General features: G+C 49.9%; 201 protein-coding genes, 1 pseudogene and 1 riboswitch (2 of these 203 cut by a window edge). Of the genes and pseudogenes, 124 read left to right on the top strand and 78 right to left on the bottom strand.

Annotated elements, in window-relative coordinates; genetic code table 11:
• Window positions 1–382, bottom strand: partial view of a thiamine phosphate synthase gene (gene thiE / locus B5M13_RS26405; RefSeq protein WP_080058521.1) — the 5' portion only. 248 nt of this gene lie to the left of the window's left edge; only the first 382 of its 630 coding nucleotides appear in the window; its start codon is at window positions 380–382; the stop codon falls past the left edge of the window.
• Window positions 379–1,185 carry a hydroxyethylthiazole kinase gene (thiM, locus tag B5M13_RS26400; protein WP_080058520.1) on the bottom strand — a complete coding sequence of 269 codons (807 nt, stop codon included), beginning with the start codon at window positions 1,183–1,185 and terminating at the stop codon, window positions 379–381. Before thiM ends, thiE begins: the two co-directional genes overlap by 4 nt.
• 48 nt (window positions 1,186–1,233) lie before the next feature.
• Window positions 1,234–1,335: riboswitch (TPP riboswitch) on the bottom strand.
• Between the two features lie 110 nt (window positions 1,336–1,445).
• Between thiM and B5M13_RS26395 the strand changes: the two genes are divergently transcribed.
• A complete protein-coding gene (locus B5M13_RS26395) occupies window positions 1,446–2,747 on the top strand; it encodes an alpha/beta hydrolase family protein (protein WP_080058519.1) in 1,302 nt (433 codons plus the stop codon).
• Between the two features lie 51 nt (window positions 2,748–2,798).
• Complete coding sequence (locus tag B5M13_RS26390; RefSeq protein ID WP_080058518.1) at window positions 2,799–3,341, top strand: GNAT family N-acetyltransferase; 543 nt, start codon at window positions 2,799–2,801, stop codon at window positions 3,339–3,341.
• 15 nt (window positions 3,342–3,356) lie between these two features.
• Here B5M13_RS26390 and B5M13_RS26385 read toward each other — a convergent pair whose 3' ends face one another.
• The gene (locus B5M13_RS26385; RefSeq protein ID WP_080058517.1) at window positions 3,357–3,914 is read right to left on the bottom strand and encodes a hypothetical protein; all 558 of its coding nucleotides are present in this window, start codon (window positions 3,912–3,914) and stop codon (window positions 3,357–3,359) included.
• Between the two features lie 235 nt (window positions 3,915–4,149).
• Between B5M13_RS26385 and B5M13_RS26380 the strand changes: the two genes are divergently transcribed.
• From B5M13_RS26380 to B5M13_RS26365, 4 genes are all read left to right on the top strand, one after another.
• Window positions 4,150–6,180 (top strand): beta-L-arabinofuranosidase domain-containing protein, encoded by a 2,031-nt coding sequence (locus B5M13_RS26380; RefSeq protein ID WP_080058516.1) that lies wholly within the window; start codon window positions 4,150–4,152, stop codon window positions 6,178–6,180.
• A gap of 54 nt (window positions 6,181–6,234) precedes the next feature.
• Window positions 6,235–7,080 (top strand): sugar phosphate isomerase/epimerase family protein, encoded by an 846-nt coding sequence (locus B5M13_RS26375; protein WP_080060090.1) that lies wholly within the window; start codon window positions 6,235–6,237, stop codon window positions 7,078–7,080.
• A gap of 197 nt (window positions 7,081–7,277) precedes the next feature.
• Window positions 7,278–8,099 (top strand): MbnP family protein, encoded by an 822-nt coding sequence (locus B5M13_RS26370; RefSeq protein ID WP_080058515.1) that lies wholly within the window; start codon window positions 7,278–7,280, stop codon window positions 8,097–8,099.
• Entirely contained in the window at window positions 8,096–9,211 is a 1,116-nt protein-coding gene (locus B5M13_RS26365; protein ID WP_080058514.1) for a cytochrome-c peroxidase, read from the top strand. Before B5M13_RS26370 ends, B5M13_RS26365 begins: the two co-directional genes overlap by 4 nt.
• Window positions 9,212–9,315: 104 nt before the next feature.
• On the opposite strand, the gene B5M13_RS26360 is transcribed toward B5M13_RS26365, so the two are convergent.
• From B5M13_RS26360 to B5M13_RS26350, 3 genes are all read right to left on the bottom strand, one after another.
• Complete coding sequence (locus tag B5M13_RS26360; RefSeq protein WP_080058513.1) at window positions 9,316–9,696, bottom strand: MerC domain-containing protein; 381 nt, start codon at window positions 9,694–9,696, stop codon at window positions 9,316–9,318.
• A 128-nt stretch (window positions 9,697–9,824) separates the two neighbouring features.
• Window positions 9,825–10,523, bottom strand: a complete 699-nt coding sequence (locus tag B5M13_RS26355; protein ID WP_080058512.1) for a TapB family protein — start codon at window positions 10,521–10,523, stop codon at window positions 9,825–9,827.
• A gap of 149 nt (window positions 10,524–10,672) precedes the next feature.
• Window positions 10,673–11,548, bottom strand: coding sequence for a geranylgeranylglycerol-phosphate geranylgeranyltransferase (locus tag B5M13_RS26350; RefSeq protein ID WP_080058511.1), 876 nt, complete (start codon window positions 11,546–11,548; stop codon window positions 10,673–10,675).
• 263 nt (window positions 11,549–11,811) lie between these two features.
• Here B5M13_RS26350 and bshA point away from each other — a divergent pair, with 263 nt between their 5' ends.
• From bshA to B5M13_RS26335, 3 genes are all read left to right on the top strand, one after another.
• Window positions 11,812–12,951 (top strand): N-acetyl-alpha-D-glucosaminyl L-malate synthase BshA, encoded by a 1,140-nt coding sequence (bshA, locus tag B5M13_RS26345; protein WP_080058510.1) that lies wholly within the window; start codon window positions 11,812–11,814, stop codon window positions 12,949–12,951.
• A 94-nt stretch (window positions 12,952–13,045) separates the two neighbouring features.
• Window positions 13,046–14,380: an NAD(P)/FAD-dependent oxidoreductase gene (locus B5M13_RS26340; protein WP_080058509.1), complete on the top strand. Its 1,335-nt coding sequence runs from the start codon at window positions 13,046–13,048 to the stop codon at window positions 14,378–14,380.
• Between the two features lie 88 nt (window positions 14,381–14,468).
• Complete coding sequence (locus B5M13_RS26335; protein ID WP_080058508.1) at window positions 14,469–15,116, top strand: sterol desaturase family protein; 648 nt, start codon at window positions 14,469–14,471, stop codon at window positions 15,114–15,116.
• Window positions 15,117–15,641: 525 nt separating this feature from the next.
• Here the strand turns inward: B5M13_RS26335 and B5M13_RS26330 are convergent.
• From B5M13_RS26330 to B5M13_RS26310, 5 genes are all read right to left on the bottom strand, one after another.
• A complete protein-coding gene (locus B5M13_RS26330; protein ID WP_080058507.1) occupies window positions 15,642–17,360 on the bottom strand; it encodes a GMC oxidoreductase in 1,719 nt (572 codons plus the stop codon).
• A gap of 108 nt (window positions 17,361–17,468) precedes the next feature.
• A complete protein-coding gene (locus tag B5M13_RS26325) occupies window positions 17,469–18,182 on the bottom strand; it encodes a gluconate 2-dehydrogenase subunit 3 family protein (protein ID WP_080058506.1) in 714 nt (237 codons plus the stop codon).
• A 166-nt stretch (window positions 18,183–18,348) separates the two neighbouring features.
• Complete coding sequence (locus B5M13_RS26320) at window positions 18,349–19,278, bottom strand: cation diffusion facilitator family transporter (protein WP_080060089.1); 930 nt, start codon at window positions 19,276–19,278, stop codon at window positions 18,349–18,351.
• 75 nt (window positions 19,279–19,353) lie between these two features.
• Window positions 19,354–21,561 carry a TonB-dependent receptor gene (locus B5M13_RS26315; RefSeq protein WP_170061196.1) on the bottom strand — a complete coding sequence of 736 codons (2,208 nt, stop codon included), beginning with the start codon at window positions 21,559–21,561 and terminating at the stop codon, window positions 19,354–19,356.
• Between the two features lie 70 nt (window positions 21,562–21,631).
• The gene (locus B5M13_RS26310; RefSeq protein WP_080058504.1) at window positions 21,632–21,955 is read right to left on the bottom strand and encodes a DUF6660 family protein; all 324 of its coding nucleotides are present in this window, start codon (window positions 21,953–21,955) and stop codon (window positions 21,632–21,634) included.
• Between the two features lie 252 nt (window positions 21,956–22,207).
• Here B5M13_RS26310 and B5M13_RS26305 point away from each other — a divergent pair, with 252 nt between their 5' ends.
• Both B5M13_RS26305 and B5M13_RS26300 read left to right on the top strand, forming a co-directional pair.
• Window positions 22,208–22,735, top strand: a complete 528-nt coding sequence (locus tag B5M13_RS26305) for a PAS domain-containing protein (RefSeq protein WP_080058503.1) — start codon at window positions 22,208–22,210, stop codon at window positions 22,733–22,735.
• A complete protein-coding gene (locus tag B5M13_RS26300) occupies window positions 22,713–22,931 on the top strand; it encodes a cysteine-rich CWC family protein (protein ID WP_080058502.1) in 219 nt (72 codons plus the stop codon). The genes B5M13_RS26305 and B5M13_RS26300 overlap by 23 nt, the downstream gene beginning before the upstream one ends.
• A gap of 30 nt (window positions 22,932–22,961) precedes the next feature.
• On the opposite strand, the gene B5M13_RS33885 is transcribed toward B5M13_RS26300, so the two are convergent.
• A complete protein-coding gene (locus B5M13_RS33885; protein ID WP_080058501.1) occupies window positions 22,962–23,150 on the bottom strand; it encodes an ATP-binding protein in 189 nt (62 codons plus the stop codon).
• A 135-nt stretch (window positions 23,151–23,285) separates the two neighbouring features.
• On the opposite strand from B5M13_RS33885, the gene B5M13_RS26290 reads away from it, so the two are divergent.
• The 3 genes from B5M13_RS26290 to B5M13_RS26280 all read left to right on the top strand — a co-directional run bounded on the left by B5M13_RS26290 (window position 23,286) and on the right by B5M13_RS26280 (window position 27,435).
• A complete protein-coding gene (locus tag B5M13_RS26290; protein ID WP_080058500.1) occupies window positions 23,286–23,663 on the top strand; it encodes a hypothetical protein in 378 nt (125 codons plus the stop codon).
• 123 nt (window positions 23,664–23,786) lie between these two features.
• Window positions 23,787–26,129 (top strand): TonB-dependent receptor, encoded by a 2,343-nt coding sequence (locus tag B5M13_RS26285; protein WP_080058499.1) that lies wholly within the window; start codon window positions 23,787–23,789, stop codon window positions 26,127–26,129.
• A 94-nt stretch (window positions 26,130–26,223) separates the two neighbouring features.
• Window positions 26,224–27,435 carry a sialidase family protein gene (locus B5M13_RS26280; protein WP_080058498.1) on the top strand — a complete coding sequence of 404 codons (1,212 nt, stop codon included), beginning with the start codon at window positions 26,224–26,226 and terminating at the stop codon, window positions 27,433–27,435.
• 238 nt (window positions 27,436–27,673) lie between these two features.
• On the opposite strand, the gene B5M13_RS26275 is transcribed toward B5M13_RS26280, so the two are convergent.
• Window positions 27,674–28,072: a hypothetical protein gene (locus tag B5M13_RS26275; protein WP_080058497.1), complete on the bottom strand. Its 399-nt coding sequence runs from the start codon at window positions 28,070–28,072 to the stop codon at window positions 27,674–27,676.
• A 226-nt stretch (window positions 28,073–28,298) separates the two neighbouring features.
• Here B5M13_RS26275 and B5M13_RS26270 point away from each other — a divergent pair, with 226 nt between their 5' ends.
• The 5 genes from B5M13_RS26270 (at window position 28,299) to B5M13_RS26250 (ending at window position 32,875) form a co-directional block, all read left to right on the top strand.
• Window positions 28,299–28,547 carry a hypothetical protein gene (locus B5M13_RS26270; RefSeq protein WP_080058496.1) on the top strand — a complete coding sequence of 83 codons (249 nt, stop codon included), beginning with the start codon at window positions 28,299–28,301 and terminating at the stop codon, window positions 28,545–28,547.
• A gap of 67 nt (window positions 28,548–28,614) precedes the next feature.
• The gene (locus B5M13_RS26265; RefSeq protein WP_080058495.1) at window positions 28,615–29,298 is read left to right on the top strand and encodes a response regulator transcription factor; all 684 of its coding nucleotides are present in this window, start codon (window positions 28,615–28,617) and stop codon (window positions 29,296–29,298) included.
• Window positions 29,299–29,301: 3 nt separating this feature from the next.
• Window positions 29,302–30,669 carry a HAMP domain-containing sensor histidine kinase gene (locus tag B5M13_RS26260; RefSeq protein ID WP_080058494.1) on the top strand — a complete coding sequence of 456 codons (1,368 nt, stop codon included), beginning with the start codon at window positions 29,302–29,304 and terminating at the stop codon, window positions 30,667–30,669.
• 110 nt (window positions 30,670–30,779) lie between these two features.
• Window positions 30,780–31,097 carry a hypothetical protein gene (locus B5M13_RS26255; protein WP_080058493.1) on the top strand — a complete coding sequence of 106 codons (318 nt, stop codon included), beginning with the start codon at window positions 30,780–30,782 and terminating at the stop codon, window positions 31,095–31,097.
• A gap of 119 nt (window positions 31,098–31,216) precedes the next feature.
• Complete coding sequence (locus tag B5M13_RS26250; RefSeq protein WP_080058492.1) at window positions 31,217–32,875, top strand: SulP family inorganic anion transporter; 1,659 nt, start codon at window positions 31,217–31,219, stop codon at window positions 32,873–32,875.
• On the opposite strand, the gene B5M13_RS26245 is transcribed toward B5M13_RS26250, so the two are convergent.
• From B5M13_RS26245 to B5M13_RS26230, 4 genes are all read right to left on the bottom strand, one after another.
• Complete coding sequence (locus B5M13_RS26245; protein ID WP_080058491.1) at window positions 32,825–35,248, bottom strand: TonB-dependent receptor domain-containing protein; 2,424 nt, start codon at window positions 35,246–35,248, stop codon at window positions 32,825–32,827. The genes B5M13_RS26250 and B5M13_RS26245 overlap by 51 nt on opposite strands.
• Window positions 35,226–36,575: an HTTM domain-containing protein gene (locus tag B5M13_RS26240; RefSeq protein ID WP_080058490.1), complete on the bottom strand. Its 1,350-nt coding sequence runs from the start codon at window positions 36,573–36,575 to the stop codon at window positions 35,226–35,228. The genes B5M13_RS26245 and B5M13_RS26240 overlap by 23 nt, the downstream gene beginning before the upstream one ends.
• A 66-nt stretch (window positions 36,576–36,641) precedes the next feature.
• Window positions 36,642–37,796, bottom strand: coding sequence for an imelysin family protein (locus B5M13_RS26235; RefSeq protein ID WP_080058489.1), 1,155 nt, complete (start codon window positions 37,794–37,796; stop codon window positions 36,642–36,644).
• 74 nt (window positions 37,797–37,870) lie between these two features.
• Window positions 37,871–39,046: a DUF4856 domain-containing protein gene (locus B5M13_RS26230; RefSeq protein WP_080058488.1), complete on the bottom strand. Its 1,176-nt coding sequence runs from the start codon at window positions 39,044–39,046 to the stop codon at window positions 37,871–37,873.
• A 459-nt stretch (window positions 39,047–39,505) separates the two neighbouring features.
• Between B5M13_RS26230 and B5M13_RS26225 the strand changes: the two genes are divergently transcribed.
• The 4 genes from B5M13_RS26225 to B5M13_RS26210 all read left to right on the top strand — a co-directional run bounded on the left by B5M13_RS26225 (window position 39,506) and on the right by B5M13_RS26210 (window position 43,984).
• A complete protein-coding gene (locus B5M13_RS26225) occupies window positions 39,506–39,934 on the top strand; it encodes a response regulator (RefSeq protein WP_080058487.1) in 429 nt (142 codons plus the stop codon).
• Window positions 39,935–40,020: 86 nt separating this feature from the next.
• The gene (locus B5M13_RS26220) at window positions 40,021–41,091 is read left to right on the top strand and encodes an alpha/beta hydrolase (RefSeq protein ID WP_080058486.1); all 1,071 of its coding nucleotides are present in this window, start codon (window positions 40,021–40,023) and stop codon (window positions 41,089–41,091) included.
• Window positions 41,092–41,138: 47 nt separating this feature from the next.
• Window positions 41,139–42,611: a leucyl aminopeptidase family protein gene (locus B5M13_RS26215; RefSeq protein WP_080058485.1), complete on the top strand. Its 1,473-nt coding sequence runs from the start codon at window positions 41,139–41,141 to the stop codon at window positions 42,609–42,611.
• Between the two features lie 161 nt (window positions 42,612–42,772).
• Window positions 42,773–43,984: an ATP-grasp domain-containing protein gene (locus B5M13_RS26210; protein WP_080058484.1), complete on the top strand. Its 1,212-nt coding sequence runs from the start codon at window positions 42,773–42,775 to the stop codon at window positions 43,982–43,984.
• 73 nt (window positions 43,985–44,057) lie between these two features.
• Here B5M13_RS26210 and B5M13_RS26205 read toward each other — a convergent pair whose 3' ends face one another.
• The 7 genes from B5M13_RS26205 to B5M13_RS26180 all read right to left on the bottom strand — a co-directional run bounded on the left by B5M13_RS26205 (window position 44,058) and on the right by B5M13_RS26180 (window position 51,630).
• The gene (locus B5M13_RS26205; protein WP_080058483.1) at window positions 44,058–44,348 is read right to left on the bottom strand and encodes a hypothetical protein; all 291 of its coding nucleotides are present in this window, start codon (window positions 44,346–44,348) and stop codon (window positions 44,058–44,060) included.
• Between the two features lie 88 nt (window positions 44,349–44,436).
• On the bottom strand, window positions 44,437–47,004 hold the full coding sequence (locus B5M13_RS26200; protein WP_080058482.1) for a glycoside hydrolase family 9 protein: 2,568 nt from the start codon (window positions 47,002–47,004) through the stop codon (window positions 44,437–44,439).
• Between the two features lie 38 nt (window positions 47,005–47,042).
• Entirely contained in the window at window positions 47,043–48,398 is a 1,356-nt protein-coding gene (locus B5M13_RS26195) for a neutral/alkaline non-lysosomal ceramidase N-terminal domain-containing protein (protein ID WP_080058481.1), read from the bottom strand.
• A gap of 70 nt (window positions 48,399–48,468) precedes the next feature.
• Entirely contained in the window at window positions 48,469–49,479 is a 1,011-nt protein-coding gene (gene lgt, locus B5M13_RS26190) for a prolipoprotein diacylglyceryl transferase (RefSeq protein ID WP_080058480.1), read from the bottom strand.
• 88 nt (window positions 49,480–49,567) lie between these two features.
• Window positions 49,568–49,948 carry a hypothetical protein gene (locus B5M13_RS33600; RefSeq protein ID WP_155297332.1) on the bottom strand — a complete coding sequence of 127 codons (381 nt, stop codon included), beginning with the start codon at window positions 49,946–49,948 and terminating at the stop codon, window positions 49,568–49,570.
• A gap of 209 nt (window positions 49,949–50,157) precedes the next feature.
• Complete coding sequence (locus B5M13_RS26185; RefSeq protein WP_080058479.1) at window positions 50,158–50,901, bottom strand: ferritin-like domain-containing protein; 744 nt, start codon at window positions 50,899–50,901, stop codon at window positions 50,158–50,160.
• 15 nt (window positions 50,902–50,916) lie between these two features.
• On the bottom strand, window positions 50,917–51,630 hold the full coding sequence (locus tag B5M13_RS26180) for a ferritin-like domain-containing protein (protein ID WP_179950461.1): 714 nt from the start codon (window positions 51,628–51,630) through the stop codon (window positions 50,917–50,919).
• Window positions 51,631–51,873: 243 nt separating this feature from the next.
• Between B5M13_RS26180 and B5M13_RS26175 the strand changes: the two genes are divergently transcribed.
• Together B5M13_RS26175 and B5M13_RS26170 are read left to right on the top strand one after the other, a co-directional pair.
• On the top strand, window positions 51,874–52,056 hold the full coding sequence (locus B5M13_RS26175; RefSeq protein ID WP_080058478.1) for a hypothetical protein: 183 nt from the start codon (window positions 51,874–51,876) through the stop codon (window positions 52,054–52,056).
• A 54-nt stretch (window positions 52,057–52,110) separates the two neighbouring features.
• Window positions 52,111–52,569 carry a hypothetical protein gene (locus B5M13_RS26170; RefSeq protein ID WP_155297331.1) on the top strand — a complete coding sequence of 153 codons (459 nt, stop codon included), beginning with the start codon at window positions 52,111–52,113 and terminating at the stop codon, window positions 52,567–52,569.
• 31 nt (window positions 52,570–52,600) lie between these two features.
• Here B5M13_RS26170 and B5M13_RS26165 read toward each other — a convergent pair whose 3' ends face one another.
• Window positions 52,601–53,269, bottom strand: a complete 669-nt coding sequence (locus B5M13_RS26165) for a DUF1345 domain-containing protein (RefSeq protein WP_080058476.1) — start codon at window positions 53,267–53,269, stop codon at window positions 52,601–52,603.
• A gap of 363 nt (window positions 53,270–53,632) precedes the next feature.
• On the opposite strand from B5M13_RS26165, the gene B5M13_RS26160 reads away from it, so the two are divergent.
• From B5M13_RS26160 to B5M13_RS26130, 7 genes are all read left to right on the top strand, one after another.
• Window positions 53,633–54,430, top strand: a complete 798-nt coding sequence (locus B5M13_RS26160; RefSeq protein ID WP_080058475.1) for a coiled-coil domain-containing protein — start codon at window positions 53,633–53,635, stop codon at window positions 54,428–54,430.
• A 134-nt stretch (window positions 54,431–54,564) separates the two neighbouring features.
• Window positions 54,565–56,997 carry a TonB-dependent receptor gene (locus tag B5M13_RS26155; RefSeq protein ID WP_170061195.1) on the top strand — a complete coding sequence of 811 codons (2,433 nt, stop codon included), beginning with the start codon at window positions 54,565–54,567 and terminating at the stop codon, window positions 56,995–56,997.
• Window positions 56,998–57,242: 245 nt separating this feature from the next.
• Window positions 57,243–60,692, top strand: a complete 3,450-nt coding sequence (locus B5M13_RS26150; RefSeq protein ID WP_080058473.1) for a pyruvate carboxylase — start codon at window positions 57,243–57,245, stop codon at window positions 60,690–60,692.
• A 333-nt stretch (window positions 60,693–61,025) separates the two neighbouring features.
• The gene (locus B5M13_RS26145; protein WP_080058472.1) at window positions 61,026–61,355 is read left to right on the top strand and encodes a DUF3467 domain-containing protein; all 330 of its coding nucleotides are present in this window, start codon (window positions 61,026–61,028) and stop codon (window positions 61,353–61,355) included.
• 164 nt (window positions 61,356–61,519) lie between these two features.
• On the top strand, window positions 61,520–61,951 hold the full coding sequence (gene rpsL / locus B5M13_RS26140) for a 30S ribosomal protein S12 (RefSeq protein WP_020594858.1): 432 nt from the start codon (window positions 61,520–61,522) through the stop codon (window positions 61,949–61,951).
• 122 nt (window positions 61,952–62,073) lie between these two features.
• Window positions 62,074–62,541 carry a 30S ribosomal protein S7 gene (rpsG, locus tag B5M13_RS26135; protein ID WP_080058471.1) on the top strand — a complete coding sequence of 156 codons (468 nt, stop codon included), beginning with the start codon at window positions 62,074–62,076 and terminating at the stop codon, window positions 62,539–62,541.
• Between the two features lie 86 nt (window positions 62,542–62,627).
• Window positions 62,628–63,497: an aldose 1-epimerase family protein gene (locus B5M13_RS26130; protein ID WP_080060087.1), complete on the top strand. Its 870-nt coding sequence runs from the start codon at window positions 62,628–62,630 to the stop codon at window positions 63,495–63,497.
• Between the two features lie 69 nt (window positions 63,498–63,566).
• Here B5M13_RS26130 and B5M13_RS26125 read toward each other — a convergent pair whose 3' ends face one another.
• From B5M13_RS26125 to B5M13_RS26105, 5 genes are all read right to left on the bottom strand, one after another.
• The gene (locus B5M13_RS26125) at window positions 63,567–65,138 is read right to left on the bottom strand and encodes a hypothetical protein (protein ID WP_080058470.1); all 1,572 of its coding nucleotides are present in this window, start codon (window positions 65,136–65,138) and stop codon (window positions 63,567–63,569) included.
• 276 nt (window positions 65,139–65,414) lie between these two features.
• On the bottom strand, window positions 65,415–66,086 hold the full coding sequence (locus tag B5M13_RS26120; protein ID WP_080058469.1) for an OmpH family outer membrane protein: 672 nt from the start codon (window positions 66,084–66,086) through the stop codon (window positions 65,415–65,417).
• Window positions 66,087–66,109: 23 nt separating this feature from the next.
• Window positions 66,110–66,685 carry an OmpH family outer membrane protein gene (locus B5M13_RS26115; protein WP_080058468.1) on the bottom strand — a complete coding sequence of 192 codons (576 nt, stop codon included), beginning with the start codon at window positions 66,683–66,685 and terminating at the stop codon, window positions 66,110–66,112.
• A 139-nt stretch (window positions 66,686–66,824) separates the two neighbouring features.
• Complete coding sequence (gene bamA / locus B5M13_RS26110) at window positions 66,825–69,374, bottom strand: outer membrane protein assembly factor BamA (protein WP_245860102.1); 2,550 nt, start codon at window positions 69,372–69,374, stop codon at window positions 66,825–66,827.
• A 183-nt stretch (window positions 69,375–69,557) separates the two neighbouring features.
• A complete protein-coding gene (locus B5M13_RS26105) occupies window positions 69,558–70,295 on the bottom strand; it encodes an isoprenyl transferase (RefSeq protein WP_080058467.1) in 738 nt (245 codons plus the stop codon).
• Window positions 70,296–70,613: 318 nt separating this feature from the next.
• Between B5M13_RS26105 and B5M13_RS26100 the strand changes: the two genes are divergently transcribed.
• From B5M13_RS26100 to B5M13_RS33745, 3 genes are all read left to right on the top strand, one after another.
• Entirely contained in the window at window positions 70,614–70,931 is a 318-nt protein-coding gene (locus B5M13_RS26100) for a hypothetical protein (protein ID WP_080058466.1), read from the top strand.
• Window positions 70,932–71,140: 209 nt separating this feature from the next.
• Window positions 71,141–71,584: a cold-shock protein gene (locus tag B5M13_RS26095; RefSeq protein ID WP_080058465.1), complete on the top strand. Its 444-nt coding sequence runs from the start codon at window positions 71,141–71,143 to the stop codon at window positions 71,582–71,584.
• A 74-nt stretch (window positions 71,585–71,658) separates the two neighbouring features.
• Window positions 71,659–71,829, top strand: a complete 171-nt coding sequence (locus B5M13_RS33745) for a hypothetical protein (protein ID WP_170061194.1) — start codon at window positions 71,659–71,661, stop codon at window positions 71,827–71,829.
• A gap of 182 nt (window positions 71,830–72,011) precedes the next feature.
• On the opposite strand, the gene B5M13_RS26090 is transcribed toward B5M13_RS33745, so the two are convergent.
• The gene (locus tag B5M13_RS26090; protein ID WP_020594869.1) at window positions 72,012–72,203 is read right to left on the bottom strand and encodes a cold-shock protein; all 192 of its coding nucleotides are present in this window, start codon (window positions 72,201–72,203) and stop codon (window positions 72,012–72,014) included.
• A gap of 324 nt (window positions 72,204–72,527) precedes the next feature.
• On the opposite strand from B5M13_RS26090, the gene B5M13_RS26085 reads away from it, so the two are divergent.
• The 4 genes from B5M13_RS26085 to B5M13_RS26070 all read left to right on the top strand — a co-directional run bounded on the left by B5M13_RS26085 (window position 72,528) and on the right by B5M13_RS26070 (window position 76,888).
• Window positions 72,528–73,481: a fasciclin domain-containing protein gene (locus B5M13_RS26085; protein WP_080058464.1), complete on the top strand. Its 954-nt coding sequence runs from the start codon at window positions 72,528–72,530 to the stop codon at window positions 73,479–73,481.
• A 126-nt stretch (window positions 73,482–73,607) separates the two neighbouring features.
• Entirely contained in the window at window positions 73,608–74,492 is an 885-nt protein-coding gene (locus B5M13_RS26080; protein WP_245859504.1) for an FKBP-type peptidyl-prolyl cis-trans isomerase, read from the top strand.
• Window positions 74,493–74,527: 35 nt separating this feature from the next.
• On the top strand, window positions 74,528–75,472 hold the full coding sequence (locus tag B5M13_RS26075) for an FKBP-type peptidyl-prolyl cis-trans isomerase (RefSeq protein ID WP_080058462.1): 945 nt from the start codon (window positions 74,528–74,530) through the stop codon (window positions 75,470–75,472).
• Between the two features lie 147 nt (window positions 75,473–75,619).
• Entirely contained in the window at window positions 75,620–76,888 is a 1,269-nt protein-coding gene (locus tag B5M13_RS26070; RefSeq protein WP_080058461.1) for an SGNH/GDSL hydrolase family protein, read from the top strand.
• 12 nt (window positions 76,889–76,900) lie between these two features.
• On the opposite strand, the gene B5M13_RS26065 is transcribed toward B5M13_RS26070, so the two are convergent.
• The 3 genes from B5M13_RS26065 to B5M13_RS26055 form a co-directional block, all read right to left on the bottom strand.
• Entirely contained in the window at window positions 76,901–77,680 is a 780-nt protein-coding gene (locus B5M13_RS26065; protein ID WP_080058460.1) for a 3-hydroxyacyl-CoA dehydrogenase, read from the bottom strand.
• 35 nt (window positions 77,681–77,715) lie between these two features.
• Window positions 77,716–78,405 (bottom strand): YjjG family noncanonical pyrimidine nucleotidase, encoded by a 690-nt coding sequence (locus tag B5M13_RS26060; protein ID WP_080060085.1) that lies wholly within the window; start codon window positions 78,403–78,405, stop codon window positions 77,716–77,718.
• Between the two features lie 108 nt (window positions 78,406–78,513).
• Complete coding sequence (locus B5M13_RS26055) at window positions 78,514–78,819, bottom strand: (2Fe-2S) ferredoxin domain-containing protein (RefSeq protein WP_080058459.1); 306 nt, start codon at window positions 78,817–78,819, stop codon at window positions 78,514–78,516.
• A gap of 241 nt (window positions 78,820–79,060) precedes the next feature.
• Between B5M13_RS26055 and B5M13_RS26050 the strand changes: the two genes are divergently transcribed.
• Complete coding sequence (locus B5M13_RS26050) at window positions 79,061–79,609, top strand: RNA polymerase sigma factor (protein WP_080058458.1); 549 nt, start codon at window positions 79,061–79,063, stop codon at window positions 79,607–79,609.
• Between the two features lie 93 nt (window positions 79,610–79,702).
• On the opposite strand, the gene B5M13_RS26045 is transcribed toward B5M13_RS26050, so the two are convergent.
• A complete protein-coding gene (locus B5M13_RS26045) occupies window positions 79,703–81,163 on the bottom strand; it encodes a Gfo/Idh/MocA family protein (RefSeq protein ID WP_080058457.1) in 1,461 nt (486 codons plus the stop codon).
• Between the two features lie 271 nt (window positions 81,164–81,434).
• Here B5M13_RS26045 and B5M13_RS26040 point away from each other — a divergent pair, with 271 nt between their 5' ends.
• The gene (locus B5M13_RS26040) at window positions 81,435–82,010 is read left to right on the top strand and encodes a hypothetical protein (protein ID WP_080058456.1); all 576 of its coding nucleotides are present in this window, start codon (window positions 81,435–81,437) and stop codon (window positions 82,008–82,010) included.
• A 166-nt stretch (window positions 82,011–82,176) separates the two neighbouring features.
• On the opposite strand, the gene B5M13_RS26035 is transcribed toward B5M13_RS26040, so the two are convergent.
• Window positions 82,177–82,515, bottom strand: coding sequence for a hypothetical protein (locus B5M13_RS26035; protein WP_080058455.1), 339 nt, complete (start codon window positions 82,513–82,515; stop codon window positions 82,177–82,179).
• 249 nt (window positions 82,516–82,764) lie between these two features.
• Between B5M13_RS26035 and B5M13_RS26030 the strand changes: the two genes are divergently transcribed.
• Genes B5M13_RS26030 through B5M13_RS26015 form a run of 4 tightly spaced genes read left to right on the top strand, consistent with a single transcriptional unit; the run spans window position 82,765 to window position 86,553 of the window.
• Window positions 82,765–83,925, top strand: a complete 1,161-nt coding sequence (locus tag B5M13_RS26030; RefSeq protein ID WP_080058454.1) for a sensor histidine kinase — start codon at window positions 82,765–82,767, stop codon at window positions 83,923–83,925.
• A gap of 42 nt (window positions 83,926–83,967) precedes the next feature.
• The gene (locus B5M13_RS26025) at window positions 83,968–84,717 is read left to right on the top strand and encodes a LytR/AlgR family response regulator transcription factor (RefSeq protein WP_080058453.1); all 750 of its coding nucleotides are present in this window, start codon (window positions 83,968–83,970) and stop codon (window positions 84,715–84,717) included.
• 49 nt (window positions 84,718–84,766) lie between these two features.
• Window positions 84,767–85,606: a ThuA domain-containing protein gene (locus B5M13_RS26020; protein ID WP_080058452.1), complete on the top strand. Its 840-nt coding sequence runs from the start codon at window positions 84,767–84,769 to the stop codon at window positions 85,604–85,606.
• Between the two features lie 11 nt (window positions 85,607–85,617).
• Window positions 85,618–86,553, top strand: a complete 936-nt coding sequence (locus B5M13_RS26015) for a sugar phosphate isomerase/epimerase family protein (protein ID WP_080060084.1) — start codon at window positions 85,618–85,620, stop codon at window positions 86,551–86,553.
• A gap of 237 nt (window positions 86,554–86,790) precedes the next feature.
• On the opposite strand, the gene B5M13_RS34275 is transcribed toward B5M13_RS26015, so the two are convergent.
• Window positions 86,791–86,901 carry a LytTR family transcriptional regulator DNA-binding domain-containing protein gene (locus B5M13_RS34275; RefSeq protein WP_245859503.1) on the bottom strand — a complete coding sequence of 37 codons (111 nt, stop codon included), beginning with the start codon at window positions 86,899–86,901 and terminating at the stop codon, window positions 86,791–86,793.
• A gap of 73 nt (window positions 86,902–86,974) precedes the next feature.
• On the bottom strand, window positions 86,975–87,349 hold the full coding sequence (locus B5M13_RS26005) for a LytR/AlgR family response regulator transcription factor (protein WP_080058451.1): 375 nt from the start codon (window positions 87,347–87,349) through the stop codon (window positions 86,975–86,977).
• A 420-nt stretch (window positions 87,350–87,769) separates the two neighbouring features.
• On the opposite strand from B5M13_RS26005, the gene B5M13_RS26000 reads away from it, so the two are divergent.
• Window positions 87,770–91,315, top strand: a complete 3,546-nt coding sequence (locus B5M13_RS26000; RefSeq protein ID WP_080060083.1) for a ThuA domain-containing protein — start codon at window positions 87,770–87,772, stop codon at window positions 91,313–91,315.
• A 52-nt stretch (window positions 91,316–91,367) separates the two neighbouring features.
• On the opposite strand, the gene B5M13_RS25995 is transcribed toward B5M13_RS26000, so the two are convergent.
• The gene (locus tag B5M13_RS25995) at window positions 91,368–92,270 is read right to left on the bottom strand and encodes a Nif3-like dinuclear metal center hexameric protein (RefSeq protein ID WP_080058450.1); all 903 of its coding nucleotides are present in this window, start codon (window positions 92,268–92,270) and stop codon (window positions 91,368–91,370) included.
• Between the two features lie 217 nt (window positions 92,271–92,487).
• On the opposite strand from B5M13_RS25995, the gene B5M13_RS25990 reads away from it, so the two are divergent.
• The 3 genes from B5M13_RS25990 (at window position 92,488) to B5M13_RS25980 (ending at window position 95,615) form a co-directional block, all read left to right on the top strand.
• Window positions 92,488–94,383, top strand: coding sequence for a YgiQ family radical SAM protein (locus B5M13_RS25990; RefSeq protein ID WP_080058449.1), 1,896 nt, complete (start codon window positions 92,488–92,490; stop codon window positions 94,381–94,383).
• 160 nt (window positions 94,384–94,543) lie between these two features.
• Window positions 94,544–95,056, top strand: a complete 513-nt coding sequence (locus B5M13_RS25985; protein WP_080058448.1) for an RNA polymerase sigma factor — start codon at window positions 94,544–94,546, stop codon at window positions 95,054–95,056.
• Window positions 95,046–95,615: a hypothetical protein gene (locus B5M13_RS25980; protein WP_080058447.1), complete on the top strand. Its 570-nt coding sequence runs from the start codon at window positions 95,046–95,048 to the stop codon at window positions 95,613–95,615. Before B5M13_RS25985 ends, B5M13_RS25980 begins: the two co-directional genes overlap by 11 nt.
• 160 nt (window positions 95,616–95,775) lie before the next feature.
• On the opposite strand, the gene B5M13_RS25975 is transcribed toward B5M13_RS25980, so the two are convergent.
• Complete coding sequence (locus B5M13_RS25975; RefSeq protein ID WP_080058446.1) at window positions 95,776–96,885, bottom strand: AAA family ATPase; 1,110 nt, start codon at window positions 96,883–96,885, stop codon at window positions 95,776–95,778.
• Complete coding sequence (locus tag B5M13_RS25970) at window positions 96,882–97,580, bottom strand: RNA ligase family protein (RefSeq protein ID WP_080058445.1); 699 nt, start codon at window positions 97,578–97,580, stop codon at window positions 96,882–96,884. The genes B5M13_RS25975 and B5M13_RS25970 overlap by 4 nt, the downstream gene beginning before the upstream one ends.
• A gap of 1,006 nt (window positions 97,581–98,586) precedes the next feature.
• Here B5M13_RS25970 and B5M13_RS25960 point away from each other — a divergent pair.
• From B5M13_RS25960 to B5M13_RS25925, 8 genes are all read left to right on the top strand, one after another.
• Complete coding sequence (locus B5M13_RS25960) at window positions 98,587–99,255, top strand: RNA polymerase sigma-70 factor (protein ID WP_245859502.1); 669 nt, start codon at window positions 98,587–98,589, stop codon at window positions 99,253–99,255.
• A 68-nt stretch (window positions 99,256–99,323) separates the two neighbouring features.
• Complete coding sequence (locus B5M13_RS25955) at window positions 99,324–100,343, top strand: FecR family protein (RefSeq protein WP_080058442.1); 1,020 nt, start codon at window positions 99,324–99,326, stop codon at window positions 100,341–100,343.
• 24 nt (window positions 100,344–100,367) lie between these two features.
• Window positions 100,368–103,922 (top strand): SusC/RagA family TonB-linked outer membrane protein, encoded by a 3,555-nt coding sequence (locus B5M13_RS25950; RefSeq protein ID WP_080058441.1) that lies wholly within the window; start codon window positions 100,368–100,370, stop codon window positions 103,920–103,922.
• A gap of 35 nt (window positions 103,923–103,957) precedes the next feature.
• Complete coding sequence (locus B5M13_RS25945) at window positions 103,958–105,406, top strand: RagB/SusD family nutrient uptake outer membrane protein (protein ID WP_080058440.1); 1,449 nt, start codon at window positions 103,958–103,960, stop codon at window positions 105,404–105,406.
• Window positions 105,407–105,456: 50 nt separating this feature from the next.
• Window positions 105,457–108,018 carry an alpha-mannosidase gene (locus B5M13_RS25940; RefSeq protein WP_080058439.1) on the top strand — a complete coding sequence of 854 codons (2,562 nt, stop codon included), beginning with the start codon at window positions 105,457–105,459 and terminating at the stop codon, window positions 108,016–108,018.
• A gap of 177 nt (window positions 108,019–108,195) precedes the next feature.
• Window positions 108,196–109,155, top strand: coding sequence for an ROK family protein (locus B5M13_RS25935; RefSeq protein WP_080058438.1), 960 nt, complete (start codon window positions 108,196–108,198; stop codon window positions 109,153–109,155).
• 28 nt (window positions 109,156–109,183) lie between these two features.
• Entirely contained in the window at window positions 109,184–110,104 is a 921-nt protein-coding gene (locus B5M13_RS25930; RefSeq protein WP_080058437.1) for a DMT family transporter, read from the top strand.
• 6 nt (window positions 110,105–110,110) lie between these two features.
• A complete protein-coding gene (locus B5M13_RS25925; RefSeq protein ID WP_080058436.1) occupies window positions 110,111–111,046 on the top strand; it encodes an SIS domain-containing protein in 936 nt (311 codons plus the stop codon).
• Window positions 111,047–111,061: 15 nt separating this feature from the next.
• Here the strand turns inward: B5M13_RS25925 and B5M13_RS25920 are convergent, their stop codons facing one another.
• On the bottom strand, window positions 111,062–111,811 hold the full coding sequence (locus tag B5M13_RS25920) for a GntR family transcriptional regulator (RefSeq protein WP_080058435.1): 750 nt from the start codon (window positions 111,809–111,811) through the stop codon (window positions 111,062–111,064).
• Between the two features lie 208 nt (window positions 111,812–112,019).
• Here B5M13_RS25920 and B5M13_RS25915 point away from each other — a divergent pair, with 208 nt between their 5' ends.
• The 19 genes from B5M13_RS25915 to B5M13_RS25825 all read left to right on the top strand — a co-directional run bounded on the left by B5M13_RS25915 (window position 112,020) and on the right by B5M13_RS25825 (window position 133,735).
• A complete protein-coding gene (locus B5M13_RS25915) occupies window positions 112,020–112,808 on the top strand; it encodes an SDR family NAD(P)-dependent oxidoreductase (RefSeq protein ID WP_080058434.1) in 789 nt (262 codons plus the stop codon).
• Between the two features lie 52 nt (window positions 112,809–112,860).
• Window positions 112,861–113,760 (top strand): ROK family protein, encoded by a 900-nt coding sequence (locus B5M13_RS25910; protein ID WP_080058433.1) that lies wholly within the window; start codon window positions 112,861–112,863, stop codon window positions 113,758–113,760.
• A gap of 11 nt (window positions 113,761–113,771) precedes the next feature.
• Window positions 113,772–114,599, top strand: coding sequence for a sugar isomerase domain-containing protein (locus B5M13_RS25905; RefSeq protein ID WP_080058432.1), 828 nt, complete (start codon window positions 113,772–113,774; stop codon window positions 114,597–114,599).
• A complete protein-coding gene (locus tag B5M13_RS25900) occupies window positions 114,596–115,486 on the top strand; it encodes a sugar phosphate isomerase/epimerase family protein (RefSeq protein WP_080058431.1) in 891 nt (296 codons plus the stop codon). Before B5M13_RS25905 ends, B5M13_RS25900 begins: the two co-directional genes overlap by 4 nt.
• Window positions 115,487–115,488: 2 nt before the next feature.
• Window positions 115,489–116,907: an FAD-dependent oxidoreductase gene (locus B5M13_RS25895; RefSeq protein WP_080058430.1), complete on the top strand. Its 1,419-nt coding sequence runs from the start codon at window positions 115,489–115,491 to the stop codon at window positions 116,905–116,907.
• A gap of 173 nt (window positions 116,908–117,080) precedes the next feature.
• Window positions 117,081–118,037, top strand: coding sequence for a phosphotriesterase family protein (locus B5M13_RS25890; protein ID WP_080058429.1), 957 nt, complete (start codon window positions 117,081–117,083; stop codon window positions 118,035–118,037).
• 27 nt (window positions 118,038–118,064) lie between these two features.
• Window positions 118,065–119,483: a Gfo/Idh/MocA family protein gene (locus B5M13_RS25885; RefSeq protein ID WP_080058428.1), complete on the top strand. Its 1,419-nt coding sequence runs from the start codon at window positions 118,065–118,067 to the stop codon at window positions 119,481–119,483.
• A gap of 2 nt (window positions 119,484–119,485) precedes the next feature.
• Window positions 119,486–120,700 (top strand): Gfo/Idh/MocA family protein, encoded by a 1,215-nt coding sequence (locus B5M13_RS25880; RefSeq protein WP_080058427.1) that lies wholly within the window; start codon window positions 119,486–119,488, stop codon window positions 120,698–120,700.
• Complete coding sequence (locus tag B5M13_RS25875; protein ID WP_080058426.1) at window positions 120,697–122,421, top strand: GMC oxidoreductase; 1,725 nt, start codon at window positions 120,697–120,699, stop codon at window positions 122,419–122,421. The genes B5M13_RS25880 and B5M13_RS25875 overlap by 4 nt, the downstream gene beginning before the upstream one ends.
• Before the next feature lie 146 nt (window positions 122,422–122,567).
• Complete coding sequence (locus tag B5M13_RS25870; protein ID WP_080058425.1) at window positions 122,568–123,656, top strand: endo-1,4-beta-xylanase; 1,089 nt, start codon at window positions 122,568–122,570, stop codon at window positions 123,654–123,656.
• Between the two features lie 147 nt (window positions 123,657–123,803).
• A complete protein-coding gene (locus B5M13_RS25865) occupies window positions 123,804–124,550 on the top strand; it encodes an SUMF1/EgtB/PvdO family nonheme iron enzyme (RefSeq protein ID WP_080058424.1) in 747 nt (248 codons plus the stop codon).
• A gap of 11 nt (window positions 124,551–124,561) precedes the next feature.
• On the top strand, window positions 124,562–125,545 hold the full coding sequence (locus tag B5M13_RS25860) for a hypothetical protein (protein WP_080058423.1): 984 nt from the start codon (window positions 124,562–124,564) through the stop codon (window positions 125,543–125,545).
• Between the two features lie 80 nt (window positions 125,546–125,625).
• Window positions 125,626–127,092, top strand: coding sequence for a glycoside hydrolase family protein (locus B5M13_RS25855; RefSeq protein WP_080058422.1), 1,467 nt, complete (start codon window positions 125,626–125,628; stop codon window positions 127,090–127,092).
• A 23-nt stretch (window positions 127,093–127,115) separates the two neighbouring features.
• Window positions 127,116–128,219 (top strand): polysaccharide lyase domain-containing protein, encoded by a 1,104-nt coding sequence (locus B5M13_RS25850; RefSeq protein ID WP_080058421.1) that lies wholly within the window; start codon window positions 127,116–127,118, stop codon window positions 128,217–128,219.
• Window positions 128,220–128,228: 9 nt separating this feature from the next.
• Window positions 128,229–129,710, top strand: a complete 1,482-nt coding sequence (locus B5M13_RS25845; RefSeq protein WP_080058420.1) for a glycoside hydrolase family protein — start codon at window positions 128,229–128,231, stop codon at window positions 129,708–129,710.
• Window positions 129,711–129,755: 45 nt separating this feature from the next.
• On the top strand, window positions 129,756–131,126 hold the full coding sequence (locus B5M13_RS25840; RefSeq protein ID WP_080058419.1) for a right-handed parallel beta-helix repeat-containing protein: 1,371 nt from the start codon (window positions 129,756–129,758) through the stop codon (window positions 131,124–131,126).
• 127 nt (window positions 131,127–131,253) lie between these two features.
• Entirely contained in the window at window positions 131,254–132,096 is an 843-nt protein-coding gene (locus tag B5M13_RS25835; RefSeq protein WP_080058418.1) for a sugar phosphate isomerase/epimerase family protein, read from the top strand.
• A 19-nt stretch (window positions 132,097–132,115) separates the two neighbouring features.
• Window positions 132,116–132,871 (top strand): ThuA domain-containing protein, encoded by a 756-nt coding sequence (locus tag B5M13_RS25830; protein WP_080058417.1) that lies wholly within the window; start codon window positions 132,116–132,118, stop codon window positions 132,869–132,871.
• 18 nt (window positions 132,872–132,889) lie between these two features.
• Window positions 132,890–133,735 (top strand): sugar phosphate isomerase/epimerase family protein, encoded by an 846-nt coding sequence (locus B5M13_RS25825; RefSeq protein WP_080058416.1) that lies wholly within the window; start codon window positions 132,890–132,892, stop codon window positions 133,733–133,735.
• A gap of 52 nt (window positions 133,736–133,787) precedes the next feature.
• On the opposite strand, the gene B5M13_RS25820 is transcribed toward B5M13_RS25825, so the two are convergent.
• Window positions 133,788–134,696 (bottom strand): helix-turn-helix transcriptional regulator, encoded by a 909-nt coding sequence (locus tag B5M13_RS25820; RefSeq protein ID WP_080058415.1) that lies wholly within the window; start codon window positions 134,694–134,696, stop codon window positions 133,788–133,790.
• A gap of 163 nt (window positions 134,697–134,859) precedes the next feature.
• Between B5M13_RS25820 and B5M13_RS25815 the strand changes: the two genes are divergently transcribed.
• From B5M13_RS25815 to B5M13_RS25795, 5 genes are all read left to right on the top strand, one after another.
• Entirely contained in the window at window positions 134,860–137,007 is a 2,148-nt protein-coding gene (locus tag B5M13_RS25815; protein ID WP_080058414.1) for an alpha-galactosidase, read from the top strand.
• 69 nt (window positions 137,008–137,076) lie between these two features.
• The gene (locus B5M13_RS25810; protein WP_080058413.1) at window positions 137,077–137,916 is read left to right on the top strand and encodes a phytanoyl-CoA dioxygenase family protein; all 840 of its coding nucleotides are present in this window, start codon (window positions 137,077–137,079) and stop codon (window positions 137,914–137,916) included.
• A gap of 120 nt (window positions 137,917–138,036) precedes the next feature.
• A complete protein-coding gene (locus tag B5M13_RS25805; protein ID WP_080058412.1) occupies window positions 138,037–139,413 on the top strand; it encodes a sugar porter family MFS transporter in 1,377 nt (458 codons plus the stop codon).
• Between the two features lie 9 nt (window positions 139,414–139,422).
• Window positions 139,423–140,061 carry an RNA polymerase sigma factor gene (locus B5M13_RS25800; RefSeq protein ID WP_080058411.1) on the top strand — a complete coding sequence of 213 codons (639 nt, stop codon included), beginning with the start codon at window positions 139,423–139,425 and terminating at the stop codon, window positions 140,059–140,061.
• A gap of 57 nt (window positions 140,062–140,118) precedes the next feature.
• On the top strand, window positions 140,119–141,117 hold the full coding sequence (locus tag B5M13_RS25795; RefSeq protein ID WP_080058410.1) for a FecR family protein: 999 nt from the start codon (window positions 140,119–140,121) through the stop codon (window positions 141,115–141,117).
• Window positions 141,118–141,144: 27 nt separating this feature from the next.
• Here the strand turns inward: B5M13_RS25795 and B5M13_RS25790 are convergent, their stop codons facing one another.
• A complete protein-coding gene (locus B5M13_RS25790; RefSeq protein WP_245859500.1) occupies window positions 141,145–141,696 on the bottom strand; it encodes a transposase in 552 nt (183 codons plus the stop codon).
• 170 nt (window positions 141,697–141,866) lie between these two features.
• On the opposite strand from B5M13_RS25790, the gene B5M13_RS25785 reads away from it, so the two are divergent.
• The 14 genes from B5M13_RS25785 to B5M13_RS25720 all read left to right on the top strand — a co-directional run bounded on the left by B5M13_RS25785 (window position 141,867) and on the right by B5M13_RS25720 (window position 164,116).
• A complete protein-coding gene (locus B5M13_RS25785) occupies window positions 141,867–145,391 on the top strand; it encodes a SusC/RagA family TonB-linked outer membrane protein (protein WP_080058409.1) in 3,525 nt (1,174 codons plus the stop codon).
• Between the two features lie 6 nt (window positions 145,392–145,397).
• Window positions 145,398–147,125, top strand: a complete 1,728-nt coding sequence (locus B5M13_RS25780) for a RagB/SusD family nutrient uptake outer membrane protein (protein ID WP_080058408.1) — start codon at window positions 145,398–145,400, stop codon at window positions 147,123–147,125.
• A gap of 10 nt (window positions 147,126–147,135) precedes the next feature.
• A complete protein-coding gene (locus B5M13_RS25775; RefSeq protein ID WP_245859498.1) occupies window positions 147,136–149,991 on the top strand; it encodes a SusC/RagA family TonB-linked outer membrane protein in 2,856 nt (951 codons plus the stop codon).
• 26 nt (window positions 149,992–150,017) lie between these two features.
• Window positions 150,018–151,718: a RagB/SusD family nutrient uptake outer membrane protein gene (locus tag B5M13_RS25770; RefSeq protein WP_155297330.1), complete on the top strand. Its 1,701-nt coding sequence runs from the start codon at window positions 150,018–150,020 to the stop codon at window positions 151,716–151,718.
• A gap of 87 nt (window positions 151,719–151,805) precedes the next feature.
• The gene (locus B5M13_RS25765; protein ID WP_080058405.1) at window positions 151,806–152,594 is read left to right on the top strand and encodes a PKD domain-containing protein; all 789 of its coding nucleotides are present in this window, start codon (window positions 151,806–151,808) and stop codon (window positions 152,592–152,594) included.
• Window positions 152,595–152,708: 114 nt separating this feature from the next.
• Window positions 152,709–153,125, top strand: coding sequence for a sugar 3,4-ketoisomerase (locus B5M13_RS25760; protein WP_080058404.1), 417 nt, complete (start codon window positions 152,709–152,711; stop codon window positions 153,123–153,125).
• 255 nt (window positions 153,126–153,380) lie between these two features.
• Window positions 153,381–157,007, top strand: a complete 3,627-nt coding sequence (locus B5M13_RS25755; protein WP_170061193.1) for a cellulose binding domain-containing protein — start codon at window positions 153,381–153,383, stop codon at window positions 157,005–157,007.
• A gap of 204 nt (window positions 157,008–157,211) precedes the next feature.
• A complete protein-coding gene (locus tag B5M13_RS25750) occupies window positions 157,212–158,492 on the top strand; it encodes a polysaccharide pyruvyl transferase family protein (protein ID WP_080058402.1) in 1,281 nt (426 codons plus the stop codon).
• Between the two features lie 55 nt (window positions 158,493–158,547).
• A complete protein-coding gene (locus B5M13_RS25745; RefSeq protein ID WP_080058401.1) occupies window positions 158,548–159,495 on the top strand; it encodes a nucleoside hydrolase in 948 nt (315 codons plus the stop codon).
• Between the two features lie 18 nt (window positions 159,496–159,513).
• A complete protein-coding gene (locus B5M13_RS25740) occupies window positions 159,514–160,260 on the top strand; it encodes a 3-keto-disaccharide hydrolase (protein ID WP_080058400.1) in 747 nt (248 codons plus the stop codon).
• A gap of 24 nt (window positions 160,261–160,284) precedes the next feature.
• A complete protein-coding gene (locus B5M13_RS25735; protein ID WP_080058399.1) occupies window positions 160,285–161,598 on the top strand; it encodes a Gfo/Idh/MocA family protein in 1,314 nt (437 codons plus the stop codon).
• Between the two features lie 132 nt (window positions 161,599–161,730).
• Entirely contained in the window at window positions 161,731–162,459 is a 729-nt protein-coding gene (locus B5M13_RS25730; protein ID WP_080058398.1) for an SGNH/GDSL hydrolase family protein, read from the top strand.
• A 144-nt stretch (window positions 162,460–162,603) separates the two neighbouring features.
• A complete protein-coding gene (locus tag B5M13_RS25725) occupies window positions 162,604–163,182 on the top strand; it encodes a TetR/AcrR family transcriptional regulator (protein WP_080058397.1) in 579 nt (192 codons plus the stop codon).
• An 88-nt stretch (window positions 163,183–163,270) separates the two neighbouring features.
• Window positions 163,271–164,116, top strand: a complete 846-nt coding sequence (locus tag B5M13_RS25720; protein ID WP_080058396.1) for an SDR family oxidoreductase — start codon at window positions 163,271–163,273, stop codon at window positions 164,114–164,116.
• Window positions 164,117–164,359: 243 nt separating this feature from the next.
• Here the strand turns inward: B5M13_RS25720 and B5M13_RS25715 are convergent, their stop codons facing one another.
• Window positions 164,360–164,713: a SnoaL-like domain-containing protein gene (locus B5M13_RS25715; RefSeq protein ID WP_080058395.1), complete on the bottom strand. Its 354-nt coding sequence runs from the start codon at window positions 164,711–164,713 to the stop codon at window positions 164,360–164,362.
• A 39-nt stretch (window positions 164,714–164,752) separates the two neighbouring features.
• Window positions 164,753–165,466, bottom strand: coding sequence for an SDR family oxidoreductase (locus B5M13_RS25710; RefSeq protein ID WP_080058394.1), 714 nt, complete (start codon window positions 165,464–165,466; stop codon window positions 164,753–164,755).
• Window positions 165,467–165,559: 93 nt separating this feature from the next.
• Between B5M13_RS25710 and B5M13_RS25705 the strand changes: the two genes are divergently transcribed.
• Window positions 165,560–165,958: a winged helix-turn-helix transcriptional regulator gene (locus B5M13_RS25705; RefSeq protein ID WP_080058393.1), complete on the top strand. Its 399-nt coding sequence runs from the start codon at window positions 165,560–165,562 to the stop codon at window positions 165,956–165,958.
• Between the two features lie 80 nt (window positions 165,959–166,038).
• On the opposite strand, the gene B5M13_RS25700 is transcribed toward B5M13_RS25705, so the two are convergent.
• The 13 genes and pseudogenes from B5M13_RS25700 to B5M13_RS25640 form a co-directional block, all read right to left on the bottom strand.
• Window positions 166,039–166,608 (bottom strand): SRPBCC family protein, encoded by a 570-nt coding sequence (locus B5M13_RS25700; RefSeq protein WP_080058392.1) that lies wholly within the window; start codon window positions 166,606–166,608, stop codon window positions 166,039–166,041.
• Between the two features lie 86 nt (window positions 166,609–166,694).
• Complete coding sequence (locus B5M13_RS25695) at window positions 166,695–167,294, bottom strand: Crp/Fnr family transcriptional regulator (protein ID WP_080058391.1); 600 nt, start codon at window positions 167,292–167,294, stop codon at window positions 166,695–166,697.
• Window positions 167,295–167,401: 107 nt separating this feature from the next.
• Entirely contained in the window at window positions 167,402–167,941 is a 540-nt protein-coding gene (locus B5M13_RS25690) for a TspO/MBR family protein (RefSeq protein ID WP_080058390.1), read from the bottom strand.
• 96 nt (window positions 167,942–168,037) lie between these two features.
• A complete protein-coding gene (locus tag B5M13_RS25685; protein WP_170061192.1) occupies window positions 168,038–168,973 on the bottom strand; it encodes a helix-turn-helix domain-containing protein in 936 nt (311 codons plus the stop codon).
• A gap of 49 nt (window positions 168,974–169,022) precedes the next feature.
• A complete protein-coding gene (locus tag B5M13_RS25680) occupies window positions 169,023–169,655 on the bottom strand; it encodes a hypothetical protein (RefSeq protein WP_080058388.1) in 633 nt (210 codons plus the stop codon).
• 3 nt (window positions 169,656–169,658) lie between these two features.
• Window positions 169,659–170,144, bottom strand: coding sequence for an RNA polymerase sigma factor (locus B5M13_RS25675; protein ID WP_080060082.1), 486 nt, complete (start codon window positions 170,142–170,144; stop codon window positions 169,659–169,661).
• Window positions 170,145–170,354: 210 nt separating this feature from the next.
• Complete coding sequence (locus B5M13_RS25670) at window positions 170,355–170,624, bottom strand: hypothetical protein (protein ID WP_080058387.1); 270 nt, start codon at window positions 170,622–170,624, stop codon at window positions 170,355–170,357.
• A gap of 337 nt (window positions 170,625–170,961) precedes the next feature.
• The gene (locus B5M13_RS25665) at window positions 170,962–171,333 is read right to left on the bottom strand and encodes a DoxX family protein (RefSeq protein ID WP_080060081.1); all 372 of its coding nucleotides are present in this window, start codon (window positions 171,331–171,333) and stop codon (window positions 170,962–170,964) included.
• 10 nt (window positions 171,334–171,343) lie between these two features.
• Window positions 171,344–171,691 (bottom strand): YciI family protein, encoded by a 348-nt coding sequence (locus B5M13_RS25660; protein ID WP_080058386.1) that lies wholly within the window; start codon window positions 171,689–171,691, stop codon window positions 171,344–171,346.
• Between the two features lie 80 nt (window positions 171,692–171,771).
• Window positions 171,772–172,344: a Crp/Fnr family transcriptional regulator gene (locus B5M13_RS25655; protein ID WP_245859497.1), complete on the bottom strand. Its 573-nt coding sequence runs from the start codon at window positions 172,342–172,344 to the stop codon at window positions 171,772–171,774.
• Window positions 172,345–172,406: 62 nt separating this feature from the next.
• Window positions 172,407–173,144, bottom strand: coding sequence for an IclR family transcriptional regulator (locus B5M13_RS25650; RefSeq protein WP_080058385.1), 738 nt, complete (start codon window positions 173,142–173,144; stop codon window positions 172,407–172,409).
• Window positions 173,145–173,228: 84 nt separating this feature from the next.
• A complete protein-coding gene (locus B5M13_RS25645) occupies window positions 173,229–174,236 on the bottom strand; it encodes an IS110 family RNA-guided transposase (RefSeq protein ID WP_080058384.1) in 1,008 nt (335 codons plus the stop codon).
• A gap of 259 nt (window positions 174,237–174,495) precedes the next feature.
• A pseudogene (locus tag B5M13_RS25640) lies at window positions 174,496–175,265 on the bottom strand (SDR family oxidoreductase).
• Between the two features lie 278 nt (window positions 175,266–175,543).
• On the opposite strand from B5M13_RS25640, the gene B5M13_RS25635 reads away from it, so the two are divergent.
• The 20 genes from B5M13_RS25635 (at window position 175,544) to B5M13_RS33830 (ending at window position 201,530) form a co-directional block, all read left to right on the top strand.
• On the top strand, window positions 175,544–178,642 hold the full coding sequence (locus B5M13_RS25635) for a SusC/RagA family TonB-linked outer membrane protein (RefSeq protein WP_080060079.1): 3,099 nt from the start codon (window positions 175,544–175,546) through the stop codon (window positions 178,640–178,642).
• A 27-nt stretch (window positions 178,643–178,669) separates the two neighbouring features.
• Window positions 178,670–180,115, top strand: a complete 1,446-nt coding sequence (locus B5M13_RS25630; protein WP_080058383.1) for a RagB/SusD family nutrient uptake outer membrane protein — start codon at window positions 178,670–178,672, stop codon at window positions 180,113–180,115.
• Window positions 180,116–180,179: 64 nt separating this feature from the next.
• Complete coding sequence (locus B5M13_RS25625; protein ID WP_080058382.1) at window positions 180,180–182,831, top strand: glycosyl hydrolase-related protein; 2,652 nt, start codon at window positions 180,180–180,182, stop codon at window positions 182,829–182,831.
• 189 nt (window positions 182,832–183,020) lie between these two features.
• On the top strand, window positions 183,021–184,454 hold the full coding sequence (locus B5M13_RS25620; RefSeq protein ID WP_080058381.1) for a GH39 family glycosyl hydrolase: 1,434 nt from the start codon (window positions 183,021–183,023) through the stop codon (window positions 184,452–184,454).
• 4 nt (window positions 184,455–184,458) lie between these two features.
• Entirely contained in the window at window positions 184,459–185,895 is a 1,437-nt protein-coding gene (locus B5M13_RS25615) for a GH39 family glycosyl hydrolase (protein WP_080058380.1), read from the top strand.
• 13 nt (window positions 185,896–185,908) lie between these two features.
• The gene (locus B5M13_RS25610; protein ID WP_245859495.1) at window positions 185,909–187,639 is read left to right on the top strand and encodes a sodium:solute symporter family protein; all 1,731 of its coding nucleotides are present in this window, start codon (window positions 185,909–185,911) and stop codon (window positions 187,637–187,639) included.
• 145 nt (window positions 187,640–187,784) lie between these two features.
• The gene (locus B5M13_RS25605) at window positions 187,785–188,486 is read left to right on the top strand and encodes an SDR family oxidoreductase (RefSeq protein ID WP_080058379.1); all 702 of its coding nucleotides are present in this window, start codon (window positions 187,785–187,787) and stop codon (window positions 188,484–188,486) included.
• The gene (locus tag B5M13_RS25600; protein ID WP_080058378.1) at window positions 188,483–189,202 is read left to right on the top strand and encodes an RraA family protein; all 720 of its coding nucleotides are present in this window, start codon (window positions 188,483–188,485) and stop codon (window positions 189,200–189,202) included. The genes B5M13_RS25605 and B5M13_RS25600 overlap by 4 nt, the downstream gene beginning before the upstream one ends.
• A gap of 7 nt (window positions 189,203–189,209) precedes the next feature.
• Window positions 189,210–191,315: a heparinase II/III domain-containing protein gene (locus tag B5M13_RS25595; protein WP_080060078.1), complete on the top strand. Its 2,106-nt coding sequence runs from the start codon at window positions 189,210–189,212 to the stop codon at window positions 191,313–191,315.
• Between the two features lie 4 nt (window positions 191,316–191,319).
• Window positions 191,320–191,709 (top strand): VOC family protein, encoded by a 390-nt coding sequence (locus tag B5M13_RS25590; protein ID WP_080058377.1) that lies wholly within the window; start codon window positions 191,320–191,322, stop codon window positions 191,707–191,709.
• 112 nt (window positions 191,710–191,821) lie between these two features.
• A complete protein-coding gene (locus tag B5M13_RS25585; protein WP_080058376.1) occupies window positions 191,822–192,838 on the top strand; it encodes a zinc-dependent alcohol dehydrogenase in 1,017 nt (338 codons plus the stop codon).
• Complete coding sequence (locus B5M13_RS25580; RefSeq protein ID WP_080058375.1) at window positions 192,826–194,688, top strand: heparinase II/III domain-containing protein; 1,863 nt, start codon at window positions 192,826–192,828, stop codon at window positions 194,686–194,688. Before B5M13_RS25585 ends, B5M13_RS25580 begins: the two co-directional genes overlap by 13 nt.
• Window positions 194,689–194,776: 88 nt before the next feature.
• A complete protein-coding gene (locus B5M13_RS25575) occupies window positions 194,777–196,234 on the top strand; it encodes a GH39 family glycosyl hydrolase (RefSeq protein WP_245860100.1) in 1,458 nt (485 codons plus the stop codon).
• Window positions 196,235–196,251: 17 nt separating this feature from the next.
• Complete coding sequence (locus B5M13_RS25570) at window positions 196,252–196,836, top strand: RNA polymerase sigma factor (RefSeq protein WP_080058373.1); 585 nt, start codon at window positions 196,252–196,254, stop codon at window positions 196,834–196,836.
• Window positions 196,837–197,159: 323 nt separating this feature from the next.
• Window positions 197,160–197,393 carry a hypothetical protein gene (locus B5M13_RS25565; protein ID WP_080058372.1) on the top strand — a complete coding sequence of 78 codons (234 nt, stop codon included), beginning with the start codon at window positions 197,160–197,162 and terminating at the stop codon, window positions 197,391–197,393.
• 48 nt (window positions 197,394–197,441) lie between these two features.
• Entirely contained in the window at window positions 197,442–199,112 is a 1,671-nt protein-coding gene (locus tag B5M13_RS25560; protein WP_080058371.1) for a sulfatase family protein, read from the top strand.
• A gap of 23 nt (window positions 199,113–199,135) precedes the next feature.
• Entirely contained in the window at window positions 199,136–200,506 is a 1,371-nt protein-coding gene (locus B5M13_RS25555; RefSeq protein WP_080058370.1) for a sulfatase, read from the top strand.
• Window positions 200,507–200,512: 6 nt separating this feature from the next.
• On the top strand, window positions 200,513–200,755 hold the full coding sequence (locus B5M13_RS25550) for a PA14 domain-containing protein (protein ID WP_080058369.1): 243 nt from the start codon (window positions 200,513–200,515) through the stop codon (window positions 200,753–200,755).
• The gene (locus B5M13_RS25545) at window positions 200,755–200,994 is read left to right on the top strand and encodes a hypothetical protein (protein WP_080058368.1); all 240 of its coding nucleotides are present in this window, start codon (window positions 200,755–200,757) and stop codon (window positions 200,992–200,994) included. Before B5M13_RS25550 ends, B5M13_RS25545 begins: the two co-directional genes overlap by 1 nt.
• A gap of 353 nt (window positions 200,995–201,347) precedes the next feature.
• Window positions 201,348–201,530: a hypothetical protein gene (locus tag B5M13_RS33830; protein ID WP_080058367.1), complete on the top strand. Its 183-nt coding sequence runs from the start codon at window positions 201,348–201,350 to the stop codon at window positions 201,528–201,530.
• 10 nt (window positions 201,531–201,540) lie between these two features.
• Here B5M13_RS33830 and B5M13_RS25535 read toward each other — a convergent pair whose 3' ends face one another.
• The 6 genes from B5M13_RS25535 to B5M13_RS25510 are packed head-to-tail and all read right to left on the bottom strand — an operon-like array spanning window position 201,541 to window position 207,708.
• On the bottom strand, window positions 201,541–202,551 hold the full coding sequence (locus B5M13_RS25535; RefSeq protein WP_080058366.1) for a substrate-binding domain-containing protein: 1,011 nt from the start codon (window positions 202,549–202,551) through the stop codon (window positions 201,541–201,543).
• Window positions 202,548–203,492 (bottom strand): ABC transporter permease, encoded by a 945-nt coding sequence (locus B5M13_RS25530; RefSeq protein ID WP_080058365.1) that lies wholly within the window; start codon window positions 203,490–203,492, stop codon window positions 202,548–202,550. The genes B5M13_RS25535 and B5M13_RS25530 overlap by 4 nt, the downstream gene beginning before the upstream one ends.
• 41 nt (window positions 203,493–203,533) lie before the next feature.
• Window positions 203,534–204,922, bottom strand: a complete 1,389-nt coding sequence (locus B5M13_RS25525) for a glycoside hydrolase family 140 protein (protein ID WP_080058364.1) — start codon at window positions 204,920–204,922, stop codon at window positions 203,534–203,536.
• 54 nt (window positions 204,923–204,976) lie between these two features.
• On the bottom strand, window positions 204,977–205,810 hold the full coding sequence (locus B5M13_RS25520) for a phosphogluconate dehydrogenase C-terminal domain-containing protein (protein WP_080058363.1): 834 nt from the start codon (window positions 205,808–205,810) through the stop codon (window positions 204,977–204,979).
• A gap of 35 nt (window positions 205,811–205,845) precedes the next feature.
• Window positions 205,846–206,664: a sugar phosphate isomerase/epimerase family protein gene (locus tag B5M13_RS25515; protein WP_080058362.1), complete on the bottom strand. Its 819-nt coding sequence runs from the start codon at window positions 206,662–206,664 to the stop codon at window positions 205,846–205,848.
• 3 nt (window positions 206,665–206,667) lie between these two features.
• Window positions 206,668–207,708 carry a GntR family transcriptional regulator gene (locus B5M13_RS25510; protein WP_080058361.1) on the bottom strand — a complete coding sequence of 347 codons (1,041 nt, stop codon included), beginning with the start codon at window positions 207,706–207,708 and terminating at the stop codon, window positions 206,668–206,670.
• A 236-nt stretch (window positions 207,709–207,944) separates the two neighbouring features.
• Here B5M13_RS25510 and B5M13_RS25505 point away from each other — a divergent pair, with 236 nt between their 5' ends.
• Both B5M13_RS25505 and B5M13_RS25500 read left to right on the top strand, forming a co-directional pair.
• Complete coding sequence (locus tag B5M13_RS25505) at window positions 207,945–208,991, top strand: Gfo/Idh/MocA family protein (protein WP_080058360.1); 1,047 nt, start codon at window positions 207,945–207,947, stop codon at window positions 208,989–208,991.
• 11 nt (window positions 208,992–209,002) lie between these two features.
• Window positions 209,003–210,466, top strand: coding sequence for a sugar ABC transporter ATP-binding protein (locus B5M13_RS25500; RefSeq protein WP_080058359.1), 1,464 nt, complete (start codon window positions 209,003–209,005; stop codon window positions 210,464–210,466).
• Window positions 210,467–210,682: 216 nt separating this feature from the next.
• Here B5M13_RS25500 and B5M13_RS25495 read toward each other — a convergent pair whose 3' ends face one another.
• From B5M13_RS25495 to B5M13_RS25480, 4 genes are read right to left on the bottom strand one after another with little or no spacing between them, the layout of a single operon-like run.
• Complete coding sequence (locus B5M13_RS25495) at window positions 210,683–211,156, bottom strand: hypothetical protein (protein ID WP_080058358.1); 474 nt, start codon at window positions 211,154–211,156, stop codon at window positions 210,683–210,685.
• Complete coding sequence (locus tag B5M13_RS25490; protein WP_080058357.1) at window positions 211,153–211,764, bottom strand: hypothetical protein; 612 nt, start codon at window positions 211,762–211,764, stop codon at window positions 211,153–211,155. The genes B5M13_RS25495 and B5M13_RS25490 overlap by 4 nt, the downstream gene beginning before the upstream one ends.
• A 14-nt stretch (window positions 211,765–211,778) precedes the next feature.
• Complete coding sequence (locus B5M13_RS25485) at window positions 211,779–212,387, bottom strand: cupin domain-containing protein (RefSeq protein ID WP_080058356.1); 609 nt, start codon at window positions 212,385–212,387, stop codon at window positions 211,779–211,781.
• 25 nt (window positions 212,388–212,412) lie between these two features.
• Window positions 212,413–213,294 carry a hypothetical protein gene (locus B5M13_RS25480; protein ID WP_080058355.1) on the bottom strand — a complete coding sequence of 294 codons (882 nt, stop codon included), beginning with the start codon at window positions 213,292–213,294 and terminating at the stop codon, window positions 212,413–212,415.
• Between the two features lie 166 nt (window positions 213,295–213,460).
• Here B5M13_RS25480 and B5M13_RS25475 point away from each other — a divergent pair, with 166 nt between their 5' ends.
• The 5 genes from B5M13_RS25475 (at window position 213,461) to xylA (ending at window position 221,994) form a co-directional block, all read left to right on the top strand.
• The gene (locus tag B5M13_RS25475) at window positions 213,461–214,174 is read left to right on the top strand and encodes a LytR/AlgR family response regulator transcription factor (protein WP_080058354.1); all 714 of its coding nucleotides are present in this window, start codon (window positions 213,461–213,463) and stop codon (window positions 214,172–214,174) included.
• Window positions 214,175–214,245: 71 nt separating this feature from the next.
• Complete coding sequence (locus tag B5M13_RS25470; protein WP_080058353.1) at window positions 214,246–216,273, top strand: sensor histidine kinase; 2,028 nt, start codon at window positions 214,246–214,248, stop codon at window positions 216,271–216,273.
• 477 nt (window positions 216,274–216,750) lie between these two features.
• The gene (locus B5M13_RS25465; RefSeq protein ID WP_080058352.1) at window positions 216,751–219,669 is read left to right on the top strand and encodes a glycosyl hydrolase 115 family protein; all 2,919 of its coding nucleotides are present in this window, start codon (window positions 216,751–216,753) and stop codon (window positions 219,667–219,669) included.
• An 89-nt stretch (window positions 219,670–219,758) separates the two neighbouring features.
• The gene (locus B5M13_RS25460; RefSeq protein WP_080058351.1) at window positions 219,759–220,460 is read left to right on the top strand and encodes an NUDIX hydrolase; all 702 of its coding nucleotides are present in this window, start codon (window positions 219,759–219,761) and stop codon (window positions 220,458–220,460) included.
• Between the two features lie 202 nt (window positions 220,461–220,662).
• Window positions 220,663–221,994, top strand: a complete 1,332-nt coding sequence (gene xylA, locus B5M13_RS25455) for a xylose isomerase (protein ID WP_080058350.1) — start codon at window positions 220,663–220,665, stop codon at window positions 221,992–221,994.
• Window positions 221,995–222,131: 137 nt separating this feature from the next.
• On the opposite strand, the gene B5M13_RS25450 is transcribed toward xylA, so the two are convergent.
• The 4 genes from B5M13_RS25450 to apaG form a co-directional block, all read right to left on the bottom strand.
• Window positions 222,132–222,773 (bottom strand): LysE family translocator, encoded by a 642-nt coding sequence (locus B5M13_RS25450; protein WP_080058349.1) that lies wholly within the window; start codon window positions 222,771–222,773, stop codon window positions 222,132–222,134.
• A gap of 74 nt (window positions 222,774–222,847) precedes the next feature.
• Entirely contained in the window at window positions 222,848–224,215 is a 1,368-nt protein-coding gene (locus tag B5M13_RS25445) for a monooxygenase (protein WP_080058348.1), read from the bottom strand.
• A 69-nt stretch (window positions 224,216–224,284) separates the two neighbouring features.
• Entirely contained in the window at window positions 224,285–225,064 is a 780-nt protein-coding gene (locus B5M13_RS25440; protein ID WP_080058347.1) for an O-methyltransferase, read from the bottom strand.
• Between the two features lie 92 nt (window positions 225,065–225,156).
• Window positions 225,157–225,543, bottom strand: a complete 387-nt coding sequence (gene apaG / locus B5M13_RS25435) for a Co2+/Mg2+ efflux protein ApaG (protein ID WP_080058346.1) — start codon at window positions 225,541–225,543, stop codon at window positions 225,157–225,159.
• Between the two features lie 144 nt (window positions 225,544–225,687).
• Here apaG and ung point away from each other — a divergent pair, with 144 nt between their 5' ends.
• Window positions 225,688–226,353: a uracil-DNA glycosylase gene (ung, locus tag B5M13_RS25430; RefSeq protein WP_080058345.1), complete on the top strand. Its 666-nt coding sequence runs from the start codon at window positions 225,688–225,690 to the stop codon at window positions 226,351–226,353.
• 1 nt (window position 226,354) lies between these two features.
• Here the strand turns inward: ung and B5M13_RS25425 are convergent, their stop codons facing one another.
• From B5M13_RS25425 to B5M13_RS25405, 5 genes are all read right to left on the bottom strand, one after another.
• Window positions 226,355–227,344: an N-acetylmuramoyl-L-alanine amidase family protein gene (locus B5M13_RS25425; RefSeq protein ID WP_080058344.1), complete on the bottom strand. Its 990-nt coding sequence runs from the start codon at window positions 227,342–227,344 to the stop codon at window positions 226,355–226,357.
• 137 nt (window positions 227,345–227,481) lie between these two features.
• Window positions 227,482–228,651, bottom strand: coding sequence for a signal peptidase I (gene lepB, locus B5M13_RS25420; RefSeq protein ID WP_080060077.1), 1,170 nt, complete (start codon window positions 228,649–228,651; stop codon window positions 227,482–227,484).
• Window positions 228,652–228,775: 124 nt separating this feature from the next.
• Window positions 228,776–229,531, bottom strand: coding sequence for a 4-hydroxy-tetrahydrodipicolinate reductase (gene dapB / locus B5M13_RS25415; RefSeq protein ID WP_080058343.1), 756 nt, complete (start codon window positions 229,529–229,531; stop codon window positions 228,776–228,778).
• A gap of 1 nt (window position 229,532) precedes the next feature.
• Window positions 229,533–230,363 carry a DUF5683 domain-containing protein gene (locus tag B5M13_RS25410; protein ID WP_080058342.1) on the bottom strand — a complete coding sequence of 277 codons (831 nt, stop codon included), beginning with the start codon at window positions 230,361–230,363 and terminating at the stop codon, window positions 229,533–229,535.
• 81 nt (window positions 230,364–230,444) lie between these two features.
• Window positions 230,445–230,686: the end of a ParB/RepB/Spo0J family partition protein gene (locus tag B5M13_RS25405; RefSeq protein ID WP_080058341.1), read on the bottom strand. 673 nt of this gene lie beyond the right edge of the window; only the last 242 of its 915 coding nucleotides appear in the window; its start codon lies beyond the right edge, outside the window; its stop codon occupies window positions 230,445–230,447.

Raw genomic sequence — 230,686 nt, 5'->3', positions numbered from 1 at the left:
CGATGCCCAGATAGTCCAGTTCGTCACTGTCAATGCCTTGTAATTCGGCCAAATTGTTAATCGACAACCCAATGATTTTTTCCGGCCCAATCAGCGACCGAACCATCGGATAGGGCATATCGTCCTGGCCTACATGAACGCCATCGGCATCGAGAGCCAGGGCTATATCGACCCGGTCGTTGATGATCAGGTGAGCACCGTAGGCCTGCGTGATTGCCTTAATTTCGGTACCAAGCGCTAGAAAAGCCCGTGTAGACAATTCCTTTTCTCGAAGCTGTACCCATCGAACGCCCGCCCGGCAAGCTGCTTCAACTACGAACGGAAGAGTATGACCTGCCCTTCGGGCTACGGTACTGTCCGTCACCAGATATAAGCGGTTCATGACAGAGTCAGGTTGAGGGTATCGGTAATGTTGGCTTCGGTCAGTTGATACAGTGTATCCAGGAAGTTGACCTGCAAGCTACCGGGGGCAGAATTCCGGGCTACGGCCAGCTCTCCGGCAATACCCATTACCGCCATGGCATGCGTAGCTGCCTGAACATAGTTGGTGTTCACAGCGGCAAACGCGCCAATTAAGGCTGTAGCTGTGCACCCCATGCCGGTCACTTTGGTCATCAACGGATGCCCGTTGGCCACTTTAGCGATTTGGTCGCCGTGAATGATGTAGTCGGTTTCGCCACTGATTACTACTACCGATCCCCACACCGAACTCAATCGTTTAGCCGCATCGACAGCTGCTTCCGAACCATACAAACTATCGACGCCTTTGGTTTGAGCGTTTAAACCAGCCAGTGCCATAATTTCGGAGGCATTGCCGCGAATGATATCTGGAGCCGCCAGCGTCAGTAACTCTTCACTAACCTGATTGCGAAACGAAGTAGCCCCAACGCCGACTGGATCAAAAACAATGGGCTTCCCCAGGGCTTTGGCCTGTTTCATGGCCCGTTTCATCCCAGCCACAAACGTGGCATCGAGTGTGCCAATATTAATGACCAGGGCACTTGAAATGGAAACGAATTCTTCGACTTCTTCGGGTGCATGAACCATCGCGGGCGAAGCCCCAAGCGCCAGCAGCGCGTTGGCCGTGTTGTTCATAACCACAAAGTTAGTAATGCTGTGAACCAGGGGAGCCTGTGCGCGAATGCGTTCGACATCGGTCCAGATTAGCGTTGCGAGTTGAGTCATGTTGCTGTTTATGAAATACGGATACAGCAACTTTAGAGGAGAGCAAACGAAGCTTCGTTAACTTTTCCCTACGGCAGTACGAACTGCATCAGGTAGTGAGGGTATTCTCTCAGTCCGAACCGATCCGGTCAGACACCCCTAAAGTTGTAGGACAAAGATAGTAGATAGTAACGTACCCGCTAATAAAAAACGAGCGACTTTCTCGGGTTTGGAAAGTTTGCAATAGATTTACTAAATCCTATTCCTATTTTCTGAAACCGATGAAATTAACCACTATTCGTTACCTGTTTTTCCTGTTCCTATCATTGACAACGGTGTCGCAGGTTATCGCCCAAACATCCAGCGATACGTTTGTCAATGGCGATCTGTTGCCCAATGCGCCAGAACTGGCGGCTCGTGGAAGCTATCCGGTTGGCGTACGAACGATAAAATTAATGCACAAGGATCAGGTCGATGTGTTGCATACAAAGGATGGAAAGCATCCGCTGTATGATCGGCCACTTACGCTCGAAATCTGGTATCCGGCCCGAACTCCTGACAACAAATCGGCTATTGTACAGTACGAATCGGTGCTGGGCCGATCGAATGACCCCAAACGACCCATCGTTCCGTTTACGTTTCCGGGTCGTGCCAGCCGTGATGCCGAACCCGACCGAAATGGAGGAGCGTACCCACTGGTTATTGTTTCACATGGCTATCCGGGGTCACGGTTGTTGCTGACCTATCTGACCGAAAATCTGGCCTCGAAAGGGTATGTTGTCGTTGCCATCGATCATACCGAATCTACCTACAGCGATTTGGCCGCTTTCCCGAGTACGCTGGTGAATCGCCCGCTCGACGATTTGTTTGTCCTGAACGAAATGGCGCGACTGAGCGCAAAAACCAGTAACAACTTTCTGGCGGGGTTGCTAAATGCTGACAATACGGCGCTGATTGGGTATTCGATGGGCGGTTATGGCGTGCTTAACACGACAGGGGCTGGTTTTAGTGCCGAAGCATTGAAGCTGTTTGGGCAAATGACCAATGGAAGCACCGCACTAGAGTCTCGCACCATGAACTCACCCGCTTATAAGCCTACGCTCGACTCGCGGATCAAGGCCGTAGTTGCGTTTGCTCCCTGGGGTATGGAGCGGGGTGTATGGGATGCAGCCGGATTAGCCGGGTTGACGTTACCAACACTGTTTATAGCGGGAAGCAAGGATGATATTTCCGGCTACGAAAAGGGCATCAAAGCTATTTACGATGGGGCCGTCAATGCTGACCGCTACTTGCTCACGTACGTGAATGCCCGACATAATGTAGCACCGAACCCGCCCCCAGCGGCAACGCTTCAGCCCGGTGTATCGCCTGAAGAATATGGTCATTATGCCGAGCCTGTCTGGAATGAGCATCGCATCAACAACATCAATCAGCATTTTGTAACCGCCTTTCTCGGTATTCACCTGAAGAAACAAGACTACGCCAATTACCTGAATCTTCCAGAAACAGATGCTATTGGGCCCTGGGCTGGCTTCAAACCACGTACTTCCATCGGCCTGGAAATGCGTCATACCAAACCGTAAATAGTGCCTCACCGCTTTGTCGGTGAGGCACTGTTCATCAACCACAATCGAATGGTTCAACTACATACCCAACGCCTTCTGCTTCGTCCCTGGCAATCTGCGGATGCGGAGCTGTTTGCGGCTATGAATGCCGACTCGGCCGTAATGGAACACTTTCCGGCTTGTCTGACCCGCGCTGAAAGTGATGCAATGATCGAACGCATAAGCAATCACATGACCACGAAAGGCTGGGGACTGTGGGCCCTTGAAGCGCCAACTCTTGCGCCGTTCATTGGTTTCTGTGGCTTATGGACCGTTTCGTTCGACGCTCCGTTTACACCTGCGGTTGAGATCGGTTGGCGACTGGCTCGTCCCTTTTGGGATAATGGATATGCGTTTGAGGCTGCACAGGCAGCTCTAGCGTTTGGCCTCGATACGCTTGGTTTACCCGAAATTGTATCATTCACCATTCCGGCCAATGTTCGTTCCTGGCGATTGATGGAACGTCTCGGCATGACACATAACCCCATCGACGATTTTGACCACCCACGACTGCCCGAGGGCCATCCTATGCGTCGGCATGTGTTGTATCGTAAACAACGTGCTAATCTGTGATCTCTCCAACCTGATTTACAGTAGGAACACCTGCGCCGATTGCAGATAACCCATAACGCCCCCTTGGCAGGAAATGGTGAAAAAGACCTGAGCGCCTTTGGTACCATTCCAGATTGCGGTTGCCACTCCAGTCGAAGAAGTGGTGGCAGAATAGGCCGTATTGATACCCCAGGGGCCGGAAAGTTGCATCGTTGTTTGATAGCCGGTAAAGTTGATCACAATAAGATATGAGCCAGCTTTAGGGGCTTTAAACCGCAAATAGCCGACCGTACCTTCCCACTGCCCCGGCGACGGGCCCGTTTGCCGGATTCCTTCCATAAATACCAGATTACTTTCGCAATCCCAGCGACCAGGTCGGTAAAAGTCCATAAAGCCTGCATCCTGATACGGATGTCGGGCCGTCAATTCCATGAGGGGTGGGTTGGTCTCCAGGCTAACTCGGCCTTTGGCTGTCAGATCGATAATCTGTCTGGCTAATTGCGCCCGGTTCAGACGCTTGAGCTTAGGGGTTTCAATGCTTTGATGCGCCTGTAATTGGTCAGACGTCACTGAAAACTGAGAGGGCTCTTCCATGTTTTGAAACGATTAAAGCGTTTTTTATTAACCTGTTCCTTAATGATTCTCATAGAAGCTTCTCAAATTCGTACCATCAAGATACAATCGACTGATCAGTTAGTATGCGAACTTGTTCGCGTACGGTAAGCGATACATCCGGGCTGGCCGGATTTGGGTTCTTCGTATGTGGCTGCGAATAGGGTAAAATAGCTGGCTTGCGGCTTTTTGGAAAGAGATTGCCATTCCTTTATCTATGAAAAAAATTAGTATTGCGCTGGCTGTTGGCCTACTTGGCTTGCCGACCACGTTCGTACAGGCGCAACAGAAAACGTCAGCTGGTAGTCGTTCTGCCCTGGCTTCGGCCCATTATCAGGATCTGCCAGTGGGCGCTATCCGCCCTGAAGGCTGGTTGCAGCAGCAACTGGTAATCATGAAAAATGGAGCCACTGGGCATCTGGACGAATATTATCCGAAAGTAAAAAACGACAACGGCTGGCTGGGGGGCAAAGGCGATGGCTGGGAAGAAACACCCTACTGGCTGGATGGTGCGTTGCCACTGGCCTATTTGCTCGACGATAAAGACTTGAAAGATAAAGTAGTAAAATACGTTAACTGGACACTCGATCATCAGCGCTCAAGCGGTTTTTTCGGGCCATTGACGAAGAAAGAACTGGAAGGTAAACCGATGGAGTCCTGCGCTGATGGGGCCGACTGGTGGCCACGGATGATTATGCTCAAGGTGCTGCAGCAGTATTACACCGCTACGAATGATGCGCGGGTGATTCCGTTCATGACCAGGTACTTTCGCTACCAGTTTGAAAACTTGAAAACCTGCCCGTTGAACAAATGGACAGAGTGGTCGGAGTCGCGGGGTGGCGATAACATCATGAGCGTCTACTGGCTATACGAGCGAACAGGCGACCGTTTTTTGCTTGACCTGGCCGACATTCTTTATAAACAAACCACTGACTGGACCAGTCTGCTGGGCGGACGAAACTGGGCCATCGGGGCAGCCGTAAACCAGACAGGCGAAAAATGGATGGATCGTCATGCCGTTAATGTCGGCATGGGACTGAAAATGCCCGCTGAATATTATCGCGGTAAAAAAGATGTTAACTACCTCAACGCCGTACGGACCGGGTTTCATGACTTGATGACCCTGCATGGGCTTCCACATGGTATGTTTTCGGGCGATGAAGACCTGCATGGCAACGAGCCTACCCAGGGCGTTGAACTCTGTGCGATTGTTGAAGCCATGTTCTCTCTCGAAGAAATCATCGGCATCACAGGAGAGCCTGCCTATATGGATGCGCTGGAGCGAATGACCTTCAACGCGCTGCCCACCCAAACGACCGACGATTATCGCTCACGGCAGTATTTTCAGATTGCCAATCAGGTACAGGTGTCGCGGGGGGTATTCGATTTTTCGTTGCCCTTCGGTCGGGGTATGAACAATGTATTTGGGCCCTACGCAGGCTATACGTGCTGTACCGCCAACATGCACCAGGGGTGGACAAAATTTGCGTCTCATCTCTGGTATGCCACACCCACCAAAGGCGTTGCTGCGCTGGAATATGCGCCCAATACATTGAAAACGAAAGTAGCAGGCGGCACTGACGTCACCATTCAGGAAGCAACCAATTACCCGTTCGATGACCAGATAACGTTTACGATCAGCTTACCCAAAACGACTACATTTCCTCTCGACTTACGCATTCCTGGCTGGTGTACCGAAGCGACGATTTCGTTGAATGGCCAACTGTTGCGTACGGATAAAGGCGGTCAGGTCGTTAGTCTGAATCGTGCCTGGAACAATGGAGATAAGTTGACGCTGAAACTGCCCATGTTGGTTCGGACCAGCAACTGGGCCAAAAACTCCCGTGCTATCGAACGTGGTCCTCTAGTCTATGCGCTGAAAGTAGAATCGACGGTAGCAGAAAAGACAGAGAAAACGGAGGGGACGTATTATGAGTACCAGCCGAAAAGTACCTGGAACTACGGGCTTCCGAAGGCGATACTTGACGATCCCGAAAAAAACACAACGGTGACCATCAAGCCAATGCCTGCTACTTTTGTCTGGAATGAAGCCAGTGCGCCTATCGAAATCAAAACCACGGGGCGTCAAATTCCGAACTGGAAACTGGTGGACGGAGTGGCCCGACAACCCGTTACCACCCGTGAGGGCATTTATCAGGGCGAGGTTGCCAATGAAGTAGAAACCCTGACGTTGATTCCTTATGGTTGTACCAAACTACGGGTAGTTGCGTTCCCAGTGGTGAAATAATGTTTGCTTACTTACCTGTATTAACCGAAACAATAACCAATGCTAATTCCCAAGATGACACGTACAACTTTGTTTTTGATTGCCCTGCTGGCTGGTTCATTCATCAGTCAGGCGCAACCTTTCGGTAAACTGGTTCCGAAAACACCCGGTATCGTTTCCTATACGTTACGAGAAAAACTTGGCAAGGATGTTCCCGGCACGCTGGACCTGATCAAGTCATGGGGAATTACCGACATTGAGTTTTCGGGCCTGTTTGGCAAAACCGCTCCTGAACTTCGTAAGTTGCTGGACGAGCGTGGGTTGCATTGCAGCAGCTACGGCGTGAGCTATGACGCTATCGATCATAAGCCAGACTCTATTCTGGCCAATGCCAAGGCGCTTGGTGTGAAATACATTCGTATCGGCTCCATCCCGCACAAAGGTCCGGCAACGCTCGAAATTATGGATAAAGCCATTGAAGTCTTCAACCGCTTTGGCAAACAGGCGCACGATAAAGGCTTTATGTTTTGCTACCATAACCATGGCTTTGAATTTCAGCCGTATGAGAACGGTACGCTGTTCGATTATTTGGTAACCAAAACCAATCCTGATCATGTAGGGTACGAAATGGATGTTACCTGGACATTTTTACCCGGTCAAGACCCGGCTAAGTTACTGGAAAAATACCCCAAACGGTTTCGGCTCATGCACCTGAAAGATGTGAAAAAAGGGGTCCCGCATAGCGATAAAGGTGGCATGACGGCCGAAGAGTGTGTAGTTATGGGAACTGGGCAAATTGACTGGCCAGCCGTATTGAAAGCCGCTCGCAAATCATCCGTCGATCACTTCTACATCGAAGATGAAAGCCGAATTCCTGAGCAGCAGGTGCCACAAAGTATGGCTTATCTGAAAAGCTTGTAAGCTTAACTACAATAAACGAGGAGCGGAATATGATCTGTTTTAACAATGGGCAGAACAGATCATATTCCGCTCCTCGTTTATTGTTGGCCGCTAAAGGGATTTTATAACGCCCATTTAATATATACTGTGCATGATTTTACGGGTCTTTTCGTTAGCTAAGAGCAAAGGGACTTCAGCCTATAAAGAATGTATAGTCTATGAAAGCAACTGTTACAACCGGACTATTACTCGTATTCGTTATCGGTATCGCCGTTCTGGCTTGTGATACAAAAGATACGGATACCTCATTTGATCCAGAAAATACCGGAAAACTTCGGATTACGTTTGACAATGTAGTAAGTTCGTCCGACTTAAAACTGGGGTCAACTACGTATCAAAACGCTTCGGGTGAATCGTTCACCATTACGAAATTCAACTACTTTGTCAGTAACATCAAGCTCCGTAAAGCCGACGGTAGCGAATACACTGTGCCCCAGGATAGTAGCTACTTTCTGATTCAGGAAGAGAAACCGGCCTCTCAAACCATTACGCTTTCTAAAATCCCCACGGGCAATTATACTGGTATGTCGTTTATGATTGGGGTGGATAGCGCCCGAAGCCTGGCCAATATCAGTCTCCGAACTGGCGCGCTCGATCCTGCCCTCAACGACGGTATGTACTGGGACTGGAATTCGGGCTATATATTTATGAAGATCGAAGGCACCTCACCCGTTGCACCCGCAGCGCAGAATAATGCCTTCTTTTATCATATCGGCGGATTTGGTGGTGGGTATAATGGTAAAAAGACGCTCAATAATCTACGCACCGTTAGCCTTGCTTTTACGGATAGTGGCGCCAATGTTCAAACCAGTTCTGTACCATCGGTTCGAATTGTAACCGACGCCATGAAGATTTTTAATGGGTCAACCAAGCTCAGTATTGCCCAGCATCCGTCGGTTATGTTCGACGATTACTCGCCCAACATTGCCAATAATTACGCGCAAATGTTTAGTTACGACCGGATTCTGGCTACCCCATGATTCGGCCCATTTCTATATCGCCTATACGGATCGGACTCCTGAGTAGTCTGCTGGTATTTCTATTGGCTATCAGTTGCCAGAAAGCCGACAGCCCTGATCCAGACCCCGGTCCTGGCCCAACCGATCCAGGTGGTGGTGGGGTAGTCTATAAACCAACTCCGGTTACGCTTCGCCAGCCCGCTAATTTCCCGGCACTAGTATATGATCTGAGCCAGAATCCGCTCACTGTAGAAGGAGTTGCATTAGGCAAAACGTTATTTTATGACGCACAACTCTCGCGGGATACCACCGTTAGCTGTGGATTTTGTCATCAGCAATTTGCCGGATTTGGGCATTCCGATCACGCGTTAAGCCATGGCATTGGAAGTCAGTTTGGTACACGCAATGTGCCCGGTTTGCAAAATCTGGGCTGGGATCGTGAGTTTTTTTGGGATGGGGGTGTTACGAGCCTTGATGAACTCCCCATTGCGCCCATTCAAAACCCCGTGGAGATGGATTTGAAATTCTCGGAAGCCCTTAGCCGCGTTCAGAAAAATCCCAAATACCCGCCCCTATTTCAGGCTGCTTTCGGCTCCGATACCGTCACAACGGCTCGATTCCTGAAAGCCATTTCACAGTTTTTACTAACGCTGGTTTCGGCTGATTCGCGCTATGATAAGTATGTCCGAAAGGAGGCCGGTGGCGATTTGACCAGCGATGAATTGGCTGGCCTGACACTGTTTCAACAGAAATGTGCTACCTGCCATGCAACAGATTTATTTACCGATAAAAGCTATCGAAACAACGGTTTGCAGGTTAGTTCAATCAACGATCAGGGGCGCTATCGAATTACACTCAATGAAGCCGATCGTTTGAAATTCAAAGTCCCTAGCCTTCGTAATGTGGAAAAAACCTTTCCATACATGCACGATGGGCGATTTGCAACGCTGGATCAGGTCATTGAGCATTACCGAACGGGTGTTCAGGATAGCCCCACCCTCGACCCAGCGTTGAAGGCTAATGGCCAATTAGGTGTTTCCCTGACCGACGCACAGAAAAATCAGCTCGTCGCCTTCCTGAAAACTCTGACCGACAATACATTTATCAGTAACAGAGCATTCAGTCCAAATTAGAACCGGGATTTGTAGAATTGAACTGATGGATTCTGATTTTATAAAAGCCTTCAAAGAAAGCCAATCAAGGTCGGTCAGTTTAAGCCTATAAATCCCGGTTTAGATTAATGCACGTGGCTTAGCCTGTGCTGGCGAATATTCAGGAAGTGGGTGATGACCAGTCCGGCAGAGGCCAGATAGGCAATGTATTCGAAAACAGGAGCGGTTTCTTCCAGCAGGAGGGCAATGCTGAAGAGGCTCAGGAATCCCCAAAGGCTCCGTTTTATGACGGGTGGAGCATAATGCCGGGTAGCAAAGTAAACGGCTACGATATTCACTCCGATAAACACATAATCCAGACTGAGATAACTGACTCGAAGCGTTGAATTCTGCATTAGCGACGTAGTTAAGAGCATAACTGGCGTAATCATGCAGTGAATAATGCATAATATAGAGCCGGTAATACCTATATAGTCAGCTTTGCGGGAAAGAATACCTGTTTTCATAAGCGGATACAAAAGTACGATACGATTGGGAATCGTACTTCTCCTTAACCCACTTTTTTGCAACTAAGTTGCGTAAAGTTCGACAAATTGTGAGGGAAATAATCCAGCAGCCAATGGGTAAGCGCCTATCAATTGGCTTTGGTAAGCACAGATGAACCGAGCAATTTGCCGTTTTTGTTGTACGTTTCTGATTTTATGTCAAAAATCTTGTTGTCGGTCCGATAGCTCACTACGCGCATTGAACTGCGAATGGGAATGCCCATAGCTCGGTTCTCAAAACTAACATCCGATGAGATTTTGTACGTGTCGAAAGTTCCGGCTGGCGTCGTAATGGATTCTTTCCCATCGACTTGCCGGTTTGTCATGGTCATGTTCATGGTCATCATGGTGGTTCCATTGTTTAGCATGTCGGCTTCCATTTGTCCATCATCCAGTTTCTGCCCCACGCTAAGCTTGGCTGGATACACCAATTTATTGGACTTCAACCGCATTTCCATGTCTTTCATAGTTGACTGCATCGACTGGAGCATGCCCGACATGTCGGCTACCAGTTCATTGCCTGAGCAGGTATACCGAATCGTATAGGGAGGGCGTTGTTTGCCTTTGTCATCTTCAAACAGCGCCGTTATATCTACCACGGTCGATCCGCCTTCCTTGCGAACATCTTTTACCTGATAATTCACCTTACCCGTCAGTTTTTCTTTTGCATTGAAGTGGCTAAGTTCGAAACTCATACCACTTTTAAACGGGATCCCCAGACATTCCTGAGCCTGAGCGTTTATCAGTATTGAAAAAATCAGAAGCAACGATAACGTGAGCGTTTTCATGCAGATAGAGTCTGTTAAGTGTTAAGTCTCAAAGCTACTAGAAGACCGCACCGAATAGTCAAATGCTTTAGGGAACGGCGTAGGAGTTTATGTAGGATGTATAATGTATGATCAGCAGCGTCCATACATTATACATCCTACATAAACTCCTACGCCCATCCCATGCTAATGATACCCAGCAGCATAATAATCTTGCAGAGGTTACTGAGGTAACCGAAATCGCGTCGCGTATCGGCCAGTATGAGCCGATAAACCAACCAGCCCATTGGCAGGAGCAAAAGCAGGAAAAGCAAAGTAAGTCGCGGGTTATGGAGAGAGCCAGCGATGATGAAAAGGGAACAGGTAAATAAACCAATCAGCATATACAACACATATTTGGTTTGGCGTAATCCCAGCACAATGGGCAGAGTACGGCAACCAAATCGGGCGTCGCCCCGAATATCCTGCATGTCTTTGATGATCTCACGAATAATCGAGATACCAAACGAAAAGAGGGCATACATCAGTATCAGCTCGGTATTATGCCGATAATAGATGGCCATAACCAGCAGCGAAAGAGCTGACAGGAAGGAAATGACGATATTGCCGATCAGCATCTGGCGTTTGAACAGAGCCGAATAAAACCACAGTAGTGTAACGGCAACTACATCGATTAGAAATACCCATTTACTCAGGTAAAGGCCTATCAGGCAGCCAATCACATTCAAAACCTGGTGTACACCCATAGCCACCCGGCGTTTCAGATACCGCCCGATAATGACTCGATCAGGCTTGTTGACCAGGTCTATTTTAACATCGAAATAATCATTGATGATATAACCTGCCGCAGCAATACAAACGGTCGACAGGCAGAGCAGCCAAATACCGGGATCGATCAGAAGCTGTAGCCCTTCCTGACGGGGGCCTACTAAAAACAGACGCGCCATTACCTGCATCAGCACAACAATCAGCAGATTCTGCAGCCGAATGAGCCGCAAAAAACCGAACGTAAAAGCGGAAAAGGTAGCCTGTTGACGCGCAAGCATGACGAGTTATTTGAATCAAAATTAAGGCTTTTAGATGAAAGAGTGATACACTTTTCCAATGAACACGAGCTAACGAGCCTGTTTCGTTATAAAGACCCGGTTGTTGCCAAACCGCTGCACTTTGGATTGATAAAAACACATACCTGGAGTTATTCGTTAATCCTATTGTATCGTTTGTTGATTTTCTTTTATATATCCTTCATCACTAATGGGATTCTTTTTGCATCCATTTGTTGTTGAGAGACAAACTCGTTCTCTTGCGCATGAAAATTGGCATTGTGTGCTACCCGACTTTTGGGGGCAGTGGCGTGGTGGCTACCGAACTTGGTAAAGCGTTAGCCAAAAATGGTCACCAGATTCACTTCATTACCTATCAGCAACCACCTCGACTTGACTTTTTCAACGAAAATGTTTTTTATCATGAAGTAAATATACCCTCGTACCCGCTCTTCCAGTATGCTCCGTATGAATCGGCGCTGGCGAGTGAAATGGTCAATGTGGTTCAGAACGAGAACGTTGATTTACTGCATGTTCACTACGCCATTCCTCATGCATCAGCGGCTTATATGGCCAAAATGATTCTTCGTTCGCAGGGGCGAATTGTACCTGTTGTAACGACGCTTCATGGAACCGACATCACGCTGGTCGGTAAAGATGCTTCCTACGAACCCGTCGTTACATTCAGTATCAACGAGTCGGATGGTGTTACGTCAGTGTCGGAAGATTTGCGGCAGGATACCTACAAACATTTCAAAGTTCACCGGGAAATTGAAGTTATTCCAAACTTTATTGATCTGGATCGGTTCAAACGGCAGCAGAAAGAGCATTTCAAAAAAGCAATTTGCCCCAACGGCGAAAAGTTGATTGTGCATACTTCCAACTTCCGTCGTGTGAAACGTATCGACGATGCCGTGATGGCGTTTTATCATATTCAACAGGGCATTCCTGCCAAGCTGTTGCTGGTGGGCGATGGACCGGAGCGAGCCCGTATTGAGCGGCTAGTGCGTGATCTGGGTATTTACGATCAGGTACGCTTTCTGGGTAAGCTCGATCAGGTTGAAGAGGTTCTGTCGGTTGCCGATCTGTTTATTATGCCTTCCGAAAACGAAAGTTTTGGATTGGCTGCTCTGGAAGCCATGGCTTGCGAGGTGCCCTTGATTACGTCGAATGCGGGTGGGTTGCCTGAGTTGAACATACATGGTGTAACGGGGTTTCTAAGCCCGGTTGGCGATGTAGACGACATGGTCAGAAATGCCTTGTATATACTTGACGATAATCATCTACCAACGTTCAAACAAAATGCCCTGGCAAGAGCTAAAGAGTTTGAGTTATCGCGTATCTTGCCCCGGTATGAAGCGTATTATGAGCGCGTTTTGCAGGAAGCGAAACCGCTTGTTAGTTAATGGGTTTACCGGTTTCGGTTTTGTGGGCTGATGTGAGAATGAGTAACGCATCAACTGCCGAAAGCCGGAAACGCTAAACCGTAAACAGATACCCATGAATCCAAACATACCCCAAACGGATCGCAAACGTGTCGTTATTGTCGGTGCGGGCTTTGGTGGGCTTAAATTAGCCCGGAAATTATCGCATCGGAAAGAGTTTCAGGTAGTTCTTATCAATAAACAGAACTACCACGAATTTCAGCCCCTTTATTATCAGGTAGCAACGGCTGGTCTGGAAGCCAACTCCATATTATTTCCGTTACGGGCCGTATTTGGCGGTTGTAAAAACGTTCATATCCGGGTAACGACGGTAACGGGAATTCGTACGGCCGATAAAACTGTTGATACAGAGCTTGGTCCCGTTACGTACGATTATCTGGTAATAGCCACCGGGGCCGACACTAACTTTTTCAATCAGCAGAATATCATTGAAAAAGCGTTACCTATGAAGTCGGTATCGGAAGCGATTGCGCTGCGGAACCGAATGCTTCAGAATTTTGAGGATGCCCTCAGCGTTGAAACGCAGGATGAGCGAGAGGGGTTGATGGATGTGGTCGTAGTAGGCGGAGGACCAACTGGGGTGGAACTCTGTGGCACATTGGCCGAAATGCGGAAAACAGTGTTACCTGTCGACTATCCAGAACTGGATTTCAAGATGATGGATATTTTCCTCATCGAATCGGGTGCAGAGTTGCTGGGTCCTATGTCGGTACAATCGCAGGAGCATTCACTGAATTACTTACGGGAGTTAGGCGTGATTGTGAAGCTCAATACGCGGGTAAAAGACTTTGATGGACGTATTGTGACAATGAATGACGGCTCAACGCTCCGTACTAATAACCTAATCTGGGCTGCCGGGGTAAAAGCCAACCCATTAGCAGGCCTACCACCTGATGTACTGGGGCGGGGAGGGCGTGTGTTAGTGAATCGATACAGTCAGGTACAGGGCTTTACCGACATTTTTGCCATCGGTGATGTGGCTCTAATGACGGAAGAAAAATGGCCGAACGGGCACCCTCAGGTAGCTCAGCCTGCTATTCAGCAAGGGCGGCATTTGGCAAAAAATCTGCTCCACTGGGTACGTAACGAACAACCTGAAGCGTTTACGTATAACGATCTGGGAACAATGGCTACTATTGGACGCGGATTAGCTGTGGTTGACCTGCCGTATTTAAAATTTCAAGGATTTTTTGCCTGGTTAACCTGGCTCTTTGTTCACTTAATGTCGATTGTTGGCGTTAAAAATCGTTTATTTATTTTCCTGAACTGGATGGTCAACTATCTGACTTACAGTAATTCATTGCGTCTGATCATAAAGCCTAAACTACCCAAAGGCGATGTAAAGGCTATGCAGGAAAAACTTTCTGATCAGGTGGAAGTTAGGACATAACCAAGATGGTAAACTTATTTTACTATTGAATCGGGGCTAATGAACGGGTTTTCCTATTATTTTTGTGGTGTTAACTGAGTACGACTCTATGGAATCTGAAAAAGAGAAGTTACAGACAATAGCAGGGCATGGAAAAACCCGGCCCAAGAATAGTGGCACGAAACAGCTATTCGACAATCCAATTTTAGAAGCTTTGTCGAGAACGCATATTATGGTGCCTATTTCAATGTGGCTGATTTTATCAGCCTTTCTGGTTTGGTATGCGTTTACGTATACGGATATGGGCAACTGGACAATCGGTGGCCTTTTTGTAGTTGGATTGTTCTCATTTACCCTATTCGAGTACATTTTGCATCGGTATCTGTATCATCTGGCTCCCACAACACCTAGTCGCGCCAAAATACAGTATACATTTCATGGTGTTCACCACGAATATCCGAAAGATAAGACCCGACTGGCTATGCCACCTGCACTAGCCGTTTTTGTTGCAGCCTTCTTTTTTGGTATGTTTTTCCTGTTGATGGGCGAGGCCGCTTATGCATTCTTTCCTGGTTTTTTGGTGGGATATTCGGGGTATCTGGCTACGCACTTCATCGTACATGCCTATGCGCCACCGAAGAATTTCTTTAAGCAGTTATGGGTTAACCATAGTGTTCATCACTACAAGAATCCAGAAAGTAACTACGGCGTATCGTCACCAATTTGGGATTATGTATTTGGATCTTTCCAGAAGTAATTAACTGGCTACGGCTTATTCGTAATGAGGCCCGTTCGATATATCGAACGGGCCTCGCTGTTTTTAATAAGTGTGAAAAACGCCCTGGAATTGCTTAAGCCTTACCTATAATTCATCAGTTTACATAAAAAAGTGATCTGGCGTCAACGTCAATAGGTACGTAATTGTACCTGCCGGAAGAAAATGGTTAATTAGTTTAGAAAGCAGAAAAAGCTGAATTTTGGGGTGCTTAAGCCAACCACTCGGGCGCCCCCAAAACCAGCTTTCTCTTATGAATTCGAAGGTTCTTTCAAAGGTGAAAAAGTTGACCTCGTTACCAATCTGGCTTGTAAAAAATGCTTTGTGGTTGCTGTAACGAGCTCATCCAGCTAAAAACGTCCAACGGGCACAAATCGCAAAGGCTTTAATCCAGGCCAATCTAATCAGGCCAATGAACAAAAACTACGGGCTTTCTAACCGAGTACTCGGTTGACTTTGAAAGTTAAAAAGTTTAAACAGGTTCATCATAACAGTCTGCGGACTATTTTAAAGGTTCATCCGCTTCAACTCCCGAACGGCATAATCGGCTGCGCGGGCCGTTAGAGCCATGTAGGTGAGTGATGGATTTACACAGGATGAGGATACCATAGCGGCTCCATCGGTAACGAACACATTCTTAGCGCCCCAAACCTGGTTCCAGGCATTGAGTACCGATGTTTTGGGGTCGCGGCCCATGCGTGCCGAACCCATCTCGTGAATGCCAATACCCTGATTTTTGTCCTGATCGTTACGGGTTTTAATGTTCTTTAGTCCGGCAGCTTCGAGCATTTCGGCGGCATCATTCATCATCGCTTTGCGCATCCCGACGGTGTTTTCGCCCCAGCCTGCATCGAACTCGACAATGGGTAGTCCCCATTTGTCTTTCTTACCGGACAGGCGCATACGGTTATTGGGGTCGGGCAGGGTTTCGCCGAACCCGCCAATATTGAACTCCCAGCGACCGGGTTTGGTCAGATTATCTTTGAATTCGGGTCCAAAGCCTTCTTTGCTTGCCCCCGCTACCCAGTCCTGCCGAGCCCCTCGGCCCTGATAGCCAAAACCACGTACAAAATCTTTCCGTTTATCGTCGCCCCAGTTGGCAAAACGGGGAATGTAAATACCATTGCCCCGGCGACCATAATAGTACCACTCCTGCAATCCTTCGAACTCGCCCGATGCGCCCGCGCCCAGGTGATGGTCCATCAGGTTGCGGCCCAACTGGTCGGAGTCGTTGCCCAACCCGTTCGGAAACCGTTTCGACGTGGACTGCATCATGATCCAGGCGGTATTGATCGTGGATGCGTTTAGGAAGATGATTTTGGCGTAGTATTCCTGCTGTTGTTTGGTGTTCTGGTCAATGACGCGCACTCCCGTCGCCTTACCTTTCTGATCGTCGTAAATAACCTGATAGGCAATTTTATCCGTAATAATTGTCAGGTTACCCGTTTTCATCGCTGCCGGTAAGGTTGACGACTGGGTGCTGAAATAAGCCCCGAACGGGCAGCCCCGCACGCACAGATTTCGGAATTGGCACGAAGCCCTGCCCAGATCGGTATGGACTTTTTGGGCAACCGAGATGATTGCCGGACGACCAATTACCAGATGGCGACCCTTGAAATTCTTTTCGATTCCTTCTTTGGCTTTCAGCTCGATGCTGTTCATCTGCATGGGTGGCACAAAGTCGCCATCGGGTAAAACCGCCAGCCCATCTTTATTCCCCGAAATACCGGCAAATCGCTCTACATACGAATACCAGGGAGCCAGATCCTTATACCGAATGGGCCAGTCGACACCGTGTCCGTCTTCCAGATTGGCTGTGAAGTCCCGTTCGTTGAGCCGATAGCTTTGGCGTCCCCACATTAATGAACGCCCGCCAAGGTGATAACCCCGAATCCAGTCGTAGGGACGCTTTTCAATGTAAGGGAAGTCGACATCTTTAGTAAACATATGCCGCTGGTCTTCGCCAGGTTTGCCACCCGAGCGCGCATTGGCCCAGTATTCTTCGGCTGCCCACAATTCGATTTTCCCCCGGTGCGGAAACTCCCAGGGGTCTTTCATGGCCGTTGGGTAATCCGTAACGTGTTTCAGATCGGGGCCGCGCTCCAGCATCAGCACTTTGAGTCCTTTCTGGGTCAGTTCCTTGGCCGCCCAGCCACCCGATATGCCCGAACCGACGACGATGGCATCGTAGGTCATTCCTTTTTTAGCGTCAAGATTAAGGTTCATAGTTTTAAGGAGTGCGGGGTTAGGAGCGGGGAATGAGCATGCTAGTGCTTCAAGAAAAATTCGCGTCAGCATGCTCACTCCCCGCTCCTAACTCCTGAATACTATAGTTTACGTTGCCCACGCTTTCTGGCCTTCTTTGAGTTTGACAACGCCTTCGTAACGGCCGGGGATTTTTACATACGAGAGCGCCTGTGTACAGCCGATTTCTGAGCTGAAATAGCCCAGAATGGTCAATTCTTTGACGAGTGTGAAAAACGGAGTGAGCGGAGCATTTTTCGCGGCATCTTTCACCACCACCCCTGTTTCGGCATCTACCAGTTTGGCCTGCGTCTGTTCGCTGCCTGAGGCTGCAACAGCGCTTAGGGTAGTTTCGGGGTCTTTCGCCAGTTTCTCCTGCTTCTTCGGATTTTGCTTCGCTTCGATTTTAGCCCGTTGTTCAAATTCTTTCAGAATGGCTGTTTTATGCTCTATGCTCAGATCGACGAACGATTTGCTGTAGGTTTTCTGGCTTTCGGCTTCAACGGCGTTCAGGCCGTTCAGAAAATGTTCCTGCTGAGTAGGCTTATAACAGTCTTTCAGGATGAGCTGGATGGTTTCACCGACCTTCGCGGCTTTGGCCCCTGGGGTCGAGGTCGTTGGCATAATGACCTCCGTAATTTCATCGAGCAAGGCCGCCTGATTCCCCTGCAACGCAAAGGTTGAGGGTGCCCGTTTTATGGATCGATGAGGTTGGTAACCTTCGAGGATCGACGCCATCGTTGGGGCCGATAGGGCACTGCCCATCGTAAGGGCTACCTGAAGGATTGCTTCTCTGCGTTTCATGATTGTTCATTAAAAACGTCCTGACCGTACTTGATCTTCGTAAAGTTAACCGCTTCGTAGTAAAGCAGAAACCAGTATGGGAAGATACTTTATAGGAGAGAAGCGAGCGTCGAAATCCTACTTATCGCCAAGGCGTTTAACCCACAAAATTGAATCAGTTGTCAGCTTAGCAAATCTCGGTTTCACAATCGTCGGATGCTATCGTTTCGGTTTCGAGCGTAGCGTGACTAATCTTCTGGTGTTCGAGACGATGGCGGGCTTCGTGTTTGAGGGTAGCTATTTGTTCGTCGGTGAGGCCCGGTTTCAGCACCAGGTGCGCGGTGAGCGCATTTTCAGTGGTACTCATAGCCCACACATGCACATGATGGACATCCTGCACACCCGTCACAGCCCGTAATTCGGCCAGTACATCGGTCAGGTCAACATCCACCGGAACACCATCCATCGATAGGCGAAGGCTGTCGGTCAGTAAACGCCAGGTGGACCCCATGATCACGATGGCCACCAGAATGCCAATGACAGGGTCGAGCCATGACCAGCCGGTATAGGTGATGAGAATCCCTGCAATAACCACGCCCAGCGATACCAGGGCGTCGGTGGCCAGGTGTAAGTAAGCGCCCTGGGCATTCAGATCGTGCTCTTTATTCCGAAAGAAAAGCAAGGCCGAACCTGCATTGACCAGGATGCCAAATCCAGCTACCCAGGCCACAGCGCCCCCTGCTACCGGCTCCGGTTGACGAAATCGGTGAATACTTTCCCATAAAATAGCCCCAATCGTGATCAGCAATACAACGGCGTTGGTGAGCGAAGCCAATACGGTACTTTTCCGATAGCCATATGTGAACCCAGGCGTTTGCCGGACGCGAGCCAGTCGAAAGGCTAGCAGCGATAATAATAAACTAGCTACATCGCTTAGGTTATGTCCTGCATCGGCGGTAAGCGCCAGGGAATTATAATAGAAACCAAGACCAAACTCCACCACCACATATACTGTATTCAGGACAGCCCCGATAATGAGCGCCCGGTTGATAGAGGTTAGTACCGTAGGACCGTGATGGTGCCCGGAATGATCGTGGTGATCGTGTTCGTTTGCCATAGATAGCGCGGACCCCTGGCCCACGTAGCTGTTCATTTAATTTTTTGTCTATAACCTGTCAACTAGATGCCTAGGTTACAGATTTAGTTTAAATCCCGCATTAATTACCCGACCGTCAGTAGGGGCATAAATGTCGGTGACAAAAACAGGCTGGGTAATGGAGCCAGTAACCAGTGCTTCAAAACGGGACTGCCGGACATCAAGGAGGTTTTCGAAGTTAATAAAAATGCTGCCTTTTGTGTTTTGGCCGAACGTCCATTTTTTCTCGATCATATACCCTAAAGTCCAGTAATCGGGCGATTTTGATCCATCTGATCGCTGTTGTGGCCCTGAGTAGAAAGCTTCAAAACCCGTTTTAAGGTTTTCGGTTTCGTACAGTGTCGTAAAGTAAAGCCGATGTTTGGCCGTAAGCGGGAGCGGACCTGTCAGTTGATCGTACCGACGCCGGGTATCAATGAATGAATAGCCCAGGAACGTATGTAGGTCATGATAAACCAACCGCACATTCGTCTCAAATCCTCGCGTCGACAGGTGGCCATCGGCGGTACGAAAAGCGTAACGGGTTCCCGTAGGCGTTAACACCGTTAGTCGGTTCAGCTGCGTGTAGAAAAACAACTGATTGACGGATAAGGTTGTTTCCTCAGAAAGTTCGGTTCGGTAATTGACATCCCAATTCAAGCCCATTGACGATTCAGTCTGGTCTTGCCGGATCGATTGCAGATCGACTCCCCGAAAGGATAATCGCTCGGCATCTTCGGTAAATAGAGTGGGTGCTTTGTAGCCCAAACCGCCCCCCACTCGACTTGTCCAGTGTTCCGAAGCCCGATACAGAAGCGAAAACCGGGGTAGTAAAAACAGGTGTGGCTTCGTTGCTTCATTAGTTGCCCGAACCGTAGTCATAACCAGATCGGTACGCAAACCGGTTTCCAGGCTCAGCTTTTCGGTAATTGTCAATGTATTCTGCACAAAGGCTCCGGCAATGGCTTGTTCATAAATAGGAGTAGGGCCGAGGGCATAGGCCGGGCTTTCGTCGCGAAATTGATCGGTCCATAGATTCGTGCCTGCGATCCAGTCTGATTTTGGATGGTGTTTGTAATAGCTGATTTCCGAAAAGGATGATTGCTGGAAACCGCCGAGCTGATAGTCGGGCAGGTTGATGGCGCGCCTGAAACGGCTATAGCTATTTTTGACTGTCAGCACCGCTTCGTTGGAAAACCGCTTTTCCAGCCGAAACTGAGTGGCCAGTCGTCGCGAGTCATTGGCTTCGGTATACCCTGCTGATTCGTTTCGGATGGTAGGTAAATAGCCACCTGTTCGCTGTTCGTCGAACCAGATAAGACCGGCCGAGACCGTTACCGTTGCAGTTGGATACCAGAACAATTTGGGTTGCAGGGTTGTCCGGGCAATTTGAGGCAGATCCGAAAACTGATCGTGATTAGGGTCGTAAGCTCGTTGCAGGTTACGGGTCGCGTAGAATGCGAAGCCTATTTTGTCGTTTCGCTGGGCGAAATACCCATTCAGGTCAAGCCCAAGCGCCGACGTGCCATTGAGTAGAAACGCCAGGTCGCGTTTGCGGGTGGGCTCCTTAGTGACCAGATTGACCAGCCCTGCAATGGCTCCACTCCCATACAGTGTCGATTGGCAGCCTTTAATTGCTTCGACCTGCTTCAGATTCAACGGAGGGACCTGCATCAGACTCAGCCCACTCGAAAAACCACTGTAAAGCGGTAAGCCATCCTGTAAAAGCTGCGTGTAGCGGCCATCCAGGCCCTGAATGCGAAAGGTGGCATTGGCCGACATCACCGACGTTTGCTGCACCTGAATCCCCGGACTTTCGCGCAGAATAACCGCAATGTTGGCCGGTTGCATATTGGCTTTTTCGTCCAGTTCTTCGGCGTCCACCACCTCCACGCGGGTGGGTTCGTCGGCTACGCTCCGCCCGGTTCGGGTGGATGAAACGGTGATTTCCGCCAACTCTTCTTCTGATGGTTCAAGTGCGATTCGGAGCGTGTCGGTGTGAGGTAAATTGATCGATTGCGTTATCGACAGAAAACCAACGGCCGAAATTCGAATTGGTTGAGGGCCTGTTGCCGACGTGCGGAGTAAAGCTATACCGTTGGGGTCGGTATTAGTACCATTGGAGGTACCGATGAGTACTACAGTTGCACCCGGTATGGGTCGATTGGTCCGTGAATGACGGACGGAGACGCGTAGGGTATCCTGACCAGCAGCTGTATGAATAAAAACAAGGAATGAGACTAGAAAGCAAATGAGGTTTTTCATCCAATTTGTAAGAATACAAGGAAACATTCCGGCTGGTGATGGCCAGCCGATAAAAAATCCATGAAAACGCTTACAGCTTGGGTGGTTGCCAGATGCCTATCAGAACATCGGTCTGGCTGGGCGATTGATAGGTGAATAGCTGTTGAGTTCGGGCGGGCTCGTTAACATGTTCGGGAAGAAGATACCCGAATGGTTGAGGAGCCGAAAAACCCAGACAGGTAGCACAGTGGCAGAATGGACTACAGGGGGCTTTATGGTCATTCGCATGCCCATTTGCCCGGTCTGAGTGGGAAGTGGCGGCTGTTGTTTCATGAGCATGGCAGTCTGTATCGGGGCAGGGAAGCCCTGCCAGTAAGAGTAACCAGGCCGACAAAAGAAAAAGTACCGCTTTCACGATTCAAAAATAGCCTATAGGTTCATGCAACAGGTAGTCAAAAAAGAAGAAAATAGGCTACGCGTAGCTGTCTGCCTAATTTGATGAATTACTTGCCGAATAATAACAAATTAGAATCCATTCATCCTCTAAATTAGTTTATGAGTTGTTACGCAAAATCAGGAAGTGTAGTGAACACGCTAAACGTGGCATGACTCTTTACCCTGTACGATTTTAATTGAGCTTCGACAAGGACGTTGTACTTTTGTAGCAATGGATTTTTGTGGACCATACGATAAGCAACTTGCCGACCAGCATCGGCCTACGCTAAAAACACCTTTGCTGGCGGGATGGGAGTTCTGGGATAGGTCTTCGCCCTTGCAGGGAAAAGCAGGGTGGCAGACACTAGCCAAAGTGAACGACTGGGTGCTGACAAAGTTTCTTCGCGAGGAGTTACTGTCTGGTAACCAGGCTGTCGTGATTACCGACGTGAATCAGTTAATCCAGTACGTAAATGAGTCTTTTGAGAAAATGACCGGATATGTATCTGAAGAGGCTGTTGGCCGTCGGCCCAGTTTTTTGCAGGGGCAAGCCACCTCGCTAGCGGCTCGTCAGCGTATGCGCGAAGCAATTGGCAAACGGAAGCCGATCAATGGTCGATTGATCAACTACCGAAAAGACCAGACACCTTATGTTTGTCACGTAAAAATTCGCCCCATTCTGAACAGCCAGAGGGAGGTAGTCAATTTTATTGCTTTTGAGCAGGAATTACCAGCCCGTGAACGAAAACGCAAAGTATGAGCATACGGCCTGTCCCCGTTGTGGTCGTCTATTTGAATGTCGGGTAGGGAGTATAAATCTCTGCCAGTGCCAGGCTGTTCCGCTGACCGATGCCCAGCGGCAGTATGTTAATTCTCTATATCAGGCGTGTTTATGTGCCGATTGCCTCCTGCTGCTTCGTTCAGAGTATGAGACGATGAAGTGGGTAGTTGAATGATAAATTTGTTCCTGTTGTCCTGCTCACTTTTCACCTCCAGCGAGATCCTTCATACCCTTTAGTGATAATGGCATGGCTTAGGCCGATTCTTGTTCCCTCGCCAGTAGGTTTAGTGGTGAAAAAGGGCCGGAATATTTTCTCACGAATAGTTTGCGGTATACCTGTGCCGTTATCGTTGACAATCAATTCGGTGTAGCCATTTCGATAGGTTATGCTCATTCTTTACGAATGGATTATCGCTATTTGGTTAGTCGGGTTTGTAGATACAAGGCACCCTTGTATCTACAGAGAGGATCGATGATTTTTGTCCGTTGAGCGGCATATACGGCAAAAGGATTCTATCTTTGCTGCGACATGAAAACTACGCTTCTGTACATCCTCGTTCTTGCAACGCTACTGCCAACGGTCAGTCAGTGGGGGACTATCGCGTATTATCAGGTCAATAAAGACTACATTGCCCGCGTTCTGTGCGAAAATCGTGATAAGCCCGAACTCCATTGTGATGGGCAATGCTACCTGGCGAAAAGACTGAAAACCCAGCAGGAAAAACAGGATAAAGAAACGACCGAACGGGTACAGAATACGCCCATTATGCAGTTGTTCTGCGATTGTAATCCAGCTTTCCTGTTTCAGCCATTCTGGACGGCGCTGCTTTCTTCTGCCCATCTGGTATACGAAGTACCTGTTTACGCGGCTCCTGCTACCTCATTTTTTCACCCACCCTGCGTCTAACGAAGCTTACCTAGGCTTATCACCCGATAAGCTGTCTGACAGATCCTGTTCAACAAGGTGTGTAGTATTTGCCATTCCTTAGCGTCAGGTAACTCGTTTATTTCAGTATTAAACTAAGCTTTCGTGAATACATATAAACTCCTCGTAGCTTGTGGGCTATGGGCTATTACCGCGTTTTGTGCTTACGCACAGAACACCAGTCAAGGGCTTGTTTTCGATGCCCAAACCAAAGAACCCATACCGGGCGTAACGCTGTCTTGGCAGGACGGTAAGTCCGGTGTGGTTACCGATGCCAACGGTCATTTTACACTGGCTCAACTCCCGTCAAAAGTACGTGTATCGGCCGTAGGGTATCGTCACCAGGAAGTGTCAATCAGTCCGGGTCAGCCTGTTCGGATTGCGTTGGAACCGGCTGTGGAAGATTTACAAACCGTGGTGGTTACGGGCAATCGGGAAGCGGCTCTGCGCACCGAAACCCCCATTGCGATCTCCAAACTGTCGCCCAAACTTATTGACGATACCAGGCCAACGAGCATTTATGAGGTTATCAACAAAACGCCTGGTGTGCTGATGGTCAACCTCAACAATGAGCAGCATATGATGGCCATCCGGCAGCCGATGACCACCAATGCGTATTTCCTGTACATGGAAGATGGCGTGCCGATTCGACCGATGGGCGTGTTTAATCACAATGCGCTGCTGGAGTTGAATCAGTTTACGGTTAGCTCGATTGAGGTCGTAAAAGGGCCTGTTTCGTCGATTTACGGGCCGGAAGCGGTAGGCGGAGCCGTCAATTTTATCACCCAGCGCCCTACGGCTGTGCCAACGGCCCGAGTCGGTATTCAATTCGATCAGTGGGGGTATAAACGGATTCAGTTTGGCGCGGGGGCCCGGCAGGGTAAATTTGGCATCTATGTAGGTGGCCTGGTAGCCCGTCAGCGGAATTCGTGGTTAGCCAGTTCCAACTATGACAAGGCATCGTACTTCGCCCGGCTCGAATATGCCTTTACTCCGCAAACCCGCCTGACCGGCACCGTATCGTACAACGATTACAATTCACAGACCAGCGGTAGTGTAGACAGCACGGCCTTTTTTGCCCGGCAATATGTCAGCACAACGGATTTTACGTATCGAAAAACGGTTTCCTTTCGTAGCCGCCTTACCCTCGAACACGACTGGAAGAACGGATCTCAGTCATTCATAACGGCGTTTGTGCGAAACAATAGCGTAGGGCAGAATCCGGCCTATTCGATTCGCTGGACAACAGGTTCGGCAACGGCTACCGGGCAGATCAACAGTAACGATTTCAGTAGTTCGGGATTCATTGCCCAGCATACGCAGCGATTGAATTTCCTGAATAGCAAACTGATTGCCGGGGCTACGCTTGATCTGTCGCCGAATACATACTATGCCTATCAGACGGACTTGACGACCGAACTAAGGGCCGATAAAAAATCGGTGCTGAAGTATACGCAGGTAGCCGAACGGCCTGATCTTCAGTTGGCAAACTATAAGGCTGATATTCATAATCTGGCGGCTTATGTGCAATATGATCTGGAGCCTTTGCCCAAACTCCGCCTGTCGGCTGGCTTGCGCTACGACCGTATGGCGTTCGATTACACCAACGCGCTGGATAAAACTACGGGTAGCAAAGAGTACAGCCAGATAACCCCGAAAATTGGAGCTACCTATGATCTGGGTAGTGGAAAGGGATTGTACGCCAACTATGCCAAAGGTTTTTCGCCCCCGGCGCTCACGTCGATTTTCCTGAAACGAACAACACCGACACCCAGTGGAGATTTGTTCTACTACAACCTCCAGCCTGCCAAATTCGACAATATGGAAATCGGAGGTTGGGCATCGTTGCTGAACAACAAAGTGTATGTCGATGTGGCGTTGTATCAGATGAATGGCACCAACGAACTACTCAGCATTCGCCAGCCCGACAACTCGACGGATTACCAGAGCGCGGGCCGAACACTACACCGAGGGGTCGAACTTGGGCTTACGTATCGCCCCTCGAAACAGCTATTCGTCCGGTTTGGCGGAACACATGCCCTGCATCGGTTCGACGAGTTTACCCTTAGTCAGCGCGTATCGGATGTGATTCAGAATGTAAACGGGAAAGAGATGCCTTCGGCCCCACGTACGCTTTGGAACACCGAAGTGACTTACTACCCGGCCTGGGCTAAAAACCTGCGGGCATCGCTGGAATGGCAGCACGTATCAGGCTGGTATCAGAACCAGATCAACACCGTTCGCTACGACGGCTACGACTTTGCCAATGCCCGACTCGGCTATCAATGGAAAGGTATCGAGGTATATACCAATGTAATGAACGTGACGAATGTGCTTTACGCTACCAACGCCACGCGTGGCAACAACTCGACCGACCGAACAACCTTTACGCCATCGGCCCCACGCACTTTTGTAATTGGGGTTCAGTATAGTTTTTCGGGTAAGTAAGACTTTCTACGGAGATACGCCGTGGGGAAATCGACAAAGCCGCTGCGTATCTCCGTGCTAACTCCGTGAATCTCTGTGTAACAAAGAAAAATGTATGAAAAGCCTGTTGAGCCTACTTCTTGTGATCGGTCTTATTGCCGAAAAACCGGGGAAAGAAACCGCTATCTCGAACCCACAGTTTGCCGGAGCCGTACCACGCCTGACGACCGACGTAGCTGGTAATCCGGTACTGAGCTGGGTTGAAAAATTGACCGAAAAGGAGTCTGCTTTCTACTTCGCTCTCTCAACCGATGGTGGACAAACGTTTGGCGAAAAAATCCGGGTAAAAGCACCCGCCGAACTGTCGGTCCATGCCGAAGGTATGCCCAAAATAGCCGTAAAGGCTGACGGTACCATGCTTGCAGTTTTTGAAGTCCCCCGACCCACCGCAGCCTCTCGTTTTGCGGGCGACCTATTGTACACGCTTTCGACCGACGGCGGCAAAACCTGGACGGATGCCCGACCTGTGCATCAGGATGCCACCCCCGGCAAGAGCCACTCCTTTGCCGATATTACCCGCTTGCCAAACGGTGAAATCGGGGCGGTCTGGCTCGATGAAAAATTGACTGGACAGGAAGGCCGTCCGGTCGTATTTGCGCAGACGACTAAGGGCAAAGGGTTTGGCACGGCAATACTGGTCGATGAAAATGCCTGCCAATGCTGCCGGACCAACGTGTTTGTCGATAACCAAAAACGGATTCACCTAACCTATCGGGACATGATACCGACTCAGAAAGGTACTCCCGCTGCCCGTGATATGAGTACGGCAGTGTCGGCCGATGGTGGTAAAACATTCAGTAAACCACAGGTTGTTTTTGCTGATAACTGGCAGGTAGCAGCCTGCCCACACGCGGGGCCGGTGGTGGCACAAGTGGGCAATGATCTGTTGGTAACCTGGTTTTCGGGCAAAGAAGAATCGGCTGGCTTGCGATTGGCTAGATTAGGTTCCGAAAAACTGGTGTCGAGTGTGTTGACAAACCGGGCCAAACATCCGCAGGTTTCGGCTGCCAACGGACGGTTAGTATGGGTTTGGGATGAGTCGGTTTCCAAAGATGGCTCCGGCGAAATGGGGTCGTTTGTGCAGCGTATTGGAATGCGCACCATGACTGGCCAACAGGTCAGTGCCACAACCTACCTGACACCCGAAACCGTCGATGGGACGTATCCCGCCGTTTTATCGACGGACAAAGGAACGCTGGTCGCTTATGAACAGAGCAAAGACAAGCAACATGCGGTCATTGTGGTTCGATTGCTGGATACCTTGTAATGGTTTTGGCTACTATGTCGCCTACAGTACGACCCCGTTGTGGTCGAATGTTTATTGCGTTGCTATTTTTGAGCCTGTTTAAACGTCTACTTTTTAGGGAAATGTAAGGACTCTTTTTCTGTCATTCCGACGCAGAAGGAATCTTCGGGTGAGGGAGAAGAAACTGTACTTACCCGAAGATTCCTCCTGCGTCGGAATGACAAAAAATACCAAAAAACTTAGTTTACAGTGTACTAAGTTATCGACGATGCTGGCTACTATCCGTTTTGCTGCCCGTTCGGGGAAGGATTCGGTTGCCTCTCTTTTTATCAAACTGGGTTTCGTTGTCCCGCCGGGGATTGTGACTACCAACCGACATTTTACCGGCGTTCTGTAGGTTTCTATCGGATTCCGTACTGACGGATGATTCGGGAATGGGACGATTCGATTTTTTGGTAGCGGATTTGCCCGTCTGCTGCGCTTCCTTGTTGTAAGGAACCCCTTTTCCTGTCAATTGTCCATTGTTGGCATTTTTAGCATTGCTGGTTGTGGCTGAGCCTTGCTTCCCAGCATTGGTCTCGGTGTTGGACGATTGCGCTCGGGCACTCACCAGGCCAACACACAAAAATAAGGTCGTAATAATCAGTAGGTTTTTCATACGTTGAATACATCTGGATAATCAAAGACATACAAATCCGAAACTGTTTGTATCAGGAATTGTCTTCCGATGATGCGGTAAATAAGGAAATGGACCCGCCTGCATGGTCTGGATAGTCACGTAAAGAGTTGATTATTGGGCTGTTGCTAATTTTAGAGCTGATTGGGCGTATTTTGTCAAACTGTTGCTGCCAGAAGTCGTTCTACCCCAAAAGAATCTGTTTGCTATGAAACTGGGAGAACGGCTGCGTAAGCGTCTTGATAAAAAATACGAACCATCGAAGCTGGTAGCGTTTCGGTTTGGCCGGTACGATGTAGCCATAAAGACTGACCTTGAAGGAAATCCAATTTTGGCCTTTGTCGGTAAAGCTAATGAACACGGTATGATCAAAGGAGACCAATTCAACCGACACCTTGTGAAAAATGCGCAGGGTGTTGTTATCAAAGATCACTGGGATTACAAGGGGAACGTGTAGATGGGCGAGGTCTAAGCAAAAACGCGTAATTTCGCTGCGACCGGGTGAGTCGCTATCGGAGGGTATTATGCGAATTTTGATCGTAGAAGATGAATGGGAGGTTGCGTCGCTAATCAAGAATGGGCTGGAAGAGTACGACTTCACTGCTGATATTGCGGGCAATGCGATGGAGGCCAACCAGCAACTTGCCGAACATGAATACGATACCGTCATCCTGGATGTGAACCTGCCCGTCATCAGCGGATATGACCTCTGCCGCATGATTCGGAACAAGTTCGACACCCTGCCCATCCTGATGCTGACCGCCTTTGGCAGTACCGAAAACAAACTGACCGGTTTTGATGCTGGGGCCGACGATTATCTGGTGAAACCCTTTGAATTTCGTGAGCTTGTGGCCCGCTTACGGGCGTTGAATCGGCGAAACGGCGTGGCTGTTCATGAGCCTACGGTGCTCAAAATAGCTGACCTTGAATTCAATTTACAGAGCAAAGCGGTAAAGCGGAGTACGCAGAAAATTCTTCTGACCGCCCGTGAACTGGCTCTGCTTGAGTTCTTTATGAAAAATCAGAATCGGGCGCTTACCCGGCAGGACATTATGGAGCACGTATGGGACCTTTCGTTCGATACAGGTACCAATGTGGTCGATGTGTACGTCAATTACCTGCGTAAAAAGATCGATAAGGATTTTCCGCTCAAGCTGATTCATACCATTAGCGGTATCGGCTATATTATGCAGGCTTCTGACGAGTAAACCATGAAAATACGCACGCGCCTTTCGTTCACGTTTGTGGGGGTCGTTGCGGCCATACTGCTCCTGTTTTCGTTTGTAGTCTATGCCACCGCCGAATATTTCCGGCAGCGGGATTTTTACCTCCGGTTGAGCGATAAAGCCAAAACAACCGCCCGGTTGTTGCTGGACGAAGAAGAAATCAATACGCGCTTACTTCGGATTATTGAGCGGAATAATCTGACAGCCTTGCCTCAGGAGCAGATCAATGTGTACGATCAGCAGGGGCGACTGGTGTATGCAACCCAGTCACGCGCTATTGTCGGAACTGGTATAGTAGCGCGTATCCGGCAAAAAAAAGAGATTTTCTTACGGCAAAATAAAGTCGAGATTGTCGGGTTTACGTACCTGCACAATCGACAGGAGTATGTGCTGGTTGCATCGGCCTACGATCAGTATGGCATCGAAGAAATGGGGCATCTGAGCACCATTATGGCGGTTGGGCTGGTCTGTAGTCTGGCGTTGGTTGGTATGGTGGGCTGGGCGTATGCCGGGCGATCCTTGCGGCCCATTTCCAGGGTTATTCAGGAAGTAGACCAGATTACGGCATCGAACCTAAACCGTCGGCTAACGGCGGGTAACGATCAGGACGAACTTGCCCAATTGGCGCGTACCTTCAATCTGATGCTCGACCGGGTGCAGGAAGCGTTTGAAGTACAGCGCAACTTTGTCGCCAATGCATCGCACGAGTTGCGTACACCACTGACCATCATTACCGGCCAGATCGAAGTGACGCTTATGAAAAGGCGTACCGTTGAGGAACACGAAGCCAAATGGCGGGCGGCTCTGGATGTGATTCAGCGGATGAACAAACTCACCAATAACCTGCTCAACTTAACGCTGGTTAGTCTGGGTGCTACGCCCTTGAAATTCAGTGAAGTAGCTGTCGATGAGGTTATTTACCAGGCCGCTCAGATGCTCATGAACCATCAGGAAGAATATTCGGTCGTGTTCTCGTTTGATGGCGAAGTGGAAGCGATTCAACCTTCGTTGACTATTGCCGGTAATAAGTCGCTGCTGTATTCGGCCTTTTTCAACCTGATGGAGAATGGCTGTAAGTTTTCGGAGAAAAAGCAGGTAAAGGTTACGTTAGGGGCCAACAATCGCTGGGTAACGATCCGGTTTGAGGACGAGGGCATTGGTATTTCGGAGGTCGATCTGAAACAGATTTACGAACCCTTCTTCCGGGCGCAGAACGTCAAACGGATTCACGGCCACGGGGTAGGGCTGCCCCTGACGTACCGGATCATTCAACTCCACTACGGCCAGATCGATGTGGTTTCTCAACCCGAGCAGGGAACCACCTTTACCGTTCGGCTACCCAAGTCGCTCTAATCGATTTCTAATCAACTTCTAACAGCCCTCTCATGAACTTCTAACTGACCCTTAATGAACGGTTAGGTTAGTTAAGAGACCTTTGTTATCAGAAACGTTTCGTACGATTTATGAACGGTTTTCAAACTATGGACAACAAAAACGTCAAAGGGAGAACTTCCGGTAAATACATCAACTGGATAACCGTCTGGGGATTCATCATAGCCTGCATCGCCTACAATATGTATGTCGATAATCGGCAGAAGCAATTGATTACCAACGAGTATCGTTCGCAGTATGAAATCGAAAGCCAGCGAGCCGACTCTCTTTATAAAGAAACCATCCGGCTGGAGCAACGCCTTCAGCAGATAGAATCCTCAACAGAACAAAAACTGTCGACCCGGCAGTCTGTCGGTTCTCCAACTGTATCGACTGCCCGCGAGTTGTAAGCGGTCGGTACGCCGAAGTCCTGCCTTAAACGGTTGCTCTGAAATGCCTCGTACGGAGCCAACTGTTTAGGGCAGGCACTATTTTTTCGCATACAACCAACTATACACATCGTATTTATATGCTCAACGTTAATCAATTAATAGAACCTAAAAGCCGACTGGGCGATATTCGGGGCGGGGCCATTTCGTTTCTGGTAGCCGTGCCGTTATGCCTGGGGATCGCGCTGGCCTCCGGCGCTCCTCTTTTTGCCGGAATCATTGCCGGCATCGTGGGCGGATTAATTGTGGGGATTTTCAGCCGGTCGGCGCTGAGTATTTCGGGGCCCGAAGCTGGCCTGATCGTTGTGACATTAAGTACCATAGAGGCATTAGGTTCATTTCCGGCGTTTCTGCTGGCGTTGTGCATTGCCGGACTGTTTCAGATCGGATTTGGATTTGCCAAGGCTGGTAACGTCAGTAACTTTTTTCCTTCGTCGGTTATCAAAGGCATGCTGGCCGGTATCGGTATCATGCTGATCATCAAGCAACTGCCACACCTGGTCGGGTATGATGCCGACGCGGCTGAAGGGCTGGTGCTCTTTCAGCCCAACGGATTTGACCTGAACGAGCAGCTTCGTATGGCCATGAGCCAGTTTAGCCTGACCGCTATTCTGATTACGGTTGTTTCGCTCACGGTATTTTACTTGTGGGAACGCCCAGCGTTTAAAAAGCAGGCGTTTGCTAAAAATGTGCCCGCAGCGTTGATTGTCGTCGTATTGGGGATTCTGACAAACGAACTCATGAAACTTATGGCTCCGCATTGGGCATTGTCGGGCAATCATCTGGTGCAGTTACCCGTCCCCGACAGTGTGGACGCCTTTTTTAAGCTCTTCACCTTTCCCGATTTTTCGCAGTGGAGTAACCCACTGGTGTATTCATCAGCCATCGCTATTGCATTGGTAGCCAGTCTGGAAGCGTTGCTGTCGGTTGAGGCCAGCGATGAACTTGACCCACTGAAACGGAAAACTCCCGCCAATCACGAACTGAAAGCACAGGGCATCGGGAATGTAATTAGTGGCCTGATTGGCGGTATTCCACTGACATCGGTTATTGTTCGGAGTTCGGTGAGTATCAACGCAGGTGCCCGAACCAAACTGGCGGCTTTACTACATGGATCGTTGCTGTTGATCTGTGTCGTTACGCTGCCATCGGTGCTCAACAAAATCCCCTGGGCTAGCCTGGCGTCAATTCTACTGGTAACGGGTTATAAGCTGGCGCGGGTCGATATTTTCAAAGCTACCTTCGCCGAGGGGCCTGCCAAGTTTATCCCCTTCTGCGTTACGGTATTGGCCGTTGTTCTGACCGACCTGCTGACAGGGATTGGCATTGGTATGGTGACGGGGATATTCTTTATTCTACGCGACCATTACCGGAATACACACCGGGTTCGGACGGAGTGGGATAGCGACATCAAACGGATTCACGTAAGTCTGGGCGATTATGTGTCGTTTCTGAGTAAAGCCAGGTTAATGAAATTGCTGAAAAGTGTACCTGACAACGCGATTATCGAGATAGACGGGAGCCTGTCATCCTATATTGACAGCGATGTGGTTACCGCTATTCAGAATTTCGGTATCGGGGCTAAACAACGGAATATCCGGCTCATTTTTCGGCCTAATCCGGCGGTTGATATACCCTCGATTTATAGCCCGTCGGAGCATCCTCCGCGCAAAAATTCGCTTCAGGAATCACAGTTTCACCTGCACGGTCAGATAAACACTGCGACCGTCGGAAGGTAGAATACCTGGGCCTGGATAACCGGTAGCCCGTCGGGTAAAGTAGACGGTATTGGCGAGGTTATTCAGGCTACCTTCCACCCGAAATTTGCTGAACTGATACGACAGACTGGCATCCATAATGGTATAGGCCGGAATCAGACCGATTACGGCTGATACGCCCCCTTCGCGGGCGTTGGTGGCATCCGAGAATTGGTCGGAGAGGTGGGTGTACTGGAGGGAGGCTTTCAGGTTTTTGTAACCTAGTCGAACCCCACTTTTGAGGTTCACATTGGGCACAAATTCAACCTGATTGCCTACCACTCCGGCCACTTCACTGGCTTTGTATTCCGAATGAATTAAGGCCACATTGGCAAACAGAACCCCACTCAGATCGGCATTGGCCGGGTTCGCCAGACGCAGAAAGTCTGCTTCGGCATAGGACTCTAATCCCATGATGACGGCCTGCCCGATGTTGCCCCGCCGACGTAGCACCCGCTGATTTTCGTCGTAGAACTGCACTTCGCCGATGCGGTTGTTGTAATTCAGGTAAAACGTGCTGATGTCGAAATTGTACAGCGTCGTTTGGGTACTACGGATACCCAGGTCGAGCGAATAGCCTTTCTCATCCTGCAAGTTCGGGTCGATCACCTGCGATGGGTTCGCAATCCGCATATCACTGAATGTGATGGAGCGGTAGTTCTGCGACAGGTTGCCATAAATGTCTAACTGACTCGTTGGCTTATAACTAATGCCGAGTCCTCCCAATATAAACTGTCGGCCATTGGTTCGGTACTCGCTGGTTCGGGCCGAGCTGATAATGTTGCCCGCCAGATCGCGAATCGTAGTACCGTAAAAGCCATCGGCCGTAGTATAGATGTATTCGTAGCGGAGGCCGGGCGTAATCGAGAGCTTTTCCCCCAGATAGATAATGTTTTCGGCAAATGCCGATACGTTTCGGTTCGGGAATCGGTAGTCGTACGTAATGGCCTGGGCATCGCTGATAAAGGTAAAGTCGGCATCTTTGCCCGTACTGCCAAGCCCTTGTACGCTATGATTGAACCCATGATAATAGCGGCTTCCGACTAGTAGAACGGCCTGTTGTTTCCCCAGATAATAGCGTTTTAAATACCGGGCTTCGGCACCCCAGTTCTGGAAATCGCCTTTGATCAGGTCGCGCTCGCTGTTGTCATCGACACTGGCGACCCGGTTGGGACGGAACCCCAGCGAGTACCGATACGCATTCAGACCAAACACCCGCAAATTGACCTCATTGTTGGTGTTGAACTTATGGTCGATATGCAGCGCGGGCATCGTCCAGTTGACTTTGAACCAGTTGCGTTCGCGGTTGCTCTGGCGGGCATCGTCGGCAAACATGGCATCGGTCAGGCCACCCGGTTGCTGGGCCAGGTAACTCATCTGCGTAAGGTCGAAGCCAAGCGTTGTGTTCTCCGAAATAGGATAATCGAGGTCAGCGTAGGCCGTGTAGTTGGTGAAGTGTGAATTGGGTCGCCAGCCGTCACCTTTTTTGTATTGGAAAAAGGTATAGTAACTCAACTTGCCTACGGTTCCGCTGGCACTGGTAAACGCATTGTAAAACCCAAATGAGCCTACAGTTTGGCGGGCAGTCAGTTCCAGTTTGCGGTTGGTTACGGGTTTTTTCATAACAAAGTTGAGCAACCCGCCAAACTGCGTCCCATACTGAAGCGAAGCTGCTCCGCGAACGATCTGAATGCGGCCAACGGCTTCAATGGGTGGGGTATAATAACTTTCGGGATAGCCCAGGGCATCGGCGCTGATGTCGTAGCCATTCTGGCGAACGTTGAAGTTAGAACTGCGGTTGGGGTCGAGACCGCGCCCGCCGATGCTGAGCTGTAAGCCAGCACCTTCGTTTTCCCAGATGTTCAGTCCGGCCACACGGGCGTAAATCTGACGGGCATTGTTCGTCGCCAGATTAGCTACCAGTTGTTCGGGCAAAATCACTTCCGATTTCTTTCCTTCGTAAATACCCATGCTTTCGACTCCGCGCATCCGCGTGAAGCCAAAATCCGACTGCTTATCGGTAACCGTCACCTCCGTCAGATTCTCCTGCCGACTGATAAGTACGATTGTTACGTGCTGATCCTGATTCTGAATGGCTACCGTTTGCCGGGAAGTTTTGAAGTCAGGACTGGTCGTTTGCAACAGGTGGTCGCCAGTCGGTAGATTGGTAAAAACAAACCGCCCCAGACTATCGGTGATCGCACTACGTTTGCCGTCGTTCAGGTAGATCGTACAGCCTTTTACCGCAGTGCTATCCTGCCGTGCGCGTACCGTACCCAGGAGACGGTATTGGGCAAAAACGGTGGAGGTAAGAACGAAGCTTGCTAAAAAACTAAAAACCGTAAATCGTATCATGAAATGGTGTAATCCATGGTTTAGGCTTGAATGAGTCCTGCTCATTGGCCAGATTAGTGTTGGGGGCGATGAGTGGTTGGCCAAGCCGACCGTTCAGAGCTACGTATGAATCTACATACACTTCCGGATGCTGGAAACCATGCTGGGCGTAATAGTCCCGCAGGATGTGCGCGTATTGCAGGAGCATATCGGGCTGAGTCGACATCATTTTTTCCTGCAAGGGGGTAAGGAAATGGCTGTTGTTGACGATGGTTTGGTGGCCTAGCCGATCTTTAATCGTGAACTGGGCATACCCCGCTTTCTCCATTAGCATTACCCGCCACGAAAATCGGTAACCCTGCTCCGTCCAGAACAATTCGCCTGGATACAGCAGGTAACGGAGTGGGAACAGCAGTTGGAAGATGAAAAAGATGGTGAGAGTACCCAATGTTGCCGTCTTTACAGCAGGCGAGTACGCAAAGGTTCGGCGGGGCCGAAGAAACTGGGAGGATGCCGAAAACCAGTTGCCGATCTGATAAATGATCCGTTGATGAAAGACGGGCGAGAAAAAAATCAATCCCGTCACAATCATGATATAAGGGAACATCCCGATAGGAAAGAGCAGGGCCGTAAGTCCGTGAAAAACAACGACAGCGACATAGGCAAACGGCCGGGTTGCATGGTTCCACAGCAGAAACGGGATACTCAGATCATAAATGCAGCCGAACACGCTAAAAATATAGGGTATCCAGGGGTAGTTGAACAGAAAGCCGATGAGGGGCAGGTCGTTGTGAGCTGGTAACCAGATTCGTAACGGTTGCGCATGCAAAATCCAGTCACTGTTCAGCTTTGCTAAACCGGCAAACACATATAATAAGGCAACAAAGAGTTTTACCGAATCGATACACCAGGCCGGAATCTGATCGGCCAGTAAAGTCCGGTACCGATAGGCATCGACCGAAAAGTAAGCGTGTGCAGGTAGGAATATGAGCAGCAGACAAACCATACTCACGAAGTAGTAATGATTCAGATACGTGCTCTTGTCGATCAGTTCGATGTAGGTGAAACTCAGAAACAGCGAGATTATCGCAACCCGATAAAATAACCCAATGGCCACCAGCAGTGCCGATAATCCACAGATTGCAAACAAAACGCAGGTATACTCGCCTAGTGGCCTTACAAATTCAAACCCGTAGAATGGAAAGAAGTAGTGCGGTTTTTCATACAGTTCCGCAATCCAGCCATTTGCCCAGAAACGAACGATGCTCCCGAAGAGCATCAACCCGAACAGGAGCCTGAATAGGGCCAGCGGAGCCGCTGGTGTTGTTTTATAAAAGTAAGCAGGCATGCCAATAGGGGGCGGTTATGGGACTCGGTCTACACGTACTACGAGTCCCATAACCGTACACATTAATTAATCTCCATCATTATCCGTGTAGGTGATCGTAATGCTCATGGCCGAAGTCATATCTACTTTGAGCATCCGAACGGCTTTCTGCATCTCCGTGTATACCTGCGTAACCGCCGTATTGTTGGTCTTTACTTCGTCGGACAGATTGGCTTTAAGGGCGCTGAGTTTTTGATTGACCAGATCGAATTGAGCATTCAGGATGTCGACCAGTGATTTGCCGGTTTGGCTATCTTTAGCCCCCAGACTATTCAGGTAGCTTTTCAAACCTGGGCCTTCCTGGCCGGTTTTTACGCTCTTGCCATTGAAGAAATCGACCGATGCCTGATGCGCAGTTTTAGCTAGAGTCAGAGCGAGGTCTTTCTTGTAATAAGCCTCTACTTTATCGGGCGATACGGTTCCGTTGGTCATGGCACCCGATGGAATGCCAATCTTGCCCGATCGGATGTAGCGTTCGTAGTTCAGTACATAGCCGTTGACCAGTTTTCCGGTGGAGCAACCGGCGTTCAGGGCTGTGCAGTTGATGAAGGTATCCCGATAGCCACCCGTTGTCCACTGCGTGTATACAGTCGAGAACACCGAGTTCATCTGCGTGGTCAGGCGTTTCAGGTAGGCGATTCGCTTGGCGGCATCGGTGGCTGTGGTGTATCGTACCACAATCGCATCGTCGGTACTGCCGAGGCCGTTGATGAGGTAATCTAAAGCCGGAAAACCCTGTTTAGGATAGGAAAGAGGCACATCGAAAGAGCCCGAACCAGCGGCAATGTAGTCTTCGATACCCGTTGTATTGGCAGGATAAATATTGAAAAAATTGCGAAGGGTATACTGCTCGGCTGGTCCCACATCGAAGAGCTCGACTTTCTGCCATTCGGTGTAGGCATCCACCCAGGCCTGCCGAAAATCGGCCAGAGATGCCTTGTCGGGTTTAGCGGCAAACGCGTCCGATTTGGTGGTCATGGCGTCCAGCTTCGTTTTGAAATTTGCGTAAGCCGGTACAATAATGTTGTCAGCGATATTGGTAAGCATGGCCTTCCGGTCGCTGTCGGCTTGATTGGTAGGGTTTGTGGGCGTCGGTGTATCGGTGCCGCCACCTGAGCAGGCCCAGAGCATACCGAACAGGAGACATGCAGAGCCGATCTGTTTCCACCTAACTTGTTTCATAGGTTTTAAAAAGTGACAGAGCGGTATTAAAAACACCGCTCTGTAGCGTCTGGAATTAGAGTGGGTGTTTGCAATTAGGGAATGTTAAACTTGGTTTTGATAGCGGTTGAAGCCGCATCAATTTTGGCATTCGTTAAACCCCAGAAGCCATTGGGGGCTGAGTAAACCAGATTCGTCAGAAGGCCGTCGGAGAAAGCAGCGTCGGCATTGTTCAGCTTCGCATAGCGAAGGCTATAGATGAAACCTAATCCTTCGCCCATCGCGTGCGCTGCTGCCGATGTGTTGGTACCAGCCGTTTTCCATTTGCCCAGATAGCCTAGAGCGGCAGCCGCAATCGCTTTTTCCATAGCCGACCGGATGAAAGTCGCCTGTGTTTTGAGGGTAGTCAGGTCGTTGTTGACAATAGCGGCCCGGCCAGTCAGGAGGGCTTTGTGAATTTTTGGGAAATCGTCCTTATTGTATTCCCACATGTAGGAGCCAATGAAGCTTTCGCCCGACGAGGTCGAAGTTGCTTTCGAGCCATAAACGGGGTTGGCTGTAATGATGCCGAAAATCTGATCCCAGTTCTGCTCCAGTTGCGTATAGTTTTTACCGGCTACCAGCGTCGTATTATCGGCTGCCAGATTTTTATCGCTAAGCAGAACATTGGCAATGTAATCGACCTGAAACGCACCAATGAGCGATTTCTGAATAATCTGCGCCCATTCGATGCCTTTTTCATCGACCAGATAGGTTCCCAGCTTGCCTGCCGTTCCTTCAGAGGCTGTTGCAGTAGCCGATTTGCTGGCCGTAGCCATAGCGGTGAAAGCGGCTTCGATGGTCTGGCGCTCTTTTTCAGCGTCTGCCGACGACAGCGAAGAAGCCGTTAAAGCCCGAAGCTGAACACCAGACGTGTTTAATGCGGCATTAGCCGTTCCCGAAAACGGGTTGCCAGTATTCGAAAACATATTTTTCAGCGTTGTCGCATCAAGTGTAGCACCCGTACTGGCGGCTGTACCGTTGTAGGTATTGATTGCCCGAAACATCGACAATAACGTGCTACCCGTTGTCAGATCGACCGTTTTGGCTCCCTTATCATCGACAAAGAAGTTGGCGTAGGTAGTGGTATCAGTCAGCTTAGCGTAATCAACTGTTTTTCGGAGCTGAGGACGGACGGTAATTGGATTTTCGTCATTGTCTTTACAGGAGGCCAGAATGGTCGTTAACGCGAGTACAGGAAGAAGTTGTGAAAGGCGAAAAAGCTTTAGCATGAATCAATCGGTTGTCTGATTTCGGAGCAAAGTTATTCACTATTTAGACTAAGTATAAATTTATTTAGATTTTTTTTAAATAAGGACTGCCTTTCGGTTAGACTTGACTAGTTAGTCAAGTAGACGTAGTGTACTGAAATGAAGTTCAAACAGGTACGTTTCTGGCCTGAGCAGGAAAGTTTAAACGGCTTCAATGTATTGAGTTAAATAACTGTTAAATAGTTAGGTAATTCGTAGTTTATTAATCGGTAGTTCGGTATATTTGATTCCGCTCATATCCAGTACACCAATAACCTGAATGCAACTCCTGAGATAGTCGTACGGCACGATTAGTAAGAAATCGGCACTCTATCCATGATTCGCTTCGTCTTTCAAGGCCTTCGTCGCACCGTAATCAGTCGGTGAATTGTTAAGTACTCACAACTAATCAGCGTCTTCTGTTTTAACGCGAATCAAGTCATGGCTTTTCACTTGTCAGCGAGTTATATTCCGGTTAATTCGCCCTCCGTTTGGGTGGTTGACGACGATGAGGACGACCGTCTGTTTATCCGCTCTGCTTTTGAGGATCTGAAAACGCCCGTTAGTGTACTCATGCTTACGGATGGGGATCAGGTACTACCTAGCTTAACAGTTGCGGAGACCATACCTCAGTTGATTTTGATGGATATAAACATGACGCGCCAGAACGGGTTTGAGACCTTGACCCAACTGCGGAGTACGCCGACCTACGCCGAATTGCCCGTTGTAATGCTGACCACATCGTCCGATAAATCCGATCGGCAGCGGAGTCTGGCTCTCGGCGCCAATCAATGCCTGACCAAGCCCGCCAGCTATAACGAACTGGTAACGATGGTCACTTCCCTCAGCGAACGCTGGGCATTAGCCTAATCGATCTCTTTCCCGAAAAGTAGGCCGTTGCCAGCTCTTTTCAAGCCGTTTTTGAACCAACTTTTCAGGTATCCGATTCTGTACGTATGTCGTTACGTTTAGAGTTGCATACGCCTGTTCACGATGATCGCCCGGTATTTGTGTCGGGTAGTTTTTGTGATTGGTACCCTGATGTTGACCGCTTTCAAATGCAGTGTGTGGGGCCGGGGCATTACCTGTATGAATTCCCGAACACGCTACCGCTTCCCCAGCAAGTCGACTACAAATACACCCGTGGCGGCTGGGAACATGTAGAACTGGATGCGTCGGGTGAGCCGGTTGCTAACCGGGTAGTTTCGGCAGATGCCGGGCTGAAACAGGATTTTGTGCCCCATTGGCGCTGGTATGGCATGCCTTTCAACCCAGTGTGGCTACCTAAGATAGAACTGCTTGGCAGTACTTTTGACGCTCCTAAAATCCATCAGATGCGTCGGGTGCATATACTGCTTCCACACGATTACGCGCAGAGCGACAAACGCTATCCGGTTCTTTATCTGCATGATGGGCAGAATCTATTTGGGGGAGGTGCGGGGTATGGAAGCTGGGAGATTGATCAGAAAATGGCCTTGCTCGCGGCCCGGCATCACCACGAAGTAATTCTGGTTTCGATCGACCATGCCGAAGAAGGCCGGATTCGCGAGTTTACTTTTCAGACGACCCGAGCCGGAAAGGGCAGGGGCCAGTATTACCTCGATTTTATTCGGCATGCTATCAAACCGATCGTCGACAGCCGATACCGCACCTTGCCTGATGCGGAACATACGGGCATTGGAGGAAGCTCACTGGGTGGGCTAATCAGTATTTATGCCGGACTGATGCATCCGAACGTGTTTGGCCGCCTAATGGTATTTTCGCCTTCGCTCTGGATTTCGCCCAAGATCTATTTCGATGCGATTCGCTTTAAAGCACCCGTGCCTATGAAAATTTATGTCTATGGAGGGGAGCAGGAGTCACGTTATATGATCCCTAATATTGAACGGTTTCGGGATGCGCTGGCACGTCAGCAGTATGGCGGCAACCCAATCGATATTCATCTATCGGTCGATCCAATGGGTATGCACCAGGAAGCCCACTGGAGCCGGGAATTTCCGAAAGCCGTGGAATGGCTGTTTTATTAATAATTTTGACGTCGAACGGTAGACAACGAACTGCCAAACTATTACCCATGAACATTACCCTACAAACGCAAACCCCGCCAACAGGCGATTTGATCATTCCGGTTGTACAAACCGATTTGACCAGTCAGTTAACCGATCTTTCTCAGAAGCTAACCCTCCCGTTGCCCACTCTCCAACGTGATTTTAAAGCGGATGCGAAAGAGGTCGTTACGGTCTATAAGGCTGATGGTTTTAAAACATATCTGCTTGGAGTAGGACCCAATCCGAAAGCGATGGATTGGTTACGCACTTTCCGGAAGTTTTTCTTCGACCAAAAGGGAAAACTGTCGGCACAGGTCACAATTGACCTAAGTCAGGTTGAGGGCGATGTGGTCGAAAGTGTGGTGCTAGGCGTTCGCTGGGGCGGATATGATTTGAAGTTATACCAGACCGATAAGCCTGATACCCCGGTTTTCTTCTCCGATGCAGGGCAACTTAGCCTGCTGGTTTCGCCCAGAACTGAAGCCGTTGCGCAGGAAGCGTTCATTCGTGCCGAAGCCATTGCCCAAACGCAACGGCAAATGCTGGACCTGATGAACGCACCAGCCAACTATAAACAACCACAAACACTGGCCGACTGGGCCATGAATTCGGGCAAACAGCATGGCTATAGTGTAACGGTGCTCGACAAAACCGAACTGGAGCGGCAAAAGCTGGGTGCCTTGTTGAGTGTGAGCCAGGGTAGTGATGTGCCGCCAGTGCTGATCATAACGGACTATAAACCAGCCGACGCCACTAATGTACTGACCGTTGGCCTGGTTGGGAAAGGGGTTACGTTCGATACGGGTGGGGTATCCATCAAGACCTCGTCGAACATGCACCTGATGAAAAGCGACATGGGTGGCGCTGCGGCTGTGCTGGGAACGGTAGAAATAGCCGCTAAGTTGAAACTGCCCATTCACGTAGTCGGGATTGTGCCCGCAACGGAAAACGCCATCGACGGACGCTCGACCAAACCGGGGGATGTAATTACTTCGTACCTTGGCAAAACCATCGAAATCATCGATACAGATGCGGAAGGACGCGTGATTCTGGCCGATGGGTTAGGCTATATGGTGCGTCATTACAGCCCGGATATTCTGATTGATCTGGCTACGCTGACAGGCAGTGTCATTGCGGCTTTAGGCTATCATGCCGCCGGGTTATTTACGGCCAATGATGCACTGGCCAATAAACTGACCGAAGCAGCTAACCAGACGGGCGAGCACCTGTGGCGGCTGCCCATCTGGGATGCGTATACAGAAGATATCAAATCGGATGTGGCTGATGTGAAAAATTTCAGTGGTAAGCCAGTGGCCGGGGCCATCAGTGCCGCAAAGTTCCTGGAAGTATTTACGGAAAACCATCCCGCCTGGGCGCACCTCGATATTGCCGGAATGGCCTTTACCGATACCGAATTTGGTTCGCAAAAGAATGCCACGGGCTTTGGAATCCGACTATTAACGTCCTACTTGCAGGCGCTGATTGCAGAAAGTCGCTAAGAAAAATTCGTGATTTAATCTTTTGGCCGTATCTTTTTCGGAGAAAATACGAACAGCTTTTACGGTGTTCGGTTTTCAGGTTACGGTAAGGTAACGCGAGAATGATGCGTCAGCTTATCATAAACCGTAAACTGAAACCGTGAGATAAACGATAGTCCTCTATGAGCCAGTTGTCATTTCTGTGCATTGCCACTTTTTTCAAAGGACACGAATTTATGCGGGCCTGTAAGGAGTTGGGCAACACCGTGTATCTGTTAACCGATCAGAAACTAGCTAATGAAGCCTGGCCGCGCGAAGCAATCGACGAATTTTTCTACCTGCCATCGCCCAGCAATGAACCGAATGATCTGGAGCAAATGATCGTTGGCCTGGCCCATGCCATGCGCTTGCGTCGGATCGACCGGGTTGTGGCGCTGGATGATTTTGATGTGGAAAAGGGAGCGCTCATCCGCGAAACATTTCGGATCGATGGGATGGGGCAAACCACCGCCCGTTATTTCCGTGATAAGCTGGCTATGCGAATGCGGGCTGCATCGGCAGGGATTCGGGTTCCGGCGTTCAGCCCCCTTTTTAATGACGAAGCCATTACTGCTTTTTTGCAAACAACCGAATCGCCCTGGCTCCTGAAACCCCGGTCCGAAGCATCGACAACGGGCATTCGAAAAGTCCATTCGCTGGAAGAGGCCTGGTCGGCTATACACCTGCTGGAAGATAAACGACATCATTACCTGATCGAAGAATTTAAACCAGGGAAAGTCTACCACGTCGATTCGCTGTCGGTGGATGGGAAAGCGGTTTTTACACGCGTGAGCCAGTACCTGGCAACCCCAATGGAAGTAGCCCATGGCGGGGGCGTTTTTCGAACAGCTACCTTACCCCTCGGAACCCCTGAAAACACGGCATTGAGTCAGATGAACGACCAGGTGCTGGCGGCTTTTGGCATGCGGTACAGTGCCTCGCACTCGGAATACATTCGGGGCGATCACGATGGCGAACTCTATTTTCTGGAAACGTCCTCACGCGTGGGGGGCGCCAATATTGCCGAGATGGTGGAAGCGGCATCGGGCGTGAATCTTTGGCGCGAATGGGCGAAACTGGAAATTGCTATGGCCCGCAAAGAGCACTATATTCCACCTGCTGATAGCGCCCGCTATGCCGGGCTAATCATCTCCCTAGCCCGCCAGCAATGGCCTGACCTGTCGGTATTTACTGAGCCGGAAATCTGGTGGCGCATGAAAAAAGAATACCACGTTGGCGTCATTGTTCGCTCCGATGATCGGTCGGAGATTTTAAGCTTGCTGGACAACTACATGCATCGGATTTATCAGGAATTCCACGCATCAGCCCCCCTGCCCGATAAGCCGACCAATTAATGGCAACCTAGTAGTAACGCGGGTGGAAACCCGCGCCATTGGGATACAATGGCGGGTTTTCACCGCGTTACTACTAATTCCTGAGGGTATCTTTCCGGCTCTTGTCCTTTTCAATAGGTATGCCTACCCCAAACGCCCTTGGGTCGCTAGGGGGCTGGGTTCTCCGTTTTTTACGTCCATTTTGAGGGGGAGGTGTATTCAGAGGCACCTGTGCTGTAAGGCCCGGACCCGATACAGGTGTATCGACACCCGGAATCGCCACCTGCCGATCTGCAGGCTGCTGAATAACTTTCGAGGAATCGGCCTGGGCAAAGCAAAGGGAGCCCGCCAGACATAACGTGGAACAAATCAGGACCGTACGCATAAGAAAAGTCAGTTGTTGAGTAAAGCATCGTCAGGCAGTTGACGGCTGCTATATCAACTCACTTTCATGCGTAAAGTTTCGGTCTGAGTCACAATGCATCGATACGAACAAACTGGTAGCCTTTCTGTTGAAATTCGGTCAGCAGCGTATCCAGGTGCGTATATAGTTTATCGGTTCGGCTAGGAGCAGTGCCGATGTGCATCAACAGGATAAAGCCATTCAGGCCGCTTATGTGGCTGGTTTCGTAAGTACGGATGGACTGTAAAATCGTATCGCTACTGCGGTAGTTTCGATCGTCGGGCGTTGTGTAGTCAGCGTGGCTGAGCGTACCGGGCGTATAGTTAATGAAGTGGATACCTTCGGCCGTTGTCCAGGCAGCAATGCTATCGTTATACCATTCGTAAGGCGGTAGGAAAATTCGTTTTGTAACGGGTGTCTGTCGAAAACGAGCTAGTGCAGCGTAATTGGCCCGAAGGTCAGCAATAAACTGTTCATGGCTGACCAATAAACTATCCCGTTTGCGCCAGTCGCAGTAGAGCAGATGCTGATCGGAATGCGGGCCTAGGTAATGTCCTTCGCGAGCCAGCTGGTCGATGGCTGGCCTAAAAGCCGGATTGCGCAGAAAGCGCCCGGTCAAAAAAAACGAAGCCCGAACGTCATGGGCTTGCAACGTTCGGGCAATTAGGGAACTCCCATCGGCAAATTCATCGCCAGTAAAAACCAGCGCCAGCCGTCGGGCGGTTGTATCGCCCCGAATTCGGGCCCCTTTAAAATAAGTCGATTTTGGGTCAGATTTCGTTGGCTGAAGGCGTTTGAGAGCAGGTCGAGTCTCTTGTTTCGGCTTCGTCCCTTTGACAGGCGGGGTTAGTCGCTCGGCCTGTTTGGCGGCCAGTAGGTAAATAAGCGAGGCTGTACCGTCCATGGTTGGTTCGTTGGTACTGTAGTCGCCATAATCGTCATGATAAACCGCTACATCGCTTTGAAAAGCCGCGTACTCATCGGGCTGATAGAGCGTAATGCCGATCAGATTTTTGTAGATACTTCCCTTCACCGGACCGTCGACCAATCCGCCATCAATCGGATACTGTTTGAGGTGGGTAAATGCCGAATGAGGATCACTTGGCGTATCGGCGTTAGCAGGCAGGCCATACACAAAGCTGGTGCCCCAGGGGTTGCAGCCGAATAACCAGTCGAAATTGGCCTGTTCAAGGGCCGCAAACTGGTTATCGCCGGTGAGTTGTCGATACCAGAAACATTGGGTAGCAAACGAGGCCGTGTAATTGTTGCTGCACCAGGTAAACTGTACACCCCGGTAAAATGCATTCTGCCGGGCTCGATTCCAGACGGTTTCGATTCCTTTTTTATAAAAGTCAGTGACCGTTTTGCGCTGATTGGCAGGAAGCTTTTTCGCCAGTTCGGCATGCCCTACATTCACAAACGGATACCATTGATAATGCCGGGCTGTGTCGTTCAGAATCCAGGGTGTAACAGGTTCGTGCCGGGCAAAATCCAAAGCTGTTTTCTGAAGTTGTTTTGCTTGCTGGTCTGCCGCTTTGAGAAGGTTAAGCTGCTCAACGGCTGCCAGTTCCATATCATCTACGTAATTATCTTCTTCGTAAAAATAAGGAGCGCGGCCAGGGGCTGTCTGGCAGTTACCGGGCTTTTGTAAGCCGAGCTGATAAGCCGACTGCGACCGTTGCCGGAGCTTTTGGGCATAGTCGGGCTGGCGGTTGCGAAGAAGTTGATAGCCAAGAGATAATGCACTGCTCACTTTACCCGCTGTAGAGGCAACACCCGTAGCCCGGTTTTTGTATTTAAACATACCCTGCGGTTGGCCCGTCGCAAAATAGACTGGTCGTTCCAGCCCTTTACCGTAAAAATTATCTTCTTTCGGAATCCGCATGCCCGCGTGGTCGCGGTCGTCGCCAAGTTGATTAAAGAGCCAGTTCTCGGTTGGATGCATTTTCAGTAACCAGTCCAGCCCCCAATGAGCTTCGTCCAGTGCATCGGGGAGCCCGTTGGAACCCGTCAGTCCATTGGCCTGATAGGCATCCGTAAAGGCATTCGGAAAATCCCGGACAGCCGCCAGCAGGTGATACGTGGCGTTGGCTGAGGTAGTTACGTATTGCAGGTAATCGGATGCATCGTGCCAGCCACCCACTACATCAATGTGGGTACTGTCGGGCATGGGGCCGTATAGGGTATAGCCGTCATGAGTGTGACAGGAGTCTTTCAGAAACGGATTGAAACCACTGCGTTGCTGGCGCATGTAGCGCAGGCAGAAATCAGCCGCCCCTTTATACACATCCTCATCGATCCGAAAGCTGGGTGAGCGCGTGCCGTCGTCGGCCTGAAGATAATACCGACCGGGTTTCTGAAAATCCGAAAAATCGAGCCGATACGTTTGTTGGAAAGGCCCGTATGCACCAAACGCTTTGCCCGACGGCCATTCTTTAACAGGCTGCTGTGTTTGTTCATTGAAAAGCTGAAACGTGCTGATTGTTTGCTTACTGAGGTTCCCCCAAACGGCTATTTTAGGGCTGTTCGGTCGATACCCCATCAGGTTGATCCGAATAACCGCTGATTCGTCGGTATGGTGGACGAACGCAGCTATGCTGATGACGAACGCAGTGATTACTAGTAAGCGAATTGGCATAATTTGGTTTTGGTATCGTTGTTATGATGGTTATGCAATTAGATTTTTTTTAGTAATCCCATCATCATTTCCTCGAAATAGGCGCCATTGTACGGACCGAACCAATTCATGTCACGGGTTTCGTAGGTGGGGCGGTTGTAGTACGCATCGGGTGTGACATAGCCAATATACCCCCCGTCGAAGCTGGTAATCATCAGGTTAACGCCTTTGTGCTGAGCTAGTGGTTTAAAGTCGGCAACGAATTCGCCAGAGTAATCGCAGGGCGTGCCGAGCAGAACGGTGTGGCCAATGCGCAACGCTTTCAGGTCGGACGGGTAGTCGCCGTAGATCGCGTAGAATAACCAGGGACGTACACGCCAGTTGCCAATTACGCGCGGGTGTGGCTCTCGCAGGCTCAAAGGTAAAGTCAGCATGGCCAGAGTGCTGTCTGGTTTAAGCTGGATCGTTGGCAAGGTTCGTTCGATCCGCGCGGCCAAATCACCGGCATAGTTTCGTATTTCCTGAAAATCGGTCTTGCCTTTGGCTTCAGGGCCTGTGCTGCCAACGGCGCCCGCCAGAAAGACCGCAAAATCAGCCGATTTCTTCTCTAACCGATCCACGAGGGAACCCGGATAGTCGCGGCTGAGGTAGTTCCACATACTGTCTTCAAACAAGGTAGCATGGCCCGAAAAGGAACAAAGAAGCGCCGATTCGCCTGAATTTTTCTTTAGCCTTAGCAGGTGAATTTTTCCATCAAGCGGTTTGGTTGGTCCCGACCAGCCGATGCGGTTATAGATATGGTCTGTAGCGTCAGCTTCGCCGTAGCCGATTTGTACAGGTGCCATGCTCGCTTGAGCAGCGCGAATGGCGTGTAGCACACCCTCCGTAATGCGGGTTACGATTTTCTCGTCATAGCCACCGGCAATCAACTGACCGACCAGACCTGGTGCCCAGCCGCCCATGCTATTGTGCGAGTGAATCGCCCCTGTGTACACGTTCTCCCAGCGAAGCCCCACTTCGGGTAATCGTTTTTTTAGCGCTTCGGTAACCGTTGGTGGGGTGATGAGCAAATCCAGCCCAACGAGCGCTACTTTGGTAGTGCCATTGTCGAGTACAATGGCTCGTGCAAAAATGGAGTCGCTGATAATGTGCCAGTGTTTCCCCCTGCGAGCACCGTAGCCACCTGTGGGTGTGGAGTAGGGGGGGGTGATGCTTGCTTTCGCCCAGCCAGCGCGCAGTAGTCCTTTGGCTGGAGGAGGAGTGGGAAGGGCTTCCAGCCGTTGTTTGGTTTGGGTATAGTAAGGCATTTGCCGGTAAGGCGTTTCATCGACGGGGGCCAGACTAACGGCCAGAAACAGCAGGATGACAACAACCAGACCGAGCAGGACTTTTAAAAAAATACGGACAAATTTCATGTACTATCGCTTAGACCAGCGAATTTCGGTAAAAGGAATGAAGAAGTGGTAAGGATAGCAGTAACTAAGGTTATGTAAATGAACTTACTGTAGAAAGCTGCTTTGGGGCTCTCGCTATGTACTCCTGAACAGGTCGGCTTCCGGGAAGGGCCTTGTCAGAAAGGGTGTTTTTACAGCGTTCCGAGTTGGGTTTGCTGGAGGCTGGCAAGGCCGACTGATAATCGCATTGGTAACAAAGACTTGACGATTGAATAACCAGGGCAACCGGAATGAGGGAAGCAGGTCGGATAAAGTTTCGTAAAAGAAGAATCAAGCCGAGTAAAATGGCGGGTATACTTAAGAGTTGCCCCATATTAAAGCTCATGCTGTCTTCAAAAGCGACCTGATTTTCTTTGAAAAATTCCCAGACGAAGCGCAGGCTAAATACCCAAATCAAAAAGATACCTGCCATAGTGCCCGGTACGGCCTGGTTGCGATATGTTCGCCAAAACCAGTAAAGCCCAATGGCTAAAATCAGACAGGATAACGATTCGTAGAGTTGAGTGGGATGACGAGGTACCTGACTAAACTCATGATCTCTTACAAAAACAAAAGCCCAGGGGACCGTAGTTGGCTTACCGAAAATTTCGGAATTCATGAGATTGCCGAACCGAATAAAGGCCCCACCCAGCGCGGCTACAATGCTAATACGGTCGATGACCCAGAGAAAACTTTGCCCGGTTGCCTGACTGGCTGCTCGACGGGAGTAGATCCATAAGCCCAGGAGGATACCGATAATGGCTCCATGACTAGCTAAGCCACCATAAGGAGGGGTAATAATGCCTAGTGGGTCATTAATAAACATAGCTGGCTCGTAAAATAGAAAATGACCGATCCGAGCGCCCAGCACGGTGCCCAGTACCATTGTCATCAGAAGTGAATCCGTGTCGGCTAAGGGCTTTTGTTCAGTTCTGAAGATGTGGGTCATAAGCTGCATACCCAACAGAAACCCAGTGGCGAATAACAAACCGTACCATCGCACCGGCCAGGAGCCAATGCGGAAGATTTCGGGATCAACATTCCAGATGATGTAATGGAGCATATCGTATTGGTTTAGAAGGGAGTAAATGTGAGAAATTTTAAAGTGTGGTAATTAATTGCACCAAATCAGCCAGGCGAACTAGTATGCATCAAGGGCATTTCTCGAGTACCTGATAAGGGGAATCCAACACGAATTCATTGGCTGTGATGGCTATAATTCGGCGACGAATGTCAGGTATAGGGACTAAGCCGTTCGTTATGCCTTCATACCGCATCACTAAATTGTCTTCTTCTAGCCGGTATCTATAATAAGATAAATTGGAAACGGACTGACACTTTTTCAATGTATCATCGACAAAGTACACGTAATCTGATTCAAAAGTCCATCGTGTGTACGGTTTTTCACTGCCAGAAATTGACCGACTAGTCCAATTGCCAATCAACTGAGCAGGATTGATGGATAAAACGGGTTCTTTTGGGTGGCACCCCAGGGTGATAAGCACGGCCAGCCAGGCAGGAAGAGTTCTCATACGCTATTGCACGGGACGATGCCTTTTCCCGTACACTAGGGATTCGTTTTTTGCCAGAAACGTTGGATTCAGGAGGATGTAAAACCCGTCTGAGGCTTTACCGCACAGCTGACGTGCCCGGTTTTGACGGATTCAATCAAAAAGGCACCGGAGAAACTCCCCGATGCCTTCCGTCACCCATTGCCGGTTTCCCGGCCTCCCTATGTCGTTTAGCCAAGAAATGGCGCTGCAATAGCCAGTACCTGTGCTTTCGTTAGCGGTTCGTCAAACGCTCCCCGAAGGTTATCGTCCGAAATGCCGGATACGTTCGGAAGCGTTTTCAGATTAACACCGCCTTGTGTAAATGTCGTTTGGGTTGTGTCGGATACCCAGCTTTTAAGCCCCAGAATTCGCCGGATTTCGGCGGCATGGCGGGCTTCGACCGAGTGAATCTGTAAGGCTACTTTCAGAATGGCCTTGTCGTTGACCAGGGCGGCTGCCTGACCTTTATAGGCCTGTACGCCCGTATCTTCCAGCGCCCGGGCGGTTGCCAGAAAGGTTGGATAGCTCGTAAACGTCCCGGTTGGGTATTTGAATGTGGGTTTGGCTATAGCCAATGTACCCAAAGCCGCTTTCAGCAGATTAACGTGAGCTGTCTCATGTTTGCTTATCTGGGAGATTACCCGTTGATCTTCTGTTGGAACCAGCCCCTGTGCTGCCAGGCCCATCCGGTAAAACTCGTCTTCCAGATATTCCAGTGTCAGCGCGTAATTGGCTATGTCGATAGCGGTCTGTGAGGGTGTCGTCGATTGAGCTAGTGCTTTATTAAGGGTACCTGCTACGATAGCTGGAATACCCGCAGCAATCAGCTTTGAACTGAATTTGAGTAAGTTTCTGCGCGAATGGAAGCTATAGCGGTCGCCGAATTCGGGATCAGCCTGTTCGATGTCAGCGATTAATTTTAAGAAGTTCATAGTATTGAGTCCGATTTACTTGGGAAGATTGTTAGCGGTGATTTGCGTTTTAACGTACTTCTGCGCTATAGGCAGAACAACCGTTGGTGCATTGGCTGCATCCAGCCCCATAGTAGGATCTACGACATCATCGCCCGCAAAATCGGCTGATTTTGGATTGAGCAAGTCCCGGATAGCCGCAGCATGGCGGGCTTCGACCGATACAATCTTTCCAGCAATCGTTATATAATCAGGGTTCGTAATCAGGGTTCCGGCTCCGTTGTAGGCCGATACGCCTAAATCTTCAAACGCTTTGGCGGTTCCCAGAACACTGGCTCGATCCGAGAAATTGACCGATGTGAAGTTGGGTGTTAAAGCCCCTATCGCATTAGCCCCCAACGCTGCTTTGAAAAATTCGCGGTGTACAATCTCGTGATCGCGGATGTCGGTCAGTAAGGTTTTTTCAGCATCAGTCATGCCACTAAAAGGTGAAGCAACGACCTGCGTATAAAAAGCGGCTTCCAACTGCTCAAGTGCGTAGGCATAATTTAAAATTCCTGTATCGCCCGAACCCAGATCGACAGGCGCTGTAACTGTAGTTGGGTTTTCTTCATCTCCACAGGCTGCCAAAAGCATTCCGCCAGCCGTTAAGGCACCAGCATAGCGTAAAAATAAACGGCGCCCTACCCATACCGGTTCTAACTGGCCAGGCAACATCGACAAGCCTGGTTTAAGCTGTTGTTTTTTCATATTGTTGAAATTGATACGATCTCAGCAGGTATAACCGCTATTCCATCACTTGGTTTGAACTATATACGTGTGCGGTTGAAATTTAGATTTCCGGTAACAACCAGACAGGCTGGCCAATCGCTACATAGTTATCCCAATAGCTGGCTGGGAAGGGTGGACGTTTAACTGGAAAAACCGTCTTTACATACTATTTTTGCAGGCCGTTTTTGTTGCTAATGTTACTTGTCTTACTCAGCAGATTATATGAATATCAACCAGGTTCGCGAACAACTCCATCGACTCATCGACGAGGTCGATGACATCTACGTACTCAATGGTCTCTACCGCAACCTGATTTCCGATAAGCGGCAACGGGAGGCCTATGAAAAGGAACAGGCCGAAAAAGCAAAACGACAGTCGGCCAACCGTCGGTCGAACGGGGACTAAAGAACTCTGGCAGACGGTATCTGTCGTATGTTAGGGATCGTTCAAGTGCAAACTATGTTCAGGCTTATATTGATTGAGCTACTCTGGTTGACGCTCTCATTCGCCATCAGCTTTCTGATTTGCCTGGCCATTTTCGGCTGGAATTTGATAGGGGGCAGTGTCGATATCCAATTGTATGATACCTACTTTGTTCTTTCATCAGTCTGGGTCGTCTTCCCGCTTTTTCTGATTGTCTCTTTTCTGCTTTTCCTGATAAAAGAAGGCCGGACACGATTTAACAGGACGCTTCCAAATCTGATTATCCTTATTCTTGGGATGCTGCTGCTGATCCTGTTTTCCAGAATGTCTATCGCAATAACGAAATTGTGGACAGGCATGCTCAATACAGGTCAGTCTACCACACAGGAAGATCCCTTTATGGTGATCATGATCAACTCCTTGATGGGCCTTCAACTGGCCGTCACCCTGACACTCGTTCTGCTAGGGTTCTACTGGGGAAAATGGCGCAGTTAGTTATCTATCCGATCAACTAAAAGCCCAACGGTTATTTAGAAATACCGCTGATAGTCAGGGCAATGATAATGGCGTTGAAGCCAAACGACAGTACACCATGCGCCAGGGCCGTGCGACGCATGATTTTAGAACTGATCGCCACGTCGGACACCTGACTGGTCATACCAATCACAAACGAGAAGTACGCAAAATCCAGGTAATCAGGTTCTGATTCATTGGGAAACTCCAGGCCTTTCGGTCGTTTGCCTTTCTCCAGGCCATTGCCGTAATACAGATGGGCATATCGAAATACAAACACGGTATGCACCAGGCACCACGAACTGGCAACTGCTACCAGAACCAGCGACATATAATACGGTTTAAGGCTGGCTGGCAGATTTTCATCGGCCGAGTTTAGAAGGGCTACGATGGCAACTAAACTGGCTATGGCCGCTACAATTACCAGGATTAGAAAAAAGGTCCGGTTAGAGTCTTCGCTGCGCGAGATTTTAGGCAGTTCACGCGGGTGTACGTTTAGGATGATTATCCACATGATCAGCAGGTGTGTCAGAGCGTAGGCTACCCAGGCAACCGTACAGCGGGCAGGAAAATTAAATGTATCGGGTACGATAAAACTAGCCAGCACAGCAGCCGATAATCCAGCCAGGAACCGCTGATGGGGCTTAAAATGAATAATGTAATTCAGTAACCGCTCAAGCATAATACGAAGTGGTGGGTTCAGTTTTGTCGTTCTGTTTCCGCTGCTGACTCTATCCGAAACGGCAAAAATGATTACGGAACGAGCTTGGCAAGTTACGGATTATGCCACGGTGCCCAAACGTGCGAGAAAATTAATCGTACCGGGTTATCAGTTCAACGAAAGCTACTAGCTACAGGATGAATCGCGTCAACAACGGTTTTATGTGGAGCTATACTTACGAGTCGATGAAAAGTTTTCAGTGCTTTAGAATGACACCTCTTATATAAACAATACCCTCGGACTGATTGCTTATTTTTTATATGTTAAAGTGAATATTAGCTAATAAGATTTGATATCTTTACCCACCCATAAATGTGTAATTCTATGATTTATAAACGTTTACTTTCCTCTTTTTGCTTTATCCTAATTAGCCTGTTTGTAAATGCTCAGAGCCCTGCCGTAACGACGAAGCTACCTCCAGATAAACTCCTTGAGAAAAAAATAGCGGGGCTTACCCAGCAAAATACCCTCCTGAAAACACGGCTGCAACAATCAACTCTCGACAATCAACGATTGCAGACACAAATCTTGAGTCTGCAGCAGACAATTCAACGGCGCAACGACAGTATTGCTCAACAACAGGCAACGATTGACGGTTTACGGGCGAAAATGAGCCAACTGACCGCGCAAAATAATCAGTTACAGAACGATCTCTCCCAGCGAACAACCGAACTAGCGACTGCTCGTAACCGGATCACTCAGCTAGAGTACGATCGGAAAGTCCTGACTGACAATCGCATTATTCGGATTTACAATTTTTCGGCGGATGATGTCCGTAAACAGTTCATCCGCAATCTGTCGGCCCCTGAATCAGGCTTTCAGTACGACGATGATCTGATTGATGACGAAATTCAGATAACCCGCAATTTCGGCGATCAGGCCGAAGCCTGGTGGGTGTTCGATAAAACGCTGGATACCATTCTGGAACTCAAAATCCGTATTAAGCCCCATCTCTACGACCCGCAGAAAGCGTTGGTTTTTGGCGAAACTAAACTGCTGCAAAAGACACGCTACAGCAACAAGCCTTTCGATGAGCAACACGACCGGGAAAAAATCAACCTGTACCGTGAAAAGACACTCCGTATGCTCGAAGGCAAACTAAGCGGCACGTCTGAAAAATAATATATGATGTAGGGTATGCAATATATGATGTATCCTACATCATCTACATCCTTGTCCCTTCTTTTTCCTAACTCATGAGAAATTATTTACTACGCCAAACTGGCCGTTGTAGGGCCATTGTCTGTTTTATAATAATGAGCTGGTGCTTTCTGGCTACCTACTGCGTTTATGCACAAACGTCAACAGTTGTATCGGGCCGGGTGGTACGAGCTTCGAACGGAGAGCCCCTGGTTGGAGCTTCCATCTTTGTCAAGGGAACTACCCGAGGCACCATTACCAATGAATTTGGCTATTTCCAGATTAACATTAGCCGCCCGGTTGAGCTGGTTGGGCGGTTTATTGGCTTCCAGGATTTTACACAGGTCGTGATTCCGAACGAAGGTCGTCAGGCTACCGTCAATTTTCGATTGGTGAGTAACGATATGCAACTGCGCGACGCTGTTGTAAGCGCCAATCGAGTAGAGGAATATTTGCAGAAAGTGCCCGTTGCCGCTTCGGTGGTTTCGCAGCGCGACATCGAACGGCGGAGTATGTACAACACGCTGGAAACACTCAACAATGTTCCCAATCTGATTACCGATTCCTGGCTTAGTTCGCAGGTGTCATTTTCGATTCGGGGGCTATCGACTGTTTTTGATAACGTAGGCTTTGAATCGACGGTAGCGTTGTACATTGATGATGCCTATTTCTCGCGGAGCTTTGCCTTCAACTCCACCCTGATGGATATTGAGCGGGTCGAGGTACTACGCGGGCCACAAGGAACGCTGTTCGGGAAAAATACCGTCGGCGGAGTGATTCATATTGTATCGGAGAAGCCCGAATTTGCCAACAATGGGCAGGTAGAGTTGACCTACGGTAATTACAATTTCTTTCAGGCGCGGGCAAAAATTAATCGGGAACTTATCAAAAATAAACTGGCTCTTCGACTGACCGGGGCCTACACCCGTCGCGATGGGTATATTTTGGATCAAGTGCCGGCTATTCAGAATGTTAACAAAACCAACTTTTACGGATTACGGGGTTCATTACTCTATACACCTAACCCAAATACAACCATCACGCTGAGAGGGTATTATGGAAAAGATGGCGACGCCGAAAATACGTTCGTCTATGCCAGCAAACCCGACTATAATCCCGTTGGTATTTCGGCGGATGAAGGCATGACAACTCAACAAAGTGTTCCGAATACCTTTGAGCGTCAGCAATACGGAACTGTGGCAAAAGGAGAGTTTAAGGTTGGCCGCAATACAATCACCTCTATCACTGCATTCAATAAATCGGCGGATACGTACTTTGGTGACAACGATGTATCGGCGGCCAATGTATCGCTTTGGGGGCGCACCCAAAAACTACAAAACGTTAGTCAGGAAGTGCGGATTCATTCGCCCCGCGATGAGCGATTTTCTTATATCGGCGGCCTGTATTTTCTGAATGAACAGATCAGTGCCCTTGATACGTTTTCGCTTCAGAAAGACTTTGTGCCCGTTGCGGAGGCTATTCTAGGTACACCCGTTCCGAATGGTGATTTGTTTACAAACGAAGGCTATACAACCAACAGTACAATTCATTCGCGTAGCCTGGCCGCTTTTGCTTCGGGAAGCTACGAACTATCCAAATCACTGCGACTGAACATTGGTCTGCGGTATACATCAGAACGACGTCGGTTATCATACTGGCAACAGGTTCATAATCAGTATGAAAATGGCCAGCCCTTTGATTTAATTGGTTTATATGCTGTCAATGTTGGCAGTTCTTCTACTCCCGTCGAGCGAAACGCCGATAATAACGTACTCTCGTATGATTTGGGGCTTGATTATCGGTTTACACCCTTTATGATGGGGTACGCCAAGTTTGTTCGGGGGTTTAAAGGGGCTGGTTTTAATACATCGGTCACGACGGATCCAGGCGGAACGGGGCTTGTCTTCAAACCCGAATTTGTCAATAACTACGAGCTAGGCTTTAAATCGAAGTTCAGCGACCGTACTCGTTTTAACGCGGCTTTGTTTTATACCGATTACATCAACAAGCAGGAATTGCTCGATCAGGGTACGCGTGTTCGGGTAGCCAACGCGCCGAAAACGCAGGGTTGGGGTGTGGAAACAGAGTTTTCGGGGATGCTGAAAAACTTCCGGTTCGATATATCGACTGGGTATCTGCATTTCCGGTACATCGATTTCCCGTTCGGAACAGATGAAAACGGTAATGCGGTGAACTACGCCGGTAATCACCTGCTGAAAGCGCCAGACTTTACCGTCTCCGTTGCCCCAGAATATACCCTGCCCATCACCGATCAGCTGCGGGTATTTCTGGGAATGAACATTAACTACACAGGCAAAGCGTTCAATGACATTTCGAATGCTACTATTATCGCCCGTCAGGCGGCTACGATTGTCAACGGGCGATTATCGCTGGCACCCCGTAATGGAAAATGGAGCATTGCGCTTTGGGGCAAGAACCTGACTAACAAAACGTTTATTCAGCACGGTTGGGAGTACGACTGGGGTAACCAGATAGCCTGGAGCCGTCCGCGTTATTTCGGTATTGAGTTGTATCTGAATTTTTTGTGATCCAGCTAGTAATCGGCTGATTCCTATCTCAATAGAACAAAAAGCCCATGTTGACCCAGGAGCCTGTTTTGTTCTATTGACCATCTGCATCAAAAATGATGGTATTCATGGGTTCTGTAATATTCTTAGAAAGTTATGGCTTCTCCAAAGATTGTACGGGACAGGAGGGCTTTTTCGAAATTTTCAACCATCTTGCCATGTTTTTTGACAGGCTTATAGCCAAAAGCCGCTTTCATTAAGATTCCATGAAAGAATACATCCGACCGATTAAACGTCTGCTTGTCGCCAACCGGGGCGAAATTGCTATCCGCATCATGCGGGCTGCTACCGAACTCGGCATTACAACGGTTGCCGTTTACACGTATGAAGACCGTTATTCGCTACACCGCTATAAAGCCGATGAGGCTTATCAGATCGGCCGCGATGAAGATCCGCTTAAACCGTATCTGGATGTTGAAGGAATTATTCTGCTGGCCAAACGGCACAAAGTCGATGCCATTCACCCCGGATATGGATTCCTGTCGGAAAATGTAAAGCTGGCCCGACGCTGTCGGGAGGAAGGAATTATATTCGTTGGGCCTTCGCCAGAGGCTATGGATGCCCTTGGCGATAAGGTTCGGGCGAAAAATCTGGCAACGACAGCTGGTGTTCCGCTAATCCCTGATTCGCGGGAAGAAAACATGTCGCCGGAGTTTGCGCTTACCGAAGCCGAACGCATTGGCTTTCCGGTAATGGTGAAAGCGGCTGCCGGTGGCGGTGGGCGCGGTATGCGCGTCGTTCGAAACGCTGAGGATTTTCCTAAAGCCTTTACCGAAGCGAAAAACGAAGCTCGTAATGCCTTTGGTGACGACACGATCTTCCTCGAAAAGTTCATTGAAGACCCCAAGCATATCGAGGTACAGTTGCTGGGCGATCAGCACGGAAACATTGTTCACCTCTATGAACGCGATTGTTCGGTACAACGGCGGTTTCAGAAAGTGGTCGAGGTGGCTCCGTCGTTTGGGCTAAGGCAGGAAACGAAAAATAAGCTCTATGAATATGCCCTGCAATTAGGCCGGGCCGTTGAGTACTCCAATGCCGGTACGGTTGAATTTCTGGTCGACAAAAATGAGAATATTTACTTCATTGAGGTTAACCCCCGTATTCAGGTCGAGCATACGATTACGGAAGAGGTAACTGGTATCGACATCGTCAGAACACAGATTCTGATTGCGATGGGCTATCGGCTTTCCGACAATGGCATCTACATCAATCATCAGGATGAAATTCCGCTGAACGGATACGCTATTCAGTGCCGAATTACGACTGAAGACCCCGCCAACGGTTTTAAGCCTGACTTTGGCACGATTACGGCCTATCGGAATGCGGCTGGTTTCGGTATCCGGCTCGATGAGGGAAGCAGCTACGCGGGCATGAAAATCTCGCCCTACTTCGACTCGATGATCGTAAAAGTCTCGGCGCGGGGACGGACGCTCAAAGGGGCCTGTCAGCGTCTGATGCGGGCATTGGTCGAGTTCCGAATTCGGGGCGTTAAAACGAATATCGGCTTTCTTGAAAACGTAATCCGTAACCCGATTTTCCAGCGGGGCGAAGCACGGGTATCGTTTATCGAGACGCACCCTGAACTGTTCAACTTCCGTAAGCCACAGGACCGTTCGTCGCGTGTATTGAACTACCTGGCCGAAGTAATTGTGAACGGCAATCCGGAAGTTAAAAAGAAAGATGACAGCAAGATTTTCCGAACGCCGATAGTCCCAACGTTCGATACGTATAGCCCATACCCGAAAGGGAACCGTGATCGGCTGAAAGAGTTGGGCCGTGAGAAGTTTAGTGAATGGGTACGGGATCAGAAATGTGTCTTATATACCGATACCACCTTCCGCGATGGTCACCAGTCACTACTGGCAACCCGGGTGCGGACGCAGGACTTACTGAAGGCAGCCGAAGGATTTGCCAAAAAACATCCCGAACTGTTTTCCATGGAAGTATGGGGGGGCGCTACCTTCGATGTGGCGATGCGTTTTCTGTACGAAAGCCCCTGGAAACGGCTGGCGGCCCTGCGCGAAGCCATGCCGAACATGCTCCTGCAAATGCTGTTCCGTGGCTCCAACGCCGTTGGTTACTCGGCCTACCCGGATAATCTGATCGAAAAGTTTGTCGAGAAGTCGTGGGAAACCGGCATCGATGTATTCCGCATTTTCGATTCGTTGAACTGGGTCGAAGCCATGAAAGTGAGTATCCGCGCCGTTCGTGAACGGACCGATGCGTTGTGTGAAGCGGCCATTTGCTACACTGGTGATGTGCTGTCTCCGAATCAACACAAATACACGCTTCAGTATTACCTCGACATGGCTCGTCAGCTTGAAGATGAGGGAGCACATTTGCTGGCTATCAAAGACATGGCTGGTTTGCTAAAACCCTTATCGGCTGAAGTGTTGGTTCGTGAACTGAAAAAAGCTGTAAGCATCCCGATTCATCTGCATACGCACGATACAGCGGGTATTCAGGCGGCTACATATTTGAAAGCCATCGATTCGGGAGTCGATATTGTTGACTGTGCATTGGGTGCTTTATCGGGATTAACGTCGCAGCCCAACTTCAACTCGGTGGTGGCTATGATGCAGGGCCACGAGCGTGAATGCCCCATGGACCTGTCGTCGCTGAACGATTACTCCAACTATTGGGAAGATGTTCGGGAGTACTACTACCCATTCGAGTCGGGCATGAAAGCGAGCAGCGCCGAAGTGTACGAGAACGAAATTCCGGGTGGCCAGTATTCGAACCTGAAACCGCAGGCCATTGCGACTGGTCTGGGCGATAAGTTCGAAACGCTGAAGAAAAACTATTCGGTAGCCAACCAGCTCTTCGGCGATATTGTGAAAGTGACCCCATCGTCGAAAGTAGTGGGTGACATGGCCATTTTTATGACGGCTAATAACCTGACAGCTAAGGATGTGATTGATCGGGGAGAATCGCTGTCGTTCCCCGAGTCGGTAAAAGAATTAATGAAAGGGATTCTGGGGCAACCGGTAGGTGGTTTCCCGGAAGATATTCAACGGGTAGTGCTCAAAGGTGAAACGCCCATCACCGACCGCCCGAACAGCCACCTGAAACCCATCGACTTCGATGCTGATTTCAAAGCCTTTCAGGCGAAGTACCCGCTCAATGATGGCTTCGTAGATTATCTGTCGTACCAGATGTATCCGAAGGTTTATGATGAATACTACAAGGCCAACGAGCAATACGGCAACGTTAGCATCATTCCAACGCCCGCTTTCTTCTATGGCCTGAAGGAGAATGAAGAGATCCTGATCAATATTGAAGAAGGTAAAAACATTCTGGTTCGACTACTTTTCAAATCGGAACCCGATGAATTTGGTATGCGGACGATCACCTTCGAACTGAACGGACAGAGCCGTCAGGTGAAGGTACGGGATAAAGCCTCGAAAGTCGAAAAACAGCAACACGCTAAAGTCGCTAACGCAGGTGATGTAGGGGCTCCGTTACAGGGTCGCCTGACAAGGATTCTGGTTAAACCGGGTGATGTGGTGAAGAAAAACCAACCTCTGTTTGTCATTGAAGCCATGAAGATGGAAAGTATTGTAGCAGCTTCGAAAGAAGGAACAATTGCAACGATCAAACTTAAAGAAGGCGCGGTTGTTGAACAGGACGACTGTATATTGGAAATGGCTTAACCATGAAAAGGGGAATCGGAAGGTTCCCCTTTTTTGTGCGCGACGGACGTCCTGAAAGCGACGTATATCACTCAGATGTTGTTCTTTTTCACTGTCGAATCCACACTACGTTCGGTTATTATTATTCAGTTAGTCTAATTCGTTTTACTTATTATTGCCCCTAAAAAACTGGTAGATGCTGTACATTTGCCACAAAACTATATCAGGAACCTGCCAATTGTAGAGAGTAGAGCCTTCTGATGAAAGCGTTCAACATTTATATAAACAGCAAAACAGACAGCAATTATGGTTGCTAATTAAGTTAGTGATTCGTATTTGCCACCGATAAATAGCATGGCTACACAGCAGCAAAACCCAAATTCAGAAGGTGCAATAGACGTTGAATTGAGTGAAGAAATTGCCGAAGGCGTCTATGCCAATCTGGCAATGATTGCGCATTCGAACAGTGAGTTTATTCTTGATTTTATTCGCCTGATGCCGGGTGTACCCAAAGCAAAAGTCAAAGCCCGCATCATCCTGACCCCCGAGCACGCCAAACGATTATTGGATGCGTTGCGTGAAAACATTAGTCGGTACGAAGAGGCCTATGGCGGCATCAATCAGCCTACCGACTCGTTTCGGTTTCCTTCCGGTGGTTTTGGTGGCCCTGTAGGCCAGGCATAACGGTTTTCCGCTTTCAATGTACACTGGATCGAGCAGAATTGATGGCTCGTCAGTCTTATTATACATTGTGAACTGTAAGTCGAAAACATTTGTCAATCAATAGTTTTTCCGTATCTTTGCACCTCAAAATTCGGGAAGACTGTTTTTCGTAACCAAAATCAATAATGCCTACTATACAACAATTAGTGCGTAAAGGGCGTGAAAAGCTGATCGACAAGTCGAAATCGCCAGCTTTAGATGCCTGCCCGCAACGTCGGGGTGTGTGCACACGTGTGTACACGACGACGCCGAAGAAGCCAAACTCGGCTCTTCGTAAAGTTGCCCGGGTTCGTTTAACAAACGGCCGGGAAGTGAACGCTTACATCCCAGGTGAAGGCCACAACCTGCAGGAGCACTCAATCGTGCTGATCCGGGGTGGCCGGGTAAAAGACCTGCCAGGTGTTCGTTACCACATCGTTCGGGGTGCCCTCGATACGGCTGGTGTAAACGGTCGTCTGCAAAGCCGTTCGAAATACGGTGCCAAACGGCCAAAACCAGGTCAGGCTCCAGCGAAAGGTGGCAAAGGCGCTCCTCCAGCAAAAGGTAAGAAGAAGTAAGTATGATGTATGATATATGATATAATGGTAAGAACATATATCATACGTCCTACACCATATATTAAAAAATTGACTGCCCGTTGAAAAACACGGCAGAGTAAGACCAAAAATCTGAAGAACACATGAGAAAGGCGAAACCGCCCAAGCGTTACGTGTTACCTGATCCAAAATATAAGGAGGTCCTCGTAACCAAATTTGTTAACAATCTGATGTACGAAGGCAAGAAGAGCCTGGCGTACGGAATTTTCTACGATGCCCTCGATGTAGTGGCTAAGCGCACGAATGAAAATGGGCTCGATACGTGGAGAAAGGCATTGAACAACGTAATGCCATCAGTCGAAGTAAAAAGCCGTCGCGTCGGTGGAGCTACCTTTCAGGTGCCAACCGAAGTACGGGCAGACCGGAAGGTCGCGGTAGGCATGAAATGGCTTATCCGGTACGCTCGTTCGCGGGGTGAAAAAACCATGGTAGATCGGTTAGCAGCCGAAATCATCGCAGCTGCAAAAGGCGAAGGTGCTGCTGTTAAAAAGAAGGACGATACGCACCGCATGGCTGAAGCCAACAAGGCGTTCTCGCACTTCCGGTTCTAAACCAACTCAACAGACTCAGTTCCCGAAGGCTGTTGAATCTGACAAAAGCCGCCCACTATTGGGTGGCTTTTGTTATTTTTGGCCCCATGACAACCCTAGAAAACGAATCCATTCGCGTTTCAATTCGCCCGAAAGGGGCCGAACTGACATCCATTTTGCATAAGCCAAGTGGTATTGAACACCTTTGGCAGGCCGATCCGATGGTCTGGAACTGGCATGCGCCCAATCTGTTTCCCGTGGTAGGTGGTTGCCTGAACAACCAGTTGCTGGTTGACGGTAAAACGTACCCAATTGAGCGCCATGGCTTTACCCGGCAGTCTGTTTTTGAAACCATCGAATCATCGACTACTCATGCGGTGTTTCAGTTACGATCAAGCAGTAGTACCCGTGTCCATTATCCGTACGTCTTTGAATTTCAGATAATTTATGAAATTGAAGGGCCTCGGCTAACGGTGACGTATCGGATTGTAAATGAAGACACTAAAACGGTTTTCTTTTCGGTGGGGGCACACCCGGCGTTCAATGTTCCGTTTTATGTGAACGAGGAATACGAAGATTATTTTATTGAGTTTGAGAAGGAAGAACCGCTGGAAACGCATATGCTTTCGGCTGCGGGGTACTTTACAGGTGAGACCAAGCTCATACCTACTGAAGGCAATCAATTGCCGTTGACCAGGCATTTATTCGATCAGGATGCGTTGGTTTTCAAAAATCTGACTTCTCGCCGGGTTGCCATTCGGAGTGATCGGCACAATCATTCGGTGACCGTCAGTTTTCCCGATTTTCCGTATTTAGGACTTTGGGCTAAGCCGGGTGCATCATTCGTCTGTATCGAACCCTGGTTAGGCTGTGCCGATAGCGAAGGTGCGCTCAAACCCATCCAACAGAAAGAAGCTATTCAGCAGGTTGCCGAAGGCGATGTGTTTGAGGCTGCCTTTACGGTGGAAATTGCTTAATAGTTTACAATTTTCTGTTTGTCGTCTCCAGCTCGCTAAGGCATCAGTCGAGCTGGAGACGACAAATGATTACTGGGTTTCTTCGAGAGGGGTGAAGTCTTTGAAAGTCCTCTTGATGGCTTTGTCAGAGGAGTCTTTTTTGCTTTGCCAGTTCGCATCTAACTCAAGTGCTACCAGGCCACTTAAACTCATTGAGTTGCGGAAGTCATCCAGCTTTTTGATGAATTCGTTATTACGACGGGATGATTTCAGGGCAAACTCCCGTGCAAAGACGTCCCCTTTATTCTGTAATTCACTTTTTTTGCCTAGCACATAGTTGTAGCGGTCGAGCAGATCTTTCATCGATTTCCCGATTACTTCGGTGGCTTCGAGGGTACCCATCGTGAGAACAGCCGTACCACCAATGGCTGAAATAATCTTTTGTGAATTGGGGTCGTTAGCCGTAATGGCGGGCGATACACCTGTTACAGCACCCAATGATGCATTGGCTACCGATCGATTGCGTTTCCCCCCTTTAGCTTTCCGATAATCGCGTTTGAGTTGTTCTTCCTTTTCACTCAATTGTTCCACCAGGCCCCAGGCTTGCACCAGCGCCTGCCTATATTGGGCATAGTAATAGCGATCTTTCTCGGCTTCGTTTACTGTATTCAGAATGGTAAACGTGATGCGTTTTTCTTCCCGGTTCTGGGCTTTATCCAGTACGTAAAACGTGATCTGAACATTCAGTGAATCGTAGGGATCTTTAACGAATTCATAACCGGGTTGCCAGATAAACTCATACTGGTTATTGGTATTTTTGACCAGTGCAGATTTAGGGATATTCTGATTATCGGACAGAAAGCCAAAGGTCGAAACGTCGTCTTCTCCATTTAAATCAGATAGATAAAACTTCAGGTTGACGGTGGCATTCTCCCGAAGTTTGTAGTGCGATTCTTTGGGAATAACGGCAATGTCGGGGGGCAGGTCCATCTGCGTCACTTCTACTTTGAGCCGACCTTTGGTGCGGACTTTTGAGGGCTGGTCTTCTACCCAGAACTCAATATACTGCGGGCTTTGCTTTAACCGATTGAACTGATTCAACGATAGAGTCCAGGTTAGTTCACCCTGCGACGAGAGCTTACTGCCTTCGGGCATCTGATCCGTAATGGGAATGAACACGATCGGGTCGCCATCATCGTCATGCACCATCTGTGAATCCATTTTATAGGTATTCTGCGTTCGGTAGCTGACGTAGAATGGGCGCAATTCTCCAATGACTGGTGGCCGATTGACATGCTGAACTTTGAAATCGACCGTGTGCGAAGCCGTTTGGCCGTGACTATTTCGTACCTCAAAGGTTACCGGGTAGGTTTTGGTGGTTTGAATCCGGTCGGCCAGTTCGAAGCCGGGTGTCCAGGAAAAATGGCCCAGCGAATCCAGGTGCATACCTTCTACCGGATCACTACCGAATGCAAATAATAATGTATCCGTTGTAGAGCCAATAGCTCTGAGATCAAACCGGACAGGCGTTCCTTCCGAAACAATATTCCAGTTGTTCTGAGTTGGGAAAACGAGTTGTAATGGTTTCGACTCTTGTGCATAGCTGCTACCGAAAGATACAATTGCTAACAGCCATGATACTAAACCGACAGTTCGGGTCATAAGGACGTTCGAGGGTAGTCTGTCTTAAAAAACGCAAAAATACGACCAAGATTTCGTCTAATGACTGATAATCGTCAGTTTTAAGATTTTTCTTATGTATAACTTGGTTTTACCTTGAAATAATTGACTTTTTTGAAGGATTTTATTGCCCGTGTACTGCAGTCTGTTAGTAGTATTTTACTAATAGACATTCTGAGTTTTACTCATTGGTTAATAATAGCCCATAAAAAAAGCGCTTTATCTGGTTGATAAAGCGCTTTTCTGGGTAAAGAAAATTTAGTTTTTCTTAGGAGCGGTACCAGCTGCTGGTGTAGCAGGCTTGGGTGCCGGAGCCGTGCTACCCCCCGTCGCAGCAGGTTTAGCGGCTGCAGCCGCTTTAGCTGGATCGATTCCTAATTTTTTCAGAACTAGTTCGGTGATGTTGTTCTCTTCGGGAGCTACCAACAGAATGGGAATGGTGTTGGCGCCAGCGTCCAGGTTAAATACATACTGGAAGCCGCTTTCTTTGGCAACAGCATCAATAGCTTTTTGAATTTTCTGAACAACCGGATTCACCAATTGCTGGTACTTGCTCTGCAACGACTGCTGCGAGGTCTGACCGAACTCCTGGATACGGGCCTGTAGGCTTTGTAATTCCGTTTCGCGGTCTTTCCGAATCACATCCGACATTTGCGCAGCGCCTTTTTCATAGGCGCTGTATTTGTCTTCCAACTCTTTCTGCATGCGCTTCAGTTCGTTTTCTGTTTGCGTACGCTGAATGGTCAGTTGGTTTTGAATATCTTTTGCTTCGGGAGTTTGCGACAGAACGTAATCGATGTTCGTATAGCCTAACTTCAGCGGACCCGCTGCGGAGGTCGTAGTGGGCGTTGTCGTTGGGGCTTGTGCCTGTGCGTTTAAACCGCCCATCAGTAGAGCAGCAGCAAACGCCATGACGAGGTTTTTCTTCATTTCGAATTTTTAGTTGTTTTAGCTTACTTCGGTTTTACTATGGTTGTTTTGTTGGTTGGATTAGTTGGGGTAGCTATTGGTTTAGTATCCAGCCCCAGTTCTTCCATCACATAATCGGAGTAATCGTGTCGGGGGTTCGTATAAAGCATAACAAAATCAGAGGCTTTGTCGAACATAAAATCTAATTTTTTTTGCAGGCATATTTTTTCAACAGCCCGGTTTATCAACTCCATTGGAGCCTTCATCAACTCCTTCTTCTTTTCATACAGAAGCCCCTGATAACCAAAGACTTTATTGTTATACTCACGAGCCTCGCGCTCTTTGTCGCTGATGATACGCTGGCGATCACGCTTCATATCTTCAGTCAGCAGAATTTCTTCGGCTTGATACGCCTTTTGCAGCTTTTCAATGTCGATGTACTTGTCCTGAATATCCTTTGACCATTTATCAGCAAACTTATCGATTTCGCTGAGCGCTTTTTGATATTCAGGCATTTTACTGAAGATGTATTCCGAATCAATGTACCCAAACTTCTGGGCCTGAGCGGGAATACTCAACGCAATAGCATACAAAAATACAAAAAACAGGACTTTTTTCATCAGGAGCCAGGTAATTTTTGCGGGAAGGTGTTGATTGTCAAATGGATTTATGAGCAATTGGCGAACAAACCGTTACAAAAACCGTACCGCTCCGGTAACCAGACTCGTAAATCCATTTAACGTCAATTCTTCTAAAATCTTATCTGATTTGCTGCCCAATCGTAAAGTGGAACTGCCCCGATGCCTTGTCTTTAACGCCCGGTATCTTATCGAAACCGTAGCCGTAGTCAATACCAATCAGACCGAAAGCAGGCATGAAAATACGAGCACCGAAGCCCATTGACCGCTTCAGATCGAACGGATTATATTGTTTGTAGCTAGCCCAGTTATTTCCGGCTTCCAGGAAGGTCAGTACAAAAATGGTTGCCGACGGGTTCAGCGATACGGGGTAGCGAAGTTCAGCAACGAATTTGTTATACACAACACCGCCCTGACTGCGGGAGGTCTGATCAACTGCACGGTCATAATCAGCTGTATATACACTACGATCATCATACCCACGAAGACCGATAATGTCCTGCGCCAGTGCAAACTGGCCCTGGCCAGCCAGACCTGAACCACCTAATACAAATCGTTCGAAAGGACCGATAGAGGTGCGTTTGTTATAGCTTCCCAGGAAGCCCAGGTGAGCACGTGTATTCAGGACCAGTTTGCCGAACACAGTTTGGAACCAGCTCGCATCAAACATCCATTTGTGGTATTCGACAAACTTATATTTATCTCTTGGTGCTTCTGCCGCAGTTGTTGTGCGCCATGCTGAATATGGGGGAGTAAACGAACCGCTCAGCGTGAACGAAGAACCGTTTCTTGGGAACTGTGGATTGTCGATGCTATTGCGCGACAATGTTGTGTTGAATGTAATGTTATTTGAAATACCATCCTTATAACCAATATAGAACAGGTCAAGGTTATTCAGGTCATATCGTTGATAAGACAGGGAGTTTGTCAGGGAGAAATAATCATCGGGTATCTTCAACTGACGTCCTAGCCCAATCGTAATAGCTGTGTTTGTATATGAACCTGTTGGCGTACGGCCTTGTAAACTCTGATAGATACTGTATGGGTTGAGTGGGTCGTAGAATGTACGGTACACCGTATGACTGGCACTTACTGAAAAAGCGTTTGGTTTGCGTCCACCTAACCAGGGTTCGGTAAACGACAACGAATACACCTGATACTGGCTACCATTGGCCTGGAAGCGCAACTGAACTCGTTGACCATCGCCAGCTGGTAGAGGTTTCCAGGCACTGAAGTTCGGGATATTGCGGGCCGAGAAGTTGTTGAAGGTCAGGCCGAGGGTTCCGACGAAACCAACGTAACCACCCCAACCACCCGACAATTCAATCTGATCAGAAGGCTTTTCTTCAACGGAGTATTCAATATCGACCGTTCCGTCGCTCTGGGGCACGGGGTTGATACCAATTTTTTCGGGGTCAAAATATCCGAGTGTAGCTAATTCACGTTGTGTACGAATCAGGGCTGTTTTCGAGAATTTCTGACCAGGTAGCGTTCGAATGGTACGCATGACCACATGGTCGCTGGTTTTGGTATTTCCATTCAGAATTACCTTATTGATAGTAGCTTGTTTTCCTTCGAAAATTCGGATTTCAAGGTCAATAGAATCACCTTCAATGGCTCGTTCGATAGGCTGGGCGTTGTAATACAGATAGCCCAAATCCATGTACTGCGAACTCAAATCCTGCCCTGGATTTCCGTTCAGGCGCTTCTCCAGATCTTCCGGATTATAGATATCTCCTTTGGTGATACCGAGTACCTGACGGAGCTGATCGGCCGTGTAGAGGTAATTACCCGAAAAATCGATTTTGCGATAGTAATACTGGTGACCTTCATTCAGCTTCATGTTGATGCTAATGGTGCGTCCTCCGTTATTGATTACGGTATCGTGTTCGATGGCGGCATCCCGGTAGCCGAGCTTGTTATAGTATTCCAGCAGCTTTTGCTTATCCTCTTCGTACTTTTTGGGGATAAATTTCGAGGGAGAGAATAGTCGGCCGAAGCGCATTTCTTTGGTACTCTTCATCTTCATCCGCACAGCATCTTCGTCAACCTCGTCCAGTCCTTCGAAATTAATTTTGGCAATTTTTATTTTCTGACCTTTGTCGACGGATACCCGCATGGTTGCATTGTTCCGCGTGCTATCAGGGATAGTCGTGATTTTAACTTTTGTATTCAGATACCCCTTGTCGACGAAGTACTTACGGACGGCTAATTGGGTATTCTTCGTAATTGTATTTGTTACAATTTTACCCAGATTAAGCTTGATTTTATCTTTCAGGTTGTCCTGCTCCCCTTTTTTGACACCAATGAAATTGACCCGGTAAAGACGGGGGCGTTCCTGAACGCGGAACATGAGTGAGATCTTTTCACCATTAACATTGGTTGCGAACAACTCCACATTGTCGAGCAGTCCCGATTCCATCAGCTTACGTACCGATGAACCAACTGCTTCGCCTGGAATTCGGATTTTGTCACCCATTTTCAGGCCCGCCAGCGATACCAAAGAGTTGGGGTCGAGGTAGCGGGTGCCTGTTACGGTCAAACCAACAATTTCATACTCTTTAGGGTTAGCGTAATTGAGCAGATCATTACTTTCAGCGGGTGCAGACGGAGTGTCGCGACCTACACCTACGCGTACCTGAGCCTGAAGCTGAGCGGGTAGCAGGCTCATGAGCAGACAAACGGCTCCCAATATGACTTTTATACGGTGTTCCAAGTTGGTATTCACGTTAAGTGAATGGATAATGTAAAATAAATAATGAGAACTCATCAGGGGATGGTATTCATTTTACATTATTCATTCATTATATTGATTAGATTCCAATTAGCCCTACAGGGTTGGAGCTCAGGTAGTTTATTTTACCAATTGCTCACTGATTTTACCAAACCGGCGCTCGCGTTGCTGATAGTTCACAATCGCTTCGTGCAGGTGAATTTTCCGGAAATCGGGCCAGAGTACGTCAGGCATATATAGTTCCGCATACGCCAGTTGCCAAAGCATAAAGTTGCTGATACGCATCTCGCCACTGGTTCGGATCATCAGTTCCGGGTCGGGGATGTCACCCGTTGTCAGACGGTGGCTAAATGCCGTCTCGTCAATCTGCTCAGGGGTCAATTTGCCATCCCGAACATCTTCAGCCAGTTTTTTAGCGGCCTCCACTATATCCCAACGACCGCTGTAGCTTAGGGCCAGAATAAGTGTTAATCCCGTATTCTGACTGGTTTCGCGGATTGCTTCGGCCAGTTCACGTCGGCAGTCGGTTGGCAGGCTGTCGGTATTACCGATGGTTGCCAGCCGAACATTATTGTTCATCAGTGTTTTTATTTCATCCCGAATGGTATGGACCAGGAGCGTCATGAGTGCGTCTACTTCGAACTTCGGACGATTCCAGTTTTCGGTGGAAAACGCATAGAGGGTAAGGTATTTTACGCCCAGTTCGGCGCATCCTTCCGTAACTTCACGCACAGCCTTGATGGCACTGCGATGACCAAATACCCGGGCTGCTCCCTGCCGTTTTGCCCAGCGTCCATTTCCATCCATGATAACGGCTATGTGCTGGGGCAGATTGCTCGGGTTAATATGTTCCTTCATCCCAAGTGGGGCGTTTTAACAAGAATTAAGATATATGCCTTTAGATCGCCAATGTTCGACTGCCTAGTCTGCAAAGTTACTAAATTCTATCAGATCAAAAGAATAGAGATGAATCAGGCATCAGCGTCTTAACTTATTTTAATACATCAGACCAGAAAATCTTTGGGCATTACCGATCCTGGGTGGTTCTAGTCTAATAATAATTCGTTTACATTCTGATTAATTTACATACCTTTAGAGAAAAATAGTTGTTTATCGACTACTTCTCCTTCTACTCCCTTTGAGTTGAGGTCTAGCACGTCCTTTAGCCATCAACTCATGGAGTTTTTTATCCCGTTTGCGGCTAGCGAAGCCCAAACTCAGCGTATCCTAAAACGAATAAGCGACAATTTACGAGGCTACGGTTATCAATTGAACCAGGGCTTTTTCTATCAGGTCAGTTATGCCTTTGAGGGAGCTTTGGTGTCAGATACGGTTGGAGAAGCGTCCAGTCAGAATAAAGAAATCGTACTGGCGATCTTCAGACAGCCTGAAGAATACCTGATTTGTACCTATAGCCGGGGAGTGACCTGGGGTAAACCAATGGTTGCCCATAGTAACGATATCCAGCTTGTTACAGCCTTCAATAGTGAATGACTCACATAAGTTTCCGGCGTGTCAACCTGGAGCCCGAAGTAATGAATTAATTTATTTGCCTGGTAACCAGATACTTATCTATTTATTTGAACTGGCTGGTTTTCCATTTAAATGTACAGAGAAATTGATTCATTTTTCGAAATCATTCTACAGACTGGTTCGCCTTCGGCGAAGTTTAACGTTAATATTCAGTACTATAAATCCCCTATATGAGCACATCCAAAGAAACATTTAATAAACGAGAGAAAGAAAAAGCAAGACAAAAGAAGAAACTGCAAAAGCAAGAAAAGCGGGAAGACAGGAAATCTAACCTCAGTAAAGGCAAGAGTTTAGATCAAATGCTAGCGTATGTCGATGAAAATGGTAATTTATCATCGACGCCCCCCATCTACAAGCCATCTCAATCAAAGGGGGATGGGGCCACTGATGGTCAACAAAATCAGGTAGCAAAGGAAAGTATTCGGGAGGGAGTTTTGACTCGTTTTGATCCTGTAAAAGGGTACGGGTTTATTCGGGATAAACAAAGCCGGCAAAGTGTGTTTGTTCATCAGAATGAATTGATCGAGCCAATCAGCGAAAATGATCGCGTTATTTTCGAAATAAAGACTACGCCTAAAGGGGCGAGTGCTATTCAGGTAAAAAAACAGATATAGGCCAAGGCTTATAGCAATAGGGAGCGAATAGCCTTCTTTTTGTGAATTCAGTGTTAACGAATGTCTGACTTATCATGAGAGAACAGTCAAAATTAACGGCCAGAGAACGGCAGGAAGTGGCACGCCAGCAGGCTGAAGCCGCTAAAAAACCCTATTTGGTGAGAGGTATGCCCAAAACAGTGCTGTATCTGAGCGACGAACAGGCAACGAAACGATTCGATCTGATTCCTCAATTTGGTCGGTAAATCGGTGCCGTGTCAGCTTGCTAGCTTAAGCGAAGAGAGGGTGTCGTTGATTTAAGAGCGTTATAGAGCGACTATTTTAGTCTGTGGTTTCAGGTAGAGCCGCTGATTCGCTGTAAAATACGAAAAGCACACCCGCAAGGTGTGCTTTTCGTATGACTCACTACGTAACGTATATCGTACAATTAAGCTCGTTCGACATCGACAGCATTCAAGCCTTTCTTTCCCTGCTCGACGCTGAATTTTACTTTGTCGTTTTCACGGATAAGATCAATGACACCCGAAGCGTGTACAAAAATATCAGCGCTACCGTCATCAGGTTTAATGAAGCCAAACCCTTTGGTCTCATTGAAGAATTTTACAGTTCCTGTTTGCATTTTGTTATAATTTGACACGAAGTACGCAATTATTAATGGAAATTCCAAGCAGCTGTTCTTAGCGCTGTACGATTATTTTATTGATTTTCAGATATTATCCTATCTGTATCGGTTTGTATTGTTCTATTGAAAGATACGGATGGTATGTAGTTGACAGCGATCAGATTACAAAATGATAGAAGCCTGAACCTAGTCGACATCTGCTATTCACTGGGTTACTCGTTCATTCTTTCGCAGTTTGTTGGGTATCTTTGTGCCCGCAGAAAACATAAAGTAGGGCGGTACGTTGTTTGGGTACGAACCTATTTTTTTCCATCCATTATAATGAACACTTCGTTTTCGATGTCGCTACGTCGTCTTTCGGTGTTTGTCCTCCTGCTGGCCACATTTGGCTGTCAGAAACGTGACGACGCCGTTGCAGAACCGCAAACCATAACCGACCGACTTCTGGAAGATAGTCAGTTTGGATTATTACGGGCGGCTGTTGCGTATGCGGGAGTTAGTGATGCCCTCAAAGACGGGAATATGACCTTGTTTGCACCGACCGATGCTGCTTTCCAGGCGTCGGGGATTACAGCCGAATCGATTCGGGCTATGACCCCGGCTCAGGTGCGGGCACTTGTCTTATATCATGTATTATATGGTCAGGTTGCTATCAGTGCTATTCCTTCCGGCGCTAATTCGGTAGAAATGGCCAGTAAAGGCATTGCGTTCGTGAACAAATCGACCGATGGGTCCGTATCGATCAACAACGCTAAACTGACTCAGACCACGATCACAGTAGCTAATGGGTATATACATACCATTGATCGGGTGTTGGTTCCGGCTACGGGTACTATGCTGGCCGCTATCCAGAATAATCCGAATCTGACCTACCTGGCAACAGCCCTTAAGCGAGTTAGTACGAGTAGCCCAGCGCTGGTCGATATGCTAACGAGCACAACGGCCACCAATGGAGTGACCGTATTCGCGCCAACCGATGCCGCTTTTATGATGGACAAAGTATATAATACAAAAACTGCGATTGAATCGGCCAATGTGCAGACCCTGACCAATACGTTATTGTATCATGTTATACCGGGAGCGGTATTTTCTAATCAGCTTCAGTCGGGGACGTATAATACCCTGCTAAGCGGCAGTAAGCTGATCGTAACAGTAGGAGCAGGGCAGATTACGGTGAAAGGTGCCAAGAATGCCACCCTGTCGAGTGTAAAGCAGGCTGATGTTCTCACCAATAACGGTATCATTCATTTGATCGATCAGGTATTGTTGCCGTAGTCGGCTTACTGTAAACAGTTAATCGAAAACTTTTAATCCATTTCCCAACGTTTTGCCACGTTTGTGGGTCAATTAACGTAGTTCTTATATTGTATCGTGTTGATGCCTAACGTTCAGTTACTTATTTTGAGCCTATTAGCAATCGTAGGGTTGGCTTCCTGCTCAGACAGTTCCGTAGATCCTACAGATACGTCGAATCTGGAAGTTATCCGAAGTTATCTGGATACACAGCCACTGTCGTTCTCGGCAACGGGGAGTGGATTGTATTTCGTGACTACCAAAGCAAGTTCATCCACGGTGGTTCCGGCTTTTGGTGAAGAGCTTGAGTTAAACTATACCTTATCGGTCCTGACGCGTAGTACCAGTAACACCAATGTTATAGTAGCCGAAGTTGTCGATGCGGCCTATGATACAACATCGACCTTTTTTCCCTTTTTCGATGGTTCGCTAAAGGCCGGTTTGCAGGAGGGCATTCTGAAAATGCACGAAGGAGAAAGTGCTGCCATGCTGATGCCCGCCAGCCTGGCGTTCAAGAGTGTAGGGTCGACCGATGGGAAAGTGGCGGCAAATTCGCCCGTTCGGTACGATGTAACGCTCGTTCGGGCGCGAACGGAAGATCAGCAGATTGCGGAATACATTGCCGCCAATAACCTGACGGTGACCACCACGACGACAAACGGGGTGCGCGTGATTCGAACGACTGCCAATCCTACCGGCGACGCAGTGAGTGGTAAAACCGTAATAACCACAACGGCTATAGTGAAGCAGCTTCGGGCAAAAACGGCGGTTGACTTCGATACGACAGGGGCTAATGTAAAGAACCTGAGTGGGTTTACCGAGGGACTGAGCCAGTTGCGCGTGGGCGAATCGGCTATACTTATTTTTCCATCGGCCAGGGGGTATGCAGCAACTGGTAATAAAGCAACCACACCTACTGATGGAACGTATCTATATCGGGTGGCTCCTTATACACCATTAGTATATACGGTTACGGTGGTTTCGGCCAAGTAAACTAAGATCAACAACGATTATCAATTCAATTTTTCATGCGTACATTACCTTTCTTCTTTTTTGGCCTTCTAGTTAGCTTCGGACTAACTTCCTGCTCGAATAGCGTGGTCGATCCAGGCCAGGACCCTAGCACGATTTACCAGGCTAACATGGCTGATATTAAGACGTATACATCTCTTAAAGGCCTAACCGGTACTACCAGCAATACTGGTCTTTTCTTTGCTCCGCTGAAAGTAAATGCAACAGGACTGACGGCGACTTATGGGACAGAAATAGAGTTTAATTATCGGCTTTACGCCTTGTATGGGCCTAGTAATTCGAGTGGGGCTGTTACGGTTACAGATCGCCTGCTGGATTCAACCTACATTAGCACACCTATGTATCGGTATTTATATCAGGGGGTACTGCTACCGGGCCTGGAAGAGGGGCTGTTGAAAATGCATGAAGGCGATCAGGCTGTGATGATTATGCCGTCGGTTTTGGCATTTGGGAATGGGTCGACCTCCGATCTCCCGGCCAACTCGCCTGTTCGGTTTGATGTAAGACTCAGTCGGGTGCGCACTGAAGATCAGCAGATGGACGAATACCTGACAACCCAGAAAATGACGCCAACCGAGGTGACATCAACGGGCTTACGTTTTATCAAAACACAGTCGAACCCTACCGGCCTAACGCCAGGACCTACGCAAACGCTGATTATAAAGTATAGGGGCCAATTGCTTCGAGCTACGTCGAACCTGAAACTGGGGACCGCCTTTGATAGTACCGGTACCGGTACCCTCGCATCGACCGCTACCCAATTTATACCTGGTTTTTCGGAAGGATTATCAAAACTGAAGGTTGGCGAAAAAGCAACGATTGTATTTGCCTCGAAGTTGGGGTATGCCGATAAGGGCGTAACAAATTCGAGTACGGCAAGTTATATAATACCGCCTTATGCCCCATTGCGGTTTGATATAGAACTGGTTTCTGTGCAATAAACAATGCAGTATGCTATTTCTTAGAGCGACTTGCGGATTCCGTGAGTCGCTTTTTATAAAAGCGCAGGGAGTTTTGTTGCATTCCTGAGTAGGGTGTCGCTCATTGTGGCCTTCTGAAAATACGATCAACCTGGAAATCTTTTCGACATGGTAAAAACGGCTTCTTTTTATACGCTGTTGCTTACGCTGCTTGGCATTGCCTGCGTAAGTGTAGCTCAGCCCGATACGCTGGTGAGGGCTCAAGAGTGCAGACCGCGTAGTGGCCTGCCTTATTTCTTTCAAAAAGTCAGAACCGGGCAACCTGTCAAAATAGCCTATCTGGGAGGGAGTATTACTGAAGCAGGAGGAGGCTGGCGGGAACAATCACTGAAGTGGTTTCAACAGCAATATCCGAAATCCGGCATCGAACAGATTGCGGCCGGCATTGGCGGTACAGGATCTGATCTAGGTGTTTTCCGGCTAAAAGATCAGGTTCTGGCCTATAAACCTGACCTGGTTTTTGTGGAATTTGCCGTGAATGACAATGGCAAAAAGCCTATGCCAATTGCCGTAGCGATGGAAGGTATTGTTCGGCAAATCTGGCGAGCCAATCCGCAAACGGATATCTGTTTTGTGTACACGTTATCGGCAACTATGGCTCCTACGTTGGCAAAAGGCTATTTCCCGTTATCGGCTTCGGTAATGGAAACGATTGCCGGTCACTACGAAATTCCGTCCATTCATATGGGGCTGGAAGTTGTGCAATTGGCCGAAAAGGGCGAACTGGTTTTCAGTGGGAAGCCCGACGAGTATCCTGGTAAACTGGTTTTTTCGGCCGATAATGTGCATCCGTATCCGCAAACGGGGCATCGACTCTATACCGAAGCGTTGATCCGGTCGTTTGGTGTATTGGATAAAACCGCCACAAAACCGCGAGGGCAACTTAAAGGGCCTCTCTATCCAAACAACTGGGAGAACGCACAAATGGTGAGTGCAGAACGGGCTACGCGGTCGCCGGGATGGCAGGTAATTACGCCAGCTACTGATTCGGTAGCCCGAAAGCTCTCAAACCGCTTTACGTTTTTGTTGAAGGCGGCTAATCCTGGTGAACAACTGAAAGTCCGTTTCCGGGGTACTCATTTCGGTATTTATGACGTGATGGGGCCGGGTTGCGGTCAGTACCGGGTGGTAGTTGATGGGCAGGAACCCATATTGTTCCCTCGGTTCGACAGTTTTTGCACGTATTACCGATCCAACTACATTCTGCTGCCACCGCTTCCTGATAGTGTGCACACCATCGAACTTACTGTTGATTCGCAAACGCTGGACAAAGCCGCTATTTTAAAACAACGAAATCAAGTGATTTCAGATCCAGCACAATATGCCCCTAAAAATTGCTACGTCGGGCAGTTACTCATCATTGGAGAGGTGTTGTAAAACGATGAATCGTTATTTGGGTGCCATTCGTATAGCACCGTCCAGTCGGATCACTTCACCATTGAGCATCGGATTTTCGATAATGCTCTTGGCCAGCATGGCATATTCTCCAGGCCGACCCAGCCGGGATGGGAACGGCACCTGCTGACCTAAAGATAGACGTGCTTCTTCGGGTAGGCCGGCGAGCAAAGGTGTTTCGAATAAACCAGGAGCAATGGTCATGACCCGAATGCCGGAACGAGCCAGATCGCGGGCAATGGGTAAGGTCATTCCGACAATGCCACCTTTTGAGGCCGAATAAGCGGCCTGGCCGATCTGCCCGTCATAAGCCGCTACTGAAGCCGTATTGATAATGATGCCACGCTCGCCTTCTTCGTTGGGGGCATTTGACTCCATAGCCAGGGCCACCAGCCGAATAACATTGAAGGTGCCAATCAGATTGACGGAAATAACTTTTTGAAAAGCCGCCAGCGAGTGCGCACCATACACGCCATCGACTTTGCCAACCGTTTTGCGGGCTTCGGCTACACCAGCGCAGTTGACATTGATATGCAAACCACCAAACGTTGCAATGGCCAGATTGACTGCTGCCTGTACATCAGCCTCATCGGTAACATTGGTTCGATGAAAACGCACCTGCGCCCCCAGTTCGTCAGTCAGCGCTTGCCCTCGAGTATCGTTCAGGTCGAGAACAACCACATTGGCTCCGTTGGCAACCAGCATGCGCGTAGTGGCTTCGCCTAAACCGGAAGCTCCTCCCGAAACGATAGCTGTTTTATTTTTTAGGTTCATTGATAGGTTGGAGTATAGGGTTAACCATAAACATATTATAGAATAGCCCTGAGTTCATTCCAGTGGCGAATCTCGTAGGTCGGTTTATCGGCAACAGACATGCCTTCCGGGTTATAGAATAGCGTGTCGATACCCACACTTTTAGCTCCCAGAATATCGGCCTCGTAGTTATCGCCAATCATCAGACTCTCGGCGGCTGTTGTGCCACTGATCGCCATCGCGTACTCAAATACCCTTGGATCAGGCTTTTTGGCGTTGGCTTTCTCACTCGTAATTACGTTCACGAAATAGTGAGCAATATCGGAACTGTTCATCTTGATTGCCTGAATTTCGGCGAACCCGTTGGTGATAATGTGCATCACATACCGGCCATGCAGGTAGTCCAGAATATCGCGGGCCGATTCCAATAGATGTGGTTTGTAAGGAAGCAATTTCAGGTATTCGGCATTCAGATCGACCTGGATAGCCGACTCGTCAATACCCAATGCGCGAAATACCATCGGAAATCGGTGCTGCCGGATATAACTGTGCTCGATCAGGTTTTTGTCGTAGTCGGCCCATAGCTTTCGGTTCACGGCAATAAAGTGCCGACTAAATTCCGATGCCGATTCAATACCCAGATCGGCCAGTCGGAAGGTTTCAAAAAGCTCAATGATACACTCGGCTGAGTTCCGGTCGAAATCCCACAAGGTATGATCGAGGTCGAAAAACAGGTGTTTGTACATAGGGCGTGGTTTTCTGTTTACGGCTTTTGGTATACAGTTTTCGATGAGCTGACGCACGTAAACCTGATGGGTTAGGAACAGCGAATCGTACACCAAAAGCCGCAAACGTTAAAAGTCCAGCTTCAATCGTTCGACGGGCTGATTGTTTACCAGATGGCTGTCAACAATTTCATCGACATCAGAAAGTTGTACATTACCATAATACGTACCTTCGGGGTATACGACCAGACTGGGGCCGAAGGCGCAGGCATCAAGGCAGCCGGTTCGCTGGGCCCGCATCTCTTTCAGTAATCCGCGTTCGGCCAGAGCGGCTTTGAACGCATCGACTAATTCATTCCCATGTGCTTCGCCACACGACTTCTTGGGGGCAGGCTTCTGGTTATTACAAATGAAAACGTGCTTCTTGTATTTCATAAAGTCAGATTGAATGCAGGTTCAAAGGTACAAACGAACCGCATGGCAATCCTACTCCCGTTCTGGGAAAGGGCAGAAAAGAGTGGTGGATAACCACAAAGAAAAATAATTAAACTTAATTCTGAACAAAATGTTAGTTGCCCATAGTATTCCAGGGATAAAGCTTCCGACGAACTGCCAACGCTGCCGTAATGCCCCAAGGACTATTTAATTAATATGAACAACTTTTCTCTACATCCATATGAAAATCCCTATTGCGCTCCCGCGGAAACAGGGATTATTGGGCCAGTCGGAAACCGATAATCAACTAACGTTTTCAATGATCTATGACCGATACGCAGCTGCATTACTGGGTGTAATCCATAAAATTATTCCAGAAAAAGCAGAAGCCGTTTCGTTGCTGGAGACAACGTTTAGCAGAGTCCGTTCGGAGCTACCTCAATTTAAGCCGACGAAACAACCCTTATTTATATGGCTCCTGCAAATAGCCCGCTGTACAGCTCTGGAGGCCCTTAAGGAACGGTCTACCGCGCCCAGACCAACACTTCAATTAACTGAAACCGGGCAGGTAGTTCGTCCGATGTGGGGCGAAAGTAAGGCAGCGGTCCTGGACGAATATCCAGCAATTGTTTTTGCTGAAACACAGCAAAAACAATTGCTGGATATGGTTTTATTTAAAAACTGCACGCCCGAAGAAGCCGCTCGTTCGCTGGGTATACCTGTCGAAACGGTTCGGCAACAGTTACGGCTGGCTATGCAACAGGTACGGAATACAGCGAAGGCATCATAGCGTTCAGTTACGAATCTATGATGCCTTCAAAATATTGGCCAAAATCCAATTGACCCGGTGGGGCTACTCAGAAAGTTAGTTACGCATAAGTCATTACGATTTCTTCGCTGCCGTTTTTGACGAAGCCGTTACAGACGGTTTCTTTTTTCCTGATGCGGGGGCCGATGGATTCTTCTGCGTCATCGTAACCGGGTCCCAATACACCACTTTTTGTTCGAAATAGCTTTCGTTACAGGCCAGTACAGGAGCCGCTGCCCGGAAGCCGAATACTGGATCTTCGACTGTACCCTGACTACCTTTACGAACGTTTTCGAAGAAGTTGCCGAAGTGTTTGGCGTGAGCGTCATCGTCTTTCGGAGCGGTAAACTTCACTTCTTTTACCGGCTCAGCGGTGCGCGTATCGGGCGGATATTTGGCGTCGTACTGTTTGACAAATTCCTGCTGAACGGGTTCCGTAAAGGTAAAGAAGCTATCGTAGTTGCCGTAGCCGGGTGCAATGGGCAACTTCTTCTTGGTCATAATGAGATTATCTTCCGAAAACTCGATCTGACCTTCGTTGCCGATGATGCGTGTAACATTACTGATTTTACCCGCGTTGGCGAAGTTTACCCGGAGTACCATCTGAAATGCCTCGTGCTGGTCGGTTTTGGGGTAATCCATGATGCAAGACATCACGTCGGGTACGTCGCGACCATCTTTCCAGTAGGCCAGGTTGCCCGACGAGAAAATCCGGGTTGGCCCCAGCGTGTTGGTCACGAAGTGAACCCCGGTAATGAGGTGGATGAACAGATCGCCCGCAACGCCCGTACCGTAATCCTTATAGTTTCGCCAGCGGAAGAACCGGGTGGCATCGAACGGACGCTTGGGTGCGTCGCCCAGGAATCGGTCCCAGTCGACGGTTTGGGGCGAGGCATCGGGTGGAATCGAGTAGTTCCAGGCACCTATGGCGTTGAAACGGTCGCTGTTCGATTCAATGTAATTGATGGCCCCAATTTCACCCGCTTCGACCAGTCGTTTGGCTTCCTGAAAGGCGGCACTGCTGATGCGCTGGCTACCGACCTGCATGGTCTTACCCGATTTTTTCCAGGCATCAATCACGGCTTTGCCTTCATTCAGGTGCTGGACCATCGGCTTCTCGCAGTACACATGTTTACCGGCTTTCAAGGCGGCTATGGTAATATGGTCGTGCCAGTGGTCGGGGGTTACAACCAGCACCGCATCAACATCGGGACGGGCCAGAATTTCGCGGTAATCGCGGGTTGTAAACAGCGTATTATCCTTGCCGTATTCGGTTTTAGCGTGCTCAAGCCGACCCGTATATAGATCAGCAACCCCAACCAGTTCAATGTCTGGGTTACGTAGGGCCGCTCGTGTGTCGAAATTACCCTGAATACCCATTCCGATGGTTGCAATCCGAATTTTATCGTTCGGACTAACTTTCATCAGATTGGGGATGTATGCAGGAGCGCCGAATGGCTTGGCAAGCCCCTCCGTTGCGACAATTGCCGAAGCCGCTGACAGGGTCCTGATAAACGTGCGTCTGTTGGATTGCATAGAGTTGAGAGGTTTCTATACAAAGCCGCCGGGCGTTTCGATTTACCCGACCCATAGGAGGCAGACCCAGCAGACTGACTAATTTTTTAATGGATTGTTAAAGTCGTTTTTAGGTCATCCTAATCTAACCGACTCAAGTTTGCAGGGCAGGCGGAAATCTGTTTACAACCGCCATCGAATCGATTGATGATATAGAGCTACCAAACCGTGTAAGCAGGTTGCCACTTCCTAGTGGGTTGATTCTTTTGTTTCATTTTAATCGTCAATGAGTATGAAAACGATTGCTTTTGCAGTGCTTGCCGCATTGCCATTTTCTGTTCTGGGTCAACAAAATGCCCAACGAATGCCCTTCCCTGACAATGGAATTTATCGGTCGGCTTCCGATTTTGCCGCACGTACCTTAACCGATGGCTTCGACACCGGCCAGCCGGGCTATCGGCTCAAGAATGAAGTATTTGAGCCAGTTGTGAAAGTCGATGAGCCTAACCATCAGGAGTTTAAACTGTCGATGGCTAATTTATGGGGAGAACGTAAACTTGGCGTCGATTACCGGATTGTGGACGGCCAGCTTTATCGGATTGAGCATGCCGATCGGGTAATTATCTACAGTTTGCCCGCCAATACCATTACCGGGGCAGGTTGGAATACCTACTATTTTAGTCGGGAACTCAACTCGCCGATTTATTTGATCACAGCACATCATCTCAGCGATGTGTATTACGACCAGCCTGCCAAACTGGCTGCATTTGATGGTATCGATTGGCAGAATGATCATCCATCGGTTCGGGCCCGGCAATTGGTCGAAGCATTTTATAAGCCAGGGGTAACATCGCAGGTTGCGGACTAAGTTTGCCCTACGCCTGATCTGAGAAACAAGTAGCGGGCGACCTGTTCAACTGGTCGCCCGCTGCGTTAAAAAGTTTTCTAAAAAAATAGTTTGAAGTTTCGAGTACGGGATTTGATCCGAACAAGCCTATACAGGTGGTACTACGCTACGCACTGCCCTCTTCAAACTATTTATCGAACTGCATAGCCACCCATTGACGGTCGGTTGGGACTTTATGGGTAGCATTCCAAACAAACAAAGCCTGTTCAAGCGCAACGTTTAGTTGTTTCTTGATTTGTAGGCGACGAATATTCAACTTTCGGCTGATGGTTTCCTGATAAATCAGACGTTGGTCGTTGGTATAAAAGCGAACAATTGAGACACTACTTTTGGGAGTTGTTTCGACTACCCAGAATCCATCCTGTGGTGTAGTAAATGTGTTCAATGACTGGGCTTGTGTCCCGAATGAGGTAGCCAGGAAGAAAAGGCCAATAATGCTTAGGCAGAGGTGTTTACGTGTATTCATTGTTTTGTGCTTGTGTGTTTTCGATTTGTTGTTAACTGGATCAAACCTAGTGGATCAATCAATTGGATGCCCGAAAATTCGCTGGTTTACCATCGTTTATCGCTATACGTCAGCCATCCGTCTATGAATGTTGTTTCAGGCGAAACAGAGCCGTTCAGCGACGTAAGCCTGTCGTCTGTCGACTAACGAATCGTTCGGTAGGTGAAGCGGCTCTGTTTATCTATCTTCGGGTATGTAATCGGATGAGCTATGCAACGCCTGAACAAAGAATTTGTCTTCTCCAATCAACCCCGGCAGCGATTGATCCGGCATGGATTGTTCTGGACTGTCTGGATGATCTTTTTTACGCTGACCTACGGATTTCTGCCAGCAAATTACCTGTTGCATGAAGGGGTTGCCTGGCCAATGGCTTTTCTGAAAGGGTTTACGGTGGCGGGTATCGATTCGATTCTGTTCATGCCAGCGCATATGTTTTTGTCGTACAGCCTGATGTATTGGGTAATACCGCGTTATCTGATGCGGGGATGGTATTTGATGGCTGTTTTAAGTACCATATTGCTCGTGATCGCGACAGCCGCTCTGTCGGCGGTCCTGGCTGAGTTTGTGGTGTATCCGATCCGTATGTCGGTTTTCCATCGATACTCCGGCAACAGCTTCTTTTTTGCTATGATGGCGGGGATGCGTGGAGCCACGACCATTGCGGGGTTTGCGGTAGCTATCAAGCTGGTGAAAATCTGGTATCAGAAACAGGAAGCGTATCAGCAGGTCGAGCACGAAAAGTTACAGGCCGAATTGCAGTTGCTGAAATCGCAGGTACATCCGCACTTTCTGTTCAACACGCTAAATAATCTGTATGGACTCACGCTGCACAAATCGGAGCATTCGCCCGAAGTGGTTTTAAAATTGTCAGAATTGCTGAGTTACATGCTCTACGACTGCAATGCGCCTGAAGTGCCGCTTCAGAAAGAAATTGCTTTCATGCGTAATTACATCGGACTGGAACAGCTCCGGTACGGCGATCGGCTCGATTTGTCGCTTAGCCTTACCGGCGACTATCAGACCAAACTGATAGCCCCGCTTTTACTCGTCCCTTTTCTGGAAAATGCGTTTAAGCATGGGGCTAGTGAACAGCTGGAGCAAGCCTGGATGCATATTGAGTTGTCGGTGCAGGGTAATCAGTTGAAATTTAAAGTAATCAACAGCCGCGAAATACCGGAGCAAACGGATGGATATGTGGGAGGAATTGGGCTTCAGAATGTAAAAAAACGGCTGAAACTGCTCTACGAAGGTCGCCATGATTTACGAATTGTGGCTGAAGAAGAAACCTTTATGGTTTTATTAACCTTAGATCTGCAATCCGTGAAAACGATGCCTGCAACACCTGTTGCCCAGTTGGTAGAAACCGCCTGATTTGTTACCTTGGCTATTTTGTTTCGCACTACGTAGTTGTCCATGCCTCCGATACGCTGCTTATTGGTCGATGATGAACCCCCGGCACTGGCTGTGATTGAATCGCACATTGCGATGATTGATGGTCTGACTATTGTGGGTAAGTGCCATAATGCCATTCAGGCATTCGGGCTGTTACAGTCGACACCGGTCGATCTGCTGTTTTTAGACATTAAAATGCCCAAACTGCTCGGCACCGATTTTGTGCGCAGTATGCGGCAGCCGCCCAAAGTTATTTTTACAACGGCCTATCGCGATTATGCTCTGGATGGGTTCGAGCTGGATGCCGTTGATTACCTGCTGAAACCAATTTCGTTTGAGCGATTTTTGCGGGCGGTGTCGAAAGTTATGCGGATTGAGCCCAGTGCGATAGGAGCAGAAGTGCTGGACAATGAGCCGGAATCGATGAGTGAAAAGCCGGTCACCACGGCGACCGAATACTCGTTTCTCTATTTCCGGGCCGACCGTAAAATGGTGAAAGTGTTTATCCGCGATATTCTGTATGTGGAGAGCCTGAAAGATTACGTCAAAATTGTAACAACGTCTGCCAAACCCTTAGTAGTCAAACAAAGCATCAGTTCGCTGGAGGAGATGCTACCCGACGCTGGCTTTCTGCGCATTCACCGATCTTACATTGTTGCCATCGACAAGATCAATGCTTACACGCCCAGTTACGTCGATATAGCTGGTCAGGAGCTACCCATTGGCCGATTATATCATAAAGAAGTGGGCCGCGTGCTCAAAATGGAGTAGAAACCGCCAATTAAGGTATTCAGATACCAGGAATGCATTAATTGATTTCATGATCTATTTTCAGAGACAACTTGCGTATAGCCTGACACTATGCCTGTTCTGGCTGATAACTGGATTACAGGCCCAGCAAAATCCCAAATTCCGGGTTGTTGCGTTTTATACGGCCCAAAACGACCGCGCCCACATCAGCTTTGTGCACGAAGCCAATCGATGGTTTCCGAAGATGGGTGAGCAATATGGATTTTCGTATGATTCGACCAGCAACTGGGATAATCTGAACCCGGCCTTTCTGGCTACCTATCAGGTGGTGCTGTTTCTGGACACCCGACCCGATGAACCAGCCCAGCGGGAAGCCTTTCAGAAATACATGGAAAATGGCGGAAGCTGGTTAGGGTTTCATTTTGCCGCTTTCGCCCTCACGCCCTCCAAATACCCGCAAAACTGGGACTGGTACCACAACGAATTTATTGGGGCCGGATCGTACAAAAGCAACACCTGGCGACCTACATCGGCTATTTTACGGGTCGAAGATCGAAAACACCCGACTACGAAGCGGTTGCCCGCAACCTTCAAAGCGGCTCCCAATGAGTGGTATCGCTGGACGAATGATCTGAAAGCCAATCCTGATATCGACATCCTCATGTCGATCGATTCCACTAGCTTTCCGTTAGGTACGGGGCCGAAACCCCACGAAATCTGGCATAGTGGGTACTATCCGGTAGTCTGGACGAACAAAAAGTATAAAATGGTTTACGTAAACATGGGTCATAACGACATCGATTACGAAGGGAAAACTAACCGGGAGCTTTCATCGTCGTTCAGTAGCGAAGCCCAGAACCGCTTCCTGATCGACGCATTACTATGGCTGGGGAAAGGTAAAAAACGTTGATTGGTAAACTTATGGTTTCTCTTTCGCGTCGTAAATTTCTGCAATCGTCGTCCGTGCTGGCGGGTAGTATTTTGCTACCTTCGCTAGTTGACCGTCAACCGACGAAACAAAACCCGCTACGGTTAGGCGGGCCTATTTTTCTGAAAAGCGATGATCCCGCCGAGTTGGCCCGCGAACATCGCCGGTTACGCTACAGCGCGGCCTACGTTCCGAAGGTAGAACTCACAGATACGACCCGGATTGATGCCATTCGGAAAGCCTTTGCTAGTCAGAATGTACTTATCGCTGAGGTGGGGGCGTGGGTAAATATGCTGGAGGCCGATGCGGTAAAACGGAAGAAAAACCTGGATTACGTGACAGAACGACTGGCACTGGCCGAAGCGGTTGGTGCCCTTACCTGCGTGAACATTGCCGGGTCGTTCAACCGTACCCAATGGGATGGTCCCGATGCCCGAAACCTGACTCAGGAATACATCGACGCAACGGTTGAAAACTGCCGGAAAGTGATCGATGCCGTGAAGCCCAGGCGAGCCCGATTTGCCCTCGAAATGATGGGCTGGAGCTTACCCGATGGGCCGGATTCGTACCTCCAGTTTATCAACGCCATCGATCGGCCTGCCTTTGCTGCTCATGTCGACATTGCCAATATCATCAACAGTCCAGCACGCTATTATAACAACACAGCCCTTATCAACGAAACGTTTCAGAAGCTAGGCCGCTGGATCGTATCTGTTCATGCCAAGGACATTTATGGAAAAGACGGCCATTTTGCCGAAACCATGCCGGGGCGGGGGCAGATGGATTATCAAACGTACATCCGTAATGTAACGGCTCTACCGCGCGAAGTGCCTATGATGTTGGAGCACCTCCGCACGGCAGAAGAGTATGACGAAGCCCGTCAGTTCGTCATCAGTCAGGCTGATAAAGCGAGTATTCCACTGGCCTAACCTATTGCCAGAATACATGTAGGAAGGAGACTAAAAACATAAGTCTAAGGGCTGACTTTATATGCACCTGGAATCAGGATTCTATGACCTACAGCTGCTTGGAGAAGATAGGATTGACGTTCGTATCCTATTTCTGGCATGAAGCTTAATTGGGCGATCTCCCTGGCGCCGACGGGAAATGAGCAACTGGGTCTGATCCCGCATAACCAGGTAACCGGGTAGCGTTAATCGGGCAGCTCACTTTACTCGAAACGCATGCTGGGAATTGATCAGGGCGTGTTTGTGGACTCGTACGAACGAGGGCCAGCGTTTTTCAAACCCTTTTAAGGTGCGCGACATCAAAATCACGTCGCCATTGATGAGGTGGATGTGCCTATAGTTTTCTTCGCCGGTGAGATAGAGGGTTTTTTATTGATTGATCTCAGGACATAATGGCTGACCGATGCCGTTTAGCATAAACGATTTTGTGCAGTGGACTTAATTGCTCAACTACATCCGATAAACGCCGACGGGAGATCAGAAGCTGAGTCTGATCGCGCATGATCAAGTAGCTGGGCGAGGTGAGCCGAGCGGCTCTGTTTACCTGAAATGCATGCTGTGGATTGACGAGCGCATGTTTATGGACCCGCAGAAAGGAGGGCCACTGCTTTTCGAACCACTTCAGCGTACGACTGGTCAAAACCATGTCGCCGTTGAGCATGTGCACATAGCAGTAATTGGCATCGCCAGTTAGGTAAAGAACAGCATTGGTATCGAATCGGTAATGGCCTTTTGCAATAGTCAGTCTTTTTTTCATAATAAAAACGGCGGGCCGAACACCACCTACTGGTGTTCATAGGCAATAGTCAATGGCTTATACAAGCGTCCTTCAAAGACCCAGTAACAACAAAAATAAATTTTGAGTAAGTGGAATGGAAGTCTGTTTTTAATGAGTTTATCAACACGGCTGAAGAGTACATGAACAGGCTGAATTCATACACGAACTTTTGCTTTCATGATTAAAATCAGCACCAGTAGGTTATTTGATGAGTAAGTAGTTCTTCCTAAGTAGTGTTTTTGTTGGAATTGCTATTTACTGTATAGTCCGATTAGGCCAATACCGAACCACAGAATACAGGTAGTTTGGAGCGCCAATTTGCTTATTAACCAGCTAGTCGATTCGGCTCAAAAAGAGATAAGATCTGTGACCGATTCGAAGGCCCAACCTACCTTTTTTATGATTACGTTAACGAACTCTCCTAAGCCTATACTTCGCTGGCTGGCTACTCTAGGTGCTGCGGCTGGCTTGTATGCCTGTGCCAGTAATCCAAAAACGGTTACCACAACCACAGTCACGAAAACAACCTCGACTTCTACGGTTGCAACTGCGCCAACGCCACCCGTGCCTGTTGCGCCCAAACGCGTGTTGGTCTTTTCGAAAACGAAAGGGTGGAAACATACCTCTATCCCGTCTGGGATTGCCGCCATTCAGAAATTGGGGCGGGAAAATAACTTTCGGGTCGATACCACCAAAAATGCTGACTATTTCAACGATGATAGTCTGAAACATTATCAGGCCGTTATCTGGCTCAGTACTACTGGTAATGTGCTGAATCAGGTACAACAGGCCGCTTTTGAGCGATACATTCAGGCAGGTGGCGGTTATTTGGGCATCCACGCGGCTGCCGATACCGAATACGACTGGCCCTGGTACAACAAACTGGTAGGGGGCTATTTTGCCAGCCATCCCAGCAACTCCAACGTGCGGAAAGCAACCGTCGATGTACTGGATAAGAGTCATAGGTCGACCAATATGCTTCCCGACCATTGGGAGCGTACCGACGAGTGGTATAATTATCGATCACTCTACACGGATCTGCACGTACTGGCTAACCTGGATGAAAACACCTACGACGGTGGAATCAATGGCGCTAATCACCCAATTGCGTGGTATCATGAGTTCGATGGCGGCCGGGCGTATTATACGGGTGGAGGCCATACCGACGAAAGCTTCAGCGAACCGTTGTTCGTACAGCACCTGCTGGGAGCACTCAACTGGGTAATGGGGAGTGGTAAGCCGCTGGATTATAGTAAGTCATATTCAGTGGTGATGCCCGAGGATAATCGGTTCGTGAAAACGGTTCTGGTCAACGATTTAAACGAGCCGATGGAAGTGGCAGTTGCCAACGATGGTCGGGTTTTCTTTACCGAGCGTAGTGGCAATCTGTCGGTCTATGACACGAAGACCAACAAGCACCAGCTAGTCCATAAGTTCGACGCACCCACCAAATTCGGGCATGGTTTACAGGGCATTACCCTCGATCCGAACTTTGCTGCCAATCACTGGTTCTATGTCTATTATTCGCCCCCGTTCGACAAGGATCCGTCGTATAACCTGTCGCGGTTTACCCTGAAAGACGACAATACGATTGATCTGTCATCCGAAAAAGTGCTGCTTAAAGTGCCCAGTATCGCTGAGTCGGGTGCTCACCATGGCGGTTCGCTGGCCTTCGATAAAGAAGGCAATCTTTATCTCTCGACAGGTGATCACACCAACCCTTTCCCGTCGATCGGTTACGCACCGATCGATGCCCGACCCGATCATTTAGCCGCTGATGCGCGGGGAACAGCCGCTAATACGAACGATTTACGGGGTAAAATCCTGCGCATCCGGCCCCAGACCGATGGCACGTATACCATTCCCGAAGGCAATCTTTTTCCGAAAGGTACGGCACAAACCCGCCCTGAAATTTATACGATGGGCCTGCGAAATCCCTATCGTATTGCACTGAACCCTAAATCGTCGGTACTGTATTGGGGCGAAATCGGGCCAGATGCCGGGAAAGACAGTACGCTGGGACCACGGGGCTACGACGAATTTAATCAGGCTAAAAAAGCGGGCAATTTTGGCTGGCCGTTGTTCATTGGTAACAGTCAGCCGTATGCAGCCAATGATTTTGCTACCAATGCCATTGGCTCTCGTTTTGATCCAAATGACCCGGTAAACGATTCGCCCAAAAGCACGGGGCTGAAGCACCTGCCGCCCGTAAATCCGGCGATGATCTGGTATCCGTATGCGGCCTCGAAGGAGTTTCCGGAGTTGGGGCAGGGTGGACGAAGTGCAATGGCAGGGGAGTTTTATACGTACGATCCCAATTCGGCCTCTAAAAACAAATTCCCGGAATACTACGATGGGGCGCTGTTCATTTTCGACTGGATGCGCAACTGGGTAATGGCTCTCCGCATCGACAAGAACGATAATTACGTCCGTACCGAACCCTTCATGGCTGGTAACGGCGATTTTCGGCGGCCCATCGATCTGGCTTTTGGCAAAGACGGGGTAATGTATATGCTTGAATATGGCTCAGTATATGGCGCTGACAACGACGATGCGCGGTTAGTTAAAATAGAGTACAATACCGGGAACCGGGCACCGACCGTACGCGCTAATGTGGTCGATTCATTGGCGATGGCGCAGTTGAATGCTCGTTCGTACCTGACTTCTGATGGGCGCAATGCACCGGTGATTCGGGAAGCAGTTGGACCGGCTCCGTTGCGGGTTAAATTTAGTGGACGTGGGACTGACCTGGACGAAGACGACAAACTGACCTATCAGTGGTTGTTCGATGGCAAAACGGTTGGCGCTACCCAGCCCATGGCGACATACACCTATACTCAACCGGGTGTTTATAACGCCATTCTGCGGGTGGCCGATCAAACAGGTCTGGTTGGAGCCGATACGATTGTCGTGAAAGTGGGCAATGCTAAACCTGATGTGATGATTGCAACCCCGGATAACAAGTCGTTCTTCTGGGAGGGCAAACCGTTCACCTACGCTGTCAAAGTAACCGATAAGGAAGACGGCAAAATTGATCCGAAACGTATTAAAGTCGTTTACGAATACAATGCTCAGCCGCGAGGGACACCTGTTCTGGGACCCCAGCAGGGCCACCAGGATTTGGCGATGGTCGGGAATGGCTCACTTGGAAAAACCCTGGTTGCAGGGAGTGATTGTAAAGCCTGTCATACCATCGATAAGCCTTCCGTTGGGCCGACGTTTCTGGCGGTTGCAGATCGGTATAAAGGACAGGCAGGGAGTGTGGAACGGCTAGCGAAGAAAATCATTGAAGGCGGTGGCGGCAACTGGAGCAAAGATCACCTGATGAGCGCCCATCCCCAAATTCCGGTGCAGGATGCGCAGGAAATGGTCAAGTATATTTTCTCGCTGACCGATGCCCGTAAGCAAAAGACGCTTCCCTTGCAGGGAAGTCTGGCGCTGAACGAGCACAAACCCGAAGAGACCCGTGGGCAATACACCATCCTGGCATCCTATACCGATAAGGGCGAATCCACACCGGGCGGCAAGGCAGTTGGGCCACTGACCGGCTCGGAAGTTATTACGCTGCGTAGTGCTAATGTGAAAACGATCAATGCGGACGCGTATGTAGGGTTTCCCCGTTTCGGTAACAACCTGAGCGCAGGGAACCACAAATCGTATGTATTGCTGAAAGGCGTCGATATGACGACCATCAAGTCGCTGACCTACGACTATTCATCGCAGGATAAGGATGGTGAAATTGAAGTGCGGCTGGACTCGTATGCAGGCCCTGTGGTAAGCCGGGTGCCGTATAAAGCGACGGGGGCCTGGAATAAGACTGCGCAGGTAACCAGTACGTTCGACACACCCTTTACGGGTCGTCACGATGTGTATGTGATAGTCGTGAAGCGCGACAAACCCAACGATGGTATTATTCAGTTGAAAAGCATTCAGTTCAATCAGTAATGCCTTCAGCCCAACCTCTCTCAAAACGGAAGAGAGGTTGGGCTGAGAAAAACTATTCGTAGCTAAACGGATTGCCCGACGGAATGTAGCTGACCTTTACGCCGGGTACTTTGGGTTGCAGCCACGAAACGAGCCATTCCATCCCGGCGGCTTCGCTCATGATATGACCCAGTACTACCAGTGAAATGGTCTGCCCCTGCCGACGGGCATCGCGGATGTACTCGGGCGTTTCCCACTCACTGGCTTCTCCGCACAGTACCACATCGGGTTTGGCTTTTTCGATAGCCATGATCTGATTTCGACCACCCGCAGCACCCGGCAACAGCAACACGCGCTGGCATTTCTGAGCTGTATCACCAACGACCCGCACCTGCTGTATACCCAGTTTCTGCTTGGCATGGGTAATAATCTGACCTACCGTGGTTGATGGCAGCAGAAGAACCTGCGGGTTTTCGGGGTCTACGTATTTTTCCCAGCCCAACGCCGACAGCATGCCAGCCCGAATGCCATCAGGTTTATGTGAATGCCAATAATCGTGGAATCGCCAGACAGCAATGTTATTTTTCGTCAGCAGGTCATGTTTGTGTTTGAATACCGGATCGTTGCTGAGCCAGTCGGTTTCGTCGAGGTGATTGTAGAAAGTTGGTTCGTGGGCGATGATGAAGTTGGCTCCGGCAGCAATGGTTTTTTCAATAACCTCAATGGTCGTAAACATAGTCGATATAATTCCCGTGATGGTCTGGGATGGGCTACCCGATTTCAGGGTATCGACGGTTTTGGGAAATGGGGCGCCGGGTATCGTTTTCAGAATCAGATCCATCACTTGCCCAACGGTAAACGTGGCTGTGGTCGACGAACCTGCTTTCGTCAGAAAAGGCGTATTGATCAGGAGTGACGTGCCAACAGCTTTTGTGACAGTTGTCAGAAATTGACGGCGTCCGGGTAGCGTATTCATGCCTGGTTTTGGTTTAGACGAAACGATATTACGCAATTTTGATGAAAGAGAATCGGGGCCAATAGAACGCGGATTATTATGATCTTTATGATCAGCACTGATGAAATCATAAAGATCATAATAATCTGTGTTCTATTGGCAATAGCTTTTAAGAACGGCGTTTGAGTGAATCATTTCAGCTAATCAGTGGTTTCCAGATAGATTAGCTCACGTATTTATGCTGGAAAGACCCCTTACCGATTGGTTGCCGCTCACAAAACAGGAAGTTGACAAGAGAGGCTGGGACGAAGTGGATATTGTGCTGGTGTCGGGGGACGCCTATGTTGACCATCCGGCTTTCGGAACCGCCGTTATTGGTCGGATTATGGAAAGCGAAGGGTTTCGCGTAGCCATTATTGCCCAACCCAACTGGAAAGACGATCTACGCGATTTCAAGAAATTTGGTCGCCCTAAATATTTCTTTGGCGTAACGGCAGGCTGTATGGATTCGATGGTGAACCATTACACGGCCAATAAGCGTCTGCGTTCCAATGATTCCTATACCCCCGGTGGCGAAGCGGGTTTCCGCCCCGACTACGCCACCATTGTGTATTCCAACATTCTGAAAACATTGTATCCAGATGTGCCCGTTCTGCTGGGAGGTATTGAAGCGTCCCTGCGTCGGGTAACCCACTACGATTATTGGCAGGATAAACTGATGCCGTCGATTCTGGTCGATTCAGGGGCTGATATGCTGGTATATGGTATGGGAGAGCAGCCTCTGCGTGAAATCCTGAAACTGGTTCGGAAAAATGTACCGTTTTCGTCCATGCGGAATATCAATCAGGTGGCATTCATGCATGATGCACAGACCGAACTGCGGGATTACAACAACTGGAATACAGTAGAGTTGTCGAGTCATGAGGAGTGTCTGGACGATAAGATCAAGTACGCGGCCAATTTCAAGATTGTCGAGGTTGAGTCCAACAAGTGGCAGGCGAACCGGATCACCCAAAAGGTTGGCGATCAGGTTCTGGTGATTAATCCGCCGTTCAAAACGATGGACGAGACCGAAATCGATAAGTCGTTCGATCTGCCGTATACCCGTCTGCCGCATCCGAAATACAAAAAACGTGGGCCGATTCCAGCTTACGAGATGATCAAATTCTCGGTCAATATGCACCGGGGTTGTTTCGGTGGCTGTAGCTTTTGTACTATTTCGGCGCACCAGGGTAAGTTTATTGCATCGCGGAGCGAGAAATCAGTAATGCGTGAAGTCGAAGAGATTACGAAACACCCTGAGTTTAAGGGATACATCTCGGACCTGGGCGGCCCTTCGGCCAATATGTATAAGATGAAGGGGAAAGACGAGTCGATCTGTGCCCGTTGCCAGAGTCCAAGCTGTATTCACCCGGTTATCTGCTCGAACCTCGATACCTCACATAAGCCTCTAACGCAGTTATACCGTCAGGTCGACGCGCATCCGAAAATCAAGAAAGCGTTTGTCGGGTCGGGTGTTCGGTACGATCTACTGGTCGATGATTTCAACAAAAACAACGAAGACGGTAACCACGACGAATACATGGAGCAACTGACTACGCGCCATGTATCGGGCCGATTAAAAGTGGCTCCTGAACATACCGCCGACGATACGCTGCGGATTATGCGGAAACCATCGTTCAAGTATTTTAAGCTGTTCAAGAAAAAATACGACCAGATTCAGGAGAAGCACAACCTCAAGCAGCCGCTGATTCCCTACTTCATTTCGTCGCACCCCGGCTGTGAAGAACAAGACATGGCCAACCTGGCAGCTGAAACCAAAGACATGGGTTTTCAGCTCGAACAGGTGCAGGATTTCACGCCCACACCCATGACTGTGGCTGAGGTGATCTACTACTCAGGTGTGCATCCGTACACGCTGAAACCCGTTAAAACGGCCAAAACGCGGGATGAGAAACAGGCGCAAAACCGCTATTTCTTCTGGTACAAACCTGAATACAAAGACTGGATTCGGAACCGCCTGAACAAACTCAACCGCCCCGATCTGGCTGATAAACTGCTGGGTGGGCCGAAAAAAGAAAAATCGGGTAAACCGACATTCAATCGAAACTTTTCGGCTAGAAAAAAACGGTAGATACAATCGCCAACGGGCAATAATGGAATTATCTCCAACAAACGCGAAGTCTTCTGGCTTCGCGTTTGTTGTTTAAGAATGCTATGGTGTATGTCATTTTGCTCCGATCTGTAAGAAATGAAAGCCTGATGCGTACTAATTAGCGTAAACCAAGGAAGTCATGACGGAATCTGAGCAGAACAATATTTTCGGCAAGTGGCTTCAGCAACATAAAGGGCAGATTTTTAAGGTGGTTCGGGCTTATGCAGCAACGACAATGGATCAGGATGACCTGTTTCAGGAGATAATGATTCAGGTATGGCACTCTATTCCCGCCTTCCGAAAAGAGTCGTTGGTCAATACCTGGGTCTATCGCATTGCGCTCAACACCGCTATTAAGTGGGTTGGCAAAGAGCAAAAGTATGCGAAAAGCCGCGAATCGCTCGACACGGTTCAGGCTGTTTTGCAGGAAGCCAAAGTACCACTCGACGAGCGCCTGAGCTGGCTCTACGAAGAGATTCACAAATTCGATGAAATCGATCGATCCATTACCCTGTTGCTGCTGGATGGCTTCAGCTATAAAGAGATGGCGGCCATGCTGGGTATCACGGAGTCGAATGTGGGAGTGAAGATTAATCGAATCAAGAAACAACTGATTGCCCGATCAAAACAACTGAATCCATATGGAATTTGACGAACTGCAAAAAATCTGGGACTCTCAAAATCAACGCCCTATGTACATGATTAACGAAGATGCGCTGCACAATCGCATTCATACGAAAAAGGCGAAGGCCAGCCATATTACCAATGCCAGCGAATGGCTCCTGATTGGCGTTAATGCCGGAGCAGGCGGTTTGTTACTTGGTCTGACGGTGTCAAAGGTGGGCAGTACTGTGTTTATGTATCTGCTGGCAGGCTGGATGCTGATTACTGCACTAGCCGTTTTGGTGAGCCGAATCCGCAGATTACAGCGAGAGAATCGGTTTGATCGTTCGCTAGTTGGCGAACTGGATCATGCCATCGCCATGACAACCTATCAGGTACGACTCTCCCAACTCATGCGCTGGAATAATTTGCCCATTGCTTTACTGGTCATAGCTGGTTTGCTGGAAGGAGGGAAGCCGCTATGGTTCGCATTCGCCCTGGTCCTTTTCTTCATACTGGTCAATTTTGCCAGCGGCTGGGAGCATCGCTTTTATCAGTCCAGAAAGCTGGAACTGGAAACGTTGCAGCGAAAATTACAGCAAGGGTAGTTTTTCCTTGCTTCAGCTCGTTCGCGGTTATATAGTGGATGGCCGAGACTCGCATCTGCGACGGGCAAAACAATTTCATCATGAGTTGTTCGTCATGATTTTTGTCTTTAGCGTCACAGACGCGAACCTCAGTCAGCCAGGATGCAATCGCGGACGAGCATTAGCTTACTTCATATAGAACCTCATGAGCTTCCCAGACAGCCGGAATCTCTAGCTTCTCCAGCATACGGCTAACGGCTGGTTCGGGTACGGGATGTTTACGGTTCGCGTTCTGTTCGACCCGGCGGGCGTTGGGTACTTCCAGATAGACTAGTTTAACCCAGGCACCGTAGGTCACGAATAAATCAATCAACTGTGACCGTAAGTTCCGGGTTATGTTGGTAGCATTCCAGACAAACGACTCCTGGCTTCGCAAATAAGCCCGCGCCTGTTCTTTTGCCATTTGGACAACCCGGCCTGTTCCCTTCCGATCTAACGGGTCGATGCCGAACTGCCGTCGAATACCATCCAGACTGACCACTGGCCAATCCCGATAGTGCGACAGCAGGTAATGGTCCTTCCCCACGCCCGGTAAGCCACTCAATAGTACAACCGTTGTTTTGGTATCGTCGTAAAGTGGGAAATCGGGAGCCAAATCGTCGCGTCGGAAATACTGGAACCGGGTCAGATTTGACGCAAACGGATACGATTTACCCCAGCAATCCTGCTCGCGGCAGAACTCCTCAAACAGATCAATCCGGTACAACAACTCGTCCTGATCGGCGCAGACTCGCCCCAGCACATCGGCGCGGGCCAACAGCGCCAGCCAGGCCGTATTGACTTCCAGACTGGCCTGCAAAAGCGCTTGACGTGGGCTTTCTTTCTCAAATATCCAGAGCGGCAAACCATGATAACGGACAAGCCTGGCGACGGCTTCACGCTGAATGAAAGGCGTCGGATACGCGTCATATAGGAGTAGTCGAGCGGTTCGTTCGCCTTTTCGGGCATGGCCTTTGGAGGTAATTCGTCCATCACCTTCCTGCATGGTTGTCGAGCGCTTTTCAACATCATGCAGTAGCGCGGCTGCCCAAAGGATCGCCTGTTCGTTGGCGGGAAGTGCCCGATAAGCCGGTAACAATTCAAGGGCCTCCAGCACCATGCGGGTATGCACGGCTACATCACCTTCGGCATGATGGGCCGGGTCTTGCGGAACGCCTACCATATCGCGGACAAAATCGAACTGGCGCAGCAAATCGGGCCAGCTTTTCCGGTCAGTTAATTGCCAGTTCATACGTTCCTCCTTTCCCACGCTAAAGGCGCGCGTTTCCAGCTACGTGTCCAGTGTTCATTTGTCTGAACGTGCCCTTTACGAACATATTTGAATACCCGATGCGGAAACGCTGTTATGGCATACGACTCTGAATCCCGCGAAACAATACCCTCCATTGTGCATAATTCGCCCGTCTGGGCATCGACGGAGCCAAACCGACCCCCCAGACTGGCCAGCGAACGTACACCTGCTTCGATATCGTTGGCCTGTAACGGAGCGCTGATTCTACCTAATACGGGTACAGTCGGAAAGTCGAGCAAATGGGCGTAAAATTGCGTTTCTTCCCACGATAACCAGACATCATACTCTCGTACGGCAAAGACGAAGAAATGATCTTCCAGCCGTTCGTACCGGATGGAGTGGATCGCAAACAGGTTCTCCCCAAAGATTTCCAGATTGCCCAGGTCATATCGAATCAATTCCCACCGTTGGCGGATGGCGCTGGTCCAGGGCGATGTAGTGGGGGCTGCATGAGAGCGGGCAAAAACGCCGTAGCGACTCAGGCAGTTGTTTTCGCCGTCCAGTTTTTCAGTATGAATAAGCGTTTGAATTTGAGCCAGATCCGATGCGTAATCGTAGTTGATACGGTCGTCGCTGGTAGTGCCGGGCGAAAAGGGATAATGGTACGTTCGCCCGTACTTGGTTGATAAAGCCATGTTTCAAATAATTTAGGTAATACAATAACACACGGCCTTCGGAGTGAAGGCTTTTTAGCAAGGTGCGGTGTCGATTCGTATTACATGGCTTTGCCGGTGCATTGGTGCGCGGTTTCAGAATTGCGCGGCACAAAAGTAAAAAAATAAAAAACAGGCTAAAATTCTCCTTGAAAAGCTGAAATGTATTTTGTTGAGAATTTTAGCCTGTTTTGAATTGAAGGAAAATAGCCTGATAGTTACCTTCAGAGGTCGTTTCATTTGAACCATAAGCCAATCTAAGAAATGCTCAATCGTAGCCAATTGAATAGCCCCTGCAAAAGATCGACTCGCGGGCCAAAAAGACGCCCAATTCTTTCTTTTGAGGACGAATACGGCTGAACTGGCGGGAGCCTTCGGCTACACAAATCATATATAGTATCGCGCCGGCGGCCCGGCACAACAATGGCGACTAATAAGCGGATTTTAGCGGACGGCTGAAAGCCCAGCGCTTCTAGATTGAATCCATTGAATTTTAAGTGTTTAAATAAACATGGCTCTGGTCACCCGGTCGGTCTGCCAGTGAATCCGGTAGCGATCAGCAAGCTGACGTTTGCTCCAAGCTCTATTACTTAATAAAAGCACCAGCGGATCGCTACTTTGAGCCCCTTCCTGATGATAAAGGGCAACAAATTGGTAACGGCATTGGCCAATGACAACAGATTGATCAACCAAACGCCCCTTCAATGCTCTTCGCAACAGGCTACCATAGCTCCGTTGGCCTTGACTAATCTCGGCTTAATAGTCTTGCTGGGAAAGGCGAATAATAAACTTAAGGCACTATCAGCCAGAAAGTGCACGGGCGCCCCCGTTAAACCAATCACGGCCAACATATTCTCGGTCAGCAAGCAAAAACCGGAGAGAATGTCTTCAGGTACAGCGAATGAAATTTTTTTAAGTCCTTGTAAGTGAAATCTTAATTCTACTTGTCTTGCAAGGTATACGACACAACGGCTTACTTCCTAAGAACATGATTCAGTTGAACAGTCAATCTGGCGGTGATGCGTCTCACAAACGCATGATCGAACGAGTCGGCGAAAAAGAGAAAGGTGAGCTGCCAACACCAATACTGAATGATGAGCTATTTATTAAAAAAGCACTGGAGGCCGATTATCGAAAAGGAGTTGAATTATTATACCGCCGGTATTTTCAGCCACTCTGTAGTCACGCCATTAAGTTCGTTGGGGGACGAGCCATAGCCGAAGACCTTGTTTCGGATGTATTTTACACAGTTTATAAGGACCGGGTTTTTACGGAAATCACCACCTCGTATCGTTTTTATCTCTTTCGCGCCGTTCGAAATAGAGCTTATAATTTCCTCAAATGGGAATTAAGTCGGCAGGAGCCACTCGGGGTGTGGCATGATGTTGCTATGGCCGAAAGCCAGCAGCCTGATGCTATGAGCCAGTTTGATGAACTGTATCAGGATGTACAGCAGGCAATAAATTCGTTGCCGGTTGATCGACGCCGAATTTATTTAATGAATCGCTTCGAGGGGAAACGGTATCAGGAAATTGCTGAAGAGTTGACATTATCCGTAAAAACAGTTGAAGTTCAACTGTACCGAGCCAACAAAGCTATCCGATCCGTACTGAAGGCAAAGTGGCTTCTGGTATTTGTCTGTATGCTAATCGACTAACTATCCATACCTATTTTTCCATTCCGTAATCTATCCTTAAAGAGGAAGGTATCAATTCGGTTAACGCCATGAAGTCAACCATAACAAAAGAACTCATCGTTGATTATTTGTCTGGTAATGCCTCTGCCTTACAAAAACAACTGATTGACGAATGGGTGCTTGCTGAAGAAAACGAAGAACTTTTTTATAAATGGCTGGAGGAATATGAACTGGCTCATCCCGAATACAATGCCAATGTAGAGGGGGCCATTGCTAACTATCATCGATTTGCTGAAAAGATTGATTCCAGTGAAGTTGTACAGCCTGCCTTAGTTACCCCCAAAACCGTTCATCTGGTCAGGGGCGATTCCAACTGGTTTCGATTGTCCATAGCTGCTTCAGTCCTTCTAGTCCTGCTAACGGTTGGCTACTTGAAAAAAGATGCCTGGTATTATCAAACCTATAGCACTGACTTTGGAGAAACTAAATCAGTTACGCTACCCGATGGCAGTCAGGTTACCTTGAATGCAAATTCATCACTTCGGTTGCCACGCTGGGGTTTTGCCAAGAACACTAGACATGTCTTTCTGTTAGGAGAAGCTTCATTTTCCGTAAAACATACGGCTACCCATCAACCTTTTGTCGTTCAGACCGACCGGAAGTTTGACGTAGTTGTACTCGGGACAGAATTCTCCGTGTTTGCCCGTGAGCGCAAGGCAAAAATCGTGTTAAGCAAAGGCAAAGTTCAATTGAATGTACAAGTGGGTCCTGTCGTCCAGAAAATGATTATGAAGCCGGGTGATTTAATAACGCTCGATAGTCAGAATCACGCCCAGCTTACAACAACTTCCCAACCCGAAATGCATTCGGCCTGGCGGGGGCATCGCTACGTTTTCGACGGAACCACCCTACAGGAAATTATTTACCTGCTGGCAGAAAATTATGGTATAACGGCGCAGGTGGCTGATAAATCCTTATTGTCGCTAACGCTGTCCGGCTCGTTTACGGCCGATAATGCCGACCAGTTAGTAGAGGTAGTTGACGGAGTTTTAGGCCTGCAAAGTACCCGTCAGGATAATCACATGATGATTAGTCAAGGTAAACCATAGTCATTCATTTCAATCTTCTTTTTTATGAAAAAACAACTTTACTCAAGTTGGCGAGTGTTTGCTGTGCTTTTGCTATGCTCGTCGGGGACCTGTATTGGCTTCGCGCAACCTTCCTTTGCCTTCGCCAAACAGCGGCCGAGTACCGACAAAGTAACCACGGGCTCGCAACTGGTTCGGCTGAAAGATGCCTTAAAAGCACTGAAGGAACATTACAAGGTTGATATCATCTACGGTGATCAGTCCATTGAGCTGCTTTCGGTATCCGCCGATGAGGTGAAATTCCAGCAGTCGCTCGAAAAAAACCTGTCGAACGTGTTGCGCTCAAGTGGCCTTAAATACAAAAAGCTAAAAGATGGAACCTATTTAATTCTCGGAAAGAGCCAGAAGGGGGGGATCTCCGACGCACGATTTCCAGAAACCCCTGGTTCAATCAACCCTCAACCCATTGAAAAAATAATAGAGGATAGTAGAACTCGGACGGAAGTACCCGTGACCAATACACCGCAGGACATTGCCGTTCGTGGCCGGGTTACAGATGGCGATAAAGGCGACATACTACCAGGCGTAAGCGTGGTGCTGAAAAACTCTCAGAAGGGTACTACTACGGACGGCGATGGTACTTATTCGATTGCTATTCCTGATGCAGCCGCTGTATTAGTGTTTAGTTTTGTGGGATACGTGCCCCAGGAAGTGACGGTTGGCAATCGGACTACCCTCAACGTGAGTCTGAAACCCGACACAAAGTCGTTGAGCGAAGTGCTGGTCATTGGGTATGGCTCTCAGTCACGAAAAACAATTTCGACGGCCATTACCAAAGTAGAGGGCAAATCCATTGCGAATCAACCGGTAGGAACGCCAGGTGAAGCCTTGGCGGGTTTGTCTTCAGGGGTACAAGTGCAATCGGGTAGGGGTGGTTTTCCGGGCGAGGCTCCCACCATTCGGATTCGGGGTATCGGCTCACTCGGCACAAACAGCAACCCACTCTACGTCGTAGATGGCTATCCCTTGCAGGAGCCGAGCCAGTTCAACCTCATCAATCCATCGGATATTGAGTCTATCGAGATTTTGAAGGATGCTGCTTCGGCAGCTATTTATGGCTCCCGCGCTGGCAATGGGGTCGTTATTGTAACAACGAAACGGGGGAAAGCAGGCAAAACGGCTTTTTCATTCTCCGCTTACACGGGGATGCAGCAGATTGCCAAAAAAGTAGATGTCCTTCAGCGGGATGAGTACATTGAGTACATCAAATACGTGGCCCGCGTAACCAATCAGGCATATCCATCGGTGTTCGACACCAACCCTAAAAGCCTGCCCGATACCGACTGGCAGGATGCTATTTTTAGGCAGGCTCCTATTTCTGAATATCAATTGTCGGCAACAGGTGGTTCCGAGAAAGTCCGCTACGCTGTCTCGGGGGCTTATTTTACGCAGCAGGGAACCATGAAGGGAACCTCCTACGACCGTTATAACCTACGCTTCAATCTGGATGCCGACCTTAGTTCCAAACTTAGAATCGGGGTGTCATTAGCACCGTCCTATTCACAGCAATACCGGCAACCAGCGGGTGGGCCTTACAACAATGCCACCAGTAGTGAACTTTCGGGCGGTCGATCCTTACCCAATCCCGTTACGTCGGCCACGCTAATGCCGCCCATTGTTCCACTCTATACCGCCAATGGAGACTTTGGTCAAAACTTTGATGCCGTTATGAATGATGATGGCTCTTCGTTTGTGGCCGACAATTTGTTTAGTCCGCTAGCTATCGTTGAGCTCAACAAAAACCGGGTGCGCAATTACCGGCTCTTTGGGAGTGGCTTTCTGGAATACGAACCCATCAAGGACCTACGTATCAAGTCCTCATTAGGATCGACATTAAATCTGGAAGATCAGTACGCCTACGTGCCGTCCACCCTGGCGAACCAACTGGCACCACGCGCCAATGCGACGAACCCGGTTCTGGGGCAGATTTTTGCCCGCGAAAGCCAGCAGCTTGGTCTCGACTGGCTATGGGAAAATACCGCTACCTACAGTAAAGCCCTGGGAAGAGATCATCATTTCTCCGTGCTGGCCTTATATTCATTACAAAAATTCCAGTCGAAGTTTACCGCTACGAGCGGCCGAACCGGCACGTTTACAACAGACTTACTGACGAATCCGCTGGCTTCACCTGACCGTATCGGAGAGTTGCAATACGATCAGAATGCGTTTTTGTCTTACGGTGGCCGGGTAACTTACGATTATAAAAGTAAATATATTCTGTCGGCAGCGTTGCGCCGGGATGCTTCGTCGCGCTTTGGCCCAAATAACCGCTTTGCTACCTTCCCTTCCTTTTCGGCTGCCTGGCGATTGTCGGAAGAACCGTTTATGCAGGCGGTCAAGGCTACGGTGAATGAACTCAAGATCAGGGCGAGTTTTGGGGAAACTGGCAATGCAAATATCGGTAGTTTCAACTGGGTCAATTCGATTGTTGGCCGCAACTATAGTTTTGGTGGTCAGCGAACGTTTGGGGCTGCCCAATCGGGTTTCGCCAATTATGACCTCACCTGGGAACGTAACCAGCAAACAGATCTGGGCCTTGAGGTTGGCTTTTTAAACGACAAATTTTCGCTGTCAATTGATGTATACGACCGAATAACGAAAGGAATGCTTTTCCAGAAAGATCTACCCGGTATCGTTGGCTACGCCAGTACGTTCCGAACCAATCTGGGAAAACTTCAGAACCGGGGTGTTGAGATTTCCGGGAAAGCCAATCTGAAACTAGGTCCGGTTGGCTGGACAATCGATGCCAATATTTCGGCCAACCGCACCAATGTGCTTGATTTGGGTGGTCCGCAATCACTACCTCCGCAGGCTTCTGTTTTTGGCTGGAATAATGTCTTTCAGATAAAAGTAGGTGACCCACTGGGCTACATGTATGGCTATCAGGTTCAGGGGATTTTTAAAACCGTGGATGATCTGACCAAATATCCACAGTGGGTATCGGGCAACAAAGTGGGCGACTGGATCATCAAAGACCAGAATGGCGATGGTAAAGTGGATGAAGCCGATAAGGTCGTTATCGGGAAAGGCTTTCCCAATTTTATCTATGGGCTCACCAATACGTTCCGGTATCAGGGATTCGATCTGAGTGTGCTTGTTCAGGGTGTGCAGGGAAATAATCTGATCAATGGAAATATTCGACACCCGGCGGGCAATGTGGACTATGGGAGTCTGCAACTTTTCTATAAGAACATGTTTGACCCGGCAAATCCCAGTCAGGATACTCAATTTCACATGGCAGGTGCTGGTGGGGTGACCATGGGGAATAATTTAACCGACAGAGTTGTATTCAGCGGTTCATTCTTGCGGGTTCGGAATGTAACGCTGGGTTATACGATCCCGTCAGCCGTCTTAAAACGGATAAAACTTCAGACAGCACGGGTATTTGCCACGGGCCAGAATCTGTTCACCTTCACAAAATACCCCTGGTATAACCCGGAAGCCAGCCTGAATGGCGATTCGGCTTATCAACCGGGCGTCGATCAGGGCACCTATCCTGCCAACCGAACAGTCACGATTGGTTTAAACATTGGTTTCTAGTCCTATTTATACCGCTTTCAACAGCGATTACCCGTATGAAAACACGATACACGATCTATCCATATGCCCTGCTCACCGGATTACTATCTCTGGCAAGCGGCTGTGGCGAAAAATTTGTTGACCTTACCCCGCAGGATGTGATTCCGGTTCAGCAGTATTACAAAACAGAAGCCGATATCCGCTCGGCTCTCACCGGTACGTATGGCAATCTTCGGGGCATCTATAACAGTTTCTGGCAGTTTACCGAACTGCCTTCCGACAATACCCAGTCGTTTCCCGAAAGTGAATCCAGTTCTGGCGAATATGATAAACTAACCTGGCGGTCAACGTCGGCCGGGGTCTCAACCGCCTGGAACGACGCCTACCGAACCATTGCGGGCTCCAACGTGATTCTGGCCCGGATTGAATCGGTGACGATGGACGCAACCCTTAAAAACCAATACATTGGTGAAGCCAAATTTTTGCGGGCGCTGATGTACTTTAACCTGGTTCGCTTATTCGATGGAGTGCCACTAATCCTGAAAGAAATTACGTCGGAGGCTGAAGCTTATACCTATACCCGAAACACGGCGCCTGACGTATACGCCCAGATTGAAAAAGATTTGCTGGACGCTGAAAAGATATTACCCGCTAAATATACAGGGGCTAATATTGGTCGGGCTACATCTGGAGCGGCTAAATCATTGCTGGGTAAGGTATATGTACAGGAAAAAAAATACGCAGAAGCGGTAACCAAACTGGCCGAAGTTGTTAGCAGTGGAACCTATCGTATTTTGCCCAATCTGGCCGACGTATTTGGCGTGGGGAAAGACAACAACGACGAAATCGTTTTTGCGGTCCAGTATGTCAGCAGTGGGTTTGGCGAAGGGAATTCGTTTGCCTACGTATTTGCACCAGGCAACTCGGGTACCCAGTTTGTGGGGGTCACGGCGGGTGGAACGAATATTGGAACACAGGATTTGTACGACGCTTTTGAGGCTGGTGATCTACGCCGGGACGCGTTCCTGGGTGTGTATAAATTTGGCGGGAATGCCCTGATTTACTACTGGTCGAAAAAGTTTGTCTACAAAATTACCCAGCTCAATGAAGGCGAAAACGACTGGCCGGTGTTACGTTATGCCGATGTCGTTCTGCTCTATGCCGAAGCCTTGAACCAAACGGGTAAAACAACGGAGGCCCTCACGCAGATCAATGTCATTCGCAAGCGGGCGGGCCTGTCAAACCTAAGCGGCCTTTCAGCAGCCGATATCCAACTGGCTGTCGAAAAAGAACGTCGTCTGGAGCTGTGCTTTGAAGGCCACCGCTGGCACGACCTCATTCGCTGGGGCAAAGAGGTGGCCACGATGCAGGCCTTTAAAGCCAAATACAGTACGCTTGATGTGGCCCTAAAAAACATGAGTGTCGCCCCCGAACGAAAACTTTTTCCGATCCCTTTCCGGGAAATCAGCCTGAATGCTACGTTTACTCAGAATCCAGGGTATTGAGTGGATGGGTGATGCGACCGGAATGCCTAGTCTAAACATTTTAACCAGATATGAAAATAGTTGTTCTTACCCTGTCTCTACTAACCTTCGCATTGGTCCTTCGGGCACAACCGAAAAAGATATACCTGGCCAACGACGACCACACGGACTTTATGTGGACAGGCGATGAAGAAGCCTATAAAAAGGCGTTTTCCGAAATGCTGGATTATTATATTAAACTCAATGACTCAACCGCTCATTTACCATATAATCTGCAAAGTAAATGGAATTGCGATGGGTCCTATTGGGTGTATAATTATCGGGAGACACGTAGCCCGGAACAGTTCAATAAACTCATCCGGCAGATTAAAGACGGAAAGATTACGGTGCCCCTAAATTCAATGATTGTTTTGTTGGGGGCTGCCCCCGCCGAAGCCACTTTGCGGGATATGTATTATGCGGGCTCGCTGAAACGGAAATACGGCCTGGACTTGTCTTTGGTCCTGAACATGGAAGATCAGGTGCTGCCCATGGGCTTATCATCGTTGTGGGCAGGGTCAGGGGCTCACTACTCCTGGAAAGGGGTCTGTGCCTGTGCCACAAAAGTAACGGGACTCGACCGGCATAAACATCAAATGTACTGGTACAAAGGATTGGACGATCAAAAGGTATTGATGAAGTGGTATTCGGTAAATCCCTCCATGATCACCAACCGGAAAGAGTACCGCTATAATTTGGGGACATACCTGGAAGCCTCGCACCAGGCCAATGCGATTATTGACTGTAAGGCATTGATGAATGATCCCGGTTACCCGTATGCGATCGCCGGAGCTTTTGGCAAAGGGGGGGATGACCTGAAAACACTCACCAGTAATTTCCCCAAAATCGCCAGGGAGAAGTCGGATTCGGCTTATCAGGTCATAGTCTCAAACGAAATCGACTTCTTTAAAGATTTTGAAAAGCAATATGGCGCTTCGTTACCGACCGAAACCATCTCGTATGGCAGCACCGAATGGGGGAACAGTTTTGCTTCGCTGGCCGAAGTATCGGCGTCCGTAAAACGCGCCGTTGAAAAACTACGAACGGCCGAAGCGCTCTATACCATGATCGCCTTGAAAGATAAAACCTTCGCGACCGATCTAATCGCCCAAAAAGAGAAGGCCTGGTTAGCCTGTGGGATGTATTTCGAACACGACTGGACGGCTGACAGCCCACATATTACCCGCAAACAACGAGCCGATTGGCAAAAGAAAACGGCTGCCACTTTTATAAGCTATGTGGATACCCTCTATAATCGATCACTGAACCGACTGGGTCAATTAATTGCAAAACCTCAAAGCGCTACGGAGTCATTTTATGTGTTTAATCCCTTAAACTGGACTCGAACTGATTACAGCGATTATCCTTACCCTGGCTCAACAGCTATTCGGGTTATTGATAAAGCAGCTAATAAAGAAGTTCCTTTTCAAGTGATTATGAAAAAAGGGAAATCGTATCTTCGGATTTTAGCGTCCAACATTCCGTCACTAGGCTATAAAGTTTTTGACATTCATAAAGCCACCAACTCTTCTGGGTTTTCAACTCATCTTGTCGTAACCGATAGTACAATTGAAAATAAGTTTTACAAACTGAAGTTCACCGTACAGGGTGTGATCACCAGTTTGATCGATAAATCGACGAATCGGGAATGCATCAAGGCTATTGATAACTTGTATGCTAACGATTTAGGGGCTGGGTTAGGCAATGAGGGCGACAAAATCAGAATTGAAAACAAGGGTTCAGTATCGGCCACGCTCGTGGCATCAGCTTATAAGCCAATTAAACACACGACTAAATTGACCCTGTTTGACAGCAGTGATCGCATTGAAATTGAAAACTACATTACCCAAAATCTGGATGCCAAGCCTGTAACCTATTCGTTCTCAATGAATCTTGACAAACCCGATACGTGGCATGAAGAAGCGGGGGCTATTCTGCACGTTAAATCCATCACTAAAGGAGGGAATTATGCCGATACGGCGAGTCGGTTTGACTGGTTGGCAATGAATCATTTTGCGGATATGTCGGATGAGGGCAATGGGATGATTATATCCAACCGGGATGCGTATTTTATGAAAGTAGGTAAGAGTACCAATACGAAGTTAGATGATCATACGCCCCAGTTGAACGTACTGGCGGCTGGTCAAATTGATAAAGCGTTGGGCATGGTCAATCAGGATGGAGACTCTTATTTCGAGCATTTCTTCGCCTTGAAACCACACACCGGAGGCTTTACCCCGCACGAAGCCATGCGGTTTTCTCTGGAACACCAAAATCCGCTAATTGCTCATGCCGTACAAGGTGGGTCAGGCTATGATGGAAAGCAGTTTTCTCTCTTCTCGTTTTCAGACCCTAATACTGTGATCTGGGCATTAAAACCGGCTGAAGAAGGGATTGAGAAAGGGGTTGTGATGCGCGTTTGGAATGTGGCAGATGTGAACAAGCCGGTTACGATTTCGGCTGCTAGACCAATCGAAAAAGGGTTTAGCACAACGCATATCGAAACCGACGACCAAACACTACCCCTCGAAAAAGGCAAACTCAAGACGGTTTTAGGCCATAATCGGCTGCATACGTTTAGGCTGTTTTTTTAAAGGGGAAGCTCATACTACCCCAAGGCTTCAGGTCTCCTACATTCAGTGAGGCTTAACGTTGTCATGCACGGTCCTGCTTCAATTCTTCATGTGGAAACTCTATGCAAGATTAATTAGGTAAACCGGGAAACTAAGCAACTGCTCTGTTTAACTAAATAGATTAGCTTCAACCTGTACTTGAAAACGCTCGCAATTGGCATTGATATTGGTGGAACACGAACCAAAATAGGTTTAGTGAATCTGGATACTGGCCAGGTGGAGGCTATGATTATTACCCCAACCGAAACCCAGGACGGAGACAGGTTTCTGGCGTTACTGGGCGAAGCCATCAGTCAATTTAAAGCCAAAGCCGCTGCTGAACAGGCCTTTCTGTCAGGTGTGGGTATGGGTGTGCCGGGCTTTGTGTTTGCTGATGGCACCGTCGATTCGACCTATGGCTTTCTGGAATTCATGGAAGATTATCCACTTCGTGATAAAATCCAGCAACAGCACGATTTACCCTGTTTACTCGACAACGATGCCCGCGTTGTAGCCCTTGGCGAAGCCATTTATGGGCAAGGTAAGGGGCGGTCGGTAGGGCGCATCCCCGGCGTTCCGGTCAGCCGCGTTCTGGTACTCACCTTGGGTACCGGTCTGGGGATTGGATTTACCATTGATGGCAAGCTCGATGGATCGTTGCCCTTTGCGCACATGAGCGGCCACATGACCATAACCACCAACGATTTTGTGTGTTATTGCGGTAAAACGGGGTGTCTCGAATCGTTGGTTTCAGGGGCTGGCCTTGGCCGGATAGCTACTCGACAGGGCTGGTTGCAGAAGTATCCAACATTGCCCTTAACCGCCCAAACTATTTTTACCCAGAACCAAGCCGGAAATCCTGATGCTGAAATGATTGTGCAGGAATATATCGGCTACTTGAAAATCGGTATCGATAATTACATTAACCTCTATGCGCCAGATGTGATTGTATTGGGCGGAGGCATTGCCAAAGGATTCGGCAAAAACGAGATCGATAAGATGCATAATCCCAACTTACTCAACCCCTATAAAGCCTACAAAACCAGAATCACTATCTCCGAGCTGGAAGAACAGGCAGGTATTCTGGGCAGTGCGGCCTTGTTCGCTGTGCCTAGTTAGTAAAATCATAGTATAGTCAGCAGACCTGATGAAAAACAAACCTGATGCTTGGATTCTGTATTCAATTGCAGCCGCTTTTTTTTGGGGGACCTGGGGCGTAGTGGCCAAACTGATTTCTGACGACGTGAGCCCATTTACCAATCACCTCCTGTTTAGTGTAGGGATGCTATTGACACTGCCGCTGGTAATCAAAAAAGTCAGCACCGTAAAGCCCGACCGCAGAGGTATTTTGTGGGGTTTGGTGGCGGGTGTGCTGGCCATAACAGGTAATGTAGCCGTCTATCAGGCCTTTACATCAGGCGGGCTGGCGGCCATCGTGATTCCAGTGACGAATCTGTATCCACTGGTGACCATTGGCATTGCCCTGTTAGTTTTCAAAGAAAAACTGAACTGGATCAACGGGATCGGTATATTGCTGGCCATACCCGCTGTGGTGATGCTCTCCGGCGAATCGTTGCTATTTGACAATCCGGCTGCTTTTTTCAAAACCATCGGCCTGCGCCCCTGGCTATTATATTCGCTGGTAGCCTTGTTTTTCTGGGGTGTGTTTAGTGCGGCTCAAAAACAGACAACCAACTATGTTTCAGCCGAATGGTCGTATGTGAGCTTTATCGTCTCGTCGGTACTGATTGCCTTCTTATTTGTAGTATTGGGCTGGGCCAACTTCGCCATGTCTACTAAAACAGTGGTACTCGGCTCGTTGGCGGGCATGCTAAACGGATTAGGGGTATTGGCTAGTTTTGCAGCTTATAGTGCCGAAGGCAAAGCCTCCAAAGTAACCACAATTGCGGGTGCTTTGCAGCCTGTTTTTACAATAATACTGGCGATGATTTTCCTGAACGAAAGTCTTTCCATAATTGAATCGCTGGGCATTGTACTGGCCATCATCGGGGCATTGACTCTGTCTTATGAGAAACCCAAAACAGAACCGAAGTCTGTCATTATATAAACTTCCATGAACCCGATTCTGAACGAAATTTTAGAAATTCCTGCCCGAGCCAGAGATGTGTTGAACAGCCCGATCCAAGCCTTACCGTTGCAGGTACCGTATCTGGGCATGGGGTCTTCGTATTTTGCACCACTGGCGTTTAAATACATGGGCTTGCCCATTTATCCAGAACTAGCATCGGAATATGTATACTACGGCGATAAAGGCCAAAAAGCACCAATGGCCGTTTTGCTGTCTCAGTCGGGCCGGAGTAGCGAAGTACTCTGGTGTCGGGAATTAGTTGATCAATATGTGGCGGTATCGAACTACCCAACCAGCGATCTGTGTACCGCGCCGAATGTGGCCCACGTACTGCCGATCATGGCGGGGGAAGAACACTACTCATCTTCTAAAACCTACGTCAACACGCTGATTGCCCTGTTCAAAGGGTTTGGACTTTCGCCCGATGCAGCTGTAAATCTGATCGCTGAAAATTTTGAGCAGTACCGCGAGCAGGGGCATAAGCTAGCCGAACAAGTACTGACAGTGCGCAGCCAATTTCCCATTCACGGCATGTACGTGACAGGGAGCGGTCCCAATATTGGAACCGCTTACGAAGCCGCCCTGATTCTGAGCGAAAGCACAAAACTGAATTTTCACGGCCTTCCAATGGCGCAGTACGACCACGGCCCGAAAGAAACCGCTAAAGACAGCATCGTCATTCAGATCCTGGCGAAGGGACCAGCCTACGAACGGACACAGCGGCTATCGGATATGGTCACAAAAGCAGGGGCGCATGTTTTTATCGTTGAAGTCCCCGCTCAGTCTGCCCTTACGGCTGATGAAAACTTATCTATTCTTCACAACATTATCCCGTTCAATTTCATGGCCTATTACATGGCCGAGAAATTGAACATCGGCGAGACCTTTGTGGTGGGGGGTAAGGTTACCGAAGCGGATTGATAGCGGTAAAGGGTGTCAGAACCGCCCTTGCAGCAAAAACTGGTCGGTACGGGCGAACAGGAGCGAATAAAAGCTAAAATCACTTTTGTTCGTATCGATCCGTTTTTCCAATCGAAGCACCGGACTTCCCGGCTCGATTTGTAGTTGACCAGCAATGGATTGATCGGCAGCCAACGCCTGAATTTTTTGCTCCCCCCCCGTGACCACCAGGCCATATTTTGTTCGCAGTAGATCAAAAAATGAGCGGTTCGTCAGCCGTTGACGTGATAAATTGGGTAGATACCGATTTGGTAAAATCAACTTTTCGAAAAACACGGGATTACCGTTCACCGACCGAAGTCGCTCCAGACAATAATATTGGGTATCTGGCGTCTCATCAGTGGGGTAAAACAACAGTTCGTTAGGAAAAGGGCATAGAATGGGTTTGGCCAGGATGATCGTGGTAATCACTTCAGCGGAAGGCCCTTCCGAAACTGCCGCGTTCTCGTCAACATGCGCAACATGCGTTTGCAGCGACATGACCCCCAACCCAATCGGAATCGCCTGCACGATGCTGCCTTTTCCCTGATGTTTCTTGATATAGCCCTCCTGGACTAGTAGCGATAGCGCTTGCCGAATTGTAGGTTGCGTTAGCCGGTACTGCTGTTGTAGTACACTTTCGGAAGGCAATAAATCCCCCGCTTTGAATACCCCCCGGATAATGTCCTGCCGGAGCGTTTCATATAAATACTGGTACTGTGGAATGCGGTTGGGCTGGTCAGTCATATCACCTATAAAGATAATACATCAAGGATAAATGTTGCTCCAAGTCTTGAGCTACTTATAATAATATATACTGTAATATATATATAAAAATACTGATAATCAGTAATATATAATATTTATCGATAACTTATTATAATAAGTTATTTGATTTGACTGGTAATGTTTCTACCTTCGTCATAGAAAAAAGGAAAGCAACGAATTCGATGACATGGGTCAGTGGTTAGCGCAGAAACGTATTGTAATTATCGGCGGAACGACCGGTCTGGGTTTCTCGGCGGCTAAAGCGTTTGTCGAAGAAGGGGCATCAGTCATCGTAGTCGGGCGTGATGCCGAGAATGGTCGGCTAGCCGAAGTCCAGTTGCAAGGTAGGGGCATTGCCATCAGTGGTGACGCTACAGAGCCAGCCACAGCTCAAACGGCTATAGAACGTTGTCAGGAAGCTTTCGGTGGATTCGATGGACTTTACCACGTAGCCGGGGGCAGCGGCCGTCGCCAGGGAGATGGACCACTACATGAACTGAGTCTCGACGGTTGGAATTACACGTTTTCTCTGAATCTGACATCGCTCATGCTGTCTAACCAGGCGGCTGTACAGGCGTTTCTGGAACAGGGAACCGGCGGCACGATTCTGAACATGGGCTCGGTATTAGGCTATTCGCCCTCGCCAGCTTATTTCGCTACCCATGCGTATGCCGCTACTAAATCGGCAGTTATTGGCTTCACCAGATCGATTGCAGCTTATTATGCACCGCAAAATATCCGCATTAACGTACTGGCCCCGGCTTTGGTCGAAACACCCATGGCCCAGCGGGCCGCTCAGGATGATACTATTTTGTCGTTTATCCAAACCAAACAGCCACTCAATGGAGGGCGAATTGGCCAACCCGGCGACCTCGACGGGGCTGCGGTTTATTTCCTCTCCGACGCATCCCAATTCACAACTGGGCAAGTATTATCGGTCGATGGTGGCTGGAGCATTAGCGAAGGACAGATTTAGTGATTAGTGGCTGATCACCAAAACCTCAATAATCAATAATTCAGTAACCAAATTGAGTCAGGCAATAGGCATTGATTTAGGCGGAACACGCATCAAAGGCGTGCTGATCGACACGATCACAGGAACGGTTCTCCATCAGTTGATTACGCCAACCGGCGACGGGCCAACCGGCGACGGCGAAAACGGGAATTGGCAACGAGCGGTTGCGGATACTGTTCAGGCGTTGAGCCAGCAGACCACCGAATCGATTCTGAGCATTGGATTGTCGGCACCGGGTTTGCCTACGCCCAATAACACGGCCATTGCCTGTATGCCTGGCCGGTTGCAAGGGCTCGAAGGATTCGACTGGTCGGCCTATCTGGATAAGCCCGTTCGGGTGCTGAACGATGCTCATGCCGCCCTGATGGCCGAAGCCCGCTTCGGTGCGCTCAAAGGGGCGCAGCATGGTCTCATGCTCACGCTGGGTACGGGCGTGGGAGGTGGCCTGTTGTTGAACGGACAACTCTACCAGGGTTTCTTTCAAATGGCCGGTCACCTGGGGCATGTTACGGTAAATGCCGATAGTGTGCATAACGACATTACCAACATGCCCGGCAGTCTGGAAGATGCCATTGGGAATGTAACTGTTAGCAAACGCTCGTTTGGACGCTACCAGACCACCCACGAACTGGTCGATGGCTACCGGCAGGGTGAGCCGCTGGCCACGCAGGTCTGGCTTACCTCAATCCGGCAGCTGGCCGTTGCGCTGGCCTCGTTTGCCAATGCGTTCTCGCCCGAAATCATTGTGCTGGGTGGCGGTATCATGCAGGCTGATCGGGCCTTGCTCGACCCGCTCCAGACCTTTTTTGACCTGTTCGAGTGGCGACCGGCGGGAAAAAAGACTAGCCTGCGTAAAGCGTATTTTGAGGAGTGGGCCGGAGCTATTGGCGCAGCGGCCTTTCTAAACCAATAATCTCTTTTCTTATGAATCCTACCGCTGCGTATATCCAACGCTCCCGCGATATTTTAACCACCATCGAAGCACAGGCGCAGGCCATTCAGCAAGCCGCCGAGTGGTTTAGCCAGACCATCCTGACCGGCCGCATGGTTCACCTCTTTGGCAGTGGCCACAGCCGGATCATGGTCGAGGAGATGTGGCCACGCTACGGGTCATTTCCGGGTTTTAACCCCATTGTTGAGCTGTCGCTATCGTTTCACAACCTCGTGGTTGGGGCCAATGGGCAACGGCAGGCCATGTTTCTCGAAAACGTACCGGGTCTGGCCGGGCGTATCCTGCGCAATTATGACCTGTCAAAGCTAGATTCAGCCCTGGTCATATCGTCCAGCGGGTGCAACGTGGTCCCCATCGAAATGGCCGAATTATTTCAGCAGCAGGGCATTAAAGTGGTTGCGCTGGTTACGAAACAACATGCCGAAAAAAGCACTAGTAAACGGCCCGACGGTAAAAAGCTTAGCGATTTCGCCGATCTGATTCTGGATACGGGTGCTCCCGTAGGCGACGCCATGATCACCGTTCCGGGACTGGATACACCCGTTGCCCCCGGCTCAACGGTGGGTGGCGCTGTGCTGGTCAACTGTATCAAGGCCGAAACGGCCCGACTGCTCACCGAAGCCGGACATCCGCCCAGGGTTTTGTCGGCAACAAACGTGGTCGGTTCCGAACGGGCGGTTTCCCTGTTTGAAAGTGCCTACGACGAACACGCCCACCGGCTTGCCAAACTGTATCAAAACGTCGGCATACCGTCCTACGTGAGCGAACAGGCAGAAACCCCAACACCCCAGCAGCCATGATGAACCGACGCACTTTTTTAGGAACAGCGGCCGGGTCGCTGGTGCTTGCTCAACAGGCATCGCTTGCCGGTATACCTATTCAAAAACCACTTGTGAGTGCTCACGTATGGGTTTTCTCGTCCGACATGCCCAAATACGACTGTTTCCCGGTGCTCGACAAGGTATTTGCCGATGTGAAATACGCCGGATTTGACGGCATCGAATTGATGGATGTTGCCTTGCGCCATGATGATTCCGTCTCGAAAATTGGCGATCTGATTCAGCAGACGGGCGTGTTACTGATCGGGGCATCGCATGGGCAGAGCCTGTGGGACAAAAACAAGCAAACCGAAAACGTAGACAATGCCGGGAAAGTCATCGAACGCATTGCCAAACTAAACGGGCGAGTATTGGGCCTGTCGGTCGGGGATGCCAAACGCAAAAAGACGCCCGAAGACTTTGACGTACAGGCCGATACACTGAAACAGATTCAGGCCATCGGCAGGCAATACAAGGTCATTCCGAATCTGCACAACCATACGTACGAAGTCGAAAACGGGCTGTACGACCTGACAAATAGCCTTCAGCGGGTGCCCGACATCGCCCTCGGTCCCGACCTCGATTGGCTGTTTCAGGCGAAGGTGGATGTACCTACGTTCCTGAAAACCTACGCCGACAAAATCGTGTATATGCACCTGCGAGACCACCTCTGGACGGGTGTGTGGTCGGAAGCACTGGGCGAAGGCATAATGGACTTCGGCGCGATTGCCCGTCAGTTGAAGCAGCTTCATTTCTCAGGCGATATCACCGTTGAACTGGCCTTCCCATATGGGTACAAACCTACTCGCCCCATCCGTGAGAGTCTGAAAATGAGTCGACAGGTGATAAAAAAACAGTTTGGCGTGTAAGTATGGCAACCGTTTTCAATCATCTTCATATTCCGCTACTGGCCGAAACCGATATTCTGGTGATTGGTGCGGGTTCGGCGGGTTGCGTGGCGGCCCTGTCGGCTGCGTCCCAGGATCAAACCCTATCCGTCATGCTGGTCGAGCGGTACGGGTTTCCGGGAGGCTCGTCTACCCAGATGCTCGATACATTCTACGGCTTTTTTACGCCAGGGGCTACGTCCCGCAACGGCGGACCGCGCAAAATCGTGGGCGGCTGGCCCGACCGGGTTGTTAATGAACTGGATAAAGTGGGTGCGGTGTTTCTGCGGCCCAATACCTACGGGGCCGGAACCGGCGTGAACTACAACCCCGAACGGCTGAAACTCGTCTGGGATCAACTGATTCAGCAACAGGGTATTCGGTATCTGTTACATACCACACTGATCGACGTGGCCACGGAAGGGGAGCGATATGCCTGTATTTTCTGGAATAAAGGCGGTTTTCAGAAAGTGCTGGCTCGCCGGGTCATCGACGCATCGGGCGACGCCGATTTCTGCCATCTGGCGGGCTTTGCTTATGAAACGGCCGGGCAACATGAACCTGCCCAAAGCCTGACGACGACCTTTCGCATGAGTAATGTGGAACTGGACGAGTACGAGCGGGCGGGTGGGAAGAAAATGCTAGCCCTGAAAATGGCGGAAGCCGTTACCAGCGGACGGCACCCGCTGCCCCGCAAAGAAGGCTCGGCCCACGAGATGAACGCCCAAAAGTGCATCTCAACCGTGGCCGTCAAAGTGGCCGGACTGTCGGCGCTGAATGCCGACGAACTCACCCAGGCGGAGGTGGAAGGACGACGGCAGGCATTTGTTTACGAGGATTTTTTTCGGGACGATGTGCCCGGTTATCAAAACGCGAATATCATCGGGTTGTCGCACCAGATTGGTGTTCGCGAGACCCGGCGCGTGTACGGCGAACACCGCCTGACTAAAGAGGAATGCCTGGCCGGGCTCATGCCCGACGACCGTATTTTCCTCTGCGGAGCCCCCATCGAAGACCACCGACACGATGCCAGCGGAGCCGACGAAACTTACTGGGAATACATTCCCGGTTCGGGGGTGTATGGCGTTCCCTACGGTACGATTGTGCCCAAAGGGAGCCAGTCGGTCTGGGTCGTTGGGCGTTGTTTTTCGGCCACCCATGATGCCCATGCCTCGTGCCGGTCGATGGCGCAAACCATGTCGATGGGGCAGGCGGCCGGACTGGCGGCTGTGCAATCCATACAAAACGACGAAGCAGCTAGCGCATTGAACGTAAGTCGACTTCAGCAGAACCTACGCAGGCTGGGGGCCATACTGGCCATACCGGATGCCGTGGCTGATACATCGCGAAACGGCTGGCGAAACAATAGGGTGCCGCAGACAGAAGTCAATGTTCAGTACTAACCTGATTTACCTTAAGTACTCAAGTCTAAAAAGCTTAGGTTATTTTTTGTCATGCTGAGGCACGAAGCATCTTCGGTACTTGGATTGGTGCTGCTACCGAAGATGCTTCGTACCTCAGCATGACAAAAAAATCTCAATTGAAAATACGCTACTGTAAATTAGATGTAGTACTTATGTCCTTTATCCGAACCGTTTTGGGCGATATTCCGGCCGTGCAGGCGGGTATCACCTACGCCCATGAGCACCTCATTATTGAGGAAAGTTTTCCAACGCTGGCCAACCCGGATTTTTTGCTGAACGATGTTGACAAGGTATCGGCCGAACTGACCGAAGTGTATGCAGCTGGTGGCCGAACAATGATCGACACTATGCCCGCCAACTGCGGCCGGAACGTGTTGAAATTGGCAGAAGTATCGCGCCGAACGGGTATTCAGATTGTAGTGCCAACGGGTATTCACCTCGAACAATATTACCCGAAATCCCACTGGCGGTATCAGTATTCCGAGGATCTGTTGACGCGCTTGTTCATCGCTGATGTGGTCGACGGGATTGACCAGTACGATTACAATGGGCCTGTCGTCGAGCGAACGACACACAAAGCCGGGATGATTAAACTGGCCACTGGCGACGAACCTATCACGCCCCATCAGGAAACCATTTTTCGGGCCGTCGTCAATACCCATCTCGAAACGGGCGTACCGATTCTGACCCATACCAACGCGGGTCGTCATGCGCTAGCACAAGCCGAATTGTTTGATAAACTCGGGGCCGACCTACGTCACGTTGTTGTCTCCCACGTAGATCGCTGTCAGGACGTAGCCTATCATCGTGCGCTGCTAAAAACGGGGGTTCGGGTTGAGTTCGACAGTGCCTTTCGGTGGAAGAAGAGTGAAGAAAACGGGACATTTCGACTGTTGGAGCTGCTGCTACCCGATTTTTCGGACCAGATCATGGCTGGGATGGATGCCGCCCGAAACACGTACTGGCGTTCGTATGGCGGCTCACCGGGCTTAACGTACCTGCTGACAACCTTTCACGACGAACTTGACCGACGAGGGTTGAGCGAGTACTGGAATCGGCTGATGATCGATAATCCAACGGCGTTGTACAGCTTTAGTAAAGTCTTATAAATCAATAATATCCTTATCCGAAGACGCATGAATTCAAGACGTAAATTTCTCCGCCAACTGGGTGGCACCACCGCCTTACTGGCGGGTGGGGCACCCCTGGTGAATGCCGAAACACGGGGCATACGAGCTGGTTCCGTCCACCTCATGACCCCGCTACAACCGCGTTCAACGGCCGATACGATCAACATCGGGCTGATTGGTGCGGGCATCATTGGTCATTACGACCTCGATTGTGCGCTCAAAGTACCCGGTACAAAAGTGGTTGCCGTGGCCGACCTCTACGACCCACGACTCGTTCGGGCCAAAGAGGTCTGGGGCAACGACCTCTTTACAACCCGCGACTACCGCGAAGTACTGGTCCGCAAAGACGTCGACGCGGTGCTGATTTGTGTGCCCGACCACTGGCACGACCGCATCTCGATTGCGGCCCTTCAGGCGGGCAAGCACGTCTATTGCGAAAAGCCGATGGTTCACCACATCGACGAAGGCAAAGCGGTGATCGACGCCCACAAAAAATCGGGCAAAGTATTTCAGGTAGGCAGTCAGCGGGCGAGTAGTGCGGCTGTGCTGGAAGCCAAAAAACGGTACGAAGCCGGTGATATTGGCGAACTGACATCCGTAGAAACGTTTCTGGACCGGACCGATGCGCTGGGGGCCTGGCAGTACACCATGCCGCCCAACCTCGACCCGAAAGACGTAGACTGGGATCGCTTTCTGGGCGATGCTCCTAAGCGACCCTTTCAGGCCGAACGCTTTTTCCGCTGGCGCAACTACAAAGAATACGGAACGGGTGTCGCCGGGGATTTATTCGTTCACCTGCTCACGGGCGTCCACACCATTACGGGTTCGCAGGGGCCAACGCGGATTTTCGCGCTGGGCGACCTAAACTATTGGAAAGATGGCCGCGATGCCTACGACCTGGTCACGGCAATTATGGATTACCCCAAGACCGATAAAAACCCATCGTTTCAGTTTACGACGCGGGTCAATCTGGCAACGGGGGCTGGTGGCGACATTCACACGCGCCTGGTCGGAACGGAAGGGGTGGTTGATATTGGCTGGAATTCGTTTATGCTGAATCGGCTCAAACGGCCCAACGCACCCATGTACAGCACCGGCTACGATGCCTTGTTTACCTATCCGAAGGCCATGCAGGAGGAGTTCATTCGTCAGTATGACCAGAAATACCCGGCGGGGCAGTTTACCCGGCAAATCCAGAACGAACCTGCCGTAGCGTTCAATACACCGGCTGGCTACGACGACCGGCTGGATCACATGATCGTGTTCTTCAATGCCATTCGGGCGAATGACCCGTCGCTCGTGAAAGAAGACGCCGAGTTTGGTCTGCGGGCGGCTGCGCCCTCGCTGGCGGCCAACCTGAGCGCCGAGCAGAAAAAGGTGATCAACTGGGACCCTGTGGGCATGAAACTGATTAAAACCACCTGATTATGCAACGAATTGCCATGCTGGGGGGCGGCTTCATTGGCCGCTTCTACGCCGAATCGCTCCACGGCCAACGAAGCCGCGACCGCGTCATTGCCATCTATGCCCGTCGGGAAGAAACGGCCCAGAAATTTGCGGCTGACTACGGCTGCGGCATCTGGTCGACGGATATGGAGGAGGTCATCGCCCACCCCGACGTAACAATGGTGTGCGTGGCCCTGCCCAACAACCTCCACGCGGCAGCCGTGTTGCTGTGCGCGAAACACAAAAAGAACGTCGTCTGTACCAAACCGCTGGGCCGTAATGCCGACGAAGCCTTGCAGATGATGCAGGCCGTGGAAGAAGCCGGTATTTTCGGCGGGTATCTGGAAGATCTGTGTTATTCGCCCAAGTTCCTGAAAGCGCTGGAAAGCGTTAAAAGCGGGGCGCTGGGCCGGATTCTGTGGGCCAAGTCCCGCGAAGCGCACCCTGGCCCGCACTCGAACTGGTTCTGGGACAAAGAGCAGGCTGGTGGCGGTTGTATGCTCGATCTGGGTTGCCATTGTGTAGAAATTGCCCGGAGTTTTATTGGCAAAGACGTCCGACCCGTCGAGGTGATGTGCTGGGCCGCCACGCAGGTGAAGCCCATCGATGCCGAAGACCACGCCATTGCCCTGGTGAAATACGAGAATGGGGCCATTGGTCAGTTTGAAGTGAGTTGGGTATTCCGGGGTGGTATGGACCTGCGCGATGAGGTCATGGGCACTGAAGGCACCATCTGGATCAACAATTTTCTGCGGACAGGTTTCGAGATGTACAGTTCCGGCAAGGGGGCCAATTACGTAGCCGAAAAGGCTGAATCGAACACGGGGTGGCTCTTTCCGGTTGGTGATGAAGTGAACGACCTGGGCTATAATCACATGTTTACCGATATGTTCCAATCATGCGAGGAAGGGCGACAACCCGCCGAAACTTTCTACGATGGCTATGTGGTAAACGCCGTGCTGGATGCCGCCTATCGCTCGGCTGAGTCGAAGCAATGGGAGCCGGTCAACTTACCCGTCTGGCGTGGGCAGGAAGGCTTGTCCCTGGAGAAAACCCTGACCGACTACGACGCTGATCACTACCTGATCAAAGAAGAAATCACTCACGACGGGCGTCATAAGCTGATACTGAAAGATAAGGTAAGTGGGAAAATCGTTGAAAAAGATTTGCCTGTAACTAAACCTGAAACCACATGAACTTCATCGGAAAAGCAACTCAGCAAAACAGCTACGACGCCATTGTCATTGGCTCGGGCATTAGTGGCGGATGGGCCGCTAAAGAATTAACCCAGAAAGGACTGCGAACGCTCGTGCTGGAACGCGGCCGACCGGTGGAGCACGTGAAGGATTACCCTACTACCATGTCGAGCCCCTGGGAGATGGCCCACCGGGGGCGTTACCCGCTCGATGTACTCGAAAAAAGCCCCACACAGGCCAAAGTAGCCTATGCTTTTAACGAATATTCCGGGCAGTTTTTCATCCGGGATACCGACCATCCGTACCAGCAAACCAAGCCCTTCGACTGGATTCGCGGGTATCAGGTGGGTGGCAAATCGCTGTCGTGGGCGCGGTGGACGCAACGCTGGGCACCGTTCAATTTTGAGGACAATCTGAAAGATGGCCACGGTGTTGACTGGCCCATTCGGTATCCGGATTTGGCCCCCTGGTACAGCTACGTGGAGAAGTTTGCGGGGATCAGCGGGAATAAAGATGGCCTGTCAACCCTGCCCGATGGGGAGTTCCTGCCGCCTTTCGACATGAACTGCATCGAAAAAAGCGTGCGCGATGCCTGGAAAAAACAGTACGCCGACCGCCACCTGATCATCAGCCGGACGGCCAATCTGAGCAAAGCCCAACCTGTTCATCTAGCGCTGGGTCGGGCCGATTGCCAGTCGCGCAACTGGTGCGGCAGGGGGTGTTTATACGGCGCGTATTTCAGCAGCAACTCAGCTACCTTGCCCGCTGCCGCCCAAACTGGCAAGCTGACCGTCCGCCCGTTTTCGGTGGTTCATTCCATCATTTACGATGAGCAAAAGGGTAAAGCCACTGGCGTTCGGGTGATCGACACCAACACCAAAGAAATGACCGAGTATTACGCCCGCATTATTTTCGTAAATGCCGCTACGCTCAACTCCACGCTGGTGCTCCTCAATTCGACCTCAAATCGATTCCCCAACGGACTTGGCAACGACAGCGGGGCGCTGGGTCATTACCTGATGGACCACAATTACCGGGGCCGGGTGGCCGGTATTTATGAAGGCAAAAGTCTGAATGATCGCTATTACTACGGTCGCCGACCGACGGGTACCTATGTGCCCCGGTTCCGCAACGTGCTGAATGATCGTCAAGCCGATTTTGTTCGGGGCTATGCCTACGCCTGTGGGGGCGGCCGGGCCGGTTGGGAGCGGGGCCATTCAATAACTGGTTTTGGTGCAGATTACAAAGAGGCCCTGACGCATCCGGGCCAATGGTCGTTCAGCATGACCGCTATGGGCGAAATGCTGCCGCGCTACGAAAACTACGTTAAACTGAATCCCGACAAAAAAGACCAGTGGGGAATGCCCACCCTCGACATTGACTGTGCCTGGGGCGACAACGAAGACAAAATGACCCAGGATGCCATCGAACAGGCCAAAGCGATGATGGAAGCTGCCGGTATCCGGGTTACGGCTGCGGTGGATAATCATCAGGCGCCGGGTCTGGCCATTCATGAAATGGGAACAGCGCGTATGGGGCGCGACCCCAAAACGTCGGTACTGAACAAATGGAATCAGGTTCATGCTGTCAAAAATGTGTTTGTCACGGACGGTGCCAGCATGGCTTCCTCAGCTTGTCAGAACCCGTCGCTAACGTACATGGCCCTGACAGCCCGCGCAGCCAACTATGCTGTTCGGCAACTCAAAGTGGGGATGTTGTGAGAACCGGTAGGCCACTAGCCTCCGATATAGGCAAATTTCCGGGTACTTACTGAAGATTTACCCGTCGGAAAAACGGGAAAAAGTGGGAAGGGAACTGTTTAACAAATACGCTATGATCACCATAGACGTTTTTGGCCTGAAACTCAATGAAATTCCTGTTCTTTTTGGCTGGCCTGGCTAGTTTGGGGCAACTCGTTGCTAATAATATAAACTGGGTTGCTGTTGGTCAGCGTGTTCTTCCACAAACGCTCGCTGATGCTGCTCCATTTCCCATCGGATTTGCCGTTAATCCCGCTAAACTTCTGAACAACGCACCTTACCAACAAACGGTTACGCAGGAAGCCAGTAGTGTTACGGCTGATGTAGCGATGAAACCCAGCCGGATTAGTCCGCAAAAAGGAGCGTATAATTTTGAGCTGGCCGACCAGTTGGTCGAGTTTGCGCGCGCTCAGAAAAAACGACTGCATGGCCATACGCTGGTGTGGTACATCGATACCAGCCCAAACTGGCTCAAGCAAATCCGCGATTCGACCGAACTGGAAACGACATTACAAGCCTATATCCAAACCGTTGGTGCCCATTTTAAAGGCAAGGTAGCCTCCTGGGATGTGGTCAATGAAGCGGTTGATAACCAAGGTGTTATTCGAAAAGATTCGCTCAATACGTTGGGTAAAACGCTGTTCAATGTTGGAAAAATACTGGGCAATGACTACGTGGCCCGAATGTTTCAGTATGCGCATCAGGCCGATCCAACCGCCAAACTATTTTATAACGATTACGGACAGGAAACTCGCCCTGCCAAGCTGGATGCTATTGTGAAGATGGCAACTAATTACAAACGGCGGGGTATTCCGATTCACGGGCTGGGTCTTCAAATGCACATGAGTATCGATACGCCCGAAGCCGGTATTGAGAACGCCATCCGGAAACTGGCTGAAACCGGCTTGTTGATTCATATTTCGGAACTGGACATTGCCCTGAATCCTGGGAAAAAGAAGGATTTCGTCGTAACCTCCGAACTGCTGGAAAAGCAATATCAGAAGTACAAATTCGTAGTGAGCACCTATAAAAAATGGGTTCCAATTGGGCAGCAGTTTGGCATTACACTTTGGGGCGTCGACGACGGTACATCCTGGATTCCCGGCTTTTGCCAGTGCGCTGATGCCGCGCTGCCGTTCGATGCCAGTTTCGCAAAAAAACGGGCGTATCAGGGGTTTCTGGAAGGCTTGAAATAAGGGAAGCAACGTTGTGAATCCTTATCTGGCGTAAGCAAACACCCGTAAAAGGTGTCGTGCGACCAAAAGCCGGTTCGGTCGATTGCGGTGCTTACGAAGTACAGTCATTGATCAGTGCCTTCACCCTGTACCATCGTGCTTGTTTTTATGAAAAATCATAACGTATTGACCCTGGTTATTGCCTTCCTGTTGAGTTGTCAGACGTTCGCCCAGACGTACAATATCTGTGAGTTTGGCGCAAAGACCGACAGTACGTTTCTACATACGAAAGCCATACAATCGGCTATTGATCAATGTGCTGGCAAAGGTGGGGGCGCGGTGCTGGTGCCTGCCGGTACGTATTATACCGGCACAATCTTCCTGAAAGCAAATGTCTATCTGCATCTGTCGGCGGGCGCGGTTCTACAGGGGAGTTACAACCCCGCCGATTATCCTGAGCATACCATTCTGGCTGCTAAAAAATTCGGGACCATCACTCACAACGGCCTGTATCGGGACTATATGAAAACCCTGGTTATTGCCGATAGGGCAAATAATGGACCGGCGCAGACCCGCTATCCCTGGGGTAATACCTTCGATTCGACGGTTGTCAATACGGGGCAATGGGCAGGCGCAACGGCCGTCAACTGCTTCGACAAAGGCCGAACCAAACAGGGATTGTACGATATGAGCGGCAACGTCTGGCAACTGACCGAAAGGGAGCGCAGCGACGGCTACAACCGCTTCTGCATGTTGCGCGGGGGAGCCTGGTACGTCAATCGGGCTTCGGAGTGGTACGCCGATCAGGGGGCGCAGGATACCTGTTTTGGTGCCAAATACCTGCTGACCGGGCCTGGATCGCTGTGCCACGGTGGAGTTCCAGTGCTAGTGGATGAGCAGGTAGTAAACCAGTAACCAATGTATCGATGTCTAAATTATTGCTAATCGGACTCCTGCTAACGGCTGCTTTGTGCCACGGTCAGGCGAAAAAGACAGTTGAGGAATTAATTTTTCAGACTGGTTTTGAAGGCAGTAGCCGCGTGGTGAAGGCTATTGGCAGCAATGACCACGGCGCTATGATGGAATACCTCGACGGGGTGGATACCAGCTTTCCCACCAAGAGCGATTGGCGTACCGATTGGCGACCTGTCGTAAAAAATGGCCGTATGCAGGTGCAGTATACGGGTGGCGATTCGACCAAACGGTTTGCGCGCGTCATTGCCGAACCGGGTAACCCCACCAATAAAGTGCTTCAATATTGGTTAAATGACTCATGGGTTGCTTCCGAAAACCAACAAAAAGCCCGCATTCAAACCAATCTGTATGGCATACAGGGCGGATACACCGAGTTTTATCAGTCGGTGAGGGTGTTTTTAACGGACGATTTCAACGCGCTGAAAACCTATCCCCGCCCGATAAACTGGTGTACGATTTCGGAGTTCTGGAACAACGAATGGTGGGTTGAAAGCGAACCGTATGGATTTCGGATCACGCTCGGCATTGGCAAATCGAGTGCCGGAAAAAGCAAGCTGAACTTCATCCTGAACGCCGAAAATGCGGGCCAGAAAGAAGTATGGCGGGCAGACCCCACCACATCGAACGTAGCTGTGCCCATCGGAAAATGGTTTACGATGGAGTATTATGTTAAAGAAGGGGATCAGAAAACAGGACGGTTTTACCTGGCCATCACGCCCGAGGGTCAAGCCCGGCAAGTGGTATATGACATCACCAATTTTACACACAACACCTCCGATCCGGCCCCCAATGGGTTGACAGGCTATAATCCAATGAAACTGTACACCTCAAAGGAACTGATTAACCACGTGAAGTCGCAGGGTAAAACACTTCAGGTGTACTGGGATGATTTTAAACTTTGGAAAAACAAACGGCCCAACGATGTGAAAAACTAGCGATACAGGCAAGTCTGAACACCCGTCTGTGCTGGATTACCCCTAAAAATAGCCATCATACCCAAATACACGACCTTAGTATGAACCGCCAATATACCTGCTTTTTATGGCTTTTACTCCTAAGTCTGCCATCCTTCGCCCAAACCGTAACGCCACATCCGGTACCCGACGAGTTTAGATCAACGTATTATGAGGTCAAAGTCAATGGACAGGTTATTCCCGTTTTTCATGCCGGTCTAAATGTCTATTTCGCAAGTTTTGACTTTACTGGAAAGGCTGACGTCGTGGTTGCGGCAACGTATAAACTGGCCGGTTATTCCGGTCAAACAGCGAACAAAGAAGCCATACCAATTGATGACAAAGGTTATTGGCGGGGAGAGGTTTTCGTGCGGCCGTTGTCGGCAAACAGTCGCCCCATCCTGAATGGAAACGAAGTTCGCTTTGCTGTTTCAGAAGCGGGGCAATATTCGGTAGAGCGGGCAGGAACGAGTCAGTATAAAGATGATGCGCTGTTGCTATTTGCCAATCGCCCCGACGCAAACGCCCCGGATCTGTCTTCGAAAAACGTGATTCACCTAAAGCCGGGCATTCATTATCGGAATGTTGATTTGACAAGCGAGCAGACGCTGTATCTGGATGCCGGAGCCGTATTATTCGGTAGTATCAACGTCTGGGATGCGAAAAATGTCAGCATTTTAGGCCGTGGAGTTGTCCTGTATTACGGACCTCAGTCTGAAACGCACGACGACGGCTGGAAAAATCAGAAAAACTGGCACCCCCTCACGACGCATAACGTGCAGGGGCTGACCGTTCGGGGCGTTACGTTCGTTGGCCGTAGCCGAACATGGTCACTGCAAACGCATACGACGTTCGACGCTGTTTTCGATAATATCAAAGTTCTCGCGGTCAACCCCCAGAATATCAACGGCGACGGCATCGACTGGTACGGCGGTGGACGTACTAAAGTGCTCAACAGCTTCATTCGGTCGATGGACGATTGCTTTGCTTTTTTCACGCCAGAGAGCAGCCAGGATATGTGGGCGACCACTAAAAACACAACCGGTGAAGTCAGTGATATTACCATCGAAAACTGCGTGCTGTGGACCACGCTGGCCAATGTATTTCGAATTGGCTTCAATGGTCAGGCGCTGACCACCCGAAACATCACCATGCGCAATACAGACGTGATCCACATCTCGAAAGGCGATTGGTTTGCGCCGAACGCCCTTTTCTGCATGGTCAGCCCGAACAGCAAAGGTCAGGCGAGGCACAGCAGCTACGTATTCGAAAACATTCGCTTCGAAGAGCCGACGGCCCTGTTCGGCCTCCAAAATCCGGAATCCCAATTCAGTGAATTGACCCTGAAGGACATTACGATGAGTGGCGAACCTGTGCCTTCGCTCATCAAAAACAAAACGCGTGCTGTCACCTTCGAGAACGTACTCTTGAATGGAAAGCGAGTGGGATCTGAGTCCGATATTCCCCTTCGAGCGGGGAGCCTGCCTATCGAACAACCGACCTGGCAACCCGCTTCATCACTACGTTGATACAACAGAAAAGTAGAACCAATATGAATCACCTACGTATCTATTTCTGGCTCAGTGCGGCTTTGGCGGTGCTATCCGTAAACAATCAGGTTGTAGCCCGGCATTATTTTGTCAATAGCGTTTCGGGCAACGATGCTGCTGCCGGTACTGAGCCGGGCAGCGCCTGGAAATCCCTGGCCCCTGTTCACGCAAAAGACTTTATGTCCGGCGATACCATCAACTTCATGGCGGGGTCAAGTTGGGATACGGGGCTGGATATTAACGACAGCGGAACTCCGCAAAAACCCATCATATTTCGGGCCGTTGGTGAAGGGCCAAAACCGATGTTTAGTCATCCGGGTAACCTGGCAAAAGCTATTAACATCACCGGAAAATGGGTTGTTGTCGACGGGTTGTTTGCTAAAGATGCTCACCTGGCCGGAGTTTACCTGGAAAAAGGTGCCGACCATAACATTATCCGAAACTGTGAAATACAAAACTGTGGGGGTGGGGTTATGGTCCATAGTCGATACAACTTGATTTGCCAGAACTACGCCCACGACCTGATTATGGTCAAAAACACGCAGGGCGGTGATGATGACTATGGGGCTGTAGCCTATTGGGTCTTTGCGCCTAACAATGAGATCGCTTACAACCGGGCGGTGCGTTGCCGGGCGCAAAGTTATGACTATGGGGCCGACGGTGGATTTTTTGAAGTCTACACCAATGGCGACAGTACGTATGTGCATCACAACTATGCCGAGGACTGCAACGGCTTTCTGGAAATAGGCGGAGGATCGGCGCGCGACATTCGTGTATCAGATAATGTCTCCCTAGAAAATGGGGAATGGACCTTTCACCTCACTGGAAAGTTCCGGGCTGATATTCACAACTTCAGGATGGAACATAACACCATCATCTCCAGAAAAGGCACCAAATGGAATAACCTATTGGGGGTCGGGAAAGGAGACGTTCCGGCCAATGAGCTGATTTTTAGCGAAAATCTGGTCGTTTTAGGTGGAGAAGCCGCCGAAAAAGTAGCGCGCCACGGCAATTTTATCCACCACGACAATACGTACTTCCTGCTCGATGGGGCCAAGCTCGGATTTCCGGCAGCTGGTGGGGAGCAAATCAGTATATCACGCTAACGAAAACTTATGAAATTCGTCTATCTGTTAACCGTTGTCTTCGGGCTTTTTCATAGACTAAGTTCTAATCTACTACTTCCTTCATGGCTTAGCAACCAAAAATCTGTATCGATTAACCGGGCTAGTTTCACGGATGCGGCCGATTTTGGCTTTTTACCCACCGAAACGGGCGTTAAGAATGCGAAGGCGCTACAGGCGGCTGTCAATACAGGCGGGACCATTCTTATCAGTAAAATGGGTACGTACAAATTAGCGGGCACCGTCTACATCGGCGACAATACGTCCCTTGTGTTTGGGAATGGCGTAGTCGTCGAAAAATCGAACGAAACAGGCCGGTTTACGCACGTTTTTCTGAATAAAGGAGCACTGGAGCGGGTCTACAACCACAACATTACCATTACCGGGCTAGATATTCGGGTCAACAACGTGGATTTGCCGATGAGTACCATATACGGCCTGCGGGGGCATGTCGCCTTTTTTTACGTCAAAGACCTGAAAATTGAACGCTTCCGCTGTTCCGGTTTGGTCAACGGGCAATTTGCCCTGCACATCTGTACCTTCGAGGATTTGCTGATCAACGACGTCATCATCACCGGTAAAAAAGATGGCATTCATTTGGGGCCGGGCAAGCGATTCAGGATTAGCAATGGCGTTTTTCAGACTGGCGATGATGCCATTGCGCTGGTGCCGGGCGACTGGGTGAGTGCCAATCCCGAATTCGGAAATCTCGAAGATGGCATCATCGAAAATTGCTCCGACATACCCGACGATTACCTGGAAGGGGCTTTTTCTAAAATTGTAGCCTCGGCCTGGGTCGACTGGAAGCCGGGTATCAAAGTCAAACATGGCGACGCGGTCGTATCGAACGGGCGGATTTACCGAGTAGTGGCTGCGCTCGATAACCGGGTTTATAAATCGGGGACCCAACCCAACTTTGAGAAAGGCATGATGGTACTGGACAGCATCAACTGGCTGATGTTTCAGAAAGACACCATTCATACGGCCGTCGTGAAAAACGTGGTGTTTCGCGATATTTTTCTGTACAGCCAGCGGGTTCCGTTTCAGTTGATGAGCTACAGCAACAAGTGGTCGCACTCCTATTATCCGGGGGCACCGTTGCCCATTCAGGGGCCGCTATCATTCGAAAACGTAACCATGTTCAGCGAGAATAAAAAGGCCCTCGTCAGTATCACCACGCCGATCAATGTGCTGAACGTTCGCAACGCATCCCTGAAAAATAACTGGATCGACTTTGGCCATGCCGCCGACTATGCTGTGTACCCGAAAACCTACGTCAGCTTTGCCAATTGCCAGTTCCATTCGTCGGGGCTTTACACCCTGATTACCAACCGGAGTAAGGGGAAACAGATAGTCGTAAAAACCACGGGCAGCATCGAAACCGGCGACAATTTTTCAGCTAATGTAGTGCCGGGGCAGGGTAACATTCAGGTTGAATCTGACCTGACAGGTCTGAAAAAACAGGCAAAATAAGATTTCCACGAACCTATTACTTATGCGTACAACTAACCATTGTTTATGAAAAAGGTCTTTCTCAGCTGCTTCCTGATTGTCTCCATCAGCCACCTTGTTTCTGCTGCTACCTGGCACGTGTCGGGAACGGGCAGTGATGCCAACGATGGCAAAACAACCGCAACGGCCTTCCGCAGTTTGCAAAAAGCCGCCGAGCAGGTGCAACCCGGCGATGTGGTATTGGTAGGCAACGGCACCTACACCAACGCCGAAAAAGGCAACGGCAGTGCCGTACTGAATATCACACGCTCCGGTAAACCCGAGGCATGGATCACCTGGAAAGCCCGGCCCGGCCATCACCCCGAAGTGCATCCGGTGGGCTGGTGCGGCATTCAGATTTCTGGCTCATACAACGTGCTCGACGGACTGAACGTCATCGGTAATAATGATTCGATTGTGCTGCTGAAAGCGCAGGAAGATGCCAAAAAGCCGAAGCCTGATCCCTACTTCAACACCAACGGTATTTTCTTCAACGGCCGGAACAACCCACCCGATGCCAAACCCCACCACCTGATTGTTCGGAACTGCACGGTGGCCAAGTGTGCGGGCGGTGGCATCGTTGGTATCGAGATAGATTACCTCACGGTTGAGGATTGCAAGGTCTACGACAATGCCTGGTTCATGCGCTACGGCGGCTCCGGCATTACCACGCTGAACAACTGGGCTTTCGACGATGCACCGGGCTATCACATTATCATTCAGCGGAATTTTGTCTGGAACAATAAAACGATGGTGCCCTGGGAGAAAATCGGCAAACTGAGCGATGGTAACGGCATTCTGCTCGACGTGACCGACCAGGAAAATCAGGGGGCGACCAATCCCAACGCCGACGCCGTGATTTCGCCAGCGGGTAGTCAGACCGCCACGCCAGCAGCCGCACCAGCAAAGCCCAAACGGCCAGAGTGGACAGGGAGAGCGTTAATTGCCAACAACGTCAGCGCTTACAACGGCGGTTCGGGTATTCACACCTTCCGCACCAAACACGTCGACATTATTAACAATACGACCTACTGGAACGGCGGGATTGTGGGGTATCAGGAGCTATTTCCGAATCGTTCCGAAGATGTGGTAATCATGAACAACATCATCATGCCGCGCCCCGGTGGAGCCGTAACCTCCAACAACCGGAACACCAATATTCGCTGGGATTACAATCTGTACCCAACCCCGCAGGAGGTGTTTAAAGGTCCCAACGACATTGTAGCCGAGCCGGGTTTTATCGATGCGCAGTTCGACCCAATGAAAGGGAATTTCCGACTGGTTAAGAATAGCCGTGCCCTGAATTCCGGCTCAGGCGATGTACCGCTACCAAACGATATTCTTGGAAAAGCCCGTCCGAGAAGTACAGGTCGCGACCGGGGTGCTTTTGAACAGTAAATCAGGCTAGTTTTTTTGTCATGCTGACGAAGGAAGCCTCTTCGGTGACTGGTTTAGTGTTCCTGCCGAAGATGCTTCCTTCGTCAGCATGACAAAAAATAATCTAATTTGTTTTGACTAACCAATCATGAAAAAAAAACTTCTCGCTTTCGTTATCCTGCTGAGCTTTGGTGTGGCCCAGGCGCAGAAAAAAGTGTTCCCGCAAACGCCCGGCATGGTGTCGTATACGTACCGCGACAGCTTTGCTAAAAACGTACCGGCCACCCTCGATACCATTAAGGCGCTGGGCATTACCGATATGGAGTTTTCCAACCTCTTCGGCAAAACAGCCGCCGAATTGCGTACACTCCTTGATGAACGCAGCATGAAATGCTCGTCGTTTGGGGTTAGCTATGCCGATGCGCAGAACAAAACCAGCGAAGTGGGTAAAAATGCCAAAACCCTGGGAGCGAGTTATGTTCGGGTGGCCTGGATTATGGCAAAGCCCCCATTTACGCTGACGGATGCGCAGAAAGCCGTTGAAACCTTCAACCGAATTGGTAAGCAGTTGAAAGATGAGTTTGGCCTGACGTTCTGCTACCATAACCACGGCTATGAGTTCGAAAAATACGAGGACGGCACCCTGTTCGATTACATCGTTCAGCATACCGATCCGCAGTATGTTAGTTTCGAACTGGATATTCTTTGGACCTTTTTCCCCGGTGCCGACCCTGCTGCGCTGATCAAAAAATACCCGAAGCGCTTTAAACTGATGCACCTGAAAGACCTGCGTAAAGGGGTAGCTGGCAATTTGTCGGGCGGCACGGCGGTGGAGAACGATGTAGCGCTGGGCACTGGTCAGCTCGATTTGCCCGCCATTCTGAAAGCTGCTCAGAAGTCGTCCATTGAACACTACTACATTGAAGATGAAAGTCCCAGTTATGCCACGCAGGTGCCGCAAACAATAGCCTATCTGAACCAACTGAAGTGACGAAAAACGCTTGTCATTTATGAAACATTGGCTTTTTGTACTCGTCTGTCTGCTGATGACAGTTGGTTGGGTAACCGCTCAGGACGTATTGATCGTTGCCGACGAAATTCCGGCTATGGAAATGCTGGCCAAGGGCATTCAACAGCAGGAAGGACTGACTTCTAAAATCGTGACCCAGACTGCCATGCCTGCAACTCTGGCTAATTTTCGGGCGGTTGTTGTCTATATCCACAAAGATCTGGACTCGATACCCGAACGAGCCTTTATTCAGTATGCTCAAAACGGGGGCAAATTGATTTGCCTGCATCATTCCATTAGTTCGGCCAAGCGGAAAAATAAAGAGTGGTTTTCGTTTCTGGGTATCGACCTGCCCAAAAAAGACGTAACGGAAGGTGGCTACAAATACGTGGGCGATATAGACATGGCCGTGGTGAACCTGGCTCCGAAACACTTCATTACGTCGCACAAGATTACGTATGCCTCCACGATTGCCTATACGCAGGAAGGCGGCCAAAAAGAGAAACACGTGCCGGGCTTTGTTTTGCAAAAAACAGAGGGCTTTCTGAACCATCAACTGCTGGGAAGCCGCACTATTTTGCTGGGGTATAAATTCACGGATGCCACCGGAAAGATATGGATGCAGGATCGGGCGGCCTGGTGTAAACCCGTTGGAAAAGGCTGGCTATTTTACAGTCAGCCGGGCCACGCGGTCAGTGATTTCGAAAATTCTATATACACGCAAATCATAGCCAATGCAATCCTGTATACCCCATAACAGGTATAGCCTACACCAATGATAACTACTGAAACAACTTTTAAGCCAATCAAATTTTACGCGCCCGAATGGGGAAATACGTTGCCTTTTGCCCTCTTTTGCCAGAACGTAAAAGCCGCGGGCTACGATGGCGTTGAAATGGCATTGCCGCTCGGTGCCAATGAGAGTCGGGAAATCGTCGCTACGTTAAAAGACTACGACCTCGAACTGATCGGTCAGTATTGGCAATCGTTCGAGAGCGATCTGAACGAACACAGTCGGAACTACGAAAAATACCTCCGTAACCTGATTGCGGCCCGGCCCGTTTTTGTCAATTGCCAGACGGGTAAGGATTTCTTCACTTTCGAGCAGAACAAACACCTTTTCGAACTGGCCGCCCAGATTTCGGAAGAAACGGGCGTTCGGATCATCCACGAAACGCACCGGGGGAAATCGCTCTTTGCCGCCCATATCGCTCAGGATTATTTGACCCGCCTGCCCGACCTGCGCATTTGCCTCGATATTTCGCACTGGTGTAACGTCCATGAATCGCTGCTCGAAAACCAGGCCGAAGCCGTGAATCTGGCTATTTCCCGCACCGACCATATTCACAGTCGGGTGGGGCACCCGGAGGGGCCGCAGGTGGCTGATCCGCGTGCGCCGGAGTGGGAGGATACGCTCAACACGCATCTGGCGTGGTGGGATAAAATTGTGGAAACGCACCGGATAAACGGCACCAACCGCATCGGCGGCCCGGTAACCGTCACCACGGAGTTCGGCCCGGCGACGTATATGCCCACAATGCCCTACACCCAATTGCCAATAGGCAATCAATGGGAGATCAATGTGTTCATGATGAATCTATTAAAACAACGATATGCCTAAACAGCTTGCCAGAAGGAACTGGATCGAAAAGAACATTCTATTAGAAGAATTACTACCCCCTACGATGAATACCTTCACTCTTCCGGTACTCTGCGGGCGAAACGCCCATTTGTTTTTTGAAGAGCCTCGAAAAATAGAACGGATCATCGATCCCTAGTTGAGACGCCACTTCATTGATGCGCAGATCACTGAAATGGAGTAATTGACAGGCTTTCTGAATGCGGAGGTGGTTAAAGTACTCGATAGGTGCATAGCCGGTATCCTGTTTGAATTTACGCGAGCAAAAGGAGGTCGATAAGTTAGCTGCCTGAGCAATATTGTCTAGTGTGATCGACTTCGATAGATTGTTCTGCATGAACAGAATAGCTTTGTTCGTCGGATTAATGCCGACCGAGACGATTTCTTTCTGGAAGTTTTCAGGTACAACAAATGAGGCCAGAAAAAAGGGAAGCGCCAGATTGGCATACAGCAGATTCGAAGTGCTATAGCCTTTCAGGAACGTATCGAAAATACGGTCAAACAACTCGATCCGTTGTTCCGAAAAAGGAACACGAACGGCTTGTGGTTTGCCAGCCCGATCGTCCATGATGGCATTTACCGCTTCGTTGCACTGATGTCCGCTGAAATGAAACCAGTGAATCGACCAGGGATTCTCTGTATCAGCACCATAGGAATGAGGTATTCCGGTAGGTATTGCCAATACGTCGCCAGCCTGAAGGATAATCCGGCCAGTGGGCAACTGTATCCAGCCCAGCCCGTCTGTGCAATACAGCAGGATGACCTGTGAAATGCCTGTTGGACGTTGGTAATAGTGATACAGCGCTTTAGGATAAAAACCCATACGGGTAATGAATAGGCTACTGATCAACGGCATCGACAAACATTTATCGATGGTTTCTTTGGGGATCTCAATAATCCGCTCCCCGGCAAATCCGCGACTTTTACGGTTTAGTGGGCTCATCCAATTGTACTTGATCGCTAAAACAACATAAAGATAGAATAATCCATGTTTAGGCTAAAATACTTCATTTAGGTCTTCTTGGAAAAACTGAATTTTGTTACCGTTAAATGCAATTAGTTGGCTCGCTTTGTTGATTTCTGTCAGGCATTTAACGCAATCGTTTATGAAGAACTTTCTTTACCCATTTTGGCAAAATTACCGGATGCTGGCTATTGCATTAGCGGTGTCTATATCCAGTGCCAGGGGGCAGGTGCAAAATTCGCCCTTTGCCAGATGGAACACGTCGGAGCTTATCCTGAACAACAGTATCGTTCAGCGAACCATCAAACTGCCTGCTTCGGATGGTCATTTGCTGACGACCGAATACAAACCCGTTGCTGGCGAATTCAGGTATTTTCAAAAAACGAATCCAGATTTCCAGTTTGAGATAAACGATAAAGTATATAGCGGCTCCGGCGATTGGAAGCTGGTAAAAACGGAGAGACTTACCGACGCCAAGCAGGGCGACGGAGCAGCCGTAACACTGCAAAGCAACGACGGGAAACTAGAACTCACCCTGAATTTTTTACTTTATCCCAATCTGCCCGTTATCCGCAAAAGCTTAATTGTTAAAAACCTGACCAACGAGCCGGTTCGGCTGGAATCGGTTGATGTCGAAAAGTTTGTGGTAACCAATTACAACGCCACTACGTTTAGCTGGATTTGTCACGACTATGGCCGACGGCGGTCCATTGGTCCCTACGACGGTAACTTTCAGGATGCTCTGCTCACGGTGCATAACAGCGATTGGCAACAGGGTATTGTGATTGGTAACGAGGCTGCTGGTGTCGTTAAACACACGTCGGTTTTCTGGGATGAGCCCGCCATTCTCAGCGGATTGACGCACAAGGATGCCCGCTTCCCCTTTCGGAAATACATCGCGGCAGGTGAGTCGTTCACGACTCCGCAGGTATTCACGATGGTGTATAACAACCACAAAGATCCAGACGAAATCCTGAATACGGCTGTCCCCGATTTTTTGCGTAAACATATGGGTATCCGCCTTTCCGAATTGGAGAAGAAACCCACCTTTGTCTATAACACCTGGGTGCCTTTTCGTAAGAATATCAATGAGAAGCTAGTCATGGAATTGGCTAAAGCAGCCGCCGATGCGGGCATGAAAGAGTTTATCATCGACGATGGCTGGGCCGATAATTATGGCGACTGGATTATCGACAAAAAGAAATTTCCCAATGGCCTGAAACCCGTTTTCGACTATATCAAATCCTTGGGAATGAAGCCCGGCCTTTGGGTCAGCGTGGGCAGTGCCTCTCCGGATAGTAAAGTTTACAAAGCTCACCCGGACTGGTTCGTACTGGACGCTAATCAGCAACCGGCCAACCTGCACGAAGATGACCTGAACATGCGCACCGCCTGCTTTGGTACTCCCTGGCGGGACTACATCAAAGATGTGCTATTAAAGTTGGCGCTGGAGTACGGTCTGGAATACCTGAAACTGGATTTTACGGTGGTCACCAGTACGTACCGATTTGGGAACAAGGTGACGGGTTGCTATGCCGCCAACCATCAGGGGCACAAAGACCATCACGAATCGTTGTACACCAATTATGAAGCCGTCTGGAAACTCTTCGACGAGTTGCATGCCGCTAAGCCTAATCTGTTTATTGACTGCACATTTGAAACGATGGGTGGTCTGCAACTGATTGATTACGCCATGCTGAAACATGCTGAAGGTGACTGGCTGTCAAATTTCTACGGCCCACCTGATGCCAACGTCGATCTGCGCGTCCGGAATATGGCCTGGTGGCGTTCACCTGCCATCCCTGCTACGGCCCTGGTCATCGGAAATCCCGAAATGCAGGATGCCGGTTGGGAGATGCACATCAAATCATTAGCCGGGGCCTTACCCATCATGCTGGGAGACCCCCGAAAATTATCGGCACCTGATCTGAAAAAATACAGGGCCTATGCCAATTGGCTGCAAGGGATGGAAAACAAACACCAGATCATGAGTTACCGCCAGGATCTGGCCGGGTTCGGCGAACCGAAGGAGGGTATGTGGGACGGTTTCCAACGCATCAATACCGACACAAAAGCGGGCGGCATTGTGGGCATATTCCGGCATGGTGCGCCAGAAACAAAGCGAATGGTGACCGTGCGGCAGCTCGACCCCACCAAACGCTACCAAGTTAAATCAATGGATGGGAAACTCGTGGCTTCCCTGAGTGGACAGGACCTGCAAACGATGGGCTTTCAGGTAACTCTGACGGCTATGTATACCGGCGAACTCTTTGAAATTAGCGCGATTTGAGCACTCTACGGCATTAGGACAGACCAGGATCAGAAAACAGATTGAACACAACTTTTAAACTCAATCAACATGACAAACGAATCATTGACACCCGAACAGATTAAGCAATATCATCAGGATGGCTATCTGATTGTCAGGGGCTTTCTGAATGCCGCCGAAGTTGAAAAACTCTACCATGTCGCTATTGAGGACAGCGCCATAAGCAAACACGCCATTAATGTCAACGACAGCACGGGTAAGCGGAGCAAACTGTCGCTCTGGTACAAACCCGGCGACGATGTGTATGGACTCCTCACCCGAAGTCAGCAACTTGTGGAGTCGGTAGATGCCCTGTTGGATAATCCAGCCTCCTCAGTGTGTCATTTTCACTCCAAACTGATGCAAAAAGAGCCGCGCGTTGGCGGGGCCTGGGAGTGGCATCAGGATTACGGCTACTGGTATAAAAACGAATTTCTGCTGCCCGATCAGATGATGTCGGTCATGGTCGCCATTACGGATGCGAATCAGGAAAACGGTTGTTTGCAGGTGATCAAAGGCTCGCACAAAATGGGGCGGGTCGAGCACGGTTTTGCGGGTGAGCAGGTAGGTGCTTCGCAACGCTACGTCGACCTGGCACTGAAAACGATGGAACACGTTTTTGTGGAGTTAACAGCGGGTGATGTTCTGTTTTTTCACAGCAACATCCTCCATCGTTCCGAAGCCAATTTGTCGGATAAGCCGCGCTGGTCGATGATTTCGTGCTACAACCGGCAGTCGAACATTGGTTACAACGAATCATCGTCTTCATCGGCCAGTATCACGGCCATAGATGTGGTCCCTAATGACGCGCTGCTCAACTGGGATGCCGCTGGACTGGTTGAAGAGGGCGCCGAATTTTTGAGTAAAGAGGCTGATGTGGCATTGAAGTAAGAAGAGTTGTGACACAGAGATGCACGGAGGGAAAGGAGATTCACAGAGTTTTCTTTTTCTCTGTGAATCTCTGTGTTGGCTCTGCGAATCTCTGTGTAACAGTTTTTAAAATGAACACTTATGGCCGTTATTATTCAGACTCAACCCAACATCAGCGGGATCGACGTTGCCGTCAACCGACGTTACGTTTACCTTATTAGTGCCATTGCAGCCTTAGGGGGCGTTTTATTCGGTTTCGATCTGGTCATCATTTCTGGCACCGTTCCATTTTTTACGAAGTACTTTCAACTGGATGAGATTCGAACGGGCTGGGCTGTGGGCTGTATCAACCTGGGTGCGGCTTTTGGCGCTTTGATAGGGGGGAAGCTGAGCGATACACTAGGCCGAAAAAAGCTCTTGATGGGCTGTGCGGTACTGTTTGCCCTGACCGGTGTAGGTACGGGCTGGGCCGGTAGCTTTCCGCTGTTCGTTACCTTTCGGATGCTCAGTGGCGGGGCCGTTGGCGCTGCGGCTTTAGTGTGTCCGATGTATGTAGCCGAGATTTCGCCCGCGCCTATACGTGGACAGATGGTGTCGTTTTACCAACTCTCTATTGTCATTGGCATCCTGTTGGCTTACCTCTCCAATTACCTGCTCCTGAATGCCGGGGTCAATAACTGGCGGTGGATGTTTTCTACGCAGTCGGTGCCGTCATTGCTGTTTTTTGTTGGCCTGTTCTTCGTTGCCGAAAGTCCGCGCTGGCTGATCCGTAAAAAGCGTTTACCCGAAGCCATTGCCGTTCTGACGCGAATCGGTGGGCAGACCTACGCTACTGCCGAAGCGTACCAGATCAGAGCCAGCTTCACCCAGGAAACCCAAGAATCGGTCGGCGATCTGTTTCGGAAAGATCTGTGGCCCATTGTCTTCATCGGTATTGTCGTTGCGGTTTTCTCCCAGGCCGTTGGGCAGAATTCCCTGTTTTCCTACGCTCCGGACTTGTTCCGACAGGCGGGTATGGCGCAGGATTTCGCCTTTTTGCAATCGATTATCATTGGCGTAATCAACTTCATTTTTACCTTCATTGCCATTGGTACGATTGACCGAATTGGCCGGAAGAAATTACTGCAATACGGGTCGATGTTGCTTTGTCTGGATGCACTGGCGTTATCGGCGGCTTTTTACTGGCAGTTGCCGGGGAACTGGGTGCTTGTGTTTGTATTGGGGTTCATCGCTATTTATTCCGCTACGTTAGGACCTGTTACCTGGGTGGCTCTCTCCGAAATTTTTCCCAATCGTATCCGGGGTAATGCCATGGCACTGGCAACGCTGGCCCTGTGGATCACCAACTTTTTCACGACGGCCTCCTTCCCCGTCATGAAGCAATACTGGGGTTTACCGGTAACCTTTGGGTTTCACGCCATAGTATGTCTCGCCTATTTTTTGTTCATTTGGGTACGCATGCCGGAAACGAAAGGAAAATCCCTGGAAGAAATAGAAGCCGAGCTAACCCGATCCTAACCTGCCCGTATGACTCCTCAACTTACCCCTGCCGAACATATTCGCCTGTGGAACGACTTTCGAGATGGAAGTCAGGCGGCTTTCTCGCAGCTCTACGAGTACTTCTCGGCTGACCTGTACCGATATGGTTATAATCTGATCCGTAACCGGCAACTGGTGGAAGACTGCCTGCATGAACTGTTCCTGCACATCCACGAAAACCGGTCGAGGCTAGGGGCTACCGATAACATCCGGTTTTACCTCTACCGGGCCTTACGTCGTCGGCTGCTGGATACGGTGGGTCGATTAAATAAGCTGGATTCAGAGGAATATCTGTTCGATAACGCCGAATTTTTAATTCAGCCGTATGAGCAGAGCCTGGTGGAGGAACAACTCATCGAACAGCAAAAACTGCTGGTAATTGCCCAGTTGAACAAGTTGCCCAAGCGACAGAAAGAGATTCTGTACCTGGTGTATATGAAAGGCTTAAGCTACCAGCAGGCGGCAGAGGTAATGGACATTACGATGAAGAGCGTTTATAACACCGTGAACGTAGCCCTAACGACCCTTCGGACTTATGTACGTAGCTCCTTTGAGCAAGGGGGCGCGTTGTGGGTAAGCCTGCCGGGGAGTATACTGATCTATTTCGTAAAGATTTTATTGAGATAAAGCCGGGAAAAAATAAATTGTGGGCTGTTTAACGAGTACGACCATGATGCCTAACTGATGCCAACGCCCGATTTTACTGTAGAAGACTTTTGCAAAGACCCTACATTTATACACTGGGTACTCAGCCCCAATGACGAATCGAATCGGTTCTGGCAATCCTTTATGGCTGATTATCCGCATAAAGTAGCCGATATCCGTTTGGCGATCGACTACGTTAAAACGATTCGTTTTCAGGAAATCGAACCTTCACCACAGGAGCTTGCCCGTTTAAAACAACGTATCTGGAACGATATTGAAAAACCAGACCGCCAGACGCCTGTTGTACCGCTGGTATACGAGTATCGGCGGCTTTATTGGGCAGCGGCCGCCGTTGTGCTACTTGTTGCCTCAATTGGTTTTGCCTGGTCGATCTATCAGGCTAATTCATCCCTGACGTATCAGACGGCTTACGGTAAAATTCAGGAAATCAAGCTGGTGGATGGGTCGGTGGTAACGCTCAATGCTAATTCCAGGCTTAAAGTAGCGGATAACCTGGCCGATCGTCCCATTCGGGAAGTATGGCTTGAAGGTGAGGCTTATTTTGACATCGCCAAACGGAAGGGGGCCAAATTCATTGTTCACACGTCGGAAGCGCAGATCGACGTATTGGGTACCGAATTCAACGTAAACACCCGACGCGACCAAACCCATGTGGTTTTAGAGGAAGGGAGGGTTCAGCTAAGTACAGATAACCAGTCGATGGTCGTCATGAAGCCGGGTGATATGGCTACGGTATCACCGAAAAACCGGCAGATTCAGTTGAAACGCGTGCAGCCTGAACTGTATGATGCCTGGCGAGAATCCTATATCATATTGGACGGCAAAAGTTTACCCGAAATTATCAATAGTCTGGAAGATACCTTTGGCGTGGAAATCAACCTGAACGACAGCCTGTTGCTGAACCAGAAACTCACGGGGAAACTCCGTACCGATGTGGCCGACGACTGCATCGAGAATCTGGGCATTATCCTGGATGCCAATATTAAAAAAACAGGGGATACCTATCAGATTCGGTAAATAGTAGAAACAAGGCATGCCTTGTCTCTACGTGGTATAAAATTTATCGACATCCCAGCGTACAGGATTCTGTTCAATGTAATCGTTAATACGTTGGTATTCTGCATCGTTCCGAATGATGTGATCATGGAAACGGGCCTGCCAGCCAAAATCAAAACCCAATCGATGCGCGTGTTTGGTAACCACCGATTTGTATCCCCCAATAATCGACGAAACCGTGTTTTTGCCCTGGTTTTGAAATCGTTGCGCTGATGGCGTTGATACGTGGCCGTCGTTATTGCCGTCGTCATTATTCAATATCAAAATTCCGTGAATATGGTTCGGCATGACCACAAACGAACCTAATTCAACCTGTTGGGCATGATGGCGTACTTCGTGCCAGAATACATCCGCCAGAATACCAACCGACGACAATTGCATCCGGCCCTGGTTGATGTTGCCAAAATAATGATGCCGTTGCGCTGTGCAAATCGTAATAAAATAAGCCCCGGCCCACCCATATCCCACCAGGCCGCCCGCGCCGAAGCAATCCGGTATTTGTTCTGAAATCGTTCCATATGGCTTTGGACATACAATCATACAATACGTAACGAGTTAGAAGACCTATGAATCGATGGCATCGGGTTGGTCGTATTTAAGCCGAAAATTCAAAAATTAACAGAAAATAATCATAGAAAAACGGGAAAAGCGATACCCTCGCCTGTTTGACTACCAACACAGCCAGTCAATCACACGATCCGGTTTAATCTATGAAAAGACGTATCCTCTTTTATACAGCCTTGTGGTTATCCTGCCTTATTGGGATTCCGGAAGGAAAGGCCCAACTGACATTTGCCTCCGTACATAAGCTACAGCAGGGCAATTGGGCACAGGACAATAGCAACAGCATCATTGCCCTGCTCAAGAAGTTAGAACTGACTCACCGAACGAGTTTCGTCTATCAGAAAGAACTGCTGGAAAACAAAACTTTCACGGGAACTGTCAATGAAAACGACAGGCTGGAACAGGTTCTCGACCGGGTACTAACGCCCGCCAATCTACGCTTTCGTAAACTCAAAGGGGGAGGCTATACTATACTACCCCGTAAATCGGCCAAAAACGTACCACCCGAAACCGAGTTGTTAAAGACATCGGCAAACCAGTCAACTGAACCAGAAGCGGATAAGGTGCTGGTAACGAATACGCTGGCCGCACGGATGGATCTGCAATCGCTGTCGACCACCAAACCCGCCGACATTGTGATCAGGGGAAAAGTGACGGACACCGAGAAAGGGGAGCCGGTTCCGGGAGCCAGTATTGTGATCAAAGGGGCTGCCAAGGGGACCAATACCGATGCCAGTGGCCTGTATACCATTGCTGTACCCGACCAGAATGCGGTTCTGGTATTCAGCTTCGTTGGCTTTGATAAGCAGGAAGTTCTCGTTGGCAACCAGACTCAGATCAACATCGCGCTAAAGCCCGATATGAAGGAACTCAACGAAGTCGTGGTGGTGGGATTTGGTACGCAGAAGAAAGCAACCGTTACCGGCGCAATTGCCGCTATAGGCACCAAAGATTTACTACAGTCGCCGGTAGCCAACATCAGTAATTCGCTGGTGGGTCGAATGCCGGGGCTTTTTGCCGTCCAAACCAGTGGCGAACCGGGTAACAATGCATCCACCCTCCGCATCCGGGGGGTGAGTACGTTTTCGGGCGCGTCTGATCCGCTTATTCTGGTGAATGGGGTTGAGGTAAGCAACTATAACAACATCGACCCCAACGAAATTGAAAACCTGACCATCTTAAAGGATGCATCGGCCACCGCGATTTATGGGATACGGGGGGCTAATGGCGTTTTGCTGATTACCACCAAGCGGGGGAAAGTAGGGAAACCCCAGTTGAGCTACACGGGCAATGTGGCTGTAACCAGCTTTACCAGTTTGCGGAAAGGCATGAATAGTTACGATTATGCCCGCTTGTACAACGAGTCCCTCAAAAACGACACCTATGTATCGGGGGCAGTGTATGTTCCCAAGTTTACAGATGCCGACCTGGCCCTGTATAAATCGGGTGAAGACCCAATTTTTCATCCCAACACCGACTGGTACTCCCTGGTGCTTAAGCCGCAGGCCCTGCAAACTCAGCATAATCTGAGTATCAATGGCGGTACCGAGAAGGTACGTTATTTCGTGTCGGCGGGATTCTTCAGCCAGGGCGGACAGTTCAACCACAGCGATTTAGTGAAAGATTTCGATGCCAACCGGAAGTACAAACGCTATAACTTCCGGTCGAGCTTCGATTTTGACGTGACAAAACGACTAAAAGCCTCCATTGACCTATCGTCGCAAACCGAGAACCTGAGTGGGAATAACTGGCCGACAGTTCGGGTAATTGAAGGCATTGCCAGAGCAAATCCGTTAACATCACCGGGCCTGATTGGTGATAAACTGGTTAACCTGGTTGGGGTAGGTACCGCCAATAACCCCCTGGCCGATATGTTCGGTCAGGGATATAACCGGCAATTCAAAAATTTCCTGCAAGGCTCCATTCGCCTGGATTACACCCTTGATTTCATCACGCAGGGGTTGATGGCTACCGGTATTGTCAACTACCAGAACAACAACACCGAGACCCTGGTCAACAACCGTACGCTGATTACGTATAATGCTATCCGTTTGCCCGATAACAGCGTGAATTTGGTGCCTCAGTCGGCTGATAGTCCCTTTTCATTTGGCCAGACGATTGGTAAAACCCGGCGGACATATGCCCAGTTTGGCTTCGATTACAAGCGGGCGTTCGGCGATCATTACGTAACGGCTTTAGTGAACTACAACCAGACCAAGTACTTCGATCCCACGCTGGCGTTCCTGGTTCCTAATGGCTATCAGGGCGTCGTTGGCCGGGCCACCTACGGCTACAAAGGCCGTTACCTGGCCGAATTTACGTTTGGCTACAACGGAACAGAAAACTTTGCTCCTGGTAATCGGTTTGGCTTCTTTCCGGCCTATTCGCTGGGTTGGGTAGCCTCCGATGAATCCTTCTTTCCCAAAAACGATGTAGTTACCTACCTCAAAATCAGAGGATCGTACGGAGAGGTGGGAAATGATAAGATTGGTAGCGATCGGTTTTTATACCGTCCTTCGGCCTATGTCATTACAACGGCTTCAGGAACAGGCGGCTATTATTTTGGTGAAGTGGGCAGCACATCAACCCGATACAATTATTCGTCAGAAGGTAAATTAGGGAATCCGAATGTTACCTGGGAGCGGGCTGTCAAACAAAATCTAGGTGTAGAAATGTCGTTCTGGAAGGGCAAAATCGGTCTTACTGCCGATGTATTTTCGGAACAGCGAAACAACATTTTAGCTAACCTGGGTACTGTACCCGTAACGGTAGGGGCCACCTTGCCCGCTTACAATCTGGGGCGCATGAAGAACCATGGTTTTGATGCAGATATTACCTACAATGACCACATTGGGAACGTTAATTTCTGGATAAAAGGAAACTTTACATTTGCGAGGAATACCGTTGAGTTTCAGGATGAAATCAAACGGCCCTTCTCCTACCAGTATCGCACCGGGCAGCGGTATGGCCAGTTTTTTGGCTTAGTAGCCGAGGGGCTCTACAATACGTGGGCTGAAGTAAATGACGCCAACCGACCCGTTTCGTCCTGGAATAACAACCGCCTGCAACCCGGTGATATAAAGTATAAGGACACCAACGGCGATGGTATCATCAACGACGATGATCAGGTGCCCATTGGCTACTCCAACTTCCCCGAAAAGATTTTCGGTATTTCGTTCGGGGGTAATTACAAAGGCTTTGACATTTCCGTTCTGTTCCAAGGCGCCGGGAATGTTTCGCTGGCCTATAACCGGCGACAAATCCGGGGGTTCTTTGAAAACTCAGGTGCGCCTGAATACCTGGTCAATAGCTGGTCGGCTGATCGCTATGAGAAGGGCTTACCCATCCAGTTTCCCCGCCTGACGCAGGGTGACGAGAACAACCACAACAACCGGTTCTCTACCTATTGGGTACGCGATGCCAGTTATGTTCGCCTAAAAAACGTAGAAATTGGGTATAATATCCCAAAAACGTTTCTGGCTAAACTAGGCCTGAGTGGAACCCGCGTGTATGCCAACGCCAACAACCTGATTACCTGGAGTTCCGTGCTTCCCGGTGTCGACCCCGAACTGAGTGGCACTGCGCCGGGCAGTACCACTCAGGGCGTAACCAACGAAGAACCTTACCCACTGACCCGCACTATCAACTTCGGGCTTAACCTTAAATTCTAACTCACCATGAAAACATTTTTCAGGGCTATACTTTGTGGTGTCATGTGCCTGGCCGTATCGGCCTGCGATAAATCACTTAATGAATTTTTAGATAAAGCACCGGGTGTCGATGTTACGGAAAATACCATTTTTTCCTCTAAGGTTCAATTGGAGACCTTCATTGCGGGAACTTACCGAATTGGCCTGCACTCGATCTTTACCTATAACGATGCGAACCTGATCCCGACATCCCGAACGTATTGCATCAATGCCCCCATTACGGATGAGGCTGAGTGCGAAGTTACCTTTATGCACCCGGAGCAGTGGAATGCAGGCAATGTTACGTCGGCTACAACTCTGGTGGCCAATGAAGATTACCGGTATTACATTCGCTGGACGGCCATCCGAAATTGTAACATCATTCTGGAACGACTGAATGACGTGCCGGGCCTGGATGAAACCTACAAAAATCAGGTCGCTGGCGAAGTGAGATTCATACGGGCGCTCAATTATTCTGAAATGCTCAAACGCTACGGTGGGGTACCCATTATCGATAAGCGGTTTCAGCTGACCGACAATTTTCAGGTCAAGCGCAATACGATCGAAGAAGTTGTGAATTTCATCGTAAAAGACTGCGATGAAGCTGTAGCCAAATTACCTGCGACCTATACCTCCAACTTCCGGGGGCGGATCACCAAAACGGCGGCCCAGATGCTGAAAGCGCGTACGTTGCTCTATGCCGCCAGTCCGTTATTTAACACAGCTACCCCCTACCTGAGCTTAGGGGAAGACAACAAGCTCATCTGCTATGGCAACCAGGATAATAACCGCTGGCAACTGGCAGCCGATGCGGCCAAAGCGGCTCTCGATCTGGCACCTGCCGGTAATTTCGCCCTCATTACGGACAAAGGTGTTGACAAGAATTATAAATATGCCTGGGAGCAAAATGACAATGCCGAAATCGTACTGGCCGAAAAAACCTATGCCAGCCGGGCGCGGACGCAGTTTCCCTGGTATGGGCAACAGCCAGTAACGATTATCAATGCCTGGGGTGGGGTATCGGTCATTCATAATTTTGTCCGGAAATACGAAAAGAAAGACGGAACGCCCCAAACCTGGCCGGGCGGCTCTGATCTTATGAAAAAATACGCGGAACTGGACCCTCGTTTTGCGCAGACGGTAGGCTACAATGGCTCCTACTATGATAAGGACGTACCCTTGCTGGAAACCTTTCAGGGCGGTCGCCATGCTACAGATTGTGATGGCGGAGCCTGGCTGAAAAAGTTGCTACCCGATGCGCTGTCGGCTAGTTCGGGTGCCGTGCCGAATGGGATCGTTTTCCGACTTGCCGAAGCTTACCTGAACTATGCCGAAGCCCTCAACGAAGCGCAGGGGCCAGTGCCAGCTGCCTATGAGGCCGTCAATACGATTCGGGCACGATCGGGTATGCCCAAACTGCCGACGGGTCTGACCAAAGAGCAGTTTAGAGACCGGGTACGCAACGAACGTGACATCGAACTGGCTTTTGAAGATCATCGCCTGTACGACATCAGGCGCTGGAAAATCGCTGAAAATGATGGCGTAATGCAGGGAGCCTTCTATGGGCTGAAAATTACGAAAATTACGGGCAGCACCGAGTTTAAATACGAGCCTTACGTATTCGAAACCCGCACCTTCCTGACCCGAATGTACTTGCATCCTTTCCTGAATACCGAAGTCTATAAAGGTTATCTCGTCCAGAATCCGGGCTACTAACGTATCGGTCATGACACTTATGAATCTTAAAAACTACTATACAATCGGGCTGCTCGTTGTGCTGGCTGTGGTCTTTAATCAGTCCGCCTGGGCACAGAAAGCCGTTACAGACTCAACAACGGACGTTACTGCTTTAAGTCGGCAATCGTCTGTCAACCGAAACGTCGAACGGCCTATCGCCTATGGTCGGCAACCGGCCTGGAAAATTACCGGTGCCCTGTCGACTGTTTCGGGAAGCGATCTGCAAAAAAACTTTACGACTAACCTGGCCAATACATTTTATGGCCGCCTACCGGGCCTTACGGTTCTGCAGGGCGGGGGTGAGCCGGGCAATGATTCCCCGTCGCTCATTGGACGGGGTATTAATACGTTTGGCAATGGGGGGCGTAACCTGCTGATTATGGTCGACGGTTTCGAGAGTTCGTATGAGCAGCTCGTGCCGGACGAAATCGAATCGGTGTCGCTCCTGAAAGATGCCTCGGCAACGGCGATCTATGGGCTAAGGGGTGCCAATGGGGTGTTGCTGGTAACGACCAAACGGGGAAGCGATAGCCCACTTGTGGTGAATTTTAGTACTCAGCAGGGCTTTCACACCGCGTCGAACCTACCTCAGTTTCTGGGTTCGTACGACTATGCCCGCTTATATAACGAAGGACTCGTCAACGATGGCAAAGCACCCCGCTACACCGATGCCGATCTGGAAGCGTATCGATCCGGTAGCGATCCGTATTTTCATCCGAACGTAAACTGGTATGATGTGGTGCTGAAGAAAACGGCGCCTATCGCCAATTACAATCTGAACTTCCGGGGCGGCAATAGCACCGTTCGGTACTTCGTGTTGCTGAACGCCATTAAGAGTAATGGCCTCTATCAGAACGTTGGGAACATGGAGCCCGAAAGTGTCAACTCGAAATATTCTCGGTTCAATTTCCGGTCGAATGTCGATATGAATCTGACCAAACGGCTGTCGGCTTCGCTAACGCTGGGTGGGTCAGTAGAAGATAAAGCGAATCCGGCGGCTACCACAACCGGATCGGTCTTTACATCACTGGCAACGCTGCCGCCCAATGCCTTCCCGGTCTATAATCCCGATGGTAGTTTCGGTGGCACCAGTGCCCTATCGAATCCATTCGCCAACCTGCTGCAAACGGGGTCTTATGCCTCCAATGGCCGCACCCTCCAGTCGACCCTGAAGCTGACCGAGCAACTGGATATGGTTACGCCGGGCCTGACTATATCGGCGGCTGCGTCGTTCAACAACTTTTTCAGAAGCTACTCGAACAAAACCAAAACGTATGAGCGGGCATTGGTCAGCAAGACAGCCACCGGCGATACGCTCTACAGCCGATTTGGGCAGAAGACCTCCCTACTCGGTAATGAGGACAATTCCGACCAGTGGCGAAATGTAGTTTTTCAGGCTTTCCTGAATTACGACCGCTCCTTCGGTAAGCACGATGTGTCGGCGTTGTTGATGTATAATTCGGATAGCTACACCAATACCAACAACACTACAACGGCTGTGTTGAGCCTGCCTTATAAGCACGTGGGCGTGGGCGGGCGGGTTACGTATACCTACGCGAAGACCTATGTTGGGGAGCTTTCCTTTGGCTATATGGGGTCCGAAAATTTCCCGAAAGACCGACGCTACGGGTTCTTTCCGGCAGCCTCAGTTGGCTGGATTGCGTCTAATGAGGCATTTCTTAAAAATAATTCAACCCTTACTTACCTGAAACTGCGCGGTTCGTATGGTCTGGCGGGTAACGACCAGATTGGCGGCAACCGGTTCATGTTTCAGCAACTATTTCCCTATACGGCTGCCTATTACCTGGGTACGGCCAATACGCAGGTTTTCGGTTTAGCTGAAGGCGCAGCGGCCAACACACAATTAAGCTGGGAAAAACAGAAAACGTTGAATATTGGCCTGGAGCTGACGCTGGCAAAACGCCTGGATGTGGGGATTGATCTCTTTCAGAATGATCGATATGATATCCTGGTAGCCCCCAACCGTACGGTACCCCAATACACCGGTGTTACGCTGCCCCTGCTGAACCAGGGTAAAGCTACCAATAAAGGCTTCGAAGCCACTATACGCTATAGCAGTAAATCGACAGGGCAATTCCAGTATTTTGTGGAAACCAGCGCCTGGTATGCTAAAAACAAGATCGTCTATAATGCTGAGGCTATCCGGCTGTTCGATTACCAATACACTACAGGTCAGGCCATTGGACAACCGTTTGGTCTGGAAGCACTGGGGCTTTTTAAAGACCAGGCTGATATTGCCGCCAGTCCCCGCCAGATATTTGCGCCTGTACAACCCGGCGATATTAAATACAAAGATCAGAATAACGACGGCATTATCGACCAGAACGATACGCGCCCAATTGGCAAAACATCGATACCAACGCTTACGGTGAACCTGCATTCAAAATTCCAGTATCGGGGATTTGATCTGGAGTTTCTGTTTCAGGGCGTAACGGGCAGGACTGCGTATTTTGGCGGAACCCAGTTCCAGGCCTTTCAGAACAATGGCCAGGTTGGTCCCATTGCCCTCGACCGCTGGACACCCGCAACGGCAGAGACGGCTACTTACCCACGCCTGTCGGCGTCCAATAACCTGAATAACTACCAGTACTCCAGTTTCTGGCAGCGCGACGGCAGCTTTATCAAGTTGCGCAGCCTCGAACTGGGCTACACCCTGCCGGGTCAGCTCGTCGATAAAGTCAAACTCATCAATGCCCGGATATTCATAAACGGAACCAACCTGTTTTCGCTCGATCACCTGAAAGGCTACATGGACCCTGAAGTGAGTGGGATAGGGTACCCACCCCTGCGAACGGTCAGTGCGGGTGCCAGACTTCAGTTTTAAGGGAGGTATTTAACAAGATAAACACTATGAAATCTATATTTTCTCTCCTCTTTGTGGCTTCGGTTGTCTGGCTGACTAGCTGCGAGAATCTGGATCGGGAACTCATCACCGATATAACGCAGCAACAACTTATCCGGTCCTATGATTATACCCTGTACCGGGTCAACTCACTCTATACCAATGTGCCTGCGGGGTACCTCCAGATTGATGGGGCTATGACCGCGTCGGCAACCGATGAAGCCGAACATACACTCGAAACTTCGAATGTCCAGAAATTTAATAATGGCTCGTGGAATGCTATTGACAACCCCGACAATCTTTGGGCTAATTTCTACCAGGGTATTCGGAAAGTAAACCAGTTCCTGATTGCGACGGATAGCGTCAATCTGGACCAGTATCGGCTTGATCCGGCACCTTCTGCCCAGACCATTTATCAGAACCGGCTAAATGACATTAAACGGTGGAAATACGAAGCCCGGTTTTTGAGAGCCTATTTTTACTTCGAGCTGGTCAAACGCTATGGTGGGGTACCGATTGTCACCCAGATTTTTTCCGTAGACGATAATTTTCAGGCGACAAAGCGAAATACTCTGGCTGAGTGTATGCAGTACATTACGGCGGAGTGCGATTCGGCGGCCAAGAACTTGCCCATTACCTACGCGGCTACCGATTTGGGACGGGCTACAAAGGGCGCTGCTCTGGCCCTGAAAAGCCGGGTGCTGCTCTATGCCGCCAGCGATTTGTTTAACACACCTACCTGGGCAAGTGGCTACGGCAATCTGGAACTCATCGCGCTCACCGGCGACCGTCAGGCGCGTTGGAAAGCGGCCGCCGATGCCGCCAAAGCCGTCATTGACCTGGCCGGTACGGGCTATGCCCTGAATACCAACTACCGGAATCTGTTCATTACGAATAGCTATACCTTACCGGAAATTATTTACTCCCGCCGAAATTCAGCCTCTAACGAGTTCGAGAAAGCGAACTACCCCATTGGGTACGATCTGGGCAACAGTGGTACAACACCGTCCCAGAATCTGGTCGATGCCTATGAGATGACCGACGGCACGAAATTCAACTGGAACAATCCCGTTCAGGCCGCCAATCCCTATGCCAACCGCGACCCGCGTCTGGGGCTCAATATTATTCTGAACAATACGTCCTATAAAGGCCGGAATGTGGAAGCCTGGTCCGGTGGCCGGGATGGGAAGGGTATTGTCAACGCCACAAAAACGGGGTATTACCTGAAGAAGTACGTTAACGAAAACCTGAATCTATTGCTTAACAACACGAGCGTGTATTCCTGGAATATATTCCGGCTTGCTGAAGTCTACCTGAATTACGCCGAAGCGCTAAACGAAGTCTCGCCCGGCCATGCCGACATTAAAACCTATGTCGATAAAGTACGTACCCGAACAGGGGTTGGTCTGCCTGGTCTGCCTACCGGATTATCGCAGGCCGAAATGCGGGAGCGGATTCGGAATGAACGTCGGGTTGAACTGGCTTTTGAAGATCACCGGGGCTGGGACGTTCGGCGGTGGCTACAGGGGCCCCAATACCTGGGTGCTCCCCTGATGGGTGTCGACATTACCAAAAACGGCGACGGGACGTTCACCTATAAGCCGATTGTGGTCGAAAACCGGGTATTTGAACCGAAGATGTATCTGTATCCAATTCCACAGGGCGAACTGAATGCCTCAAAAGGGCTGGTTCAGAACCCCGGCTGGTAAACACCCGGCGCAAACAGGCTCCGGCTGTTTGCCTAAGACATACATCAACAGACAGCCGGAGCCTGTTTGCGCCTAACGTACAACCTCATGATCACTTCCTATACCACTCGACTGGCGCTCGTCTTCTTTGGGTTCAGCCTGTTACTGAGCTCGTGTACCTACGAGGAACTCGCCAAAGCCAGCTATCCCCAACAGATCATTTATATGCCAACGGCTAAAAACGGCCTGTTTACCATCAACAGTATTTCAACCTCGGGTACGTACCGGTTCACGGTCGACCTGACGGCTAAAAAAATAATTGTGCCCCTCGGCGTGTTTCGGGGTGGCGTTTCGGCCGATGGCGATGTGCCCGTAACGATTGCTGCCAATGCCGATACCGTCAGTAAGCTTATCAGCACTAGTGCATTAATAGGAACGATGGCCTTACCCACCGATAAATTTGAGCTGCCGAATTCGATTATTATTCCGAACGGACAAGAGTCGGCTGTGTTCAACCTGACCATCGACCTGGACTATCTGCGCGCGAATCCAACGCAGAAACTGGCCGTTGCGGTTGGTATTGCGAGTGCACAGACCCCTGTCAATCCATTGCTCAAAACGACGGTCATTTCCTTCGATCCCACCATTCTAAAACCTACCCCCAATTTTACAACCAAAGCCGATGCCACGGTACCTCAGAAGATTACATTTACCAACACCTCGGTGAATGCCGTTAGTTATTCCTGGGATTTTGGCGACGGCTCGGCGGCTGTGGCTGACCCAGCTCCAATTTACACCTACACCAAAGCCGGTACGTATACGGTTACCCTGACCGCTACGGGTATTACAGGTAGTGCCGATGCTGCCCAAAAAATAACGTCGGTGACCATACCGTAGGAGCCTGTATTAATTACTATTCGCTGCCCCAAGTATGCTCTTATTTGTTTCCATTGATAGGTTGGTTTCGTAAACGCTTCCCCACAGGTTTGGGGAAGCATTTTCTTTCGATGAATGGCTCTATTGTTGAAACTGGCTCAGTATTCCTGCGAACGGGGTGATTTGACCGTTTTAGAACATATCCTTCCTGGATCGATCAAACGCATCTTTTATATCGCTAATGCGGATGGCGCTACGCGTGGTGGGCATCGGCATTACAGAGCCTGGCAGGCATTGGTCTGCCTTCAGGGTAGTGTCGATGTACTGGTTGAAACAGGCAGGTATACCAGATGTTATTCGTTGGTCAGCTCGGATCAATGCCTGGTTCTCCAACCCAACGACTGGCATCTGTTAGAAAACTTTCGGGATTCGGCTATTGTGCTGGTCATATCCAATGAGTATTACAACGAGAAAGATTACATCTATGAACGCCCATCCGATGAGACGATCAACATAGTTCGTAAAGAGTCGATAAATACCATCACTATTTAACGTAGCGGTTAATTTTTATACCGTCGTTTATTTCTTTTTGACTTTATGTCAATACCTATCTGAACCCTCTGGCTTCGGTCGGGAACGTGTTGAATTCTCTATCCCACTTAGCTGAACATACGTCACTCAATCTTTCCTTACCAGTAAAAAAACTCAATGATGAAAGTTTACCAAAACAAATGGTTGGTTTTAAGCCGACAAACAGTCAGGACGCCAGGAAGTAAAGCAGGCTCGTTTGCTCCGTATCGAGCATCCTTGTTCGCTCTAGTAATTTTATGGGCCGTATCAGCGGCTGTTCAGGCGCAGACCCTCTCGGCGGGTATGACCTTTCCACAGTTCAATTCCTCCTACATATCGGGCGCAGAAATTACTATTCAGGCCACAGCAACGACCCCGGCCGGTACAACTATTACCAAAGTAGAGTTTTTTTACGATGCGGCCTTCTCGGGAACGTACACCAAAATTGGAGAAGACCTGACGGCTCCCTACTCGATTGTCTGGACAGCCCCCGCAGTGCCCGCCAATGGACGAAGTTATCAGCTTCGGGCGGTGGTTACCAACTCGGCCTCTGCTACGGCTATTCAGGCTGGCACGGGCTACAATGGTATCACCGTCTATCCGGCTACCTACACCAGCACCCGAAACTGGTACGTAAGCGCATCGGCCCCGGCAGCCAACACGGCAGGAACGGAAGCCTTACCCGTTAACACCATCCAGAAAGCGGCTGATCGGATGGCACCCGGCGATACCGTTTTTGTAATGGCAGGTACCTACACCGGGACGAGCACCAACATTGTCAGTATTCAACGTACTGGCTTGGCCGGTAAATGGATTGTGTTTATGCCCTACAAAGCCGACAAGCCCGTTTTGCAGTTGGGTAACAACAACTGGCAGGCTTTCAATGTATTACCGGCAGCCGCCTACATCCGGATTCAGGGATTTGAAATCATCGGCAATAACGCGAACATAACCCTGGCGCAGGCTCAGGCGCAACCCGGTGCCTGCGAGGGGCCGAGTCCGGCAGCAACGCCAATTGCCCGATTCAACGGGAATGGCATTTCGGTCACAGGCCGCACGGGGGGAAATCTTCGTCCCCACCACATTGTCATTGCCAACAATAACGTCCACGATTGTGCGGGGGCTGGTGTATCAGCCATTGAAGCCGACTACATCACGATTGAAGACAACATGTTGGCCAATACTTCCTGGTACACCGTGTATGGAACCAGCGGCATAAGCATCTTCAATTCCTGGAATTATGATAATTCTACCGATACCAGAATGATTGTTCGCCGGAACCGCAGCTTTGGTAATATCCTCAAAGTCGCCTGGAACATCGGCGGCACGGGTACGAACTGTAAGTTTTACGATGGAAACGGTATCATTCTCGACAATAACCGGGGCGCCGATCCCAATAATGCCGCTGCTATTAAAAATCCCCTGGGCGACTATACCGGTAAATTCCTTGTCGAGAATAACCTGTGCTACAAGAACGGCGGCCGCGGTATCAATATCAATTACTCCGATAATGCGATTATCCGCAATAACACTACGTATCAGAATGGGCAAAGCGATGGCGGGTTTGGCGTTGGCATCGACAATGAACTTATTATGCAGGGTTCAATTGGTGCCCGCATTTTTAACAACATTTTCTATGGAAAACCGGGAGAAAGCCCAAGTTCGGTTTCGGGCAGCTCTGATATTCAACAGAATAACAACCTGACATTCAGTACAGTTGGTAATGGTTATTTTGCTAATAATCAGAACATTGTCGGGCAGGACCCTCAGTTTGTCGATGCCGCCAATGGCGATTTCCGGCTGGCCAGCTCCAGCCCGGCTATCAACGCCGGAAGTAACACGGCAGAGCAGTATGCCGCCAAAGATATTCTGGGTGTAGATCGCCCGCAGGGACTTGGTGTCGACATCGGCGCTTATGAATTCCAGGGTACGCCCATTTCATTTAGCCAGCAACCCGCCAGTGGCTCGGCCGTTTGTGTGGGGGCTACCGCAGGGGTTTCAGTAATGGTCGATGGTGCGGTACAGGCTTATCAGTGGTATAAGGATGGAAACGCGCTAACCGGCGTTACGTCAGCCACCACCGCTACGTTGTCGCTTTCGGCTGTGACGGCCGCCAATCAGGGCAGTTACTACGTCGTTGTTACTGGGTTTAACAGTCTGACATCCACAGCTTTCAACCTGACTATCAATGCATCGCCCTTGGCTGGGTTGACGGCCAGCGGCACTATTGGCTGCACCAGCCCAACGGTTACCCTAACCGCTACGTCTGGTTCGAACCTAACGTATAGCTTCAGTAGCGGTGCTACCCAGATTGGCACGGGCAATACAGCAACGGTTAGTCAGGCAGGCACGTATTCGGTGCTCGTCACCTCCGCTGAGGGGTGCTCCGCTTCGGCCTCTATCAACGTAATGGGGAGTTTGGCTACGCCTGATGCGCCCAACGTCAGTAGTGTATCGGCCACGCAGGGAACGGGTAATGTGACCTTAACCGTTCCGAACTGCTCAGGAACAGTCAATTGGAATGGCCCTGATGGTAGTAGCTCACTGGTGGTCTCGACCTCGGCGGTTGGTGAATTCATCTACGCCGTAACCTGCCAGGTGGGTGTTTGTATCAGCCCAATTACCAGCGTCACGGTTAGCGTAAAAGCACCTCCCGCTACGTTGAGCGTGTCGTACCGGGACGGCGATAATAACCTACCCAGCAACAATGTCATCCGACCATATCTGAAACTCAACAATGAAGGTAATACGGCTGTCTCCTATAGCGACATCACGATTCGTTATTGGCTGACGGTGGAAGACTTTTCGCCCCTGACCAACCTGTCAGTATACTGGGCGCAACTGGGCACCAGCAAAGTCCGGATGCGCTACGTAGCGTTGACACAGCCACGGCAGGGCGCTTTGGGCTACGTTGAATACAGCTTCGATGCCTCGTCAGGAACACTGGCGGCAGGTAGTAATTCGGGTGAAATCCAGACCGGAGTTGGCAAGCAGAACTGGACGAACGTTTCCGAATCGGACGATTATTCGTTTGCGCCAACGGCGGTCTACACCAAAACCGACCGGATCACGATCTATAAAAACGGAGTGCTGGTCGGGGGTGTCGAGCCCGCAGCTATTGCCCCCATAACGGCGTTGAACGTGTATTCCCAGAACAAAAACAGCACCTCGACTACAAACCAGATTAGCACGTATCTGAAACTGGCCAACGCTGGCAATGTACCGGTCGATTATAGCCAGGTAACGGTTCGCTACTGGTTCAGTGCCGAAGGAGCTAACCCGTTGGTTTACAATCTGGACTTTGCTGAACTGGGTAATGGCAACATTAAAAGTAAATTTGTTAAGGAGAATCGGGCGGGCACGGATACGTATCTGGAACTGAGTTTTGTGCCGACACTGGGCGAACTGAACCCACTCAGCTCGACGGGTATTATTCAGCAACGTATCAATAAATCAGACTGGTCGAACTTCAACGAAGCCAACGATTATTCGTATAAACCAGCCGGAGCATTGTCGGAAAATACCCACATCACCGCCTATATAAATGGTACGTTGGTTTACGGGCAGGAGCCAGACCCGGTTGGTGCGCGGGTAGGGGTAGAGCCATCAGGATTACGGGTGATCGTGCTCGGCAATCCGATTCAGGGCGATGCCATTCAACTGGACGTAACAGGCGCTGAAGGTCAACTTCTGCGCGCCGAACTAATTGATAGCCGGGGGCAACTGGTAACGAAACATCAGGTCGAGCAGGCGGCTACGTCGGAGCACATTCGGCTGCCGGTTGGCCGGTCGTCGGCTGGCGTGTTGCTGTTGCGGGTCAGTACGTTGGCAGAAAGCCAGACGCTGAAGCTGATAAAGCCGTAGGAATAAATTACCTGAGCCTGAGCCGTTCGCTGTTTATTGAAAAAGATGGCGAACGGCACAGGCTTGAGTCAGTAGTGTGGGCCTAAAAAAGCCTTGTTTTCGTTGTTAGGCGTTCATCAGGTTCAGGGCATAAACGCTGAACAGACATGCTGAATTAAGGTGAATGCGTTTTGTGTTGATTACTAACAGATTACCGATAAAGAAATGAATGACACATCGAACATAAACCGGAGAAACTTTCTGCGTCAGACCAGTCTGTTGAGTGCGTCGTTGCTGGCTAGCCGGATCGTGCTGGCAACGGGTAAGTCAGATCCCGTTATTCTGTTTACCTCGGGCTGGCAGGATGTCAATATTGGCGATATTGCCCACACGCCGGGCCTGATTGCGCTCCTGAAAAAACGGCTGCCACAAGCCAAACTGATTCTCTGGAAACGTAGTCGCAGTGCCAAAGTGGAAACCATGTTGAACCACTATTACCCGGATGTGCGCATCATTCACAGCCAGGTGAAAGATAACGTACCGCAGGCCGAGGAGGTGAAGCAGGCATTTCAGCAGGCTGATTTTTTTCTGCATGGCTCCGGTCCGCTGGTGGTAGCTGCCGATTATCTGGAAGCCTGGCATGCTCAGACTCATAAGCCTTTCGGACTGTTTGGCGTTACGATTCAGGATGTTTACCCCGCTCTGAAAACGCTGCTGGCCAATGCGTCGTTGATTTTTACCCGCGAAACGGCTTCTATCGAGGTATTACGAAAAGCCGGGCTGTCGGGTGGTCATATCGCCTTTGCGCCAGATGCTACGTTTGCGCTGACCATCCGCGACGATGAAAAAGCAAAGGCATTTTTAGCGGCCAATGACCTCAAACCCCGTCAGTTTATCTGCGCCATTCCCCGCCTTCGGATGACGCCCTATTACAGGATCAATGCGAATTCCGGCTGGAGCGATGCCAAAATAAAGGAAGTCGATACCCTGAACGATGCGTGGAAAGAAGCCGATCATGCCAAACTCCGCGAGGCCATGATTGCCTGGGTACGGCAAACGGGTAACAAGGTGCTGGTGTGTCCTGAAATGACGTATCAGGTAGACATCATGGACGAGCTACTGATTGATCCGCTACCCGCCGACGTAAAAGCGAAGGTCGTCCGGCATCTGTACTGGCTCCCCGACGAAGCTGCGGCTGTGTATGCCCAGGCGCATACGGTACTCAGTTTTGAGTGCCATTCGCCCATTATGGCGGCCGTGAATGGTACGCCCTGCTTTTACCTTCGGCAACCGCAGGATACGATCAAAGGGCAGATGTACTATGATTTAGGGCTGGGCGACTGGACGTTCGAGATCGAGCAGACAACGGGACAGCAGATTACGAATCGACTGATGCAGGTTACGAAAAATTACAAAGCCGCCCAGCAGAATGTCCAGAAAGCTCTATCCAACGTTAATGACCGATATGATAAAACGTTTCAGCTTTTACGAAAAACCTGGTTATAAGGCAGTGAAAGTTACAACCTAAGTTTTTAGAATCAATTGTGCCAATCGTCATCCCATGTACATCAACCGCCAACTGTACTTAACTTTTAGCCTGCTACTCCTGATTGGTTGCACCAGCGTTTTTGCGCAGAAGCAAAAAGTATGGCTCGACGCCGACACTGGCAACGAAACCGATGATGTGTATGCCATTATACGGTTGCTGGCCGAACCTTCCATTGACGTAGTAGGACTAAGTTCCGCTCATTTCAACAATGCCGATCTGGTTGCTTTTGATAAGTGGAACCAATACCCAACGAAGAACATCAAAACTGTAGCGATTAGCCAGCAACTCAATGAAGAAATTCTGCGGGCAATGGGCAAACTATCCATTCCGCATCCGCTCGGTGCCGACCGCCAGATTGGCCGGGCCTGGGGCGGTAATGAACCCCGTCCATCGGCTGCTACCGAGCAACTCATTCGAACAGTTAAAACGTTACGGCAAGGCGAGAAGTTGGACGTAATCTGCCTGGGCGCCCTGACAAATATTGCTTCTGCTATACTGATAGACTCTACAATTCTTCCCCGCGTCAGGTGGTTCGCACTGGGTGCTAAATACAATCCGCAGACCAACGCCTGGAGCAAAAACGAATTTAATATCAGAAATGATCTGAACGCTTTCGATTATCTGCTGAATAACCAGAAGGTCGATCTTACCTTAATGCCAATAGATGCCGCCCTCCCATTTCGTTTTATGCGGGATACGATCTATCATAAAATTGATGATACAGTTCTAGCCCAACGACTTCTTAAACAGCGCTGGCAGGAAACCAATCCGCAGGATAAAATCCGTACGCTCTGGGATCTGGCTTTGGTGGAGGCTTATTTGCTGCCACAAAACGCAACAATCCAGGATGTATCGACGCCCCCGGAAAACACAAAGCGGCTTATAAAAGCGTATCGTAAACTCGATGAAAAAGCCTTGACGGATGATTTTTGGCGCGTCATCAGGCAATTGAAAAACTGACCACTACATCTAAATCTAATGATAAAGCAAGTGATATTCAGTATGTTATCCCTATTGGTGTGTTTTGTGAACCTGGCAACGGCCCAGCATTCACCCAATACACTAACCGATGCGGAAAAACAAAACGGCTGGAAACTACTGTTCGATGGAGCGAGTTCGTCGGGCTGGAAAAGTGCCTACAAAGATGGTTTTCCTGAGAAAGGATGGACAGTAAAAGACGGGACAATTGGCGTGGCCGAAAGGGGTGGACATGAACACATTGTAGGGGGCGACATCGTGACAATCCAACAATTCAGCGCGTTTGATTTGAGCTTTGAGTTCAGGTTAGCCCCCGGCGGTAACAGTGGGTTGAAGTATTTCGTGACGCGATCCGAAGGCGAAAAAGGGGCCGTCATTGGGTTGGAATATCAGATTCTGGACGATAAGCTACACCCCGATGCCAAGCAGGGCAGAGATGGTAATCGCACACAGGCATCGCTGTATGATCTGATCAAAGCCAATAAGCAGGAGCAATTTGTGAACCCACCTGATCAGTGGAATACGGGTCGGATTGTGGTATATCCCAACAACCATGTCGAGCATTATTTAAATGGCATAAAAATACTTGAATATGAACGGGGGTCGCCCGCCTTTCGTGAATTAGTCGCCAAGAGTAAATACAAGGACTTTGACCATTTCGGCGAAGCACCAAAAGGGCGTATCCTGCTACAGGATCACGGCAATGCGGTGAGCTTCCGTAGCATTAAAATCAAAGAACTTAACTAACCTTACCCAGTAAACCTTATTTCTATGGATCGTCGGACATTTGTTAAAAATACTACACTGGCTACGGCCAGCACCACGATTTTGAACTTCCCTATTTACGGTAAAAACGCACCCAGCAACAAGGTTGTCGTGGCCGTAATGGGCGTCAACAGCCGGGGGGCTTATCATGCGAAATCGTTTTCCAAACTGCCGAACGTGGAGGTGGCTTATCTGTGCGATGTAGAAGAAAAAGCTATCAAAAACGGCCTGGACGCGGTTAAAGATGCCAGCCGTCAACCCACCATCATCAAGGACATTCGCGAATTGGTGACCAAAAAAGACTTCGATGCGCTACTCATTGCCGCCCCCGACCACTGGCACGCACCAGCGGCTCTGATGGGTGTTGCCAACGGCAAGCATGTGTACGTAGAAAAGCCCTGCGGTCAGAACCCCCACGAAAGCGAGATGCTGATTCAGGCACGCAACAAGTACGGTAAACTGATTCAGGTTGGTAGTCAGCGCCGGTCGTTCCCAACCCTCATCACCGCAGCGAAGGAAGTTCGGGACGGGGCTATCGGTAACCCGTATTTTGCCAAAGCTTGGTACACCAATTCCCGCAAATCCATTGGGATCGGTAAGAAGGTAGCCGTGCCCTCGACGCTGGATTTTAACCTCTGGCAGGGGCCAGCGCCACGCCAGGACTACCGCGACAATCTGGTGCATTACAACTGGCACTGGTTCTGGAATTGGGGGACGGGCGAAGCCTGTAACAATGGTAACCACGAAATTGACTGTTGCCGCTGGTTTATGGGCGTCGATTTCCCGTCGAAAGTAACGTCGTCAGGCGGGCGGTATGCCTTTAAAGATGACTGGCAAACACCCGATACGCAAGTCGCTACGTTTGAGTTCGACAACGGGAAAGCCATCACCTGGGAGGGTCGGAGTTGCAGTTCATACCCCATTGACGGCAGCGGACGGGGCTTTATCATTTACGGCGACAAAGGTACGCTGGTCAACAAAGGTGGCGGTGATTACCAGATCTTTGATGACAAAAATAAACTGGTGAAGGAGATCAAGCCGGGTACCAAACTCGACCCCAATAACACGGTCAGTGCAACCGGGGATCTGGAACTGACGCACTTCACCAACTTCGTGGAAACCATCCGGGAGAATACGAAACTAACCGCACCGATTGACGAAGGACACAAAAGCGTACTGCTCTGCCACCTGGCTAACATCGCCCAACGTACCGGCACAACCCTGCACTGTGACACGACGAACGGGCATATCAAAGACAATAAAGCCGCTACGCAACTCTGGAAGCGGGAGTACGAAAAAGGCTGGGAAATGAAGGTGTAACGATTCTAAACAAATGGTAACTACAGAGTCACGGAGAACACAGAGCTTTTTTAGCCATTCCACTCTGTGATCTCCGGGCCTCGGTGGTTATTTTATTTTTGTAATCCATTAATACCGTCCCAGATACCTCCTATGACTAAAATTCGTTTATTAATCCTGGTTTTTGCCTTATATGCCATTGGGCAGGAAAGTCTGTTTGCTTACACCAAACCTGATTCGGTGCGGGTTTTATTTATTGGTAACAGCTATACCTATGGCAACGACCTCCCCGAATTACTCGCCCAGTTGATGGCAGGGAAGGGCATAAAGTTTGGCTACGCATCGGTCACGGTAGGAGGGGCCACCCTCCAAAAACAATGGGAGGATGGTAAGGCCAAAGCGGCTATTTATAGCAAACCCTGGGATTTTGTTGTGCTTCAGGAGCAGAGTGTCCGACCGTTCACAAACCGGGACGCTTTTTTTCAATATGCCCGATTACTCGACGCTGAAATTAAAAAAACGAAAGCAAAAACGCTGTTCTATGTTACCTGGGCGGCTAAAGCCACACCCGATGAACAACCCAAACTCACCGAAGCCTACCAGACAATCGGTAAGGAGTTAGGGGCTCTGGTAGCCCCCGTGGGTGAAGCCTGGAAACTAGCCTTGCGCGACAGTATAGCTCTGCACGGTCCCGATGGACGCCATCCGAACCTGGCGGGTAGTTATCTGGCAGGTTGTATCCTGTACCGAACCATCACCAGCAAACAGGCAATGGGACTGCCCCGTCAGATCGTCCATGACGGTAAACCTGCTGCCGGATTATCAGAAGCTGAGGCTGAACGCTTGCAGAAAATTGCGGATAAAACGCCCATCGGCCAGTAAGACGCTTAAAAGCAAACAAGCCTTTAAATGGTTTGATAGGTTTTGCGACTTGTCTGTTTTTATATAAAGTGAATAAAAATTCATCTGAAATTTGTAAATGAATAAATATTCACTTTCCTTTGCATCGTCAATACGCCAATTGGTATGCGCACTAAAGACGAAGCAAAGGAAAAGATCATACTCGATACGGCCCTGCGGCTCATTATGCAGACCGGGCTATCGGGGCTCAAAATGTCGGACCTGGCCAGGGAGGCCGGTGTGGCTACGGGTACGGTGTACGTCTATTTCGATGATAAGCCTGCCCTGATCCAGCGGCTCTATGCCTATCTGCTTCGCAAAAGCCTCAGCGACCTCAATGCAGGGATTGCAGCTACTGATCCGCTACGGGTTAAAATTCAGAAAATAACCCGTAACTATCTGGATGACAATTTAAAATATCCCGAGTATGCCGCTTTTTTTGAACAGTATTTCCGCTCTCCTTACTTTGCAGAAACGGAGGTCATACGCGCCGAAGAAGCCAGCGTTATGCAACCCATTTATGATCTGGTGGTAGAAGGTCAGCAGCAAATGATCATTAAAGAAGCCAACCCGGATTTGCTGGTCACGCTGGTTTGTGGTATGCTTAATGAACTGGCCAAACAGGCTCTTTTTTCGCAGCAACCCATTAGCAAAAGCGACTGGGAGTTGACATTCTCAGTTATCTGGGACGGTGTTAAACGATAACTAGTTGTAGAGACGGCGTAGCATGTCGTCTTAATTTTTAGTCTTTAATTGAATATTTTTTCATTATAAAATCATTTCTCAGGCCATCATGAATAAGGCAACCAAAACCGTTTTTATTACCGGCAGTTCGTCGGGCATTGGCAAAGCTACCGCGCTTTATTTTGCTCAGCAGGGCTGGAACGTAGCCGCTACCATGCGGACACCTGCCAAAGAAACCGAGCTTGGTAAACTCCCAAATGTTAAGCTATTTCGGCTGGATGTGCTGGAGATGGACAGCATTCGGCAGGCAATCGCCGATGCCCGAACGGCTTTCGGAGGCATCGACGTACTGGTTAATAATGCGGGTTATGGGGCTGTGGGCGTATTTGAAGCGGCCAGCCCGGAACAGGTACAACGCCAGTTTGACACCAACGTATTTGGCGTGATGAACGTGATCCGCGAAATACTGCCCTACTTCCGGGAGAAACGTAACGGAACGATCATCAACGTAACGTCGATGGGCGGGCTCATTACGTTTCCAATCTACAGTATTTATCACGGAACCAAGTGGGCGGTTGAAGGCTTCACCGAAGCGTTGTCGTTTGAGTTACGGCCGTTCAACATCCGCGTGAAAAACATCGAGCCCGGCGCTATTAAAACCGATTTCTACGACCGCTCGCAGGATTTGCTCCAAAAAGATGGGTTGACGGCCTACGATGAGTATGTGCGTGTTACGCTCGCCAACTCCCAAAAAGCGGGTGCCGATGCACCGGGGCCGGAGGTAGTGGCCAGGAAAATTTTCGTAGCCGCCAACGACCGCTCATTCCGGCTTCGCTATCCCGTAGGTGGTCAGTCGCCCTTGCTACTGGCTTTACGGCGGATAATACCCCTAAACTGGTTCCACGGGATCGTCAGGAGTGTAGTCGAAAAGGGTTTCAAACCAACGGTTGTTTAACGTGAATTATGGTTAGATTTTTCTGTAAAGGATTAGCTTTCAGTTAGTTAATTTTGTCATCCCGACGTCAGGAGGGATCTTCGCATGAGACGAAGTACGCCAACTTACCGAAGATCCCTCCTGACGTCGGGATGACAAAACGTCTATGATTTACTTTTCTAATGATTCATAATTCACGATTGTTTAATGATCACATACGCCAAATCGGGGAGATATAGCGTATGTGGTAACCGGCGAGACTAGTCAGGCAATGAAACGCTCCCGGATTATTTTGCCGTCCTGCCAATCCTGAATGGCTACCTCCGTCACGTTAACCCGCCCATTGTCAGCGTGGTCGAAATCCAGTTCCCAAACCACAAAACTCCGGTTCCCAACCACAAGGGTACCCCTATGAGCAAACGTCCGAACCGCGGTGATTTTGCGTAGCAGCTCCTCGCCAACGCGGTAATTTTCGGCCAGGCCCGTTACGGTTACACCGTCGAGGTCGGTTTTTTCCAGATTGGGATGGTAATAGGTATCGAAAGCGTCCATCGGTTTACCTTGATTTACTAAGTCGACAAGCCCATTGAGGGCTTGTTCAATGGTTGCAGTTGCCATGAACTTTAGGTTGTTTTGACTTGAAAAAATTGGTTGAAATTAGACTAACCGTGCTCCGCCATCCACGTGAAGCACCTCACCCGTGACGGATTCGTTCTGCATGAGAAAAAGTACCGCCTTGGCCACTTCGTCGGGCCGAGCAATGCGTTTAACGGGGAGGGTTTGCGCTACAGTAGCCAGCACCTGTTCCCGATTATCGCCCAGCACGTTATTCCACATCGGGGTGTCGGTATACCCGGGCGAAATGGCATTGAAGCGGATGGGCGCCAAATCCAGCGCCAGTACGCGGGCCATCTGCTCGGCTATGGCTGTGGCGATACCCGACACCCAGGCTCCCGACACAGGGCGGTCGGTCGAAAGGCCACCGGTGAACGTAAAGGAACCGCCAGGGCGTAATTTGGAGGCAGCCGCCCGAACAACGTGGATATTACCAAGTAGTCGCAATTGGATGGGTGTGGTGTGGTCGGCCACGCTGCCCTCGAAAAGGCTGCCTAACTTAGTACCACCCGCCGACACAAATACATGATCGATGGCAGTGAGTTGGTTAAAGAACCGATTAACGGCCTGTTCGTCGGTAATGTCGAGTGGGTAAGCGGCTACGTTACCGATGCGTTGGGCCGCCTGTTGAGCAGTGGCCGTAGAGGTGCCAGTGATAGTGACGGTAGCCCCCTGTTGGTAGGCGAGTTGAGCCGTTGCGAAACCGATGCCTGAACTTCCTCCGATGATGACGATGTTCTTGTTGCTGAATGCCATTGGTTTATTGTTGAATTGACGGTGCAAAATTCAATCCCTCGCAAAAGGCATTCAAGTAGTCACGGATTAGTGAGTCTGTAACAAAAAAGTGAGATGCGAAAAGCTACGTCTACCAATACCCAAAACGCGAAGCAGTTAACAGCCAACTGCCCCATTCTGAGTACCTTTCACCTGCTGGGAGGTCGGTGGAAAATTGCCCTGATCTGGAACATTGCCCAGGACATAAACCGCTTTAGCTTGTTGCGGAACCAACTGCCGGGGCTATCGCAGAAAATGCTGGGTCAGCAACTGAAGGAATTGGAGCAGGATGGCTTCATCGGAAAAACGATCTTCGCCGAAGTGCCTCCCCGCACCGAGTATTATCTGGCGGAACTGGGTCAGTCGCTCCTTCCGCTGCTGGCGCAGGTGTACGATTGGGGGCTGGCTCACAACTTGACCCAACGCGTACAGGAGCGCTACGAGGCCGAAGCGGCTAGTCAGTCTGCACGCTAAACCTAGCCTTGTGCTGCTTTCACCTGTTATAACCAACGTCTGCAAGGAGATACTTGCAGACGAATGGCTGCTTGTCCTCTTTACTTCTCCGATTCTGCTTTGAGCAGTTCCAGCCAATGCTGCATATCTTTTGCCAGATTCTTGTTGAACGACGATTTAAATAGCCCGGCCAGAAACCCTTCCATTGATTCATCGACTGCTACCTGCGTACCGCCGGGTACTTCGGTCAGTGTCCAGTTATGAACGGCGTACATGCCAAATGTTTTACCCGTCCAACCAAGGCTTTTGTTGGGTTCAACGGTATGCAGCGTCGAGTGAATACCTGCCCCGCCCGTTTTCCAGTCGAACGTAGTGCCGGGTTGCACGGGCCCGTTGAGTGATGGTTTCGTAATGTCGGTTTGCCAGCTCGCCCAGTTGTTGATGTTGGCCAGCAGGTTCCAGACTTTATCGGGGCTGGCGTTAATGATAATACGTTTACTGCACGTTACGGGTGCTTTGGGGTTTGTTAGTACGTTCATGGTTTTGCTGGCTGATCGGTCATTTGATTTGTTGGGGGCTACTGCCAGGGTAGCCTTGTTTGAGGTAATGGCGGCAAAGCCCGATACGCTCATCAGGGCAGCCAGCATGGTTGATTTAGCGATTGTGTTCATCTTGCGTTATGGTTAACTTGATGATACAAAATTGCACCTGCCCGCTCGCCCGGAACGTTAACAAAAGATAAGGAATCACCTGAGCCTTATTTTTTCTGTATCCGGTTTCGTATTCGGCTCATGCTCACGGGTGTAATGCCTAGGTAATTGGCGATGTAGTGCTGAGGTACCCGTTCCAGAATTTTCTTTTTGCTGCCTTCCAGCAAATCAAGGTAGCGTTCTTCGGGGCTGAGCAGGAGCAGGCTAGCCATTCGTTCTTCCAGGCCAATGGTCAGGTATTCGGCAATGAGCCGCCCGAACTTCTGCCAGGCCATGCGTTGGTCGAACAGGTTTTTGAGTAAGGCGTACGGAAAGCCAATATACGTACTGTCACTGAGGGCTTCGATGGTAATGAGAGAGGGTTTGCCGGTTAGGCAACTGATATAGGCCGAGAGAAAGTGATTTTCAAAGAAAAAGTAGGTCGTTCGTTCCTCGCCATCTTTCGTGTAGAACTGTCGGAACATCCCCTCGATCACAAAGCCCACCTCGACCGAAACGCGCCCTTCCTCAGCAAATAAGGCGTGTTTTTTAAGGGTTGAAATCGTTAGATGCGGAGCCAGCAAACCCCAGTCATCGTCGGTTAAGGGTACAAACTGCTCAATCTGATGCCGCAAACGCTGGTCGGGGGTAAGTCGCTGATTGTTCATAGAACAAACTACAAAAAAGCCCGATCACCAGGAAAATGTTCGGGCAAAGAAGGTGAAAATTGGGCCGCAGTCGACAAGTTGACGTCAACATAAGACCGTCAATGCATTCAGGGGTTTGTCGGGTTAGCCAACCACAACAAAATCTTAAACGTGGTCGTTACCGGCATCCAGATAATCAAGGGTAGCAAATAGTAAAAGGCTCGTTTTGAATAACGCAAAAACAGCCAGCCCAGGAGCACTGCTGTCAGCACGCCATTGATGTCCATAAAGGTCATGATGGCTGGATTACCCTTAGACACATTGGCAATGGGCAGAAACAGAACGTTCGTCAACAAGATGGATACGTAGTAGATCATGGCTCCCCGGATGTCAAACGTATTTCGTTGAAGCCAGACATACCCGGCCGCTAAACCCATAGTGGGGTAGAGCACAAGCCAAACCACCCAAAACACCCATTGGGGTGGATAAATAACTGGTAACCTGTAGGTATTATCGAATGGGAATAGCGAAAAGCTGAGATAGGCCGTCAGCATGCCTAGCCCTAACGTACCGATTGAAAAGAAAACCAGCACATAGATGGGCCTGCTTCCCGTGCCTGACCCATTCGCTGAATCGCCGTGTACCTGAACAAATGATGTCGATTTCATGACTAAAGGTGCCGCTCTTGTTTCAACGCGACAGCACAAAAGTAGCGGCCCTATTCAGCACAGGACTAGGACAAATCGGGGCAATTGACGCACAATTTATGCCTGCTGACGGTATTGGGTCGGATTGAGGCCGGTATGTTTTTTGAAGAAACGGGCAAAATACGATAGGTCGTCAAAACTGAGTCGGTAAGCAATCTCCGAGATGGACAAACTCGGTTGACCAAGCAGTACCTTCGCTTCCAGGAGAAGCATCTCGGCAATCCATACGCTGGCAGGCTTACCGGTGGCTTCTTTTATGCATTTGTTGAGGTGGTTCGGGGTTACGGCCAGTAAATCTGCGTATTCATTTACGGTGCGTTTGCTCAGGATATGACGGGTCAGCAACTGCCGGAAGTTGGCCGTAAGCAACGCCGACGAAGTTAGCTGACGACTCTGCTTACGATGACCATATTGCTGCTGCACATCCAGTAAGAATGCATAGAACAACGAGCTGATATACGCCTGGCTATCCGTACGCTGGCTTAGAAGTGCCCGTTCAATTCGGCCTAATTGCGCCAGCAAGTCCGATAAAATTACCGGGCCAAGCGACAATACCGGGCTGGCATCAGGCTGTAAAAAGCTCAGTTCGGCTAACGCATGAGGATTTTTAAGCGTAGCTAATACGTACTCAGCATCGAACAGACCATAAAATCCGGTGGCATCGGCCATGCAGCTATCCGTTGAGACAATATCACCTGCCCGGTACACTGAAAACATGCCTGGACCAATCGTGTAAGACTCTAAACCATACGTCCGCTGAATGGAGCCACGGGTCAGGAGCATAAAATCATAATGAAAACTCCGGCTGGTTGGGATCGGAAATGCAATCCGGCGAGCAAAATCCTCAATCCGCATCAGAGTAAAAAAACGGTTGGTCGGAAAGTGGCTATCGGACCATGAATGGGGATGCCGTGCCTGCTGGCGGGCATCCTCGTCGACGAATTGATCGACAAACGTATCCGGGTCAATGATCGGGATAGGGGGCTGGTTCATGGATTGGTGCTTGATGCTGCTGTATGGCAGTATGTAGTGAACATAGGCCTTATTCAAGCTGCGTAATACAGGCCTTGAGTTCATCCAGGTACTGACCATACAACCGCTGAATGTACCACCTAAGCATAAAATAAGTGCCAATTACCGAAAGAACGGATAATACCAGCGAGGTAATTAGAAAACCAACACCGGGATGCTCAGGCAACGCTGAAAAGGCAGGGTCGCTTGTATCACCAGTAACACCGACGTAGGCCCCAAGTATGCCACCTATTACCATTCCCACTGGAATCGAACGCATACAATAGCGATAATAAAGTAGCACAAACCGACTAATTATGGCTTCCATTCCTACTAAATACTGTTTTACGGACCCTAAAGACCAATTCAACTGGTTGCGAAGCTGAAGGTACTGCCGGATAAACGTAACCATCTGGATGATACCAAGTATAACCAGGCTGCCACCCACCCACCGAAAAACCGTTGATGACCAGGTAATCATTACGAAGGCCAATACGAGCATGAATACCAGTGCCGTACCGACTTCCAGTAACAGGTTTCGTAAAATACGCTCGATAGCCGTATGCGATCTAGTTTGAAGCATTTCCTCCAGATCAGGTCCCGACTTGTCAGGAACTAACTCGAAATGAGCTTGGTAAAAGGCTTTAAACTCATCTAGTTCCATCCGTTAGTTTTGTTGTACAGTTTGTTTGAGTTGTTGCTTGATCCGATTCATTTTTACCGCTACATAATTAGGCGTAATCCCCAACACCTGACCGATAGCCGTATAATCATACTCATCGAGATAGAGCATGACCACCGCTTTGTCAATTTTATCTAACTGGCCAATGGCCTGGTAAAGCGCACTAAATTGCTGTTCTGTAGGGTCGTCCGTCAAATCAGGAAGTTGAAGAACATCCTCAAGGCCCTCCTGCGTTGGGTTTCGTTTTGTTTTTCGCAAGTAGGCGATAGCCGTATTCAGCCCTATTTGATAGAGCCAGGTCGTAAACTTAGCCTCTTGTCGGTACGTGCGGTTGGCTTTCCAGGCATTTAGCAGGATTTCCTGAAATAGATCTTCGCGATCTTCTGGTTTGTCCGCATAGAGGTGACAAACTTTATGAATAATTTTCTGATGTTGGCGAATCTGTCGGATAAATTCCTGCTCTGACAACATGAGGAGCAATTGCGAGGGACAATTAAGTCGCTAAAGCGAGATCGTTTGTTTAGTCAAACTGTTTATAACTCAAGCTGACCCTAGCTGCGGGTTAGTTCTAGCAATACCTGAATAAAGCCTGTCGTCTCAGTATCCGTCAACTACTACCAAAACGAATCAAGGCAACGGCTAGCCAATAGGGTGGGGAGAGCCTGTTTTTTTAGAATCGATTTAAGCGCCGACCGTTTTCCAATAAACTAAACCAATGCCTGCCAGGACCATCAGGTGAATAATCAGCCAGGCGCGTTGCCAGCGTGGGCGATTATCCCAGCGAACTGTCTGATCGAAGGGATCAAAAATCAAGGCAATTCCCAGGTTGCTCATCGCATCCTGATACGAGCCGGTCAGATAGAAGTAGAGGCTCATGAGCACAAATGCCCCATACATAAAACGGTTAACCTTAACTGATAGCGATTTCGTGGATTGATTATTAGCCTGCATAGTTTTTAAGCTTTAGCTTATTAGTCGCTGAATCCTACAAAATATTACAGAGCGGTCCCGTTTTTTTGAGAGCAAACGGAATTTGGTACTAAAGAGTAAGCTAAATAACTCGGGGTAATTTGTTAATTGTTCATAGGACAAACTACGAACCTGTTTAAACTTTCCAGATTTCGTTAAAAATAAATAGTTTTTTGTCATTTCGACCGGTCCGTCGGTACGGCAGGAGAAATGACAAAACAGCCTACTATTTTCTATAAAAGGGAAAGGTTAAACAGGGTCAACAAAAAAGCCCGATAACCAGGGATGAGATCGGGCTTAGAAAGTAAACAGATGCGAATTATCCCGTTAGCCGCTTATCTCTGGCAACGTAACGAGCATAGAGCAACAGGCCACCAACCACCATTGTATTGCGGAATATGTTCAGTAGGTCGTTTTCGTTGCTGGCTGCTCGCGGAATGTGAACCAGAAGAATCATCAGGAATACATACAACGCCATGAGTAGCGTGGCCAGCTTATCGAATTTGCCGATCAGACAGCTAACCATGAAGGCCAGAATACAGACACCCGTAAAGTAATCCCAGAAGAGCGGGAACGGAATCCACTTTGGCACGAAGGCTGCTCCAATCTGCGCTTTGCCAAAGTGCAGTAGCACATACATCGTGAAGGGCAGAATGAAGAGCCATTTGCCCAGGGCGGTTACTTTTTCCATGGCTGTCGACTTAAATTTCAAACGGCATAATGGACCTAATTTCGACGCTGCCCTGCGGATACTTCAGAATCGGGCAGGCGCCGGCATAATCAGTAATTTCTTCGAGCGTAGTGGCCTGACAAATGAGATAACCGGCCACCAGAAAATTCTCGGTTTTGTAAGGCGACTCACGTACACCGGTATTGCTGACAACCCGACCGGCGTACTCAATCGGGCGTGTATCGATCAGTTGCCCCCGGCTGGCTAATCCGCCGATCCATGCCTGCCAGTTGGGTAGGTCTTCCTGCATATCCTGAGGTGTTGAAACGTACTGGCCATCTCCGCTGACGTTGCGGAACAAAAGCATAAACTCCTTCATGTCGAAAAATGGTTTGATGAATTGACCGTCACAAAGGTCGGGGGAGGAGCAAACCCAACGCTTGACATTTGTCAACGTTTTCAGAGCTTTGATTTTAAGCGGCTGAGGGTTTCTGGAGAAAGGCCTAAGTAGGATGCCAGCGCTTTGCTGGAAAGCCGGGTAGCTAAGCGGGGCTGATGAGCAATTAGCCATTGCAGCCGTTCGAGGCCGTCCATTGCAATAAAGGTGTTCAGTCGAAAAACCGTGTTGGCGTACGATAATTCCATAATCTGGCGGTAAATGTGCTCAAATTGCGGTACCTGTTCCATCAGGCGCCGGAAGTTGAACCGGTTAATGGCAAGTACCTGTGTTGGTTCAGTGGCCCGGTGGTTTTCGATGGCTGGCACATTGTTTGTAAAACTGTTGAGTTCCATTAGCCAGCTTTCTTCGATGACAAAATCGCGCGTCATTTCGTTGCCCTCTTTGTCATAGACAAACACCTGAATACAGCCTTTCACCACAAAAAAGCAATAATGAGCCATGTCCCCTTCGCGCAGGATCAGTTCATTCCGTTGATAGCTGATGGGTTTGAAATTTGCCAGAACCTGTTCCAGATTAGGATCATCCTGGCCAACGCGTGTCCTTATATAATTCCGTAGTTTTTCCTGCATCATGTAAACAAAGTTGTGTAAGAAACGGGTGTTACCAGGGCATTCCAAAAACTACGTTCGGCAACTTACGCATCCAGCCGTTCATTAATAACCTGTGCTGCCTGCTGAAGGGCCAGCACAATTTCTTTCTGTCGGGAGGCCGAACAGCGAATTTCGGGTAAAAAAACGCTCAGACTGGCTACAACGAGCCCACTCTTCCGAATGGGTACCGCCAGGCCAATAATATGGGCTTTAGAGTGTGTAATGGCCAGCGAATGGGTACGGATTTTAGCCAGGGCCGTATCCAGGTCAGCAGCTGTTGTGGCATCGGGCCAGGTTTCCTCAGACGGTAAACCATTACTTTGCAGAAAGCTATCCCGTTCTTTATCCGACATAAAGGCCAGCAGCAAACGGCCCGTAGCGGTTTCATACACGTTACGCTCCGAACGACTGCGCACCTGTAAATCCTGGTCGCTGTTGACCAGGTGAACGATGAATCGTTTCTGATTTCGGATAATCCCTAAAATCGACGTTTCATTTAGCTCGGCCGTCAGTTTCTCCATCTCCTCTTTAGCCGCCAGCACCAGATTCTGGCTGTAGGAGAGGTTATTGGTCAAGTTGTAGGCCATTGGCCCCAGCCGATACCCTTTTTTTCGACCTAAATGTTCGAGATAATTCTTAGCGACCAGTGTCTGTAAAATATTGACGCAGGTAGCCTGGTTCATCTGCAAGGCTTCAGCAATTTCCGTAAGTGAATAGGCTCTTCCGGGATCGCGGGCCACCCATTCCAAAATATCAAACGCTTTAACAATGACTAAGACCATAGTAAAGAATGTAAAATGAATAATGGATAATGAGTAATGGCTGGGTAGATGTATTATTCATTGTACCGCACGGATTTCCATGGTTTATGCAAGCGCTGGCGTATAATTTTTGTCATATTTCTGTTCTCGATGAACCACCGAGCAAACCCGGTGGATTAGCTTATTGCGAACCGCGTTGAGAACGAGCATCTTATTTTTGCCGTCAGCTACCTTGCGCTGGTAGTAGGTCTGTAGCTCACCTTTCATCCGGATCGCTGACATGGCCCCTAAATGAAACAGAGATTTTAGACGTAAACGAGCATGTTGGCTCACCCGCGTTTTGCCACGCACACTGCTACCCGATCGGTATTCAAAGGGTGCCACACCCGCGTGACAGGCCAGTTTTTTAGGATCGTTGATAGCCTTGAATTCGTTGGTAGCCACCAACACTTCAGTCGCTATGGCATCACCCACACCGGGAACGGAGGTAATCCAGGCAAAAAGCTCCTTCAAGCGATCATCACTTTGGATGAGCGTATCGATCTGTTTTTCGGCATTTGCCAAATCGGCAGTGATGGCTTTTAACGAGGCCTGGCAGTTTTGGGCCAGTTGCTTTTGGAGTGACTTTTCCGCGAAGCCCTGCTGTTCGTCAATAGGTTGTTGAAGTTGCTGGCGAACGCGAAGAAGCCGTTGACGAAGGGCACTTAACGTGGCTAGTTTTTGCAGAATAGGCCTTGGTGGCTGCCAAAGGCACATTTTGTCTCGAAAACGGAAGGCGTACTCGGCAATGCGGATTGCGTCAATGGTGTCGCTCTTACCGCGCTGAAGGCCCCCGGCCTTCTTAATTTGAAGACTACTTTCCAACCAAATAGGTAGCTTCAATTTGTAAAGGGAAGATAAAAGATGCGCACAATAAATGCCTGTATGTTCGAGACAGCAGACCGATTCCATTACCGTAAATCCAGGCAACGCCTTCACCAATTTGACGGTGGCCCTAATCGCTGCTGGTGAGTTAACCGATTGAGCTTGCAATACTATGGTTTTGCCATCAAAGACGGCCCAGTCAAGGGTAGCTTTCGAAACGTCAACACCGATGAAGTAGCGAATGTCCATGAGAGATAGTAATTTAGGGTGTTCAATAAGTTCTTGCTTTGGTGCTCAAACCCTTGCTAATGGGCCTAGTTGCCCTCATTTCCATTCGAGCCTTCAAGCAAGTAAAACAGGGTGGGTCCTGAATCCGCGCCTAGAGCTGGAACTCTGCGGCCCCATAGGGTAGCCCACCCTGTTCACTAGTTGACAAGCTACCAAATCTTGAAATCTTACCACAAGACAAACCTAAAGGGCGGCCCCGATTATCCATTATTCATTAAAGTTACCGTCCCATCCAGCCACCATCTACGGTCAGGATGGTGCCGTGGACGTAGCGGGAGGCTTCAGATGCCAAAAATAAGGTTGGACCTTTGAAATCCTCAGGCTCACCCCAGCGCCCGGCCGGAATTCGGGACAAGATGCTTTTGCTACGTTCAGCATCTTCCCGAAGTGCTTCCGTATTATCAGTGGCAATATAACCCGGCGCAATCGCATTTACGTTAACGCCCTTTGCGGCCCATTCATTAGCAAATGCTTTGACCATACTTCCGATAGCACCTTTGCTGGCGGCATACCCCGGTACGGTTATCCCCCCTGAAAAGTAAGCAATGAAGCCGTAAAAATGATTTTCCCTGATCCACGCGCCACCATGTCGCGGCCAATTTCCCGGGTCAGGATAAAGGGGGCATTCAGGTTGGTGTCGATGACCTCATCCCAGTATTCATCGGGGTGATCGGCGGCAGGTTTACGGAGAATTGTACCAGCATTATTTACCAGAATATCAATAACGGGGGCGTCTCGCTTCAGGCTTTCCAAGAACGAATACAAAGCTGCCCGGTCGCTTAAATTACATTGATAGCCCCGGAACGAACGGCCTACAGCCATCACCGCTTCCCCAACTGCACTTCCATCTATTTCCAGCGAAGCCGACACCCCAATAATGTTGGCACCTGCTTCGGCCAAAGCCACAGCCATTGCCCGGCCAATCCCACGTTTGCACCCGGTTACGAGCGCGGTTTTACCCGACAGATCAAATTGTTGTAAAAAGCTCATAATTTATCATTGTGATAGTAAGTGCAAGTTTAATTTATATATGTCAAAATATAAAACTCATTTTAATGAGAAAGTAGTAATTTTTGTACTTTTTTGAGGAGATACACGCTTCTGATCGCAGGATTATTAGCTCGTTTATAATTTTTCAAACGATTGATTTGCTAAAAATAATCCTACAAAAAATAAATATCTGAAAAAATTTGGCGGATGATTAATTTGATAATAGTATTGTAATGATAAATTAATATTTATCAATGATAAATAAAATTAAAGCCCTTATGCATAACCTCTCTCTTTACCACTACCGGGCCGGGCTATTGGGGTTAGCCTTGCTTTTAACCCTGAGTCAGCTACTGGCTCAAACGTCGTCGTCGGTTTCGGGTCGTGTGACCGATGAAGGCGGGCAACCGCTCCCCGGTGTAACCGTGCTCGTGAAAAACACAAACAACGGCACAACCACAAATGCCGAAGGTGTTTATAAGCTGTCGTTGCCTACGGGGAATACTACGTTAGTGGTTTCCTATGTGGGGTATTTAAGTCAGGAAGTTGCTGTAAATGGGCGATCTACAATAGATGTCCAATTGGCTCCTGGCGATAAAACCCTGAATGAAGTGGTCGTAGTTGGGTACGGTACGCAGCAAAAGAAGGATTTGACCGGAGCAATAGCTACGATTGGTTCGAGAGACATTCAGAAGGTACCTGTTTCGGGTTTCGATCAGGCATTGAAAGGCCAGGTGGCTGGCTTGCAGATTACCAATACATCGGGGGCGCCGGGCGGTAACACCAGCGTCCTAATTCGGGGGATTAGCTCCATTACGGGTGGTAATGAGCCACTCTATGTAATTGATGGCTTCCCGGTCAATAATGCTGGGTTCGGTAATCCGTTGAACACCATTAATCCGGGCGATATCGAGTCGATTGATGTTTTGAAAGATGCGTCGGCTACCGCTATTTATGGGTCACGTGGCTCCAACGGGGTCATTATTATTACCACCAAACAAGGAAAATCGGGTAAGGCTAAGATTGAAGTGAACGCCTACACAGGTTTCCAGCAGGTGACCAGAAAAATCGAGATGATGAACGCCCAGGAATATGCGGCCTGGGTGACTGAAGCCCGCAATGCGTCTTATCTCGATAATGTAGCAGGAGCCAATATCAATGACCCTAATAGCAAACGCGCCAGCTCGTACCAGATTCCTGCCATTTTTCAGGATCCCTCTAAGTTAACCACCACCGACTGGCAGGATGCTATTTTCCGAACAGCACCCATCCAGAACTACCAGATTTCAGCTTCGGGTGGAACGGATAATTTCCGGTATGCCCTGTCGGGGAGTTACTTCAATCAGCAGGGGATCATTATCAGTTCGGGACTGCAACGGTATACGTTCCGGGCAAATCTGGAAGGCAAGCTCTCCGATAAAGTGAGCATAGGGGTAAACCTCACGCCCAGCTATACCGATCAGAACGATGTGAATGCCGAAGGACACTATGGAGCACTGGGGATTTTGAGTGCTGCTCAATCCATGCCGCCCTTTGTGCCGGTGTACAATGCCGATGGTTCCTACAGTTCCTATATTGTCGTAACAGAAGGCCAGCCATCGATTGCAAATCCGGTTCAGATTGCCAATGAGTACAAAATTCACCCCTCTCAATTCCGGATTCTGGGCAACGCGTTTGCTACCTATTCCATCCTGAAGGACCTTAAGCTTCGCGTGACATTTGGTACCGATATCAATCAGTTCAAGCGACGGACCTGGACGCCTAACACGATCAATCCAAGTAACCCATCGACCGCAGAAGCGCGGAATGGCGAAGACAATAGCTGGTTGAATGAGAACACGCTCAATTACAAACGGCAGTTTAACGATCATACCGTCGATGCCATCATTGGCTACACAGCCCAACGTTCCTACAGTGATCTAGTCATCGCTACCGCCGGCAACTTCCCCGACAATCTGATCCCTAATATTAACGGGGGAACGGTAACCAGTGGCAGCGAGAGTACTCAGATTTATACCTTACAATCGTTTCTGGCCCGTGTTAACTATGGGTATAAGGACAAATACCTCATTACGGCTACACTGCGTCGGGATGGTTCGTCGCGCTTCGGAGCCAATAACCGCTGGGGAACATTCCCGTCGGCGTCGGTAGGCTGGCGCGTTTCGGAAGAAGGGTTCATGAAAGGTCAGAGTCTTGTGAGTGATCTGAAACTGCGGGCCAGCTACGGCCTGACGGGAAACAACGCCATTGGCAACTACCGGGCTATTGGGCAACTGAGCGGTGCCAATTACGTCATTGGCGATGTACTGACACCCGGTCTGGGCCGTTCGTCGTTCACCAATCCCGAACTGGGTTGGGAGTCGACCACGCAGGTTGATGTTGGGCTTGATTTATCAGTGTTGAACAGCCGGCTTTCCTTCACCGCCGATTATTACCGCAAGGTGAACTCCAATATGTTGTTCACTATTCAGACACCCGCCGTAACGGGTTTGACGAGTGCCGTGGTCAATCTGGGTAAGGTAGAAAATAAAGGGGTTGAACTGAGTATGAGTTCCCGAAATCTGGTGGGTGCGTTCAAATGGAATACCAATTTTAACATCACCTTCAACCGCAACAAAGTACTGCAAATGAGTACCGATGCCGAGCGGATTCTAAGTGCGTCCGGTGGTCGGCCTGCTTATGCGGTTACGCAGGCGGGTTATCCCATCGGCAGTTTCTTCGGTCGTCGGTTCCTGGGTATTTTCCGAACTGAGGAAGAAGCGAAAGCCTACACGGTTCAGCCAAACGCCCACGCTGGCGACGTCAAATGGAAAGATATCGATGGGAATGGGGTCATCAACGATAATGATAAGGAAGTGATTGGCAGCCCCTATCCCAAATACTACTTCGGATTTAATAACACCTTTACATACAAGGGTTTTTCGCTGGATATTATGACCAGTGGTCAGGTGGGTCAGCAGGTCTACAATAACTCCTTCTACCTCAACAACTCCGGAGTGCAGAATAACGCCCAGTACGTGTACGACAACCGCTGGGTTTCGCCCGATCAGCCCGGTAATGGGTTGTTTGGCCGGGCTATTCGCGGGGGCAAAAACGATAACACCCAGTACAGCTCCGTATATCTGTTCGATGCGTCGTTCTGGCGTATCCGGAACGTAACACTGGCCTATGCGTTGCCCAACACGCTTGTCAATCGGCTGGGACTGGGGGGCGTACGGGTCTATGCCACGGCTACCAACCTGTACACCTTCACCAGCTACTTCGGCTACGACCCCGAAACCAATATCAGCGGGGATAGCTTCACCTCGTTCGGGCTTGACTTCGGGGCCTATCCACAAGCGCGAACTGTAACGTTTGGTGTCAATTTATCATTCTGATCTGCCGACTTATAACGTCTTATTTATATGAAAATCAGTCTTTTTCTTATCATTCTGTCGGCTTGTCTGCTGGGAGCCTGCCAGGATGTTTCGCTTGACCAGGTTCCACAGACGGAGCGTAGCGAAGCCAATTTTTACCAAACCAACGCCGACTTTTACAATGCCATTGTCGGTGTTTATGGGGCGCTTAAACTACCGGGTATTATTGAAAAAGGAAGTGGCTCATACCTCTATATGACCGAACTCTCGACCGACAATACCGATACGGGACAGGCCCGGGGTGGTACTGCTACAGAACTGTATTATTTTGAGGATTTCAACTTCGCCCTCTCCAGCACGACCATTTCCAACGCCTGGACCAGTCACTATGCCGGTATTGCCCGGACGAACTCCATCCTCGACCGCTTACCGGCCGTGAACATTCCACAGGCTTCGAAAGACCGGTTCGAAGGGGAGGCTAAATTCATGCGGGCTTTGTTTTACTTTAACCTGGTTCGCTTCTTTGGCGATGTTCAGTTAGCAACGCACGAGATCACATCGCCTTATGGGGCCAACAGCCTGCCCCGGTCACCCGCTGCTGATGTCTATGCGTTGATCATTAGTGATTTAAAAACCGCCGAGACGAAGCTGCCAGCCACCATTCCTGCTTCAGAGGCTGGCCGGGCTTCGGTCTGGGCGGCTAAGTCCCTCCTGGGGAAAGTCTATCTGACACTGAAACAGTACGACAATGCGGCTGCGAAGCTGAAAGAAGTAATTGATGGAAATGCCTTCAGCCTGATGCCTAAATACGCGGATATTTTCCCGGCTACTACATCGTTCGTCAATAACAAGGAATACATCTTCGCGGTACAGTATAAATCGGGTCAGGTTGGTCAGGGTAGCGATCTGTGGTCGAACTGGGCTGCGGTGAATGCAAGTGTTGCGTTGCTGGGCGCAGGGGGTGGCACGGGGGGCGGCTTCAACCGACCCACCGCCGACATGGACGCTGCCTACGAGCCCGGCGATTTGCGGAAGGATGCATCCATGCTTAATTCCTACAAAGCAGCCAATGGAAGTACGGTAAATGAACGGTATGTGGTTAAATTCCGCCAGCAGGGGGCGCTGAATGCCGATTCTGACGTGGACTTTCCCTTGCTTCGGTACGCCGATGTGTTGCTGATGTATGGCGAAACGCTGAACGAACTGGGCCGCACGGCAGAAGGGCTTACCTACCTCAATCAGATTCGGAAACGGGCGGGGCTAGCCGATAAAACCGGACTATCGCAGGCCGATTTTCGGCTGGCAATGGAGCAGGAACGCCGGGTCGAACTGGCGTTTGAAGGGCACCGCTGGTTCGATCTCGTTCGAACGGGCCGGTTCATACCCGTTATGACTGCTAAGGGCTACAAGGTGAAAGATTTTAATCAGCTCTACCTGATCCCACAACGGGAAATCGACCTGAATAAATCAATCACCCAGAATACAGGGTATTAATCAACAACTAACCCGCTAAGGTCGCCATCACCTTAGCGGGTAAAACTTCCTCCCTGATTTTTATATGAAACCAGCATCGTATCTACTGTTTTCGGCTCTTCTATTTCTTGGCTTGACGCTATCAGCGCAACCGGTCAAACGGCTGTATCTGGCTAATGATGACCATACCGACTACATGTGGACGGGTAACGAAGCCCAGTACGATACGGTTTTTGTCAGAATGATCGACTATTACCTGGCTCAAATCGACTCGACGCAGAACAACCCGGCCGATTTTCAGGCCCGATTCAATCTGGATGGGAGTTATTGGATCAAAACGTATCAGAAATTCCGCAGCCCGGCTCAGGTTGAACGACTAATTAGTCGTATCCGCACAGGCCACATCAGCAGCCCTCTTACGGGCCTGGTTAGTACGTATGGCGGACAACCCACCGAGGCCGTGTTGCGCGGCATGTACTACGCGGGCCAGCTGGAACGACAATGGAATTTACGGTTTCGGCTGGCCGTCTGTATGGAAAACCAGACCCTGCCGCTGGGTCTGAGTTCGTTATGGGCGGGGTCGGGAGCAAAATATAGCTGGCGGGGCGTTTGTGGCTGTGCCAGCCGGATACCCAATGCCAGTCTGGCCCATCGCCGGAATCAGTTGTATAGGTACATGGGGCAGGATGGTCGTTCGGTGACGATGAAATGGTACAGCCGGCCCATCTATAACGGGCGCACCCTGGGTGGCTATGCCGAAGCCCGACGCGAAAAAGACCCCAAAGACATTGTGGGCGACATGGGTAAAGTGGTGGAGGATATGACGGTGATGTGTGATACCGTTACAACAACATCGGCTTATCCGTTCAACGTAGCAGGTGCCTTTGGCTATGGCTGGGATGACCTCAGTACATACGTATCGCCCCCGTTTATCCAGGCAGCACAACGCTATTCGACTCCGTTGCGTAAAGTGCGGGTGTCGAACGAAGAGGATTTTTTTGCCGATGTAGACCGCAGCTACCCCAAACTGCCCACCGAATCGGTGAGCTATGGCAACGAATGGGATGTTTACCCGGTGTCGATGAACGAAACCACGGCCCACATCCGGCGAGCCACGGAGAAGCTGCGGTCGGCAGAAGCACTCTCGGCATTGGTATCCCTCAAAGACAGCACCTTTGCCCGTGATCTGGCAGAAGCCCGGGACCTGGCCTGGGAAGCGTATGGCCTTTACTGGGAACATGACTGGACAGCCGACGGACCCGTATCCAAACGGGATCGGGCCAACTGGCAAACGAAACTGCATCACCGGATCGTTGGGTACGTCGATACCCTGTTCAACAGGGCGTCGCTGGCTATGGGGCAACAACTCAAAATGGCCCCATCCCGCGCAGCTGCCTCACGCTTCTATGTATTTAATCCGTTGAATTGGTCGCGCAATGATGCGGCCGACCTCGACTACCCGGGAGCGGAAGCCGTTCGGGTAATCGATTTGCAAACAAAACGCGAGGTAGTGAGCCAGCGGATTCAGAAAGGCGGCAAGTCGTTCGTACGAATCTGGGCTGAAAACGTACCGTCGGTGGGCTATAAGGTGTATGAAATTCAGAAAGGAACGCCAGCCAGCCAGCCCGATGCGGCCCAGGTAAACGGAGAGGTTATCCAGAATGAACACTACCGGGTCCGGCTAAAAAAATCGGGCGTTATCAGTGAACTCTACGACCGGAAAGCCAATCGGCAACTAGTGAAGACGCCAAACGTCGGGTCTCCGGGCGAACGGTGGTTTAACGACATTGGCACAACAAACCCAGACGCCGGGAACGCGCTCGTCGTGGAAAACAAAGGCCCCGTTTCGGTAACGCTTAAAGCCGTTTCCAATGATCCCATTGCCCACACTGTTCGGGTAACGCTATTCCGCAACAGCCGCCAAGGCGGATCGCCCCGCATTGACATTGAAGACAGCCTGCAAGCCAACTTCGGCGACGTAAAGACTTGGGCGTTTTCGCTGAATCTGACAAACCCGACGACCAATCACGAAGAGTTGGGGGCCGTTCTGACGGCTAAAAAGGAAACGCGCGGTGGGCATTACGCTAGCCAGAATGCCCGCTACGACTGGCAGACATTCAACCATTTTGCCGACATCGGTGAGCCAGCGTTTGGACTTACCATCTCGAATCAGGATTGTAGTTTTTTCAAGCTGGGGAAAAGTACTCCTGATTCGCTTTGGGAAACGTCGGCACAGTTTAACGCGCTGGCCGGTGGACAGGTCGATACCTATGGATCGGGTAAAAAAGATACGCTACGGCTCGGCATTTATAACCAGAACGGAGTGACGAAGTTTCGCTACCATTTTGCCCTGACAACCCGCACAGCAGCTTTCGATGCTCTGACGGCCATGAGATTCGCGCTCGAAGATCAGAATCCACTGGTGGCTGGAGCCGTAACCGGCACGCAGGCAACCTATCCTGAAACGAACTTTTCACTGCTCAAAGCCGATACGCCGGGCCTGCTGATCTGGACGTTGAAACCCAGTGAAGAAGGCATCGGAAACGGCTTGATCGCCCGGTTCTGGAATTTGAATAAAACCCATTCCACCCCCACACTGAATTGGGCATTGCCGATTCACCGGGCCTGGCAAACAACGCATATCGAAACGAATGAACAAAGCCTGAAACCAGCTAAAACCAGCTTGAAAACGAATTTCAACGCCCGGCAGATCAATACGTATCGGCTGCAATTTTGAGCAGGTATTGCAACACCCAACCCCCTGAAGGGGGCTTAGTTAGAGTGTGAGCAAAGCCCCCTTCAGGGGTTGGGGTTTGCTAAGACAGTTCCTGGAGGTTCGGAAACTAACCTAGGTTGGTTTCGAAAGGCCACCGGAGCGGTGAGCATCGTGCGGGTCTTCTTGTAAAGCCATTAAAACAGACAAATCATGCGTATTGGATTACTCATTGTCGCCGGTTTTCTTTTCATCCAGACAGGGTTCGCCCAGCCGAACGTAGCTCTATCTCAACCCGATTGGAAAGTGGTTGGGCAGTTGAAAACTCGCGACGCGAAATCCATCAAATCCAGCGCCTGGAGTATTGGCGGGGAAACCCTCGACCGGGATTACACCGACTACCAATCGTACAAGACATACCTGGGGCCGCTGGGTGCCAAACGAATTCGGCTACAGGGCGGCTGGAGCAAGTGCGAAAAGGTAAAAGGGACGTATGAATGGCAATGGCTCGATGCCGTCATTCCCGATGCGGCTTCGCGCGGGGTGGCTCCCTGGGTGGAATTGTCATACGGTAATCCAATTTACGAGGGTGGGGGCGAGGCCAAACTGGCGGGCCATATCCCAACCTCACCCGAAGCGCTGACGGCCTGGGACAATTGGGTTCGGGCCATCGTGACGCGCTACAAAAGTCAGGTGCCTGAATGGGAAATCTGGAACGAACCCGATCTCAACCCAACGCATACGGGTACGGAAATTGGCCAGTTTTACGTCCGCACGGCCCGGCTGGTGAAGTCGATTCAGCCCAATGCCCGGCTCATTGCGCTGGGTATGGCGAGCGTAACAAAGCTGGACTTTGTGAAGGACTTCTACGAGGAACTGAAAAAGGAAAACGCGCTGGATCTGGTCGATATTATGACGTATCATGGCTACGCTCACAACCCTGATTCATCCTATCCGAACATCGAAAAAATGCGGCAACTGGTATGGAGCTACAAGGCAAACGTCGTGTTTATGCAGGGCGAAAATGGAGCCCCTTCTACACCGAAAGCCGTAACGATTGGTGCCTTGCGTGATCAGGACTGGAGCGAATTGACCCAGGCCAAATGGGACCTTCGCCGGATGCTGGGCGACCACGGACGCGGTATTGCTACGAATCTGTTCACGATCAGCGATATACACTACACCGCTGGCGACCATATGGTGGGGGTGAATACAAAAGGATTGCTACAAACCAATCCCGATAAAACCATTAAGCGACCCAAACTGGCTTACAAAGCAGCCCAGCATGTTTTCTCACTCTTCGATGATCAGGTCGAACGGCTGCCATCGACTAAACCAGCGGTCAGCCAGGAAACCGTAACGGCCTTTGTCTACCGGCAAACGAAAGGGAATGGCAGTCTGGTTACACTCTGGAATGGCGAAGCCCGACCCGCCGAGCAATACATGCCTAAACCAACAACGGTAACCGTTAAAGGGCAGTTTAACCAGCCGGTTTTTGTGGATTTGATTACCGGTAATGTCTATGAAATACCCAAAAAGCAATGTCTGAAATCTGGTGATCAATGGACATTTTCTGAAATCCCCGTCCCCGATTACCCCGTGCTGATAGCGGATAAATTGGCCGTCCAATACGTAGGGGGAAAATAGACTTATGAAACGAATCCTATTTACCTGCCTCTTTCTTTGCTCGGTCAGCGCTGCTGCTCAGTTCATCGACACCGCTGCCGAGCGGGTGAAAACGCCGTTGGCCGTTAGCCTGAAACGAATTGGAACGCTGAAGCCCCGGTCTACGAATCAGATCGAATCGTCGAGGATTACGGTCGGCTGTGAGACATTGGATCGCGATTATACCGACTTCGATGCCTACAAGGCGTACCTGCCTCCGCTGGGAGCCAAAAAAATCAGGTTGCAGGCAGGCTGGGCCAAGTGTGAGCCGAAGAAGGGCGTGTACGACTGGAAATGGCTCGATGAGGTGATTGATTTTGCCGTGGCTAACAAGATTGAACCCTGGCTGGAAACATCGTATGGCAACCCCATTTATGAAGGTGGGGGCGGTACGAATCTGCTCAACAGTATGCCGACTTCGCCCGAAGGCTATGCGGCCTACGACCGCTGGGTCGAAGCACTGGTAACCCGCTACAAGGACCGGGTACATGAATGGGAAATCTGGAATGAACCCGACCATCCCCTACAGAAAATCACCCCGGAAACAACGGCTGAACTCAATATCCGTACCGCCGACATCATTAAACGTATTCAGCCGAATGCCAAAATTGCCGGACTGGCCTTTGCGTCGCATTCCGATACCGCGTACCTGGATCGGTTTCTGAAGGTCATTAGCGACAAGGGTAAGCTCCCTCTGTTCGAGTGGATTTCGTACCATAGCTACGACTTCCGACCCGAAGATTCGTACAAAGGGGTGATGGCGCTGAAAGCCGTAATCGGCAAGTATTCAAAAACGCTGTTGCTGCGGCAGGGCGAAAACGGGGCGCCATCGGGCTACATACCCAGCTTTGCCCTTGACAAATATTACTGGACGGAATACAGCCAGGCTAAATACGACATGCGCCGACTGCTGGGCGATCTGGGCCGCGACATCGAAACGTCGGTCTTCACCATCATCGACATTCGGTACGCATTTAATCCGCCCGTGCTGAATACGAAGGGGTTAATTCAGTCAGATCTGGACAAAACGGCCATTCGCCCCAAAGTGGCGTATTACGCAGTGCAGAACCTTACATCTGTTTTCGACAGCCGCCTTGAGCTAGCCCCGGCCGCAACCGTCACCACCACCGCGATAGAGCCGATTTCGACGTTTGTTTATCACCGGAAAGCGGGAAAAAAGCAGCTTGTATCCCTTTGGTTTGATAGTAAGACGCCCAACAATGTGTTCAGGACAACCCCCATCGACATAACCATCTCATCCGGGAATTTTACCACACCGGTCTGGGTGGATCTACTGACGGGGCACGTCTACGAAATTCCGAAAGGAAACTGGACGAAAACGGGCACTACCTACACCTTCAGAAACCTACCGGTCTACGATTCGCCGGTTCTGATTGCCGATCAATCAACACTGATTTTTTAGCCGCTATACCCTTATGAGTCAACTCAAAGCACTCGATTACACAGCCATCATTCTCTACATGATTATGATGTCGGGGATTGGTATTTTTTTAGGCCGATTTGTCAAAAATATTAATGACTATTTCAAGGGGGGGAGTGGCGTTTCGTGGATTGCCGGGGGTATTAGCAACTTCATGACTAAATTCAGTACCTTTATTTTCGTGGCCTACGCGGGCATCGCTTACTCCGATGGGCTGGTGGCGATCACGGTGCTGTGGAGCACCATTTTTCCGTCGCTGATTGCCGTTTTCTTTTTCGCCAAACGCTGGAAACGGGCGGGTATCCTGAGTCCCGTCGAATTTCTGGAAACCCGCTACAACGCGCCCATTCGGCAGATTTTCTCGTGGAGTGGTGTCGCCTTCAAACTTCTCGACGATATGATCAAGCTCTACTCGATTGGCCTGTTCGTAACGGCCGCGTCGGGTATTCCATTCGAGACAGCGGTTATTGGCTGCGGCATTGTCGTGACGCTCTACACGGTGGTGGGCGGTTTCTGGGCGGTGATCGTGACAGATGTGGTGCAGTTCGTTATTCTCTTTTTTGCTACGTTGATCCTGGTGCCGCTGGCCTATAATGCCGCCGGTGGTTTCGAGCATATGCAGGCGGTTATGCCGCAGAATATGACCTGGTTCAACGGCAAAAAAGGGATGCCGCTTTTCCTGATCGCCTATTACGTGCTGATCATCATCCGGTACAGCGGCAACTGGACGTTTATTCAGCGTTTTTACAGTGCTAAAAACGAAACCGACGGACAGAAACTAGCGATTCTTTCGTCTGTCTTATTTTTCATCTTCCCCGTCATCTTCCTGTTTCCGCCCCTGGCCGCCAGGGTCATCTTACCGAAGCTGGACAACCCCGAAATGGCCTATGTAAGCTTGTGCCTCAAGCTGCTGCCCGAAGGCATTATGGGCCTGATGATTGCGGCCATGTTTGCAGCTACCATGTCGGTGCTGAGTGCCGAATACAACGTAACGGCCAGCGTACTGACCCGCGATATTTACCAGCGGGTGTTTCGCCCCAATGCGAGTGGAAAAGAGTCGCTGCTGGTGGGTCGGTTGATGACGCTGCTGGTTGGGTTCACCGTGACGGTCGGGGCGCTTTTCGTGGGTGGATTTGGGGGGGCTTTTGAAGCCAACAAACTACTGGCGGGGGTCTTCGCTGTACCCATGATTGTACCGGTTATCTTCGGGATTCTCCTCCGAAAACCACAGCCCTGGGGCGCCCTGGCTACGCTGTTTCTGGGCACTGCGCTAGGTTTTGTCCTGAACATGAACAAAGCCATCAGCTGGGAAGCCGCCACCCTGATCGAGATTGCCTTCTGTACTGTACTCTTTATCGTATCGGGCTTTTTCCCGTCGAAGGATGCAGCTTACAATGCGAAGGTAAACGCCTTTTTTCATAAGCTGGCCGTGCCATTTGTTGCCGAAGCCGATTCAAACGATCAGGACGTTTTCAAAGACGCGATCAAGCTTATGTACGGCATTGCGTTCGGGTTGACGGGCCTGATGTTTGTGATTATGGGATTTCCATCACGGAACATGCTAAGCGGGCAACTGGCCCTCGGCGCTGGTACGCTATGCCTCATTCTCGCTTACGGTTTATGGTCAAAAGCGCGAAAGGTAACGGCTATTATCAAGGAAGAAACTACAGGGACCCCACCCCAACCCCTCCCCTTAAAAAAAGGGGAGGGGCTTACAAGCCGTTGAAATTAGCCCCTCCTTTTAAATATTGAGAGGAACTTACAAACTGCCGAAGTTAGCCCCTCCCCTGGTTTAAGGGGAGGGGTTGGGGTGGGGTAAAATTGTCCACTCTGCAAAAACCTAAGATTATTCGAATTACAACCTTAAAATTATGAGTTACCTCGACAATAAAGTGTGCTTTATCACCGGTGCGTCGGGTGGTATTGGCAGAGCCACGGCCCTTCAATTGCTCGAACAAGGGGCGAATGTCTTTGATTTCAGCCGAACCCGGCAGCTTGCCGATGAAGTGCAGCACGAAAACCTGCGCTCCTTTAAAGGTGATGTGAGCCTGGAAGCGGATGTACAGGCCGGATTTGCCGCTTGCCTGGACGCCTTCGGTACCATCGACGTGCTCCTGAACAACGCGGGCATGGGCATGCTGACAACCGACCTCTCCATAACCGAGCTGGATGCCTACGAGCAAATGATGAACGTGAATATGCGGGGCGTATTTCTCTGCAACCGCGAAGCCCTGAAGGTGATGAAGCCGAAGAAAAAGGGGCATATTCTAACCGTTATTTCGATGGCTGGTCAGCGCACCAATCCCAACGCGCCGGTCTATGCAGCCTCGAAGTTTGGTGCACGGGGACTGAGCAGCGGCCTGGCCGATCAGGTTATTAAAGAGGGTATCAAAGTGACCGACGTAAACCCAGGCCCTACCGATAGCGATTACTGGGGTGACCGTAAGGTGCCCCGCGAAAAGTTTTTAAAGGTGGAAGATGTGGCCAGCGTGATCACGTTTGTGCTCAACCAACCGGATTACGTCGTGATCCGTGAAATCAATTTCGACAACATGAATTTTCTGGCAGGATGATAACGAACACACTCCATACCCATACGAACGGCAACGGCCAGGCTGTTGCTCCATCGCCTTTCCCCATCCCCGTTTCCGAGATGCGGGAGCGATACCTGCGACTCTACACCGGCGCGGTCAACGATGTGCTGCGGTTTAATTACAACATGCACGCCACCAGTTTGCCGCCGGAGTTTGCCCCCCTCCGGGAAGCCATGAAAATGGCGGGCCTGGCTTTCACCGTGAAAGGTGGTCCCGATATTACCACCGACGGTGAGTTTGAAATGCGCGCGCAAATGCTCGAAGACCTACATCAGGATTCCGTGGTTGTCTGGGACTGCACCGGCGATACCGTCACCTCGCAGTGGGGCGAAGTGATGACCATGGCCGCCATGCGAATTGGTTGCCGGGGCGCCGTTGTCAATGGCATCCGCGATACGCAGGCTATTCTGGAACTGGGTTTCTCGGTCTTTCATAAGTACAAAGCCAATACGGGTATGCTGGGTCGTTTCCGGATGCACCACTACCAGAAACCCGTGCTCATGGGCGAAGTGACTGTGAAGCCCGGCGATTGGGTATTCGGCGACATCGACGGGGTGATCTCGATTCCGCAACATATCGCCTACGAGGTGCTGATTGCCGCTGAGAAGATTATGCACAAGGAAGACGAAATCCGGGAAATGGTCGAAAGCGGCATGAAACCAACCGACGTCGTAAAGAATGGAGGCTATTTCTGATACAGCTATGCAAATTGAGTCACCTATACGGGAGCTGGATGCTTGTTTTCTGTCCGAGTCTGACCGCTCCCGGATTCTGGATGGGCTACGAACGGGTGACTCGGTGCTGCGTCGTTTTAAGTCGGCTTTGCACCAGCGTGTTTATGAGCGGGTAGCCACCAAAGGCTTACTCGGTCCCGACGCCACAGTGGCTTGGTATTACCCGGCGGCCGAGTACCTGTCCGACGCGGCTATGTTGTACGCACTTTTCCCTGAAGAACGGCTGGCCAAATGGCTCCGTACCGTTACCCTCGACATTACCCGGACGCCCACTTACGATTGGGTCGGGCCTGCCTTCCGCGACCATTCAGAATCGCTGACGGGTCACCTCGAAACGGCGCATCTGTGCTGGGCACTGAGTGCCGTCTATGACCTGGCCCGCGATGCGTTTTCTGAGTCGGAGCAAGTCGAAATCCGGGAAGCATTGACCGGAAAAGGGATTGCCCTGTGTCGGCGGTGGATCGACAAAAATATGCACCTGGCCAATTGGCGGGGTATCCTGACATCGGGTATACTAGTAGCGGCAGCGGTTCTTGACGAACAGGAGTTGATTGATCAATACGTATCGGAATGGCAACAGTGTGCGCTGGCCTTTCAACCCGACGGCTCCTATGGGGAGTCGTTGCAATACGGAAATTACCTGGCTTTTGCGCTTATGCTTTCCTACGAATCACTTTGCCGAAAATACCCCGAAAAAGCGGCATTACTCAACGTAGGAGCCTACGGAAAAGGCATTCGGTGGGTAGCCAGCTGTATGTTCTATACCAAACCCCTTACCGACAATGGTAGTGCTTTCTGGGGAACCGAACCCCGCGCCCGTGCAGCCAATTTCAACGACAGTGCGGCCCTCTTCCGACCATCGGGCGATCTGCTGTTGCACTTGGCTGCACGCAGCGATTCAGCTGAAGAAAAAGGACTGGCCCGTGGGTTGTTCGCCACCTATTATGAGCCCATTTTCACGCAGGGGCCGCACGAGTTGGCTACCTTCGGGATGCACAACGACTGGGGTTTTTTAACCCTGCCACTGCTGACTCACGAAACAAAAGCTACCAGTCCCCAGGAAGTGGGACTACCCCTGACGACCGCATTCAGCAACGGCCACACGTTTATACGGGATGCCTGGGTGGGCAAGACCATCGTGGCTATAAACGGCGGTGGCGACGGACTCTACGGACCCGGTCATCTGCACGGCGATCTGAACAGTTTTATCCTGGTTCACAACCGCGAACGGCTGCTGGTCGATCCCGGCCATAGCTGCTACCGGAACCTGATTCACGGACTGGAAAGTAGCACCCAAACGCACAATACCTGCACCTTCCTCTTGGAATCGGAAACACTGGGGCTACAGGAAGACAAGGCCAAAGCCATCATGCTGGAACAGAAAAGCGTACTGCCTAGACGGCTGCTGGTCAACGGCGTACCTGGCCCAACCGTCGACCGGGGCAACCGGCGATTGCTCGTTGAGCGGGATGATGCGGTTTCCGTGGTGGGGTCAGAAGTTGGGACGACGTATGGGGCGCAAATTCAGAACTTTTCACGGTTCTGGCTCATGGGAGGTAGCCACGTTCTGTTCGTCATTGACCGGATCGAAGCGTCGCAACCCGTGACAACAGTCTGGAACTGGCTCGTCAATAACCGCGACGGACAGGCGCAGGCCGATGCGCACCACAAGTGCCTAACCGTTCGGCGAAACGAAGCGGGGATGAAGTTATTCCACACCGGTAACGGTACCATCGGTCATCCGGTCTATGGTTATGTGCATGATGCCTACCACGTTGAACCTAACCAGTACGGTGAAGGGAAGCCCGGTAGTGGCCTGCTTTATCGCTGGACAGAATCGGCCCCAGCAACCACTCGTACGGTCGTTCATGCAATTGCTCTTGATGAGGCTATTGTGCTGGATAAATGGCAGTTAAAGCAGGAAGCGAACGCTTTTACCCTATCGAATGACCAGAAGCAATGGACGCTGATCGTCCAGGACGAAGCCACCTGTCACCTGTCCCTGATCTCGGGACATGGTCGGCGGTGGGATGTCGTACCGCAAGACACTACGTATTCCCTGATTCGCATCTAAGCCAATGAGTCAACTGAAAATTACGGGCATCGACCACCCCGGCGTAGCGGCCAACGATGTGGAGGCCCTCGCCGACTGGTACTGCGATGTCTTCGGCTACGAAAAGTGGTTTCGCCACGAGAAGCCGGTCTGGATGTTGAAAGCGCCCGATGGTACACTGCTCGAAGTAATGCCCAAAGACGACACCGCTCGTCCCGAACGTACCACCTGGACACCCGGCTGGTCGCACCTGGCCCTGCGCGTCGAAAACATCGACGAAGCCATCGCTTTTCTCGACACAAAAGGGGTTCGTTGGGGCGGTTCGGTCATCAATGCCATCGGTGGCGGCAAAGTCCGCAACCTGTTTGACCCCGATGGGAACATGTTACAAATTTTAGAAAGAGCGAAAGAGTGAATGAGCGAATATGTGGTTGGCGTGTTCCACATTCTTTCATTCTCTCTCATGCACTCATACACTCTTTCGCTCTTTCATTCCGCTTCGGCGGTCCGATTTCGCTCTTTATCATATGAAAGCACTCAATTATATCGGCAATAAAACCTTTGATTTACAGGACGTAGATCTGCTGCCGCCATTACCTGGCGAGGTCCGTCTGAAAGTGGCATACTGTGGCGTATGCGGCACCGACGTTCACATTTATCACGGGGCAATGGCACAACGGCTCACGTTGCCGCAGGTGATTGGTCACGAAGTGTCGGGCGAAATAGACGCGGTAGGCGAGGGGGTTACGGGCTGGCAGCCCGGCGACCGGGTAACCGTTCGGCCACTCAAGCCAGGGCAGGAAATGGCGGTCGACAACGGTGTTCAGCACATAGGACAGAACTTGAAATTCATCGGCATCGATACCCCCGGCGGTATGCAGCAGTACTGGAACGTACCTGCGTACACCCTCCACCGGCTACCCGACGACCTGCCCCTTACGATTGGCGCAATGGTAGAGCCACTGGCTGTCGCCTGTCACGATGTGCGGCTTGGCGAAGTGAAAGCTGGCGAAAACGTTGTAATCATTGGTGGGGGGCCTATCGGCATGTTGATTGCGCTGGTTGCTAAACAGAAAGGTGCTAAAGTACTCATTTCAGAAGTCAATGAAGCCCGGTTAAAATTGGCCGAGTCGATGGGATTGGTGACCGTCAATCCCAAAGAAACGGATCTGGTTGCCTGGGTGGAGGAGTTTACCGATAGAGCAATGGCTGATGTTGTCTTTGAAGTATCGGGCGTGCAGGCTGGCGTTACGGCTATGACGCAACTGGCGCGGGTGCGGGGGCGAATCGTCATGGTCGCCATCCATGCTGAACCCAAAGCCGTTGACCTGTTCCGTTTTTTCTGGCGCGAGTTAAAATTGATTGGGGCACGGGTTTATGAACCCGAAGACTTCGATGAAGCTATTGCGCTGGCTGCTTCGGATACGCTGCCGCTCAACACGCTGATTACCCAGATTTCGCCTTTAGCCGACGCACAGGCGGTTTTTGAAACCATTGACAACAATCCTGCCGGGATGAAATACCTGCTCCAATGCGACTTCTAAACCGTTTGTGGGGAGTCTGGCTGCTACACTGGCTGAGTACGTTTGCCAACGCGCAGGTACAGCTTCAGCACCTACCCGACCACCCACGTTTGTTTGCCAATGCCACCCGGTTTGTCAAGGTGAAAAACCAGACCGACTCGGTCTCCCGACAACTGCGGGCTTACATTCGGAAAACCGCCGAACAAACACTGACGGCCGAGCAGATCGTGTACCCGTCGAAAGGTTTTAAATTCGGGCCAATGCGTGAGGTACAGGGACGAATAATCGTACTTGCCATGAGCTACCGGCTGACGGGCGACGAACGGTTTCTGAACAGGGCTCGGCAGGAGCTCCTTCAATTGGCTGCCCTGCCCGACTGGGCTCCGAACCATTTTCTGGACGTAGGCGAAGGAGCACTGGCGGCTGGCATCGGTCTCGACTGGCTGTATGCAGAGCTGACACCAGATGAACGCGATCAAATTTCCCGATCCATTGTCCAAAACGCCCTGTTGCCCTCATTGGACGTTACGGAGGGAAACGGGAGTTGGGTAGATGGTGATTTTAACTGGACGCAGGTGTGCCACAGCGGACTAACAGTGGGCGCTCTGGCCATTGCCGAACGGGAACCCGAACTGGCCAGACAAATTATTAACCGGGCCATTAAAAACCTGCCCCATGCCGGAGCCGTTTATGCACCCGACGGAGCCTATCCCGAAGGGCCTAGTTACTGGTCGTACGGCACTACGTTTCATGTGCTGCTTATCGAAGCACTGCGGTCGACACTGGGCACCAGCTTTGGGCTGGAACAGTTTCCCGGCTTCCTCAAAACCGCTGATTATAACCTGCAAATGGTGGGGCCGAGCGGCTTGGATTTCAACTATTCCGACTATCACCTCGAAACACAGAACGAGCCTATTATGATCTGGTTTGCGCGCGAAACCCGTCGCCCGGATCTCGTCCGGCAGGAGCTTGTCGCTGTCAATACATTGTACAGGGCGGCTGTTTCGAATACCAAATCCAGCGTTCATCCCAACCGGCATACGCCCCTCGAACTGCTGTGGTGGGAGCCCACGCTGGCCGCACCCTCCACGACGGCATCACCCCGCCACTGGACCTCGCAGGGCGTATTGCCTATGGTCGTGATGCGCTCGGCCTGGAATGACCCGCTGGCAACTTTTGTGGCCCTGAAAGGGGGGACGCCCAATCACTCCCACGCGCACATGGATGTAGGCAGTTTTGTACTCGAAGCCGATGGCGTTCGCTGGGCACTGGACCTGGGAACGGAAAGCTACGATAAGATGCGGGCGGCAAAACTCGATCTCTGGAGCTATGCCCAAAACAGTACCCGCTGGTCTACATTCCGGGTTGGTCCGGAAGGGCACAACATCCTCCGGTTTGATGGAGCCTATCAGGACATCACCGGCAAAGGCGAAGTCAATCCGTTACCGACAAAAAAGGGTAGCCTGGGAAACTCGGTCGATCTGACATCCCTTTACCGGAACCAGGTCGTTCGTGTACAACGCGACCTGACGCTCAATGCCGACCGGTCGGTGACCATTGAAGACCAGTGGTCTACCGGTAACAAACCCGTTGAAGCGTCGTGGCAGTGGCTCACCAAAGCAGCCATAACCCGGACCCCGAACGGCTTGCTGTTGCGTCAGGATGGTAAGTCACTAGCCTTAATCGTTGAATCGTCGGTTGGTAGAACCATCGACATTGAGGATGTTTCGGAAGCAAAAAATCCGCAGGATTCCCCCAATCCGGGTTTGAGCCGGATTGTCGTTCGGTTGGCGTCGCCAGCCAATTGCACCACTAAACTAGTAGTTCAGATCATTCCGGGAAGTCTATACGAACCAGCGCAACAGAAGTAATCCCGGACTGTCTGTTAAACTCATCTCCTACATGGCAACCAATTTCGTTAACATCACATTTACTGCCCTTTGTTTGCTCGCAATCCAAATGGATGCGGTTTTTTCTCAGTCCATTGATACATCGAAAGACCGGGTGAAAACAGATTTTTCAATTTCTCTGCCCCGATTGGGTAGCGTGAAGCCCCGCTCGACCAGAGAAATTGAATCTTCTAACTGGCTAATCGGCTGCGAGACGATGGACCGCGACTTTACCGATTATGACCAGTATAAGGAATATCTCGTTCCGCTGGGAATCAAGCGGTTGAGGATGCAGGCTGGCTGGGACAAAACCGAAAAAATAAAGGGTCAATATGACTGGGTATGGCTTGACCACATCATTGATGACGCTCATAAACGGGGGCTGAAACCCTGGCTGCAAACCTCATACGGCAACCATAATTATCCTAATGGGGGTGGGTCGAATTTGGGTGCCGGAGTGCCTACCTCTAACGAAGCACTGGAAGCCTGGGACCGCTGGGTGGAAGCGATGGTGAAACGGTATAAAGACAAAGTGGTAGACTGGGAAATCTGGAATGAACCCAACTTTGGCGACAATCAGGAGAACACCCCCGAAAAAGCGGCTGCCCTGAATATCCGAACCATCGACATTATCAAGCGCATCCAACCCGAAGCAAAGGTGTCGGGGCTGGCACTGGGACATATCGGATTGGATTATGCAGACCGGTTTTTCAAGGTGCTAGCCGAGAAAAAGAAGATCAACCTCTTCGATAATTTTACCTACCACGACTATACCTACAACCCCGATTCGCACTATCCGAAAGTAATGCAGTTACGGGCTGTCCTGGATAAATACGCGCCCACTATTCCACTGCGACAGGGCGAAAATGGTGCGCCATCGAGTCCCGGTTTTGGTCGGGGGGCCCTGGGTGATTACGAGTGGTCGGAGTTGACGCAGGCCAAATGGGACACCCGCCGGATGCTGGGCGATCTGGGGCACGACATTGAATCGAGTGTGTTCGGTATCATTGAAATGGCGTATACCAGCGGGCCCATTCATCGGCTCAACTACAAAGGGATTATCAAGTCTGATTCGACGAAACGGGCGATCCGGCCCAAAATCGCCTACTATGCCATTCAGAACGTGACGGCCATCTTCGACCATTCGCTTCAACGCATCAAAAAGCTGGAGCAAAGCTTCAATCGGACGTTTGTTCCTGAAAACAAGGCCGAAATGACCTTTTCGCCGGGTACCGACCGGAGCCTGGCCGTGTATGGCTACCAGCATAAAGACACAAAGAAACAGCTATTTACAATCTGGGCGAACGATTACATTCCCGTCGAGTCGAACGCAACCCGCAACCTGTCGTTCACGTTTTCCAACGCCAACCTCGACACGCCGGTTTACGTAGACATCATTACGGGTGGCGTGTACGAAATTCCGGCCAGTCAATGGAAAAAAACGGGCAGCCTCTACACCTTTACGGACATCCCGATCTACGACGCGCCCATCCTGATTGCCGATAAAAGCCTGGTGACATTTCAGTAACTCTTTACCGTCCATCCATGAATAACCGACTGACTACCAGCGAACACGTCCAGTTGTGGAATGCCTGTCGTGCCGGAAGCCGCGACGCTTTCTCGCAGCTCTATGATTTGTTTGCGGCAGATTTGTATCGGTATGGGTATAACCTGGTTCGGAACAAGCCTCTCGTTGAAGATTGCCTGCACGGCTTGTTTCTGCATATATACGAAAACCGGGATCGGCTGGGTGCTACCGATAACATCCGGTTCTATCTCTACCGGGCTTTGCGCCGTCGGTTGCTGGATGCAGTAAGTCGGCTGAAGCGGTTGTCTTCGGAGGAGTACCATTTTGATCAGGCCGATCTTTTCAGTCAGTCCTATGAGCAGGCCATGGTTGAACGGGAATTGGCCGACCAGCAAAACTGGGTAGTCAGGGCAGAACTGAACAAACTGCCCAAGCGCCAGAAAGAGATACTTTATCTGGTGTACATGAAAGGGCTGACGTATCAGCAAGCCGCTGAGGTGATGGATATATCCATAAAAACGGTCTACAACACTCTCAACGTAGCCCTGAAGAGTCTACGGGTTTATGTGCAGAAATCATTAGAGAAACTGGGTGCTTTATAACAATGGTCACAGGCCAATACGCAACCGCATGCTACTGATTGAGTTGGACAGATAGTAAACCCACTAAGGTAGCGACGAGTTAACTTTTCGGCCGCTTGGCCGGTCCGCCGGTGCGGACCGGCTTTTTTATGATAGGGTTATGAAATTGTTCTTCCGCGATTTGAATAACGGTTTGGTAGGCTTCCGTTTGTAGGCGTAAAAACTGGTTCTCCTTACGCTCTGGCGCCCCGGTTATAGCCTAATAAATCATTAAGATAGGTATTCATACTGGTTTAGCGACTACTAATTCCAGTAGCATACGATCAGGCAATTATGACATCACCTTGACTCTTCAGGGGAAAAGCGTTGGAGAGCCGGTTTTACAGGTTTCGGCGGGCGACGTATCGGTAGAGAAAGCGATTGATGGTCTTACCTCTGATAAGTGGATACCGAAGTCCGTAGGCTGGCTCCCATTGAAGGCTGGGCCGACAACACTTACCATCCGCGTCCGTAAACCCCCCGAAAAAATGGAATTAAAACATGTAAAACTTTTTTTTCTCACCCGATTAGCCAGTTGATTGTCAGTGATTTCCAAGCCTGTTAATGCTGTCTAAAAATAGCTTCCTATGACTTATCGATTTCCACTGTTTGCCATTCTGGTAGGTCTGGCTACCCAGCTATCGGGTTGGGCCTCTTTTTCGATTCGCGAGCCAGCGGCTCAGGTACCTGAACGTCCGAATATTCTCTGGATTACCTGCGAGGATATGTCCTATCATCTGGCCTGTTTTGGCGACAAGCAGGTGAAAACACCTAATCTTGATCGACTGGCTGCTGAAGGCGTCCGGTATTCGCATGTGTATTCAACGGCTGGGGTTTGCGCACCCAGTCGGTCGTCCATTATTACGGGTATGTATCAGATGTCGATCGGAACTCAGCACATGCGTACACTACAGGGCGATCCGTATCCGCATAAATTTTCGCCCGTGAAAACGTATTCGGCTGTGATTCCAGATTATGTCCATTGCTTTCCGGAATACCTACGTAAAGCGGGCTATTACTGTACCAATAATGTAAAACAGGATTACCAGTTTCTGCCTCCCGTTACGGTATGGGACGAAAGCAGCCCAAAAGCCCACTGGCGAAACCGGCCTACTGGTAAGCCCTTCTTTGCCATCTTTAACTCCGTTATAACCCATGAGTCGCAAATCTGGTCAAGGGAAAAGGAGCCGCTGCTGGTTCGGCCCGAAGAGGTGATCGTCCCAGCCTATTATCCTGATACCAAAACCGTACGACATGACATTGCCCGAAATCTGACCAACGTAATGCGGATGGACTCGATCATGGGCGGCATCATTCAGCAACTCAAAGACGACGGCCTCTACGATAACACGATTATCTTTTTCTATTCCGATCACGGCGATGGACTCCCCTTCGTGAAGCGGGAAGTGTATGACCGGGGGCTACGTGTACCCATGATTGTTCGGATTCCTGAGCAGTTCCGCATCAAAGGCGCTGGCCGTGTGGGATCAATAGATGACCAACTCATTAGCTTTGTCGATCTGGCGCCTACGGTGCTGTCATTGGCCAACATTCCGATTCCTGAGTATATTCAGGGGCAGGCTTTCTTAGGAGCGCAGGAGGCTAAATCACCACGTAACTACATTTTTGCCGGGCGAGATCGGATGGATATGCCGGTAGATCGGGTACGGGCCGTGGGCGATGGGCGGTTTAAGTACTACCGGAATTTCATGCCCGAAAAACCGTACTACCAGAACATTGAATTCCGACTGAATATGCCGATGATGAAGGAACTGCTGCAACTCCGCGACGAAGGCAAACTGAACGCAACCCAGATGATGTGGTTCCGCCCGACCAAACCCGCCGAAGAACTATGCGATACCCAAACTGATCCCGATGAGTTTACCAATCTGGTCGACAATCCGAAATACAAGGCCAAGCTTGAGGAATTACGTGGCCAGATGGATGCCTGGCTGAAAAAGGTGGGGGATAAGAGCGCTGTTTCTGAGGCAGCCATGCTAAAACAGATGTGGAATGGGGGAAATGAGCCCCCAAAAACCGCTTCGCCAGAACTGGTAAAAACCGGGCATACCATTCGTATTCGATGCGCTACACCGGGGGCTTCAGTAGGGTATATTCTCAAACATGGCACGGATCAAGCCAATGTCTGGCAGGTATATAGTGGCCAGATATTGATGCTCCAGCCGGGCGATTCATTACGGGTCGTTGCGCAGCGAATTGGCTATTTGCCCAGTAAAGAGCTGAAAATGAAAGAATAAACTGCAATAGACAGTAAGCTGTTATGAAGCAACTCCTTTTCCTGCTACTACTACCTATGGGGATAATGGCTCAGTCACCCCGACCGAATATCGTCCTGATTGTAGCCGACGATCTGGGTTATACCGATCTGAGCTGCTATGGTCATAAACGCCACCAAACGCCGTTTATTGACTCGCTGGCGCGGAAAGGCATTCGGTTCACACAAGCCTATGCCGCTAGTCCGGTTTGTTCACCCAGTCGGGCTGCTATACTGACAGGCAAGCACCCGGCCCGCCTTCAATTGACCAATTTTCTGGGTGGTCTACGAACCGATTCCCTTTCGCCTGTCGATCCGGCTCCCTGGCGGCAATACCTGCCCAGTTCAGAAGTAACGCTCGCTGAGCGCTTACGCACACTGGGGTATCAGACGGGAATGGTCGGGAAGTGGCATCTGGGGGGCGCTGATTCACTGGCCCCCTGGTCGCAGGGATTTGGCTATACCCGGGTTATTGGTCGTAATGGGCTGGATTATTACAAGTATGGTATTTATGAGGATAGCTATAAAACCGAATTCCGTGACAACGGTCAGGCGTATCTGACCGATAAACTGACCGACTACGCCGTTGACTTTATTCAGCAGGCCGACCGCCAGAAGCCCTTTTTCCTGTATGTGCCCTATTCGGCTCCCCATGTTATGATTATACCCCGTGCCGACAAGCTGAATAAATACCTGATGAATTACAATAAGTGGGGCGAAGACTACAATCCGTACTACGCAGCCATGCTCGAAAGTCTCGACGACGGCGTAGGGCGGATCGTGGCGAAATTGAACGAGTTGGGACTAACTAAAAACACCCTCGTCATTTTTACATCCGATAATGGGGGCGTAGGATTGCCCGAACTGGGTCCAACGCCAACCAATCTGGCTCCGCTTCGGAAATGGAAAGGCCATGTCTACGAAGGTGGAATTCGGGTGCCGCTGGTGGTGAGCTGGCCGGGTACGATTCCGCAGAACCAGACAGCAACCAGTTACGTTATCAATACCGATTTTACTCCCACACTGCTGGACCTGATTGGCCACCCCATACCGACTCAGGAAACACCCGACGGCCGAAGTTTTCGGACGTTATTGACAAACCCAACCGACTCACTTAATCGGGGCGCTATTTTCTGGCATTATCCGCATTTCAGCAATCAGTTGGGACGACCGGCCGGAGCCGTTCGTCTGGGCGACTGGAAACTGGTGGAGAGCTACGAAACGGGTCAGCGCGAGCTGTTCAACCTACGTAACGACCTTAGTGAATCGCATGACCTAAGCCAGAATAATACGGCTAAAACCGCTGAATTAGCCAAATTGCTCCGTAACTGGCGGCAGGAAGTCGGCGCATCCATGCCGGTGCGAAAAGCTAAATAAAGCGTTATGGGCGCATTCCCCTGGGTAGCAGATCTTAGCAGTTGTCCAACCACGCAATCGGGTATCAAACCGAATACCGACCTGACCAAAACAGGAATTCAGCCAGGTATGGTTTACCTGGAAGGTTATCTAAAAATACCCAAGGATGGCATGTACCAGTTCAGTATGTATGGAAACGGTAGCTATGTTTTGCGGCTACACGAAGCGCTGGTTTTAGACCGCAGCTCTATCCCGATCAGCCTAAATTGATGCTTCCCATTTCGGCAGTGGTCAACTTAAAAGCAGGTTACCATCCCTTCCGAATTTATTATCATTATACGGGCGAGGGAAAGCCCATTCTTGAGTGGAAGTGGCAGACAGAAGGCATCGCCGAGCACCAGCTTCAGCATTATTTCATGTGCCTGAAAATTAACCGCCGATATTGCCTGGAGATAATACGAGGGGTGTTATGCCCTGATTTTATTCGGGCGTTTTCGCGGACAATTTGAATGATACAGAGATGTAATAATTGCCTTATTATCAATGCATTATCGGCGAATATTGCACACTCCCATACCTGTTCTTGAACGATTTTAATATTGGCTCGTCCTGGCAAGCACAGTGGTGCTTGCACCAATGAAGTCATTAACGAACACAGCACGTTGTACCGAGCCGACGTAGTTAAAACTAAATAAGGACACTGGGTATATACTGTTAGCTGAACAATCAGTTAAGGCGTTCATGACTTCTTTGTAGGACCAAACATCTGAACGGATTGGAATCGCATAATCGTAGGGGCTTTACTTATTTGGCGAATAGGGTCTTAACCCGTATTTGTAAACGCCTATCCTCTTGACTATTCATGAATTCCTGCGTTCGTCTCAGGTTACTAGTCGTGACTATTAATTGCCAGTTGCAGGCACAGACGCTTCTCCGCCAGGTAACCATGAAACTGGATGGATCATGGGTGAGAAATCAACTGGTAGTTAGCAGTATTCGGCAATTGCTGGATATTGATTTCAATACCCTTGGTTTGGCCCAGTAAGCAAGAAAAACTAGTTGGCCGAACGGCTGATAAATTCATTCACATTTTTTTTCGTGATACGTAGTAATCCCGTATTCACTGCGGTAGGGATATTGGTGATGCCAGCTTGCTCATCATGAGCCGAAAGCCGGTTGGTTTGATGAACCATATCATACAGGAACTGAGCCCCATACCAGGTAAACAATTCTCGTTTTTGACCCGCCAGCATTTGGATAACCCCTTCCTGAACGAGTTGAAGGTGCTCCGGCTCCCAGTCGACCGTAGTGATTTTCACCTTTCCGACGCGTCCGGCTTCTTTCACGGCCAACCCCATGCCTGGTCCTGAGTTGGAGTCGAAGCCACACAACCCGGCCAGGTCGGGGTGGGCTGCCAGCAGATCGGAAGTGATCCGGGCAGCATCTTCCACGTTGGCCTTATCGTCAAATTTTCCGACGATTTCGATGCCGGGGTAGTTCTTTACCACATCCAGTAGCCCCCGAAAGCCCGCTTCCATGTTGGTGAGGCCCAGAATACCCATGTAGGCGATTTTGCCTTTCCCGCCCAATAACCGCACCATCTCGTTGCCCTGCATCTTACCGATCTCATACCAGTCGGTGCCCAGGAAGGCATGGCGTTTTGAGTTCGGTATATCCGAATCGTACACCACCGTGGGTATGCCTGCCGCCACTGCCTTGTTAAGAACCGGCCCAATGGCCGGATCGGTGCCGTTGATAAGTAAACCCGCCGGACGGGTGCCAATCACCTCCTCAATCGTGTTAATCTGTGCCGGAACGTCCCAATCGGCAGGCCCCAGAATGGATACCTTCACCTTGTGCGCACGGCCCCAACGGAGGAACGTAGCCTGATCATGGTTAACGTACATGGGCATCGACACGGCAGTTGTCACCATGACGTACTCTTCCGTAGCGCCTGGCGGGGTTGTTTCGGTAAAGGTGTTTGCTACTCCGGCAGTCGAACCCTGACGGGGAGGCAGCTCACAGGAAGCCACGCCCAGGAGGCTGAATAACAGTAGTTTTTTCATGATAGAGTCACCCGTTTTTGTAGGGCTTTATCGGTCCAGACGGCGGTAATTAAAATCAGACCGAGAATGATTTCCTGCCAGTAGCCCGACACCCGGGCGAGTACCATTACATTGCTGACCAGCCCCATGAATACCGCACCAAGCAACGCGCCGGGAATTTTGCCGTGCCCACCCGACAAACTGGCCCCCCCCAGAATGACGGCCGTAATCACCCTGAGTTCCAGGCCGCGGCCTGCGGTGGGCAAGGCGGTGCCGAGTCGGGAGGCTAGCAAAATACCAGCTGCTCCAGCCAGTAAAGAGGTCATGACAAAGCCCCAGAGCTTCATCTTTTTAACGCGGATTCCCGACAGTTCTGCTGCTCGTTCGTTGCCGCCAATGTAGTAGTAGCGCCGAAAAAATATCGTTTTATTCATCAGGAAAGCAAACGTACCCACCAGCATCAACATGTACCATACGGGCATCTGTACCCCCAGCAGGCGGGATTGACTGATGGCATTAAACCAGTAGGGTAGATTCTGAATACCGGAGCCACCCATTAGGAGCGCTCCACCCCGAACGATACCCATGGTGGCCAGCGTCTGAATCATGGGATTTATGCCTTGATAAGCAATCAGATAACCATTCGCAAGCCCGATAACCCCGGCGCAGGCCAGTGCTGTGAGCAGTGCCAGGGGTATGGGCAGGTTCAATGCCATCATACCATACGCGGCCACTCCACCCGAAAACGCAACGACCGAGCCAACTGATAAATCAAAAGCCCCGGATACTAACAGCAGCATCATCCCGATGGCCACAATGGTATCGTTACTCAGATTCAGCAGGAGCTGACTCCAGTTTCCCATGGTTGGAAACGTCTGCGGAAAAGCTATTGTCGCGCCAACGCCCACCAGCAAAATCGTTAATGTCAGCGAATAGATTCGTTCCTGAAGAAGTATGCGCATCCTGTTAGCTATAAATGTTGGTTAGTAAACGCTCGACTTAGTTAAAGAGCAGCGTGATTTTTGGCGGCATCGTCCAGCACCAGTACCCAATCCTGTCCGTAACCCTGCGTGGGCGGCTTGAATTGAAATGGCTTCTGATTATCGAACGTACCTGCCGACTGCGTTTTCCCCGTTCGGGGATCAAACCAGGTGGCGGTAATGCTTTTGCCGGAAATCTTGGCGGGGTTCACCGTGAATGGCTTACCAACGGCTGTATACACAAAGGCGTAGTCGGCACCTCGAGTGGCCTGAATACGTTCTGCCGGACTCAGGTTGTTTTCGACAATGAGCGACTGGTCGGGCACACGGTCAAGAAGTGGCCGGGACGTCATCAATTTTCGAACATGTTTCATCTGATTGGCACCGGGCAGGTCCATAGCTTCCTGCCAGTAGATGTGTGGGCCATTGACCGCCGGTCGTTTGGCGCTATACATTTGCCAGATGTCGTGGCAGCCGTAGGTATGTCCATGTGCCCCTGCGAACAGATCCAGATAAGCGTACAAACGCACATCATAGGCATTGGACGTACCGAGGTCTTTAACATTAAAACAAACCGGATGATCTTCGTAGATCGGTTCGGCATCCATCGTTGGCTTGGTTGGCTGGAGGTTGTAGGATATGGTGATGTTATCGTACATAGCTGTATTGCGGCAGTGGCCGTTCTGGTGCATATTAAAACTGAACCAGTCATCTTTATGAAACCATTTCGATGCTCCTCCAGCCAGGCCGTTGGGCTGTGGATGATAGGTCATAAGCGGCTTTGCCGTACCGCCAACGCCCTGCTGAATCCCGGCGGCCATGGCCCGCCAGATTTCTACATCCGATGAACCATCGCGGGGTTGCCGGTCGCCACCCAGCACCCAGACGATATTTTCGCGGTTTTTGTAGCGATTTCCCAGGTATTGGCCATACGTTCTGGCATTCGTGGGGTTGAAAATCTCCGGTCCGTTGCCCCATTTGTCCTTGAAAACTTTATCGCCCCAAGTGGGTAGAAATGCGATCACCAGACCATACTCGGCCGCTTTGTCGATGATGTAATCGACGTGTTTGAAATAGGCTTCGTTGGGTTTGGTGGGGTCATTATCCTGAAGGGGTACTTCACCGTAGGGGTTTTGTTCTTTGAGCCCATCGAACTCGGCCAGCGCCACCGCCTGAATTACTGTAAATCCCTGTTCGGCGCGGTGCCTGAGATACTGATCCGCTTCTTCGCGGTTTAGTCGATGAAAGAGCTCCCAGGCCGTATCGCCCATCCAGAAAAAAGGAGTGCCGTTCTGGTGGACCAGATAACGTTTGTTGTCAGACACCTTCAGCCGCCCACCAGTGAAGGGCTTCTGGGCCATAACCAGACCCTGTATTACAACAAACAAGAGTAGAAAAATAGACTGTTTCATGGTTTAGTAACGAAAGAGAATAGGGTCGTTAAACGCCGATAAACCGACTTCATACTAGCGGGCTGTAATATCCTTGACCTGTTCGCGGATGTCGTTCATGTCAAAAATGCGTTCCCAGCCTTCACGAAACAGAATGGGTTTGGCACGTTTCGAGATCTTATACGCTGCATCGGAAAACGTCCCATTGACCTCCCTGAACAGCACCGCAATCTGAATGCGCAGATGACCCAGCACAAAGTCGCGGGCGGCAGCTTCAGGAACGCCGAGGGTTACAATTCGGTCGAAGCCTTCTTTCACGACTTCCATGCAGGTCTGGGCGAGCGTTTCCACCATAGCCGGTTCCAGAATGGCCATTTGTTCCAGCGTAATTCGATGGGTATCCTTAATCGGTCCATACATGTCCTGCGCCACCTGTTCGCCCAGCGTATAATGCGCTTCTGTGCCATGCATAAGTGCCACCACGATGGATTGCTTTGCGGAGATGCCGCCGTAAAAATCCCGGAAAGCTGCTTCGGTTGGCTCCCAGTTGAACACCGACGGGTGACAGGGATGCGCGATCACATAACCCAGATCGTCGCGGTGGGCAATTACCCCATCCAGCGGGGCTGCCGGGTCCAGTGTCAGCACGAGTGCGCCGGACTTCATTTGCGGAATAATCTGCTCTGAAAGCTTGCCAATGGCCACATCGGGCAAGGCCAGAATAACAACATCAGCATCGGCAATGGCGGCACTGTGTTCACTAACGGATACGCCCCGCTGCCGAAGGTTTTCAATACCCTGTGGTGCTATTTCCAGGTAGGAAACCGCATACGTAGCCAGTTTCAAAAAGTTGTCAGTTAGTCGGCAGCCCATCTTGCCGCCCGCGCCCACTAAAGCAATTTTGGTCATTTTATTTAGATACGTTGAAAAAATGAACGGGTACTTTATCTAGTAAATAAGTTGCTGTTTATGAGGTAATTTATGCTATCGGTTACCCAGTTTTCCTCTTTATCGATACTGGCTGGCAGCGTTGACTCAGGCACTACCCACTGCTCTAAAATGGCGGTCTGGCAGCGGCTGCGAGTGGCTACCTGCTCTACCAGCCATGGTATGTTCAATAGACCCTGCCCGGCGGGTCGTCCATCAATCTGAAAACCCATCAAATGGGATAATCGCCGGATACCAAAATCCTTCAGGTGCAGATTGACCGTGTACGGCGCTAATGTTTGTACGACCTCAGCCAGTCCTTCTCCCGCGCCCATTGAGTTGACAGAATCCAGACAGATACCGAGGTGTTCACTCCCAACCTGTTCAACAATATGAGCAAACTCGCGGGCCAATAATCGATCATGATTTTCCAGACCCAGTGTAATTTTTGCCTTCTTCAGGCTGGGCACCGCGTTTTTCAGAATGCCAATGACCGTATCGAGGGTTGGCTCGTAAGCAGATGAATCAATCACGAAGCGGAGCAACCGGCTTTTCAGGCCTGCAGCCAAGTTGATATACTGATCAAGATTGGTTTCTGTTAGCCCGCGTGCGCCAACTTCCAGCCGGATGCCCTGTTGTTGGGCTTGTTGCTCAAAGGCACATAATTGTTCAGTAGACAGCGTATGCAGGGGTAAATTGTCGCCAATTTGAACCAGGCTGAACCCCAACGCGGTTGCGCGGTTCAACAGGCCCAGTTCGTCGAGCGGGTGATCTGGGCGATTGCCGGGTGTTCCTACCGCCCAGCCAAACGTATATGTCCCGATTCCAAGTTGCATGACCTACAGGGAGTTTCGCCGGATTAATCCGCCGGGGTTGGCAATTTTCTCGCGCTGGCGGCTGGTCAGCAATCGACCCGCTGTTTGACCCATCTGGGCAAAATCGGTTGAGATAACGCTTATTCCTCCAGCCAGAATTTCTTTCATCGGCGTATCGTCGTACGATAATAGTCCCACTTCCTGACCCAGCCTGAGGCCCAGGCGGTCAACCTGTTTCAGGAAGGAAACCAGATCCCGGTCGGCAAAGAAGAGAAAAGCCTCTCCTGCCCGTACTAACGCATCCGAATAGGAGTCGACAATATGGCAGGGGAAGTTATGATCCTGACCAAATTGCTGGAAACCCGCCAGCGTAGCCGCCGGAATATATTGAAACCGGTCTTTCGACTGCACCAGGGTCAGGCTGCTGTATAGTTTCAGTTGTTCAAACGCAGCAGTCAGCGCCTGATAAATATCCTGTTCGAAATCCTGATAAACTGCGGAATAATCGCCTGGCAGATTGGGCAATAGCTGATCCAGCAGTAGCAGTTTATCGGCCGGAATCAGCGCTACAGTATCCGTTACATCGTTATCGAAATGGGGCATGACTACGTAGGCGTTGTATCGGCCGAGGTTGTTCCGGATCAGTGATTCAAACACGCTGGGGTTGTAGTGATGAAAGAATACACTCAGGCTGGCATCGGCTGGTAAAGCCGCCTTCAATTCATCGTACAGGGTTTCCTTATAGGCATTGAGTGTATCGAAAATCATCAGCACATTCAGCGATGTTCGTACGTTGGTGCTGGCTACGTAAAATCCTTTACCATGCTGCGACCGTACAACGCCCCGTTGCCGAAGGTCTTCATAAGCTTTCGCTACAGTCACTTTCGCTACCCCCTGATTACTGGCCCACTCATTGATGGAGGGTAGTTGCTGACCCAGTTCCAGTGTTCCCTGTTCAATACCCACCAGGATAGTTTCAATTAACTGCTGATATTTTGGTTGAGCCGCATCAGGCTGGGCCGCATTAGGCTGGGCTGTTGGCAGATCGACAAGGCTATCTGGCATATGATGTGCTACTTTTTTAGATTTTCTTGTGAATAAGGCAAAAGAAACTACATTTGCTCCACAGTTTAAGCAGTACAGTAGAGTAGAGTACAGTGAGACAAATGTACTGCCTTTTTGAAATAGTCAAACAAAATCGTTTAAAAAGTAAAAATAGTTGCCGTAGAGCAGTCCGCTATTAGCAGTTACTACGGCTCGCAGCTCTACAAATTATACGTCGTAGAAAAACGTTACACGGAATGAAGTCGTTAAAATTTGCTGTAATTGGAACAGGATTTTGGGCTAACTATCAGATTCCTGCCTGGTTTACCGTTGGCGGAGTTGAACTGATTGCACTCTATAACCGTACCAGAGCCAGAGCCGATGCGTTTGCCCGGCAGTTCAACGTCCCAAATGTGTACGATTCGATTGATGAACTGCTGGACCATCATGCACACGAACTCGACTTCGTAGATATCATCACGGATGTGGATACACATCTGCATTTCACCAGGAAAGCAGCCGAACGGGGACTGGATGTGATTTGTCAGAAACCCATGGGACCAAGCCTCCATGAGGCCAGACAGATGCTGGAAATCTGCCAAAAAGCGGGAACCCGACTATATATTCACGAAAATTTTCGCTGGCAAACGCCTATTCGAGCCGTTAAAACAGTACTGGAGTCAGGCGTGATTGGTAGGGCGTTTAAAGCAAGGGTCAGTTTCTGCTCGGCCTTCCCGGTTTTCGATAATCAACCTTTTCTGGCCGAGCTGGAGCAGTTTATTCTAACCGATATTGGGTCACACATTCTGGATATTACCCGATTTCTGTTCGGCGAAGCACAGTCGATTTATTGCCAGACGGCACGCATAAATCCCCACATTAAAGGAGAAGATGTAGCCAACGTGTTGCTCCGTATGAAGAGTGGCCTGAGCTGCTACGTGGAGATGTCATATGCTTCTATTCTGGAAAAAGAAGCCTTTCCGCAAACGCTCGTCAGCATTGAAGGATCAGCCGGTTCGCTGGTGCTGACCAACGACTATGTGCTCAAAACGACAACCGCTGCCGGAACGACAACCACCACGGTGCCACCCTCCAACTATGCGTGGGCCGATCCGGCGTATGCGCTCGTTCATTCATCTATCGTTGCCTGTAATCAAAACTTACTTGCTGATTTACAGCTGCAAAATCGGTCCCTTACTGGCCCTGCCGAAACCACAGGTTCCGATAATTTCGAGACGATCCGGCTGGTCTATGCCGCCTATGATTCGGCCCGGCGGAATGAAGTTGTTAACCTGACAAATTGATCCAACCGCGTATGCTTCAGCTACTCAACATAACCAAACAATTCCCCGGCGTAATGGCGCTTGATAACGTATCACTATCCGTTGATTCGGGCGAAATTCATGCCCTCTGTGGTGAAAATGGGGCTGGTAAAAGCACGTTAATGAATATACTGACAGGGAACCTGCATCCCGATTCAGGTCAGATTCTGCTGAACGGACAGGCGGTTGAGATCGAGAACCCGGCCCATGCAACTGCATTGGGCATTGCTATCGTTTACCAGCAACTGAGTCTGGTCGATAGTCTGACCGTCGCGGAAAATATATATGCAAATCGCCAGCCCAAAAACCGCTTTGGTTTAATCCAGTATAAAACCTTACACGCCCATACGCAGGCTTTACTGAATGAACTTGCCTTACCCGATATCCGGCCGCAGGAGTTGGTGAGTGAACTGTCGCCGGGGCAGAAGCAGATGGTTGAAATTGCCAAGGCCTTGTCGCAAAATCCGGCAATCTTACTACTGGATGAACCAACGGCCTCCCTTACACACCGAGAAACGGCCACCTTATTTGCGTTACTACGGCAGTTACGAACAGAGGGTAAAGCCATCGTCTATATCTCGCATCGACTCCCCGAACTATTCGAACTGGCCGACCGGGTTTCGGTGCTGAAAGATGGACGCTACCAGGGAACAGACCAAATGACCAGCACCACGCCCGATGCGCTTATTAGCCGAATGGTTGGTCGGCGTTTAATGGCGGAGAAAAGTTCGTCATCCGCCACGGATGAGGTGTTGCTTCAGATTCAAAACCTGTCGGGTGAGCGGTTTGAACAGATCAGTTTTCAGCTCCATAAGGGTGAAATTCTGGGTATGGCAGGCCTGGTAGGGGCCGGGCGAACGGAAATTGCGCGGGCTATTTTTGGGATCGACAAACACGATTCAGGTACCGTCCAGCTTCATGGGGAGGTAGTGACTATTGCGCACCCGGCTGATGCCGTCCGGTATGGGATTGGCTACCTGCCCGAAGAACGTAAACGACTGGGCTTATTCATAGAACAGTCTGTTGCTCAGAATATAGTTGCGGCCCAGTCGCCAGCATCAGGGCCCTGGTATAATCGGAATCGGGTAAGGTCTTTAGCCGAATCATTTCGTCAGCAACTAGGCATCCGAACGCCTTCTGTCCGGGAGATAGCGGGTAATCTGAGTGGCGGGAACCAACAAAAAACAATGCTGGCTCGCTGGTTGCTGGTCAACCCCGACGTACTGATTGTTGATGAACCAACGCATGGCATCGACGTAGGGGGCAAAGCAGAAATTTACGCTATTCTCCGGGGCCTGGCGGCTCAGGGCAAGGGCATGCTGCTTATTTCGAGTGAACTTCCTGAACTACTGGCCCTCGCCGACCGTATTCTGGTGATTCGTGACGGCCAGCTTACGGGCGAACTGAGCCGTGAAGAAGCGACTGAAGAACAAATCATGATGTTGGCCACACAATGACGATTGATGGCTTCTTAAATAAGGATAATCGTTATAAGCCGATAAACAAGCGTTTTGTACATTTCATGAAAATAGCTGTACAAGATAACCGATTCATCTGGCGTTAACGAATTCATCATTGAAAAGCGCTTTATTGAATAGTAAACGGTCTTAGCATAACATGTCCGATCCTGAAAATAAGTTGTCAGTTTTTGGGTCAAAAAATAGTGATTAATCTTAAGACCGCTCCATGGTCCATTGCATCTCGGTGGCGTCCGTATTCCCTATCGGATTTCCTTTGATGATCCAGCGAATTAGATTGTCGGTGGAAATGTCGAGGGATCCCTCCAGTTCTTTTCCGTAGACGGTCTGAGTATCTGGGTTGTCGACATAGACCGTGAGCGTGCCGGTACCCGCCCCCTGGCTTTGCAGCAAAAACGACCAGCGGCCCATGGTCTTACAGGTTCCAAACGAGCAGGTTTCCAACTTTCCGTCGGCGTAAAATTTCAGGCCCAGCGCGCCTTTTTTCATTTGCAGCGTAACCTTGTCGCTCGGAGTAACAGTGTAGGTTCTGGTGATTTCCCAGAGGCCACCCACCAGCAGTTTTACGTCCTGCGGCTGTGGATCGTCGCTTTTGGTACTGCTGCAACCCGCGCCCGAATTGCCCAGTAAGACGGCCAGTAAGAGGCTAAAAGTCAGTAGTTTTTTCATGGTTTGATGCGCGAAAAATGAATCGTTACTTTTTTGTCGTAGCGCGGGTCAGCGCTGCTCCAGTGGCTCGCCCCCGTTTGGGTGATGTAGGTAAATCCAATCGTGAGCGTTAACTCGTCACCCTGCCACGTTCCGCCGTCGCTGGCAGATTGCAGGTTGAAATTGCTGCGGATTGGGCCGATACCGTCTTCGGTTGAAAACCGAACCGATCCGAGCTGATGCCCGTCGTCGGTGCGTACGTGGCCGCTGAGGCTGTACTCCTCCTTACCCCGGACGCTGGTTATATTGGCTTCTCCGCCGAACCATTTCTTGTCGGTTCGGGAAAAACTACTCCGTTTGCGGGTTCGGCGGGCCGCTTTCCGGGACCGTTCCTCCTCCGAGACGGGCGGCTCAATCGTGAGCCGGATCGTTTTGGCTACGTTGTCGGGATCGCGAAATTCGCCCTGCCACGTCCCCACCAGCAAGGGGGCGTTTTCGTCGCGGTTGTAGGCCCACGGGCGGGCGGTCAGATCGGTGTAATAGCTGTAGTAATACTTGCATTCGTAAACCGCCCAGCTTAGGGCGATCAGGGCAATAACAACCAGTAGAAGACGGATCCCTCTTGACATGGCGAAAAAGTTTTTTACGCAATCAAGCCATATTTGTCGATAATCGGTTGGCGTTTTTCGGGAAATCCAACCATGCCGAACTGCTGGTGCAGGGCTTTGTATTTTGCCTGAATTTCGGGCGCGTCCATCGACAGGCCGTGGGTTCGGGCATACTCAGGAATCGTGTGGCTGGAAGCTTCCAGATACTCCTCGAAGGGTTGCTGAAAATAGCAGTCGATCCCAACGGCAGGCTTGTCGGTGGCGTTCCAGAACGTGTGGACAATGCCCCGTGGCCGCAGGTGCCAGCCACCCGCCTGTATATGGTATTCCGTTTCGCCGACCAGCACCGTGATAGTTCCGTCCACGACGTACATCAGTTCATCGAGCTCCTTGTGGAGGTGCGGAGCCGGTCCCATCTTTCTGGCGGCTATGGCAAATTCCACGCAGGAAAATTGCCCATTTGTCTGGTTCTGCCGAACGCGGGTTCGGATGTTTAGTCCACGCGGACCGGGTTCCAACTGCGGTAACGGCGGCAGGTAAAAGGGCTTCAACGGATCAGAGTTGGTGGCTTCGGCCTGGATTGGGTTCATAGTCGATAGTAAGCCCGTCAGGGCGGATGTTAGTAGAAAATCACGGCGTTCCATAGTTTCTGGTTGTTGTGTTTATACGTTATTTCCCCGCCTGATAAATGGCGTATAAAAAGGCTTTGCTAATACGCTGGCTGGCCTTTTTGCCCAGATGGCCCTGTCCGTCGCTGTCGACGCCGTTCACTTCCGATGGGTCGGTGATGCTGGCCCGGTTGTCGGGACAAATGCGCGGTACGTTGGCTTGCTGACAGGCTCCGTCGTTGGTTTCGATGGCTTGCAGATCGAAGATCACATCGGTGCTTTTGAACGTATCGCGCATCCACTGGCCCACGTTGGCTTTGGCTGCATTGCCTTCGTCGGCGGTGGTGGCGTAGACGAGTGGGGGCGTTACGTGGACAAACCGAAGGCCCGGAATCTGCTGGCGTAGCTCCTCCACGAACGTTTTGTAAGCCGTCTTGACCGATTCGCGGTTGGTATCCAGAATATCGGCGTAACCAAATTTGAAAATGGCGATTTTGAGGGTGGCTTTGCTCTGTAGCGCGGCCTCCTTGAAGACCCGCATTTTTTCGGAAGGATTGCCATTCGAAATTCTGCCCACATCGACAAAAATCCCACCCCGTAATCCTTTGCCCTCGGCGCCTTTATCCACTACGTCTTTCGGGCCAAAATACTCGAACAGCACGCCATTGGCTTTAGCGCCTTCCTCCAGATCCTGCCCGACCGACTGGTGCAGAAACAGCGTATTCCAGTTTTTAATCCGTGCCTTTTCGGTACCCGCCAGTTTGTCCCAGGCGTCAACACCCGCCAGCCCCACCACCCCCGGCTGACCGTTTCCGAGCGTAGATGTGGACGGATTAGTGAGTGTTGTCGGGTCGGGTTGTGGGCTACCGGGCGAATCCACGCCGGGCGAATCCACGCCGGGCGCACAACCCGCCAGCAGGAGCAAAAACAGAAGTTTTTTCATGATGCAGTGTCAGCGTTGATAAGTCAAAAGTGCGCGGGCGGATGGGCTTACACAATCCCAAATCGACTAACGACGGTTTGACTCGACCAACGACCCGTTGCTTTGAGCGAGTAGTTGACTTGTTGCTACAAAAGCTCCTACATTTGGGTCAACTGACCGTCTGGACATGCTGCAACCCCCGTTTCCCTGTATAATTGTCGATGACAACGAGATTGATCGGCTGACGGCGCTGGCCCATGCCCGGCAGTATCCGACCCTCGACGTCGTGGGGGTGTTCGAATCCGCCACCGACGCGTTGGTTTGTTTGCAGGATCGGCCCGTTGTTGTGTTGCTGCTCGACGTGGATATGCCGGGCCTGAGTGGGCTGGAACTGCGGGCGCAACTGATGCAGGTGCCGATCTGTGTCTTTATCACCGCCTATCCCGATTATGCCGCCGATAGTTTTGCGGTCGATGCGTTCGACTACCTGCTGAAACCCATCCGGGCCGACCGGTTCAGCCACACCATGAGCCGAATTGAGCAATTTTTCGAGCTGAAACGAAAGGCCCAGCTGTTTGACCTGAGTTTGGGAGCCGACACGATTTTTATCAAGGATGGGCATCGGCAGATCAAACTCAATCTGCACGAGGTAATTTATCTGGAAGGGTTGAAGGATTATACGCGGATTGTGACGACGACCCAGCCTTATACGGTGCTGTCGTCCATCGGAAATCTATTACAGAGCCAGCCGTTTCAATCGTTTCTGCGAATCCATCGCAGCTATGCCGTACAGCGGCACTACATCGACCGGATCGACGCCCAACAGGTTCACGTTCGCCAGTTTACGTTGCCGGTCGGCCGGAGTTACCGGACTGTATTTCGACAGGGTTTACATGATTAACAAGTTTTTTTTATCCGATTACATCCGCCCGGCGACTCGGCTGTTAATCCTGTAAATTCTGTCGAAAAAAAATGAACCGTGTTTTAGTCATTCTCCTCCTGTTTTCGCTACCGGCCCAGGCCCAGAAGCAAGGTCGCGCGCTCATCGATTCGCTGGTAGCCGAACTACCTAGAGCAGCTAACGACACGGTGAAAGGCCGGCTGTATCGGGTGATTGCCGATGAATCGTTTTTTATCAGCGTCGATCAGGCGTTGAAGTACAGCCGGTTGGGGTTGCAGCATACCACCAGCATGAACTGGCCCCGAGGGATCGGTGTGTTCAATACATACATAGGGCGGGCCTATAGCGAAAAAGGCAACTACGACTCCTGCCGGTATTACCTGCTGAAAGCCATCGCGATTTACAAACAACTAAACGACACTTGGAATCTGTCGGGCACGACCAACAACCTGGGAGTAGCCGAACAGAACATTCGGTCGAATTACCCGGCTGCTACGCGCTACTATTTCGAGGGACTGACTTACGCCGAAGCCACCGATGACCCTTATTTGATCAGCCTTTGTCTGGATAATATTTCGGAAATCTATCGTATTCAGAAAAATTTCCCCAAAGCGCTTCAGTTTGGGCAACGGGCGCTGGCCCTCCGGCAACGCCAGCGTAACCCCGACATCAACGCCCGGCGCGAACTGGCCGCTTCCCTGACCAGCATGGCCGCCCTCTACACCCAGATGAAAAATTGGCCCCAGGCTCGCCAATACGGGTTTCGGGCGCTGGCTATGCATCAACAGGTCGATAATACTGACGGATTGGCGAAAACCTACGGGAATCTCTCGGTAGCGATGGAGCAGGATTATCGCCAGAAAATTGCGTACGCACGCAAAGCCAAACAGTTGTGGGACGACATGAATCCGCATCATCTGGATGCCGTCCGCAATCTGGCCAACCTCGGGATCGCCTATCTGGATCTGGTCCGTAGTGATACGCTGCAAAAAAGCCCAGTCCAGCCGACCAGCCGGTCTGCCCGCCTGCGATTGGCCGAACAGTACCTGACCGAAGCCATCCGGCTCAGCGCCGACAAAGGCGAAGTTGGTGATCAAGCACATTTTCGGGGGAACCTGGCCGAATTGCAGGCGATGACGGGGAATTACGAAGGGGCTTACAAAAACTTCCGGGCGTATCAGGCGGTACAGGATTCGCTGTATTCGCAGGAGGCCAAAAACAAAATTGCCGGGCTGGAAGGGAAGCGGGAAGTTGAATTGCGGGACAAACAGCTTCAGATCAATCAGTTGACGATTGACGGGCAGAAACGGCAGCAACTGGCCCTACTGGCCTGCGTGGGCTTACTGCTGATCATCGGGGGGTTATTATATTGGCAGAGCCGGACCCGGAAACGGACCAACACCACCTTGCTGCATCTGAATCAGGAACTTGACGAAGCCAACCAGGTGAAGACCCGTTTTTTTGCGATCCTGAGCCACGATCTGCGGAGCCCCATTGCCAACCTGATTAACTTTCTGCACCTGCAACGCACCAGCCCCGACCTGCTCACCCCCGAGCTGGCCACCCGTCACGAGCAAAAAATTACCGAAGCCGCCGAGGGATTACTCGACACGATGGAGTCGATGTTATTGTGGAGCAAAAGCCAGATGCAGCAGTTCAAACCCACCGTCAGAATGGTGCCGGTCGAGACGCTGTTCGATTACCTGCAACGGTTCTTCGCGGGCGTAACGCAGGTGCCGCTCAGTTTCGAGACGTCTGACGGTTTGCAGGTAGCTACCGACGAAGATTACCTGCGTACCATCCTGCAAAATCTGACCAGCAACGCCATCAAGGCACTACAAAACCAGCCTGACGCCCGGATTCAGTGGCAGGCCCGGCGCGAGGAGGGACGGGTGGTACTGATTATCCGCGACAATGGTCCTGGTCTGTCGGAAACCGAGCTACAGGCGCTGTATAGCAGCGACGTGGCCATCAGCGGCAAAACCGGACTGGGCCTCCATCTCATCCGCGACCTGGCCCGGTCAATCAACTGTAAGATCAGTGTTGAGTCGGAACAGGGAGTCGGTAGCGGTACCGAATTTCGGCTGGTATTTGCGTAAAAAAGTGCTCGCTGCTCTAACGATGTCTTAGCCTGATATTTAAGGATGCCCCATAAATTCTCACCCCAAAACTGACAACTTATTTTCAGGATCAGACAAACGGTCAACACTTCCCAGGACGGGTTATTTAACTGGTCCAATCTGATGTTGACCGATACAGAAGCTCAGCGTAGTGCTGATGAACAAATGGCTTTTACTGTTGGGAGTCGTCATGGCAAGCCCATTATTCTCCCTGTAAAAGCGGGTGAAGCTGACAGATATTGTCCCCACGACCTACATTATTGTCGAAAATGGGTAGAACTCTTTAAGGCCTTGTCGGTAAATCGTATAGTCAAAAATGAAGCACTATCGTTATAACTAGCCGAATAGTCGCTTTTAGGTGCTACCGAGAGGTAGTAGTACCCAGTTTTTAATCATAGGTTAACGTAAGACTCCCTCTTGTCGGTTGGCAGGAGGGATGTTTTAGATCGGTTTCTTATGCGAATCCTTTACATCATCTTAATTGCCTGCCTGTCTCCTCTACTTACGCTGGCTATCGACACCAGGGTGTATGTGACTAATCAGAACGGAGTAGGCCATTTTACATTGGTGGCCAACGGAAAAGCAACGCCACTCATGACCAGTACGGGCGAGTATCCTGGTGTTGTGCGGGCGCTGAAAAACCTACAGGCCGATGTAAACCAGGTAACCCAAAGCCTGCCCGTTCTGAAGACGGATAAAGATCTGTATACTAAAGAAATTGTTCTGGTTGGCACAATAGGAAAAAGCACCCTGATTGACCGACTGGTTCAGGCAAAGAAACTGGATGTGACTGGTATCGTCGGCAAATGGGAGACGTTTCTGACGCAGATCGTAGAAAATCCCATACCGGGTGTCGATCGGGCACTGGTCATTGCCGGAAGCGATAAGCGCGGAACCATTTATGGTATTTACGACCTGTCGGCACAGATCGGCGTATCGCCCTGGAACTGGTGGGCCGATGTTCCGGTGAGTCCGCAGTCGTCACTGTATGTACTGCCGGGTCGTCATACCCAGGGAACCCCCGCCGTTAAGTACCGGGGTATCTTTATCAACGACGAAGCCCCTGCGCTATCGGGTTGGGCAAAGGAAAAATTTGGTGGCTTCAACCATCGGTTCTACGAGAAAGTGTTTGAACTGATTCTTCGCCTGAAAGGTAATTACCTCTGGCCTGCCATGTGGGGGAGTGCTTTTTACGACGATGATAACCTGAATCCATACCTGGCCAACGAATATGGGGTTGTGATTGGTACGACCCACCACGAACCCCTTATGCGTGCCCACGACGAATGGCGACGCTATGGTAAAGGCCCCTGGAACTACCAGAAAAACGAAGCAGCATTACGTGAATTCTGGAAAGAGGGTATCCGGCGGATGGGAACGAATGAAAGCATTGTCTCTGTCGGAATGCGGGGTGATGGGGATGAACCCATGAGTCGGGAAAGTAACATCGCGTTGCTGGAGCGAATCGTTTCCGATCAGCGTAAAATAATTGGCGATGTTACGCGTAAAGAGCCTTCTGAAACCCCACAGCTGTGGGCCCTGTACAAAGAAGTGCAGGAGTACTACGACAAAGGCATGCGGGTGCCCGACGATGTGACGCTGCTCCTTTGTGACGATAACTGGGGAAACATTCGCAAACTGCCCGCTGTCGGTTCGCCCAACCGGCAGGGCGGCTATGGCATCTATTATCACTTCGATTATGTGGGTGGTCCCCGGAACTATAAATGGCTCAATACCAGTCCTATTGCCCGTACCTGGGAACAGATGCATCTGGCGTATGAGCATGGAGTCGATCGTATCTGGATTGTAAACGTCGGCGATATCAAGCCAATGGAATTTCCAATTGAGTTTTTTCTGGACTACGCCTGGGCACCCGATCAATGGCCTGCCGAACGGCTGGATACGTATGCGTCGTTATGGGCTGAGTGTCAGTTCGGGCCGAAACACGCCCGGGCTATTGGGCGCATCCTTCAGAAATATACCAGCTATAATAGTCGCCGAAAGCCTGAATTACTCTCGCCCGATACGTATAGCCTCACCCATTACCGCGAAGCCGAAACCGTTGTGAATGAGTATAACGCGTTGCTTCGGGAAGCCGAGCAGATTTACAACGACTTGCCAGCGGCCTATCATGCTGCGTATTATCAGCTTGTGCTGCATCCGGTACGAGCCTGTGCCAATCTGAATGAGCTATATGTAACCGTCGCCAAAAATCGCCAGTATGCCACGCAGCGGAGAATACTAACGAACCAACTGGCATTACGCGCTAAAGAGTTATTTGAGCGCGACGCCCAAATTACGCGCTACTACAACGATACTTTGGCCAACGGCAAATGGCACCACCTGATGGATCAAACGCACATTGGTTATACCTACTGGCAGCAGCCCGATAAAAACACCATGCCCGCTGTAAAAACAATGGATGATCCAACGACAGACGAAATGGGCGTGGCTGTTGAAGGGTCGGACGAGTGGTGGCCTTCAGCAACGACAAAGCCGGTGTTGCCCGTTATCAATTCATTCCAGAATCAATCCGTTTATTTCGACGTGTTCAATCGGGGAAAAACACCGTTCACCTGTACCATTGAGACTCCCGTTTCCTGGTTGAAAGTTCTTTCAGGAAGTCGAATAACGGACCAGGAACGGATAGCCGTCAGTATTCTCGACTGGAAAAAAGTGCCCATTGGTACCCACCGGATTCCGATTACCGTTAGTGGGTTCAATGGTAGTCAGGTTATTGTAATCGAGGCTGTTGTAGAGAACCTTGTCTGGCCGAAGCGTACCGAAATGAATGGCTTCCTGGCGAGCGATGGGTACGTATCGATGGAAGCGGCTCATTATACGAAGGCGATTCATGCCGATTCGATTCATTGGGAGTCGGTGCCGGATATTGGTCGTACTGGGGCAGGCATGATGATTGAGCCAGTTACATCGCCCAGTCAGGAAGAACTTAGCGCTCAAACCCCTCATCTGGAATACCGTATCTATGCCGCCGATACAGGCCAGGTTCGCGTATATACCTACCTGTCGCCAACGCTTAATGTCAACGAGAACAAAGGATTACGGTTCGGTATCTCATTCGATGAGAAAAAACCACAGGTGATGGATATGCATGCGGGCGAAACGAATAAAGTTTGGGAGCAATCCGTCGCGAATAATATCCGTATCCTGATGTCGTCGCATACACTTGCCAAACGCGGTGAACACATTCTGAAATTCTGGATGGTAGACCCGGCCGTAGTGCTTCAAAAGGTAGTGGTAGATGTTGGTGGTTTAAAATCCACTTATCTCGGTCCCCCCGAAAGCTTTTATCGAACGCAGGAAACCTCTGTTGAGATCGGTAAAGAGTATAAACGTAAACGACAGGTAGATTAATCTGCATGCTATTTCTTTTAAAGAAAGCCGCCAAATTTCCGTAGTTTGCAGGTTTAAAACCTTCCGACCCGAATCGAACAACATTGTTGATGGTAGAGCAATACAAAGAGCAGCGCCCTTATTTACTGGCATTAGACTCTATTATTTTTGGCTTCGATGGGGAAGGTCTCCGGGTATTGCTGGTAAAGCGGGGCATCGAAGGGAGTACCTGGTCGCTGATGGGGGGCTGGCTTCAACCCGAAGAGAGCCTGGAACAGGCGGCTGCCCGTATTCTGTTCGAACTGACGGGCCTGACCAACGTGTATCTCGAACAGCTACATGCCTTTGGCGATCCGTACCGCGATCCCATCGTCCGTACCATTTCCGTTGCCTATTTCTCGTTGGTCAAAGTAGCCGACTACGAATCGAACCTGTCCGAAGCGTTTCAGGCACGCTGGTTTTCGATTTACGATCTGCCTACACTGCTGTTCGATCATGCTGATATGGTCGACCTGGCTCTCAAGCGGCTACGCTATAAAGCAGCCCAGCATCCAATCGGGTTTGAACTCCTGCCCGAAAAATTTACCATCCCTCAGCTTAAGAAACTCTACGACGCTATTTACAATACGGACTTCGATAAACGGAACTTCAGCCGGAAAATCCTCTCAACGGGACTGCTCATTAAATTGGATGAGAAGCAGAAGGGCTTTTCCAAAAAGGGAGCGTATTATTATCAGGTCGATGCGGTTAAATACGGTCAATTGACCAATTCGTTCCTGAATTTCATTCCGAATACGGATACCATTTTGTAATGGTCAGCATTTTTCATTCGGGCGTATAGAGTAAAATCAACGGGTCTTCTGCCTCTTTCTAGCGAGCTTGTATGTTTCAACCATATACAGGATAAGTCAGAAACACTTATTTTTTAATTGTCATTTTGACAATTAAAAAATAAGTGTCAATTTTACACTATAGAAATTGCTGGAAAATTAACGCTTAACCAATTTCCAAATCATGTCGAACATCACGCTTGGCGACCAGGAGTTTTTCAAAGGTATTGGCGCTATTGCCTACGAAGGCCCCAAATCCAAAAATCCCTTAGCTTTTAAATGGTATAATCCCGAACTGATCATAAACGGCAAATCATTACGGGAGCAATTGCGCTTTGCAATCAGCTACTGGCATACCTTCTGCGGAACGGGTGGCGATCCCTTTGGCCCCGGTACGCGCGTATTTCCCTGGGATCAGGATAGCGACGCCAATGTACGGGCCAAGCTCAAAATGGACGCGGCTTTTGAATTCTTTACCAAAATCGACGCTCCTTACTATTGCTTCCACGACATTGATCTGGTTGATGAAGGTTCGTCGGCGGCAGAATACGAAAAACGCCTGCAAACTATTGTTGACTATGGCAAGCAGAAACAGGCCGCCAGTGGGGTGAAATTGCTTTGGGGAACAGCCAACGTATTCTCGAATCCCCGTTATATGAACGGTGCATCAACGAATCCTGATTTTTCCGTATTGGCCTATGCAGGTACACAAGTGAAGAATGCCATTGATGCAACTATTGCGCTGGGTGGTGAGAACTACGTATTCTGGGGTGGTCGCGAAGGCTATATGTCGTTGTTGAACACCAACATGAAACGGGAAGTAGAGCACCTGGCTCGCTTTCTGACCATTGCCCGGGACTATGCCCGTAAGCAAGGCTTTACAGGTACCTTCTTCATCGAGCCAAAGCCAATGGAGCCCACCAAGCATCAGTACGATTACGATGCTGCTACGGTTATTGGTTTCCTGCGCCAATACGGACTTGATAAAGACTTCCAACTGAATATTGAAGTGAACCACGCAACCCTGGCGGGCCATACCTTCGACCACGAGTTGCAGGTAGCTGCCGATGCGGGTATGCTGGGAAGCATCGACGCCAACCGGGGTGACTACCAGAATGGCTGGGATACCGACCAGTTCCCAATCAACATTTACGAACTCGTTGAAGCCGCTTTGGTGATTCAGCAGGCCGGTGGGATCAAGCCCGGTGGTATCAACTTCGATGCGAAAGTACGCCGGAATTCAACCGATGTAGAGGATCTGTTCATTGCGCACATTAGCGGTATGGATGCCTTTGCCCGTGCGTTTATCGCTGCCGATGCCATTCTGAAAGAGTCTGATTACCTCAAATTCCGGGCAGAACGGTATGCATCATTCGATAGTGGTCAGGGTAAAGCCTTTGAAGAAGGAACGCTGACACTGGAAGACTTACGCGCTTATACGCTGGAAAATGGCGAACCACAGATGCGTAGCGGCAAGCAGGAGTGGCTCGAAAGCATTATCAATCAGTATATCTAATTTTTCTCTAAGATAGGGTATTCAAAACAGCCTGAGAGCTCACTGCTTTTGGGCTGTTTTGTTAAGAAACGGTATAACCCTCCAGTACGCGATGGACGCAAAGACTAAAACTCCTTGCGTCCATCGCGTACCGCGGTTTAATGAACGTATTTGGCCTGTTCCAGTGTGAGTTTAAGACCCAGCAGAATAAAGACGCTGCCAGTGGCTTTGGTAAACCATTGCTGAACCGTCGGATTCTGTTTCAGACGATGGCTTAGGCTTGCCGAAAACAGGGCCAGCAGGAGGCACCAGAGGGTTCCCGTGAGCGTAAAGGTTAAGCCCAGCACCAGGAAAGGAAGCGGCTCATGGCTGTATTCCTTTTGAACAAACTGCGGTAGAAAAGCTAGAAAGAATAACGCAGCTTTCGGGTTCAGAATATTGGTTAAAGCACCCGATACAAACAGTTTACCAGGGCTATGAGCTTTATCGGTAGCCTGAATAGCCAGGGTAGCTTTTTCATGAAGCAACATTTTCAGGCCCAGGTAGACCAGGTAGGCAGCACCTGTATATTTGATCACATCGAAGGCCAATTGTGACTCTGCGATGATGGCCGACAGCCCAAAAGCCGCCAGACAACTGTGAAAAAAACAGCCTGCCGAAATCCCTAGCGCCGAATAGATACCCGCCTGCTTTCCCTGCGACAGACTTCGCCCCAGAATATACAGCGTATCTGAACCGGGCGTGATGTTCAGTAAAATGCCCGCTAGCAGGAAGGCCAGATAATTGTCGATGCCGAACATAGGCAGTACGTTTTCGACAGGATTTATTTAATTTGTCAAACCTTGTTTTATCCGGTATATCCTATCGAAGCAACCTATTGGTCTTCGTAGTAATAGCCGAAGATGATGCCCATTTCGTCGTCACTCGTCAGGCCGAAACTAACATCTTTGGCTGTGGTATTCGTATAGGTTATCTCTGAAGTTAGTCCTTCGCCTTTCTTGAGTGCAATCGGTGTTGTAAATGTAACGATGTCGGGATGGGCCCAGTCGGTTGAGGTGAATATTACTTCGCCATCGCGGGTACCGCCTTTGATTTTTATCACAAACTTCGTTCCCAACTGGTGCATGTGCGAAGTCAGTGTCAGAATTTTGCGGGGCTTGTCGAACGTAAATGATTTGGTCAATGTAACCGTTTTTCCGGCCGGGATATTCAGATTTGTATTGCTCAGATTTAATGTCTGCACCACATTGACCACTTTCGATTTATCAACCGTGTAGAAATTAATCTGTGCTTCCCCCTTCATAACCGACGTCGTTTTATTGACGAAGTGCGAGTTTAGGTCGAGCGACGCATTGGCCGGAATGAGTAGAGCCGCACCTTCCGGGAAAACGTAATTCTGGTATTGCGCCTGAGAACCAGCCAGATAAACATGGTTCGACATGCTCAAGGCCGTTACAACATTGAGTGAGTTATCAGCGTTTCGGAGATCACGAATATCGTTCAGGTTGGGAAGCAGACTTTTGTTCGAGAAATCGTAAGCGACAAAATGATGGCTACCACTCCTCATTTTGGTTTCGTACCGGTTTACGTAAATATCGGTTGTATTGCCCACCAGCCGACGGGTAAACAGTTCCCGTTCAAAATTTGGCTGAATGTCGAACGATGGTACCGCCATCTGATAGCCAGTTCCAGTAGCGGGTACCGATAACGATTCGTAGGGTGTTATGGTAACTGTGTTGTCGGTTAGTAAGGTTGCGTCGACTACAGTGCCTGTTTTGGGTGCGCCTGCTTCAATCCACCGCCGGACAAATTCGATCTGGCCATCGGGCAATGTGTTCCCCCCCAAAGGCATCTGGTTGCCATACGATTTCCCGGAGTGGTGGCTGGCCGCAATGTTCAGTTTATGGTAGAGCAGACTTTCCAGCGACGCATAGGCTTTCACCCGTTTCAGGCCATCAGCTTTAGCATTCGAATTTTTCGGATCAACACCTACCAGATTCGCATACGCAACCCCTTCAGCCAGTACCAGGCCGTGTTGAATGAACGTAGCATCTTTCTCCGAAGCGTGGCAACCCGACAGTGCACAGGATGGGGTAAAGATTTTCTGTTGAATCAGATCGAAGGTGGCCGTTTCGGTGGGAGTAGGGGAGTCGGTTGTCGTTTTGCTACACGACACCAGGTTGATCAATATAGCTGATACACCGATACAAAGGCCTAAGCGGGTATAAGTCAGGAAGTTCATAGTCCGTTTCAGGCCAAAAAAGCCCTTCGAAAGATAACGTTATTTCTGCACTTTTCTGTTAAACGCCCATCAATACCGAAGAATGAAATCCTGCTTTGGCTGCTCCTTCCGGAAGAAAACCAGACCTACCCAGAACAAGTCGACCGTTACGCTGACGGATGGATGCGTTTTGATATAGCGCCAAGCCTGTTCCATTTCAGCCGACCAATGAATATCGTCGAATACAAACACCGTGTCGTTATGAATATTGGTCAGGCAGGTTTCAAAATAACGGACAGTAGGTTCATAACGGTGGTTCGCATCGAAGAATACAAAATCGATGGGTGGGCTGGTTGCAACCTGCGGAGCCAGCGTTTCATCCAGATTACCGACAACCAGCGATACATTTTGGAGGCCAAGTTGCTCGAAATTCTGACGGGCAATAGCCGCTGTTTCCGGGCAACCTTCAAACGTCAGAACGTTTCCCTGAAAGGACCGGGTTGCTTCGGCCAGGTAAGCCGTTGTAATACCAAGCGAGGTGCCGAGATCAATAATGGTTCGGGCTTCGAACCGATGGATAAGCCGATACAGCAATCGGCCAAAACGAGCCGGTTTTTGGGAGTTTCGGGCAATATCACCAACCGTACGTTGCCGAGCGGTGTTTACTTTTGAGCCTGCACCAAAGTCTGTAATGGTAATCAGTTGAGGATTCTTCCGAAGCTCCTTTCGAAGTGTCTGAATCGGTTTAAATGCTGCTTTTGCGCCATTCCTGGACCTAATGACCTGTGTATACAGCGAGAAGAGAAATGGAGAATGCAGCGAATGTTCGTCGCGGGCGCGACTTAAGTAACGAAAGTAAGGAAGTAACATAAGGAATGGATAATGTAAGATGTACAATGAATAATGAGGCCGTTGATCAACCTCTCATTCATTATTCATTATCCATTATGCATTTTTCAAAATTAATTAAGTTTGTAGGGCACGACCATCGTAAACTCGGGAATGTTTACGCGAAATTGTTTGCCATCGATAATTCGTTCGATCAGGTAGGTACCCGACATCTTGCCGATGCTCGACCGGAGATTGCAGCCCGATACATATTCGTGCACTTCGCCCGGTTCCAGTACGGGTTGTAGCCCGACAACCCCTTCGCCTTCGACCTCCCGGATCGTCCCGTTTGAATCGAAAATCAACCAATGTCGCCGGAGTAACTGGATGGTATAGTCGCTGGCATTTTCAATCGTGATTCGGTAGGTGAAAACATAATGAGCCTGAAGCGGACTGGAGTAGTCGGCCTGATACTCTGTTTTCACGCTAACTTTTACGCCTTCTGTGACTGACGAAACCATAAATTTAGTATCGTTTGCAACCTAAGAACGAAAATTAAGTTGATTAGTTTTGTTACGCAAGAGCGTTCGCGAAAAAATTTCAAAGAACACCTTGCGCCTGGTTTAGGTCTATAATCTCAAATAACCCTTATCAGTTCCTTATTCATGAATGTATCCATTGCCGAATCGTGGAAAGCTCGGCTGCAACCCGAATTTGATAAACCGTATTTTGTTGAATTAGCTGAGTTTCTACGGCATGAATATAGTACGCAACGTGTTTATCCACCCGGCCGATTGATTTTCAACGCGTTTGATAAATGTAGTTTCGACGATGCACGGGTAGTGATTCTGGGGCAGGACCCTTACCACGGTGAAGGTCAGGCAAACGGGCTCGCGTTTTCAGTAGCGGATGGTATTCCCAAACCGCCTTCGCTGATCAACATCTTCAAGGAAATTCAGGACGATCTGGGTAAACCCATTCCGAAGTCGGGTAATCTCGAACGGTGGGCCCGGCAGGGCGTTATGCTGCTGAACGCTACCCTGACGGTTCGGGCTGGTCAGGCCGGATCGCATCAGGGCAAAGGATGGGAAACCTTTACCGATGCCGTCATTAAACTACTGTCGACCGAAAAACAGCACATTGTATTTATGCTCTGGGGGGCTTACGCACAGAAGAAAGGGGCCGTAATCGACAGTAAAAAGCACTTGGTCTTGAAAGCCAAGCATCCATCGCCCATGGCGGCCAATTACGGGGGCTGGTTCGGCAACAAACATTTTAGTCAGGCAAATGCCTATCTGGAAAGCAAAGGCTTACCGCCAATAGAATGGTAGATTATCTCGTCGTGTAATCCGTTTGCAAGCCGGTGCAGATCCAGTTGGCTAGTGCCTGTCGGTTATCGGCCAGCAGGAACCGTCGTTGATCTTTATCGTTGCGAATGTTGCCCAGTTCAATAAAAACAGTGGGTGGGTGGCTGTTCCGAACAACGTACAGACTGCTTCGGTCCGATACGGTGCCGAGGTAGCTCCGGCCCGGCTGGCTCCGCTTATAACCCGACTTGAAGCTTTTATGGATGTGTTTGGCCAGTTGCTTCCCTACTTTGCTATTTTCGTGGTGGTAAAAAAACACATCGATGTTCTGGCCTTCGCTCCGGCTGTCGACATGGATGGTTACGAAGCGTTGATATCGTTCTTTATGCTTCCGGTGAAGTCGATTGACGGCATCTGTACATTGACGGAGCCGTAGTGTTTGGTTTAAGGGAATGGCCTGATTGGGATAGGCAACCTCATCATGATCCAGTTTCAGGACGCTTCCATCGCGTATGCCATCATTAAGGTCACGAACCATCATGTAGACGGTTGCGCCATGCTCTATCAGATTGCGGGCCAGTCGGATCGTTACATCATAGGCATATTCATCTTCGGCCAACGCATACTTTCCGTAACGACCAATGGCGCCGGGATCAGGTCCACCGTGTCCTGATGCGAGATAGTAAACAGCCCCTCCCAACGTTTGATCTTTAACCATCACATGGGCATATTTAGGCCCCAACAGGGCTATCGAAGTCGAATTGGCTGCTACTTTAGCTGTTACCGATGCCTTTTTAGTCGATTTATGACTGACTGACCGGATTTTGGCTGAACGGGCTCGTTTGGTGGTCGTTGCCGACAGCCGTTTTTTAGCCGAGCGCGTCCGAAGTGCAGATGATTTTTCCTTGCCTTTAGCTACGGCCAACTGATTGTTTCCCTGAACAAGCAATAAAGCCAGTAAAACCAAAAGCGTTATCGAATGGCTGGGACGACGTTGGGGTAATAACTGTTGCATGCTTCGGAGATAAAACGTTTTTGATTCGGACTTAGAACGGACAAAAGAGTCACCAGATTGCATGTATGATAAACCCCTGATTTTGTGGCTCTATGCACAGAATCAGGGGTTGACCGTTTAGTTAGTTGGCTCGTTCGTTAATCAATCGTTCGGAATAGTCGGTTCCAGCGGATCTTATTCCAGATATTAGCCGGGTTCGGATCGAGCGACATCCACACGAAGACGGCTTTTCCAACGATGTGATCTTCGGGAACGAAGCCCCAGAACCGTGAGTCGAGGGAGTTATCGCGGTTATCGCCCATCATGAAATAGTAATCCTGCTTAAACGTATACGACTTGATAGGTTGCCCCGCAATTTTGATACTTGCCGAATCGAGTTCAACTTTTTCGTTACCGTCATAGAGTTGAATAACCGGACCATACAGCGCAATGGTCTGCGGATTGATCTGGATCGTAACCCCTTTTTTCGGGATGGTGAGCGGGCCAAAATTGTCGTGATTCCATTTGAAGGTGGGTGCTCCATAAATCATCGGAGCCGCTTCGCCAGGCTTTTCGGTCATGGGTTCAATGCCTTTTACCCAGTCGAACGCTTTGAATTTGGCAATTACTTCCTCTGTCGTGTTAATGCTGTAACCCACCAGCTTCGACGTTTTGGTCGAATCGTCGTACTGTTCGAGTGGTTTCCAGTTTTCCGTTGGCTGGTTCGGGTCGCGGTAATCATTTACGATGTCGTACTTCCGGAAGAACGTAGCATCGAGTACCTCGGTCGTTTTGACAAAGTATTTCTGTTCCGAACGGGGTGGTTTTGGAAATGGTTTGCCATTGACAAATACCTCACGCATCCGTACTTCAACCACATCGCCCGGAATACCGATGCACCGTTTGATGTAATTGGTTTTCAGATCGACTGGATAATCGATATTGTCGTTGAGGTATTTAGGTGGCACGTTAAACACCACTACATCGCCGTTCTTGACATGCGTAAAACCCGGCAACCGATAGGAGGGAAGCTGAATAAGCGTACTATAAGAGGGAATATCGGTACCCCAGATTTTCTGGTGCGTCAGCGGCACTTGTAAAGGCGTCCGTGGGGTACGCGTACCATAGTGTAATTTGCTGACGAACAGGAAGTCGCCTACCATCAGGCTGTTTTCCATCGAAGGTGTTGGAATGGTAAACGCTTCCATAAACAGCCATCGGATCAGCGTAGCCGCTACAACCGCAAATAAGACGGAATCGAACCATTCCCGAATGGGCGATTTCTTGGTTTTAGCCGGTGCTTCGGCCTTGGTTTTAACTTCAGACACGTTCAATAAGGATGAATTATGAATTATAAATTATCGATGTTGAGTTAGAAAACAATCGGCTACTCACAGAACGAATGACGAAATTACGAAGATGAAACGGTTTTCTTTCACCATTCATCATTTGTCACCGCGCAGATGGCTCCGTTAGCATTCCTAACAGATCGTCCATCCCAAATATGCCCTCACGTCCAACCAGCCACTCAGCCGCTACAACGGCGCCCAGTGCGAATCCTTGCCGGCTGTGGGCTACATGCGTAATATCGATCCGGTCAACGTCTGATTCGTACCGAACAATGTGCGTTCCAGGAACCGTACCTTCACGAAGCGACTTGATTTCAATATCGTCTTCACCCACAATAGCGGGCTCTTTATCGGGTTCGTTGACTACCCAGCGGTGTTTGTGGGGTAATTGTTCCAGTACTCCTTCGGCCAGGGTAATGGCGGTTCCGCTAGGCGCATCTTTCTTTTCGGTATGGTGAATTTCAGTCATCGACACATGGTACGATGGGTAATTCCGCATAAACTGAGCCAGTATTTTGTTCAGTCGGAAGAACAGGTTGACACCAATACTATAGTTTGATGCGTAGAAAAAAGCGCCTTTATTTTCACGGCACAGGGCTTCGATTTCGGTGCGATGGCTCAGCCAGCCGGTTGTTCCGCAAACGACTGGCCAGCCGCGTTTTAAGCAATACGATAGGTTCTCGACTGCCGATTCGGGCGAACTGAATTCAATGACAACATCAACATCGTCGGGTTCGAGATTCGCCAGGTCAGCGTGGTTATCAGCATCGATACGGCCCGCAATCTGGTGACCCCGTTCGAGCGCAATTTGCTCGATGGTCTTACCCATTTTGCCATAGCCAAGCAGAAGTATATTCATATCATTTAAACGTAAACGCTACCCGAACACCGGGGACTAAGCCAATACCGGGGGTAGGTAGCACACTGGGTTCGACGTTCATGGAAATGTCGTCGGATAAATCAAAGGTTTTTAAGTGGGCCGCTACATTGGCTTCAACAATTGAAACCGCATAAAGTGCCACCGATAATAAAACATTTAGGTCTCTGTAGCGCCGATACGTATCGTAGGCATTTTTGGCATTTGTTGCCGTACGGTATTGATACGGACCAATAATGACATACTCTGGTTTGACGTATTCAGCACTTACAAGGGTAGGATCGCCAGTCAGATTGGAGGGATAAATGCCAGTGTCAAGCCCAATGTTATAGGCACCAGCTACCACATCGCCGAACAGGAGTCGACGATAGCCGGTTGCCGCTTCCTGAGCCAGGCCACGGTATTTGACGAACAGATACCCCATAACGGCGTAACCCGCGTATACAAAGGGCATTTTATAGTATTGCCGATTGTAGGCTTGTCCCAGTGCCAGAATGGGAACAAGTGCCCGCATGGTTGCTTTACGGGGCACAATTTTGTGGATCTCACGCTCCTGCTTTGCCGTTAGCCGAACAGTATCGGGGCGATCCAGTGACGTTGAATCGTTTTCGGGAGTCAGGATGGAGGTGCCCACACGAATACCATTTCGGCGTATGGTCGTTGGTATGGAGTCGGAGGCTGAGCGGAGCTGTCGGGTCGAATCCGTTGGGGCCGGTGTGGGAGCGGGTTTAATAGCTGGGCTTTGGGCAAAGAGCGCGCCAGCTGTTAAAACGACTAACAGTGCAGCAATGCATGAAGTTGATAATGAATTCATACATAGACAACGTCCGAACCCATTGGCCTGGATTCGTTGGTCTACCCGTTTAAGGTAATTTAACACGACTAATCGATGTGTTCAACTCTGAGAATTCAGTACTTCCAGGATTTTGGCCAACTCCTCCTGCGAGGTGAACGGAATTTTGATTTCGCCCTTATGCTTCTCGTCGGCTTTGATCGATACGCGGGTACCGAACAGGGAGGATAGCTTGAACTGAAGGCTGCGGATTTCCTGCTTGGGTAGCGTTATCCGCCGATTTTTAGTGGTTTCTTCGATTCCATCGGATAAATTCCGAACGGCTTCTTCCACTTTTCGCACCG

Origin of the sequence: Spirosoma aerolatum (genome assembly GCF_002056795.1) — a bacterium.
Lineage (GTDB): Bacteria > Bacteroidota > Bacteroidia > Cytophagales > Spirosomataceae > Spirosoma > Spirosoma aerolatum.
The sequence above is the reverse complement of the archived record's forward strand: the minus strand, read 5'-3'. Positions and strand labels throughout refer to the sequence as shown.

What these genes read in the sequence shown, in the direction of transcription:
- B5M13_RS33600 (WP_155297332.1), bottom strand. Translation starts at nt 49,948, where the DNA reads ATGAGAACTCTTCCTGCCTGGCTGGCCGTGCTTATCACCCTGGGGTGC.
- B5M13_RS25980 (WP_080058447.1), top strand. Translation starts at nt 95,046, where the DNA reads ATGGAATTTGACGAACTGCAAAAAATCTGGGACTCTCAAAATCAACGC.
- B5M13_RS25475 (WP_080058354.1), top strand. Translation starts at nt 213,461, where the DNA reads ATGCTGCAACCCCCGTTTCCCTGTATAATTGTCGATGACAACGAGATT.
- B5M13_RS25760 (WP_080058404.1), top strand. Translation starts at nt 152,709, where the DNA reads ATGGCTCTATTGTTGAAACTGGCTCAGTATTCCTGCGAACGGGGTGAT.
- B5M13_RS26275 (WP_080058497.1), bottom strand. Translation starts at nt 28,072, where the DNA reads ATGAAAAACCTACTGATTATTACGACCTTATTTTTGTGTGTTGGCCTG.
- B5M13_RS26210 (WP_080058484.1), top strand. Translation starts at nt 42,773, where the DNA reads ATGAGCCAGTTGTCATTTCTGTGCATTGCCACTTTTTTCAAAGGACAC.
- B5M13_RS25480 (WP_080058355.1), bottom strand. Translation starts at nt 213,294, where the DNA reads ATGAAAAAACTTCTGTTTTTGCTCCTGCTGGCGGGTTGTGCGCCCGGC.
- B5M13_RS25900 (WP_080058431.1), top strand. Translation starts at nt 114,596, where the DNA reads ATGATGAACCGACGCACTTTTTTAGGAACAGCGGCCGGGTCGCTGGTG.
- B5M13_RS26360 (WP_080058513.1), bottom strand. Translation starts at nt 9,696, where the DNA reads ATGAAAACAGGTATTCTTTCCCGCAAAGCTGACTATATAGGTATTACC.
- B5M13_RS25460 (WP_080058351.1), top strand. Translation starts at nt 219,759, where the DNA reads ATGGTAGAGCAATACAAAGAGCAGCGCCCTTATTTACTGGCATTAGAC.
- B5M13_RS26105 (WP_080058467.1), bottom strand. Translation starts at nt 70,295, where the DNA reads ATGAAGGAACATATTAACCCGAGCAATCTGCCCCAGCACATAGCCGTT.
- B5M13_RS26020 (WP_080058452.1), top strand. Translation starts at nt 84,767, where the DNA reads ATGATCTATTTTCAGAGACAACTTGCGTATAGCCTGACACTATGCCTG.
- B5M13_RS25740 (WP_080058400.1), top strand. Translation starts at nt 159,514, where the DNA reads ATGATAAAGCAAGTGATATTCAGTATGTTATCCCTATTGGTGTGTTTT.
- B5M13_RS25665 (WP_080060081.1), bottom strand. Translation starts at nt 171,333, where the DNA reads ATGGAAAAAGTAACCGCCCTGGGCAAATGGCTCTTCATTCTGCCCTTC.
- B5M13_RS25810 (WP_080058413.1), top strand. Translation starts at nt 137,077, where the DNA reads ATGACAAACGAATCATTGACACCCGAACAGATTAAGCAATATCATCAG.
- ung (WP_080058345.1), top strand. Translation starts at nt 225,688, where the DNA reads ATGAATGTATCCATTGCCGAATCGTGGAAAGCTCGGCTGCAACCCGAA.
- B5M13_RS25510 (WP_080058361.1), bottom strand. Translation starts at nt 207,708, where the DNA reads ATGCCAGATAGCCTTGTCGATCTGCCAACAGCCCAGCCTAATGCGGCC.
- B5M13_RS25620 (WP_080058381.1), top strand. Translation starts at nt 183,021, where the DNA reads ATGCGTATTGGATTACTCATTGTCGCCGGTTTTCTTTTCATCCAGACA.
- B5M13_RS25960 (WP_245859502.1), top strand. Translation starts at nt 98,587, where the DNA reads ATGATTCAGTTGAACAGTCAATCTGGCGGTGATGCGTCTCACAAACGC.
- B5M13_RS26350 (WP_080058511.1), bottom strand. Translation starts at nt 11,548, where the DNA reads ATGCTTGCGCGTCAACAGGCTACCTTTTCCGCTTTTACGTTCGGTTTT.
- B5M13_RS26160 (WP_080058475.1), top strand. Translation starts at nt 53,633, where the DNA reads ATGATTTATAAACGTTTACTTTCCTCTTTTTGCTTTATCCTAATTAGC.
- bshA (WP_080058510.1), top strand. Translation starts at nt 11,812, where the DNA reads ATGAAAATTGGCATTGTGTGCTACCCGACTTTTGGGGGCAGTGGCGTG.
- B5M13_RS25880 (WP_080058427.1), top strand. Translation starts at nt 119,486, where the DNA reads ATGCAACGAATTGCCATGCTGGGGGGCGGCTTCATTGGCCGCTTCTAC.
- B5M13_RS25560 (WP_080058371.1), top strand. Translation starts at nt 197,442, where the DNA reads ATGACTTATCGATTTCCACTGTTTGCCATTCTGGTAGGTCTGGCTACC.
- B5M13_RS26050 (WP_080058458.1), top strand. Translation starts at nt 79,061, where the DNA reads ATGAAAATCCCTATTGCGCTCCCGCGGAAACAGGGATTATTGGGCCAG.
- B5M13_RS25785 (WP_080058409.1), top strand. Translation starts at nt 141,867, where the DNA reads ATGAAAAGACGTATCCTCTTTTATACAGCCTTGTGGTTATCCTGCCTT.
- B5M13_RS25650 (WP_080058385.1), bottom strand. Translation starts at nt 173,144, where the DNA reads ATGGTCTTAGTCATTGTTAAAGCGTTTGATATTTTGGAATGGGTGGCC.
- B5M13_RS26060 (WP_080060085.1), bottom strand. Translation starts at nt 78,405, where the DNA reads ATGTACAAACACCTGTTTTTCGACCTCGATCATACCTTGTGGGATTTC.
- B5M13_RS25985 (WP_080058448.1), top strand. Translation starts at nt 94,544, where the DNA reads ATGACGGAATCTGAGCAGAACAATATTTTCGGCAAGTGGCTTCAGCAA.
- B5M13_RS25625 (WP_080058382.1), top strand. Translation starts at nt 180,180, where the DNA reads ATGAAACCAGCATCGTATCTACTGTTTTCGGCTCTTCTATTTCTTGGC.
- B5M13_RS33745 (WP_170061194.1), top strand. Translation starts at nt 71,659, where the DNA reads ATGAGAGAACAGTCAAAATTAACGGCCAGAGAACGGCAGGAAGTGGCA.
- B5M13_RS26385 (WP_080058517.1), bottom strand. Translation starts at nt 3,914, where the DNA reads ATGGAAGAGCCCTCTCAGTTTTCAGTGACGTCTGACCAATTACAGGCG.
- B5M13_RS26100 (WP_080058466.1), top strand. Translation starts at nt 70,614, where the DNA reads ATGGAGTTTTTTATCCCGTTTGCGGCTAGCGAAGCCCAAACTCAGCGT.
- B5M13_RS26395 (WP_080058519.1), top strand. Translation starts at nt 1,446, where the DNA reads ATGAAATTAACCACTATTCGTTACCTGTTTTTCCTGTTCCTATCATTG.
- B5M13_RS25795 (WP_080058410.1), top strand. Translation starts at nt 140,119, where the DNA reads ATGCCAACGCCCGATTTTACTGTAGAAGACTTTTGCAAAGACCCTACA.
- B5M13_RS25600 (WP_080058378.1), top strand. Translation starts at nt 188,483, where the DNA reads ATGATAACGAACACACTCCATACCCATACGAACGGCAACGGCCAGGCT.
- B5M13_RS26130 (WP_080060087.1), top strand. Translation starts at nt 62,628, where the DNA reads ATGACAACCCTAGAAAACGAATCCATTCGCGTTTCAATTCGCCCGAAA.
- B5M13_RS26030 (WP_080058454.1), top strand. Translation starts at nt 82,765, where the DNA reads ATGCAACGCCTGAACAAAGAATTTGTCTTCTCCAATCAACCCCGGCAG.
- B5M13_RS25495 (WP_080058358.1), bottom strand. Translation starts at nt 211,156, where the DNA reads ATGAAAAAACTACTGACTTTTAGCCTCTTACTGGCCGTCTTACTGGGC.
- B5M13_RS25645 (WP_080058384.1), bottom strand. Translation starts at nt 174,236, where the DNA reads ATGGACATTCGCTACTTCATCGGTGTTGACGTTTCGAAAGCTACCCTT.
- B5M13_RS25525 (WP_080058364.1), bottom strand. Translation starts at nt 204,922, where the DNA reads ATGAAACAGTCTATTTTTCTACTCTTGTTTGTTGTAATACAGGGTCTG.
- B5M13_RS25575 (WP_245860100.1), top strand. Translation starts at nt 194,777, where the DNA reads ATGGATGCGGTTTTTTCTCAGTCCATTGATACATCGAAAGACCGGGTG.
- B5M13_RS25685 (WP_170061192.1), bottom strand. Translation starts at nt 168,973, where the DNA reads ATGAACCAGCCCCCTATCCCGATCATTGACCCGGATACGTTTGTCGAT.
- B5M13_RS25705 (WP_080058393.1), top strand. Translation starts at nt 165,560, where the DNA reads ATGCGAAAAGCTACGTCTACCAATACCCAAAACGCGAAGCAGTTAACA.
- B5M13_RS26365 (WP_080058514.1), top strand. Translation starts at nt 8,096, where the DNA reads ATGATTCGGCCCATTTCTATATCGCCTATACGGATCGGACTCCTGAGT.
- lgt (WP_080058480.1), bottom strand. Translation starts at nt 49,479, where the DNA reads ATGCTCCATTACATCATCTGGAATGTTGATCCCGAAATCTTCCGCATT.
- B5M13_RS26375 (WP_080060090.1), top strand. Translation starts at nt 6,235, where the DNA reads ATGACACGTACAACTTTGTTTTTGATTGCCCTGCTGGCTGGTTCATTC.
- B5M13_RS26095 (WP_080058465.1), top strand. Translation starts at nt 71,141, where the DNA reads ATGAGCACATCCAAAGAAACATTTAATAAACGAGAGAAAGAAAAAGCA.
- B5M13_RS25700 (WP_080058392.1), bottom strand. Translation starts at nt 166,608, where the DNA reads ATGAACACAATCGCTAAATCAACCATGCTGGCTGCCCTGATGAGCGTA.
- B5M13_RS25920 (WP_080058435.1), bottom strand. Translation starts at nt 111,811, where the DNA reads ATGACTGACCAGCCCAACCGCATTCCACAGTACCAGTATTTATATGAA.
- B5M13_RS25485 (WP_080058356.1), bottom strand. Translation starts at nt 212,387, where the DNA reads ATGGAACGCCGTGATTTTCTACTAACATCCGCCCTGACGGGCTTACTA.
- apaG (WP_080058346.1), bottom strand. Translation starts at nt 225,543, where the DNA reads ATGGTTTCGTCAGTCACAGAAGGCGTAAAAGTTAGCGTGAAAACAGAG.
- B5M13_RS25590 (WP_080058377.1), top strand. Translation starts at nt 191,320, where the DNA reads ATGAGTCAACTGAAAATTACGGGCATCGACCACCCCGGCGTAGCGGCC.
- B5M13_RS26325 (WP_080058506.1), bottom strand. Translation starts at nt 18,182, where the DNA reads ATGAAACGCAGAGAAGCAATCCTTCAGGTAGCCCTTACGATGGGCAGT.
- B5M13_RS25605 (WP_080058379.1), top strand. Translation starts at nt 187,785, where the DNA reads ATGAGTTACCTCGACAATAAAGTGTGCTTTATCACCGGTGCGTCGGGT.
- B5M13_RS25995 (WP_080058450.1), bottom strand. Translation starts at nt 92,270, where the DNA reads ATGAATACGCTACCCGGACGCCGTCAATTTCTGACAACTGTCACAAAA.
- B5M13_RS26000 (WP_080060083.1), top strand. Translation starts at nt 87,770, where the DNA reads ATGATTACGTTAACGAACTCTCCTAAGCCTATACTTCGCTGGCTGGCT.
- B5M13_RS25630 (WP_080058383.1), top strand. Translation starts at nt 178,670, where the DNA reads ATGAAAATCAGTCTTTTTCTTATCATTCTGTCGGCTTGTCTGCTGGGA.
- B5M13_RS26340 (WP_080058509.1), top strand. Translation starts at nt 13,046, where the DNA reads ATGAATCCAAACATACCCCAAACGGATCGCAAACGTGTCGTTATTGTC.
- B5M13_RS25975 (WP_080058446.1), bottom strand. Translation starts at nt 96,885, where the DNA reads ATGAACTGGCAATTAACTGACCGGAAAAGCTGGCCCGATTTGCTGCGC.
- B5M13_RS26245 (WP_080058491.1), bottom strand. Translation starts at nt 35,248, where the DNA reads ATGATACGATTTACGGTTTTTAGTTTTTTAGCAAGCTTCGTTCTTACC.
- B5M13_RS26305 (WP_080058503.1), top strand. Translation starts at nt 22,208, where the DNA reads ATGGATTTTTGTGGACCATACGATAAGCAACTTGCCGACCAGCATCGG.
- B5M13_RS25465 (WP_080058352.1), top strand. Translation starts at nt 216,751, where the DNA reads ATGCGAATCCTTTACATCATCTTAATTGCCTGCCTGTCTCCTCTACTT.
- B5M13_RS25780 (WP_080058408.1), top strand. Translation starts at nt 145,398, where the DNA reads ATGAAAACATTTTTCAGGGCTATACTTTGTGGTGTCATGTGCCTGGCC.
- B5M13_RS25530 (WP_080058365.1), bottom strand. Translation starts at nt 203,492, where the DNA reads ATGCGCATACTTCTTCAGGAACGAATCTATTCGCTGACATTAACGATT.
- B5M13_RS25505 (WP_080058360.1), top strand. Translation starts at nt 207,945, where the DNA reads ATGAAGTCGTTAAAATTTGCTGTAATTGGAACAGGATTTTGGGCTAAC.
- B5M13_RS26170 (WP_155297331.1), top strand. Translation starts at nt 52,111, where the DNA reads ATGTTCAGGCTTATATTGATTGAGCTACTCTGGTTGACGCTCTCATTC.
- B5M13_RS26175 (WP_080058478.1), top strand. Translation starts at nt 51,874, where the DNA reads ATGAATATCAACCAGGTTCGCGAACAACTCCATCGACTCATCGACGAG.
- B5M13_RS25500 (WP_080058359.1), top strand. Translation starts at nt 209,003, where the DNA reads ATGCTTCAGCTACTCAACATAACCAAACAATTCCCCGGCGTAATGGCG.
- B5M13_RS26205 (WP_080058483.1), bottom strand. Translation starts at nt 44,348, where the DNA reads ATGCGTACGGTCCTGATTTGTTCCACGTTATGTCTGGCGGGCTCCCTT.
- B5M13_RS25520 (WP_080058363.1), bottom strand. Translation starts at nt 205,810, where the DNA reads ATGACCAAAATTGCTTTAGTGGGCGCGGGCGGCAAGATGGGCTGCCGA.
- B5M13_RS25875 (WP_080058426.1), top strand. Translation starts at nt 120,697, where the DNA reads ATGAACTTCATCGGAAAAGCAACTCAGCAAAACAGCTACGACGCCATT.
- B5M13_RS33830 (WP_080058367.1), top strand. Translation starts at nt 201,348, where the DNA reads ATGAATTCCTGCGTTCGTCTCAGGTTACTAGTCGTGACTATTAATTGC.
- B5M13_RS26220 (WP_080058486.1), top strand. Translation starts at nt 40,021, where the DNA reads ATGTCGTTACGTTTAGAGTTGCATACGCCTGTTCACGATGATCGCCCG.
- B5M13_RS26265 (WP_080058495.1), top strand. Translation starts at nt 28,615, where the DNA reads ATGCGAATTTTGATCGTAGAAGATGAATGGGAGGTTGCGTCGCTAATC.
- B5M13_RS26125 (WP_080058470.1), bottom strand. Translation starts at nt 65,138, where the DNA reads ATGACCCGAACTGTCGGTTTAGTATCATGGCTGTTAGCAATTGTATCT.
- B5M13_RS26055 (WP_080058459.1), bottom strand. Translation starts at nt 78,819, where the DNA reads ATGAAATACAAGAAGCACGTTTTCATTTGTAATAACCAGAAGCCTGCC.
- B5M13_RS26025 (WP_080058453.1), top strand. Translation starts at nt 83,968, where the DNA reads ATGCCTCCGATACGCTGCTTATTGGTCGATGATGAACCCCCGGCACTG.
- B5M13_RS25635 (WP_080060079.1), top strand. Translation starts at nt 175,544, where the DNA reads ATGCATAACCTCTCTCTTTACCACTACCGGGCCGGGCTATTGGGGTTA.
- B5M13_RS25990 (WP_080058449.1), top strand. Translation starts at nt 92,488, where the DNA reads ATGCTGGAAAGACCCCTTACCGATTGGTTGCCGCTCACAAAACAGGAA.
- B5M13_RS25675 (WP_080060082.1), bottom strand. Translation starts at nt 170,144, where the DNA reads ATGTTGTCAGAGCAGGAATTTATCCGACAGATTCGCCAACATCAGAAA.
- B5M13_RS26240 (WP_080058490.1), bottom strand. Translation starts at nt 36,575, where the DNA reads ATGCCTGCTTACTTTTATAAAACAACACCAGCGGCTCCGCTGGCCCTA.
- bamA (WP_245860102.1), bottom strand. Translation starts at nt 69,374, where the DNA reads ATGAGCCTGCTACCCGCTCAGCTTCAGGCTCAGGTACGCGTAGGTGTA.
- B5M13_RS26315 (WP_170061196.1), bottom strand. Translation starts at nt 21,561, where the DNA reads ATGAAAAACCTCATTTGCTTTCTAGTCTCATTCCTTGTTTTTATTCAT.
- B5M13_RS26215 (WP_080058485.1), top strand. Translation starts at nt 41,139, where the DNA reads ATGAACATTACCCTACAAACGCAAACCCCGCCAACAGGCGATTTGATC.
- B5M13_RS25615 (WP_080058380.1), top strand. Translation starts at nt 184,459, where the DNA reads ATGAAACGAATCCTATTTACCTGCCTCTTTCTTTGCTCGGTCAGCGCT.
- B5M13_RS26040 (WP_080058456.1), top strand. Translation starts at nt 81,435, where the DNA reads ATGAAAACGATTGCTTTTGCAGTGCTTGCCGCATTGCCATTTTCTGTT.
- B5M13_RS33885 (WP_080058501.1), bottom strand. Translation starts at nt 23,150, where the DNA reads ATGAGCATAACCTATCGAAATGGCTACACCGAATTGATTGTCAACGAT.
- B5M13_RS26075 (WP_080058462.1), top strand. Translation starts at nt 74,528, where the DNA reads ATGCGTACATTACCTTTCTTCTTTTTTGGCCTTCTAGTTAGCTTCGGA.
- B5M13_RS26355 (WP_080058512.1), bottom strand. Translation starts at nt 10,523, where the DNA reads ATGAAAACGCTCACGTTATCGTTGCTTCTGATTTTTTCAATACTGATA.
- B5M13_RS25905 (WP_080058432.1), top strand. Translation starts at nt 113,772, where the DNA reads ATGAATCCTACCGCTGCGTATATCCAACGCTCCCGCGATATTTTAACC.
- B5M13_RS26380 (WP_080058516.1), top strand. Translation starts at nt 4,150, where the DNA reads ATGAAAAAAATTAGTATTGCGCTGGCTGTTGGCCTACTTGGCTTGCCG.
- B5M13_RS26155 (WP_170061195.1), top strand. Translation starts at nt 54,565, where the DNA reads ATGAGCTGGTGCTTTCTGGCTACCTACTGCGTTTATGCACAAACGTCA.
- B5M13_RS25790 (WP_245859500.1), bottom strand. Translation starts at nt 141,696, where the DNA reads ATGATTGTATGTCCAAAGCCATATGGAACGATTTCAGAACAAATACCG.
- B5M13_RS26370 (WP_080058515.1), top strand. Translation starts at nt 7,278, where the DNA reads ATGAAAGCAACTGTTACAACCGGACTATTACTCGTATTCGTTATCGGT.
- B5M13_RS25710 (WP_080058394.1), bottom strand. Translation starts at nt 165,466, where the DNA reads ATGGCATTCAGCAACAAGAACATCGTCATCATCGGAGGAAGTTCAGGC.
- B5M13_RS25750 (WP_080058402.1), top strand. Translation starts at nt 157,212, where the DNA reads ATGAATGACACATCGAACATAAACCGGAGAAACTTTCTGCGTCAGACC.
- B5M13_RS25830 (WP_080058417.1), top strand. Translation starts at nt 132,116, where the DNA reads ATGAAACATTGGCTTTTTGTACTCGTCTGTCTGCTGATGACAGTTGGT.
- B5M13_RS26250 (WP_080058492.1), top strand. Translation starts at nt 31,217, where the DNA reads ATGCTCAACGTTAATCAATTAATAGAACCTAAAAGCCGACTGGGCGAT.
- B5M13_RS26065 (WP_080058460.1), bottom strand. Translation starts at nt 77,680, where the DNA reads ATGAACCTAAAAAATAAAACAGCTATCGTTTCGGGAGGAGCTTCCGGT.
- B5M13_RS25595 (WP_080060078.1), top strand. Translation starts at nt 189,210, where the DNA reads ATGCAAATTGAGTCACCTATACGGGAGCTGGATGCTTGTTTTCTGTCC.
- B5M13_RS25770 (WP_155297330.1), top strand. Translation starts at nt 150,018, where the DNA reads ATGAAATCTATATTTTCTCTCCTCTTTGTGGCTTCGGTTGTCTGGCTG.
- B5M13_RS25410 (WP_080058342.1), bottom strand. Translation starts at nt 230,363, where the DNA reads ATGAATTCATTATCAACTTCATGCATTGCTGCACTGTTAGTCGTTTTA.
- B5M13_RS25690 (WP_080058390.1), bottom strand. Translation starts at nt 167,941, where the DNA reads ATGAAATCGACATCATTTGTTCAGGTACACGGCGATTCAGCGAATGGG.
- B5M13_RS25915 (WP_080058434.1), top strand. Translation starts at nt 112,020, where the DNA reads ATGGGTCAGTGGTTAGCGCAGAAACGTATTGTAATTATCGGCGGAACG.
- thiM (WP_080058520.1), bottom strand. Translation starts at nt 1,185, where the DNA reads ATGACTCAACTCGCAACGCTAATCTGGACCGATGTCGAACGCATTCGC.
- B5M13_RS26180 (WP_179950461.1), bottom strand. Translation starts at nt 51,630, where the DNA reads ATGAAAAAACAACAGCTTAAACCAGGCTTGTCGATGTTGCCTGGCCAG.
- B5M13_RS25855 (WP_080058422.1), top strand. Translation starts at nt 125,626, where the DNA reads ATGAACCGCCAATATACCTGCTTTTTATGGCTTTTACTCCTAAGTCTG.
- B5M13_RS25585 (WP_080058376.1), top strand. Translation starts at nt 191,822, where the DNA reads ATGAAAGCACTCAATTATATCGGCAATAAAACCTTTGATTTACAGGAC.
- B5M13_RS26090 (WP_020594869.1), bottom strand. Translation starts at nt 72,203, where the DNA reads ATGCAAACAGGAACTGTAAAATTCTTCAATGAGACCAAAGGGTTTGGC.
- B5M13_RS26200 (WP_080058482.1), bottom strand. Translation starts at nt 47,004, where the DNA reads ATGCCAATTCGCTTACTAGTAATCACTGCGTTCGTCATCAGCATAGCT.
- B5M13_RS26390 (WP_080058518.1), top strand. Translation starts at nt 2,799, where the DNA reads ATGGTTCAACTACATACCCAACGCCTTCTGCTTCGTCCCTGGCAATCT.
- B5M13_RS25850 (WP_080058421.1), top strand. Translation starts at nt 127,116, where the DNA reads ATGAATCACCTACGTATCTATTTCTGGCTCAGTGCGGCTTTGGCGGTG.
- dapB (WP_080058343.1), bottom strand. Translation starts at nt 229,531, where the DNA reads ATGAATATACTTCTGCTTGGCTATGGCAAAATGGGTAAGACCATCGAG.
- B5M13_RS25765 (WP_080058405.1), top strand. Translation starts at nt 151,806, where the DNA reads ATGATCACTTCCTATACCACTCGACTGGCGCTCGTCTTCTTTGGGTTC.
- B5M13_RS26270 (WP_080058496.1), top strand. Translation starts at nt 28,299, where the DNA reads ATGAAACTGGGAGAACGGCTGCGTAAGCGTCTTGATAAAAAATACGAA.
- B5M13_RS26035 (WP_080058455.1), bottom strand. Translation starts at nt 82,515, where the DNA reads ATGAATACACGTAAACACCTCTGCCTAAGCATTATTGGCCTTTTCTTC.
- B5M13_RS25670 (WP_080058387.1), bottom strand. Translation starts at nt 170,624, where the DNA reads ATGCAGGCTAATAATCAATCCACGAAATCGCTATCAGTTAAGGTTAAC.
- B5M13_RS25570 (WP_080058373.1), top strand. Translation starts at nt 196,252, where the DNA reads ATGAATAACCGACTGACTACCAGCGAACACGTCCAGTTGTGGAATGCC.
- rpsL (WP_020594858.1), top strand. Translation starts at nt 61,520, where the DNA reads ATGCCTACTATACAACAATTAGTGCGTAAAGGGCGTGAAAAGCTGATC.
- B5M13_RS26015 (WP_080060084.1), top strand. Translation starts at nt 85,618, where the DNA reads ATGGTTTCTCTTTCGCGTCGTAAATTTCTGCAATCGTCGTCCGTGCTG.
- B5M13_RS25745 (WP_080058401.1), top strand. Translation starts at nt 158,548, where the DNA reads ATGTACATCAACCGCCAACTGTACTTAACTTTTAGCCTGCTACTCCTG.
- B5M13_RS26070 (WP_080058461.1), top strand. Translation starts at nt 75,620, where the DNA reads ATGGTAAAAACGGCTTCTTTTTATACGCTGTTGCTTACGCTGCTTGGC.
- B5M13_RS26165 (WP_080058476.1), bottom strand. Translation starts at nt 53,269, where the DNA reads ATGCTTGAGCGGTTACTGAATTACATTATTCATTTTAAGCCCCATCAG.
- B5M13_RS26185 (WP_080058479.1), bottom strand. Translation starts at nt 50,901, where the DNA reads ATGAACTTCTTAAAATTAATCGCTGACATCGAACAGGCTGATCCCGAA.
- B5M13_RS25825 (WP_080058416.1), top strand. Translation starts at nt 132,890, where the DNA reads ATGATAACTACTGAAACAACTTTTAAGCCAATCAAATTTTACGCGCCC.
- B5M13_RS26330 (WP_080058507.1), bottom strand. Translation starts at nt 17,360, where the DNA reads ATGAACCTTAATCTTGACGCTAAAAAAGGAATGACCTACGATGCCATC.
- B5M13_RS25545 (WP_080058368.1), top strand. Translation starts at nt 200,755, where the DNA reads ATGCTTCCCATTTCGGCAGTGGTCAACTTAAAAGCAGGTTACCATCCC.
- B5M13_RS25715 (WP_080058395.1), bottom strand. Translation starts at nt 164,713, where the DNA reads ATGGCAACTGCAACCATTGAACAAGCCCTCAATGGGCTTGTCGACTTA.
- B5M13_RS25955 (WP_080058442.1), top strand. Translation starts at nt 99,324, where the DNA reads ATGAAGTCAACCATAACAAAAGAACTCATCGTTGATTATTTGTCTGGT.
- B5M13_RS26290 (WP_080058500.1), top strand. Translation starts at nt 23,286, where the DNA reads ATGAAAACTACGCTTCTGTACATCCTCGTTCTTGCAACGCTACTGCCA.
- B5M13_RS25800 (WP_080058411.1), top strand. Translation starts at nt 139,423, where the DNA reads ATGACTCCTCAACTTACCCCTGCCGAACATATTCGCCTGTGGAACGAC.
- B5M13_RS26045 (WP_080058457.1), bottom strand. Translation starts at nt 81,163, where the DNA reads ATGCAATCCAACAGACGCACGTTTATCAGGACCCTGTCAGCGGCTTCG.
- B5M13_RS25515 (WP_080058362.1), bottom strand. Translation starts at nt 206,664, where the DNA reads ATGCAACTTGGAATCGGGACATATACGTTTGGCTGGGCGGTAGGAACA.
- B5M13_RS25865 (WP_080058424.1), top strand. Translation starts at nt 123,804, where the DNA reads ATGAAAAATCATAACGTATTGACCCTGGTTATTGCCTTCCTGTTGAGT.
- B5M13_RS26150 (WP_080058473.1), top strand. Translation starts at nt 57,243, where the DNA reads ATGAAAGAATACATCCGACCGATTAAACGTCTGCTTGTCGCCAACCGG.
- B5M13_RS25695 (WP_080058391.1), bottom strand. Translation starts at nt 167,294, where the DNA reads ATGAACAATCAGCGACTTACCCCCGACCAGCGTTTGCGGCATCAGATT.
- B5M13_RS26195 (WP_080058481.1), bottom strand. Translation starts at nt 48,398, where the DNA reads ATGAAATTTGTCCGTATTTTTTTAAAAGTCCTGCTCGGTCTGGTTGTT.
- B5M13_RS25890 (WP_080058429.1), top strand. Translation starts at nt 117,081, where the DNA reads ATGTCCTTTATCCGAACCGTTTTGGGCGATATTCCGGCCGTGCAGGCG.
- B5M13_RS25840 (WP_080058419.1), top strand. Translation starts at nt 129,756, where the DNA reads ATGAAAAAGGTCTTTCTCAGCTGCTTCCTGATTGTCTCCATCAGCCAC.
- B5M13_RS25820 (WP_080058415.1), bottom strand. Translation starts at nt 134,696, where the DNA reads ATGAGCCCACTAAACCGTAAAAGTCGCGGATTTGCCGGGGAGCGGATT.
- B5M13_RS26230 (WP_080058488.1), bottom strand. Translation starts at nt 39,046, where the DNA reads ATGCTAAAGCTTTTTCGCCTTTCACAACTTCTTCCTGTACTCGCGTTA.
- B5M13_RS25450 (WP_080058349.1), bottom strand. Translation starts at nt 222,773, where the DNA reads ATGTTCGGCATCGACAATTATCTGGCCTTCCTGCTAGCGGGCATTTTA.
- B5M13_RS25775 (WP_245859498.1), top strand. Translation starts at nt 147,136, where the DNA reads ATGACACTTATGAATCTTAAAAACTACTATACAATCGGGCTGCTCGTT.
- B5M13_RS26255 (WP_080058493.1), top strand. Translation starts at nt 30,780, where the DNA reads ATGAACGGTTTTCAAACTATGGACAACAAAAACGTCAAAGGGAGAACT.
- B5M13_RS25470 (WP_080058353.1), top strand. Translation starts at nt 214,246, where the DNA reads ATGAACCGTGTTTTAGTCATTCTCCTCCTGTTTTCGCTACCGGCCCAG.
- B5M13_RS25730 (WP_080058398.1), top strand. Translation starts at nt 161,731, where the DNA reads ATGACTAAAATTCGTTTATTAATCCTGGTTTTTGCCTTATATGCCATT.
- B5M13_RS25555 (WP_080058370.1), top strand. Translation starts at nt 199,136, where the DNA reads ATGAAGCAACTCCTTTTCCTGCTACTACTACCTATGGGGATAATGGCT.
- B5M13_RS25550 (WP_080058369.1), top strand. Translation starts at nt 200,513, where the DNA reads ATGGGCGCATTCCCCTGGGTAGCAGATCTTAGCAGTTGTCCAACCACG.
- B5M13_RS26335 (WP_080058508.1), top strand. Translation starts at nt 14,469, where the DNA reads ATGGAATCTGAAAAAGAGAAGTTACAGACAATAGCAGGGCATGGAAAA.
- B5M13_RS25660 (WP_080058386.1), bottom strand. Translation starts at nt 171,691, where the DNA reads ATGAAGGAGTTTATGCTTTTGTTCCGCAACGTCAGCGGAGATGGCCAG.
- B5M13_RS25655 (WP_245859497.1), bottom strand. Translation starts at nt 172,344, where the DNA reads ATGATGCAGGAAAAACTACGGAATTATATAAGGACACGCGTTGGCCAG.
- B5M13_RS26280 (WP_080058498.1), top strand. Translation starts at nt 26,224, where the DNA reads ATGAAAAGCCTGTTGAGCCTACTTCTTGTGATCGGTCTTATTGCCGAA.
- B5M13_RS25815 (WP_080058414.1), top strand. Translation starts at nt 134,860, where the DNA reads ATGAAGAACTTTCTTTACCCATTTTGGCAAAATTACCGGATGCTGGCT.
- B5M13_RS25490 (WP_080058357.1), bottom strand. Translation starts at nt 211,764, where the DNA reads ATGTCAAGAGGGATCCGTCTTCTACTGGTTGTTATTGCCCTGATCGCC.
- B5M13_RS26005 (WP_080058451.1), bottom strand. Translation starts at nt 87,349, where the DNA reads ATGAAAAAAAGACTGACTATTGCAAAAGGCCATTACCGATTCGATACC.
- xylA (WP_080058350.1), top strand. Translation starts at nt 220,663, where the DNA reads ATGTCGAACATCACGCTTGGCGACCAGGAGTTTTTCAAAGGTATTGGC.
- B5M13_RS25970 (WP_080058445.1), bottom strand. Translation starts at nt 97,580, where the DNA reads ATGGCTTTATCAACCAAGTACGGGCGAACGTACCATTATCCCTTTTCG.
- B5M13_RS25805 (WP_080058412.1), top strand. Translation starts at nt 138,037, where the DNA reads ATGGCCGTTATTATTCAGACTCAACCCAACATCAGCGGGATCGACGTT.
- B5M13_RS25835 (WP_080058418.1), top strand. Translation starts at nt 131,254, where the DNA reads ATGAAAAAAAAACTTCTCGCTTTCGTTATCCTGCTGAGCTTTGGTGTG.
- B5M13_RS25870 (WP_080058425.1), top strand. Translation starts at nt 122,568, where the DNA reads ATGAAATTCCTGTTCTTTTTGGCTGGCCTGGCTAGTTTGGGGCAACTC.
- B5M13_RS25945 (WP_080058440.1), top strand. Translation starts at nt 103,958, where the DNA reads ATGAAAACACGATACACGATCTATCCATATGCCCTGCTCACCGGATTA.
- B5M13_RS26260 (WP_080058494.1), top strand. Translation starts at nt 29,302, where the DNA reads ATGAAAATACGCACGCGCCTTTCGTTCACGTTTGTGGGGGTCGTTGCG.
- B5M13_RS25885 (WP_080058428.1), top strand. Translation starts at nt 118,065, where the DNA reads ATGAATTCAAGACGTAAATTTCTCCGCCAACTGGGTGGCACCACCGCC.
- B5M13_RS25725 (WP_080058397.1), top strand. Translation starts at nt 162,604, where the DNA reads ATGCGCACTAAAGACGAAGCAAAGGAAAAGATCATACTCGATACGGCC.
- B5M13_RS25930 (WP_080058437.1), top strand. Translation starts at nt 109,184, where the DNA reads ATGAAAAACAAACCTGATGCTTGGATTCTGTATTCAATTGCAGCCGCT.
- B5M13_RS25680 (WP_080058388.1), bottom strand. Translation starts at nt 169,655, where the DNA reads ATGGAACTAGATGAGTTTAAAGCCTTTTACCAAGCTCATTTCGAGTTA.
- B5M13_RS25580 (WP_080058375.1), top strand. Translation starts at nt 192,826, where the DNA reads ATGCGACTTCTAAACCGTTTGTGGGGAGTCTGGCTGCTACACTGGCTG.
- B5M13_RS25445 (WP_080058348.1), bottom strand. Translation starts at nt 224,215, where the DNA reads ATGAACTTCCTGACTTATACCCGCTTAGGCCTTTGTATCGGTGTATCA.
- rpsG (WP_080058471.1), top strand. Translation starts at nt 62,074, where the DNA reads ATGAGAAAGGCGAAACCGCCCAAGCGTTACGTGTTACCTGATCCAAAA.
- B5M13_RS26225 (WP_080058487.1), top strand. Translation starts at nt 39,506, where the DNA reads ATGGCTTTTCACTTGTCAGCGAGTTATATTCCGGTTAATTCGCCCTCC.
- B5M13_RS25610 (WP_245859495.1), top strand. Translation starts at nt 185,909, where the DNA reads ATGAGTCAACTCAAAGCACTCGATTACACAGCCATCATTCTCTACATG.
- B5M13_RS25895 (WP_080058430.1), top strand. Translation starts at nt 115,489, where the DNA reads ATGGCAACCGTTTTCAATCATCTTCATATTCCGCTACTGGCCGAAACC.
- B5M13_RS25535 (WP_080058366.1), bottom strand. Translation starts at nt 202,551, where the DNA reads ATGAAAAAACTACTGTTATTCAGCCTCCTGGGCGTGGCTTCCTGTGAG.
- B5M13_RS26085 (WP_080058464.1), top strand. Translation starts at nt 72,528, where the DNA reads ATGAACACTTCGTTTTCGATGTCGCTACGTCGTCTTTCGGTGTTTGTC.
- B5M13_RS25860 (WP_080058423.1), top strand. Translation starts at nt 124,562, where the DNA reads ATGTCTAAATTATTGCTAATCGGACTCCTGCTAACGGCTGCTTTGTGC.
- B5M13_RS25440 (WP_080058347.1), bottom strand. Translation starts at nt 225,064, where the DNA reads ATGTTACTTCCTTACTTTCGTTACTTAAGTCGCGCCCGCGACGAACAT.
- B5M13_RS26120 (WP_080058469.1), bottom strand. Translation starts at nt 66,086, where the DNA reads ATGAAGAAAAACCTCGTCATGGCGTTTGCTGCTGCTCTACTGATGGGC.
- B5M13_RS25925 (WP_080058436.1), top strand. Translation starts at nt 110,111, where the DNA reads ATGAACCCGATTCTGAACGAAATTTTAGAAATTCCTGCCCGAGCCAGA.
- B5M13_RS25950 (WP_080058441.1), top strand. Translation starts at nt 100,368, where the DNA reads ATGAAAAAACAACTTTACTCAAGTTGGCGAGTGTTTGCTGTGCTTTTG.
- B5M13_RS25940 (WP_080058439.1), top strand. Translation starts at nt 105,457, where the DNA reads ATGAAAATAGTTGTTCTTACCCTGTCTCTACTAACCTTCGCATTGGTC.
- B5M13_RS26115 (WP_080058468.1), bottom strand. Translation starts at nt 66,685, where the DNA reads ATGAAAAAAGTCCTGTTTTTTGTATTTTTGTATGCTATTGCGTTGAGT.
- B5M13_RS25845 (WP_080058420.1), top strand. Translation starts at nt 128,229, where the DNA reads ATGAAATTCGTCTATCTGTTAACCGTTGTCTTCGGGCTTTTTCATAGA.
- B5M13_RS26235 (WP_080058489.1), bottom strand. Translation starts at nt 37,796, where the DNA reads ATGAAACAAGTTAGGTGGAAACAGATCGGCTCTGCATGTCTCCTGTTC.
- B5M13_RS26320 (WP_080060089.1), bottom strand. Translation starts at nt 19,278, where the DNA reads ATGGCAAACGAACACGATCACCACGATCATTCCGGGCACCATCACGGT.
- B5M13_RS25735 (WP_080058399.1), top strand. Translation starts at nt 160,285, where the DNA reads ATGGATCGTCGGACATTTGTTAAAAATACTACACTGGCTACGGCCAGC.
- B5M13_RS25720 (WP_080058396.1), top strand. Translation starts at nt 163,271, where the DNA reads ATGAATAAGGCAACCAAAACCGTTTTTATTACCGGCAGTTCGTCGGGC.
- B5M13_RS26145 (WP_080058472.1), top strand. Translation starts at nt 61,026, where the DNA reads ATGGCTACACAGCAGCAAAACCCAAATTCAGAAGGTGCAATAGACGTT.
- B5M13_RS25425 (WP_080058344.1), bottom strand. Translation starts at nt 227,344, where the DNA reads ATGCAACAGTTATTACCCCAACGTCGTCCCAGCCATTCGATAACGCTT.